This window comes from Methylobacterium radiodurans, assembly GCF_003173735.1.
GTDB classification, from domain to species: domain Bacteria; phylum Pseudomonadota; class Alphaproteobacteria; order Rhizobiales; family Beijerinckiaceae; genus Methylobacterium; species Methylobacterium radiodurans.
In genome coordinates this window covers 4,329,434-4,552,373 of record NZ_CP029551.1, presented here as the reverse complement: position 1 = coordinate 4,552,373, position 222,940 = coordinate 4,329,434, and the positions used below count along the sequence as shown (strand labels likewise).

212 protein-coding genes, 1 tRNA gene, 1 other RNA gene, 5 pseudogenes and 1 riboswitch (2 of these 220 cut by a window edge) are annotated in these 222,940 nt (G+C 70.8%); of the genes and pseudogenes, 102 read left to right on the top strand and 117 right to left on the bottom strand.

Annotated features, from left to right (window positions below; genetic code table 11):
* Positions 1-246, bottom strand: the 5' portion of a protein-coding gene (locus DK427_RS21350) for a hypothetical protein (RefSeq protein ID WP_109953126.1). It extends 6 nt beyond the left edge of the window; 246 of the gene's 252 nt are visible here — the first part of the coding sequence; its start codon is at positions 244-246; the stop codon falls past the left edge of the window.
* Between the two features lie 182 nt (positions 247-428).
* Here DK427_RS21350 and DK427_RS21345 point away from each other — a divergent pair, with 182 nt between their 5' ends.
* A complete protein-coding gene (locus tag DK427_RS21345; RefSeq protein ID WP_109953125.1) occupies positions 429-1,115 on the top strand; it encodes a spermidine synthase in 687 nt (228 codons plus the stop codon).
* Between the two features lie 39 nt (positions 1,116-1,154).
* On the opposite strand, the gene DK427_RS21340 is transcribed toward DK427_RS21345, so the two are convergent.
* Positions 1,155-1,727, bottom strand: coding sequence for a polysaccharide biosynthesis/export family protein (locus tag DK427_RS21340; RefSeq protein ID WP_109953124.1), 573 nt, complete (start codon positions 1,725-1,727; stop codon positions 1,155-1,157).
* Positions 1,728-1,915: 188 nt separating this feature from the next.
* Between DK427_RS21340 and DK427_RS21335 the strand changes: the two genes are divergently transcribed.
* The gene (locus DK427_RS21335; protein ID WP_109953123.1) at positions 1,916-4,225 is read left to right on the top strand and encodes a GumC family protein; all 2,310 of its coding nucleotides are present in this window, start codon (positions 1,916-1,918) and stop codon (positions 4,223-4,225) included.
* A gap of 16 nt (positions 4,226-4,241) precedes the next feature.
* Here the strand turns inward: DK427_RS21335 and DK427_RS21330 are convergent, their stop codons facing one another.
* Positions 4,242-5,420, bottom strand: coding sequence for a GNAT family N-acetyltransferase (locus DK427_RS21330; protein ID WP_109953122.1), 1,179 nt, complete (start codon positions 5,418-5,420; stop codon positions 4,242-4,244).
* A gap of 225 nt (positions 5,421-5,645) precedes the next feature.
* On the opposite strand from DK427_RS21330, the gene DK427_RS21325 reads away from it, so the two are divergent.
* The gene (locus DK427_RS21325; RefSeq protein ID WP_109953121.1) at positions 5,646-6,707 is read left to right on the top strand and encodes a polysaccharide deacetylase family protein; all 1,062 of its coding nucleotides are present in this window, start codon (positions 5,646-5,648) and stop codon (positions 6,705-6,707) included.
* Between the two features lie 10 nt (positions 6,708-6,717).
* On the opposite strand, the gene DK427_RS21320 is transcribed toward DK427_RS21325, so the two are convergent.
* Together DK427_RS21320 and DK427_RS21315 are read right to left on the bottom strand one after the other, a co-directional pair.
* Positions 6,718-7,041, bottom strand: a complete 324-nt coding sequence (locus DK427_RS21320) for a hypothetical protein (protein WP_109953120.1) — start codon at positions 7,039-7,041, stop codon at positions 6,718-6,720.
* A gap of 89 nt (positions 7,042-7,130) precedes the next feature.
* On the bottom strand, positions 7,131-7,337 hold the full coding sequence (locus DK427_RS21315) for a DUF2842 domain-containing protein (RefSeq protein ID WP_066923559.1): 207 nt from the start codon (positions 7,335-7,337) through the stop codon (positions 7,131-7,133).
* A 152-nt stretch (positions 7,338-7,489) separates the two neighbouring features.
* On the opposite strand from DK427_RS21315, the gene DK427_RS21310 reads away from it, so the two are divergent.
* Both DK427_RS21310 and trhA read left to right on the top strand, forming a co-directional pair.
* The gene (locus tag DK427_RS21310) at positions 7,490-8,620 is read left to right on the top strand and encodes a COX15/CtaA family protein (RefSeq protein ID WP_109953119.1); all 1,131 of its coding nucleotides are present in this window, start codon (positions 7,490-7,492) and stop codon (positions 8,618-8,620) included.
* Between the two features lie 269 nt (positions 8,621-8,889).
* Positions 8,890-9,576 (top strand): PAQR family membrane homeostasis protein TrhA, encoded by a 687-nt coding sequence (gene trhA / locus DK427_RS21305; protein WP_109953118.1) that lies wholly within the window; start codon positions 8,890-8,892, stop codon positions 9,574-9,576.
* Positions 9,577-9,716: 140 nt separating this feature from the next.
* On the opposite strand, the gene DK427_RS21300 is transcribed toward trhA, so the two are convergent.
* Both DK427_RS21300 and DK427_RS21295 read right to left on the bottom strand, forming a co-directional pair.
* Complete coding sequence (locus tag DK427_RS21300; RefSeq protein ID WP_245930666.1) at positions 9,717-10,364, bottom strand: hypothetical protein; 648 nt, start codon at positions 10,362-10,364, stop codon at positions 9,717-9,719.
* 99 nt (positions 10,365-10,463) lie between these two features.
* Positions 10,464-10,712 carry a hypothetical protein gene (locus DK427_RS21295; protein WP_109953117.1) on the bottom strand — a complete coding sequence of 83 codons (249 nt, stop codon included), beginning with the start codon at positions 10,710-10,712 and terminating at the stop codon, positions 10,464-10,466.
* Positions 10,713-10,938: 226 nt separating this feature from the next.
* Here DK427_RS21295 and DK427_RS21290 point away from each other — a divergent pair, with 226 nt between their 5' ends.
* Positions 10,939-11,163 carry a hypothetical protein gene (locus DK427_RS21290; protein ID WP_109954304.1) on the top strand — a complete coding sequence of 75 codons (225 nt, stop codon included), beginning with the start codon at positions 10,939-10,941 and terminating at the stop codon, positions 11,161-11,163.
* Between the two features lie 39 nt (positions 11,164-11,202).
* Here the strand turns inward: DK427_RS21290 and DK427_RS21285 are convergent, their stop codons facing one another.
* Entirely contained in the window at positions 11,203-12,267 is a 1,065-nt protein-coding gene (locus DK427_RS21285) for a hypothetical protein (protein ID WP_109953116.1), read from the bottom strand.
* A 37-nt stretch (positions 12,268-12,304) separates the two neighbouring features.
* Positions 12,305-15,286 (bottom strand): penicillin-binding protein 1A, encoded by a 2,982-nt coding sequence (locus tag DK427_RS21280; protein WP_109953115.1) that lies wholly within the window; start codon positions 15,284-15,286, stop codon positions 12,305-12,307.
* Between the two features lie 168 nt (positions 15,287-15,454).
* Between DK427_RS21280 and DK427_RS21275 the strand changes: the two genes are divergently transcribed.
* The 3 genes from DK427_RS21275 to gyrB all read left to right on the top strand — a co-directional run bounded on the left by DK427_RS21275 (position 15,455) and on the right by gyrB (position 20,474).
* Positions 15,455-17,122, top strand: a complete 1,668-nt coding sequence (locus DK427_RS21275) for an alpha-amylase family protein (RefSeq protein ID WP_109954303.1) — start codon at positions 15,455-15,457, stop codon at positions 17,120-17,122.
* An 80-nt stretch (positions 17,123-17,202) separates the two neighbouring features.
* Entirely contained in the window at positions 17,203-17,844 is a 642-nt protein-coding gene (locus tag DK427_RS21270) for an MBL fold metallo-hydrolase (protein ID WP_109953114.1), read from the top strand.
* 185 nt (positions 17,845-18,029) lie between these two features.
* Complete coding sequence (gene gyrB, locus DK427_RS21265) at positions 18,030-20,474, top strand: DNA topoisomerase (ATP-hydrolyzing) subunit B (protein ID WP_109953113.1); 2,445 nt, start codon at positions 18,030-18,032, stop codon at positions 20,472-20,474.
* A gap of 150 nt (positions 20,475-20,624) precedes the next feature.
* Here the strand turns inward: gyrB and DK427_RS27240 are convergent.
* The 3 genes and pseudogenes from DK427_RS27240 to DK427_RS21255 form a co-directional block, all read right to left on the bottom strand.
* Positions 20,625-20,908 (bottom strand): annotated as a pseudogene (locus DK427_RS27240) (integrase core domain-containing protein); the annotation flags it as partial.
* Positions 20,909-21,197: 289 nt separating this feature from the next.
* Complete coding sequence (locus tag DK427_RS21260) at positions 21,198-21,425, bottom strand: hypothetical protein (protein WP_109953112.1); 228 nt, start codon at positions 21,423-21,425, stop codon at positions 21,198-21,200.
* 128 nt (positions 21,426-21,553) lie between these two features.
* Entirely contained in the window at positions 21,554-21,805 is a 252-nt protein-coding gene (locus DK427_RS21255) for a hypothetical protein (RefSeq protein WP_109953111.1), read from the bottom strand.
* 189 nt (positions 21,806-21,994) lie between these two features.
* Between DK427_RS21255 and DK427_RS21250 the strand changes: the two genes are divergently transcribed.
* The 6 genes from DK427_RS21250 to DK427_RS21225 all read left to right on the top strand — a co-directional run bounded on the left by DK427_RS21250 (position 21,995) and on the right by DK427_RS21225 (position 24,956).
* Entirely contained in the window at positions 21,995-22,243 is a 249-nt protein-coding gene (locus DK427_RS21250; RefSeq protein WP_109953110.1) for a hypothetical protein, read from the top strand.
* 359 nt (positions 22,244-22,602) lie between these two features.
* Positions 22,603-23,046, top strand: coding sequence for a hypothetical protein (locus DK427_RS21245; protein WP_109953109.1), 444 nt, complete (start codon positions 22,603-22,605; stop codon positions 23,044-23,046).
* A gap of 73 nt (positions 23,047-23,119) precedes the next feature.
* Positions 23,120-23,497: a glycosyl hydrolase gene (locus tag DK427_RS21240; protein ID WP_109953108.1), complete on the top strand. Its 378-nt coding sequence runs from the start codon at positions 23,120-23,122 to the stop codon at positions 23,495-23,497.
* Between the two features lie 7 nt (positions 23,498-23,504).
* Positions 23,505-23,945 carry a hypothetical protein gene (locus DK427_RS21235; RefSeq protein ID WP_109953107.1) on the top strand — a complete coding sequence of 147 codons (441 nt, stop codon included), beginning with the start codon at positions 23,505-23,507 and terminating at the stop codon, positions 23,943-23,945.
* A gap of 102 nt (positions 23,946-24,047) precedes the next feature.
* Positions 24,048-24,296 carry a hypothetical protein gene (locus DK427_RS21230; protein WP_162559628.1) on the top strand — a complete coding sequence of 83 codons (249 nt, stop codon included), beginning with the start codon at positions 24,048-24,050 and terminating at the stop codon, positions 24,294-24,296.
* A 75-nt stretch (positions 24,297-24,371) separates the two neighbouring features.
* Positions 24,372-24,956 carry a phospholipase A2 family protein gene (locus tag DK427_RS21225; protein ID WP_109953105.1) on the top strand — a complete coding sequence of 195 codons (585 nt, stop codon included), beginning with the start codon at positions 24,372-24,374 and terminating at the stop codon, positions 24,954-24,956.
* Positions 24,957-25,023: 67 nt separating this feature from the next.
* Here the strand turns inward: DK427_RS21225 and DK427_RS21220 are convergent, their stop codons facing one another.
* Together DK427_RS21220 and arsH are read right to left on the bottom strand one after the other, a co-directional pair.
* Entirely contained in the window at positions 25,024-25,713 is a 690-nt protein-coding gene (locus DK427_RS21220) for a sigma-70 family RNA polymerase sigma factor (RefSeq protein WP_425452486.1), read from the bottom strand.
* A gap of 1,026 nt (positions 25,714-26,739) precedes the next feature.
* Positions 26,740-27,486 (bottom strand): arsenical resistance protein ArsH, encoded by a 747-nt coding sequence (gene arsH / locus DK427_RS21215; protein WP_109953104.1) that lies wholly within the window; start codon positions 27,484-27,486, stop codon positions 26,740-26,742.
* A 61-nt stretch (positions 27,487-27,547) separates the two neighbouring features.
* On the opposite strand from arsH, the gene DK427_RS21210 reads away from it, so the two are divergent.
* The 3 genes and pseudogenes from DK427_RS21210 to DK427_RS27230 all read left to right on the top strand — a co-directional run.
* Positions 27,548-27,907 carry an ArsR/SmtB family transcription factor gene (locus tag DK427_RS21210; protein WP_109953103.1) on the top strand — a complete coding sequence of 120 codons (360 nt, stop codon included), beginning with the start codon at positions 27,548-27,550 and terminating at the stop codon, positions 27,905-27,907.
* Positions 27,900-28,120: pseudogene (locus DK427_RS27235) on the top strand (arsenate-mycothiol transferase ArsC); the annotation flags it as partial. The gene DK427_RS21210 and the pseudogene DK427_RS27235, both read left to right, overlap by 8 nt.
* Positions 28,121-28,192: 72 nt before the next feature.
* A pseudogene (locus DK427_RS27230) lies at positions 28,193-28,667 on the top strand (integrase core domain-containing protein); the annotation flags it as partial.
* Positions 28,668-28,990: 323 nt separating this feature from the next.
* Here the strand turns inward: DK427_RS27230 and DK427_RS21200 are convergent.
* The 5 genes from DK427_RS21200 to DK427_RS21180 all read right to left on the bottom strand — a co-directional run bounded on the left by DK427_RS21200 (position 28,991) and on the right by DK427_RS21180 (position 33,119).
* A complete protein-coding gene (locus DK427_RS21200) occupies positions 28,991-30,682 on the bottom strand; it encodes a methyl-accepting chemotaxis protein (RefSeq protein WP_109953102.1) in 1,692 nt (563 codons plus the stop codon).
* A 194-nt stretch (positions 30,683-30,876) separates the two neighbouring features.
* Positions 30,877-31,509, bottom strand: a complete 633-nt coding sequence (locus DK427_RS21195) for a TlpA disulfide reductase family protein (RefSeq protein ID WP_162559870.1) — start codon at positions 31,507-31,509, stop codon at positions 30,877-30,879.
* Complete coding sequence (locus DK427_RS21190; protein WP_109953100.1) at positions 31,496-31,987, bottom strand: DsrE family protein; 492 nt, start codon at positions 31,985-31,987, stop codon at positions 31,496-31,498. The genes DK427_RS21195 and DK427_RS21190 overlap by 14 nt, the downstream gene beginning before the upstream one ends.
* A 62-nt stretch (positions 31,988-32,049) precedes the next feature.
* The gene (locus DK427_RS21185) at positions 32,050-32,451 is read right to left on the bottom strand and encodes a DoxX family protein (RefSeq protein ID WP_109953099.1); all 402 of its coding nucleotides are present in this window, start codon (positions 32,449-32,451) and stop codon (positions 32,050-32,052) included.
* A gap of 50 nt (positions 32,452-32,501) precedes the next feature.
* Complete coding sequence (locus tag DK427_RS21180) at positions 32,502-33,119, bottom strand: FMN-dependent NADH-azoreductase (protein ID WP_109953098.1); 618 nt, start codon at positions 33,117-33,119, stop codon at positions 32,502-32,504.
* A gap of 88 nt (positions 33,120-33,207) precedes the next feature.
* Between DK427_RS21180 and DK427_RS21175 the strand changes: the two genes are divergently transcribed.
* Positions 33,208-33,600, top strand: a complete 393-nt coding sequence (locus DK427_RS21175) for a winged helix-turn-helix transcriptional regulator (RefSeq protein WP_109953097.1) — start codon at positions 33,208-33,210, stop codon at positions 33,598-33,600.
* A 15-nt stretch (positions 33,601-33,615) separates the two neighbouring features.
* Here DK427_RS21175 and DK427_RS21170 read toward each other — a convergent pair.
* From DK427_RS21170 to DK427_RS21155, 4 genes and pseudogenes are all read right to left on the bottom strand, one after another.
* A pseudogene (locus DK427_RS21170) lies at positions 33,616-33,705 on the bottom strand (IS5-like element ISMra2 family transposase); the annotation flags it as partial.
* Between the two features lie 274 nt (positions 33,706-33,979).
* Positions 33,980-34,345, bottom strand: coding sequence for a c-type cytochrome (locus tag DK427_RS21165; RefSeq protein WP_109953096.1), 366 nt, complete (start codon positions 34,343-34,345; stop codon positions 33,980-33,982).
* Between the two features lie 349 nt (positions 34,346-34,694).
* Positions 34,695-35,174: a DUF1036 domain-containing protein gene (locus DK427_RS21160; protein WP_109953095.1), complete on the bottom strand. Its 480-nt coding sequence runs from the start codon at positions 35,172-35,174 to the stop codon at positions 34,695-34,697.
* Positions 35,140-36,447, bottom strand: a complete 1,308-nt coding sequence (locus DK427_RS21155) for a glycerate kinase type-2 family protein (RefSeq protein WP_109953094.1) — start codon at positions 36,445-36,447, stop codon at positions 35,140-35,142. Before DK427_RS21155 ends, DK427_RS21160 begins: the two co-directional genes overlap by 35 nt.
* Positions 36,448-36,643: 196 nt before the next feature.
* Between DK427_RS21155 and DK427_RS21150 the strand changes: the two genes are divergently transcribed.
* From DK427_RS21150 to DK427_RS21140, 3 genes are all read left to right on the top strand, one after another.
* Positions 36,644-37,414 carry an N-formylglutamate amidohydrolase gene (locus DK427_RS21150; protein ID WP_109953093.1) on the top strand — a complete coding sequence of 257 codons (771 nt, stop codon included), beginning with the start codon at positions 36,644-36,646 and terminating at the stop codon, positions 37,412-37,414.
* Between the two features lie 55 nt (positions 37,415-37,469).
* Positions 37,470-37,811 carry a DUF1244 domain-containing protein gene (locus DK427_RS21145; protein WP_245930665.1) on the top strand — a complete coding sequence of 114 codons (342 nt, stop codon included), beginning with the start codon at positions 37,470-37,472 and terminating at the stop codon, positions 37,809-37,811.
* A gap of 166 nt (positions 37,812-37,977) precedes the next feature.
* On the top strand, positions 37,978-38,256 hold the full coding sequence (locus DK427_RS21140) for a DUF2312 domain-containing protein (protein ID WP_109953092.1): 279 nt from the start codon (positions 37,978-37,980) through the stop codon (positions 38,254-38,256).
* Between the two features lie 360 nt (positions 38,257-38,616).
* On the opposite strand, the gene DK427_RS21135 is transcribed toward DK427_RS21140, so the two are convergent.
* From DK427_RS21135 to DK427_RS21035, 21 genes are all read right to left on the bottom strand, one after another.
* Positions 38,617-38,814: a hypothetical protein gene (locus tag DK427_RS21135; RefSeq protein ID WP_109953091.1), complete on the bottom strand. Its 198-nt coding sequence runs from the start codon at positions 38,812-38,814 to the stop codon at positions 38,617-38,619.
* Between the two features lie 31 nt (positions 38,815-38,845).
* Positions 38,846-39,592 carry a response regulator gene (locus DK427_RS21130; protein WP_109953090.1) on the bottom strand — a complete coding sequence of 249 codons (747 nt, stop codon included), beginning with the start codon at positions 39,590-39,592 and terminating at the stop codon, positions 38,846-38,848.
* Entirely contained in the window at positions 39,589-42,306 is a 2,718-nt protein-coding gene (locus tag DK427_RS21125; protein ID WP_109953089.1) for a sensor histidine kinase, read from the bottom strand. Before DK427_RS21125 ends, DK427_RS21130 begins: the two co-directional genes overlap by 4 nt.
* A 9-nt stretch (positions 42,307-42,315) precedes the next feature.
* Entirely contained in the window at positions 42,316-42,921 is a 606-nt protein-coding gene (locus DK427_RS21120; protein ID WP_109953088.1) for a K(+)-transporting ATPase subunit C, read from the bottom strand.
* Positions 42,922-42,946: 25 nt separating this feature from the next.
* On the bottom strand, positions 42,947-45,037 hold the full coding sequence (kdpB, locus tag DK427_RS21115; protein WP_109953087.1) for a potassium-transporting ATPase subunit KdpB: 2,091 nt from the start codon (positions 45,035-45,037) through the stop codon (positions 42,947-42,949).
* Positions 45,038-45,097: 60 nt separating this feature from the next.
* On the bottom strand, positions 45,098-45,298 hold the full coding sequence (locus tag DK427_RS21110; RefSeq protein WP_109953086.1) for a hypothetical protein: 201 nt from the start codon (positions 45,296-45,298) through the stop codon (positions 45,098-45,100).
* Between the two features lies 1 nt (position 45,299).
* Complete coding sequence (gene kdpA / locus DK427_RS21105; RefSeq protein WP_109953085.1) at positions 45,300-47,015, bottom strand: potassium-transporting ATPase subunit KdpA; 1,716 nt, start codon at positions 47,013-47,015, stop codon at positions 45,300-45,302.
* Between the two features lie 24 nt (positions 47,016-47,039).
* Entirely contained in the window at positions 47,040-47,129 is a 90-nt protein-coding gene (locus tag DK427_RS21100) for a K(+)-transporting ATPase subunit F (RefSeq protein ID WP_109953084.1), read from the bottom strand.
* Between the two features lie 737 nt (positions 47,130-47,866).
* Positions 47,867-48,883: an ABC transporter substrate-binding protein gene (locus DK427_RS21095; RefSeq protein ID WP_109953083.1), complete on the bottom strand. Its 1,017-nt coding sequence runs from the start codon at positions 48,881-48,883 to the stop codon at positions 47,867-47,869.
* A 105-nt stretch (positions 48,884-48,988) separates the two neighbouring features.
* Complete coding sequence (locus DK427_RS21090; RefSeq protein ID WP_109953082.1) at positions 48,989-50,611, bottom strand: thiamine pyrophosphate-binding protein; 1,623 nt, start codon at positions 50,609-50,611, stop codon at positions 48,989-48,991.
* A 12-nt stretch (positions 50,612-50,623) separates the two neighbouring features.
* Positions 50,624-52,357 (bottom strand): L-aspartate oxidase, encoded by a 1,734-nt coding sequence (locus DK427_RS21085; RefSeq protein ID WP_109953081.1) that lies wholly within the window; start codon positions 52,355-52,357, stop codon positions 50,624-50,626.
* Positions 52,354-52,965: a fumarate hydratase C-terminal domain-containing protein gene (locus DK427_RS21080; RefSeq protein ID WP_109953080.1), complete on the bottom strand. Its 612-nt coding sequence runs from the start codon at positions 52,963-52,965 to the stop codon at positions 52,354-52,356. Before DK427_RS21080 ends, DK427_RS21085 begins: the two co-directional genes overlap by 4 nt.
* Before the next feature lie 269 nt (positions 52,966-53,234).
* Entirely contained in the window at positions 53,235-54,107 is an 873-nt protein-coding gene (locus DK427_RS21075) for a fumarate hydratase (protein WP_109953079.1), read from the bottom strand.
* Between the two features lie 43 nt (positions 54,108-54,150).
* Positions 54,151-54,528, bottom strand: a complete 378-nt coding sequence (locus tag DK427_RS21070; protein ID WP_109954300.1) for a succinate dehydrogenase, cytochrome b556 subunit — start codon at positions 54,526-54,528, stop codon at positions 54,151-54,153.
* Between the two features lie 274 nt (positions 54,529-54,802).
* Positions 54,803-55,132, bottom strand: coding sequence for a succinate dehydrogenase/fumarate reductase transmembrane subunit (locus DK427_RS21060; RefSeq protein WP_109953078.1), 330 nt, complete (start codon positions 55,130-55,132; stop codon positions 54,803-54,805).
* A complete protein-coding gene (locus DK427_RS21055; RefSeq protein WP_109953077.1) occupies positions 55,129-55,884 on the bottom strand; it encodes a succinate dehydrogenase/fumarate reductase iron-sulfur subunit in 756 nt (251 codons plus the stop codon). The genes DK427_RS21060 and DK427_RS21055 overlap by 4 nt, the downstream gene beginning before the upstream one ends.
* Positions 55,881-56,909, bottom strand: coding sequence for an ABC transporter substrate-binding protein (locus DK427_RS21050; protein WP_109953076.1), 1,029 nt, complete (start codon positions 56,907-56,909; stop codon positions 55,881-55,883). The genes DK427_RS21055 and DK427_RS21050 overlap by 4 nt, the downstream gene beginning before the upstream one ends.
* Before the next feature lie 345 nt (positions 56,910-57,254).
* Positions 57,255-58,166 carry an ABC transporter permease gene (locus DK427_RS21045; protein ID WP_109953075.1) on the bottom strand — a complete coding sequence of 304 codons (912 nt, stop codon included), beginning with the start codon at positions 58,164-58,166 and terminating at the stop codon, positions 57,255-57,257.
* Positions 58,159-58,929 (bottom strand): ABC transporter ATP-binding protein, encoded by a 771-nt coding sequence (locus tag DK427_RS21040; RefSeq protein WP_109953074.1) that lies wholly within the window; start codon positions 58,927-58,929, stop codon positions 58,159-58,161. Before DK427_RS21040 ends, DK427_RS21045 begins: the two co-directional genes overlap by 8 nt.
* Before the next feature lie 219 nt (positions 58,930-59,148).
* Complete coding sequence (locus DK427_RS26515) at positions 59,149-59,481, bottom strand: hypothetical protein (protein WP_162559869.1); 333 nt, start codon at positions 59,479-59,481, stop codon at positions 59,149-59,151.
* A 157-nt stretch (positions 59,482-59,638) separates the two neighbouring features.
* Positions 59,639-62,011: a type IA DNA topoisomerase gene (locus DK427_RS21035; protein ID WP_204165210.1), complete on the bottom strand. Its 2,373-nt coding sequence runs from the start codon at positions 62,009-62,011 to the stop codon at positions 59,639-59,641.
* A 261-nt stretch (positions 62,012-62,272) separates the two neighbouring features.
* Here DK427_RS21035 and aqpZ point away from each other — a divergent pair, with 261 nt between their 5' ends.
* Complete coding sequence (gene aqpZ, locus DK427_RS21030) at positions 62,273-63,007, top strand: aquaporin Z (RefSeq protein ID WP_109953073.1); 735 nt, start codon at positions 62,273-62,275, stop codon at positions 63,005-63,007.
* A gap of 120 nt (positions 63,008-63,127) precedes the next feature.
* On the opposite strand, the gene DK427_RS21025 is transcribed toward aqpZ, so the two are convergent.
* On the bottom strand, positions 63,128-64,417 hold the full coding sequence (locus tag DK427_RS21025) for an O-acetylhomoserine aminocarboxypropyltransferase/cysteine synthase family protein (protein ID WP_109953072.1): 1,290 nt from the start codon (positions 64,415-64,417) through the stop codon (positions 63,128-63,130).
* A 510-nt stretch (positions 64,418-64,927) separates the two neighbouring features.
* Between DK427_RS21025 and DK427_RS21020 the strand changes: the two genes are divergently transcribed.
* The gene (locus DK427_RS21020) at positions 64,928-65,221 is read left to right on the top strand and encodes a DUF2218 domain-containing protein (RefSeq protein WP_109953071.1); all 294 of its coding nucleotides are present in this window, start codon (positions 64,928-64,930) and stop codon (positions 65,219-65,221) included.
* 69 nt (positions 65,222-65,290) lie between these two features.
* A complete protein-coding gene (locus tag DK427_RS21015) occupies positions 65,291-66,538 on the top strand; it encodes an aminopeptidase (protein ID WP_109953070.1) in 1,248 nt (415 codons plus the stop codon).
* A gap of 47 nt (positions 66,539-66,585) precedes the next feature.
* Here the strand turns inward: DK427_RS21015 and sseA are convergent, their stop codons facing one another.
* Together sseA and DK427_RS21005 are read right to left on the bottom strand one after the other, a co-directional pair.
* Positions 66,586-67,431, bottom strand: coding sequence for a 3-mercaptopyruvate sulfurtransferase (sseA, locus tag DK427_RS21010; protein ID WP_245930664.1), 846 nt, complete (start codon positions 67,429-67,431; stop codon positions 66,586-66,588).
* Between the two features lie 66 nt (positions 67,432-67,497).
* Complete coding sequence (locus DK427_RS21005) at positions 67,498-68,511, bottom strand: NAD-dependent epimerase/dehydratase family protein (RefSeq protein WP_109953068.1); 1,014 nt, start codon at positions 68,509-68,511, stop codon at positions 67,498-67,500.
* Between the two features lie 542 nt (positions 68,512-69,053).
* Between DK427_RS21005 and DK427_RS21000 the strand changes: the two genes are divergently transcribed.
* Positions 69,054-69,287 carry a GcrA family cell cycle regulator gene (locus DK427_RS21000; protein ID WP_066924708.1) on the top strand — a complete coding sequence of 78 codons (234 nt, stop codon included), beginning with the start codon at positions 69,054-69,056 and terminating at the stop codon, positions 69,285-69,287.
* A 24-nt stretch (positions 69,288-69,311) separates the two neighbouring features.
* Here DK427_RS21000 and DK427_RS20995 read toward each other — a convergent pair whose 3' ends face one another.
* The 4 genes from DK427_RS20995 to DK427_RS20980 form a co-directional block, all read right to left on the bottom strand.
* Positions 69,312-69,872: a hypothetical protein gene (locus tag DK427_RS20995; protein WP_109953067.1), complete on the bottom strand. Its 561-nt coding sequence runs from the start codon at positions 69,870-69,872 to the stop codon at positions 69,312-69,314.
* Positions 69,873-70,124: 252 nt separating this feature from the next.
* Positions 70,125-73,292 (bottom strand): multidrug efflux RND transporter permease subunit, encoded by a 3,168-nt coding sequence (locus DK427_RS20990; protein WP_109953066.1) that lies wholly within the window; start codon positions 73,290-73,292, stop codon positions 70,125-70,127.
* Between the two features lie 23 nt (positions 73,293-73,315).
* Complete coding sequence (locus tag DK427_RS20985) at positions 73,316-74,530, bottom strand: efflux RND transporter periplasmic adaptor subunit (protein ID WP_109954298.1); 1,215 nt, start codon at positions 74,528-74,530, stop codon at positions 73,316-73,318.
* 334 nt (positions 74,531-74,864) lie between these two features.
* Complete coding sequence (locus DK427_RS20980; RefSeq protein ID WP_109953065.1) at positions 74,865-75,245, bottom strand: hypothetical protein; 381 nt, start codon at positions 75,243-75,245, stop codon at positions 74,865-74,867.
* A 294-nt stretch (positions 75,246-75,539) separates the two neighbouring features.
* Between DK427_RS20980 and DK427_RS20975 the strand changes: the two genes are divergently transcribed.
* Positions 75,540-76,103 (top strand): L,D-transpeptidase, encoded by a 564-nt coding sequence (locus tag DK427_RS20975; RefSeq protein WP_109953064.1) that lies wholly within the window; start codon positions 75,540-75,542, stop codon positions 76,101-76,103.
* Between the two features lie 49 nt (positions 76,104-76,152).
* On the opposite strand, the gene DK427_RS20970 is transcribed toward DK427_RS20975, so the two are convergent.
* The 4 genes from DK427_RS20970 to DK427_RS20955 form a co-directional block, all read right to left on the bottom strand.
* The gene (locus tag DK427_RS20970) at positions 76,153-76,431 is read right to left on the bottom strand and encodes a DUF1488 family protein (RefSeq protein WP_109953063.1); all 279 of its coding nucleotides are present in this window, start codon (positions 76,429-76,431) and stop codon (positions 76,153-76,155) included.
* A gap of 93 nt (positions 76,432-76,524) precedes the next feature.
* Positions 76,525-76,869, bottom strand: coding sequence for a hypothetical protein (locus DK427_RS26805; RefSeq protein ID WP_204165209.1), 345 nt, complete (start codon positions 76,867-76,869; stop codon positions 76,525-76,527).
* Between the two features lie 89 nt (positions 76,870-76,958).
* Positions 76,959-79,742 carry a type I DNA topoisomerase gene (topA, locus tag DK427_RS20960; RefSeq protein WP_109953062.1) on the bottom strand — a complete coding sequence of 928 codons (2,784 nt, stop codon included), beginning with the start codon at positions 79,740-79,742 and terminating at the stop codon, positions 76,959-76,961.
* 200 nt (positions 79,743-79,942) lie between these two features.
* Positions 79,943-81,439: an undecaprenyl-phosphate glucose phosphotransferase gene (locus DK427_RS20955; RefSeq protein ID WP_109953061.1), complete on the bottom strand. Its 1,497-nt coding sequence runs from the start codon at positions 81,437-81,439 to the stop codon at positions 79,943-79,945.
* Between the two features lie 253 nt (positions 81,440-81,692).
* On the opposite strand from DK427_RS20955, the gene DK427_RS20950 reads away from it, so the two are divergent.
* A complete protein-coding gene (locus DK427_RS20950) occupies positions 81,693-82,961 on the top strand; it encodes an MFS transporter (RefSeq protein WP_109953060.1) in 1,269 nt (422 codons plus the stop codon).
* A gap of 25 nt (positions 82,962-82,986) precedes the next feature.
* On the opposite strand, the gene hmuQ is transcribed toward DK427_RS20950, so the two are convergent.
* Positions 82,987-83,328 (bottom strand): heme-degrading protein HmuQ, encoded by a 342-nt coding sequence (gene hmuQ / locus DK427_RS20945; protein ID WP_109953059.1) that lies wholly within the window; start codon positions 83,326-83,328, stop codon positions 82,987-82,989.
* Positions 83,329-83,647: 319 nt separating this feature from the next.
* Between hmuQ and DK427_RS20940 the strand changes: the two genes are divergently transcribed.
* The gene (locus tag DK427_RS20940; RefSeq protein ID WP_109953058.1) at positions 83,648-84,067 is read left to right on the top strand and encodes a helix-turn-helix domain-containing protein; all 420 of its coding nucleotides are present in this window, start codon (positions 83,648-83,650) and stop codon (positions 84,065-84,067) included.
* Between the two features lie 22 nt (positions 84,068-84,089).
* Here the strand turns inward: DK427_RS20940 and DK427_RS20935 are convergent, their stop codons facing one another.
* From DK427_RS20935 to cbiE, 4 genes are read right to left on the bottom strand one after another with little or no spacing between them, the layout of a single operon-like run.
* Positions 84,090-85,421 carry a cobyrinic acid a,c-diamide synthase CobB gene (locus tag DK427_RS20935; protein WP_109953057.1) on the bottom strand — a complete coding sequence of 444 codons (1,332 nt, stop codon included), beginning with the start codon at positions 85,419-85,421 and terminating at the stop codon, positions 84,090-84,092.
* Positions 85,418-86,200: a precorrin-4 C(11)-methyltransferase gene (gene cobM, locus DK427_RS20930; protein ID WP_109953056.1), complete on the bottom strand. Its 783-nt coding sequence runs from the start codon at positions 86,198-86,200 to the stop codon at positions 85,418-85,420. The genes DK427_RS20935 and cobM overlap by 4 nt, the downstream gene beginning before the upstream one ends.
* 8 nt (positions 86,201-86,208) lie before the next feature.
* Entirely contained in the window at positions 86,209-86,616 is a 408-nt protein-coding gene (locus tag DK427_RS20925) for a cobalamin biosynthesis protein (protein WP_245930663.1), read from the bottom strand.
* Positions 86,607-87,845, bottom strand: coding sequence for a precorrin-6y C5,15-methyltransferase (decarboxylating) subunit CbiE (gene cbiE / locus DK427_RS20920; RefSeq protein WP_109953054.1), 1,239 nt, complete (start codon positions 87,843-87,845; stop codon positions 86,607-86,609). Before cbiE ends, DK427_RS20925 begins: the two co-directional genes overlap by 10 nt.
* Between cbiE and DK427_RS20915 the strand changes: the two genes are divergently transcribed.
* Positions 87,844-88,575 carry a cobalt-precorrin-6A reductase gene (locus tag DK427_RS20915; RefSeq protein ID WP_109953053.1) on the top strand — a complete coding sequence of 244 codons (732 nt, stop codon included), beginning with the start codon at positions 87,844-87,846 and terminating at the stop codon, positions 88,573-88,575. The two genes, cbiE and DK427_RS20915, sit on opposite strands and share 2 nt — an antisense overlap.
* A gap of 197 nt (positions 88,576-88,772) precedes the next feature.
* Here DK427_RS20915 and cobJ read toward each other — a convergent pair whose 3' ends face one another.
* Genes cobJ through DK427_RS20860 form a run of 10 tightly spaced genes read right to left on the bottom strand, consistent with a single transcriptional unit; the run spans position 88,773 to position 98,695 of the window.
* On the bottom strand, positions 88,773-89,531 hold the full coding sequence (gene cobJ, locus DK427_RS20905; protein ID WP_109953051.1) for a precorrin-3B C(17)-methyltransferase: 759 nt from the start codon (positions 89,529-89,531) through the stop codon (positions 88,773-88,775).
* Positions 89,528-90,313, bottom strand: coding sequence for a precorrin-2 C(20)-methyltransferase (locus DK427_RS20900; RefSeq protein WP_281276960.1), 786 nt, complete (start codon positions 90,311-90,313; stop codon positions 89,528-89,530). The genes cobJ and DK427_RS20900 overlap by 4 nt, the downstream gene beginning before the upstream one ends.
* A complete protein-coding gene (locus DK427_RS20895; protein ID WP_109953050.1) occupies positions 90,313-90,945 on the bottom strand; it encodes a precorrin-8X methylmutase in 633 nt (210 codons plus the stop codon). The genes DK427_RS20900 and DK427_RS20895 overlap by 1 nt, the downstream gene beginning before the upstream one ends.
* Positions 90,942-92,327 carry a precorrin-3B synthase gene (gene cobG / locus DK427_RS20890; RefSeq protein WP_109953049.1) on the bottom strand — a complete coding sequence of 462 codons (1,386 nt, stop codon included), beginning with the start codon at positions 92,325-92,327 and terminating at the stop codon, positions 90,942-90,944. The genes DK427_RS20895 and cobG overlap by 4 nt, the downstream gene beginning before the upstream one ends.
* Positions 92,324-95,665, bottom strand: coding sequence for a cobaltochelatase subunit CobN (gene cobN, locus DK427_RS20885; protein ID WP_109953048.1), 3,342 nt, complete (start codon positions 95,663-95,665; stop codon positions 92,324-92,326). The genes cobG and cobN overlap by 4 nt, the downstream gene beginning before the upstream one ends.
* A 1-nt stretch (position 95,666) precedes the next feature.
* Positions 95,667-96,272 (bottom strand): Uma2 family endonuclease, encoded by a 606-nt coding sequence (locus tag DK427_RS20880; RefSeq protein ID WP_109953047.1) that lies wholly within the window; start codon positions 96,270-96,272, stop codon positions 95,667-95,669.
* Positions 96,273-96,315: 43 nt separating this feature from the next.
* The gene (cobW, locus tag DK427_RS20875) at positions 96,316-97,350 is read right to left on the bottom strand and encodes a cobalamin biosynthesis protein CobW (protein ID WP_109953046.1); all 1,035 of its coding nucleotides are present in this window, start codon (positions 97,348-97,350) and stop codon (positions 96,316-96,318) included.
* A gap of 12 nt (positions 97,351-97,362) precedes the next feature.
* The gene (locus DK427_RS20870; protein ID WP_109953045.1) at positions 97,363-97,746 is read right to left on the bottom strand and encodes a DUF1636 family protein; all 384 of its coding nucleotides are present in this window, start codon (positions 97,744-97,746) and stop codon (positions 97,363-97,365) included.
* Complete coding sequence (locus DK427_RS20865) at positions 97,739-98,497, bottom strand: CbtA family protein (RefSeq protein WP_109953044.1); 759 nt, start codon at positions 98,495-98,497, stop codon at positions 97,739-97,741. The genes DK427_RS20870 and DK427_RS20865 overlap by 8 nt, the downstream gene beginning before the upstream one ends.
* Positions 98,498-98,518: 21 nt before the next feature.
* Entirely contained in the window at positions 98,519-98,695 is a 177-nt protein-coding gene (locus DK427_RS20860; protein ID WP_109953043.1) for a CbtB domain-containing protein, read from the bottom strand.
* Positions 98,696-98,733: 38 nt separating this feature from the next.
* Positions 98,734-98,925, bottom strand: a riboswitch (cobalamin riboswitch).
* A gap of 114 nt (positions 98,926-99,039) precedes the next feature.
* Between DK427_RS20860 and cobU the strand changes: the two genes are divergently transcribed.
* The 6 genes from cobU to DK427_RS20830 all read left to right on the top strand — a co-directional run bounded on the left by cobU (position 99,040) and on the right by DK427_RS20830 (position 105,271).
* Positions 99,040-99,579 (top strand): bifunctional adenosylcobinamide kinase/adenosylcobinamide-phosphate guanylyltransferase, encoded by a 540-nt coding sequence (gene cobU / locus DK427_RS20855; protein WP_204165208.1) that lies wholly within the window; start codon positions 99,040-99,042, stop codon positions 99,577-99,579.
* Entirely contained in the window at positions 99,576-100,184 is a 609-nt protein-coding gene (gene cobO / locus DK427_RS20850; RefSeq protein WP_109953041.1) for a cob(I)yrinic acid a,c-diamide adenosyltransferase, read from the top strand. The genes cobU and cobO overlap by 4 nt, the downstream gene beginning before the upstream one ends.
* A gap of 13 nt (positions 100,185-100,197) precedes the next feature.
* Positions 100,198-101,652 (top strand): cobyric acid synthase, encoded by a 1,455-nt coding sequence (locus DK427_RS20845; RefSeq protein ID WP_204165207.1) that lies wholly within the window; start codon positions 100,198-100,200, stop codon positions 101,650-101,652.
* Positions 101,653-101,712: 60 nt separating this feature from the next.
* Positions 101,713-103,068, top strand: a complete 1,356-nt coding sequence (locus DK427_RS20840; RefSeq protein ID WP_109953040.1) for an MFS transporter — start codon at positions 101,713-101,715, stop codon at positions 103,066-103,068.
* Positions 103,069-103,265: 197 nt separating this feature from the next.
* The gene (locus tag DK427_RS27410; protein ID WP_162559868.1) at positions 103,266-105,020 is read left to right on the top strand and encodes a flagellin N-terminal helical domain-containing protein; all 1,755 of its coding nucleotides are present in this window, start codon (positions 103,266-103,268) and stop codon (positions 105,018-105,020) included.
* Between the two features lie 29 nt (positions 105,021-105,049).
* The gene (locus DK427_RS20830) at positions 105,050-105,271 is read left to right on the top strand and encodes a hypothetical protein (RefSeq protein WP_109953038.1); all 222 of its coding nucleotides are present in this window, start codon (positions 105,050-105,052) and stop codon (positions 105,269-105,271) included.
* Between the two features lie 286 nt (positions 105,272-105,557).
* Here DK427_RS20830 and cbiB read toward each other — a convergent pair whose 3' ends face one another.
* Complete coding sequence (gene cbiB / locus DK427_RS20825) at positions 105,558-106,583, bottom strand: adenosylcobinamide-phosphate synthase CbiB (protein WP_109954295.1); 1,026 nt, start codon at positions 106,581-106,583, stop codon at positions 105,558-105,560.
* On the opposite strand from cbiB, the gene cobD reads away from it, so the two are divergent.
* Positions 106,560-107,588, top strand: a complete 1,029-nt coding sequence (cobD, locus tag DK427_RS20820; protein WP_109954294.1) for a threonine-phosphate decarboxylase CobD — start codon at positions 106,560-106,562, stop codon at positions 107,586-107,588. The genes cbiB and cobD overlap by 24 nt on opposite strands.
* 121 nt (positions 107,589-107,709) lie before the next feature.
* On the opposite strand, the gene DK427_RS20815 is transcribed toward cobD, so the two are convergent.
* Positions 107,710-108,903 (bottom strand): MFS transporter, encoded by a 1,194-nt coding sequence (locus DK427_RS20815; protein WP_109953036.1) that lies wholly within the window; start codon positions 108,901-108,903, stop codon positions 107,710-107,712.
* A 380-nt stretch (positions 108,904-109,283) separates the two neighbouring features.
* Here DK427_RS20815 and DK427_RS20810 point away from each other — a divergent pair, with 380 nt between their 5' ends.
* Both DK427_RS20810 and DK427_RS20805 read left to right on the top strand, forming a co-directional pair.
* Positions 109,284-109,481 (top strand): hypothetical protein, encoded by a 198-nt coding sequence (locus DK427_RS20810; protein ID WP_109953034.1) that lies wholly within the window; start codon positions 109,284-109,286, stop codon positions 109,479-109,481.
* Between the two features lie 107 nt (positions 109,482-109,588).
* A complete protein-coding gene (locus DK427_RS20805) occupies positions 109,589-110,998 on the top strand; it encodes a malonyl-CoA decarboxylase (protein ID WP_109953032.1) in 1,410 nt (469 codons plus the stop codon).
* 166 nt (positions 110,999-111,164) lie between these two features.
* Here DK427_RS20805 and fdhF read toward each other — a convergent pair whose 3' ends face one another.
* From fdhF to DK427_RS20790, 3 genes are all read right to left on the bottom strand, one after another.
* Positions 111,165-114,149 carry a formate dehydrogenase subunit alpha gene (fdhF, locus tag DK427_RS20800; protein WP_109953030.1) on the bottom strand — a complete coding sequence of 995 codons (2,985 nt, stop codon included), beginning with the start codon at positions 114,147-114,149 and terminating at the stop codon, positions 111,165-111,167.
* A 55-nt stretch (positions 114,150-114,204) separates the two neighbouring features.
* Positions 114,205-115,920: an NAD(P)H-dependent oxidoreductase subunit E gene (locus tag DK427_RS20795; RefSeq protein ID WP_109953028.1), complete on the bottom strand. Its 1,716-nt coding sequence runs from the start codon at positions 115,918-115,920 to the stop codon at positions 114,205-114,207.
* Positions 115,921-115,987: 67 nt separating this feature from the next.
* Positions 115,988-116,305: a hypothetical protein gene (locus DK427_RS20790; RefSeq protein WP_109953025.1), complete on the bottom strand. Its 318-nt coding sequence runs from the start codon at positions 116,303-116,305 to the stop codon at positions 115,988-115,990.
* Positions 116,306-116,684: 379 nt separating this feature from the next.
* On the opposite strand from DK427_RS20790, the gene DK427_RS20785 reads away from it, so the two are divergent.
* Complete coding sequence (locus tag DK427_RS20785; RefSeq protein WP_109953023.1) at positions 116,685-117,125, top strand: VOC family protein; 441 nt, start codon at positions 116,685-116,687, stop codon at positions 117,123-117,125.
* A gap of 80 nt (positions 117,126-117,205) precedes the next feature.
* Here DK427_RS20785 and DK427_RS26800 read toward each other — a convergent pair whose 3' ends face one another.
* On the bottom strand, positions 117,206-117,367 hold the full coding sequence (locus tag DK427_RS26800) for a hypothetical protein (RefSeq protein WP_204165206.1): 162 nt from the start codon (positions 117,365-117,367) through the stop codon (positions 117,206-117,208).
* A 190-nt stretch (positions 117,368-117,557) separates the two neighbouring features.
* On the opposite strand from DK427_RS26800, the gene rnpB reads away from it, so the two are divergent.
* The 8 genes from rnpB (at position 117,558) to murD (ending at position 127,612) form a co-directional block, all read left to right on the top strand.
* Positions 117,558-117,974: RNase P RNA component class A (gene rnpB / locus DK427_RS20780), an RNA gene on the top strand.
* 525 nt (positions 117,975-118,499) lie between these two features.
* Positions 118,500-119,552 (top strand): 16S rRNA (cytosine(1402)-N(4))-methyltransferase RsmH, encoded by a 1,053-nt coding sequence (rsmH, locus tag DK427_RS20775; RefSeq protein ID WP_109954293.1) that lies wholly within the window; start codon positions 118,500-118,502, stop codon positions 119,550-119,552.
* Positions 119,549-119,959, top strand: coding sequence for a cell division protein FtsL (gene ftsL, locus DK427_RS20770; RefSeq protein WP_109953020.1), 411 nt, complete (start codon positions 119,549-119,551; stop codon positions 119,957-119,959). The genes rsmH and ftsL overlap by 4 nt, the downstream gene beginning before the upstream one ends.
* A 128-nt stretch (positions 119,960-120,087) precedes the next feature.
* Complete coding sequence (locus DK427_RS20765; protein WP_425452605.1) at positions 120,088-122,010, top strand: peptidoglycan D,D-transpeptidase FtsI family protein; 1,923 nt, start codon at positions 120,088-120,090, stop codon at positions 122,008-122,010.
* On the top strand, positions 122,007-123,458 hold the full coding sequence (locus tag DK427_RS20760; RefSeq protein ID WP_109953017.1) for a UDP-N-acetylmuramoyl-L-alanyl-D-glutamate--2,6-diaminopimelate ligase: 1,452 nt from the start codon (positions 122,007-122,009) through the stop codon (positions 123,456-123,458). The genes DK427_RS20765 and DK427_RS20760 overlap by 4 nt, the downstream gene beginning before the upstream one ends.
* Positions 123,459-123,515: 57 nt before the next feature.
* Positions 123,516-124,973 (top strand): UDP-N-acetylmuramoylalanyl-D-glutamyl-2,6-diaminopimelate--D-alanyl-D-alanine ligase, encoded by a 1,458-nt coding sequence (locus DK427_RS20755; RefSeq protein WP_109953015.1) that lies wholly within the window; start codon positions 123,516-123,518, stop codon positions 124,971-124,973.
* A gap of 87 nt (positions 124,974-125,060) precedes the next feature.
* A complete protein-coding gene (gene mraY / locus DK427_RS20750) occupies positions 125,061-126,146 on the top strand; it encodes a phospho-N-acetylmuramoyl-pentapeptide-transferase (RefSeq protein ID WP_109953012.1) in 1,086 nt (361 codons plus the stop codon).
* A gap of 89 nt (positions 126,147-126,235) precedes the next feature.
* Positions 126,236-127,612, top strand: coding sequence for a UDP-N-acetylmuramoyl-L-alanine--D-glutamate ligase (gene murD / locus DK427_RS20745; RefSeq protein WP_109953010.1), 1,377 nt, complete (start codon positions 126,236-126,238; stop codon positions 127,610-127,612).
* 105 nt (positions 127,613-127,717) lie between these two features.
* Here murD and DK427_RS20740 read toward each other — a convergent pair whose 3' ends face one another.
* Positions 127,718-129,193 (bottom strand): methyl-accepting chemotaxis protein, encoded by a 1,476-nt coding sequence (locus tag DK427_RS20740; RefSeq protein ID WP_109953007.1) that lies wholly within the window; start codon positions 129,191-129,193, stop codon positions 127,718-127,720.
* Positions 129,194-129,479: 286 nt separating this feature from the next.
* Between DK427_RS20740 and DK427_RS20735 the strand changes: the two genes are divergently transcribed.
* The 13 genes from DK427_RS20735 to DK427_RS20675 all read left to right on the top strand — a co-directional run bounded on the left by DK427_RS20735 (position 129,480) and on the right by DK427_RS20675 (position 142,844).
* Positions 129,480-130,646: an FtsW/RodA/SpoVE family cell cycle protein gene (locus DK427_RS20735; protein ID WP_109953004.1), complete on the top strand. Its 1,167-nt coding sequence runs from the start codon at positions 129,480-129,482 to the stop codon at positions 130,644-130,646.
* A complete protein-coding gene (gene murG / locus DK427_RS20730) occupies positions 130,643-131,752 on the top strand; it encodes an undecaprenyldiphospho-muramoylpentapeptide beta-N-acetylglucosaminyltransferase (RefSeq protein WP_109953002.1) in 1,110 nt (369 codons plus the stop codon). The genes DK427_RS20735 and murG overlap by 4 nt, the downstream gene beginning before the upstream one ends.
* 48 nt (positions 131,753-131,800) lie before the next feature.
* Complete coding sequence (gene murC / locus DK427_RS20725) at positions 131,801-133,207, top strand: UDP-N-acetylmuramate--L-alanine ligase (protein WP_109952999.1); 1,407 nt, start codon at positions 131,801-131,803, stop codon at positions 133,205-133,207.
* Between the two features lie 3 nt (positions 133,208-133,210).
* Entirely contained in the window at positions 133,211-133,750 is a 540-nt protein-coding gene (locus DK427_RS20720) for an endonuclease domain-containing protein (protein ID WP_109952997.1), read from the top strand.
* On the top strand, positions 133,747-134,679 hold the full coding sequence (gene murB, locus DK427_RS20715; protein WP_109952994.1) for a UDP-N-acetylmuramate dehydrogenase: 933 nt from the start codon (positions 133,747-133,749) through the stop codon (positions 134,677-134,679). Before DK427_RS20720 ends, murB begins: the two co-directional genes overlap by 4 nt.
* Positions 134,680-134,713: 34 nt before the next feature.
* On the top strand, positions 134,714-134,941 hold the full coding sequence (locus DK427_RS20710; RefSeq protein WP_109952992.1) for an AbrB/MazE/SpoVT family DNA-binding domain-containing protein: 228 nt from the start codon (positions 134,714-134,716) through the stop codon (positions 134,939-134,941).
* Positions 134,928-135,281, top strand: a complete 354-nt coding sequence (locus DK427_RS20705) for a type II toxin-antitoxin system PemK/MazF family toxin (protein WP_109952989.1) — start codon at positions 134,928-134,930, stop codon at positions 135,279-135,281. Before DK427_RS20710 ends, DK427_RS20705 begins: the two co-directional genes overlap by 14 nt.
* 35 nt (positions 135,282-135,316) lie before the next feature.
* Positions 135,317-136,240, top strand: coding sequence for a D-alanine--D-alanine ligase (locus DK427_RS20700; RefSeq protein WP_109952987.1), 924 nt, complete (start codon positions 135,317-135,319; stop codon positions 136,238-136,240).
* Positions 136,207-137,133: a cell division protein FtsQ/DivIB gene (locus DK427_RS20695; RefSeq protein ID WP_109952985.1), complete on the top strand. Its 927-nt coding sequence runs from the start codon at positions 136,207-136,209 to the stop codon at positions 137,131-137,133. The genes DK427_RS20700 and DK427_RS20695 overlap by 34 nt, the downstream gene beginning before the upstream one ends.
* Positions 137,134-137,195: 62 nt before the next feature.
* Positions 137,196-138,518, top strand: coding sequence for a cell division protein FtsA (gene ftsA, locus DK427_RS20690; protein WP_109952982.1), 1,323 nt, complete (start codon positions 137,196-137,198; stop codon positions 138,516-138,518).
* 97 nt (positions 138,519-138,615) lie between these two features.
* On the top strand, positions 138,616-140,382 hold the full coding sequence (gene ftsZ, locus DK427_RS20685) for a cell division protein FtsZ (protein ID WP_109952979.1): 1,767 nt from the start codon (positions 138,616-138,618) through the stop codon (positions 140,380-140,382).
* Positions 140,383-140,775: 393 nt separating this feature from the next.
* Positions 140,776-141,723 (top strand): UDP-3-O-acyl-N-acetylglucosamine deacetylase, encoded by a 948-nt coding sequence (gene lpxC / locus DK427_RS20680; protein WP_109952977.1) that lies wholly within the window; start codon positions 140,776-140,778, stop codon positions 141,721-141,723.
* Between the two features lie 230 nt (positions 141,724-141,953).
* Complete coding sequence (locus DK427_RS20675) at positions 141,954-142,844, top strand: outer membrane protein assembly factor BamD (RefSeq protein ID WP_109952975.1); 891 nt, start codon at positions 141,954-141,956, stop codon at positions 142,842-142,844.
* A gap of 39 nt (positions 142,845-142,883) precedes the next feature.
* On the opposite strand, the gene DK427_RS20670 is transcribed toward DK427_RS20675, so the two are convergent.
* The gene (locus DK427_RS20670; protein WP_162559867.1) at positions 142,884-144,320 is read right to left on the bottom strand and encodes a beta-1,6-N-acetylglucosaminyltransferase; all 1,437 of its coding nucleotides are present in this window, start codon (positions 144,318-144,320) and stop codon (positions 142,884-142,886) included.
* 193 nt (positions 144,321-144,513) lie between these two features.
* Here DK427_RS20670 and recN point away from each other — a divergent pair, with 193 nt between their 5' ends.
* The 3 genes from recN to DK427_RS20655 all read left to right on the top strand — a co-directional run bounded on the left by recN (position 144,514) and on the right by DK427_RS20655 (position 147,735).
* Entirely contained in the window at positions 144,514-146,187 is a 1,674-nt protein-coding gene (gene recN, locus DK427_RS20665) for a DNA repair protein RecN (protein ID WP_109952970.1), read from the top strand.
* A 21-nt stretch (positions 146,188-146,208) separates the two neighbouring features.
* Complete coding sequence (locus DK427_RS20660; protein ID WP_109952967.1) at positions 146,209-147,339, top strand: glycosyltransferase family 2 protein; 1,131 nt, start codon at positions 146,209-146,211, stop codon at positions 147,337-147,339.
* A 180-nt stretch (positions 147,340-147,519) separates the two neighbouring features.
* On the top strand, positions 147,520-147,735 hold the full coding sequence (locus DK427_RS20655) for a hypothetical protein (protein WP_204165205.1): 216 nt from the start codon (positions 147,520-147,522) through the stop codon (positions 147,733-147,735).
* 15 nt (positions 147,736-147,750) lie between these two features.
* Here the strand turns inward: DK427_RS20655 and DK427_RS20650 are convergent, their stop codons facing one another.
* Complete coding sequence (locus DK427_RS20650) at positions 147,751-147,996, bottom strand: hypothetical protein (RefSeq protein ID WP_109952965.1); 246 nt, start codon at positions 147,994-147,996, stop codon at positions 147,751-147,753.
* A 284-nt stretch (positions 147,997-148,280) separates the two neighbouring features.
* On the opposite strand from DK427_RS20650, the gene pstS reads away from it, so the two are divergent.
* The 6 genes from pstS (at position 148,281) to phoB (ending at position 153,760) form a co-directional block, all read left to right on the top strand.
* Positions 148,281-149,324, top strand: a complete 1,044-nt coding sequence (gene pstS / locus DK427_RS20645) for a phosphate ABC transporter substrate-binding protein PstS (protein WP_109952962.1) — start codon at positions 148,281-148,283, stop codon at positions 149,322-149,324.
* 202 nt (positions 149,325-149,526) lie between these two features.
* Positions 149,527-150,504 carry a phosphate ABC transporter permease subunit PstC gene (gene pstC / locus DK427_RS20640; RefSeq protein WP_109952960.1) on the top strand — a complete coding sequence of 326 codons (978 nt, stop codon included), beginning with the start codon at positions 149,527-149,529 and terminating at the stop codon, positions 150,502-150,504.
* Between the two features lie 11 nt (positions 150,505-150,515).
* The gene (pstA, locus tag DK427_RS20635) at positions 150,516-151,421 is read left to right on the top strand and encodes a phosphate ABC transporter permease PstA (protein WP_109952957.1); all 906 of its coding nucleotides are present in this window, start codon (positions 150,516-150,518) and stop codon (positions 151,419-151,421) included.
* 26 nt (positions 151,422-151,447) lie between these two features.
* The gene (gene pstB / locus DK427_RS20630) at positions 151,448-152,278 is read left to right on the top strand and encodes a phosphate ABC transporter ATP-binding protein PstB (protein ID WP_109952955.1); all 831 of its coding nucleotides are present in this window, start codon (positions 151,448-151,450) and stop codon (positions 152,276-152,278) included.
* Positions 152,279-152,324: 46 nt separating this feature from the next.
* Positions 152,325-153,041, top strand: coding sequence for a phosphate signaling complex protein PhoU (gene phoU / locus DK427_RS20625; RefSeq protein ID WP_109952952.1), 717 nt, complete (start codon positions 152,325-152,327; stop codon positions 153,039-153,041).
* Positions 153,042-153,058: 17 nt separating this feature from the next.
* Positions 153,059-153,760, top strand: coding sequence for a phosphate regulon transcriptional regulator PhoB (phoB, locus tag DK427_RS20620; protein ID WP_109952950.1), 702 nt, complete (start codon positions 153,059-153,061; stop codon positions 153,758-153,760).
* 300 nt (positions 153,761-154,060) lie between these two features.
* Here phoB and DK427_RS20615 read toward each other — a convergent pair whose 3' ends face one another.
* Genes DK427_RS20615 through DK427_RS20600 form a run of 4 tightly spaced genes read right to left on the bottom strand, consistent with a single transcriptional unit; the run spans position 154,061 to position 159,326 of the window.
* The gene (locus tag DK427_RS20615) at positions 154,061-156,214 is read right to left on the bottom strand and encodes a protein-disulfide reductase DsbD domain-containing protein (protein ID WP_109952947.1); all 2,154 of its coding nucleotides are present in this window, start codon (positions 156,212-156,214) and stop codon (positions 154,061-154,063) included.
* Positions 156,215-156,268: 54 nt separating this feature from the next.
* A complete protein-coding gene (locus tag DK427_RS20610) occupies positions 156,269-158,122 on the bottom strand; it encodes an aminopeptidase P family protein (protein ID WP_109952945.1) in 1,854 nt (617 codons plus the stop codon).
* Between the two features lie 55 nt (positions 158,123-158,177).
* Complete coding sequence (locus DK427_RS20605) at positions 158,178-158,360, bottom strand: ribosome modulation factor (protein WP_109952942.1); 183 nt, start codon at positions 158,358-158,360, stop codon at positions 158,178-158,180.
* A gap of 48 nt (positions 158,361-158,408) precedes the next feature.
* Entirely contained in the window at positions 158,409-159,326 is a 918-nt protein-coding gene (locus DK427_RS20600) for a 50S ribosomal protein L11 methyltransferase (protein WP_109952940.1), read from the bottom strand.
* A gap of 191 nt (positions 159,327-159,517) precedes the next feature.
* Between DK427_RS20600 and DK427_RS20595 the strand changes: the two genes are divergently transcribed.
* Positions 159,518-159,754, top strand: a complete 237-nt coding sequence (locus DK427_RS20595; RefSeq protein ID WP_109954290.1) for a hypothetical protein — start codon at positions 159,518-159,520, stop codon at positions 159,752-159,754.
* 6 nt (positions 159,755-159,760) lie between these two features.
* Here the strand turns inward: DK427_RS20595 and DK427_RS20590 are convergent.
* From DK427_RS20590 to DK427_RS20565, 6 genes and pseudogenes are all read right to left on the bottom strand, one after another.
* A pseudogene (locus tag DK427_RS20590) lies at positions 159,761-160,413 on the bottom strand (glutathione S-transferase).
* Entirely contained in the window at positions 160,410-161,336 is a 927-nt protein-coding gene (nudC, locus tag DK427_RS20585) for an NAD(+) diphosphatase (RefSeq protein WP_109952938.1), read from the bottom strand. Before nudC ends, DK427_RS20590 begins: the two are co-directional and overlap by 4 nt.
* A 4-nt stretch (positions 161,337-161,340) precedes the next feature.
* Positions 161,341-161,757: an HIT domain-containing protein gene (locus DK427_RS20580; RefSeq protein WP_109952936.1), complete on the bottom strand. Its 417-nt coding sequence runs from the start codon at positions 161,755-161,757 to the stop codon at positions 161,341-161,343.
* Positions 161,758-161,854: 97 nt separating this feature from the next.
* Positions 161,855-162,457 (bottom strand): hypothetical protein, encoded by a 603-nt coding sequence (locus DK427_RS20575; protein ID WP_109952934.1) that lies wholly within the window; start codon positions 162,455-162,457, stop codon positions 161,855-161,857.
* Between the two features lie 116 nt (positions 162,458-162,573).
* On the bottom strand, positions 162,574-163,437 hold the full coding sequence (locus tag DK427_RS20570) for a universal stress protein (protein ID WP_109952931.1): 864 nt from the start codon (positions 163,435-163,437) through the stop codon (positions 162,574-162,576).
* Positions 163,438-163,473: 36 nt separating this feature from the next.
* Positions 163,474-164,595 carry an acyltransferase family protein gene (locus DK427_RS20565; RefSeq protein WP_204165204.1) on the bottom strand — a complete coding sequence of 374 codons (1,122 nt, stop codon included), beginning with the start codon at positions 164,593-164,595 and terminating at the stop codon, positions 163,474-163,476.
* 175 nt (positions 164,596-164,770) lie between these two features.
* On the opposite strand from DK427_RS20565, the gene DK427_RS20560 reads away from it, so the two are divergent.
* Positions 164,771-165,472: a DUF4142 domain-containing protein gene (locus DK427_RS20560; RefSeq protein WP_109952929.1), complete on the top strand. Its 702-nt coding sequence runs from the start codon at positions 164,771-164,773 to the stop codon at positions 165,470-165,472.
* Positions 165,473-165,637: 165 nt separating this feature from the next.
* On the opposite strand, the gene DK427_RS20555 is transcribed toward DK427_RS20560, so the two are convergent.
* The 3 genes from DK427_RS20555 to DK427_RS20545 are packed head-to-tail and all read right to left on the bottom strand — an operon-like array spanning position 165,638 to position 167,663.
* A complete protein-coding gene (locus DK427_RS20555; protein WP_109952927.1) occupies positions 165,638-166,303 on the bottom strand; it encodes a carbonic anhydrase in 666 nt (221 codons plus the stop codon).
* Positions 166,304-166,361: 58 nt separating this feature from the next.
* On the bottom strand, positions 166,362-166,868 hold the full coding sequence (locus tag DK427_RS20550) for an NUDIX hydrolase (RefSeq protein WP_109952925.1): 507 nt from the start codon (positions 166,866-166,868) through the stop codon (positions 166,362-166,364).
* Between the two features lie 48 nt (positions 166,869-166,916).
* The gene (locus DK427_RS20545) at positions 166,917-167,663 is read right to left on the bottom strand and encodes a DUF429 domain-containing protein (RefSeq protein WP_109952923.1); all 747 of its coding nucleotides are present in this window, start codon (positions 167,661-167,663) and stop codon (positions 166,917-166,919) included.
* 77 nt (positions 167,664-167,740) lie between these two features.
* Between DK427_RS20545 and DK427_RS20540 the strand changes: the two genes are divergently transcribed.
* Positions 167,741-168,625 carry an HpcH/HpaI aldolase/citrate lyase family protein gene (locus DK427_RS20540; protein WP_109952921.1) on the top strand — a complete coding sequence of 295 codons (885 nt, stop codon included), beginning with the start codon at positions 167,741-167,743 and terminating at the stop codon, positions 168,623-168,625.
* Positions 168,622-169,125 carry a dUTP diphosphatase gene (dut, locus tag DK427_RS20535; protein ID WP_109952919.1) on the top strand — a complete coding sequence of 168 codons (504 nt, stop codon included), beginning with the start codon at positions 168,622-168,624 and terminating at the stop codon, positions 169,123-169,125. Before DK427_RS20540 ends, dut begins: the two co-directional genes overlap by 4 nt.
* Positions 169,126-169,380: 255 nt before the next feature.
* Here dut and DK427_RS20530 read toward each other — a convergent pair whose 3' ends face one another.
* Positions 169,381-171,240, bottom strand: coding sequence for a glycoside hydrolase family 15 protein (locus DK427_RS20530; RefSeq protein WP_109952917.1), 1,860 nt, complete (start codon positions 171,238-171,240; stop codon positions 169,381-169,383).
* A 289-nt stretch (positions 171,241-171,529) separates the two neighbouring features.
* On the opposite strand from DK427_RS20530, the gene DK427_RS26795 reads away from it, so the two are divergent.
* Positions 171,530-171,673 (top strand): hypothetical protein, encoded by a 144-nt coding sequence (locus DK427_RS26795; protein ID WP_204165203.1) that lies wholly within the window; start codon positions 171,530-171,532, stop codon positions 171,671-171,673.
* Here the strand turns inward: DK427_RS26795 and DK427_RS20525 are convergent.
* Positions 171,654-172,367 (bottom strand): gamma-glutamylcyclotransferase, encoded by a 714-nt coding sequence (locus DK427_RS20525; RefSeq protein WP_109952915.1) that lies wholly within the window; start codon positions 172,365-172,367, stop codon positions 171,654-171,656. The two genes, DK427_RS26795 and DK427_RS20525, sit on opposite strands and share 20 nt — an antisense overlap.
* 152 nt (positions 172,368-172,519) lie before the next feature.
* Positions 172,520-174,853: an NADP-dependent malic enzyme gene (locus DK427_RS20520; protein ID WP_109952913.1), complete on the bottom strand. Its 2,334-nt coding sequence runs from the start codon at positions 174,851-174,853 to the stop codon at positions 172,520-172,522.
* Positions 174,854-174,919: 66 nt separating this feature from the next.
* Between DK427_RS20520 and DK427_RS20515 the strand changes: the two genes are divergently transcribed.
* Both DK427_RS20515 and DK427_RS20510 read left to right on the top strand, forming a co-directional pair.
* The gene (locus DK427_RS20515; RefSeq protein WP_109952911.1) at positions 174,920-175,525 is read left to right on the top strand and encodes a CatB-related O-acetyltransferase; all 606 of its coding nucleotides are present in this window, start codon (positions 174,920-174,922) and stop codon (positions 175,523-175,525) included.
* A 44-nt stretch (positions 175,526-175,569) separates the two neighbouring features.
* Complete coding sequence (locus DK427_RS20510) at positions 175,570-175,827, top strand: DUF3297 family protein (RefSeq protein ID WP_109952909.1); 258 nt, start codon at positions 175,570-175,572, stop codon at positions 175,825-175,827.
* On the opposite strand, the gene DK427_RS20505 is transcribed toward DK427_RS20510, so the two are convergent.
* Genes DK427_RS20505 through aspS form a run of 3 tightly spaced genes read right to left on the bottom strand, consistent with a single transcriptional unit; the run spans position 175,791 to position 178,855 of the window.
* Positions 175,791-176,120 (bottom strand): hypothetical protein, encoded by a 330-nt coding sequence (locus DK427_RS20505; RefSeq protein WP_109952907.1) that lies wholly within the window; start codon positions 176,118-176,120, stop codon positions 175,791-175,793. The genes DK427_RS20510 and DK427_RS20505 overlap by 37 nt on opposite strands.
* Complete coding sequence (locus tag DK427_RS20500) at positions 176,117-176,992, bottom strand: glycosyltransferase family 2 protein (protein ID WP_109954288.1); 876 nt, start codon at positions 176,990-176,992, stop codon at positions 176,117-176,119. The genes DK427_RS20505 and DK427_RS20500 overlap by 4 nt, the downstream gene beginning before the upstream one ends.
* 51 nt (positions 176,993-177,043) lie before the next feature.
* Positions 177,044-178,855: an aspartate--tRNA ligase gene (gene aspS / locus DK427_RS20495; protein ID WP_109952904.1), complete on the bottom strand. Its 1,812-nt coding sequence runs from the start codon at positions 178,853-178,855 to the stop codon at positions 177,044-177,046.
* Between the two features lie 119 nt (positions 178,856-178,974).
* Here aspS and DK427_RS20490 point away from each other — a divergent pair, with 119 nt between their 5' ends.
* The 3 genes from DK427_RS20490 (at position 178,975) to DK427_RS20480 (ending at position 181,014) form a co-directional block, all read left to right on the top strand.
* Positions 178,975-179,385 carry a hypothetical protein gene (locus DK427_RS20490; RefSeq protein WP_245930661.1) on the top strand — a complete coding sequence of 137 codons (411 nt, stop codon included), beginning with the start codon at positions 178,975-178,977 and terminating at the stop codon, positions 179,383-179,385.
* Between the two features lie 77 nt (positions 179,386-179,462).
* Positions 179,463-180,617, top strand: coding sequence for a ribonuclease D (rnd, locus tag DK427_RS20485; protein WP_109952902.1), 1,155 nt, complete (start codon positions 179,463-179,465; stop codon positions 180,615-180,617).
* 106 nt (positions 180,618-180,723) lie between these two features.
* Positions 180,724-181,014, top strand: coding sequence for a hypothetical protein (locus tag DK427_RS20480; protein WP_109952899.1), 291 nt, complete (start codon positions 180,724-180,726; stop codon positions 181,012-181,014).
* Positions 181,015-181,031: 17 nt separating this feature from the next.
* Here the strand turns inward: DK427_RS20480 and DK427_RS20475 are convergent, their stop codons facing one another.
* Positions 181,032-181,448: an EVE domain-containing protein gene (locus DK427_RS20475; protein ID WP_109952897.1), complete on the bottom strand. Its 417-nt coding sequence runs from the start codon at positions 181,446-181,448 to the stop codon at positions 181,032-181,034.
* A gap of 149 nt (positions 181,449-181,597) precedes the next feature.
* Here DK427_RS20475 and DK427_RS20470 point away from each other — a divergent pair, with 149 nt between their 5' ends.
* Entirely contained in the window at positions 181,598-182,344 is a 747-nt protein-coding gene (locus DK427_RS20470; protein ID WP_109952896.1) for an RNA methyltransferase, read from the top strand.
* A 27-nt stretch (positions 182,345-182,371) separates the two neighbouring features.
* Here the strand turns inward: DK427_RS20470 and xoxJ are convergent, their stop codons facing one another.
* From xoxJ to DK427_RS20450, 4 genes are all read right to left on the bottom strand, one after another.
* On the bottom strand, positions 182,372-183,235 hold the full coding sequence (gene xoxJ / locus DK427_RS20465) for a rare earth element methanol dehydrogenase accessory protein XoxJ (protein ID WP_109952895.1): 864 nt from the start codon (positions 183,233-183,235) through the stop codon (positions 182,372-182,374).
* Positions 183,235-183,813, bottom strand: coding sequence for a c-type cytochrome, methanol metabolism-related (locus DK427_RS20460; RefSeq protein WP_204165344.1), 579 nt, complete (start codon positions 183,811-183,813; stop codon positions 183,235-183,237). Before DK427_RS20460 ends, xoxJ begins: the two co-directional genes overlap by 1 nt.
* A 172-nt stretch (positions 183,814-183,985) precedes the next feature.
* Positions 183,986-185,791 (bottom strand): lanthanide-dependent methanol dehydrogenase XoxF1, encoded by a 1,806-nt coding sequence (gene xoxF1 / locus DK427_RS20455; RefSeq protein WP_109952892.1) that lies wholly within the window; start codon positions 185,789-185,791, stop codon positions 183,986-183,988.
* A 597-nt stretch (positions 185,792-186,388) separates the two neighbouring features.
* Positions 186,389-187,894 carry a sensor histidine kinase gene (locus tag DK427_RS20450; protein WP_109952890.1) on the bottom strand — a complete coding sequence of 502 codons (1,506 nt, stop codon included), beginning with the start codon at positions 187,892-187,894 and terminating at the stop codon, positions 186,389-186,391.
* A gap of 239 nt (positions 187,895-188,133) precedes the next feature.
* Between DK427_RS20450 and DK427_RS20445 the strand changes: the two genes are divergently transcribed.
* From DK427_RS20445 to DK427_RS20425, 5 genes are all read left to right on the top strand, one after another.
* Complete coding sequence (locus DK427_RS20445; protein ID WP_109952888.1) at positions 188,134-188,589, top strand: (2Fe-2S)-binding protein; 456 nt, start codon at positions 188,134-188,136, stop codon at positions 188,587-188,589.
* A 28-nt stretch (positions 188,590-188,617) separates the two neighbouring features.
* Positions 188,618-190,834: a xanthine dehydrogenase family protein molybdopterin-binding subunit gene (locus tag DK427_RS20440; protein WP_109952886.1), complete on the top strand. Its 2,217-nt coding sequence runs from the start codon at positions 188,618-188,620 to the stop codon at positions 190,832-190,834.
* A 171-nt stretch (positions 190,835-191,005) separates the two neighbouring features.
* Complete coding sequence (locus tag DK427_RS20435) at positions 191,006-191,638, top strand: uracil-DNA glycosylase family protein (RefSeq protein WP_109952884.1); 633 nt, start codon at positions 191,006-191,008, stop codon at positions 191,636-191,638.
* A gap of 46 nt (positions 191,639-191,684) precedes the next feature.
* Positions 191,685-192,383, top strand: coding sequence for an orotidine-5'-phosphate decarboxylase (gene pyrF / locus DK427_RS20430; RefSeq protein WP_109952881.1), 699 nt, complete (start codon positions 191,685-191,687; stop codon positions 192,381-192,383).
* A 13-nt stretch (positions 192,384-192,396) separates the two neighbouring features.
* Positions 192,397-192,741, top strand: coding sequence for a DUF1330 domain-containing protein (locus tag DK427_RS20425; RefSeq protein ID WP_109952879.1), 345 nt, complete (start codon positions 192,397-192,399; stop codon positions 192,739-192,741).
* A gap of 33 nt (positions 192,742-192,774) precedes the next feature.
* Here DK427_RS20425 and DK427_RS20420 read toward each other — a convergent pair whose 3' ends face one another.
* The 3 genes from DK427_RS20420 to DK427_RS20410 all read right to left on the bottom strand — a co-directional run bounded on the left by DK427_RS20420 (position 192,775) and on the right by DK427_RS20410 (position 194,981).
* Positions 192,775-193,407 carry a TetR/AcrR family transcriptional regulator gene (locus tag DK427_RS20420; RefSeq protein WP_109952877.1) on the bottom strand — a complete coding sequence of 211 codons (633 nt, stop codon included), beginning with the start codon at positions 193,405-193,407 and terminating at the stop codon, positions 192,775-192,777.
* 172 nt (positions 193,408-193,579) lie between these two features.
* Positions 193,580-194,623 carry a MaoC family dehydratase gene (locus DK427_RS20415; protein WP_109952875.1) on the bottom strand — a complete coding sequence of 348 codons (1,044 nt, stop codon included), beginning with the start codon at positions 194,621-194,623 and terminating at the stop codon, positions 193,580-193,582.
* A 67-nt stretch (positions 194,624-194,690) separates the two neighbouring features.
* On the bottom strand, positions 194,691-194,981 hold the full coding sequence (locus DK427_RS20410; protein ID WP_109952873.1) for a YggT family protein: 291 nt from the start codon (positions 194,979-194,981) through the stop codon (positions 194,691-194,693).
* Positions 194,982-195,104: 123 nt separating this feature from the next.
* Between DK427_RS20410 and DK427_RS20405 the strand changes: the two genes are divergently transcribed.
* A tRNA-Ala gene (locus tag DK427_RS20405) sits at positions 195,105-195,180 on the top strand.
* 1,592 nt (positions 195,181-196,772) lie between these two features.
* Here DK427_RS20405 and DK427_RS20400 read toward each other — a convergent pair.
* From DK427_RS20400 to DK427_RS20375, 6 genes are read right to left on the bottom strand one after another with little or no spacing between them, the layout of a single operon-like run.
* Positions 196,773-197,222: a DUF4142 domain-containing protein gene (locus tag DK427_RS20400; RefSeq protein WP_245930660.1), complete on the bottom strand. Its 450-nt coding sequence runs from the start codon at positions 197,220-197,222 to the stop codon at positions 196,773-196,775.
* Between the two features lie 47 nt (positions 197,223-197,269).
* Positions 197,270-197,884, bottom strand: coding sequence for a NapC/NirT family cytochrome c (locus tag DK427_RS20395; RefSeq protein WP_109952869.1), 615 nt, complete (start codon positions 197,882-197,884; stop codon positions 197,270-197,272).
* A 1-nt stretch (position 197,885) separates the two neighbouring features.
* On the bottom strand, positions 197,886-198,347 hold the full coding sequence (locus DK427_RS20390) for a nitrate reductase cytochrome c-type subunit (RefSeq protein ID WP_425452484.1): 462 nt from the start codon (positions 198,345-198,347) through the stop codon (positions 197,886-197,888).
* Complete coding sequence (gene napA, locus DK427_RS20385) at positions 198,344-200,860, bottom strand: nitrate reductase catalytic subunit NapA (RefSeq protein ID WP_109952867.1); 2,517 nt, start codon at positions 200,858-200,860, stop codon at positions 198,344-198,346. Before napA ends, DK427_RS20390 begins: the two co-directional genes overlap by 4 nt.
* Before the next feature lie 40 nt (positions 200,861-200,900).
* The gene (locus tag DK427_RS20380) at positions 200,901-201,209 is read right to left on the bottom strand and encodes a chaperone NapD (protein ID WP_109952865.1); all 309 of its coding nucleotides are present in this window, start codon (positions 201,207-201,209) and stop codon (positions 200,901-200,903) included.
* Positions 201,210-201,218: 9 nt separating this feature from the next.
* Entirely contained in the window at positions 201,219-201,371 is a 153-nt protein-coding gene (locus DK427_RS20375) for a periplasmic nitrate reductase, NapE protein (RefSeq protein ID WP_425452483.1), read from the bottom strand.
* Positions 201,372-202,122: 751 nt separating this feature from the next.
* On the opposite strand from DK427_RS20375, the gene DK427_RS20370 reads away from it, so the two are divergent.
* Together DK427_RS20370 and DK427_RS20365 are read left to right on the top strand one after the other, a co-directional pair.
* Positions 202,123-202,659: a hypothetical protein gene (locus DK427_RS20370; RefSeq protein WP_109952861.1), complete on the top strand. Its 537-nt coding sequence runs from the start codon at positions 202,123-202,125 to the stop codon at positions 202,657-202,659.
* 628 nt (positions 202,660-203,287) lie between these two features.
* Complete coding sequence (locus DK427_RS20365; RefSeq protein ID WP_162559866.1) at positions 203,288-203,524, top strand: hypothetical protein; 237 nt, start codon at positions 203,288-203,290, stop codon at positions 203,522-203,524.
* A 397-nt stretch (positions 203,525-203,921) separates the two neighbouring features.
* Here the strand turns inward: DK427_RS20365 and DK427_RS20360 are convergent, their stop codons facing one another.
* Positions 203,922-204,113: a DUF6894 family protein gene (locus DK427_RS20360; protein WP_162559865.1), complete on the bottom strand. Its 192-nt coding sequence runs from the start codon at positions 204,111-204,113 to the stop codon at positions 203,922-203,924.
* 399 nt (positions 204,114-204,512) lie between these two features.
* Positions 204,513-204,977: a hypothetical protein gene (locus DK427_RS26510; protein ID WP_162559864.1), complete on the bottom strand. Its 465-nt coding sequence runs from the start codon at positions 204,975-204,977 to the stop codon at positions 204,513-204,515.
* 105 nt (positions 204,978-205,082) lie between these two features.
* Between DK427_RS26510 and DK427_RS20355 the strand changes: the two genes are divergently transcribed.
* A complete protein-coding gene (locus DK427_RS20355; RefSeq protein ID WP_162559863.1) occupies positions 205,083-205,577 on the top strand; it encodes a hypothetical protein in 495 nt (164 codons plus the stop codon).
* 208 nt (positions 205,578-205,785) lie between these two features.
* Positions 205,786-207,084 carry a 5-aminolevulinate synthase gene (hemA, locus tag DK427_RS20350; RefSeq protein ID WP_109952857.1) on the top strand — a complete coding sequence of 433 codons (1,299 nt, stop codon included), beginning with the start codon at positions 205,786-205,788 and terminating at the stop codon, positions 207,082-207,084.
* 444 nt (positions 207,085-207,528) lie between these two features.
* On the opposite strand, the gene DK427_RS20345 is transcribed toward hemA, so the two are convergent.
* Positions 207,529-207,783: a hypothetical protein gene (locus DK427_RS20345; RefSeq protein WP_109952855.1), complete on the bottom strand. Its 255-nt coding sequence runs from the start codon at positions 207,781-207,783 to the stop codon at positions 207,529-207,531.
* A gap of 878 nt (positions 207,784-208,661) precedes the next feature.
* Here DK427_RS20345 and DK427_RS20340 point away from each other — a divergent pair.
* The 11 genes from DK427_RS20340 (at position 208,662) to ccmE (ending at position 220,609) form a co-directional block, all read left to right on the top strand.
* On the top strand, positions 208,662-209,351 hold the full coding sequence (locus DK427_RS20340) for a Crp/Fnr family transcriptional regulator (RefSeq protein ID WP_109952854.1): 690 nt from the start codon (positions 208,662-208,664) through the stop codon (positions 209,349-209,351).
* 295 nt (positions 209,352-209,646) lie between these two features.
* Positions 209,647-211,326: a cytochrome-c oxidase, cbb3-type subunit I gene (gene ccoN / locus DK427_RS20335; RefSeq protein WP_109952853.1), complete on the top strand. Its 1,680-nt coding sequence runs from the start codon at positions 209,647-209,649 to the stop codon at positions 211,324-211,326.
* A 77-nt stretch (positions 211,327-211,403) separates the two neighbouring features.
* On the top strand, positions 211,404-212,150 hold the full coding sequence (ccoO, locus tag DK427_RS20330) for a cytochrome-c oxidase, cbb3-type subunit II (RefSeq protein WP_109952852.1): 747 nt from the start codon (positions 211,404-211,406) through the stop codon (positions 212,148-212,150).
* Positions 212,151-212,155: 5 nt separating this feature from the next.
* Positions 212,156-212,305, top strand: a complete 150-nt coding sequence (locus DK427_RS20325; RefSeq protein WP_109954285.1) for a cbb3-type cytochrome c oxidase subunit 3 — start codon at positions 212,156-212,158, stop codon at positions 212,303-212,305.
* Positions 212,306-212,308: 3 nt separating this feature from the next.
* Positions 212,309-213,187 (top strand): cytochrome-c oxidase, cbb3-type subunit III, encoded by an 879-nt coding sequence (gene ccoP / locus DK427_RS20320; RefSeq protein WP_109952851.1) that lies wholly within the window; start codon positions 212,309-212,311, stop codon positions 213,185-213,187.
* 210 nt (positions 213,188-213,397) lie between these two features.
* Positions 213,398-214,906: a cytochrome c oxidase accessory protein CcoG gene (gene ccoG / locus DK427_RS20315; protein ID WP_109952850.1), complete on the top strand. Its 1,509-nt coding sequence runs from the start codon at positions 213,398-213,400 to the stop codon at positions 214,904-214,906.
* A 2-nt stretch (positions 214,907-214,908) separates the two neighbouring features.
* Positions 214,909-215,424 (top strand): FixH family protein, encoded by a 516-nt coding sequence (locus DK427_RS20310; RefSeq protein ID WP_109952849.1) that lies wholly within the window; start codon positions 214,909-214,911, stop codon positions 215,422-215,424.
* Between the two features lie 12 nt (positions 215,425-215,436).
* On the top strand, positions 215,437-217,752 hold the full coding sequence (locus DK427_RS20305) for a heavy metal translocating P-type ATPase (protein ID WP_109952848.1): 2,316 nt from the start codon (positions 215,437-215,439) through the stop codon (positions 217,750-217,752).
* A 7-nt stretch (positions 217,753-217,759) separates the two neighbouring features.
* Positions 217,760-217,897: a cbb3-type cytochrome oxidase assembly protein CcoS gene (gene ccoS / locus DK427_RS20300; RefSeq protein ID WP_109952847.1), complete on the top strand. Its 138-nt coding sequence runs from the start codon at positions 217,760-217,762 to the stop codon at positions 217,895-217,897.
* 88 nt (positions 217,898-217,985) lie between these two features.
* A complete protein-coding gene (locus DK427_RS20295) occupies positions 217,986-219,239 on the top strand; it encodes an MFS transporter (protein ID WP_245930658.1) in 1,254 nt (417 codons plus the stop codon).
* 920 nt (positions 219,240-220,159) lie between these two features.
* Positions 220,160-220,609: a cytochrome c maturation protein CcmE gene (ccmE, locus tag DK427_RS20290; RefSeq protein WP_245930657.1), complete on the top strand. Its 450-nt coding sequence runs from the start codon at positions 220,160-220,162 to the stop codon at positions 220,607-220,609.
* A 149-nt stretch (positions 220,610-220,758) separates the two neighbouring features.
* On the opposite strand, the gene DK427_RS20285 is transcribed toward ccmE, so the two are convergent.
* The gene (locus DK427_RS20285; protein WP_109952845.1) at positions 220,759-222,456 is read right to left on the bottom strand and encodes a methyl-accepting chemotaxis protein; all 1,698 of its coding nucleotides are present in this window, start codon (positions 222,454-222,456) and stop codon (positions 220,759-220,761) included.
* Positions 222,457-222,596: 140 nt separating this feature from the next.
* Positions 222,597-222,940 carry the 3' portion of a GAF domain-containing protein gene (locus tag DK427_RS20280; protein ID WP_109952844.1) on the bottom strand. It continues 466 nt past the right edge of the window, so only the last 344 of its 810 coding nucleotides appear in the window; its start codon lies beyond the right edge, outside the window — the gene reads right to left on this strand; its stop codon occupies positions 222,597-222,599.

The following is a 222,940-nucleotide window of genomic DNA, read 5'->3' as shown; positions in this document are numbered from 1 at the left end:
GATGAGCTTGGGGCTCGGGATCGGCGAGCGGGACAGGCTCTGGATCTCGCGGGCCGGGCGCCCGGACTTCCGGGCGATCTCCTGGTCCTGCTCGAGGATGAGCTGCTCGGCCGGCGCGTCGCCGTCGAGGCCGCCCAGGATCTCGACCGGGACACGCCGGTTCGAGGCGCGGCTGCCGTCCGCGTAGACGACGTCGAAGAGCACGAAACCGCGCTCCTGCGGCAGGGATTTGATACGCTTGGCCATGGCCGCGCTGATAGACGCTCCCGCCCGCGCTGGGCAAGCCGCGCTTGAGCAGGGGAGACCGTGTGCCGCGCGGCCTTGACGCGCGCCCGCCGGTATCGGACGTCGGCGCCGGATCCTGCCGCCTCCCGTCCCGGCAGCGCCCGCGCCGGCAGCGCCGGCGACGGGCTCACGGAAAGCCGCCCATGACCGCCTGGGTTCACCTCGATACCGGCCCCGTCCCGGGGGGCGGCCGCAGCCTCGCGCTGATGCAGCGGGACGACGAGTTCACGATCGTCGTGGACGAGATCGAGCTGATGAACAGCACGCGCGGCACCTCGGAGGAGGCGCTGGCCGCCCTGGCCTGCGCGCAGTTGCCCCCGGTGGCCGCCCCGCGCGTGCTCATCGGCGGCCTCGGCATGGGGTTCACGCTCCGGGCGGCGCTGCGGGCGCTGGGGCCGGAGGCGCGGATCGTCGTGGCCGAGCTGGTGCCCGCGGTCGCCGCCTGGGCGCGCGGGCCCCTGGCGCCGGTCTTCGCGGGCTGCCTGGACGATCCCCGCGTCAGCCTGCAGGAGACGGACGTGAACCGCCTCATCCAGTCCGAGGCGGCGGGCTGGGACGTCATCCTGCTCGACGTCGACAACGGGCCGGAGGGACTGATGCGCCGGGCGAACAACCGGCTCTACGACGGCTGGGGCCTCAAGCGCCTGCGGTGGGCCTTGAAGCCGGGCGGCGTCCTCGGCGTCTGGTCGGGGTCGCCGGACCGCAAGTTCAAGGCGCGCCTGAAGCGCCACGGCTTCGCGGTGGTGGAGACCAGGATCCCCGCGCACGGGAACAGCGGGCCGCGGCACGTCGTCTGGACCGCGACGCGCAGCGACCCGCCCCAGCCCTGACGCCCCAGCCCTGACGCCCCAGCGGCGCCGGGGCGGCGATCAGAAGAACCGCTCCTTGATCACGATCGTGTCGCCCGGCCGGACCGGGTAGCTCATGGGCACGATGCCGTTGACGAGCCCGCCCGGGCCCGCGCGGGTGAGCACGGCGTAGTCGCGCGCGGCCCGCGGGCCGAATCCCGCCGCGATCGCGACCGCGCTCTCCACCGTCATGCCATTGACGTAGGGGTACTGGCCCGATGTCGTGACCTCGCCCAGGATGTAGAAGGGCCGGTAGGCATCGACCTCGACCGTGACGTGGGGCTCGCGGACGTAGCCGGCCGCGAGCTTCGCCTCGATCGAGCGTGCGGCCTGCGCGGTGGTCTGCCCGCCGATCCCGACCACGCCGATCAGCGGCATGGAGATGCGGCCGGCGCCGTCCACCGCGTAGATGTTCGAGAGGTTGTCCTGGCCGAACACGATCACCCGCAGCTTGTCGCCCGCCGCCAGCGTGTAGCGGGCACCGATCGAGCCGGTCCCCGTGGCGTCGAGATCCGCGGTACGGAAATCAGGCCGGAGACAGCCGCCGAGGGCGAGGCTGGAAGTCAGTGCCAGGAGCAGAGCGCGCCGGTTCATCACACCATGACCGTCGGATTGACCAGATGAGCGTTGGTGTAGGCCGTCAGGGTTAATGAAGACTGACCCGGACGACACGGGATCGGGTCCAGGACGCGGCGCGAAAGCCCGTTTAACCGGTGCTCAACCTTAACGGCGCATGGTTGGGGCCGGCGGCAGGTCCGCCCGTACCGCGTCGAAGGCCCTCCATGTCCCGCTCCAGCCCGCGCGCAACACACGAAGGCCGCTCCTCAGGGGAGGGCGTGAGCGTGGCCGAGCTGCCGGGCCTGCTGCGCCGCTCCTGGGCCTGGATCCTGCTGCCGACGCTGGCCGCCGCCGTGGCGGCGGCCGCCTTCGTGCAGGTCGTGCCGCCGCGCTATACCGCGGAGGCGAAGCTCCTCCTGGAGAGCCGCGACCCCGCCTTCGCCCGCACCCCGCAGGAGCGCGCCGACCAGACGACGCCGATCGACGAGCAGGCGGTCGCGAGCCAGGCGCAGGTGATGATGTCGCGCGACCTCGCCCGCGAGGCGGTGCGCCGGCTCAAGCTCGTCGGCAACCCGGAATTCGACGCCGAGGCGGAGGCGCCCGGCCCCCTGCGTCAGGCGCTGATGCTCATGGGGCTTGCCCGCAACCCCCTCGACCGCCCGGCCGAGGAGCGCGTGCTCGACGCCTTCCTGGAGCGCCTGCTGGTCTACCCGGCGGGCAAGTCGCGCATCCTGACGGTCGAGTTCCGCTCGCGCGACCCGGACCTCGCGGCATCCGGTGCCAACACGGTGGCCGAGATCTATCTCGGCTCGCTGGAGGCGGCCAAGGTCGACACCGCCCGCTACGCCTCGACCTGGCTCGGCGGCAACATCGACACGCTCCGCCGCCGCGTCACCGAGGCCGAGGCGAAGGTCGAGGCCTTCCGGGCCAAGAACGGGCTCGTGGCCGCCGCCGCGGCGACCGGCCAGCGCCTGACCAGCCAGCAGCTCGGCGAGCTCTCGACCCAACTCTCGCAGGCCCGCACCATCCAGGCCGACCTCGCCGGCCGGGTGAAGTCGATCAAGGAGATGATCAAGGACGGGCGCGCCTTCGAGATCCCGGACGTGGCCAACAACGAGCTGATCCGCCGCACCATCGAGAGCCGGATCACCGTCCGCGCCCAGCTCGCGCTCGAGTCGCGCACGCTGCTGCCGGCCCATCCCCGCATCAAGGAGCTGACCGCCCAGGTCGGCGAACTCGACGCGCAGATCAAGGCGGCCGCCGACCGGATCGTGCGCACCCTCGAGAACGACGCGCGCATCGCCTCATCCCGCGTCGAGAGCCTGCAGGCCGCCGTCGACGGGCAGCGCGACGTGGTGGTGAAGGGCAATTCGAGCGAGGTCGAGCTGCGCGCGCTCGAGCGCGAGGCCAAGGCGCAGCGCGAGCAGCTCGAATCCTATCTCGGCCGCTACCGCGAGGCGGCCGCCCGCGACGCCGAGAGCGCGACGCCGGCCGACGCCCGCATCGTCTCGCGGGCGGTGCGGCCCGAGCAGCCCTCCTTCCCGAAGAAGCTGCCGATCCTCGCCTTCTCGACGCTGCTCGCCTTCCTGCTGTCGAGCGGGGCGGTCGTCGGCCGGCGGCTCCTGGCCGAGCCGGGCCCCGGCGCGCCGCGCGGCGGAGACGCGCCCTGGGACGGCGACGCGCCCGAGGGCGGCGACGGCCCGGGCGGGCGCGGCCGCTCCGTCCGGCGCGCCGAGCCCTACGGCTTTCCCGAGGCGATGCCGCCGAACCGCTGGGACGGCGGGGCCGCCAACGCCGACGTGCCCGAGCGCCCAGCCCGACCGGCCGCCAGCGGCGCGCCCGACGCTGCCCCCGTGGCCGAGTTCCCGGAGGCCGAGTTCCCGGAGGCGCCGGCCGAGGACCGCACGGCCGCGCCGGGTCCGGCCGCCTTCACCCTCGGCCCGCTGGTGGACCGCCTCGGACGCGGCCCGCGCCGGGCCGCGGGCCGGACGGTGCTGGTGGTCGAGACCGAGCCGCGCCGGGACGGCGATCTTCCGGACGCGCTCGCACGCCATCTCGCGGCGGACGCCGCGACGCTCGCGGTCGATCTGAACGGACCGGAGGAGGAGGCGGACGAGCCCGGCCTGACCGACCTCGTCGCCGGCGAGGCGGCGTTCCAGGACGTGATCCAGGCGGATGGCGGCCTGCAGCGGATCGCCACCGGCTCCGTCGACACGCAGGTGCTGCTGGACGAGCCCGAGGTGCTGGCCACCACGGTGGACGCGACCGCCGAGGCCTATGCCTGGATCGTCTTCCGCCTGCGCCTCGCCCCGGACGCACTGGACCTGCTGACCCTGCTCGCCCCGCAGATGGACAGCGTGATCCTCGCCTCGAACGCCTCGGCGGACGATCCCGCGCTCGGCGAGCTGTTCGGCCTCGTCGAGGATGCGGGCGCCGGCCAGGTGCTGGTGGCCCAGGATCGACCGGCCAACCGTCCGGCCCGCCGCCCTACGCGGACCGAGGAGCCGATGGAGCTGCGCCTCTCCGCGGCGTGAGCCGCGGCGGGCGGCGTCACGCCCGCAGGCGGCGCAGGCGCCCGATCAGGCCGAGCAGGCGGGGATCGCGCTTGATCCGGCGCTTCACCCGGATGAACCCGGCCGCCGCCAGCGCGTAGGCCCGGCCCCGCAGGGTGACGGGCAGGACCGGCTGGGCGATCGCGATGATCTCGTCGCAGGTATTCTGCTTGTAGCGCGCCTCGCCGAGCCCGAGATCGAGGCTGCGCCGTCCGCGGGCGGTCTGGTCACGCACGAGGTGCTGCAGCAACAGGTCGCCGGGGCTGGAGCGGGCCACCTCCGGATCGGGATCGAAGGCCGTCAGCATGCCGCTGAACCGGGCCGCATCGACCGCCCCCGCGAAGGTCGCGAGCACGCGGCCGCTGCGGCTCGCCACCAGCGCGTGGATCTCCATCGCCGGGTCGGGGCCGGCGGCAGCCCGCTCCAAGAAGGCGCGGATGGCGGGATCGGCGTAGGGATTGGACAGGCCGAGCGCGGCGAGGCGCACCGCCTTCTGCGCGTGGAAGGCTTCGAGGCAGGCGGCGCGCTCCTCCGGCGTCTCGGCCCGAACATAGGCGAGGGGGCCCAGCGATTCGCTCAGGCGCCGCTCCTTCGCGCGCAGCTTCTTGCGGGCATCCGCGCTGAAGGCGCGGCGCAGGCTCGCCTCCGGGTCGGGGCCGAGCCGCATGCCGTAGGCGTCGCTCGGGGCCGGCGGCGCCCCCTCCGCCAGGGGATTGGCCGTGCCGTCCCAGTGGCGGGGCTGGAACCCCAGCACGAACACGTCGATCCCGGCCGCACGGCCCGCCCGCCGCAGGGCGCGCCGCAGAGCCTCGGGCGCGAGTGCCGCCGCGCCGGGACCGGCGAAGAGCGGCAGGTGGAAGTTCGCTTGGGCGCCGCCGATGACGCCCGCAGTGCGGATGCCCACGAACCGGCGCAGCCGCAGGGGCAGCAGCAAGAGCAGGTGCCCGGAGGCGTCGCGCACGGCGAGCACGCGGATGCCGGCGGGGTCGGGCAGGGTTTCGGCGAAGGCCGAGACCCAGGCGAAGCGCTGATAGGGCGTGGCGAGCGTGCCGCCCCGCGCCTCCAGGCTGCGCCACAGGTGCTCGGCGGCCGCGAGGCCGGGCAGGATCTCGGCCCGCAGCCCCGGCTCGGCCGCGGCGGCCGGGCCGTCTCTCGGTATAGGGACCGGAACCGTCATGCACTCCCCGGGAGGCCGGCCCGGCATGTCCGGAACTGCGGCTCGTGTCGGTGTCCTGTAGCGCGAAGGCCGCGCAAGAGCACGCAAGTTCACGCGGCACCGCGGCCCATCCGCGCGCGCAACGAAGTCCTCGTAATCCAGATCAAGATCCGCTTTCGTCTTCCTTTACCCGCCGACCGATAGACCTCGCCGCAGTGCCCTGCTCCGGGCTCCGGGTCCGCCCTCATGCTCTCCTCCCGCAGCCGCCACCGCCTGTTCGAGGCCGGCTTCCGGGCGGTCGCGGCGACCGGCGCCGACCGCTGGCTCGCACCCGTCGCCCGGGGGCGCGGGCTGATCCTGACCTTCCACCACGTCCGGCCGGAGCCGCCCGCCGCCTTCGCGCCGAACCGGCTGCTCGCGATCACGCCGGACTTCCTCGACCTGACGCTCGGAATGCTGCGGGCGCGCGGCTTCGCGCTCTGCACCCTCGACGAGATCCCGGAGCGCCTCGCGCAGCGGGAGGCGGGGCCGCCCTTCTGCGCCCTGACCTTCGACGACGGCTACCGCGACAACGCCGTCCACGCCGCGCCGGTGCTCGCCCGGCACGGGGCGCCCTGGACGCTGTTCGTGGCGAGCGACTTCGCCGGGGGCGAGGGCCGGCTCTGGTGGGTCGAGCTGGAGCGGGCGGTGGCGCGCCTCGACCGGGTGCGGCTGGAGGCGGGCGGGCAGCGCATCGACCTGCCGGCGCGCGATCCGGCCGAGAAGGGCCGCGCCTTCGAGGCGGTCTACCGCGCCCTGCGGGCCGGCCCGGAGGCGGAGCTGCTCGACCGGGTCGGCGACCTCTGCCGGGCGGCCGGCTTCGCCCCGGGGACGGTGGCGGAGGAGCTGTGCCTGGACTGGGACGCCCTGCGGACACTCGGCCGCGACCCGCTGGTCAGCTTCGGCGCCCACACCCGCAGCCACCCGATGCTGGCCAAGCACCCGCCCGGGACGGCGCGCAGCGAGATCTCGGAGAGCCGGGCGCGGATCGAGGCGGAACTCGGGCGCCCGGTGCGGCACCTGTCCTACCCGGTCGGCGACCGCAGCTCGGCGGGCCCGCGCGAGTTCGCGCTGGCGCGGGAGCTCGGCTTCGCGACCGCGGTCACGACCCGGCCGGGCCACCTCTTCGCGACGCATGCGGGGCATCCGCACGCCCTGCCGCGGGTCTCGGTGAACGGCTGCCACCAGTCGGCGCCGGCGCTCCGCGGTCTGCTCTCGGGCGTGCCGTTCCTGGCCTGGAACCGGGGCCGGCGCCTCGACATCGGCTGACCGGCCGGGATCAGCGCCGCCGGCCCGAAGTGAAGACCGCGCGCTGGCGCCCGTGGCGGCCGCGGTAGCGCCGGCCACGCGCCGGCTCGGCCTGAGGCTCCTCCGCCTGCGGGATTGCGGCCTGCGGGACGGCCGAGGCATCGACCGCCGCGAAACCGCCCGCCACGTTGCGGGCGGCGGGGCCGAACATCGCGAGGCACTGGTTGTAGGCGAGATCGTTCTTCAGGCGCTCGCACTCGCCGACGGAGCGCGGCGTCCCCTGGGCCAGGGCCGGACCGGCGGCGAGGACGAGGAGGCCGGCGAGGACGGGCCGGCTCGGGAACGATCGAGGCATCGGTTATCGGGGCTGGAGGGAACGGGCGCGCCGCCTGTCCCGCCTTCTCGTCCCGGAGTGCGGCGAAATCTGGGGCCTCGCGCGCCGTCTCAGGCGTCGGGCCGCTCCATCCACCGGATCAGCGGCATCAGGGGGAAGATCCAGGCGATACCGAGGATGCAGTAGACCACCGTCTGCAGCGCGGGGTGCAGCTGGGAGATGCGACTGTCGGCGAGCGCCATGGCGAGGGGGGCGTAGAGCATCACGAAGGCGATGAGCCCCACCGTCCCGATCAGGGTGCGGGTCCGACGGCGCATGGTGATCCTCCTCGAAAAACATCCGCCCGCGTATCGGCGGTCCCGTCCGGGTCAAAGCCGCGCGATGCCGCAGCGGCACCGGCGGACGTTGCCCCGGGCGCCGGCATTGCCTAACCCGGGGGCGGACGTAACCGAAAAGCAGACCCGACGCGATGCGGCTCTCCATCCACGGCCGACCCGACGACCTCAGCGGCGCGACGCGCGGCTCGAACCCGGTACGCCTCTGGCTCTACCTCGTGGCCGCCCTCGTGGTCGCGATGGTGGCGGTGGGCGGCGCGACCCGACTCACCGGCTCCGGCCTCTCGATCACCGAGTGGCGCCCGGTGACCGGTGCAGTGCCGCCGCTCTCGGCCGCCGACTGGGCCGCCGAGTTCGACAAGTACCGCGACACGCCGCAGTACCGGATCCTCAACCAGGGCATGGGGCTCGCCGACTTCAAGGTGCTCTACTTCTGGGAATGGGGCCACCGCCTGCTCGGCCGCGTCCTCGGGCTCGTCTTCTTCCTGCCACTGGTCTGGTTCTGGTGGCGCGGCCTCATCGGGCGCCGGCTCGGGATCGGGCTCGTGGCGCTCGGCCTCCTCGGCGGACTGCAGGGCACGGTCGGCTGGATCATGGTGGCGTCCGGCCTCAAGCCCGGCATGACGGCGGTGGCGCCGCTGAAGCTCGCGATCCACCTGACGCTCGCGAGCCTGATCCTTGCCGGCCTCGTCTGGCTGGCGGCGGGCGAGCGCCGGGACGCGCGCGCGCCGGCGCCGGGGCGGCTGCGCGCCGCAGCCCTCGCGCTGCCGGCCCTGGTGCTGGCGCAGATCTTCCTCGGCGGCCTCGTGGCGGGCTCGCATGCCGGCCTGCTCTACAACACCTGGCCCACCATGGACGGCGCGCTGGTGCCGCCGCACGCGGAGCTGTTCGCGGTCACGCCCTGGATCGAGAACTTCGTCGACAACACCACCCTGGTCCAGTTCAACCACCGCCTCGTCGCCTACCTGATCGTGCTGGCAGCCCTCGCCCACGCGGTCGATGCCTGGATTTCCGGGGCGGCGCGCGGGGTGCGGGGCCGCGCCGCGGGCGTCGCCGCGCTCACGGTGGCGCAGATGGGTCTCGGCATCGTCACCCTGCTGCTGGCCGTGCCGCTCTGGGCCGGCCTCGCCCATCAGGTCCTGGCGATGGGCGTGCTGATGATGGCGACGGTGCACGCCCGCCTGAGCCTGGGCGCGCCCGCCCCGGCGCGGGCGGGGGGCGAGACCGCCTTCGGCTTCGAGGGACTGGCGGGCGGCGGCATCTGAGCCCGGCCCGTCATGAAACGGTCTCGGCGATGTCCTAGGGAGGCGAGGGTCCGCGCGCGGAGCGCGTGCGCGGAACCGCCGCGGGTCACCAAGCATCGCCAAAGATCGCCGAGACTCCATGCGCTCTTTTGCTGTGCAACGTGACTGCTGCGCAGCACAACCCTTCACCATGCCCGCAGATTGGCGTGGATAGCCAGTGTTTACGCACTCTGCATAGGGAACGACTTCGCCTCGAAAATCTTACACTGCACGCGTTGCAGGAGGGACAGATGTTCCTGGCCGAGGACGGGAGACCGCTCACACTCACCTGGCACTACACGAAGCGGGAGATCCTCGCGGACGGGGTGGTGCACGGACTCGGCGTCGTGCTGGGGCTTGCCGGCGCGGTCGCCCTGGTGGCGACATCGCTCACCGCCCATCTGGGCTGGGGCGAGCGGGTGGCGGTGGTGGTCTACGCCACCGCGCTGGTGGGCATGCTCGGCGTCTCTGCGACCTACAACCTCTATCCGGTGAGCCCGCGCAAGTGGCTGCTGCGGCGCGCCGACCACGCGTTGATCTACCTGATGATCGCCGGCACCTACACGCCGCTGGTCACCCTCGTGGGCACCGGGCCGACCGCCTGGGCACTGCTCGCAGTGATCTGGCTGGTGGCCTCCATCGGCATCGCGGTGAAGCTGTTCTTCCCGGGCCGCTTCGACCGGCTCTCGATCGGTCTCTACCTCGTGCTCGGCTGGAGCGGGCTCCTCGCCTACGAGTCGGTGATCGCGGTGCTCCAGCCGACCGCCCTGTGGCTGCTCGCCATCGGAGGGGCGCTCTACACGGTCGGCGTCGTCTTCCACGTCTGGCGCAGCCTGCCATTCCAGAACGCGATCTGGCACGCCTTCGTGCTCGCCGCCACCGCCTGCCACTATGGCACCGTCTGGGCCAGCATGTCGGGCGTAGCGGCGCTGAGCTGAGGACCGGCTCCGGACATGGCGTGAGCGGAGCCCTATCCGCGCTTGCAAGAGAGAGCCCAGCTCCGACGGGCGGTGCGTGCAGGAAAACGGAGCGGACGGCATGCGCCGTCCGGCAACAGCGGAGCAGGGAGCGACGCCGCCTATCGGGCGGGCGTCCAGGCATTGATCACCCGCATCGCACCGGCCTGGGCGACGGCCTGCTCCGGCACCGCGGCGGGGCTGCGCGGGGTCCGCTTCAACCGGGCCAGCACCCGGCGGGCCTCATCGGCCGGCAGGGCGCCCACTGGCGCCACCATCGCGGCGAGCTGACGGCGCGTCTGCTTGCCGATGAGGCGCGAGCTCTGCGCAGGCTCGAAGTCGCGCATCGTGTGGCGCTTCTCGACGGAGCCGGTGTAGACCTGCGGCCCGCTCTTCAGGATGACGATGTCGCCGGGCCGCAGGGTCTCGTCGCGCATCAGGGCGGCGGCGGCACCCGCCGACATGTCGAGAGGCGTCTGCCGGTCGGTGATCTTCACCTTCAGCGGCTCGGACTTGTGCAGGGCGGTGTAGCGGGTACGGAGCTGCGGGCGCGCCGCCCGGCGGCTGCGCTGGCGGTAGCCGCCCTCCTGACCGTATCCGTAGGTCGGGTATTGCACCTGCGGTTGCACGGTCGGCTGCGGCTGCGTCGCCTGTGGGCGCCCAAACAGGGCTTCGAAGAGGCCACCGTCCTGAGCATGGGCGGCGGTGCCGGTGATCAATCCGAACGCGGTCAGCGCCAGGACGGCGCGGCGGGGGCTGGTCGCGGGCATCGGCTTCTCCGGGGCACGGTGACGCGGGCGTCGTCCGTCCGCTCAACGGGAAGTTGACCGCGACAGTTCCAGACGTTCAGCATTCCTTAAGAGCTAATGTCAGGCGGGCTCGGCCTGCTCGCCCTCGCCGATGCAGTCGAGGGCACGCTCGACCGCGCCGACCGCGTCGAGCAGGTGCTGCACCGTGCGCTCGACCTCGAGCGGCGGCCGGCCCGTGCCGGCGGCCCGGGCGCACACGTCCTCGAGCTGCTCCAGCAGGGTGAGAAGGTCACCCGCGACCGCGACGACCTCGCAACGGGCGAGTTTCGCGACGGGCTGGCGCTGGCGGAAGGGCACGACGTTGCTCATCGGGATCGCTTGTCGCCCGCGCCGGGCGGATTCGCCAGGGCAAGGCCGCCATCCTCCACACGATTGCGGCCGGGCATGGCACGGAAGCCGCGCGGGTGGTGAGTTTTTCGTGGCGCGATCGCCTCGCATCGTGCCGACCGGCACGGCGGAGCCGGCCCGCAGGCTTGACGGCAGCGCCCGGGCGGCCCACGCCGGCCCGCAGGATCGAACCCGCGAGGACGCCGCGATGCGCACCAGCCCTTCCCCGACCCGCCTGCACCTCCTGCTGGCTGCCTGCCTCTGCGCGGGCCTCGGCGCCTGCACCAGCACCGGCGACAGCGGCTTCGCGCAGCAGTTCAGCGCCGACGCGTTCAGCCGCTCCAACGACACCAACGGCACCCAGACCCGCCGCGACGTGAACCGCGCCTACACGCAGCCCACCCTGCCGACGATCGGCAACCGGGGTTACTAGCGGACAGCGGCCGGGGCTAAGGCCCCGGCGTTCCGTCCCTCAGCGCTTGGCCACGGCGTCCGCGAAGGCCGCGATGCGGTTGCGGGCGTAGGTCGGCAGGCCGGCGCTGATCGAGTTGCCGGTGTTGAAGCTCGAATTGCCCATCAGCACCTGGGCGGGCAGCAGGTTCTTCAGCACCGGCACGCGGGCGTACTCCGCCTTGCGGTCGAGCACGTCGGCCTTGATGGCGAGCGCCATGTAGGTGGTGACCACGGTCTTCTGCGGGTCGCCCGGCATCGGCTGCAGCACCGCCAGGAACTTGCCGAAGCGCAGGATCTGGTTGACCCAGAAGATCGTCTGCTCGATCCCGCCGGTCACCGGCGTGTCGACCTTGGTGAGCGCGCCCAACCCGGCCGCCTTCTCGGGCGGGAGCACCCGCAGCTCGCTCTGGAAGGAGACGAACTCGGCGATCTTCTTGGACGAGCCCTCCTCCAGCTTGTTGGCGAGCTTCACGCCGAGCGGCAGCTTGCCCTCCAGATCGTAGCGCGACTCGATGCAAGTCGTGCCCGGCTCGCACCAGGGCCGGTCGGGCCGGCGCGCGAAGGCGGCGGCCGGATCCTTGGTGGGCGTCACGTCCGCGGGGCTGAGCGCCTTGTGCTTGATCGCCGGGTCCATGGCCTGGACGAAGGGAAGGTTGGCGAAGGCCTGGAGGTCGATCGCCTCGGGGGGCCTCGTCACCACGAAGCGCCCCTCCGCCACGTAGACCTTCAGGGTCTCGTGGCGCTGCTTCGTCACGCCGTTCACGGTCTGGGCGTAGTCCGGCTCCTTGTACCCGGGGAAGGGCGCGAGCGCGGTGGCCTCGGCCGGCTTCTGCCGCTGCCAGTCGAGATAGGGGGTGAGCCCGCTCTCCGGGTTCTGCGGCTGGTCGCGCCGGTCACTGAACAGGATCGTGCCGGGCTTGAGCGTTGCCGGATCCTGCGCGGCGACGGAGGGGACCTCCCGGATCCGCTCCGGTGTCGTGCCCGGCGCGGCGGCCGGCGTCTTCACCTGGGCGAGAGCCGGTGAGGCGGCTGGAAGGGCGGCGATCAGGGCGAGAGCCAGGGTTGCCGGAAGCTGTGTCCGCACGGGGCTTTGTCCTCGGAGGATGTCGAGAAGGGGCGCGTCAGTAGCGCGGCTCGTCGCCGAACAGGTAGTCCGGGTCGCGGCGGCGGGGACGCGTGTCGTAGTCCTCGTCGCCGAAGGGCGAGCGGTTGGTCCCCGGCCAGGGCCGGTAGCCGTCGAGGTCGCCCTGCGCGCGGCGGCTGCGGGCGGGACGGCGCTCGCCGAAGGGATCGAGCAGGTCGGGCTCGGGCCGCGGCCGGCGCTCGCCCGTCATGTTGCCGTAATAGTCGCCGGCCACGTCCGCCCCGTCCTCGGCCCCGCCCGCGAGGTCGCCGTCCTCGGCGTCGGGGCGCCCGGCGTAGACGGTCTCGCGCGGTACGAGGCGGAACTGGGTCTCGGCCACCCGGCCGTCGCTGCCGCGGCGGAAGTGCTCGCCGCCGATATCGGCGATGAGCGGCCGCGCCTCCGGCGAGGGGCCGGCGAGCGGGGTCTTGGCGACGCCGTTGGCCCAGGCCGCGTTGAAGATCTGGCCGGCGATCGGCACCGCGAGGTGGCCGCCGGTCTGACCGCGCCCCAGTGTCCGGCGGGTGCCGTCGGCGTTGTCGTAGCCGACCCAGACCACCACCGAGATCTCGTTCGTCAGCCCGGCGAACCAGGCGTCGTTCTCGTTCTCCGAGGTGCCGGTCTTGCCCGCGATGTAGGCGCCGTTGCGGGCGAGCGCCGCGGCCGTGCCGTGCTGGACCACGCCCTGCAGCATGGTCTTGAGCTGGTAGAAGGCGACGCGGTCGGCCGAGCCGATCCGCACCGGCTCGCGGCTCTGGCGGGTGTAGAGGGGCCGGCCGTCGCGCTCGACCGATTCGAGCACGTAGGGCGCGGGCCGCGCACCCTCGTTGGCGACCGCCGCGTAGAAGCCCGCGAGATCGAGCATCCGCACCGGCTGCGCGCCCAGCACGAACGGGTAGTAGGGCTCGCACTCGGCGTAGATCTGCGCCTCCAGCGCGATATCGCAGACCCGCTTGAGGCTGGCGGGCGCCTTCTCGGCGATCCCGCCCTGGAGGAGGCGGGCGGTGACGAGGTTCTTCGAGAACTCGAGGCCGCGCCGGAGCGTCGTCGCACCGGAGCCGCCGCCGTCGTAATTCTTCGGCGACCAGGAATCGCCGACCCCGCCGATTGGGGGCAGCGTCACGGCGCTGTCCATCACCAGTGTGTTGGGCTGAAGCCCGGCATTCAGGGCGGCCAGATAGGTGAGGGGCTTCAGCGTCGAGCCCGGCTGGCGCACGGCCTGCGTCACGCGGTTCAGCTGGCTCAAGGGATAGGAGAAGCCGCCGGTCATCGCGAGGATGCGGCCGGTGCGGTTCTCGAGCACTAGCGCCGCGCCCTGCACGGCCGGGCGCACCCGGATCTCCGCCCGAGGCGCGCCCTTACCCTCGCGCAGCTTCACGCGGACGGCGTCGTACTGTTGCAGGCGGTTGCGGGCGATGCCTGGATCGAGGGCGGCGACCCGGCCGTCCGGCAGGCCGACCTTGACGCCGTTGCGGCCGGTCTCCAGCACCACCGCGAGCGGCCAGCGCACGTCGTAGAGGACGGGCCGGGCGCTCTCCAGGGCGCGCAGCCAGACGGGCTTGGGGCCAGCCGGCTTCGGGGCGGGCTTCGCCGCGGCCTTGCCCTTGCCCTTGCGCGCGGGGGCCGGATCGGGATCCGGACCGGTCACGGTCGGGGCGGCCTGGGCCGAGGTCTCCGGGGCAGACGCGGCGGCCTCCAGCCGGCGCACGGCATCCGCGAGGTTGAGTTCCGGACCGCTCCAGGTCTGGCGGCCGGTGGCGCGCTCGTAGTTCGCCAGCCCGTCCTGCAGGATGCCCTCGACGGCGCGCTGGAGCCCGGCATTGATGGTCGAGCGCACCGTGAAGGAGCCGGCGGTCAGCGAGTCGACGCTCGCGAAGGTGCGCGCCTCGCGGTTGAGATAGTCCACCACGTAGAAGCCGCTGTCGCGCCGGGTCGTGTCGAGGGGCTTCAGGCCGAGATCGGCCTTCACCGCCTCGGCCATCTGTCCTTCGGTGATGGCGCCCTCTTCCTTGAGGCGCGAGAGCACGTAGGCGCGCCGCTCGCGGGCTCGGTCGGGGTACTTGTCGGGACTGTAGAAGTTTGGGCCCTTCGGCATGCCGGCGAGAAGCGCGGCCTCGGCCAGGTTCAGCTGCCCGACCGATTTGCCGAAATAGGAGCGTGCCGCCATCTCGATGCCGTAGGCGCCCCGTCCCAGATAGATCCCGTTGAGGTAGAGCCCGAGGATCTGCGGCTTGGTGAGAATGCGCTCGAGGCGCGCCGCCACGATCATCTCGCGGATCTTGCGCTCGTAGGTGACGTCGTCGCCGACCGAGAGGTTCTTCACCACCTGCTGGGTGATGGTCGAGCCGCCCTGCGGGCGCCCGGGCGCCGCGAGGTTGCCGATGAAGGCCCGGATCACGCCGCGCTCGTCGATGCCGCGGTGGCCCTCGAAGCGCTTGTCCTCGGCCGCGATGAAGGCCTTCTGCACCAGGCTCGGCACGCTCTCGATCGGCACGGCCAGGCGCCGCCCGTTGGCCTCGAAGGTCTCGGCGAAGGGCTTTCCGGCGCCGTCGAGGATCTGGGTCATGCCGGGCAGCGCCTTGTCGCGCAGCGCCTCGGCGGTCGGCAGGTTCTCGGTCGCCTTGTTGTAGAACTCGATCACCGACTTGGCGTCGAAGGGGGAGTTGGCCGGGTTCTCGCCCTTGCAGAACTGGCGGTAGCTCGTGTTGAGCTCCCCGATATCGAGCCCGTGCAGGATCTTCGGGGCCGAGGCGCCCGCCACCGCGCTCGGGTCCTCCATGGCGGTGGAGATCAATTCATCGAGATTGATGTCCTCGATGTCGAAGGCCTTGCGCATGTGCGCGCAGCCGTCGCGCAGGAGCTGCACGACCTTGGGCCCGTCGGTCGCGGCATCGAACTGGGTGCGCACGGCGTCCGGCCGGGTCGTGACCTGGCTGAGGGTCAGCGCGGTCGCGAACAGCTTGATCAGGATGGTGTTCATACGGTCCGGGGTGCCGCGGCTCTCGTCTCGTGCCCGGCCGGAAGTGGCCTCGCGCCGGGCATCCGATAGGGGCGCCACAACGCGGCTGATTTAAGGAGGCGAAGGCTACGGCAACGCTTTTCCGTGAGGGCGCGTTAGGACGCCGGCCCCATGCCCGCGGAGGCGCCCGTGATCACCGACCTCTGGTACAAGAACGCCGTCATCTACTGCCTGTCGGTCGGCACCTTCATGGACGCCGACGGCGACGGGATCGGCGACTTCGCCGGGTTGGAGCGCCGGCTCGACTACCTGCAAGGGCTCGGCGTCACGGCGGTCTGGCTGATGCCGTTCCAGCCTTCCCCGAAGCGCGACGGCGGCTACGACATCAGCGACTATTACGGCGTCGATCCGGCCTACGGCTCGCTCGGCGACTTCGTGGCCTTCACGCACGCGGCCAAGCAACGGGGCCTGCGGGTTCTGATCGACCTCGTGGTCAACCACACCTCGGACCGCCATCCCTGGTTCCAGGCCGCCCGCAAGGACCCGGATTCCCCGTTCCGCGACTGGTACGTTTGGTCCAAGGAGAAGCCGGCGAACGCCGACGAGGGCATGGTCTTCCCCGGCGTGCAGAAGACCACCTGGACCTGGGACGCCGAGGCCAAGGCCTACTACTTCCACCGCTTCTTCGACTTCCAGCCCGACCTCAACACCGCGAACCCGGCCGTGATGGCCGAGATCCTGAAGATCATGGGCTTCTGGATCCAGCTCGGCGTCTCGGGCTTCCGCATGGATGCGGTGCCGTTCGTGATCGCCCAGAAGGGCGCCGATCTGAAGGGCGAGCCGCGCGAGCAGTTCGACATGCTGCGCGACTTCCGCGAGTTCCTGCAGTGGCGCAAAGGCGACGCGATCATCCTGGCCGAGGCCAACATCCTCCCTAAGCAGGATCTCGACTATTTCGGCGACGACGCCGACCGCATGCACATGATGTTCAACTTCCAGGTCAACCAGGCGACCTTCTACGCGCTGGCCGCCCACGACGCGCGGCCGCTGGCCAAGGCGATCGCCCGCACCATGCCCCGGCCGCTCTCCTGCCAGTGGGGCACCTTCCTGAGGAACCACGACGAACTCGACCTCGGCCGCCTCACGGACAAGCAGCGCGCGCTCGTCTTCGAGAAGTTCGGCCCCGAGAAAGGCATGCAGCTCTACGATCGCGGCATCCGGCGCCGGCTCGCCCCGATGCTCGACGGCGACCCGCGGCGGATCCGGCTCGCATACTCGCTGATGTTCACGCTGCCCGGCACGCCGGTGCTGCGCTACGGCGACGAGATCGGCATGGGCGACGACCTCACCCTCAAGGAGCGCGACTGCGCCCGCACGCCGATGCAGTGGACGAACGAGGCCCAGGGCGGCTTCACGGTCTCGGACCGGCCGGCGATGCCGGTGATCGACCACGGACCCTACGGCTACCGGCACATCAACGTGGCCCAGCAGCGCCACGAGCAGGACTCGCTGCTGAGTTGGATGCAGAGCGTGATCCGCATGCGAAAGGAAGCGCCCGAGATCGGCTGGGGCACGGTCACCGCCGTGGAGACCGGGCGCAACGCGGTGCTGGCCCTGCGCTACGACTGGCGCAACAACGCGGTGCTCTGCGTGCACAATCTCGATCCCGGACCGATCGAGGTCCTGGTCGAGTCCGGGGTGCCGGGGCCGGAGGGCTACATCCTGGTCGATCTCCTCACCGGCCAGCGCAGCGAGGCGGACGCGCAGGGGCGGCACTGCCTCTGCCTGGAGGGCTACGGCTACCACTGGTTCCGGGTCGGCGGCCTCGACGCGCCGCTGAAGCGGGCGCCGGCCTGACGCGCCACCCGCGGCGGGTGCCCCGGCGGCGCGATCCGGGCTAGAGATGCGCTGACACGTGAACAGCGAACGGACGCCGCATGCCAACGCCCCGCGCCGGGATCATCCCGGTCACGCCCTTCCAGCAGAACTGCACCCTGATCTGGGACGACGCCACCAAGGTCGCCGCCGTGGTCGATCCCGGCGGCGACCTCGACCGGATCGAGGCGGCGATCGCCCAGCAGGGCGTGACCGTCGAGAAGATCCTGCTGACGCACGGCCATATCGACCACGCGGGCGGGGCGGCGGAGCTGAAGGAGCGCCTCGGCGTGCCGGTCGAGGGCCCGCACCGGGCCGACCAGTTCCTGCTCGACTCGCTCCCTGAGACCGGCGCCAATTACGGCCTCGACGGCGCCCGGCCGATCACCCCCGACCGCTGGCTCGACGAGGGCGACGCGGTCACGGTCGGCGGGCTGACCTTCGACATCCTGCATGCCCCCGGCCATTCCCCCGGCAGCGTGGTCTTCGTCTCCCGCGACGCGCGCTTCGCGCTCGTCGGCGACGTGGTGTTCAAGGGCTCGGTGGGCCGCACCGATCTGCCGGGCGGCAACCACGAGCAGCTGATCGACGCGATCAAGCGGAAGGTTCTGCCGCTCGGCGACGACGTCGCCTTCATCCCGGGCCACGGCCCGACCGGCACGCTCGGCGAGGAGCGCGTCTCGAACCCGTTCCTGCAGGATTGACAGGCCTAACGGGACTTTAACGTGGACCGGCCAGAAATCGGCTCCGGGCGCGGTGTGCCGCGCCCGGAAACCGATGCAATTTCAAGGCTGAACCCCTATATCAGGCCGGTTAGACGAATCGCAGGCGAAGCCGCCCGACAGGGCCGGGCCGCGCACGGCGAAGCTCCGCCTGCCCGAGGACATTCATGGCCGACACTCCGCAGACTGACCACGACGCCTACGGCGCGGAATCGATCCGGGTACTCAAGGGGCTGGACGCCGTCCGCAAGCGTCCGGGCATGTATATCGGTGACACCGACGACGGCTCGGGCCTCCACCACATGGTCTACGAGGTCGTCGACAACGCGATCGACGAGGCGCTCGCCGGCCACGCCGATCTGGTCACCGTGACGCTCAACGCGGACGGGTCCTGCACGGTTTCCGACAATGGCCGCGGCATTCCGGTCGACATCCACCGGGAGGAGGGCGTCTCGGCGGCCGAGGTCATCATGACCCAGCTGCACGCGGGCGGTAAGTTCGACCAGAACTCCTACAAGGTCTCGGGCGGCCTTCACGGCGTCGGCGTGTCCGTCGTCAACGCGCTCTCGGTCTGGCTCAAGCTCCGGATCTGGCGCAACGACCAGGAGCACGCGATGGAGTTCGGCCACGGCGAGGCGAAGGCCCCGCTGAAGGTGGTCGGCCCCGGCAACGGTCGGCGCGGCACGGAGGTGACCTTCCTGCCCTCCACCGAGACCTTCACGATGGTCGAGTTCGACTACGCGACGCTGGAGAAGCGGCTGCGGGAGCTGGCCTTTCTGAACTCGGGCGTGCGCATCGTGCTCACCGACGCGCGCCACGCCGAGAAGCGGCGCGAGGAACTCTACTACGAGGGCGGCATCGAGGCCTTCGTGCGCTACCTCGACCGTTCGCGCAAACCCATCGAGGGCATGTCGAAGCCCGTCGTGGTGCGCTCCGAGCGCGACGGCATCCGGGTCGAGGTGGCGTTTTGGTGGAACGACTCGTTCAACGAGACCGTGCTGCCGTTCACCAACAACATCCCGCAGCGCGACGGCGGCACCCACATGGCGGGCTTTCGCGCGGCGCTCACCCGGCAGATCACCGGCTACGCCGAATCGTCGGGCGTCGCCAAGAAGGAGAAGGTCTCGCTCACCGGCGAGGATTGCCGCGAGGGCCTGACCGCCGTCATCTCGGTGCAGGTGCCGGACCCAAAATTCTCCTCGCAGACGAAGGACAAGCTCGTCTCCTCCGAGGTGCGCCCGGCCGTCGAGAACGTGCTGAACGAGGGCCTCTCGACCTGGCTGGAGGAGAACCCCTCCCAGGCCAAGGCCCTGATGGGCAAGGTGGTGCTGGCGGCCTCCGCCCGCGAGGCGGCCCGCAAGGCGCGCGAGACCGTGACCCGGAAGGGCGCGCTCGACATCGCCTCGCTGCCCGGCAAGCTCGCCGACTGCCAGGAGCGGGATCCGACCAAGTGCGAGATCCTGCTGGTGGAGGGCGATTCCGCCGGCGGCTCGGCCAAGCAGGGCCGGGATAGGGCGTTCCAAGCGGTTCTGCCGCTGCGCGGGAAAATCCTGAACGTCGAGCGGGTGCGCGCCGACCGGATGCTGTCCTCGGCCGAGATCGGCACGCTGATCACGGCGCTGGGTGCGGGCATTGGGCGGTCCTCGACCGACCGCGAGGGCTTCAACCCAGACAAGCTGCGCTACCACCGCATCATCATCATGACGGATGCGGACGTGGACGGCTCGCACATCCGCACGCTGCTGCTGACGTTCTTCTTCCGCCAGATGCCGGAGTTGATCGAGCGCGGGCACCTCTACATCGCCCAGCCGCCGCTCTACAAAGCCGAGCGCGGCCGCAAGGCGCTCTACCTTAAGGACGAGCGGGCGCTCGAGGACTACCTGATCGACCAGGGCACCGAGGGCGCAGTGCTGCGCCTTGCCTCCGGCGCCGAGTTCGCCGGGCCGCAGCTCAAGACCCTGGTGGAGGAGGCGCGCAGCTTCCGCGGCATCCTGCAGGGCCTGCACACCCGCTACGACCGCGCCGTGGTCGAGCAGGCGGTGCTGGCCGGCGCCTTCGCGGGGGATGTGGCCGAGAACCCCGGCGAGGCCGAGGTGCTGGCCGACATGACGGCCAAGCGCCTCGACGCCATCGCGGATGAGATCGAGCGCGGCTGGCAGGGCGAGGCGTACGAGGGCGGCTACCGGCTCAGCCGGACCCTGCGCGGCGTGCGGCAGGTGGCGACGCTCGATGCCGGCCTGATCACCAGCCAGGAGGCGCGCCGGCTGGCCGAGCGGGCTGACGCCTTCCGGGAGATCTACGGCGAGCCGGCGACGCTCGCCCGCAAGACCGACGAGACCGTGCTGCACGGGCCTGTCGGTCTGTTCGAGGCGGTGATGGCTTTCGGGCGCAAGGGCCTCTCGCTCCAGCGCTACAAGGGCCTGGGCGAGATGACCGCCCAGCAGCTCTGGGAGACGACGCTCGACCGCGACGTGCGCTCGCTGCTGCAGGTCAAAGTGAAGGACACGACCGACGCCGACGACCTGTTCGTGAAGCTGATGGGCGACGTGGTCGAACCGCGCCGCGAGTTCATCCAAGAAAATGCGCTCAGCGTCGCCAACCTCGACGTCTAATTCGGCACCCGTTTGATTTCTCAGCTAAGCTTGGGCCTACAGGCGGGTAGTTTGTCCTGATTCATGAAGAATCATGCCGCTATCCCCTGCACGCACTTGGGGAAGAATCGATCGCACTGCGTACACTCGATCGGAAGACACTCAAGCCGATCAATCGTTTGGTCCCGGCATGTAATGGAGCGGGTCGGGCCTGAAGCGGCCGAGATCGGGCGTCCAGGCTCTGCAGAGAGCTTCGAACGGGGTGAGGCGGCGCAGGGTCTTCAGGCGGCGGGCGAAGTTGTAGGCGCTGACGCGGTCGGCCAGGTGAGCACGACGTTGCGCGTGGCTGACGTCGTGGTCGCGTTTGACGGTCGCGTGCTTGAATCGTGCGGTTCATTCGTTCGACCTGACCGCTTCGTCCAGGGATGGCGCGGCTTGGTCAGACGATGGTCGATACCGTTGCGGGCGCAGGCAAGCTCGAAGCTGTCGGCTCGGAAGGTCTCACCGGCTGCGATCGCCTCCTTGACGATGGGGCGGCCGAGGCAAGGTTGCCGGGCGTGGTGACGTGGGTGCGGTTGCCGGGTGAGCACCGTGTGCCTCTGGTCGGGCACGGCCTCGACGAGATGGCGACGAGCAGGTCGAGCCGCCCTTGGGCCGTGCGAACTTCGGCCAGATCGATGTGGCGCTGCCCTGAAGAACCCGGCCCATAGCCCGTACCTTCACTCGGGCGTGGTGAGTGCACCATCAAACCCTGAGATCAAACAGCAGGGCCAAGTCCGTGAGGTAGAAAGCGATCCACCGACGCGCGTCAGGATCGGGACTGGCCATCATGAAGACGACGCGCATCGTCTCACCCTCGTAGCGGCGCATCACCGCCTCAGCCATCGGCACCGCTTCGCGCTCTTCCCAGTCGGTCAGCATCCGCCAACCGTCGCGCGTGCTCAACCTCACAACGTAGCGGGTGGCGGTCATCACCGATCGGCACTCTTCGACCGGCCCAGCCAAAGGCGAAGCCCGGTCGAAGGCATGGCAGCGAACGACGTGCCGAAACCGATCCGAAGTTGGTCGTATCGAAATCGTCGCTGGTCGAAATTTGGCGATCAGCCCTTCTTGCCCTGCTTGTAGCTCTGGATGGCGCCCTGGCACCCCGGTGAGAGCTTCGCCATGTTCTTCTCGAAACACGCCTGCGTCTCGGGACCATCCTCTGGAGGCATGTCCCCGCAGAAGGTCGTGAAGTCGCCCATGCACTGCTGTTGAAGTGCTGCCTTATCATCGGCCGACATCGGCGCAGCGATGACGGACGTGGCCACGGTGGACAGAAGCAAGGCGGCCGTGAGCAAACGGACCGGCATAGGGGAGCCCCTTCTCATCTTGTTGGACGGGTCAGAAAGCCTGAGGGACGGAAACCGTTGCACGCGCTGATATCGGCAGCGCTCCAGACAGGGATATCGCCCGCCCAAACGCGGTCGGCGGAACGGTTTGGCCCAGTTCTCCGTCTCTGGTCCGTAGCCGGCTTCAGCCCGGCCAGAGGGAGGTGCTCGATGTCCAGCAAACCAATGGTGACCCTGCTCGGTGCGCTGACTCTGGCGGTCGGGGTCCTCGGCGCAGCCTCGCCGGCGATGGCCGATCCACCCTGGGCCCGCGGCGAACGCGGCTTCCGGCACGGCGGTCCTCCGCCCTGGGCCCCTGCTCATGGCTATCGTCGGCATCGTGAGTTCGGGGGCTACGGTCGCAGGGACGTGCGCGTTTACGAGGGGCGCCGCTACGGAGGCTACGGCTACCGCTACTAGGCTCGACATCCTGCTCGAAGACGGGCGGCCCGGCCCGCACCGGCTTGCTCCACAAGGGGCACGCCCGGGCGGGCAACGGCATTTCAGGCCTTGCCTCCCTGGGGTGGGATTCGTACCGGCAGCTGGGGTGCCCGAGCCGGCAGCGCGCCCAGGATGTTAGCTCGGGGATCAAGGTAAGATGATGTGTCCGCAACCGGAGGCGCACACGCCTCGCGGCTGTATCTTTATTGGCCTTCTTTGCTTCGTAAATGTATTCGGGCGGCACCGTATTCTGCCTATTTATCCCGCAGACTGCCGGAACGGTTTGCAAACGACGCTCGTTTCTGGCCCCGTACGAACCACAATTTGAGGTCTTCAACATGCTGAAGCACGTTCGCGTCGCAGCTCTTGCGACCACCTTCATCGTCGGCGGCGCGGCCATGGCGCTCGCGCAGTCCTCTTCGACTGTCGGCACGGGCGGGTCCTCCGCGGGCGGCGGCACCAGCTCCTCCACCGTCGGCACGGGCGGATCCTCGTCGGGCTCGGGCACCGGCTCGGGTTCGTCCTCGACGCTGGGCACCGGCGGCTCGTCGGCCGGCGGCGGGACCAGCTCGTCCACCGTGGGCACGGGAGGCTCGTCCGCCGGTTCCGGCTCGGGCTCGTCCTCGTCGATGGGCACCGGAGGCTCCTCGGCCGGCAAGGGCACGAGCTCCTCGTCGATGGGCACGGGCGGCTCGTCGTCCGGGATGTCCGGCAGCGCCCCCGGGCGTGACCGGAGCGGCCCCGGCAATTCCGAGAATGCACCGGGCCACAACAAGCGCTGAGCCCCCGGCGGGTGAAAGCATCGGGCGCGGTCCGGGCGGGTCGCGCCCTCCTTGTTCCTGAGGAGAGCGGACCATGCCTCGCCTGATCATGCCGCTTCTCGGCGGCGCCATCCTCATCGTCGGGTCGGTTGCGGGCCACGCACAGACCAGCACGGTCACGACCGGCTCGAACGGCGTCTCCGGTAGCACGACCGTCACGACCGGCCCGAACGGCAAGCCGTGCAAGGTCGTGCATTCCGACGACGCGAAGAGCACCGGCACGCTGTCGAGTTCCGTTACGGCGGGACCGAACGGCGTCAGCAGCTCGACCACGGGCGGTCCTTCGGTGACGACGAGGGCCGGCAGCGGATCGACCAGCAGCTCCGCGTCCAGCTCCAGTTCCGGCGGCACCACCATGACCACCACCGGGGACGGCGATTGCGTCGTCACCGTACCCAAGGACAGGAAGTGAGGCTGACATGACGATACGCTTCATCGCCCCTCTCGCCGCCTTCGGGCTCCTTGTCGTCCCGGCAGCCGCGCTGGCCCAGGCCGGGGGAAGCGCTACCGGGGGTACCGCGGGCTCGGCCGCGGCCGGGGGCACCTCGGCCTCGACCGCGGGCAGCGGCGGCACGTCGACTGGTGAGCACGGATCTACGGGCTCGTCGCTAGCCACCGGGGGCAGCGCGGCGGGCGGCAAGACTATGGACCGCTCGCACGTCAACGAGACCGGCAACGGCGGGCTGAACGGTCAGTCGAAGGCGATGGCCCACGACGGCGGCACCTTCTCGAAGTCGCAGACAAAGACGAAGGTCCGGGACGGCGAGAGCGTCGAGTCCCGCACGAAGGCGATGTCGCACGAACCTGGCTCGAAGCCGGTGAAATCGACCACCACGACCGGCTCTACGACGGGTCAGTGACGACTTCTCAGACTTCGTGACGCCCGTGTCCCGGCGGTCCGATCCGCCGAGGCACGTGTTGGAACGGGACGGCGCCAGCCCTTCGGGGCTGCCGTGGTCACGGTGGCTAACACCATCGGCGACGTGAGCATCCCACATGCCACCCGTTTCGTGGCGCACGACACCCTGCACCTGACATCGTCGAGCGATGCGCGCGCCAGCAGGGCCGATGCCATCTTCAACACCGTTCTGGCCGTCCTCGCCGTGCTGGCGGCCCTGCTTGTCCGGGCTTTCCCGAAGCTCAGCCTTTCGCCGCATCGCCTCCTACGAAGGATCATGCGGCGCCGCCCCACGGCCGCCGCTTCCCCGTAACAGCGGCAGGACGCATCCCGGAACGGTAAAGCCGAGCCTCGAGTTTTAGGCGGACGCCGATCCGGGAGGGCATCCTTGAAACCACCTCTTCTCGCAGTGCTGGGGCTGCTGCTCGTGGCCTACCCCTACGCTTGCGTCGCGCAGGCCGTCCAGGAAGTCCCGCCCGCTTCCGTCGAGGTGGACGAGCCTCGACCCGGGCCGCCGCCTCCATTGCCGGATGTCTCGGATCCGAACGGCCGGGCCGGCGAGGCCCTGAACGAGCCAGGTGAGCGCTCAGGCATCCCGAAGGCCCTGCGCGCCTCAGGCTCCAGGGCGGGCGGGCCGGCCAACGACCTCAATCCGAGCGGCCAGATCGAGGCGTCGGCGCCGCCGAAGGGCAACCTCGGTCGGGTCGTCGCAGGGACGGAGCTATTCCACGGGAACTACTGCGGGAAGGGGCAGCGGGGCGAGGGCCTGACGCCGACCGACGACCTCGACGCCGCCTGCATGCGTCACGACGCCTGCTACGACACGGCCGGGTATAGCTCGTGCGCCTGCGACACGGCCCTGAAGCGGGAAGCGTCCGTCGTCTCGGATAGCCCGAGCGTTTCGCTCGAAGTCAGGCGTCGAGCGCTCAGCGTCATCGAGGCGGCGACCGCGATGGAGTGCCGCGCGCCTTGACCGCGGCCGGCTGACAAGCGCAGCGAACCAGCCGGCCCGGTCCGCGGTCGGGGATGGAAGCGGTGTTTCAGAGCCCCGCAAAACCGAGCGAGGAGGCGTCCTGCGCGAGGCTCGCGACGAGGAAGCTGCGTGCTCGACTGATCCGGCTCTTCACCGTGCCGACCTGACATCCGAGTTGGGCAGCCGCCTCCTCGTAGGTGAAGCCCTCCGCGCCGACGAGCAGAAGGGCTTGGCGCTGCGGGAGCGGCAGCGTCCCGATCAGGTTCATCACTGAGCCGAGCGCCACGACATGCTCCTGATCGGGCGCCGCCGTGAGCCCCGCCGCATGCGTGCTCTCGGCGTCCTCGACCTCGCGCCGCGCCTTGCGCATCTCGCTGTAGAACTGGTTGCGCAGGATGGTGAAGGTCCAGGCGGTGAAGTTGGTGCCGGGGATGAACCGCTCCCGGTTCGCCCAAGCTCGGACCAACGTTTCCTGCACGAGGTCGTCGGCGCGCGCCGCGCTCGCGCAGAGGGACATGGCGAAGGTCCGCAGCGCCGGCAACGCACGGATCAGCTCGTCGCGGAAGCCGGTGGCGAGCCGCTCGCCGGCCGCGGCCAGGGCAGCGTCGATCCGGTCGAGAAGAATGGTCAGCCGATCGGGAAGGGGCGTCTGCCCCGAGAGCATGAAGTAGTCCTGCAGGGCGCCGGAGAGGTGGCAGGGGATGTCGGTGACCCCGCATCCCGGACGGCTTCGGTGGTCGTCCGGCTTGGCGGGCACGCGGTATCGTTCTTGGTCGAGGGCCAGCTCGGGGAAAACGGCAAAGATAACCTAATGGCCTCCTGTTTCGATGGCGATCGAAAAGGGGTCGCACGAGGAAGGTAGACGCAGCCGCGGTCGTGCTCATAGCATTGGCGCAGGAAACCCGCCTTGAAGCGTTCCGCACGCTGCTGAGGCAGTTGCCCGGCGGCATGGCCGCAGGCCGGCGGCTGCGCGCCCTCGACGCTGACCCTCCACATGCAAAACCTTGCCGGCGCTGGCCCCGTCCGCTCGTACCGACAGGCGCAGTCGGTCGTTTGCACTGCGGTACCCGAGACGGTGGCAGGAATGACTGCCTTCCTGACGCGCGAGTGTTGCCGGGAACGGCCTGAGCGATGCGGGCTTGCGACCGGCGAGCGGGAAATCGAGGTTGACGGCCGCTGCACAGCATTGACGAAGAACGATAGATTGTTTTCCCGCTCGATAGCAAATTTCTCTCAATCTTACCTGCTAGGATAGCTCAAATCGAAATCGATTTTGGGAAGTCGTAGGCGCGCGCAGTCGCGGCGCTCAACTCGACAAGGATAACGGTCGCATGGCCCGAGAAGGCGGCGAGCTTGGAGTGAGATAAGCCCACTCTCCGGCGGGCGTCCCGGTACGCCGTCGGATTAATCACGAACCCGGACCACTCCTATCCAGGGATAGCATGAGGTCAGCGTTTTAGCGTTCAAGCTATTACGGCGATTGGAGACACGCCCTTGGTCGATAAATTGCAATCTCCTGTTGCCATCACCGTAAGAGGGCTCGTCGGCATGAGGCTGATAGAGGGGGGCGATACCATCGACGTACTCTTCACCGCAGCCGATGGCCGATGATTGCCGTGCTCATCCCGCGAGCTGTTTTCTCCAGACTGCAAGCGGGAGCTTCAGAAGCTCCGGTACCCGTTGATGGTCCTGAGCGCCGCTCCTGACCAACAGCAGCTCAGCTGCCACAAACCGACATTCGTCTTCGGTCAATCGAGCGTCCGCCTGCGGGGCGAGAGCGGATCTATCGCTTCACGAACCCGATGTCGGCAGCGACTGCCTTGAGCCGGTCGGGTTGGCGCTCCTTCCGCTCGGAGTAGCGGTCGACGAGGTGGTCGGCCCGCCCCCGGGTCAGCAGGGTGAACTTCACCAGTTCCTCGCAGACGTCCACGACCCGGTCGTACAGTGGGCCCGGCTTCATGCGGCCGGCGTCGTCGAACTCCTTGTAAGCCATCGGCACCGAGGACTGGTTCGGGATGGTGATCATCCGCATCCAGCGCCCCAGCAGCCGCAGGCTGTTCACGGCATTGAAGCTCTGCGATCCGCCCGAGACCTGCATCACCGCGAGCGTGCGCCCCTGCGTCGGCCGCACCGAACCCTCGCTCAGCGGCAGCCAGTCGACCTGGCTCTTCATGACGCCGGTCAAGTTGCCGTGCCGCTCCGGGCTGACCCAAACCTGCCCCTCCGACCAGATCGAGAGTTGCCGAAGCTCCTGCACCTTCGGGTGGTCGGCCGTCGCGTCGTCGGGCAGCGGCAGGCCGTGGGCGTGGAAGATTCTGACCTCGCCGCCCATCGCCTCCAGGAGCCGGGCCGCCTCGTAGGCCAGGAACCGGCTGAACGAGCGCTCTCGCAGCGAACCGTAGAGGATCAGGAAGCGCGGCGCGTGGGAGAGCGCCGCCGTCACCTGTAGCTGCTCGACGATCGGCACCTCGAAGTGCGCCTCGGAGAGGTTCGGGATCCCATCGGCGAACGGCTGCTGGGGCTTGTCCAAGACGTCCTCTTCCTCTACGCTTCAACAAAATTTGATATGTTGTAATGATAGTGGACAATTGATGGACGAACGGCAAGCCCTCGCGGCGTTCGCGGCCCTCGGCCAGGAGCACCGGCTCCGGATCGTGCGCGCCCTCGTCACCGCCGGTCCGGACGGCCTTGCCGCGGGGGCGCTGGCGATCGAGGTCGGGGTCGCGAGCACCAATCTGTCCTTCCACCTGAAAGAACTCTCGCACGCCGGCCTGATCGCCTCCCGCCGCGAGGGCAAGTCGATCATCTACAGCGCCGCCTACGCCGGCCTATCCGATCTGATCGCCTTTTTGATGCGCGACTGCTGCCAAGGCCGGCCCGAGGTCTGCGCCCCGGCCGTCGCCGCCCTGTCCGCTTGCGTTTGCCCTGCCGGGGAAGCTCCCCATGCCTGAGCGGGTCTACAACGTCCTGTTCCTGTGCGCCGGGAACTCGGCCCGCTCGATCCTGGGCGAGTCCATGCTCAACGAGGATGGGGCGAGTCGCTTCTCGCCTTCTTGGCCGGCAGCCAGCCGAAGGGCGAGCCCCATCCGAGGACGCTTCAGACCCTGCGCCAGAGCGACTACCCGACCGAGGGGCTGCGCGCGAAATCTTGGGACGAATTCGCTGTTTGATCTCAGGGTTTGATGGTGCACTCACCACGCCCGAGTGAAGGGACGGGCTATGGGCCGGGTTCTTCAGGGCAGCGCCACATCGATCTGGCCGAGGTTCGCACGGCCCAAGGGCGGCTCGACCTGCTCGTCGCCATCTCGTCGAGGCCGTGCCCGACCAGAGGCACACGGTGCTCACCCGGCAACCTTGCCTCGGCCGCCCCATCGTCAAGGAGGCCATCGCAGCCGGTGAGACCTTCCGAGCCGACAGCTTCGAGCTTGCCTGCGCCCGCAATGGTATCGACCATCGTCTGACCAAGCCGCGCCATCCCTGGACGAAGCGGTCAGGTCGAACGAATGAACCGCACGATTCAAGCACGCGACCGTCAAACGCGACCACGACGTCAGCCACGCGCAACGTCGTGCTCACCTGGCCGACCGCGTCAGCGCCTACAACTTCGCCCGCCGCCTGAAGACCCTGCGCCGCCTCACCCCGTTCGAAGCTCTCTGCAGAGCATCGTCCGTCGAGCAACGTTTCTCCAGGTCGAACCCATCCCACGAAATGCTGGAACTAAAGATCATGCTCTTGGAGAAACGGCATCGTGCGATAGGAATGCCCCTTTGGAGTTTGACCGGACTGGGTCGCTTAGAGCCGTTCCCGATCGCGTTGCAATCGGGAACGGCTCTAAGTCGTTGCTTTGACGCGCTCTCTTGCGCCGAACCGGCATCCACTTCGGCGGAGAGCGCTCTAGATCGCGACCACGATCTAAGCGACCGGCTCGTTGCTCTCCATGATTTGAGCCTCAGCGCTCGCGACCCTGCGATATGTCCCCGAAAAGGCCCGCCGCGGCTATGAGCCGAGCGGGCCGAAATGCGCAGGCTGTGTGATCAAGCCGCCTTCACGCCAGCCAAGAAGGTGGAGACCTCGCGGGTGAGGCCTTCCGAGTGCCGGGCAAGCTCCTGCGCCGCGCTCAGCACCTGCGAGGCTGCCGCGCTCGTCTGGCCGGCGCCCGCCTGCACCGATCCGATGTTGCGGGTCACCAACTCCGTGCCTTGCGCCGCCTGCTGCACGTTGCGCGTGATCTCCTGGGTTGCCGCCCCCTGCTCCTCCATGGCCGCCGCGATGCTCGCCGCGTAGGTGGACATCTCGCCGATCACCCGGCTGATCTGCTGGATGTCGGCGACCGCCTCCTGCGTCGCCGCCTGGATCTCCGCGATGCGCTCACCGATCTCGCCCGTCGCCCGGGAGGTCTGACCCGCCAACTCCTTCACCTCCGTGGCGACAACCGCAAAGCCGCGCCCCGCCTCTCCGGCACGCGCCGCCTCGATGGTGGCGTTCAGCGCGAGCAGATTGGTCTGACCCGCGATCTGCGAGATCAGCGACACCGCTGTGGTGATGCGCTCGGCCGTGCCAGCAAGTCTCTGCACCGTCGCGTCGGTCTGCCGCGCCGTATCCACGGCGCGGCCGGCGATCTGCGCCGACTGGCTGACCTGCTGCACGATCTCCGTCACCGACGCCGACATCTCCTCGCTGGCGGCGGCCACGGTCTGCACGTTGGCCGAGGTTTGCTGAGCCGCACCGGCTACGGTCACGCTCTGCTGACTCGTCTCGTGGGCAGTCGCGGTCATGGAGCGAGCAGTCGCTTCCATCTCAGTGGCGGCGCCGGCCAGCCCTTGCGTCAGCACCGAAACGCTCCGCTCGAAGCTTTTGGTGAGGTCATCGAGCAAGTTGGCACGCCGCATCTTGGCTTGGTTCTCGGCCTCTTGCGCCGCAGCCATCGCGCGCGCCTGGATGGCATTGTTCTTAAATACCTGAAGCGAGCGGGCCAGCGAGCCGACCTCATCCCTCCGTTCGGTGCCGCTGACCGCCACCTCAAGATCACCGGCAGCCAAGCGGCTCATCGCGCCTTCCATGGCGTTCAGAGGACGCGTCACGCCGAAAACCACAATGCCCGCGAGCAGGATGACGGCGATCAGGAGACCGCAGATGGCGGTGATCACCAGGGTCTGCGTGGCAGAGGCAGCGATTTCTGACGCCTTTTGCTTGGCAATGCTGAGATCCCGCAAGTTCGTCTCAACCCGCTTTCCCACAACTTCGACCAACTTCCTGCGGGCGTCGCGGCTTGCGTTGTTCGAGATCTTGGCAGCAGCTTCGTTCTCGTTCTTCAGCCCTAAGGCTATCACCCTGTCGATTGCGGCGAAGTAGTCGCCCATCAAGCGTTTGATGCCCTCGTTTGTAGACCTGCGCTCAGGCGTGTCGGCCAGTGCGATCAGCCGCTCGATGGCGGCGTACGCCTTCTGGCGCTCCTCCTTGTACTCGTTCGCTTGCACCTTCATGCGCGCATCATCCGTCTCGATGATGATATTCTTTTCCTTGATCGCAGCCTCATCGACAGCGTTCGACATCTGAAGGGCAAGAACTGCGCGCGCAGCGCTGACGTCCACGATCTGCTGTGTGTTATGATCGAGTGTTTGCAGGTTAGAACGCGCCAGGAAGACCATTCCCGCCGCAACAGAAACAATCAGCAGCGTCGGAATTGCAATTTTTGATACCAGATTGAGGTTGCTGAACAACTTCATGACGGCCCACCATGGGACTCAAACATAGATCCGAGCGCTGCCCCCAAGCGCGACGGTGCCACCATCTCGTCATACGAACGTAAACCAGGACTTCACTTTGCGTTGCTCTCGCAAGTTAACTGTTAGTTTTTCTGCCGCGCAGCCTCGTCTGGGATTAGGACCCGGCGCACCGGCCGAACCGGTCAAGGAGGAGCCTAACCCGACCGGCTCGGCATCGCGTGGAACGGCGCCGGTGGAGCCTGAGCGGCCAGGACGTCGAGGAACGCCAAGCTGTCCGGTTTCAGCCAGTCGAAGCCGCCGGCGATGTAGCCCCGCACGCGCGCGGCTCGGTCGACGGCGAAGGTCAGCGGCATCGACCAGCTTTGGAACGGCGAGGCCGTTCCGTCGGGCTGGCCCGCCCGCAGGGTCGCTGCCGCAGGGTCGTGGAGCACCCGTAGCCCGCCGGCCCCGTGCCGCTGCAGGTAGGTGGAGATCACGACCGTCGATACGGTGTCGATGCTGACGGCGACGACGCCAACGCCGCGGGCCGCAATCGCGGCCTGCTCCCGCGCGAGCCGCGGCAGCTCGACCGGGCAGGACGGACACCAAGTCGCCCACACGTACAGGCGCATCGCCTCGCGCTTCGCAGCCGCGAGGGTGGCCGTGCGGCCGGCGAGATCGCGAAGCCGGAGAGGCTGCATCGACGGCTGCGGCTCGAAGTGCACGAACTGCTTCCGCTGGCCCCTGAGGAGCGGCAGCGCGGCGGTCGGCGATGAGAGGGTGATCGTAGACAGGGCGCCCGCGGCGAAGGCCCGACGTGTCAACCGCCCCGCGTCAGGGTTTGACATAGGCATAGCCCTCCTCCTGGAGTTCCACCACCCGCACGAGGCCAACGGTCACGACACCGATCCCTTCGAGGAGGGGGACGGTCCACGCCTCATTGGTTTCCATGATCGTCCGGGTGAGGCCGCAAGCGGTCAGAACCAGGTCCGGGTAGGTGCTGCGCATGTACTGCAGCATCGGACCGACCGGCGTCGTATCGGACCGCATCATGTGAACGCCGCCGCCATTGGCGACGATCTCGATGCGCGCCGTCTCGCCGCGGCTCCGGTAATGCTTGAGGGCGTTGTCGGCGGTTCCGAGGGCCCGCTGCATCGTGGGCTGATCGTTGCTGCTGACGTGGTAGACGATGCGGTGGTGACGTGCCGGTGCTGCGGCGGCGCGGGTCGGCGAGGCCGTCGGTGCGGCAGCCCACATCCCGGCCGAGAGGCAGGCCATGATCCCCAGGATGGCCCGTCCACCAGGCCATCGATGTCGGTCGAACATGATCTCGCTTCTCCGGTCCGGCGCATGTCGGCGTAGCCGGCGGCTGCTACGCCGACCGCCGGTCAGCGGCCGCGGTTCGCGACCGCGGCGATCTGGTTACGACGCAGCAGAGCCAGCAGGGCGCAGAGGAGCAGCAGGAACACGGCGGGCGCCGCTGGCGTCGGCAGGACCGTCAGGTGGGCCAGCACCGCACCGACCATCGTGCAACCGAGCAACAACGCGGCGAGGCCGGCATAGGTGGGGATCAGCAGCGCGATTGCGCCCGCAACCTCGATGAGCCCCGTGACGATGCGGAACCACTGCCCGACGCCGACGAGGTCGAAGACCTGAACCATCATCGGGATGCCCGCGAGCTTGGCGCCGCCGGCGGCCAGGAACACGAGCGCGAGCACGATCTGCAGGGACCAGGCGAGGATGGTCATGCCGCGCGACGGGGCGGCGGGGGTGGCGAGGGTCTGAGACATGGGAGAAGACCGTTCCGGAGTGGAGCTGGAGGAGGATGGGTTGGCGGGGTTCAGGCGGCGAGCTGCTGCACGGCGGCGCGGGCCGAGGTCAGGGCCTGCGCCTTGTTGTGCTCGCCCGCGGCGAGGCCCTCGGCCACGACGAACTCCGGCGCGGTGATACCGACGAAAGCCAGCGCCGAGCGCAGGTAGCTCTCGGCATGCTCGGCCGAGACGGCGCCCGTCTCAGGTCCGTAGAAGCCGCCGCGCGCCACCGCCACGATGACCCGCTTACCGCCGGTGAGGCCTTCCGCCCCATTCGCACCGTACCGGAAGGTCTTGCCGGGTACGAGGATGCGGTCGATCCAGCTCTTGAGCTGGGACGGGATCGTGAAGTTGTACATCGGTGCGCCGATCACGACGATGTCGGCGGCGAGAAACTCCTCCAGCACCCGGTCGCTCTCCGCGCGGGCGGCCTGCCCCGCGGAGTCGAGAGGACCGGCCATGGCGGAGGCCGGATGGGCGCTGGGCAGGGTGGCCGGCGTGAGGTGCGGCAGGTCGCCGGCCGACAGGTCGCGGTAGGTGACCTCGGACCCCGCTCCCGTGGTCAGGCGTCCGACGATCAGCGCCGTGAGTTCCCGCGAGACGGAATTCGCCCCGAGAATGCTCGTGTCGATGTGCAGGAGTTTCATCGTGGTACCGGGTTCCTATTCGTTACCCGGTTATGATATTCGACCTAAAAGGCCCCGCAAGACGGCACAAGAAGGATACCAAGGTTACATGAGTGATACCAAGCCCGTCGATGCCCATTCACCGGAGTGCATGAAAGTATCTCAAGTGCTTTCTCGCCTCGGCGACAAGTGGAGCGTGCTTGTCATCATGATGTTGCGCGAGCGCTCGCAGCGTTTCAGCGAACTCAAGCGCGGGATCGAGGACATCTCGCAGCGGATGCTGACCTTGACGCTGCGCAACTTGGAGCGCGACGGCCTCGTCAGCCGGACGGTCACGCCATCGATCCCGCCGCGCGTGGATTACGAGTTGACCCCGCTCGGCCTATCGCTGGCCGAACCCGTCCAGGCGCTCGGCATGTGGGTGTTCCGGAACATCGGTGAATTGAGCGCGGCTCAGGCACGCTACGATGCCCGAGAGCGAGACCACACCTCTGCGGCCTAGGACGTCTCTGCAGACTCACGTGAGCCAAAGCATGGTCATGCCGAGAGTGACCGTGGCGAAGTCGTTGGTCGCCCGCTTCTCGTAGCGGGTGGCGATGCGGCGCCACTACCGTGCGTCGGCGAATCCAAAGCGTCGCATCCAGCCCACATGGGCACTCTCCCCGCCCAAGCGAACCCATTGCAGTGATGCCCTGGGTGCGCTTCCCGATCGCGGGGCAATCAGGGAGGGCACTCAGTCATTGTTTTGACGCGCTCCCTTCCGCCGAACCGGCACCCAATTCGGCGGAGAGCGCTCCAGTACGTGCTCCCGAATCAGGACAAACTGAGCCGAGAAATCAAAACCCGGTCACGCGGCCGGGTGCCGTTACGCGGCGCCCGGCTCAGCTCTTCGTCTTCAAATACGCGATCACGTCGTTGATCTTCTTGTCGTCCGGGTAGCCTTGGAAGATCATCTTGGTCCCGGGCACCTTAGCCTTCGGATTCTTCAGCCACTCGTGCAGGTTGGCCTCGTCCCAGGTCAGGCCCGAGTTCTTCAGGGCGGCCGAGTAGGTGTAGCCCTCATAGGTGCCCGCCTTGCGGCCGACGACGCCCTTCAGGTCCGGTCCGACGCCGTTCTTCTCGAAGTTGTGGCAGGCCTTGCAGGGCGCGAACGCCTTCTCGCCGGCCGCCGCGTCGCCGGCCTCCTGGGCGTGGGCCGATAGCGGCAGAATCAGCAGCAGGGCGGCGCCGAGCATGTGAGAGCGCATAGGGTTCCTCCGATATTCTGACAGACAGACCGAAGATACGGCGCAGTCTTTCGCCGGAAAGTCTTTCCCCTGTTCGTGCTCACGCCTTCGTGTTCGCACGATGGACCGTGATGCACGCGCAAACCGCAAGAGAAAGCCTGCCGATCGCTAAGACCAACAGGCTCCAAGTTTGCGTCACGTGACCTGCATCACGTTGGTTCTTATCTAGGAACCGCGCGAGGACGGACCACCACACAGTTGCGTGAGCGCCGCAGGCTCAGTTCGTGCCGTCACGGGCCCGGAGATGGCACGGCTCGGATGGCGGCACTCCGATTCCGGGCCCGGCAGGTCGTCTGCGGGCCGGCCCTCTTCAGGGTTGCGCCGCCGGCTGGTTCGGATCCGTGAGCTGGATAGTCCAGCTCTTCTGCTCGCCGGTATCGACCTCGAAGAAGCCGTTGCGGTCGTAGCCGCGGGCGAGGCAGTCCTCGACGCCCCGGATGGTGAATTCCGAGTCGCGGGTGCACATCAGCGAGCGCCCGCTCCACTCGCCGCCGCGCGTGTAGTCGACCGCGAACACGTAGTAGAAGCGCGCGGCCAGAGAGCCGCGCAGCAGGGTCTCGCAGCCCTTGGGCGCCAGATCCCACCAGCCCTCGGTCACCCAGCCCTGCGGGTCGCGGTAGCCCAGCGCGATTCCGACCTTGCTGGGCGTGAGGTTGCATAGGCGCAGATCCGCCCGCGCGGGGGCGGCGGCGAGCAACGCCACCGCACCTCCGAGCAGGAGGCCCGCCGAACAGCGACGCAGAGGCCCCAAAAGACTAGTCGACCAGGATGATGCGGCAGTCGTTGACATTGGTGCGGGTGGGGCCGGGCCGGACGAGGTCGCCGATGGTCTCGAAGAAGCGGGTCGAGTCGTTGTCGGCGAGCATCGCGGCCGGATCGAGGCCGGCCGCGCGGGCACGCGCCAGCGTCGTCTCGTCCACGAGGCCGCCGGCCGGGTCGGTGGCCTCGCCGCGCCCGCCGTCCGTGCCGTCCGTGTCGGCCGCGATGCCGCGGATGCCGGGCGCGCCGTCGAGCGCGATGGCGAGCGCCAGCGCGTATTCCTGGTTCGGTCCGCCGTGACCCTCGCCCCGGATGGTGACGGTCAGCTCGCCGCCCGAGATCAGCGCCACTTTCCGTCCCTCGGACTTGGCCTTGCGGGCGAGATCGGCGTGCTCGGCCGCGACCTCGCGCGCCTCGCCCTCGAGGTCGGACCCCAGCATCACCGGCTCGTAGCCCGCCTCGCGCGCAGCGGCGGAGGCGGCCTCCAGCGCATCGATCGGCCGGGCGATGATGCGGTACTCGGCCCGCGCGAAGGCTGGGTCGCCCGCCTTAGGGGTCTCGTTGTTCGGATCGTTGAGGAGCCGCACCGCCGCCTCGGGCAGGGGGATGTTGCGGCGCTCGCAGATCGCGCGGGCCTGTTCGAGGGTGGACGGGTCCGGCACGGTCGGGCCCGAGGCGATCACCGCTGGGTCGTCGAAGGGAACGTCGGAGATCGCGAGCGTCAGGATCGAGCGGGCATTGCGGGCGGCGAGCGCGAGGCGCCCGCCCTTGATGCGCGAGAGGTGCTTGCGCACGGTGTTGATCTCGCCGATCGGCGCGCCGGAGCGCAGCAGCGCTCGGGTGATGGCCTGCTTCTCGGTCAGCGTCAGGTCGCCGGCCGGCGCGATCCAGTTGGCGGAGCCCCCGCCGGAGAGGAGCACCAGCACCTCGTCCTCCGGCCCGGCCTCGCTGGCGATACGCAGGGCCTCCTTCGTGGCCGCGATGCCGGCCTCGTCCGGCACCGGGTGGCCGGCCTCGACCATGCGGATGCCTGGGGCCTCCTGCCCGTAGCCGTGGCGCGCGACCGCGAGACCGAGGATGCGCTCCTCCGGCACCCCGTGCTCCTCGCGGTAGAACCGGCTCGCCACAGCCGCCATGCTGCCGCCGGCCTTGCCCGCGCCCAGGATGATCAGCCGCCCCGGCGCCGGCTGCGGCAGGTGCTCCCGCAGACACTTCTCCGGATGGGCCGCCGCGATGCCGGCCGCGAGGAAACGGTCGAGCAGGGTGCGGGCCTGTTGCACGGCCGGATCGGTGGGGGCGGTCATCGCGGGGCTCCTCGCCTGTTCGTCTCTGCCGTGCGGTCTCTTCGTCCCGGGCCTCGATCCCGCGCCTGTCCGCGCGACGGGGCGGGCCCCGTTTCTTGCCGGGGGCGCACGATCCTTGATACGTGCTTGCCCGAGCCCGCGCCGGACGGCAAGGCTCAAGCTTCCCGCATGCCCGCCCGAGGACCCGACCGGCCCCGTGAACACATCCGCCCGTCCCGACAGCGCGCAGCCTCACCCGGTCGAGATCGTCGCCGGGGATCCGGCCCGCGGCCTGATCCTCGCCTGCGACCACGCCTCGAACCACGTGCCGCCCGACATCGCGCTCGGCGTGGCGGAGGCGGAGTTCGGCCGGCACATCGCCTACGACATCGGCGCGGCGGGGGTGACGCGGCGCCTTGCGGCCCTGCTCGGTGCGCCGGCGATCCTCACGAACTTCTCCCGCCTCATCATCGATCCGAACCGGGGCCGCACGGACCCGACCCTGGTGATGCGCCTCTCGGACGGGGCCGTGGTGCCGGGCAACGCCCGCATCGACGCGGCCGGCAAGGCGGCCCGGCTCGCCCGCTTCTACGACCCGTTCGACGTGGCGATCGACGCCGCAGTGGCATCCGCCGAGGCCACGGGCACGGCGCCGATGATCGTGACGATCCACAGTTTCACGCCCTACTGGCGCGGCGTCGCCCGGCCCTGGCAGGTCGGCATCCTGTACGACCGCGACGAGCGCCTGAGCCGTCCGCTGATCGAGGCCCTGAGGGCCGATCCGGCCGGTCTCACGGTCGGCGACAACGAGCCCTACGGCGGCGGACTACCCGGCGACACGATCGACCGCCACGCCACCGCCCGCGGCCTGCGGAACGCGCTGGTCGAGATCCGGCAGGATCTCATCGCCGGCGAGGCGGGCCAGACGGAATGGGCCGAGCGCTTCGCCCGCTGTCTCGGGCCGCTTCTGCCGCCCTGCGCGACTTGACGCCGGGGCGGCTCCTGCCGACCTGAGGCAGGATACCTCTCAGGGGAAGGCCGGCATGAGCGAGATCGATCCGAAAGTGGGCGCCAAGATGGATGCCAAGATGGACGCCAAGACCCAGACCGAACTGGAGGCCGCTGTCTTCCGCCGCCTCGTCAGCCACCTGCGCGGGCGCACCGACGTGCAGAACATCGACCTGATGAACCTCGCGGGCTTCTGCCGGAACTGCCTGTCGAACTGGTTGAAGGACGCGGCCGACGAGCGCGGCGTGCCGCTCTCAAAGGACGAGAGCCGCGAGCACGTCTACGGCATGCCCTACGCCGAGTGGAAAGCGCGCCACCAGACCGAGGCGAGCCCCGAGCAGCGGGCGGCCTTCGCGAAGGCCCCGCCTCAGCATTGAGCACGGCCTCGGGCGGCACCGCCCCGACGGGCCGGCACCGGCTCGCAGAGCCGGCCTCAAGCTTCCGGTAACGTCGCTCGTCTACCACTTGGGCCAGTGCGAGGGTGGGGCGGCCCCGGGCGATCCGTGATCGCGGGCGCGCGCCCGCGCGGTGACGAGGATTTTCATGAACGCACACTCAATGCCCAAGACGGGAGATGTCTCCTCATCGGAAGGCGTCGCAGCTGACGAGCTCAAGCAGTTCATCGAACGCATCGAGCGTTTGGAGGAAGAAAAGGCTGGCATCGCCGCAGATGTGAAAGAGGTCTTCCAGGAATTGCGCGGACGGGGCTTTGACGCAAAGGCGGTTAGGGCGATCCTCAGAATCAGAAAGAAAGACCACGCCGAGCGGCAAGAAGAAGAGGCAATACTTGAGCTTTACATGCAAGCGCTCGGAATGGTCTAAAAAACGCATGGTTTTCTGAGGGCCTGCAATGTCAGGCGGCCTCGCCTCGCTGCTGCGAACGATCTGTCATTCATCGAATGGACAGAGTGTTGGATGGCGAGAGACAGATCAGCTTCCGAGACTGTGTCGTCCGGCAGCTTGCGGCAGACATAGGCGATCGTACCTATGGCTGCCGCAAAAACCCTCATTGGCGGAACGTCAAATTTTCCGATCGGTCGGCACGATTATCGTCCCACCGGTTCGGCCCGATCGTGCGTCCTCAGTCGCCGGCACTTGGCAAGCAAGCCGAGAAGAGGAGTCTTCCCGGATTCGGCGACGCGCCGGAAGGCCGCAGGGGCGCCGGGCAGCCTCGAACCGCCCCTACGGGAGCGCCGCACCGTCGCCGACGCTGGTCGCGCCGAGATCGTCACGTCGCAGGAGGGCGCCGAGGCCGTCGTCGGCGTCGAGACCGAGCGTCAGACTCGACAGGTTGGCCAGCTCCTTCAGAAGGACCTTCTTGATCGGGATGCGCGGGCCGTGGGCCAGGTCGGGCGATGCGAGGAATTCGTCGACGGTCATCGCGCCGGGCGACGACGTTCGGGGATCGATATCAAGGGCTCGTCTCCGTCACGGCCGGCTTGGCGTCGGTTGCCGCACGCAGCTTGAGGTTCGGTTCGTCGTCGGGAGCGCGGAGGCGATAGCCGACGCCGGTCTCGGTGAGAAGGATGCGCGGGCGCTCGGGGTCGGCCTCCAGCTTCTGGCGAAGCTGGCGCACGTAGACGCGCAGGTATTGCGGCTCCGAGGAGACCGAGACCGCGTGCATCAGCTGGGCGTGGGTGAGCACCTTGCCGGCGTGCAGCACCAGAACGCGCAGGAAGTCGTACTCGCGCGGGGTCAGCTTCACCTCGGCGTCGCCGACCTTCACGATGCGGCGGACGAGGTCGACCGATAGGCCGTCGACCCGGAAGACCGGGCGCTCGCCCTGGGCGGCGAGCTGGTGGCGCAGGGCCGCGCGCAGGCGGGCGAGGAGCTCGGCCATGCCGAACGGTTTGGTGACGTAGTCGTCGGCGCCGAGGTCGAGCGCCTCGACCTTGCCGGCCTCGTCATCGCGGCTCGACAGCACGACGATGGGCAGCCCGGGATGGCTCGCCCGGATCGCGCGGAGCAGATCGTGGCCGGGCATGTCGGGCAGGCCGAGGTCGAGGATGACGAGGTCCGGGCTCTCGCGGCCGAGCACCTCCAGGGCGGTGGCGGCGTTCGGGGCCTCCAGGATGGCATAGCCCTGGGTGGCCAGCCCCATGCGCAGCAACTTGCGGATCGGCGGCTCGTCGTCGACGACGAGGATGGTCGGGCTCATGCGGCGATCTCCCTCGGTGCGGTCCGGGCCGGCACCGGCAGGGTCACCGTGAAGGCGGCGCCCGGGCGGTCGCGGCGGTTGCCGGCGCCGACGGTGCCGCCCATCGCCTCGACGAAGCCGCGCGAGATGGCGAGGCCGAGCCCGGTCCCGGCCCGGACCCGGTCGCTCTTGTGCACCCGGTAGAACTTGTCGAACACCCGCTCGACATCCGCCTCCGGGATGCCGTTGCCCTCGTCCAGCACCGCGATGCAAACGGACCGGCCCTCCCGCCGGGCACGCACGGTGACGGTGGAGCCCTCGGGCGCGTACTTGGCGGCGTTGTCGAGCAGGTTGACCAGCACCTGCTCGAACAGGACGGGATCGAGGCGGAGCGTCGGCAGGTCGGGCGCGACATCCACAGCGACCCGGTGGCCGGCCAGGACCGCCTGGGTCCGCCGCAGGGCGGTATCGACGGTCTCGGCCACGTCCTGCAGCGCGAGGTTCGGCGCCACCGCGCCGGCCTCCAGGCGCGTCATGTCGAGCAGGTTCACGATGAAGCGGTTCAGCCGCTCCGATTCCTCGATGATAGTCGCCAGGAGTTCGGCCTTGGCCTCGGGTGTGAGCGCCGCGTCGAGGTCGCGCAGGGTGCTGGCGGCGCCGAGCGCGGAGGCCAGGGGCGTCCTCAGGTCGTGGCTGATCGAGGTCAGCAATGCCCGGGCGAGCCGGTCCGTCTCGGCGGCGCGCTCGGCCCGGTCGAGATCCTCCACGAGCCGCACCCGCTCGATGGCGAGCGCGCCCATATCGGCGAGCGCGTCGAGGAGGCGGCGCCCTTCCGGCGTCAGGATCGGGCCGCTGCCGTCCGCGTCGAGGCCGATCACCCCGATGGTGCCGCGCCCGGTGCGCATCGGCAGGAACAGGCGCCGGGCGCCGGGCAGGGTGTCGGCGCCGCGGCCGGCCGGGCGTTCGTTGTCGAAGGCCCATTGCGCGGCGGCGAGGTCGGCCTCGTCCAGCATGTCCTCGGGCGGGTAGCCGGCGCGCACGGTGACGGCCTTGCCGTCGGGCAGGAGCAGGACGACCCGGACCTTCAGCATGGCGGCGACCTGGGCGGAGGTGGCCCAGAGCACGTCGTCGAGGGTGCCGCAGCCGGCGAGCTTGCGTGAGAAGCCGAACAGGCGCTCCGTGGACCTTGCGCGGGCCTGGCTGACCACCCCCGTCAGGCGGGCGCGGGCGGCGAGGTTCGAGACCAGCACGGCGACCAGGGTGAACAGCAGAAAGGCCGCGACATTGGTCGGATCGGCGATGGTGAAGGTGTAGACCGGCGGCAGGAAGAAGAAATTGTAGGCGAGCGAGGCCAGCACCACCGCGGCGAGCGAGGGGCCGAGGCCGAGGCGGACCGCCACCGCCACGACGGCGGTCAGAAGCACGAGGTCGGCGTTCTCGACGCCCGCATAGGGTTCGAGGAGCAGGGCGAGGCCGAGCCCGGCGCCCGTCATGAGCGCGGCCAGCCCGTAGGCGCGCGCGTCGAAGGCCGGTCCGGGAGCGACGGTCGCCACGGCGCGCCGCGGCTGTCCGTCCGCCGGGGCCGCCTCGCCGGGCACCACGTGGACGCCGATGGTGCCGCTGCGGCGGACGAGGTCGTGCACCACCGAGCCGTTGACGAGTTCGAACCACCAGGACCGCGTCGCCTTGCCGACGACGATGTGGTTCACGTTGGCCGAGCGCGCGTAGGCTAGGATGTCGTCGGCGATGCGCCGGCCTCCCGGCAGGGTCACGGCGTCGCCGCCGAGCCGGTCGGCGAGCCGCAGGGCCTCCGCGATCCGGTCGCGCTGGGCCTCGGTGAGGGAGGCCGTGCGCGGACCCTCGACCACCAGCGCGGTCCAGGGGGCGTGCAGGCGGTCGGCGAGCCGCTTGGCGTAGCGCACGAGCCCGGCTGAGCGCGGATCCTCGCTCACGCAGACGAGCACCCGTTCCCCGGCGGCCCAGGGCCCGGCTATGGCGTTCGCCCGCATGTGGCTGAGGAGCTCGTCGTCCACCCGGTCGGCGGTGCGGCGCAGGGCCAGTTCGCGCAAAGCCGTGAGGTTGCCGCGGGAGAAGTAGTGCTTCAGAGCCCGCTCGGCGTTGGCCGGCACGTAGACTTTGCCGGCCTTCAGGCGCTCGATCAGGTCGTCCGGGTTGAGATCGACCACCTCGATGTCGTCGGCCCGATCGAGGACTCCATCCGGCACGGTCTCGCGCACCCGGATGCGGGTGATGGCGGCGACGACGTCGTTCAGGCTCTCGACGTGCTGGATGTTGAGGGTGGTGAGGACGTTGATGCCGGCATCGAGCAGTTCCTCCACGTCCTGGTAGCGCTTCGGATGGCGCGAGCCCGGTGCGTTGGTGTGGGCGAGCTCGTCCACCAGGGCGAGCCCGGGCCGGCGGGCAAGCAGCGCGTCGAGGTCCATCTCCTCCAGCACGGTGCCGTGATAGGGCACCCGGCGACGCGGAATGACCTCCAAGCCTTCGAGCAGCGCCTCGGTCTCGGCCCGGCCGTGGGTCTCGACCACGCCGACCACCATGTCGGCACCGGCCTTCAGCCGGGCGCGCCCGATGGTGAGCATCTCGTAGGTCTTGCCGACGCCGGCCGCGGCCCCGAGGAAGACCTTGAGCCGGCCGCGCGTCCGCTCCTCCCGGCGCGCCGCCTGGAGCAGAGCGTCGGGCGAGGGACGGTCAGGGTCGCGGCCGGTCTCGGGCATGCTCGCTCCTCAGTGCTTGGCGAGGTCGTCCAGGGCAAGGTTGAGCGCCAGCACGTTGACGCGGGGCTCGCCCAGCAGGCCCACGGTGCGCCCCTCGACATTCGCCGTCACGAGGTCGCGCAGCCTGTCCTCGGGCAGGTTGCGGGCCTTGGCAACGCGCGGGACCTGGAACAGGGCGGCGTCGGGCGAGATGTCGGGATCGAGGCCCGAGCCGCTCGCGGTGACGAGATCGACCGGCACCGGCGCGTTCGGGTTCTCCGCCTTCAGCGCATCGAGACCGCCTTTGACCCGCTCGGCCAGCGCCGCGCTCGTCGGCCCGAGGTTGGAGCCCATGGAGTTCGCCGCGTTGTAGGGCGCCGGCACCGTCCTCGTGGCGTCGGCCGGGTCGGCGGCGGTCGTCGCCGAGGGCCGGCCGTGGAAATAGCCGGCGCCGGTGAAGCTCTGGCCGATGAGGCTGGAGCCGACGACCCTGCCGTCGCGCAGGATCAGGCTGCCGGCAGCCTTGGCGGGGAAGACGGCGCCCGCGATGCCGGTCACGGCCAGCGGGTAGGCGAGACCCGTGGCCGCCGTCAGCGCGACGAGCAGGACGAGGGCGGGACGAAGCTGGTTCAGCATGGATCGAGTCTCCGAGGCCCGGGTCTCAGGCGAGGTGGAGGGCGGTGACGGCCATGTCGATGGCCTTGATGGCTACGAACGGCACCAGGACGCCGCCGAGGCCGTAGACGAGCAGGTTGCGGCGCAGCAGCGAGGCCGCCCCGACCGCCTGGTAGGTCACGCCCTTGAGGGCCAGCGGGATCAGCGCGACGATGATCAGTGCGTTGAAGATGATGGCCGACAGGATCGCGCTCTGCGGCGAGGACAGCCCCATCACGTTGAGCGCCTGCAGTTGCGGGTAGAGCGCGATGAACATCGCCGGGATGATGGCGAAGTACTTCGCCACGTCGTTGGCGATGGAGAATGTGGTCAGCGCCCCGCGCGTCATCAGCAGCTGCTTGCCGATGCCGACAATCTCGATGAGCTTGGTCGGGTCGCTGTCGAGGTCGACCATGTTGCCGGCCTCGCGGGCAGCGACCGTGCCGGTGTTCATGGCGACGCCCACATCGGCCTGAGCGAGCGCGGGCGCATCGTTGGTGCCGTCGCCGCACATGGCCACCAGCTTGCCCTGAGCCTGCTCCTTGCGGATGAGCGCCAGCTTGTCCTCCGGGGTTGCCTGGGCCAGGAAATCATCCACCCCGGCCTCGGCGGCGATGGCGGCCGCCGTCATCGGGTTGTCGCCGGTGATCATGACCGTGCGGATGCCCATCCGGCGCAGTTCCGCGAAGCGCTCGGCGATGCCGCCCTTCACGATGTCCTTCAGGGTGACCACGCCGAGCAGGCGCCCATTCTTCGCCACAGCGAGCGGCGTGCCGCCGGCCGTGGCAATCTCCTCGGCGATGGCGCGGATCTCGCCCACCACCTCGGTCTCGGCGGCCGGGTGGTAGGCGAGCGCCGCGCTGGAGCCGCGGCTGGCCATCGGCTGCCCGGAGACCGCGGCAATGACCGCGTCGACCGCGCCCTTGCGGATGGACGAGCCGTCGAGATCGACGCCCGACATGCGCGACTGCGCGGTGAAGGGCACGAAGGAGGCGTTCAGCCCCGCCATGTCGCGCGCGCGGATGCCGTAGGTCTCCTTGGCGAGCACCACGATGGAGCGCCCTTCCGGCGTCTCGTCGGCGAGCGAGGCGAGCTGGGCCGCATCGGCGAGTTCCTGCTCGGTGACGCCGCGGACCGGCTGGAACGCGATCGCCTGCCGGTTGCCGAGCGTGATCGTGCCGGTCTTGTCGAGGAGCAGCGTGTCGACGTCGCCGGCCGCCTCCACGGCGCGGCCCGACATGGCCAGCACGTTGAAGCGGACCAGACGGTCCATGCCGGCGATGCCGATGGCCGAGAGCAGCGCGCCGATGGTGGTGGGGATCAGCGTCACGAAGAGGGCGACCAGCACGATGACCGGGATGGAGCCGCCGGCGTAGCGCGCAAAGCTCGGGATGGTCGCCACCGCGAAGACGAACACGATGGTGAGGCCCGCGAGCAGGATGTTCAGCGCGATCTCGTTGGGGGTCTTCCGGCGCGACGCGCCCTCCACGAGGGCGATCATGCGGTCGACGAAGGTCGCGCCGGCGGCCGCCGTGATGCGGACCTTGATCGCGTCGGAGAGTACCTGGGTGCCGCCGGTCACGGCCGAGCGGTCGCCGCCCGACTCGCGGATGACGGGCGCGGATTCGCCCGTGATCGCCGCCTCGTTGACCGAGGCCACGCCCGCGATAACCTCGCCGTCGGAGGGGATCAGGTCGCCGGCTTCTACCAGGACGATGTCGCCGACCTTGAGGCTCGTGCCCGGCACCGTATCGTAGGCGTAGCCCTGGCCGCCGAGGCGCTTGGCCGTCATCTCGGTGCGGGTGCGGCGCAGGGAATCGGCCTGGGCCTTGCCGCGGCCCTCCGCCAGCGCCTCCGCGAAGTTGGCGAACAGCAGCGTGAACCAGAGCCAGAGGATGATCTGGCCGGAGAAGAGCAGGTCGGTGCCGCCGGTCACGAGGTCGCGGAGGAACAGCACGGTCGTCAGGGCGGCCACGACCTCGACCACGAACATGACCGGGTTGCGGATCATGGCGCGGGGGTCGAGCTTCCGCACGGAGCCCACGAGCGCGGGCACGATCAGGGCTGCGCTGAGGCGCGATGAGGTCTTGCGGGACATGGGGGTTCGCTGTCCGGAGAGGGGCTGGGACGGTCCGGCGCGGCGCCGGACCTCGGCCGTTCAGGGGGCGGTCGCGCCGACGGTCAGGGCGAGGGCCGCCAGCAGGGCGAGGCCGCCCAGCAGCGCCACACCGAGGAGCGCCAGCACGAGGTCGGAGGTGCGCAGGGGCTTTGCCGCGGGACTGTCCGCGCGGTGGGATTGGGGCCGGTGCGGCATCAGGTGATGGCGCGGCAGGCGCCGGCTGGGCAGGGCGCGCGGCATCTCAGCCTCCCGCCGGAAACGTCTGGCCCACCGCGCCTGCAAGGTGCTCGACCACGGGGCCGAGCGCCAGCGAGGGGAAGAAGGTCAGGCCGCCGACGATCAGGATCACGCCGACGAGCAGCCCCACGAACAGGCCGCCATCGGTCGGGAAGGTGCCGGCCGAGGCCGGAACCGTCTTTTTGGCCGCGAGCGAGCCCGCGATGGCGAGGGCCGGCACGATGACGAAGAAGCGGCCGACCAGCATGCCGAGCGCCAGCAGGCTGTTGTAGAACAGCGTGTTGCCGGTGAGCCCGCCAAAGGCCGAGCCGTTATTGGCCGCCGCCGAGGTGAAGGCGTAGAGGATCTCCGAGAAGCCGTGTGGGCCGGCATTCGCGGGCCCCGCGAGACCCGCGGGCAGCACCGTGGCGAGGGCGGTGAGGCCCAGCATCATCAGCGGCAGGGAGAGGACGGCGAGCATGGCCATCTTCACCTCGCGCGCCTCGATCTTCTTTCCGAGATATTCGGGGGTGCGCCCGACCATCAAGCCGGCCACGAAGATCGCCACCACGACGAAGACCAGCATGCCGTAGAGGCCCGCGCCGACGCCGCCGACGATGATCTCGCCGAGCTGCATGTTGAGGAGCGGCACGAGGCCGCCGAGCGCCGTGAAGGAATCGTGCATGGCGTTGACCGCGCCGCAGGAGGCGGCCGTCGTCACCACCGCGAAGAGCGCCGAGGCGGCAATCCCGAAGCGGACCTCCTTGCCCTCCATGTTGCCGCCGGCGAGCCCGAGGCCGTTCAGCACGGAGCTGCCTGCCGCCTCGCTGGCGTAGGTGACCGCGACGCCGGCCAGGAACAGCACGCCCATGGCACTGAGGATCGCCCAGCCCTGGCGCTCGTCCCCCACCATGCGGCCGAAGACGTTGGTGAGCGCGGCGCCGAGCGCGAAGATCGAGACGATCTGCACGAGGTTCGAGAGTGCGGTGGGGTTCTCGAAGGGGTGGGCGGCGTTGGCGTTGAAGAAGCCGCCGCCGTTGGTGCCCAGCATCTTGATGGCGACCTGGCTCGCCACGGGCCCGACCGCGATGGTCTGCCGGGCGCCCTCCAGCGTCGTGGCCTCGACGTAGGCCGAGAGCGTCTGCGGCATGCCCTGAGAGACCAGGAACAGCGCGTAGACGAGGCAGAGCGGCAGCAGCACGTAGAGGGTGCAGCGGGTCATATCGACCCAGAACGAGCCGACCGTCCTGGCCGAGGCGCGGGCGAACCCGCGGATCAGCGCCACGGCCAGCGCGATGCCGGTGGCCGCCGAGAGGAAGTTCTGGTGCGTCAGCCCCAGCATCTGGCTGAGGTACGAGAGCGTGCTCTCGCCGCCGTAGTTCTGCCAGTTGGTGTTGGTGACGAAGCTCGCCGCGGTGTTGAAGGCGAGGTCGGGTGCCACCCCCGCCTGGTCCATCGGATTGAGCGGCAGCACGTCCTGCAGGCGCAGCACCGCGTAGAGCAGCAGGAAGCCGAGCAGATGGAAGGCGAGCATGGCGAGGCCGTAGTCGAGCCAAGTCTGCTCGTGGCGCGCGTCGATACCGGCCGCGCGGTAGAGCCCGCGCTCGATGGGGCCGAGCACGGGGGAGAGGAGGGTGCGCTCGCCGGTGAAGACGCGGGTCATGTAGGCCCCGAGCGGCTTCACGAGCGCCAGGACGACCGCGCAGAACAGCGCGATCTGGATCCAGCCGTTGAGTGTCATGGAGGTCGGTCCGTGCTCGGCCGCTCAGAACCGCTCGGGGCGGACAAGGGCGACGGTGAGGTAGACGAGGAGCCCGGCCGTCACGAGGGCGCCGAGGGCGAGATCGAGGGGCATGGCGCGTGCCTCAGAGGCGTTCGCAGAGGGCAACGTAGCCGGCGGCGAGGCCGAAGAAGGCGAGGCCCGCGGCGATGAAGGAGATGTCGAGCATGGTGCGTCCGTATCCGTTCGGCCGGCGGGCGCGGACGCGCCGCGACCGACCTGGGCCGAGCCCGAATGTGGACGGGAACTGCGTTAGGGTTCGAGAGGGAGAGGAAGGCGATCTTATAAGGATCGCATTAGGATCCGCCCGATCGCGGACTGGCCGCGTTCCGCGTCCTTGGCCTCCGGGCCTCCCGCAGCGCATGGCATGCCACTGAGGCACCGCGAAGCATCCCTCGGGGACAGGCCGCGCGCCAGCGGGTCCGGTCCAGCCGGATCACGCCCGTGGCCCTCACGCTACTCTGGCGTCCACGCGACCACCGCCGGTGCCCTGCTTGCCATGCCGGCGCCGCTTAGGCGCGCCGCTTCGGCTGAGCGTCGGCACGCCAGACGACCCGACCTTGCCTTCGCATTCGCCAAAGCCGGCGTGTCCTTCGCGGGGTTTGTGCCGGCGATGTTGCTCGATCCGGTGAGCCGGGCGTGGCGCTGAGCCTGTTCCTCGGCGGCGAGCTCGGCGGCAGTCCGCTTCGCCCCATCGTCCTTGCACTGCTCGCCGCGATCGCGTGGACCACCACCCCAGGACTCGCGTTGCCGGGAGTGCTGGGTGCGACGGGATCCCCAGGCATCCGGCCCCACCCGCGACCCGAGCCGCCTCAGCTCCCCTCTCGCCCGTGCACGCTCGGGAAGAACAGGTCCTTCCAGCTCTCCGGCCGTCGGCGGATGGTGCCCGTGCGGTGCATGAAGTCGGCAACCTTAGCGATTGCCCGGGGCGTCGCGGTGAAGCGCACCTGCGGGTCGTTCAGGATCTCGGTGATCAACCCGACATCGCTCGCGTCGCGAGCGAGGCGCACGTAGGCGCGCGCCGCCTCCGCCTTGTCGGCCTCGATCGCCGCCAGCGCCGCGTCGAGCGCCGCCGCGAAGGCCGCGCAGACCTGTGGGTTGGCCGCCGCGAAGGCCGAGGAAGCCCAGACCACGTTGAAGGTCGATGGCTCGCCCAGAACGTCGAAGCTGTTGAGCACCGTGCGGATGCCGGGCCGGCGCAGCTCCAGTTCCTGGATCGGCGCGGCAGTGAAATGGGCGGTGATCTCGTTGCCGGCGAGGAGCGCCGCCATCCCGTCCGGGTGCGAGAGCGTGACGGTGAGACGGTCGAGCGCGTTGCGCCGGTCGGGGCCGAGCTCCTTCTCGGCCGCCATCTGCAGGAACATCGCCTGGACCGAGACCTTCACGGCGGGCAGCGCGATCTTGTCCCGGTCGGTGAAGTCACTGAGCGCGCGCACCCGGGGATTGTTGGTATTCATCAGGAGCGGCATGCTGTTCATCGCCGCCACGCCCTTCACCGCCATCGCGGTGCCCTCGGTCTTCGACCAGAGCAGCACCAGAGGCGGCACCCCACCGGCCGCGAACTGGATCTGCCCGGAGAGCAGCGCGTCGTTCATCGCGGCCCCGCCGGCCAGCGTCAGGTAGCGCGCCTCCAGCCCGGCCAGGCCGCGGGCGGCAGCCGCCTTCTGGAGCAGGCCCTGCTCCTCCATCAGCATCAGGGGCAGGTGGCCGAGGCTCGGCTGGCGGGCGATCGCCACCGCGCCGACCTCCGCGCGGGCCGGCGCGAGCCCTGCCCCAACCCCCGCCCCGAGCATCCCCGCGGCACCCGCCAGAACGTCGCGTCTGCGCATCGTCACCCTCCTGAAGCGTTCTCCGCCGAAGCGGACGCCGGTTCGGCGCAAGAGAGCGCGGCGAAACACGGACTTGCACGCGCCAGGGCGCGGCGCCGTCCGTCCTCAGCCCGGACGCCGGATGGCGGGGGCCGGCACGCTCTCGATCATCACGTTGAGGCAAGCGGGCAGGCCGCTGGCATGTGCCGCCTCCAGCGCCGCCGGCAGCTCGGCGGCCTCGGTCACCAGCGCGCCAAAGCCGCCGAGCGCCTGCACCACCGCGTCGTAGCGCGTCGGCAGCAGGTCGCAGTGGCGCGTCCGCTCCGGGCCGTAGCTGCGCAGCTGGATCTGGTGCTCGGCGTTCCAGCGGGCGTCGTTGCCGACCACCGCCACGAAGGGGATGCCGTAGCGCACGGCCGTGTCGAACTCGGCCATGTGGAAGCCGAATGTGCCGTCGCCCATCACCGCCACCACAGGCGCCTCGGGCCGGGTGAGCTTCGTGGCGATCGCGAAGGGAATCGAGGCGCCGATCGTGCCCGACACGCCGTTGATCAGGCGCCGGCCGGACCGCACCAGGGCTTGAGGCCACTGGCCGATCTCGCCACCGTCGCAGATCAGCGTGGCGTCGGGATAGCCGGCGAGGAAGCCGTCGACCGCCCGGCACAGCTCCACCGGGTGCAGGCGCCCGCTCCCGCGCAGATCCGCCCAGGCGGGTGGCCGGTAGGTGATGGCCGCGCGCGCCTCCCGGTGCCAGTCCGCGTGGCGGGGGAGGGCGGTGCCCCGCGCGCCGAGCGCCGCGAGGAGCGACCGCGGATCGGCGGCGCCCGAGACAGCCAGGCGCTCGGCCGGCGCGCGCGCGAGGAGTGCCGGATCGGGATCGACCAGGGCGAACCGGCAGTCCGGCGCCACGGCCGGCGCCCCCCCGAAGCGCAGGGTGAAGTCGAGGGGTTTTCCGAGCAGCACGAGGAGGTCGGCCCGCGCCAGGACCTCCGCGAAGGCGCCGAGCGCCGGGTCGTTGACGCCGCGCGGGCTCTCCATGCCGAGGACGGGCAGGCCGAGCCGTTCCTCCAGACCGGCCATCGCCTCCCGGCCGGCCGCGTCGCAGAGCGCCGGGCCGCAGAGGAGGAGCGGCCGATCGGCCGCGGCGATCGCCGCGAGGAGGTCCTCGACGAGATCCGGCGCGGGCCCGCTCGCGCGGGGCGCGGCCGCCGCGGGGCCCGGGATCCGCACCGTGGCGGCGGGGATCGCCCGCTCCAGGAGATCGACCGGCAGGCTGACATGGACCGGGCCCGGCCGGCCCTCGCGGGCGATCCGGAAGGCGCGGGCGAGGTCGGCGCCGAGCCCGGCGATCGAAGTCGCGGTCCACGAGGCCTTGGTCGTCGGGCGGGCGATCTCGGCCTGCGCGAGTTCCTGGAAGGCGCCGCGCCCGATCTCCGCGACGCCCGCATGGCCCGAGAGCAGCAGCACGGGCGATTCCGCGGCGAGCGCCGTGAAGAGGGCCGCCGCGCCGTTGGTGTGGCCCTGTCCGCCGGTGACCAGCGCCACGCCGACCTCGCCGGTGAGCCGGCCCCAGGCATCCGCCATGTGGACGCAGGCCGCCTCGTGGCGCGCGTGGACCACCGCGATGCCGGTCTCCAGCAGCGCGTCGAAGACCGGCATGATGTGGTTGCCCGACAGCGTGAAGATCCGTGTGACGCCGAGCGCCTCCAGGGTCCAGGCGACGATGTCGGCGCCGCGCAAGGTCTCCATGGGTCCTCTCCCTCAGGCCGCCGCGTCGAGAAGCGAGCCACCCGGCCGCACATGGGTGAAGGCGACCGGCTCCATCCCGATCGCGAAGGTGTCTTCCTGCCGCCGCACCACCGTGTAGGCGGAGGTGGCGAGATCCGAGGTCTCGGGATGGTCCTCGCGGAAATGCGCGCCGCGGCTGTCGGTGCGGGCGAGGGCGGCCCGCGCGATCGCCTGCGAGACCAGCACGAGGTTTTCCAGGTTCAGCCGGTCCATCCAGGTCAGCGCGTAGCGGCGGTCGCCGTCCGGTGCGCCCGCGCGGGCGACCGCCTGGCTGAGGCCGTCGAGCGCGCCGAGCGCGCGGGTGAGACCGCCTTCGTCCCGAAGGATGCCGACATCGCTCCACATCGTCTCGTAGAGGGCCTCGCGGATCGCCGGGAGTTCGTCCGCCGGCCGGCCGAGCGGCCCGTAGGCGCGAGCGAGCCCGGCCTCGACCGCGGCCAGATCCGGATCGGCGAGCGAGCCCCCGCGCGAGACCGCGCGTGCCATAGACTGGCCGGCGAGCCCGCCGAACACGGTGGAGTTCGCCACCCCGTTCCCGCCGAGGCGGTTCGCCCCATGGACGCCGCCGGTATCCTCGCCCGCCGCGTAGAGGCGCGGCAGCGCCGTGGTGCAATCCACCGCGAACTGAATCCCGCCCATCATGTAGTGGGCGGTCGGGATCACCTCGACGCGACCGCCCGCGAGGTCGAAGCCGCAATCGGCGCAGCGCTCGACCATGCCCTTGAAGCGGCGGCGCACGTCGTCGGGGCCGAGATGGCTCATCTGGATGTGCACGCCCCCGCTCTGTGTGGCGTAGCCGTCGCGGATGCGCCGGATGATCGAGCGGCTGACGATGTCGCGCGTCGCCCGCTCGCCCCGCGGATCGTAGGCCTCCATGAAGCGCGCGCCGGTCGAATCGAGGAGCCAGCCGCCGGCCCCGCGCAGGCCCTCCTCCAGCACCGTGCCGGTCATGCGGGTGCCCGCGCCCGCGAGCAGACCCGTGGGATGGAACTGCACCATCTCCATGTCGCGCAAGGGCAGGCCTGCCCGCAGCGCCATGGCGAGCCCGTCGCAGGACTTGTCGCCCGACGGCGTGTGGTACTTGTACATGGTCGGCCCGCCGCCGGTGGCGAGCAGCACGGCCTTGGCCCGCACCAGCTTCGGCTCGCCGGTGCGCATGTCGAGCATCAGGATGCCGCTGAGCCCCGAGCCGTCGCGGGCCGGGATCAGCTCCAGCGCCCGGTGGTCCTCCAGGCGGTTGACGTCGCGGCGCCAGACCTGCTCGGAGAGCCGGTTGATGATCTCGATGCCGGTGAGGTCCCCCTTGTGCACCGTGCGGTCGAAGGTCTGGCCGGCGAACGCCTTCTGGTGGACGCTGCCGTCCGGGTTGCGATCGAAGAAGCAGCCGAGCTCCGTCTCCAGCTCGCGGATGCGCACCTGCGCCTCGGTGACGAGCGTCCAGGCGAGCGCCTGATCGTTCAGCCACTTGCCGCCCTCGACCGTGTCCATGAAGTGGCGCTCGGTCGAGTCGCCCGGCGCCAGGGCCACGTTGTAGCCGCCCTGGACCATGCGGGTGCAGCCGCACTTGCCGAGTAGCCCCTTCACCGCGACCGTGACGTCGAGTTCGGGCACGGTCTTCTTGGCGTGGAGCGCCGCGAACAGGCCGGCCCCGCCGGAGCCGAGGATCAGGATGTCGGTCTCGACCTGCTGGACCTGGGCCGGGTTCATCGCGCGTCCTCCAGGCTGGCCAGCACGGCGTCGCGGCGGCTCGCCACGTCCCGCTGGACCTCGGCGAAGAGCGAGCCGCCGTGCGAATCCATGCCGACGAGGAGCGGGCCGAAATCGCGGATCGCGAAGCGCCACAGGCTCTCGGGATGGAGGTCGTCCATGTCGACGTCCTCGATCCGCTCGATCCAGGTCGTCTCCAGCGCCGCAGCCCCCCCGACGATGGCGAGGTAGGCGCCGCCCCGCTCACTGAACGCCTTCAGCGTCGCCGGCCCCATGCCGCCCTTGCCGACGATCAGGCGCACCCCCTCGCGCGCCATCAGGGCGTCGGTGAAGCGCTCCATGCGCATGGAGGTGGTGGTGCCGATGCAGAAGGGCGCGTAGCCGACCGGCGCCTCGGGGGAGGGGGCGACGCGGTGGACGTTGGGCGCGGTGTGGATCACCGCGTGGCCTGCGAGGTCGAGCCGGGTGCGACGGCCCCGGTCGAACATGTGGATCAGCGTGGCGTCGCGGATGCCGAACAGCCAGCGCCGCAGGGTCACGGTGTCGCCGATCCGCAAGCGCCGGATCTCGGCCTCGCCGGCCGGCATGTCGAGGACGTGGTGGGCCACGGGGGTCTCCTCAGGTGCAATGCGATGCGGGGCCGAATCCCGGCGGCCGGATTCTCTGACGCTCCGGGCGGCCGCGCCGCCCTCCCTCCCCCCTCTGCGGGGGAGGGTGGCCCCTGCGTCAGCAGGGGTCGGGAGAGGGGACCCCAGCGAACGGAGGGGGCGCAGCCTTCATGCCGGGCTCAGTCCCCTTCTGCAGCGTCGCCCCCCTCTCCCGACCCCCTTCGGGGGCCACCCTCCCCCGCAAAGGGGGGAGGGAGAGCCGCGGTGTTTCAGTCGAATGCAATGCCCCCCGGCGTGATCGTCGCGCGGGCGCGGCGGGCCGAGTGGCACTGGATGTTCACCGCGACCGGGTTCTGGGTGATGTGCGTGGCGGCGAGTTCCACATGGACCGCGAAGCTGGTGGAGCGCCCGCCCAGCCCCTGCGGGCCGATGCCGAGCTCGTTCACCGCCCGCGACAGCTCCTCTTCGATCCGCGCGCCTTCCGGGTCGGCGCAGACCGAGCGCAGGGGGCGGGTCGCCGCGACCTTGGCGAGGTGCATGCAGAGGTCGGAGGTGCCCCCGAGCCCGACGCCCACGATGGTCGGCGGACAGACCCGGCCGCCCAGCTCGATCACCCGGTCGATCACGAAGCGCTTGGCCGCGCCGATCCCGTCGGAGGGCAGGAGCATCTGCAGGAAGGAGCCGTTCTCAGAGCCCGAGCCCTTCGGGATCATCTCGACCGCGACGGTCTCCGGAGTCTCGTTGAAGTCGACGTGGATGATCGGCACGCGGATGCCGCAGGAGGTCTGCTCGTTCTTCCGGGTGATCGGATGGACCACCGAGGAGCGCAGGGAGAACTCCTTCGTCGCGCGCTCGCAGCCGCGCCGGATCGCGGCCTTCAGCTCGGCCCCGTCGAAGACGACGTCGCGGCCGATGCGGATGTTGTAGATCGGGATTCCGGTGTCTTGGCAGAGGATGTTCTTCGTGCGCTCGGCGACCGCGACGTTCTCCACCATCGTGTCGAGTATGGCGCGGCCGGTCGCGCTGGTCTCGGCCTTCTGCAGGTCCGAGAATCCCGCCTTGATGTCGGGCGGCAGGATCTTCAGGGCCCGGACGTAGAGGTCGCGGCAGACCTCCTCGAATTCGCGGATGTCGAGATCCATGGCGGGTGCTCCGGGGTGTCCGGGGAGGGAGATCGGCGGGGCGTCAGGCCCCGCTGAGGAGAAAGAGGAGGCCGACCGCGAAGGCGGTCGCGAGGCAGCCGGAGACGACCACGGCGGTGCGCTCGCGGTAGCTCAGCCACTCGATCGCCAGCACGCGCAGGCCCAGCGCCATGTGGACGGCCAGCGCGCAGACGAGACCCCACTCGGCCACGCGCACGAAGCCGTTATGGGTGAGCCCGAGGAAGCTCTCGAGCCGGTCGGCGCCCTGCAGCGCGGTGCCGAGCGCGATGAAGTGCATCGGCAGGAACAGCGCCAGCGCGATGCCAGAGAGCCGGTGGATCAGCGCGGCGGCGAAGCCGGGGCGGCGATGGGGGGCGTGCGTGATGCCGGGAGCGATGGCGGATCGTGCGGTGGTTCTCATGCAAGACCTCCCCGACTCGAGCCGGAACCGCTCCCCTCTCCCCCCTCTCCCCGCGCGCGGGAAGAGGCCTGCCCGCACCTTGTCGGGCAGGCAGGAAGCGCAGGCGAAGCCGGAGCGACGGTGAGGGGGCGGTGTCGCAGGAGTCTTCCCCGGTGAAGCCCCCTCACCCCCGGCTGCCGCCTCGCTCCGGCGGCGACGAGGTCGCCGGAGTCCTCTCCCCGCGAGCGGGGAGAGGGGATCCGAACCGGCAATCGGTGCGTGTCGGCGAGCGCGCTCATGCCCAGTACACCGCGAGCGCCGCCCGCAGGCCAAGCCCGGCGAGCAGCGCCGAGAGAGCCAGCATGGCGAGGTCGAGGGAGCGGCCGCGCCAGCCGGTCCACTCACGCAGCACGCTGCGCAGGCCGATCGGTGCGTGGATCGCGGCCGCCAGCACGAAGACCACGTAGAACACGAGGAAGCCGAGATTGCCCTGCGTGCGTCCCAGGATCTCGCCCGCGGTCAGGCCGCCGCGCACGGCGTAGAGGATCGTGCCGAGATGGACCGCGACGGTCAGCGCCAGGATCGCGGCGGTGCCGCGCTGGGCGAGGTAGAGGAGCGGGCTCATCCCCGCCTCCAGAAGCGGCGGAGCGCCGCCTTGCCGGTCTCGCGCTTCAGCCCGGCAATGGCGAAGGTGGGGCTGAGCGCCTTCGGGCAGTGCTCGGTGCAGCTCATGTGGCTGTGGCAGGAATGGCAGCCGGCATCGCCCGCCACCGCGTCGAGCCGCGCCGTCTGGCCCCGGTCGCGCACGTCGTTGACGAGCGTCCATGCGCGGTTGAGGGCCGCCGGGCCCAGATAGTCGGGGTTCCAGGTGACGAGATCGCAGGCCGCGTAGCAGACGCCGCAATTGATGCACTCGATTCCGGCATCCGCCTCGCGGCGCTCAGCGGAATCGGGCAGCACCGCCGCGAAGTCGTCGGGCGGATTCTCGCCCGGCTCGAAATAGCCGTGGGCGCGGCGCCACTTCTCGAAGAAGGGCTCCATATCGACGGCAAGGTCCTTGACCACCGGCAGGTTGCGCAGGGGCTCCAGCAGCAGCTCGCCCTCCGGTGCGACGGCGGCGACCCGGGTGCGGCAGGTCCAGCGCGGGCGTCCGTTCACCGTCATGCCGCAGGAGCCGCACATGCCGACCCGGCAGGCGAAGCGGTAGGCGAGCGTCGGATCCTGCTCGCGCTGGATCTCGGTGACGACGTCGAGCACCGTCTGGTTGGCGCGGCGCGGCACCGCGTAATCCTGCACGCCGTCCCCGCGGCGCACGCGCACCCGCAGCGCCTCGGTCGCGCCCGCGGCCACGGCGGCGTGATCGACGGGCGCCGTCACCGCGCGGCCTCCTTCGGAGCACTGGGCTTCGCGCCCTCGGGAGCGGGAAAGAACAGCTCGCTCTCGGCGCCCGCCTTGGCGGAGACCAGACCGGCACGGTTCATGTAGGCGAGGTAGGCGAGCATGCGCTTGGGCGCCGTCGTCCACTCGTTCTGCGGTCCGCGGATGATGGCGACGGCCTCCTCCCGCGACAGCTTCGAGCCCTCCGCCTTGATCCAGAGATCGGCGGCCTTGCCCGGATCGTCGCGGATCAGCTTCAGGCTGTCCTCCAGCGCGGCCAGGAAGGCCTCGGTCACCTTGGGGTTCGCCGTGACGAAGCGGCTCGAGGCCCAGACGAGGTTGAAGGTGTGGGGCCCGCCCATCACGTCGTAGCTGTCGAGCACCTTGCGGGCGCGCGGATCCTTCAGCTCCAGCTCTTGGAAGGGTGGCGAGCCGAAATGCGCGGTGATCTCGGAGCGCCCGCCCATCATCGCGGTCTGCGCGTCGGGATGGCCCATCGAGACGGTGAGCGGGTCGAGCCTGCCCTGCTGGCCGGCGCCGAAGGCCTGCTCGGCGGCCATCTGCAGGGTGATCGCCTGGATCGAGGTCTTGGCGGTGGGCAGCGCGATCTTGTCCTTCGGTCCGAAGTCCTTGATCGACTTCACGTCCGGATTGACCGTGACCAGCCAGAGCGGCATCGCGTTCAGCGCCGCCACGCCCTTGACCTTGATGTTGCCCTGCGTGCGGCCCCAGATCGTCAGGAACGGCCCGACGCCGCCGGCCGCCAGATCGAGGTTTCCGGACAGCAGCGCCTCGTTCATCCCCGAGCCGCCGGTGAAGCGCAGCCACTCGGCCTTCAGGTCGAGGCCGCGGGCCTTGGCCTGCTTCTCCAGCAGACCCTCCTCCTCCATCAGCGTCAGCGGCAGGTAGGAGATGCCGAACTGCTTGGCGAGCCGGACGGTCGAGACCTCGGCCCGGGCGGCGCCGAGCGCCCCGAACAGGACCGCGACCGTGCCGACGAGCCGGACGATGCTCCGTGCCGTCATGGGGTTTCCTCACCTGTTCTGTGCGCCGATCTGTGCGACCCGTCGGCGTCGATCCGAGAATACGCCCGGGTCCGGACGTGTCAACATTCATGTGTCTTATATATGTTTGCCGCGGACAGGCCCTGGCCGGATGGTGTCCGCGACTGCGGGATCGCCGCGGGCGGAGCGGCGGTCCGCGCTGAGATGGCTCGGGTATGACGCCGGCAAGGCCGTGGTCGCGGGCTGGATGTGCCGACCCGTCCGGCCCGGAGCGCGTCGGGCGGACGCCCGGTTTCAGCCTTGCGCCGGATGCGATCGTTCGGGGCTCGGGACCGGGCGCCGGGCAGACCGGCGCCCGGCGCGACCTCAGGCCTGCATGCCCCAGCGCTGGATGGTGTGGCGCTCGATCGTCTGGAAGATCAGGTTCTCGACCACGAGACCGATCAGGATCACGGTGAGGAGGCCCGCGAACACGTTCGGGATATCGAGCATGTTCTTGTTCTCGAAGATGAACCACCCGAGGCCGCCCGATCCCGAGGACACGCCGAAGACGAGCTCCGCCGCGATCAGCGTGCGCCACGCGAAGGCCCAGCCGACCTTCAGGCCGGTCAGGATCGACGGGAAGGCCGCCGGGATCAGGATCTTGCGGATCAGCCCCGCGCCGCCGAGCCCGTAATTGCGCCCCACCATCTTCAGGGTCCGGCTGACCGAGAGGAAGCCCGAATGGGTATTCAACGCGATCGCCCAGGTGACCGAGTGTACCAGCACGAAGACGAGGCTGCCGTTGCCGAGCCCGAACCAGATCAGCGCCAGCGGCAGGAGCGCGATGGCCGGGAGCGGGTTGAGCATCGAGGTCATGGTCTCGAGGAAGTCGGTGCCGATCCGCGAGGCGATGGCGATGCCGGTCAGCACGGTCGCCAGCACGATGCCGATGCCGTAGCCGACGAGCAGGATCTTCACCGAGCCCCAAGCCCTGAGCGGCAGCGTGCCGTCCGCGACGCCGCGGAAGAAGGCCCCGAGCGTCGCCGTGAAGGTCGGGAACAGCAGGTCGTTGTCGAGGTAGCGCCCGTAGGCCTCCCAGATCAGGGCGAGCACCGCCAGGATCAGGAGCTTGCGCAGCCAGCCCTGGTTGTAGAGCAGCTCCAGCGTCGAGAGCGGCTTCTCGACCACCGTGCCGCCCGGGGGGCCGGCACGGTCGCGCACGATCTCGGGGCGGGCGGATGCGGATCGGGCGGCAGGCACGGAGGGGGCATCCACCAGGGCGTTCGCGCTAGACATTCTCCGCCTCCTTGATCTCCTCGGCGAACAGCATCTGCTGGATGCGGCCCTCCAGGCGCGCCTGTTCGGCGGGCGTTCCGGCGCTGTTCAGCTCGGCCTTCACCTCGCCGGGATGGGGCGAGAGCAGCAGGATGCGCGAGCCGATCTTGATCGCCTCGGGGATCGAGTGGGTGACGAACAGGACGGTGAAGCGGGTCTCCTCCCACAGCATCAGCAGTTCGTCCTGCATCTTGCGACGGGTGAGCGCATCCAGAGCCGCGAAGGGCTCGTCCATCAGCAGGATGTCGGGCTCCATCGCCATGCCGCGTGCGATGGCGACGCGCTGCTTCATGCCACCCGACAGCATGTGCGGGTAGCTGTCGGCGAACTTCGTGAGGTTGACCTTGTCGATATAGGCCATCGCCCGCTCCTCGGCGGCCCGGCCCATGAGGCGGCCCGAGGCTTCGAGGGCGAAGACAACGTTCTGCTTCACCGTCTTCCAGGGCAGGAGCTGGTCGAACTCCTGGAAGACCATCATCCGGTCGGGACCGGGCCCGGTGACGGTGCGCCCTTTCAGGCGGATCTCGCCCTCGGTCGGGGGCATGTAGCCGCCCACCGCCTTCAGCAGGGTGGACTTGCCGCAGCCCGACGGTCCGAGCAGGACGAACCGGTCGCCCGGCAGCACGTCGAAGCTGACCCGGTAGGTGGCCGTAATCAAGTGATGCGGCGTCTTGTACTGCAGCGTGACGCCGTCGACTTCCAACAACGCTTCACTCAAGCCCATACGCTCCTCCCTGTGCCGCGGCTCGGGCCGCGATCTTTTGCGAGCTATGTCTTGTTCTGGCTTGCTCCCGATCCCTTCCCGCGCTGCGCCGGCCTTACGGCGCGTCCGCAGGCTATGCAGCACGACCGATGCAGGATGGCGTCTCTGCATCGGGCGCGCCGCACTTTGCCGCCAGCAAGCCCGCGCCTTCCATAGCAAGCCAGCAAGCGCCGGGCAAGATCATATATTATTTATAAGACCTGTCGCTGGCTGCGCTTCAGCCTGGGCTTCCTGCAGCAGGCCCACGCTCTCACAGTGTCTTTGCGGTGTCCTTGCGGTCTGGTGGCACCCGTTCCCTTGGTCGCGCTCGGCACCGTGGCTGATCGCTGCGGGCCAACCGCCGGACCGGCCCGGAAGCCCGGGTGGGCATGACGCGAAGGCGTCGATGAGGCAGATCTTGAGAGGGCCTGCGCGTTGCCGCCGCAGCAGCGACTTGTCCTCGTGGCCGAAGTCGACGGGCAGGTCGGCGCGATCGTAGCGGCTCCCGGCATCGCCCTCGACGAAGCGCGGCACGGCGCCTTTCGCTTCCCGCCGGCGATAGCCGCCCGGACGTTCTAGCCGCGAAGCGAATGCTCAATACCGTATCTGTACAGGCGGATCGGACGATCTCAGGGCGCTGCCCTGAGAACCCGCTCAAGGGCTTCAAAGACCCTTGAGGATTCCCCCGTGTTCAGGCCTGCCGGCGGGCCGCGGCCGGCTTCCTGCGCGGCGCGGGCGAGCGGCCGCGGGACGGCACGGCGCCCTTCCGGGCCGGGCGCGCCGTGTCGGCCCGCGCCGCGTGCGTGTCGAGGAAGCTGCGGCAAGCGTCGAAGTGCGCCTCCACCTCGAGCGGGCAGGCGATTCCCTTGGCCTCGGCGAGGTTGCGGGCGTAGCGCAGCATCGCGGCGCTCGGCGGGCGAACGCCGTCCGGCCCGCGCCCCTCCGGCTCTCCCTCGGATCGTGTCCTCGGCCCGGCCTGCGCGTCGAGGAAGCCGCGGCACACCCGCAGGCTGCTCTTGCAGCCGCGCGGCAGCGCCACGCCCTTGCGCTCCGCCAGCGAGACCGCGAACGCCACCATGGCGGGCGTCGGCGCCCGGTCGTAGCGACCGGACGGGCCGCCCGGCGGGATCAGGCTCGGGTCGAGGTCGATCGTCGGAGCGCCCGCGATCGCCGCGATCAGCGCATCGAGCCGCGCCCGGGTGCGGCGGCGAAAATCCTCGGCCCGGCGCTCCGCCTCGGCACGGGTCGCGGCCCGGCCGATCTCGGCAAGCTCCGCCTCGAACACCGCCCGCCCGACCGGGTCGCCGTAGGCCGGGAACACCGCCCGGACCGCACCGATGAAGGCGAGCCCGACTTCCGTGACCGAGACCGCCGGGTCCTTGCCGGTGCCCAACGTCACGTAGCGGCTCTTCAGGAGCTTCGGCAGGATCGTGTCCCGAGTCGCGGCCGTGCCGAGACCCTTCGGCTCGTTCGGGTTGACGGGGTTCTCCAGGGCGCGCTTCACCGCCGGGTCCTCGACCTGATCGACGAGGCGGCCCATCACCACGGGCAGCTCGCCGCGGGTGATGCGGCGGGGCGGCTCGGTCACGGCGGTGGCGATCTCGGCGCCCGTGGCCGACGCCCCTTCGCCGTCGCGCACCGGCGGTAGGCGGGCCGCGCTCGCCTCCTCCTCGCGCCGGGCCTTGCCGGGCACCAAGTCGGCCTCGGTCTCGGCCTCGGCCCCGTAGACCGCGCGCCAGCCCGGCACCCGCACCACGGTCCCGGAGACTGCGAAGCGCTTCGGCCCCAGAGGCGTGGCGACCTCGGCCGCGATGCCGGTGCGCGCGTCGATCCCATCGGCCATGTGGGCGGCGAGATAGGCCTTGGCGACGAGTTCCCAGAGCCGGGCCTGATCGGCCGTGAGCCGTCCGCGCTCGGGCACCTTGCGCAGCGGCACGATGGCGTGGTGCTCGCCCGGATCCTTGACGTAGGGGCCGCTCTTGCCCCGCCGGATCACCGGCTTCGCCTCCGGCGGAAAGAGCGGGCGGAGTTCCGTGAGAACCCCCGTGACCGCCGCGATGATCGCGGGCGCGTCGCCGGCCTGCCCCTCGGGCAGCAGCTCGGACTCGGTGCGCGGGTAGCTGAGATAGCCCTGGTCGTAGAGGTCTTGCGCAAGCTTGGCCGTCGCTTGCGGGTCCCAGCCGAAGCGCTTGGCGCAGCGCCGGGCGAGCGTGTCCTTCGAGAACAGGCGCGGGGGCGCCCGGCGCACGTCCCGCTGCTCGACCGCGAGCGGCCCGGACCATCCGGCGGCGGCCGCCCGGATCGTCTCGGCAATCTCCGGATCGAGGATGCGGTCCTTCGGCGCGTGCCAGAGGGTGAGCGCGTGCCCGTCCGCGGTGTCGAGCTGCAGCGCGACCTTGAAGAAGTCCTGCGGCACGAAGGCCCGGATGCGCTCCTCGAGATCCGCCAGGATCGCGAGCGTCGGCGTCTGAACGCCGCCGAAGCGCCAGGGCTCGCGGAAGGCCGCCGGGCGCAGGCGCAGCGAGATGGCCCGCGTGCCGTTGAGGCCGAGATGGTAATCCTCGTACTGGCGGCAGAGCGCCTCCAGATAGGCGGCGTAGTCGCGCTCGCCGGAATCGGGCTCGGCGGCCAGCCCCGCGAAGGCGCGCCGGATCGAGACGTCGTCGAGCGCGCCGAGCTTCAAGCGATCGACCCGCCCGCGCCAGCCGAGATGCTCCAGCACCTCCCAGGCGATCATTGAGCCCTCGCGGCCGGGATCGGTCGCGATGATCACCCGTTCGACGCCCCCGAGCGCCGCCCGGATGGCGGCGAGCTTGCCCGCGTGCGACTGGCCGGAGCGGTTCCGCCCGCAAGCGACGGGGATCGTGTCGAGCACGATCGGCAGCGCGTCGAAGCGCCAAGGCTTCCAGTCCGGCCGCACGTCGCCGGGCTCCTCCGCAGCGAGGAGATGGCCCTCCGCGGCGACGCAGACGGTGTTCGGCGAGCGGAAGAAGCGCTTCAGCTCGCGCATCGCCGAGGGCTTCTCGAAGAAGAACAGCGTGCGGCCGGTGCTCGGGGCGGGCATGGCTCGGACCGGTGGGGCGCGGGCGGGATTTTGTTCGCGTTGTGTTCCAGTATGCGCCCGAACCGGCGCCGATGGCAAGGGCGAACCTGGCCGGATTGCCACCCGCCGCGGACGACCGAGCCGCGGGTGGGCAATTCCGGATTAGCGCGCGGTTCCGGCCTTTCCTCGCTCGCACCCGCTCGACATTCTCGGGCCGCGCGCCGGGGCACCGGCGCCGGGGGGATCCCGGACGGCCGACCCATCCTGAACCCAGGAGCCCCCATGGACATCCGCAAGTGCACGGCCGAGGCCATCGGCACCTTCTGGCTCACCTTCGCGGGCTGCGGCAGCGCGGTCATCGCCGCCGCCTTCCCGGAGGTCGGGATCGGCCTCCTCGGAGTCGCGCTCGCCTTCGGCCTCAGCGTGGTCACCATGGCCTACGCGATCGGGCACATCTCGGGCTGCCACCTCAACCCGGCGGTCACCTGCGGCCTCGCGGCGGGCGGGCGCTTCCCGGCCCGCGACATCCTGCCCTACGTGGTCGCGCAGCTCGTGGGCGCCGTCGTGGCGGCCGGTCTGCTCTACGCCATCGCGAGCGGCGCGCCCGGCTTCGACCTCGCCAAGGGCTTCGCGGCCAACGGCTACGGCGCGCACTCGCCGGGCGGGTACGACCTCACCGCCTGCCTCACGGCCGAGATCGTGCTGACTGCGCTCTTCCTGTTCATCATCATGGGCGCGACGCACGGCCGGGCGCCGGTCGGCTTCGCGCCGCTGGCGATCGGCCTCATGCTGACGCTCGTGCACCTCGTGGGCATCCCGATCACCAACCTGTCGGTCAACCCGGCGCGCAGCACCGGACCGGCCCTGATCGTCGGCGGCTGGGCGCTCGCCCAGCTCTGGCTGTTCTGGGCCGCGCCGCTCCTCGGCGGCGTGCTCGGCGGCATCCTCTACCGCTGGCTCAGCGAAGAGCCCGCCGCCCAGGTGACCGGGCTCACCCCGCCCAAGCCGGCGGCGTGATACCGTTTCCGGGCAGGCCCCCAGTGATCGCGGTCCCCTCTCTCCGCACGCGGGGAGAGGGAGGGTGCCGCGCCAGCCGTTCCGAGCCGCTGGACACCGCATGAGGCGGGCGGCCGACCCTTAGTCGAGCTTGGCCAGCGCCTGCTCGATGTCGGCGATCAGGTCCTCCACGCTCTCCAGGCCGATGGAGAGCCGCACCGTCTCCGGCCCGACGCAGGCGGCCGCACGCTCCTCGGGGCGGAGCTGCCGGTGCGTGGTCGAGGCTGGGTGGATCGCCAGCGACTTGATCTCGCCGATGTTCACGAGGTGCGAGATCAGGTCGAGGCCCATGATGAACTTGATCGCCGCCGGCTCCCCGCCCTTCAGCGCGAAGGTGAAGATCGAGCCCGGCCCCTGCGGCACGTAGCGCTTGACCAGCGCCTCGCCGGGCTGGCCGGGCAAGCCCGGATAGCTCACCCAGTCGACCTTCGGGTGGTCCTTGAGATAGGCGGCGACCGCCCGCGCGTTGGCGCAGTGCCGCTCCATGCGCAGCGGCAGGGTCTCGATGCCGGTGAGCGTCAGGAAGGCGTTCATCGGCGAGAGGCCGGGTCCGAGATCGCGCAGGCCGAACAGCCGGCAGGCGACCGCGAAGGGCATGTCGGGGAAGCGCTCTCGCACCACCAGCCCCTCGTAGTCCGGCCAGGGCTCGTTGATCAGGTTGTAGCGGTCGGGCCGGTTCCAGTCGAAGCGGCCGGCATCGCAGATTATGCCGCCGATGGTCTGGCCGGAGCCGCCGAGGAACTTCGAGGTCGAGTGGACGACGATGTCGGCGCCGTGCTCGATCGGCCGGATCAAGGCGGGCGAGGCCAACGTGTTGTCGATGACGAGGGGCAGGCCGTGGCGCCGCGCGACCGCGGCGATGCCCTCGATATCCATCACGGTCGCGCAGGGGTTCACGATCGACTCGCACACGATGGCCCGCGTGCGCGGGGTGATCGCCGCCTCGAAATCCTCCGGCGCCAGCCCCTTGGCGAATTGCGGCTGCAGGTCGTAGCGGCCGTCGAGGCGGCGCATCAGGCCGAGCGAGCCGCCGAACAGGCGCGGGGAGGCGACGTAGGATTCGCCCGAGCGCATCAGCGTCATCAGCACGAGCATCACTGCCGACTGGCCGGACGCGACCGCGACCGCGGCCTTGGCCCCCTCCAGCGCGGCGATGCGCCGCTCCAGCGCCGCGACCGTGGGATTCGAGCCGCGCGAGTAGGAGAAGCCGGTGCGCCGCATCGCGAAGATGTCGGCGGCCTGCTCGGTCGAGTCGAAGACGAAGCCGTTGGTGAAGTAGATCGGCTGGACCCGCGCGCCGGTCGCCGGATCCGGGGCGGCGCCCGCGTGGATCGCCTGCGTGGCGAAGCGAAGGGTCTGATCGTCCGGCATGTCCAACAACCCGCGTTCCGGTGCCGCCGCGGTGACGGCAGCCCGAGGGGGTCTCACTTTAGAGGAAGCGGTGCAAGGGGGGTTGCGTCGTCCCGGGCTCCCACTGCGGGTAAGAGAAGTCCGTTCCAGGATCTCGGCGCGAGCGAGGTGATCTTGAAAGATTGCGGGGCGAGGCGCGCACCGCGCCTTTTTCTGGATCGTGCCTCCGAGTCCGTGGTGCGCCGCAGCACACGGCCACGAAATGCGCCGCACCGCGCCATAAAGTCGCTCGATCCGCCGACCCTTATGGCGGCCATCGCAGACCGTCGCGGATCTCTGGGGATGCGGGCCCTCCGTTCAGGAGAGCTTCAGCGTTATCGGGGCTTTAACGGCTCTCGCGGAGTTTGTTCCTCAAAGGCCCGGCAGCCTCAGGGCAATCGGGCCCGCCGCTTGCTTCTCCGGTCCGACGCCTTCGCGCTTGCGAAGACGACGCCGGCTCCCGCGAGAACCTACGTTCAGGAGACCAGATCCATGCCCACCTCCCAGGCCCGCGTTCAGACCGCCGAGGCGAGCCGCTACCTGCAGCAGCTCTGCCGGCACTGGAGCCACAAGTTCCCCGTCGAGAGCACGCCCCAGCGCGGTACCGTGCCGTTCGGCGAGGACCGGGTCTGCACCTTCGAGGCCGAGCCCGACGCGCTGGTGATGCGCATCGCCACGCCCGACCCGGTCGGCCTGACCCGGCTGGAGCACGTGGTCGCCGACCACCTCGCGCGCTTCGCCTTCCGGGAGAGCCTCGGCGACATCACCTGGTCGCGCGCCGCTTGATTTTTCGCGGTCTCCGCACCGATCTTGGATCCGGCCCTGCCTGAGGGCCGGTGGCGAGGGACGGGGACGATGACGGGACATGCCGGGCCGCAGACGGATCCGCGGCTCGACCGGCTGGCCACGGTGGCCGTGCGGGTCGGGCTCAACCTGCAGCCCGGGCAGGAACTCGTGCTGACCGCGCCGCTGGAGGCGCTGCCGCTCGCCCGCGCGATCACCCGCGAGGCCTACGCGGCCGGCGCCTCGCTGGTCACCACGCTGCTCGGCGACGACGTGGCCACGCTCGCCCGCTTCGCCCACGCGCCGGACGCGGCCTTCGACACGGCCGCGGGCTGGCTCTACGCCGGGATGGCCGAGGCCTACCGCAACGGCGCCGCCCGCTTGGCGATCAGCGGCGACGACCCGGCGCTCCTCTCCGGCCAGGATCCCGAGAAGGTGGCGCGCGCCAACCGCGCCCGCTCCAAGGCCTACGTGCCGGCCCTCGAACTGATCGCGAACTTCGCCACCAACTGGACCATCGTCTCGGCCGCGACCCCGGCCTGGGCCCGCACCGTCTTCCCGGATCTGCCGGAGGACGAGGCGGTGGCCAAGCTCTGGGACGCGGTCTTCGCGGCCTCGCGCGTGGACGGGCCGGACCCGCTCGGCGCCTGGGCGCGGCACAACGCCGACCTCCACGCCCGCAAGGACCGGCTCAACGCCGAGCACTTCGCTGCCCTGCGCTTCCGCGGCCCCGGCACCGACCTCACGGTGGGCTTGGCCGACGACCACGAGTGGTGCGGCGGCGCGGCGACCTCGCGCAGCGGCATCACCTGCAACGCCAACATCCCGACCGAGGAGGTCTTCACCACGCCGCACAAGCTGCGCGTGGACGGGCACGTCACCAGCACCAAGCCGCTCTCCTACCAGGGCACGCTGATCGACGGGATCGCTGTGCGCTTCGCGGAGGGCCGGATCGTGGAATCCAGCGCCCGCACCGGGGGCGACGTGCTCGCCCGGGTGCTCGACACCGACGAGGGCGCGCGCCGGCTCGGCGAGGTCGCGCTGGTGCCGGCCTCCTCGGCGATCTCGGCCTCGGGGCTCCTGTTCTACAACACGCTCTACGACGAGAACGCGGCCAGCCACATCGCGCTGGGCCAAGCCTACAGCAAGTGCTTCCGCAATGGCGGCGCCGATTTCAGCGAGGACGACCTCGCGGCCCGCGGCGCCAACCGCAGCCTGATCCACATCGACTGGATGATCGGCTCGGCCGCGATCGACGTGGACGGCATCCGCCAGGACGGGCAGGCCGTGCCGGTGATGCGCCGGGGCGAGTGGGCCTGAGCGCCGACCCAACCCGCCCCCTCAGCGGGGGCGGGAGAACGTCGGGTTCACGCCGCCCCGGTCGCCACCGGCCGGCTCTGGTCCGCGCCCCATTCCGACCACGACCCGTCGTAGAGGCTGCGGGCCGGGTGCCCTAGCGTCTCCAGCGCCAGCGTGATGATCGCGGCGGTCACGCCCGAGCCGCAGGTGGTCAGCACCGGGCGCGCGGGATCGACGCCGGCCGCCGCGAAGACCGCACGCAGCTCGTTCGGGCTCTTCATCCGCCCGTCGGTGAGGAGGCTGGCGTAGTGGAGGTTGCGCGCGCCCGGCATATGCCCGGGGCGCACGCCGGGACGGGGCTCGGCCTCCTCGCCGCGGAAGCGCGGGGCCGAGCGGGCATCGACCACCTGGGTCGAGCCGCCCGCGAGCGCGCGGGCGACGTCGCCCGCATCCGCCACCGCGCCGTGGTCGAGCCGAGCGCTGAAATGGCGCCGCTCGCGCGGAGTCGGGGCGCCATCCTCGGTGGGGTAGCCGGCCGCGATCCAGGCGGGCAGGCCGCCGTCGAGCACCAGCGCGTCGCGGACGCCGAAGGTGCGCAGCATCCACCAGACCCGGGGGGCCGAGAACAGGCCCATCCCGTCGTAGACCACGATCTGCTGCCCGTCGCCGACGCCGAGCGCGCGCATCCGAGAGGCGAAGACCTCGGGCCGCGGCAGCATGTGCGGCAGGCCGGCGGTCTCGTCGCTCATCCGGTCGATGTCGAAGCGCACGGCCCGCGGGATGTGCGCGGCCAGATACTCGGCCTCCGGATCGCGGCCGGCGGCCGGCAGGTACCAGGAGCCGTCGAGCACCACGAGGTCGGGCGCGTCGAGGCGCTGATGCAGCCAGTCGGCGGAGACGAGGGGTGAGGCCATGAGGTCGGGTGTCCTGTGATCCGGGCGCCACTGAACCATATCCGGCCCGCCGGCGCGACGGGCGCTTCAGCGGGTGCCGTAATAGTCCCGGTACCATGTGACGAAGGCCGGGATGCCGACCTCGATCGGCGTTTCCGGCACCGCGCCGACGAGGTGGCGCAGCAGGTCGGTCGAGGCCTGGGTACGCGGCACGTCGCCGGGCGGCAGCGGCTTGAGGATGCGCTCGGCCGGGCGTCCGAGCGCGCGCTCCAGCGCGTCGATCATGGCGTCGACGCGCACCGGCCGCCCGCCGCCGATATTGACCAGCCGGTAGGGCGCGCTCGGGCTCAGCGTGTCCTCGGGCCCCACCGGGTCGCCCCGGCCGGGCAGCGGCGGGGCAACGTCCACGAGGCGGCGCACCGCCTCCACGAGGTCGTCGATATAGGTGAAGTCCCGTTCCGCCGCCCCGCCCGCGAAGACCTCGATCGGCTCGCCCGCCAGGATCTTCCGCGTGAACAGGAACAGGGCCATGTCGGGCCGGCCCCAGGGTCCGTAGACGGTGAAGAAGCGGAAGGCCGTCGTCGGGATGCCGAAGAGGTGGCTGTAGGAATGCGCCATCGCCTCCATGGCGAGCTTGGTCGCCGCGTAGAAGGTGAGCGGGCTCACTGCCCGGTCGGTCTCGCGGAAGGGCAGGGCCGTGTTGCCGCCATAGGCCGAACTCGTCGAGGCGAGGAGCAGGTGCCGCACCGGGTTGGCACGCACCGCCTCCAGGAGGTTGAAGCTGCCGATGAGGTTGGAATCGGCGTAGGCCTGCGGGTTCTCGAGGCTGTAGCGCACGCCCGCCTGGGCGGCGAGGTGGACCACGATCTCGGGAGCCGCCTGTCGCAGCAGGTCGCCGAGCAGGCCGGGCGTTTCCAGCCGGCCCTCCACGGGGGTGAAGCCGGGGAGCGCCGCCAGATCCGCGTGCCGGGCGCGCTTGAGCCCGACATCGTAGTAGTCCGAGAAGGCGTCGAGACCGGTGACGGCGTGGCCCTCGGCGAGCAGGCGCCGGCAGAGATGGTAGCCGATGAACCCGGCCGAACCGGTCACGAGGACGCGCATCGCCAGTCTCCCACGGCCCGGGATGCCGCGCGGGGCCGTCCGCCGGACGCCTACACCGGCGGTGGACACCGCTCAAGCGGCCCGTACGGGCCGCCGATTCGGCGCCCGGACCGCCGTGGCGCCCCGGCATGCTTCGCAAAAAGCACGGCGTAGGGTTGCGCCACCGACATAGCGGGGGGGCGCCCGGCAGCGGTGCCCGTCCACACGCCGGGGCGGGCGAATTCTCCCCCGAACCTTGGTGATCCGGTCCAGGCCGGCGCGAGAACTCTATCCGACCCAGCGAGAACTTTCCGGCCTTCGGGGTGAGCGCCGCTTCAGGGAGCCGTTGATGGCGGCCAAGCTTGTGCGCGGGCGCACCGACGCGGCGACGGTCTTGTTTTCCCGCCCCGGAATGCCAGCTATAACAGTACGATGACGCCTGCGCGCCGGTCCGCCCGGGTGCGGTGCCGGTCCCGGCACCGATCGTGCAGGCCCACGGCTTTTCCCTTGCTGGGCCGGCGCCCCGCCACAGCAGGATCCCCGAACCTTCTCATAGTCGTCCGATGAATCAACTCGTCCGCATGTCCCAGATCGGCGAAGCCGAAACCATCAAGGAGCCCTCGGCCGACTTGCGCGTGCCCTTCGCGCAGTCGGGGGCCTTCGTGTGCAAGTTCATCATCGGCGAGCCGACCGAGCGCGCCGTCTGTTGCGGCGCGCCGGTGCAGGATGGCAAGAGCTGGTGCGCCTATCACCGCCGCATCGTCTTCGAGCCGACCCGGCCCGGCCGCATCCGCTGAGGCCCTGCCGAAACGGGTTGCGCCTCAATCGGAATCCGCCTCGTCGCCGCTCGGACGGATCCTGAGGATCCGACCGTCCGGATAGGCGACGTGGCGCCCGCGCACGGTGAGGTATCCGGCCTCCTCGGCGCTCCAGAGGCGCTCCAGCCGCGGGTCGCGCGGATCGTAGACCCGCTGCACCACGTAGACCGGCTCCGCCCCCTGCCAGTCCCTGTACGACGGCCGGGCGATCCGGACGGACCGCACAACGGCGCTCCGCACGGCCGGTTCGGGCCGGCGCGCCGGCCGGGCCGCCACCACCCGGCGCGGCGAGGCGGCACGGGCCGCCCGAACGGGCTTCTTTCTCGGTGCCTCGGCCCGTGCGGGCGCCGCGACGGCGGGCTTCGCCGCGCGCAGCTTCACCGGCTCGGCCGGTTTGACGGCAGGTTCGGCGACCGGATCGGAAGCCGGCTTGGCGGCCGGCGCGGCCGACCTAGCGGGGGGATCCGTCCAGGTTCCGGCAGGAGGCTGCGCGCGCGCACCGGATTGTGCGAGGACGAACGAGGCCAGGGCGAGGCCCAGGCCAAGCTGGGATCGGATCGGCATCGGCGCGTCCCTCCGTATGGCGGCCCGAGCCGGGGGCTCCGCTCGCCACATGCGGAAGACTACCGAAAGCAAGACCGGCCGTCCACGTACGCCACGAGCCGGATCAACATGCGATCCCGCTCGCGCGACAAGTGGGCCTAAGTCGAGACACGGACTGAACTGATTTCAGCGGCTCGACCTCTCCGCAGGCGCCGCGCGGCCGGTCGCGCCCCCCCGCTCACGGTGTGAGGAGGAAGCGCGACCGGCCGGACGTCACTCCGCCGGAATCCCGTGCTGTGGCGGGCGCACCGTGCCGGGCTCGGCCTCGCTCCGCATCCCGGCCTCGACGTCCCGGCGGCGGAAGAGCCGCATCACCACCACGAAGAAGACCGGCACGAAGAACACCGCCAGCACGGTCGCCGAGATCATGCCGCCCATCACGCCCGTGCCGATCGCCTGCTGGCTCTTCGAGGCCGCGCCCGTGGCGATCGCCAGCGGCACCACGCCGAAGATAAAGGCGAGCGAGGTCATCACGATGGGCCGGAAGCGCAGCGTCGAGGCCTGGATCGTCGCCTCGACGATGTTGGTTCCCGGCTTCCAGAGGTCACGGGCGAACTCCACGATCAGGATCGCGTTCTTGGCCGAGAGGCCGATGATCGTGATGAGCCCGATCTTGAAGTAGACGTCGTTCGGCATGCCGCGCAGGTAAACCGCCGCCACCGAGCCGATCACGCCGAGCGGGATGACGAGCAGCACCGAGAACGGGATCGCCCAACTCTCGTAGAGCGCGGCCAGGCACAGGAACACGATCAGCACCGACAGCGCGAGCAGGAGCGAGGCCTGCGAGCCCGCCTGCTTCTCCTGCAGCGACTGGCCGGTCCAGGTGTAGCCGAAGCCCTTGGGCAGCTGTTGCATCAGCCGCTCCATCTCGGCGATCGCCTCGCCCGAGGTGTAGCCCTTAGCCGGCTCGCCGGTGAAGCGCACCGACTGGTAGCCGTTGAAGCCGACGATCTGGCTCGGGCCCATGCTCCACTTCAGGTCGGCGAAGGAGGACATCGGCACCATGGTGCCCTGGCTGTTCTTCACCGCGTAGTTGAGGATGTCCGAGGCCTGCATGCGCTGCAGCTGCTCCGCCTGCACGTAGACGCGCTGCATCTTGCCCCGGTTCGGGAAGTCGTTGGTGTAGACCGAGCCGAGGTTCACCTGGATCGTGGCGTTGATATCCTCGAACTTCACGCCGAGCGCCGCGGCCTTCTCGCGGTCGATGATCAGCTCGGCCTGGGGCGTCGCCGGCAGGCCCTCGATCTTCACCTTCTGCAGGATCGGGCTGGCTTGCGCGATCTTGAGGAGCTGCGCCTCGGCCGCGGCCAGCGCCGAGTAGCCCCGCTGCGCCCGGTCCTGCAGGCGGAACGAGAAGCCCGCCGCGTTGCCGAGGTTGTCCACCGGCGGCGGCTCCTGCGCGTCGATGATGGCGTCGCGATAGCCCGCGAGCGCCGCGTTGGTACCCGCGACCAGCGCGGCGGCCGAGTTCTTCGCGTCGCGCTCGGACCAGGGCTTCAGGGTGACGAAGGCCTGGCTCAGGTTCGGACCCTGGCCCGAGAACGAGAAGCCGTTCAGCGTCGTCACGGTGGCAACGCCGGGTTGGGCCAGCAGGTAGTCCTCGACCTTGCGCACGGCCGCCTGCGTCCGGTTGTAGGAGGCGCCCGGCGGGGTCTGGATGTCGACCGTGAAGAAGCCCTGGTCCTCGACCGGCAGGAAGCCCTCGGGCAGGCGCATGAAGGCGTAGCCGACGCCCGCCACCAGCGCGAGGTAGACCAGCATCACCCGGCCCGACTTCTTGATGAACCAGCGGGTGCCGCGGCCGTAGCGCGCGGTCTCGCGGTCCACCACCCGGTTGAACCAGCCGAAGAAGCCGCCTTTGGCGGGGCCGTGGCCCTTCTCGATCGGCTTCAGCAGCGTGGCGCAGAGCGCCGGGGTGAGCGTCAGCGCCAGCAGGGCCGAGAAGGCGATGGAGGTGACCATCGCGATCGAGAACTGCCGGTAGATGATGCCGACCGAGCCGGGGAAGAAGGCCATCGGGATGAACACTGCGACCAGCACCAGCGTGATGCCGATGATGGCGCCGGTGATCTGGTCCATGGCCTTGCGCGTGGCCTCCTTCGGGTGGAGGCCCTCCTCGTTCATGATGCGCTCGACGTTCTCCACGACGACGATCGCGTCGTCGACCAGGATGCCGATCGCCAGCACCATGCCGAACATGGTGAGCACGTTCACCGAGAAGCCCGCCAGCAGCATCACCGTGACGGTGCCCATGAGGGCGATCGGCACGACGATGGTGGGGATGAGCGTGTAGCGGATGTTCTGCAGGAACAGGAACATCACGATGAAGACCAGCACCACGGCCTCGACGAGGGTCATCATGACCTTCTTGATCGAGGCCTCGACGGCGGGCGTAATGTCGTAGGGGATGTCCCATTTCAGGCCCGGCGGGAAGAACTGGGCCAGCTCCTCCATCTTGGCGCGGATGCCCCGGGCGGTCTCCAGCGCGTTGCCGTCGGGCGCCAGCGTCACCGAGATGCCGGCAGCCTCCCCGCCGTTGAGCCGCGTCGAGAACTGGTAGGCGTCGCCGCCGAGCTCGATCCGCGCGACGTCGCGCAGGCGCACGTTCGAGCCGTCGGGGTTGGCCCTGAGCACGATGGCGCCGAAATCGTCGACCGTGCTGAGCTGGCCCTTCACGATGATCGGGGCGAAGACCGCGTGGTTGACCGGGCTCGGCTGCGCGCCGACCGCGCCGGAGGCGATCTGGATGTTCTGGTTGCGGATCGCGTCGGTGACGTCCTCCGGCGTCAGCGAGAGGCCGCGCAGCTTGTCCGGATCAACCCAGACGCGAAGCGAGCGCTCGGTCGAGTAGAGGGTGGCGCGCCCGACCCCGGGGATGCGGCGGATCTCGTTGATCACGTTGCGCATCAGGAAGTCGCCCAGCCCGATCTCGTCCATCTTCCCGTCTGTCGAGACGAGCGTGATGATGTTGAGGGTCGCGGCCGAGGCCTCCTCCACCAGGATGCCGTTCTGGCGCACCTCCGCGGGCAGGCGGGCCTCGACGCGCTTGAGCCGGTTCTGCACCTCGACGGAGGCGAGCGCCGGGTCGGTGCCCGGCTCGAAGGTCGCCGTGATGTTGATCGAGCCGAACGAGTCGGTTGTCGACTCGAAGCTCATGATGTTGGCGGCCCCGTTCAGCTCGTCCTCGATGAGACGGGTGGTGCCCGTGTAGAGGCTCTCGACCGAGGCGCCCGGGAAGGCGGTCGACAGGGCGATCGAGGGCGGCGCGATCACCGGGTACTGCGCGATCGGCAGCATCGGGATCGAGAGGGCGCCCCCCAGGATGATGAAGAGGGCCACCACCCAGGCGAAGACCGGGCGGTCGATGAAGAAGCGTGCCATGGCTCAGACTCCCCGCGGCGCGCTCAGCGGACCTGGCTCGCGGCCTGGCGCTTGCCCTCGCTCTCGGCCTCGTCCGGGTCGTGCGGCTTGCCGGCCTCGCTCTCGTGCGCGGCGGTGTGGTCCACGGGCTTCACCTCGATGCCGGCCGAGATCTTCTGGAAGCCGTCGACCACGATACGCTCGCCGGCCTTGAGACCGTCGCGAATTAGCCAGTTCTGGCCGACCACCGGGCCGACCTCGACCGGCTGAAGCGCGACCTTGTTGCCCTCCTTCACCACCCAGACCTCGGGCTTGCCGTCGGCGGTGCGCTGGATCGCCTGCTGGGGCACCGCGATCGCGTCGGAATCGATGCCCTGCTTGATCCGGGCGCGGACATACATGCCGGGGAAAAGCTCGTCGTTCGGGTTCGGGATCAGCACGCGCAGCGTCACCTGACCGGTGCTCGGGTCGGCAGTGACATCCGAGAAGAGCAGCCGGCCGGCGAGCGGGTAGAGCTCGCCGTCGTCCATGATCAGGTGGACGTTGGCGGTGTCGTTCTCGAGCTTCGACAGCTCGCCGCTCGCCAGATCACGCCGCAGCTTGTTCAGCTCGCCCACCGACTGGGTGATGTCGACGTAGATCGGGTCGAGCTGCTGGATCGTGGCGAGCACGCCCGTCGAGCCCTGCTCGATCAGGGTGCCCTCGGTGAGCAGCGCCCGGCCGATGCGGCCGGAGATCGGCGCGCGCACGTCGGTCCAGCTCAGGTTGAGCTTGGCCCGGTCGCGCGCCGCCTTGGCGCCGGCCACCTCGGCCTCGGCCTGGCGCTTGCCCGCGAAGGCGGTATCGTACTGGGCCTGGCTCGCGGTGTTGCGGGCGAGCAAGGTCTCCAGGCGCTCGGCCTGCTGGTTGGCGAGCACCAGAGCGGCCTCCTTGTTGGCCAGCGTCGCCTCGGCGCTCATCAGGTCGACCTCGTAGGGGGCCGGATCGATCTTGTAGAGGACGTCGCCCTCCTTGACCGTCGAGCCCTGCTCGAACAGCCGCTTCACCACGAGGCCGGAGACGCGCGAGCGCACCTCGGCGATCCGCATCGGCGCGACGCGACCGGGCAGATCGCGCACGTAAGGGATCGGCTGGGGCGCCACCGTGACCACGCCGACCTCGGGCGGGGCCTGCGGCACCGGGGCGGCGGCCTGGCGCTGGTTGCAGGCGGAGACGGAGACGAGCACCGCGCCCAGGAGCACCGCGGCGGGCCAGGTCAGGCGGCCGCGCGCCGGGCGATGGGCGGGGAGGGGGGTGGCGGTCACGATCACTTCGCTCCTGAGACGGGCGTCAGGGGAGGAGGGCCGCTCACTCGGCCGTCCGGAGTTTTGGGCGCGGCGCTCGGACGCCGGCACGCCACAGCCGAGAGAGACGGGGCGTTGCAGGGCGCGGCGCGGGCGCGGGGCCGTCCCTGTCGGGACACGCGCGACGGATCTGTCCGAGCGCTATGGACCCGGATCTTGGCATTCGCGCGACGCATCGGGCGTGCCGCTTAACATCCAGATTCCTTCCGGTCCGTTTCTGGGAAACGGATCCCGGAGCGGCTCTTGGGCGTCAGGCGCGCCTGGGCGGACGCTCGGGCAGGCGCGCGGAGGCCGAAGGCGGGACTGGATCGGTGCGCGGCGCGAGGAGAGGCGCAGGATGCGCATCCGCCCGCGTCGAGGCCCGGGGCGCGAGCGTGCGGGACTCGCCCGCCGGCTCGTCGGCGTCGATCGTCACCTGCACGGCGAAGCGCTGAGCCGGGCAGGCGGGATCGCGCAGCTTGGCGGTCGCGCAACGGTGTGCGGGCCGGATCTCGGCATCCGCCGTGGCGGGCAAGCCGGCGAGGAGAAGGAGCGACAGCACGGCGAGCAGGGACAGCAGCGCGGCGGAGAGCGCGGGTCTCGTGGCGCGTCGGCGACGCCGGGTCGTCTCTGTCTCGCAACCGTGGGGCACGACCGGACAGTAGGGGACGGACTCAGTCCGGCGCAATCGCCTGCGACATTCTGGCATGATTCCAGGCGCGGGCAGGGGGAACCGAAGCGCCCCGGATTCAGAGCCGCGATTCATCCGCCGAATCAAACGCTTCCGGCCGCAGTGCGGCGGCGACCCACAGGCGCGTCATGGCGTCAAGCCGGTGTTGCGCAGATCCCACAAGCGTGGCCGAGCGGCCCCGTCCCCGTCCGATGGGCCAGAAGCTGCCGCAAAGCGCTGGGCTTCTCCGCGCATTCGTTCGCACAGGAGATCTCCATGACGACGCGCATCGCCGTGCTGGCCCTCGGGGCCGGGCTGGCGCTGTTTGCGGGACCGGCGGAAGCCGGCCCCTTCGACAGCGGCCCGCTGGCCGACTTCATGAACATCTTCCGGACGCAGGCGATCCCGCGCGAGACCGTGGCGTATGCGGGCAAGGAGAAGCCCGGCACCATCGTGGTCTCGACGCGCCAGCGCCGGCTCTACTACGTCCTGGGCGAGGGCGCGGCGATCCGCTACGGCGTCGGCGTCGGCCGGCAGGGCTTCTCGTGGTCAGGGGTGAAGACCGTCACGATGAAGAAGGAGTGGCCGGCCTGGCGCCCGCCCGCCCAGATGCTGGCGCGCCGCCCCGACCTGCCGCGCTACATGGCCGGCGGCCAGGACAACCCGCTGGGTGCGCGCGCCCTCTATCTCGGCTCCTCGCTCTACCGCATCCACGGCTCGAACGAGCCCGAGACCATGGGCGCGGCGGTCTCGTCGGGCTGCATCCGCATGACCAACAAGGACGTGGTCGATCTCTACGACCGGGTCCGGGTCGGCACGAAGGTGATCGTGCGCGACTGAGCGGAACGAACCCCGGCCGCCCCAGTACGGGCGGCTGGGGGAGGCCGACTCAGGAACCGGGCGCGAAATCGCCCGCCGTCAGCTCCATCAGGTCGTTCGGGAAGGTGCCGCGGTCGTAGGCCCGGCTCGCGGCGGCCTCGATCACCGACCGGTGCTGCAGGAACACGTCGAGGGGATCGGCCCCGTCGTCGCCGAATTGCTGCCGCAGCACGTCGGCACCGATCTCGCAGCCGATCACGCGCTGCCCGTTCGTCATCGGAAAGCGGATCGCGCCCTCGGTCGCCGCGTCGTGGTGGGGCGCACCATGCGTGTATCGTTCGAGCGGCATCGGGCCTCTCCCTCATGATTCGTCCGCCTCGTTCGCGGGCGGCCCGACAGGAGGTAGCGGGCCGCGCGGCCGCGGCGAGGGCCCGAACGGGGCTCAGTCGAGCCGCGGGGTCAGGCGGCCGGCCGTGACCGGGCGCACCGGATCGCGCCAGGGCCGGGCCTCGCCGGCGGGGGCCTGCCCCACGCTGAAGCGCAGCGGCCGGTGATCCCGCAGCGCGTGGCGGTGGCGCCGGTGGTGGTGCCAGCGGCGATGGTGATGCCTGTGCCAGCGGTGGCGATGGTGGCGTCGCCAGTGCCGCCGGTAGCGGACCTCGACCAGGGCGCTGCCGGAGGCGTCCACGAGGCCGGCGGCCGTCGGCAGCGTCACGGCGGAGGCCGGCGGCGCGGCGGCGACGAGCCCGCCCGCGAAGGCCAGGGCGAGACAGAACCTCTTGATCACGCGGCACCCCTCTCCGATCCGGTCAGGGGCGAAACGTCGCCGGAGCCGAAACGGTTCGCTGCCGCGATCCGGAGGCGAGCGCCGGCGATCTACGCCGCGGGCTTGGCGGACGCCTTGCTCGACGATTTGGCGGCGGTCTTCGCGGTGGACTTGGCACCGGCCTTGGGCTTCGCCTTGGCCTTCGCCGTGGACCCGTCTGCCTCATCGCCGTCGGCCGCTTTCGCCGCCGCTCGCCGCGCAGGCTTGGCCGCACTCTTTGTCGCCGTCTTGGCCGCCGCGGTCTTGGACGCAGCCGTCTTGCGCCCGCCGCGGGCCGAAGCCTTGCCGCCGCCCGCCTCGCGCCGCGCGTTCACGAGGGCAATACCCTCTTCGAGCGTCAGTGCCTCGGCGTTCGCGGTCTTCGGCAGGGTGGCGTTCACCTCGCCGTCCGTGACGTAGGGGCCGTACTTGCCGGCCTTGACCACGAGCTCGCGCCCGCTCGCCGCGTCCTTGCCGAGCGGCCGGCCGGGATCGGCGGCCGGGCGCCCGCGCCCGCCGCCCTGTTCCTTGGCGACGATGAGGTCGATGGCGCGGTTGCCTCCGATCTCAAGGACGTCGTCATCCTTTCCAAGGTTCGCGTAGGTCTTGCCGTGCTGCACGTAGGGACCGAACCGGCCGAGATTGGCCAGGATCGGCTCGCCGGTCTCGGGGTGGCGCGCCACCTCGCGCGGCAGCGCCAGGAGTCTCAGCGCCTTCTCCAGGTCGACCGCGGAGGGCGCGAGGCCCTTGGGCAGCGAGGAGCGCTTCGGCTTCTCGGCGCCCTTCTCGGTCGAGGCCTCGCCGAGCTGCACGAAGGGCCCGAAGCGGCCGTCGCGCAAGGTCACCGGCAGGCCCGTGGTGGGGTCCTCGCCGAGCACCCGCACGCCGGGCTGCCCGCCCTCGGCGGAGGAGCCCTCACCCTCGCCGTCGATGCCCGACGCCGAGAGCTGCCGGGTGTACTTGCACTCCGGGTAGTTCGAGCAGCCGACGAAGGCGCCGAACTTGCCGAGCTTCAGCGAGAGCTGGCCCGAGCCGCAGGTCGGGCAGGCGCGCGGGTTCGAGCCGTCCGCCTTCTCGGGGAAGATGTGGGCGCCGAGCAGCCCGTTCAGCGCCTCCAGCACGTCGGTGACGCGCAGCTCCTTCGTGTTGCCGATCGCGGCGGAGAAATCGCGCCAGAAGTCGCGCAGCACCGCCCGCCAGTCGATCTCGGCGTTCGAGACGCGGTCGAGCTGTCCCTCGAGGTCGGCGGTGAAATCGTACTCGACGTAGCGCTTGAAGAAGCTCTCCAGGAAGCCGGTCACCAGCCGGCCCTTGTCCTCAGGCACGAGGCGCTTCTTCTCGATGCGCACGTATTCGCGGTCGCGCAGCGTCTGGAGCACCGCGGCGTAGGTCGAGGGCCGGCCGATGCCGAGCTCCTCCATGCGCTTGACGAGGCTCGCCTCCGAGTAGCGCGGCGGCGGCTCGGTGAAGTGCTGGGTCGCGGTGATGCGCTCGCGCCTGAGCGCGTCGTTCGCCCGCATCATGGGCAGGCGCTTCGACTCCTCGTCCTCCTCGTCGTCCTTGCCCTCCTGATAGAGGGTGAGGAAGCCGTCGAACTTCACCACCTGGCCGGTGGCGCGCAGATCGAGCTTGCGCGGGCCGACGCTCGCCTCGACATCGACCGTGGTGCGCTCCAGCTCCGCCGATTCCATCTGGCTCGCCACGGTGCGGGTCCAGATCAGCTCGTAGAGCTTGGCCTGCTCGGGCTCGAGGTGCCGGGCGATCTGCTTCGGGAGCAGGCCCATGTCGGTCGGGCGGACGGCCTCGTGGGCCTCCTGCGCGTTCTTTGCCTTCACCGTGTACTTGCGCGGGGCGTCGGGCACGTAGGCGTCGCCGAACTCGCGGCCGATCACGGTGCGCGCGTCACGGATGGCCTCGGGCGCCATGTCGACGCCGTCGGTCCGCATGTAGGTGATGATGCCGACGGTCTCGCCGCCGATATCGACGCCCTCGTAGAGGCGCTGGGCGACCCGCATGGTCTGGGCCGGGGCCATGCCGAGCTTGCGCGAGGCCTCCTGCTGGAGGGTCGAGGTGGTGAAGGGCGGCTGCGGATGGCGCTTGGCAGGCTTGGCCTCGACGGAGGCGACCCGGAAGGTCGCGAGTTCGAGGTCGCGCCGGAAGGCCTCCGCCTCCGCGCCGGTGCCGACGTCGAGGCGCTGGATGCGCTTACCGTCGGCGCCCACGAGCCGGGCGTCGAAAACGCCGCCGGTCTCGGTCGCGAGCGTCGCCACCAGCGACCAGTACTCGCGGGGCTTGAAGGTCTCGATCTCGACCTCGCGCTCGGTGACGAGGCGCAGCGCCACCGACTGCACGCGGCCCGCCGAGCGCGCGCCGGGCAGCTTGCGCCAGAGCACCGGCGAGAGGTTGAAGCCCACGAGGTAGTCGAGGGCACGGCGCGCCAGATAGGCGTCGACCAGCGCCTGGTCGATCGCGCGGGGTTTCCGCATCGCCTGCTCGACGGAATCCTTGGTGATCGCGTTGAAGGTGACGCGCTCGACCGGTACATCCTTGAGCGCCTTGCGGGCGTTGAGCGCCTCCAGCACATGCCAGGAGATCGCCTCGCCCTCGCGATCCGGGTCGGTCGCCAGGATCAGCTTCTCGGCGCCCTTGACCGCCTTGGCGATCTCGGAGACCCGCTTCGAGCCGCGGTCCTCCAGCTCCCAGACCATCTGGAAGTCGGCCTCCGGGTCGACCGAGCCGTCCTTGGCCGGCAGGTCGCGGATATGGCCGAAGGAGGCCAGCACCTCGTAGTCGCGGCCGAGATACTTGTTGATCGTCTTGGCTTTGGCCGGCGACTCGACGACGACGACTTTCATGGACGGATCAGCCTCTCGACGGAGCCACCGCGACGGGTCGGACAGATTGTGCGGATGGCCGGCCCCTGGGCGGAGGGGGCCTCGCGGCGGGAGAAGTGGTTCACGGGGGCCGCGTTGTCAAATCGCGGGCCTGTGCGGCAATCCGAACCTCAGGTGCGCGCCCGGGCCGTCGCCGGGCCCGCCGCTCGCCCCCGGCCCCCTCAGAACGCGTTGTCGTAGGCCTGCCGCGAGACCACCGTGCGGAGGATGATCTGCAGGTCGAACCAGAGCGACCAGTTGTCGATGTAGTGCAGGTCGTGCGCGACGCGGGCCTCCATGTCGGCGTCGGTCAGGGTCTCGCCGCGCAGGCCGTTGACCTGGGCCCAGCCGGTGATGCCCGGCCGCACGTTGTGGCGGCGGGCGTAGAGGGCGATGCGGCGCTCGAAGCTGCGATCGTGCGCCAGCGCGTGCGGGCGCGGCCCGACCAGCGACATCTCGCCCTTCACGACGTTGAGGAGCTGGGGCAGCTCGTCGAGGTTGGAGCGGCGCAGGAAGGCGCCGACCCGGGTGACGCGGGCGTCGTTGCGGGTAGCCTGCCGGAAGGGCGCGTCGGCCTCGGCCCGCATGCTGCGGAACTTGAAGACCCAGAACGGCTGCTGGTTGAAGCCGTAGCGCTTCTGCCGGAAGAGGACCGGCCCGGGGCTGTCGAGCTTGATCAGCACGGCGACCGCGGCGAGGAGCGGGGCGAGCAGCGCCAGCGCGATGAGGCTCACCGCGAGGTCGAAGGCGCGCTTCAGCGCCACCTCGGCGAGGTTCAGCGGCCGGCGTCCGATATTGATGCCCGAGAGCCGGCCGACGCGCGCGACCTGCATGTCGGGAAAGCGGTCGAGCACGGTGCCGGGGCGCAGGTGCAGGGCCGCGGGCACGCGCAGGAAGGCGTCGATGCAGCGCTCCACCTCGCCGGGCTCCGACCAGGGCACCAGGATGAACACGTCGTCGGGCCGCAGGAAGCGCACCACCGAGACGGCGAGTTCGAGATCCTCGTCCATCTGGGCCTGCCGCGCGGCAAGGTCGGCGTCGGGCCGGCGCAGGTAGCTCGTGCCGATCACCCGGAGGCCGAGGGCGTCCGCCCGGTTCCCCGCGTAGAAGCGCGCAACATCCTCCTCGTAGCCGACGAGGTGGACGCGGGCGACCGAGTGCGAGCCGGGCCGGGCGAGGCGGCGCACCAGCCAGACCGTGAGGGCGCGGCCGGCCATCAGCGCCGGCAATCCGAGCAGGACGGTCCCGGCCGCGACCGCGCGCGAGAAGTCGGTCGTGGTCTTCGTGACGAAGCTCACCACCAGCACGGCGCCCCAGGCGGCGAGCCAGAGCGAGGCGGTTCGCTGGAGATGGGGCCTGCGGTCGAGCAGGGTCTCGATCGTGTAGCTGCCCCGCAGGACGTTGACCGAGAGCACCACCAGGGCGAGCAGTCCGGCCAGGCGCCAGGCCCGGAGCTGGGAGGAGGCCGGAACGCCCGCCTCCGTTGCGTAGGCGTAGACGTATTCGAGCAGGAGCGTGGTGCCGACGATCACCGCGAGGTCGATGCAAGCCGCCGTGAGTGGCACGCCCAGGCGCGCCAGCGCGCGCCGCCGCCGCGGCATCAGGGCCGCCCAGACGTTCCGGCGCGTCCCCGGGCTCGGCAGGGCGCGATAGATCTGGGGGGGCCGATCCTGGAACATCTGTGGGGCCCTTGATCCGTTCTGGTCGGAGAAATGTCCCGAATAGGGACAAATTCACGCGTCCGCGGCGTCGCACCCGGAGAGGACTGCAAGCCAGAGGCCCCGCCCTCCGGTGCCGGCGCGGCACGCAGGCCATTTCGTCACCGGCAGCACTGCCGGCCGGGCCGCGCCTGCGCTAGGGATCCGGCCGCGAACCGTGCGAAGGTCCGGCGAGGGCGGCGCGGATCTAGGACGCGCCGAGGCGGATGCGGCGATGAGCGGACGGGGTATCGAGGTGCCGAGCGCGCTGTCCGCGCAGGAGAGGCCGGCGGCGCCGGCGGCCTCAGGGCCGGCCAGCGCGGGACCGGCAGAGTCAGGACCGGCGCTGGCGATCCTCGCTGGCCTCAGCCTGTCGCATCTCCTGAACGACCTCGTGCAGTCGCTGCTGCCGGCGATCTACCCCCTGCTCAAGGCCCGCTTCGCCCTCGATTTCGGCCAGATCGGCCTGATCACCTTCGTGTTCCAGGTGACCGCCTCGATCCTGCAGCCGATGGTCGGGTTCTACACGGACCGCACGCCTTTGCCCTTCTCCCTCGCGGGCGGCATGGTGATGTCCCTGGTCGGGCTGGTCGCGCTCGCCACGGCGCCCGCCTACCCGGCGCTGCTCCTCGCGGCCGGGCTGATCGGCATCGGCTCGGCGGTGTTCCACCCGGAGGCCTCGCGGGTCGCCCGCATGGCGGCGGGCGGGCGCTACGGCCTCGCGCAGTCGATGTTCCAAGTGGGCGGCAATGCCGGCACGGCCCTCGGGCCCCTGCTGGCGGCCGCACTCGTGGTGCCGCACGGGCAGACGAGCGTGGCGTGGTTCACGCTCGCCGCGCTCGCCGGCATCGCGGTGCTGTCGGCGGTCGGCCGCTGGTACCGCGGGCGCCTGCGGGCGGCGGCGGCCCGGCCCCGGGTGACGGTTGCCGCGGGCAACGGCCTGACGCGGCCGCGGGTTGTCGCGAGCGTCGCGGTCCTGCTCGCGCTGATTTTCTCCAAATACTTCTACATGGCGAGCTTCTCGTCCTACTACACGTTCTATCTGATCCACCGGTTCGGCGTCTCGGTGGTGCAGTCGCAGCTCTACCTGTTCGTGTTTCTCGGCTCGGTCGCGGCCGGCACGATCCTCGGCGGGCCGATCGGCGACCGGATCGGGCGCAAGCCGGTGATCTGGGGCTCGATCCTGGGAGTGCTGCCCTTCGCGCTCGCGCTCCCGCATGTCGGGCTCGGCTGGACGGTGGCGCTCACCGTGCCGATCGGCCTGATCCTGGCCTCGGCGATGCCCGCGATCCTGGTCTACGCGCAGGAATTGCTGCCCGGACGGATCGGGCTCGTCGGCGGCCTGTTCTTCGGCTTCGCCTTCGGCATGGCGGGCCTCGGCGCGGCCTTGCTCGGTGAGGTTGCCGACCGCACCAGCATCGCGTTCGTCTACGGGCTCTGCGCCTACCTGCCGCTGATCGGCCTGCTCGCGATCTTCCTGCCGCGGCTGCGCCCGGCCGCCTAACGCGGCCGGACGACACCCGCGCGGTTCAGGCCGCGGCCTCGCCCGACTCGGCGGGCCGCGCGACCGTCTGGATCGTCTCGAAGCCCTCGAACTGGGGGTGGCCCAGGTAGAGCGGCTTCGAGGACGGGGCGCGGCTATGCGCCTTGCGGAACTGCTCGGAGCGGGTCCAGGCCTCGAAATCGGCCCGCGAGCGCCAGATCGTGTGCGAGGCGTAGAGCACGTGGTCCTCGGCTTCCGGCCCGCGCAGCAGGTGGAACTCCACGAAGCCCGTCATCTCGCCGAGGTGGCTGTCGCGCCCCAGCCACACCTGCTCGAACTCGGCCGTCGAATCTTTGACCACTTTGAAGCGGTTCATCGCGATAAACATCCGCATCTCCGTTCTGGTGCGCGTTCGGGCGAGGGTTCAGGTCCGGGAGATCGCAAGTCAACCGCGGACTCAGCATTTCATACGTGGGAGATCTTCCTAGGGTTGCGCCGCGGACATAGACATTGTGCGCAACCTGAGCATATGAACGGATGTGCTGTCGGGCAGTCGGCTGGAAACTCTCACGACGCGTGCCAACCGGGTGACGTCTCGTCGCGGCCCGGCCGGTGCGGTAGAGAATCCGGTGCTCGGGACGGTGATGAGGCATCGGGTGGCGCCGGACGGGCGCTGGCTCCGACGGTTAGAGGGTGGTTCAGGTCCGATGATGCCGAAGCAAACGACCGACGTGGATCGCCTCGTCGGCATTCGCATCACCGCGCTGCGGAAAGCGCGCGGGCTCAGCCAGACCGCTCTCGGCAACGCGGTCGGCGTGACCTTCCAGCAAGTGCAGAAATACGAGAAGGGCCAGAACCGTGTGGGCGCCGGGCGCCTGCGCGAGATCGCCCGCCTGCTCGAAGTGCCGGTCTCGGCCTTCTTCGAGGACGATAGCCAGACCGAGGGGCCGCAGGAGGACGTGTTCGGCTTCCTCAGCGCGCACGGGGCGATCGAGCTGCTGCGCGCCTACGCGGCGATCGAGGACGATCAGGTCCGCCGCGACGTGCTCTCGATCGTGCGCGCCGCCGCCCGTCTCTCGCAGGCCCGGGACGGCGCGGCAGCGGACGGCGAGGCCGCCGCGTCGTAGCCGCCCCGCCGCGGCCCTCGCTTCAGGCGGGCTCGGCGGCGATCAGGTGGAAGAAGCTGCCGGTGACCCGACCCCTCCGGTGTCCGGCAAAGCCCAAATCCGTGCCCTCCGCGTCGGCGACGCGCGCCAGCGCGACGGCCTCCTCCGGCGCCCCGGTCAGCTCGCCCGCGTAGTGGAACTCGTGCCCGACGAGGCGGGTGCCGGCCGGCCCCAGGATCCCGTCGGCCACGAGATGCGCGACCCGGTAGCCGAGATGCAGGCGACGCCGGGCATAGCTCGTCGCCACCGGCAGAAGTCCCGCCATGCGGTGGGCCACGCCCTCGGCATCCTCCAGGCTCTCGCCCAGCACCATGTAGCCGCCGCACTCGCCGTGCACCGGTCTGTCCGCCGCGAAGCGCCGGAGCCCGGTGAGAAAGCGGTCCGCCGCGACGAGACGGCCGGCATGGAGTTCGGGGTAGCCGCCCGGTAACCAGCAGACGTCGCAATCGGCCGGCGGGGCCTCGTCGGCGAGGGGTGAGAACGGCACGATCTCGGCTCCGGCCGCCCGCCAGCCCGTCTCCTGATGCGGGTAGAGGAAGCTGAAGGCCGCGTCGCTCGCCACCGCGATCCGCTGGCCCGGCGGCGGGGGCAGGGCGCCCGAGAGGGGGGGGGCCGCGCCGCCCGCGCGGCTGAGGATCGCGTCGAGATCGAGCCCGGCCTCGGCGAGATCCGCGAGGCGGTCGAGGCGGGCCTCGAGGTCGGCGGTCTCGCCGGCCTGGACAAGGCCGAGATGGCGCTCGGGCAGGACGAGGCTCGCGTCGCGGGCGAGCGCGCCGAGAACCGGGATCCCGACCCGTTCCAGACCGGCCTCGACGAGGCGGCGGTGGCGCGGGCTCGCGACCTTGTTGAGCACCACGCCGGCGATGCGGACATTCGGGTCGTAGCGCGCGCAGCCCAGCGCCACGGCCGCGGCCGACTGCGCCGCGCCCGACACGTCGAGCACGAGCAGGACCGGCCAGCCGTAGCGCGCCGCGATGTCGGCATTGGCGCCGGTGCGGGTGGGCGCCGCCCGCACCCCGTCGAACAGGCCCATCGAGCCCTCCGCCACCACGAGGTCGGCGTCCGTGGCGGCGCGGCCCGCCACCGCGTCGAGCAGGGCGGGCCCCATGGCGAAGCTGTCGAGGTTGAAGCTCGGATGCCCAGTGGCGGCCCGGTGGAAGGCCGGGTCGATGTAGTCCGGGCCGCACTTGGCGCCGCGGACCCGGAGCCCGCGTCGCGCCAGCGCCCGCATCAGCGCCAGCGCCACGGTGGTCTTGCCGGAACTGGAGCGCGGGGCGGCGACGAGGAGGCCGGGCACGCCGGTCTGAACGCTCATCGGGCCCCCTCCGCCGCGACCGCGCCGCCCGGCCGGAAACGGCGATCGTAGTCGGCGGCGTAGAGGGCGCTCTCGCGGAATTCCCGCGGTTCGATGGCGGGGCCGACGAGGATCAGCGCCTGCCGCTCCAGCCCGGCCTCGGCCGCCTGGCCCGCGATGGTGGCGAGCGTGCCGGTGAGCACCCGCTCGTCCGGCCAGGAGGCGCGGTAGACGATCGCGGCCGGGCAAGCGGCGCCGTAGAAGGGGGTCACCTCGGCGACGAGCTTCTCGACCACGTGGATCGAGAGGTGAAGGGCCAGCGTCGCGCCGGTCGCCGCGAAGGCGGCGAGCCGCTCGCGCTCGGGCATCGCGCTGGCCCGGCCCGAGGAGCGGGTCAGCACCACCGACTGGGCGAGGCCCGGCACGGTGAGCTCGCGACGCAGCGCCGCGGCGGCCGCCGAGAAGGCCGGCACGCCCGGCGTCACCGTGTAGGGGATACCGAGCCGGTCGAGCCGGCGCATCTGCTCGGCCAGCGCGCTCCAGATCGCGAGGTCGCCCGAGTGCAGCCGGGCGACGTCCTGCCCGCGGGCCTGCGCGGCCTCGATCTCGGCCACGATGGCGTCGAGGTCGAGAGGCGCCGTGTCGACGATGCGGGCGCCGGGCGGACACCAGCCCAGGATCTCCGGCGCGACCAGCGAGCCCGCGTAGAGGCAGACCGGGCAGGCGGCGATGCGGTCGCGCCCGCGCACGGTGATCAGGTCGGCCGCGCCCGGCCCGGCGCCGATGAAGTGGACGGTCATGGCGTCTCCTACAGCCGCCGGGCGGATCCCGCCACGGCCAGCGCACAGGTCGCGCCGGGACCGGCGATGCGGGGAAGGGCGAGCACCGCCTCCGGTCCCGCCGCCGCCAGGGCCGCGGCCTCGGCGAGCGAGCCGACGCCGCGCAGCGCCGCGACGCGGGCCGAGCGGGTGACGACGCGCGCGTCCGCCGCCGCCAGCGCGTCGGCATCGATCCCGCGCGGCGCGAGACCGAAACCGGCGGCGGCCTCGCGCAGCGCCGGCATCCCGGCGCGGTCGGCGGCCGTGGCGATCGCGGCGAGCGCGCCCGGATCGAACCCGGCCGCGGCCAGCGCCCGGCGAATCAGCCCGGCGATCTCCTCCGCACCCGCGCCCGCCCGGAACCCGACGCCCGCGATCACGGGCGAACTCACTGGCATGTCCAGATCCACTGGGTCACCGGCATGGCCGAGCGCCAGCCGTGCATTCCGCCGACCGGATCCGCCCGGGAGACCGCGAGGCGGCGCAGCGCCCCGCCGCGCTCGCGAAAGGCCGCGAGCAGGGCCGCCTCGCCCTCCAGCGTCACCGCGTTGGCGACGCAGCGCCCGCCCGGCCGCAGAGCCGCGCAGGCGGCGGCGATCACACCCGGATCTGAGACGCCGCCACCGACGAAGACCGCGTCCGGCAGGGCGAGGCCGGCAAGCGCCTCCGGGGCCGTGCCCTCGACCACGGCGAGGCCGGGCACGCCGAGGCTCTCGGCGTTGCGCCGGATGCGGGCGGCGCGCTCCGCCCGCGCCTCGACCGCGACCGCCCGCATGGCGGGATGGCGCAGCATCCACTCGATCGCGACCGAGCCGGCGCCGCCGCCGACGTCCCAGAGCAACGCGCCCCGCCGGGGCGCGAGGGCCGCGAGGGTGACGGCGCGGATCTCGGCCTTGGTGAGCTGGCCGTCATTCTCGAACAGGGCGTCGGGCAGGCCGGGGCCGAGCGTGAGTACCCGCGCGCCGGGATCCGCCTCGACCGAAACCGCCAGCGTGTTGAGCGGATCGATCTCCGCGAGGTCGAACCCCGCGGCCGGCGCGGCACGCACCCGCTCGCGCCGGCCGCCCATCGCCTCCAGCACGGTGAGCCGCGAGCGCCCGAAGCCGCGCTCCGCCAGCAGCGCGGCGACGCGGGCCGGGGTGGTGCCGTCCCAGGACAGCACGAGCAGGCGGGCGCCGGGCTGGAGGTGGGGCAGGATCAGCGGCAGCGCCCGTCCGTGCAGCGTCAGGCAGGCGCAGTCCGGCAGGGACCAGCCGAGCCGCGCGCAGGCGAGGCTGAAGGCCGAGGGCAGCGGGTAGGCGCGGAACTCCTCCGGCGGCACCAGCCGGGCGATCTCTGCGCCGATGCCGTAGTGGAACGGATCCCCCGTCGCCAGGATGCAGGTCGGGCGTCCCCGCCGGGCCAGGATCTCCGGATAAGCGGCGTCGATCGGGCTCGGCCAGATGCGGGTCTCGGCCGTGAGCGGCGCGGCCAGCGCGAGGTGGCGGCGCCCGCCCCACACCAGCTCGGCCGCGTCGAGGGCGGCCGCCGCGGCGGGGCTCAGGCCGGCGCGTCCGTCCTCGCCGATGCCGACGATGGCGAGCCAGGGGCTCGACGGCGCCTCAGGCGCGGGCGAGAAGGCGGCCATGCGCATCCTCATCCTGGGCGGGACGACCGAGGCGAGCGCGCTCGCCCGGTCGCTCGCCGACCGCAGGGATCTCGCCTGCACGCTCTCGCTGGCCGGCCGCACCGCCGACCCGAAGCCCCTGCCGCTGCCGACGCGAATCGGCGGCTTCGGCGGCGCGGAGGGCTTGGCGGCCTACCTGCGCGACGAGCGGGTGGAGCGGCTGATCGACGCCACGCACCCCTTCGCCGCCCGGATCAGCCGCAACGCCGCGTGGGCCGCCGGATCGACCGGCGTGACGCTGCTCGCGGTGCGGCGACCGGCCTGGATCCGCGAGCCCGGCGACGACTGGCGCGAGGTCGCGAGCGTGGCGGAGGCCGCCGACGCGATCGGCACGACGCCCCGCACGGTGTTCGTGACGGTGGGCCGCAACGAGGCCGCGGCCTTCGCCCGCGCGCCGCAGCACGCCTACTTGGTCCGAACGATCGAGCCGCTCGACGGGGCCTTGCCCGTGCCGCGCCTCACCGAGATCCAAACGCGCGGGCCCTTCGATGCGGTCGCGGAGGCGGATTTCATGCGGGGGCAGGGCGTGGAGGTTCTGGTCAGCAAGAATGCCGGAGGCCCGGCCACCTACGGCAAGATCGAGGCGGCCCGCGCGCTCGGGCTGCCGGTCGTGATGGTGCGCCGCCCCGAGAAGCCGGCGGTGGCCTGCGTGGAGGATGTGGAAGGTGCTCTGCGCTGGCTGGCGGAGTAAGCGCGCTCTCCCTCCCCCCTCTGCGGGGGAGGGTACCCTGCGAAGCAGGGAGGGAGAGGGGACCCCAGCTTCCGGCAGGGGCGAAACCTGCATGAAGGGAGCAGCCTCTTCCGGAAGCCGGGCTCCCCTCTCCCGACCCGGCTTGACGGCCGGCCAACCCTCCCCCGCAGAGGGGGGAGGGAGATCGCGCGCGATCGTCATCGCGCCGCGACGCTGCGCGGCGTGTAGACGAAGGGCAGCCCCTCCGTCCGCGGGATCAGCCGCGTCGCCGAGGCGCCGATGATGACCATCGTCGCCATGTCGGCGGGCGCCTCGTGGGCCTCGGCCAAGGACATTACCCGCAGCGCCTCGTCCGGCCGGGTCACCGCGCGGGCGAAGACCACGGGCGTGTCCGCGGCGCGGATCTCCGCAGCGATCCCGAGCGCCGCGCCGAGCTGCCAGGGCCGCGCCCGCGAGATCGGGTTGTAGAGGGCCACCACGAGGTCGGCGCGCAGCACGGCCTCGAGACGCGCGGTGATGACGTCCCAGGGCTTCAGGTTGTCGGAGAGCGAGAGCGCGCAGAAATCGCCCCCGAGGGGAGCCCCGAGGCGGGCCGCCGCCGCCAGCATCGCGGTGATGCCGGGCTCGACCGTGATCGGCAGATCGCGCCACGCGGGCTCGCCCTGCTCCACCGCCTCGAACACGGCCGCCGCCATCGCGAAGACGCCCGGATCGCCGCCCGAGACCACGGCGACGCGCCGCCCCGAGGCGGCGAGTTCGAGGGCGTGGCGGGCCCGGTCCACCTCGACCCGGTTGTCGCTGGCGTGCCGCACCAGCCCCGGCCGCTCGGGCACGCGGGCCACATAGGGAATGTAGCCGATCAGGTCCTCGGCCCCGTCGAGGGCGCGGCGGGCGGATTCGGTCAGGAGCGACGGGTCGCCCGGACCGAGGCCGACGACGGCGAGGCTGCCGCTCACGGGCGCCGGCCCTCGCCGGGCACCAGGACCATCGAGAAGTAGGGCGCCTCGTCGTCGGCCTTCTCGGCGAGCGGCACCACGCGCTCGCCCGCCATGGTGCCGCGCTCGACATAGACGGCGCGGGCGAGCAGCCCCGCGGCGGCGAGCGCGGCGCGCACCTTTGGCAGGTGGCGGCCGAGCTTCATCACCACGGCGGCGTCCGTGCCGCGCAGACGCTCGGCCAGCGCCTCGGCCGACAGCGTGGCGGGCAGCACGGTGAGCACGTCGTCGCCCCAAGTGATCGGCGTGCCGGCCCGCGTCCAGCAGCCCGACATGCCGGTGACGCCCGGCACCACCTCGACCGGGAAGCGGTCCTTCAGGCGACGCCAGAGATGCATGAACGAGCCGTAGAAGAAGGGATCGCCCTCCGACAGGATCGCCACGTCGCGCCCCGCGCCGAGATGGTCGGCGAGCCGTCCGGCCGCATCGTCGTAGAAGCCGGCGAGCGCCGCCACGTAGTCCGGGTGCTCCGGGTGCAGCTCGGTGGTGTAGGGGTAGGCGAGCGCCATCTCGCGGGCGGGGTCGCGCACCACCGCGTCCGCGATGGTGCGGGCGTTGCCGCGCCGGCCGCGCTTGCAGAAATGGACGAGCACCGGCGCCCGCTCCAGCACCCGCAGGGCGCGCAGGGTCAGGTATTCGGGGTCGCCCGGACCCATGCCGACGCCGAAGAGCGTACCGGTGGTGATCCCGGCCGGCGCCTCCGCGCGGTCCAGGATCACGGGATCGATGCCGCCGGACTCCATCACTCGACCTCGCAGGCGAGCGCGTTCACGGCCGCCGCCGTCATGGCGCTGCCGCCGCGGCGGCCGTGGACCACGCAGAAGGGCACGCGGCCGTCGCGGGCGAGCGCCTCCTTGGACTCCGCCGCGCCGACGAAGCCGACCGGGATGCCGATCACCGCGGCCGGCGCGCCGACGCCCTCGTCCAGTAGTTCGAGCAGGCGGAACAGGGCGGTCGGCGCGTTGCCGACGGCCACCACGCTGCCCGGCAGGTGCTCGCGCCACAGCTCCATGGCGGCGGCCGAGCGGGTGTTGCCCATCTCGGCGGCCAAGCCCGGCACGCGCGGGTCGCCGAGCGTGCAGATCACCCGATTGTCCGCGGGCAGGCGCGCGCGGGTCACGCCGTCGGCCACCATGCGCACGTCGCAGAGGATCGGCGCACCGGCCTTCAGCGCCGCCTCGCCGGCGGCCGCGAAACCCTCCGACATCTCCACGTCGCGGGGCAGGTCGGTCATGCCGCATGCGTGGATCATCCGCACGACCACCCGCTCGGCCGTGCCGGACCAGCGGGCGAGGTCCGACTCGGCGCGGATCATCGCGAAGGATCGGGCGTAGATCGCGCTCCCATCGCGCAGGTAGTCGAGGCGCGCGCTCATGGTCTGGTCCTGAACAGGTCTTCGAGGTTGGCCGTTTGCGCCCCTCTTACGCGGTCCAGAGCCGCCTCGATAGTCAGCCATTCGGCGGGCGCGTCGCCGGGCGCGCCGCCCACCACGACGCCGTAGCGGCCCGCCTCGCCCACCAGGGTGAGGTCGCGGGGGCGCGGCTCGGCGCAGCCCTTGGGGCAGCCCGAGACGTGGGCGGAGAGCCCCCGCGCCGCGAAGGGCCGGAACGCCTCGGCCAGGCGGGCGGCGTCGGCGTGGGTGTCGGTCGAGCCGGAGGCGCAGGCCGGGGCGCCGGGGCAGGCCGCGACCGCGCGGCGCGGGTCGTGCGCGTCGGTGATGAAGTCGGCGGCCAGCCGGGCCAGCGCCTCGTCCGCGCGCGCTGGATCGACGGCGAGGACGAAGCCGCGACTCGGGGTAAGCCGGATGTCGGCGGCGCCGGCCTCGTCCGCGACGGCGACGAGGCGCAGGAGCGCGTCGGCGGTGCTGCGGCCGAAAGGGGCGTCGGCCGCGATGACGGCAGTCCTCCCTCCCCCCTTTGCGGGGGAGGGTACCCCGCGAAGCGGAGGGGGAGAGGGGTGCGACGGTGCAGGGAAAGGCTCGGCCCCGCATGAAGGCCGCGCCCCAACCTGCCGCTGGGATCCCCTCACTGCGTGATTTCGTCCCAACCGACCCTCGCTGACGCGAGGGCCACTCTCCTCCGCAGAGAAGGGCGGGAGAGCCGCGCGCTGGTCGTCCGACAGATCCCGCATCCGTCGGGCGCCCGTGCGGGCGAAGGCCGCGAGCAGGGCGGCGACGGTCTCCGGCACCGCCGCCTCCGGCCAGACGCCGAGGGAGAGCGGCGCCGCGCCCGTGGCGAGGGCGATCTCCGCGAGGCCCGGCGCCACCGCCCGCACGTGGAAGTCGGCCTCCGCCTCCGGCAATCCGCAGAGCCCGCCGGGCTCCACGGCAACCAGAGTCTTGGCCGGCAGCGGCGCGACCGCGCGACCCAGGACCTCGATGCGGGCGGCGAGCGCGAGGCCGTCGACCAGCGCGTCGGGATCGAGGCCGCAGAGGGGACTCGTCAGCGTCAGCCGCTGCGGCCCGCCGTCGTGGCGCACGTCGCCGAGGCCCGCTTCGGTGAGCGCGGCGGCGAGCGGCCCGCGGGTCGCCTCCCGCACGCCGCGGATCTGGAGGTTGGCCCGCGCGGTGATGTCGACATGGCCGTTGCCGTAGCGGGACGCCGCCTCGGCGACCGCGCGCAGCTGCGCGGGCGAGAGGATGCCGAGCGGCGGGTGGATGCGGGCGAGCAGCCCGTCGCCGGTCGGCATCGGCCGGTCGAGGCCGGGGCACCAGCCGCGCCGGCCCGGGGCCGCGGGGAGGGCACGACGGGCGCTCACTCCGCCGCCTCCGGCAGCAGCGCATCGGCCGGCATGGCGTTGCGGCGGGTGACCCAGAGGCCGCGGGCGCGCGCCTCGTCGAAGCGGTCGAGGATCGCCCGCAGGGCGTCGGGATTGGCCGCGCGCAGGGCCTCGAAGACCGCGGGATCCGCGATCCAGGCGCCGTAGAGCCGGTCGAGATCGGCGTGGGACACCGCCTCGGTCGCGGCGGCCAGCACGAAGACGGCGTCGAGCCCCTGCGCCAGCTCCTGCGCCCCGCGGTAGCCGTGGCGGAGCTGGCCCGCGATCCAGGCCGGGTCGGCGAGGCGGCCGCGGACCAGCCGGGCGACGTCCTCGCGGGCCGTGCGCGCCCGCGGCCGCTCGGGATCCGAGACGTCGAGGCTGTAGAGGGCGGGCGCGGCGCCCGTGAGGGCGGCGGCGGCCGAGAGACCGCCCATCGCGTCGGCGGCGGCGTCGCCGTCGAGGAGATCGCGCTCGGCCACGTCGAAGGCGTGGAGATAGGCGTCGGCCGCCGCCACCCGCGCGGCGAAGGCCTCCGAGGGCGCGGCCGCGTCGCCGTAGGCGTGGCCGCTCGCCGCGAGATAGGCCCGGCCGAGATCGGCCCGGCTCGCCCAGGCGCCGTCGAGGGCCGTCTCGGCCGCGCCCGCGCCGTAGCGGCCTGGGCCTGCGCCGAAGACCCGGGCCGGATCCTCGCCCCGGCGGCGGGCGGCGGCGAGCGGGTTGTCCTCGTCGGGCTCCTCGCGGGCCGCCACCGCGCGGGCGGCCCGGTCGAGGAGCGCGAGCGTGTCCGGGAAGGTATCGCGAAAAGCGCCCGAGACCCGCACCGTCACGTCGATGCGGGGACGCCCGAGGAGTGCCGGCGGCAGCACCTCGAATCCGGCGACCCGGGTCGAGGCGTGGTCCCAGAGCGGGCGCGCGCCCATCAGGTGGAGGGCGTGCGCCACGTCCTCGCCGCCGGTGCGCAGGGTCGGCGAGGCCCAGAGGTCCATCACGACGCGCTCGGGGTAGGCGCCCTCGTCCTGGAGATAGCGGGTCACCACGGCCTCCGCGGCCCGGGCCCCCAGCGTCGCGGCGGCGCGGGTCGGGATGGCGCGCGGGTCGAGGGTGGTGAGATTGCGTCCCGTGGGCAGCACGTCGGCGCGCCCGCGGGACGGCGAGCCCGAGGGACCGGGGGCGATGAAGCGCCCGTCGAGGGCGGCGAGCAGCGCCGCCCGCTCGGCCTCGGCACTGGCCCGGCGCGCGGGTGCCGCGTCGGCGGGCGCGCGGCCGAAGACGTGGAGCCCGTCGCGGAAGGCGGTCTCGCCGAGGTCGCAGAGATGCGCGTCGAGCGCCGCCAGCGCCTCCGGCATCGGTGCGCCGGGCGCGATCCCGGCGCCGGTGAGGAGGCCGAGCGCGTCCGCCTCGTCGAGGATGGCGCGCGCGATCAGGTCGGCCCGGCGCGGGTCGAGGACGCTCGCCGAGGCGTACTCCTCCACCTGCTCGCGCAGCCGCATCGTCTGCGGATCCCGCCCCCCGCGCTGGATCTCCGGCGTGAGGTGGCCGAGCGCGATCCCACCGAGCCGGCGCTTCAGCGGCGCGGCCTCGCCCGGATCGTCCACGATGAAGGGGTAGACCACCGGCAGCGCGCCGACCGCCAGCGCCGGCCAGCAGGTGGGCGCGAGGGCGACCGCCTTGCCGGGCAGCCACTCGGCGGTGCCGTGCGTGCCGAGATGGACCAGCGCGTCGAAGCTCCGTTGCAGGCCGAGATGGAAGGCGAGGTAGGCATGCGTCGGCGGCTCGTCGGGGTCGTGGTATCCGGCCTTGCGGTCGAGGGCATGGCCGCGATCGGGCTGGAGGAAGATGGCGAGGGCGCCGCTCCCTCCCCGCTCTGCGGGGGAAGGGAGAGCCGCGGTGACAGTCCGGAACCGGAACGCCCCGTCCCGGCAGGCGGGATCCTCTTCCGGCGCCCCCCAGCGCGCCGTCAGCTCGGCCCGGGCTGCCTCCGGCAACCCGGCGAGCCAGGCCCGGTACTCCGGAAGACCCACCGTAAAGGCAGGCTCGCCCGTCGTCAGCGCTCGCATAAGGCCCGGCCCGTCCGGCACCGCGCCCACCGCGTAGCCGGCCTCTGCCAGATCCGCCGCGATCGCCCGCGCGCTCTCCGGCGTGTCGAGCCCGACCGCGAAGCCGGCCCGGCCGCCGCGGGCCGGGTAGTCCGAGAGCACCAGCGCGATCCGCCGGTCCGCACGCCGCGCCCGCGCGAGGCGCAGCCACGCGGCGGCCCGGTCGGCGAGCGCCGCGATGCCGGGGGCGTAGGGCACGGCGCGCCGCTCGACATGCCCCTCGACCTCCGGTGCCTCCTCCTTGTGGGAGATCGGGAAGCCGCCGAGCCGGCCGTCGAACTCGGGCAGCGCCACCTGCATGGCGAGGTCGGCGGCGTTCATGCCCCGCGCCGAGGCCGCCCAGGCCTCGCGGGCGGAGCCGAGCGTGTAGGCCTGGAGCACCGGGCAATCGGCCGCGTCGAGCACGAAGCCCGCATCCTCGCGGGCCGCGAACGCGGTGGCGGCGATGATGAGGTCGGGCTTTCGCGCGCGAAGCGCCGCCCGCACCGCCTCGACCGCCTCCGGGTCCTTCAGGCTGGAGACCGCGACGACCAGCGTGCCGACGCCGCGCGCGGCGAGCGCGGCCGTCAGCGCGGCGGCGGGCGCGAGGTCGCCGCCGAGCGCCGCCGAGCGGTAGACGAGGACGAGCGCGTGCGGGGCCCCGTCCGCCAGCGGCGCGGCCCCGGCGGCGAGCGCCCGCTCCAGGGGAACCGGCCCGCAGCCGGGGCAGCACGGGAAGCCGCGGGGCAGGGGGCTGGGCGGCGCATAGGCGAAATCCCGGCCGATCTCGGCCGCGAGCCGCCGCAGCATCTGCCGCAGGTTGTCGCGCCCGCCCGCGCGGAAATAGGCGTCGAGGTGCGGCGCCAGCTCGGGCGCGGTGGCGTGGGCGTCGAGGCGGAGGTCGGGCCGGTCGTCGCCCGGCAGCAGGACGAGCTTGACCCCGTGCGCCCGCGCCGCGGCGGCGCAGCGCTCGATGCCGTAGCGCCAGTAGTCGAGCCCGCCGAGGCAGCGGATCACCACGATCCGCGCGCGGGCGACCACCGCGTCGACGTAGAGATCGACCGACATCGGGTGGCGCAGCCGCGCGAGCTTGGCGAGGCGCAGGGCGGGCAGGCCGGGCTCGGCGGCGGCGGCCTCCGCGATCCCGGCGAGGTCCGTGTCGGTGAAGGAGAGGAACACGATCTCGCCGGGCGTCTGCCCGAGGTCCAGAGCCGCCTCGCCCTCGTCGAGAGAGACCGTGTCGATGCGGACGAGGTGCATCTCAGGCCGTCGAACCCGTGTCGTCCGCCACCGGACGCGGGCGCAACGGGAAGCTCACGCCGTCGTAGATCTCGGCGAGCGGCAGCGCGATCCCGAGCGCGGGCAGCGCGACGTTCCCGTCGAGGTCGACGAGACGCGTCTCCTCCCGGGCCCGGTTCGCGCCGTGCGACCAGAGCCGGATCTCGGCCGCGTTCGGCTCGACCCGCAGGATGTGCTCAAGGCCCGCGACGGCCTTGTACTCGGCAAGCTTGGCGAAGGCGTCGAAGTCGCGGGTCGAGGGGGACAGCACCTGCGCGACCAGCCGGGGCTCGGCCGCCCGCCGGGCGTCCGGGTCGCGGGCGCCGCAATCGACGCCGACATCCGGGCGGCGGATCTGCCCGGGCAGCGTCTCGACGCTGCCATCTCCGGTGAAGGGCCGGCAGCCGCTGCCCCGCAGCCGCGTCTTGAGCGCGGCCACGAGGTTGACCACGATGTCGTCGTGGACGTTGCGCGCGCCGGCCATCATGCCGACGGCCACGCCGTCCACGAGTTCGTAGCGCTCGGGCTGGCGCTCCTGCCAGGCGAAGAACGCCGCGACGCTCATCGGTTCGGGTCGACGATCGAGCATGGTGCAACCTCGGCGCAACTCTACGCCGCAGCCGGCCGAACGCCTACCCGGCGAGCGCGGCGGCCACGGCCTCGCGGTCGAAGCCCTTCAGACCGATCACCACGAGCGTCCCGTCGCGGGGCTCGCCCGCGCGCCAGGGCCGGTCGAAATGGTGGCCGACGCGGCGGCCGACGCCCTGCACCACGAGGCGCATCGGCTTGCCCTCGACCGCGGCGAAACCCTTGATGCGCAGGACGCCCGCGGTCTCGGCCGCCCGCTCCACCCGCGCGGCGAGGTCGCCCGGCGTCGCGGTCGGGCGGATGGGGAGCGCCACGGTCTCGAAATCGTCGTGGTCGTGGTCCTCGCCCTCGCCGTGGTGCGAGGGGCGGGCGTCGAGGTCGTCCTCGGCCGCGGCCCCGAGCCCCAGGAGCACGCGCGGGTCGATCGCGCCGCGCTCGGTCTCCACCACCTTCACCGCGCGCGGCAGGTGTCCCTCGACCTCGGCGCGCACGCGGGCGCGGGTCTCGGCGTCGATCAGGTCGGACTTGTTGAGCACCACGAGGTCGGCGCAGAGGAGCTGGTCCTCGAACACCTCCTCCAGCGGGTTGTCGTGGTCGACCGCCGTGTCGGCGGCGCGCTGGGCGGCCGAGGCCTCAGGGTCGTCCGCGAAGGCGCCGGAGGCGACCGCCGGGCCGTCCACCACCGCGACCACGCCGTCCACGGTCACCCGCGAGCGGATCGCCGGCCACTGGAAGGCCTGGACCAGGGGCTTGGGCAGGGCGAGGCCGGACGTCTCGATCAGGATGTGCTCCGGCGGCTCCGGCCGGTCGAGCAGCGCGGTCATGGCGGGCACGAAGTCGTCGGCGACCGTGCAGCAGATGCAGCCGTTCGGCAGCTCGACGATCGCGTCCTCGGTGCAGCCCTCGACGCCGCAGGCGGCCAGGAACGACTTGTCGAAGCCGACATCGCCGAACTCGTTGACGAGGATGGCGAGGCGGCGGCCGCCCGCGTTCTCGACCACGTGGCGCACCAGCGTGGTCTTGCCGGCCCCGAGGAAGCCGGTGACGATGGTGCAGGGCACCTTCTGGACGATGGTCATCGGGCCGGACCTCTACTCCGCGGCGCGCGCGGGAAACGGGGGGATGCGGGCGATGACGCCCTTGCGGAAGGCTTCCGGGCGCTCGCGCCAGGGCACGATGCCGTCCGGGGTCGCGCCGTAGCGGGCGAGGCCGTCGAGGATGGTACGGGCGGACGAGGCCGCGTCGAGATCGCCGTAGACGTAGGTCCAGCGGTCTGAACTCGCGACCGCGACCGTACAGGGCCGCTTGCAGACCGACAGGCACTCGACCGGCTCGATCCGGAGCGCGGCGTCCGGACGCAGGTCCAGCTCGGCGCGCAGGGCGTCGAGCAGGCGTGCGCCGCCGCGGGGACCGTCCGGCGCGTCGTCGGCCGCGCGGCAGGTGGTGCAGACGTAGAGGACGGTGTCGTCAGGCACGGGCGGGCCGCTCCCGTCCGAAGGCCTGCCAGGCCCAGCCGAAGGAGAGGCCGATCACCGCCCAGAACACGAAGCCGACCGCGAGCGAGCGGGCCGCGAACTGCGCGGCGAGTCCGGCCGGCAAATCGGACTTCGCGGCGGCCACCTCCGGCGCCCCGGCGATATGGGGCGCCACGATCAGCACGAGGCCGCCGAGGATCGTCACGGCGACGCGCCGGATCGCGATGAGATAGAGCCCCATCCCGGTCGCGAGCGCGGTCATCAGCCACCACGCCTGCCGGGTGGCGAGCGGCGCGGCCTCGCTGCCCGGCAATTCCGGCGGCAGGCCGAGCGCGGGCGCAAGGCCCACGCTGACGAAGCCAGCCACCGCGAAGGCGAGCGCCCGCTCCGGCGTCGGGTCACGCCCGAGCGCCAGCATCACGGCGCCGAGCAGCAGCGCGTAGCCGACGCCGCCGACCAGCGTGGCGAGGCCCGTGAAGAGGATGCGCGGCAGGCCCGCGCCGGGCTGCCAGGCCGGGGCGCCGTGGTCGTGCGACTCGCCCCCATGGGCCAAGTGCAGTTGGGCGAGGTGCAGAAGCGCGCCCTCGAACCGCGCGGGCGCGAGCGGCAGCGCGGCGCTGTGCGCCGTGCCGCTCTCGTAGCGCTCGGCCTCGATGATCAGCGGGGAGGTGAGGGCGACCTGGAGACCGGTCGCGACCACGGCCGCGAGGAAGCCGGCGGCGAGCGCCGCCGACAGGAGCCGGAGGATCATGAAGCGGGTGGCTTCAGCCGGTCAGTGGCAGGGGAAGTTCTGCGTGTGCCGGAAGTCGTGCGCCGCGTTGTGCAGCGCCTGGGCCGGCGCGAAGCCCGCCATGAAGACGAGGCCGAGGCCGAAGAGGGCGGCGAGCAGAACCGCGCCGAGGCGCTCGTTCGTGCGGGTGGCGCCGAGGGTCTGAACCTGCGTGGTCATCGGGTGACGATCTCCGGCCGCCCCACCGGCGGCGTTCGAGGAAACACGGGCGGACGGCAGGTCTCCTGGCTCGCGGATCCTCGCGCCTGCCGCCTTCCCGGGACATCCCGGTGGCTGGTGGCAGGAACTCGCCGCTCACAGTTGCGGGGGCAGCCGCGGAATTCGGGTCGCCCCGTCACCGCATTCCCTTTTCACCCCCGCGAGGGGGCACCGTCCATTCTCGCTCATAGCCTGTCGGGACCGAGGGCACAACGCGTTCCCGGCCGGACTTTCGGCCAGTATCCCGGCCAGGACCCGCAGCGCCGGGCTTTGACGGCCCGGGCGCTGCGGGGCAAAGGGTTCGGATGCTTCAAACCACCTCCCGGATGACCCTGGTGCTCGGCGGCGCGCGCTCGGGCAAGAGCGCCTATGCGGAGGCGCTGATCGAGGCGCGGCCGGCGCCCTGGCTCTATCTCGCCACCGCCCAGGCGTGGGACGACGAGATGCGCGAGCGGATCGCCCTGCACCGGGCGCGGCGCCCGGACGGCTGGATCACCCGCGACGCGCCGATGGATCTGCCCGAGGCGGTGGCGGAGGCGACGGGGCCGGTGCTGGTCGATTGCCTGACGCTCTGGCTCACCAACCTGATCCTCGCCGAGGCCGACGTGACGGCGGCGGGCGCGGCCCTGCTGGCGGCCTGCGCGGCGGCGGCGGGACCCGTGGTGCTCGTCGGCAACGAGGTCGGCCTCGGCATCGTGCCGGACAACGCGCTCGCCCGCCGTTTCCGCGACGAGGCCGGCCGCCTGCACCAGCGCCTCGCCGCCCAGGCCGACCGCGTCGTCTTCATGGTGGCGGGCCTGCCCATGACCGTGAAAACCGACGCGAAACCCGGAGGTCAGCCGTGAGCGACGACGCAGAGGCCGAGCGCCACCGCGAGAAGATGGCCAAGCGCAAGGCCGTGCAGGACGCCGAGGTGGCGGGGAAGACCGTCGAGAAGGGCCTGCTCATCGTCCATACCGGCCCCGGCAAGGGCAAGACGACCGCAGCGCTCGGGCTGATGCTGCGCGCCCTCGGGCGCGGCTGGCGGGTGGCCTGCGTGCAGTTCATCAAGGGCGGCTGGGACACGGGCGAGCGCCACGCGTTCCAGGCCTTCGGCGAACGGGTCGCCTGGCACACGCTGGGCGAGGGCTTCACCTGGGAGACGCAGGACAAGGCCCGAGACATCGCAGCCTGCCGCCACGCCTGGGTGCGGGCCGAGGCGCTGATGGCCGATCCGACGGTCCGCCTGCTCGTCCTCGACGAGCTCAATATCGCGCTCCGCTACGACTATCTCGACCTTGCGGCAGTGGTGGGAACCCTCCAGGCTCGGCGGCCGGACCTGCACGTCGTGGTCACCGGCCGCAACGCCAAGCCGATGCTGATCGAGGCCGCCGACCTCGTCACCGAGATGGGCAGCGTGAAGCACCATTTCGCGTCGGGCGTGAAGGCGCAGGAGGGGATCGAGTTCTGATGGTCGTGCGCGCATGACCCGCGCCCTGATGATCCAGGGCACCGGCTCCGACGTCGGCAAGTCGCTGATCGTGGCCGGGCTCGCGCGCGCCTTCTCCCGGCGGGGCCTCCGGGTGCGGCCGTTCAAGCCGCAGAACATGTCGAACAACGCCGCCGTGACAGTGGACGGGGGCGAGATCGGCCGCGCCCAGGCGCTCCAGGCGCGGGCGGCCGGGATCAGCCCCACCGTCCACATGAACCCAGTGCTGCTGAAGCCCCAGAGCGAGGTCGGCTCGCAGGTGGTGGTGCAGGGCCGCATGATCGCGACCGTCAGGGCGCGCGACTACCAGGCCTGGAAGCCGCGCCTGATGCGGGCGGTGCTCGACAGCTTCGCGCGGCTGCGCTCGGAGGCCGACCTCGTGCTGGTCGAGGGGGCGGGCTCGGCCTCCGAGGTGAACCTGCGGGCCGGCGACATCGCAAATATGGGCTTTGCCCGCGCCACCGATACGCCGGTGATCCTCGTCGGCGACATCGACCGGGGCGGGGTGATCGCGAGCCTCGTCGGCACGAAGGCGGTGATCGATCCGGCCGACGCCGCGATGATCCGGGGCTTCCTCGTCAACCGCTTCCGCGGCGACCCGGCGCTGTTCGCCGACGGCATGCGCCTCATCGCAGAGCGGACGGGCTGGGACGCTCTGGGGCTCGTCCCGCACCTGCCCGCCGCCGCGCGCCTGCCCGCCGAGGACGTGCTGGGGCTCGCGGGCTCGGCGCCCGGCGCCGCGGGGGTGAAGATCGCCGTGCCGGTGCTGCCGCGCATCGCCAATTTCGACGATCTCGACCCGCTCAGGGCCGAGCCCGGCGTCGCGGTGGTGCTGGTGCGTTCGGGCGAGCCGATCCCGGGCGACGCGGCACTCGTGCTGCTGCCCGGCTCCAAGACCACGATCGACGACCTCGACGCCCTGCGCGAAGAGGGCTGGGACATCGACCTCCGGGCGCATCTGCGCCGGGGCGGCCGGGTGCTCGGGCTCTGCGGCGGCTATCAGATGCTCGGGCGCACGCTCTCCGACCCGCACGGCATCGAGGGCGCGCCGCGCACCGTGCCGGGCCTCGGCCTCCTCGACGTCGAGACCGTGATGACGCCCGAGAAGCGGCTGGAGGCGGTCACCGGCACCAGCCTCGCGGACGGCCTGCCGTTCACCGGCTACGAGATGCATATCGGCGCGACGTCCGGGCCCGACGCCGTCCGCCCGCTGCTGCGGCTCGCCGACGGGCGCCTCGACGGGGCGGTCTCGGCCGACGGGCTCGTCTGCGGCACCTACCTGCACGGGCTCTTCGCCGACGACCGGCAGCGCGCCGCCTGGCTCGCCCGGCTCGGGGCGCAGGCCGGCGGCATCGCCTACGAGGCCGGCGTCGAGGTGGCGCTCGACCGGCTCGCCGAACACCTCGAGACCCATGTCGATCTCGGGCGCCTGCTGGCGCTGGCGCGCTAGGATTGACCGCCCTAGGCTAAACCTGAAGTCCGGACCGGAAGCCGGACGCGGGAGGACGCCATGAGGCCCGACATCACCCCCGAGCCGCCTCAGGTCGATGCACGCCTCGCGCACGACACGGTCCGCACGGTGACGCTGCGGCTGATGCCGCTTCTCGGGCTGATGTACCTCATCGCCTATATCGACCGGCAGAACATCTCCTACGCCAAGCTCCAGATGGTCGGCGATCTGGGGCTCAGCGAGAGCGTCTACGGTCTCGGCGCCTCGCTGTTCTTCCTCGGCTACTTCCTGTTCGAGGTGCCGGCCAACGTGATCCTGGAGCGGGTCGGCGCACGGCGCTGGTTCGCCCGCATCATGTTCACCTGGGGGCTGATCACGGTCCTGCTCGGCTTCACCCAGAACACGACGATGTTCTACGTGCTGCGCTTCCTGCTGGGCGTGGCGGAGGCGGGCTTCTTCCCGGGCGTGCTGTTCGCGCTCACCCTATGGTTCCCGCAATCCCACCGCGCCCGGATGATCGGCTGGTTCATGATCGCCAGCGCCTTCGCCAACGCGGTCGGCGCGGCGATCGGCGGCGCACTGCTCGACCTCGACGGGCTCCTGGGCCTCAAAGGCTGGCAGTGGGTCTTCGTGGCGACCGGCCTGCCGGCCCTGGTCCTCACATTCGTGGTGCTGAAGATCCTGCCGGACGGGCCGGAGCGGGCGCCCTGGCTGCCGCCCGAGGGCAAGGCCTGGCTCTCGCGCCAGCTCGCCCACGAGCGCGCGAGCGGGGGACAGGTCGAGCACCATAACCCCTTCGCGGCGCTGCTCGACCGGCGGGTCTGGATGCTGGCCTCGGTCTACGTGGCCTTCCCTCTGGCCGCCTACGGCCTGAGCTACTGGCTGCCAACCGTGGTGAAGGGCTTCGGTGCCTCGAACACCACGAACGGCTTCATCAACATCGTGCCTTGGATCGTCACGGCCCTCGCGCTCTGGTGGGTGCCCCGGCGCGCAGCGCGCACCGGCGATCAGCTCTGGCACGTGGTGGTGCCGGGGCTCGTGGCGGCCGCCGCCCTGGTGCTGAGCGTCGTGCTGCCGGGTGCGGCGCTGAAATTCGCCTGCCTGTGCGTGGCGGCGGCGGGCGTGTTCTCGGCCCAGCCCGTGTTCTGGTCCCTGCCGCCGACCTTCCTCAAGGGCGCGAGCGCGGCGGCCGGCATCGCGGCGATCAACTCGGTGGGCAATCTCGGCGGCTTCGTCGCGCAGAACGCGGTCCCGTTCATCCGCGACCGCAGCGGCAGCGACCTCGCGCCGATGTATTTTCTCGCGGCCTGCCTCGGGCTCGGGGCCTGCCTGATGTTCGTGGTGCTCTCGGCGCTCCGCCGCGACGCTGCCCGGCGGGGAAGGGCGATCGAGCCGGCGGCGCCACGCACGGCGTAGCGGGTCAAAACGCGATCCGCTTGGCCGCGCGAGGGGCTGCTGAGGCGGTGAGCGGACTCCAGCGCTACGGCTGCGGCTCGCATTGTCTCGACCGGCCTAGAACCTTAACCAGGCTATGTGTGGTTAACTCTAAGTTAAGTGGTTAAAATCTATCCCTCGGGGGTGTCCGAAGGGTATGTGTGCCGATCGCGTGCTTCATGACCAGCATCCTGACCAATAGCTCGGCGGTGATAGCGCTACAGACCTTGCGCTCGATCAACAGTCAGATTGACACTACCAATAACCGATTCTCGACTGGCCAACGTATAAGTTCGGCCGCTGATGGCGCCGCCTACTGGGCCATCGCCTCGACGTTGCGGTCTGATCGCGGTATCAATAGCGCTATCAAATCAAGCCTCGCTCTTGGTGCGGCTGGTATCGACGTGACAACGGTTGGCCTCACAACAACCTTGGCCGATCTCGGGGAAATCCGTGAGCGCCTTGTGAGCGCCATGTCCGAGAATACTGATCGGCCAAAGCTTCAGGGCGAGATCGAAATTTTACAACAGAAGCTACGGACGAATGCTGACACCGCATCCGCGAATGGTCAGAATTGGCTATCAGTCGATTCTGGCGCCAGCAATCCAAATTGGACCCGCTATGCCAATTTCGTTTTAGGCGCCCCGCGCAGCGACAACGGGACCTTGTCAACGAAGATAGAAAAGCTGGACATTGCTTCATTGGCCCTTTTTGACGCCAACACTGTCGTCCCACACACGCCACTTGTCACCGGCAGCGAAACAATTGATCAAATATACAGGCTCGCACAAAGTATAAATTCATCAGGCCTCAGCTCGCAGATTACAGCCTCCTACGCTGGCACGAACAAGCAAGGTGATGGAACATTGCGCTTGTACGTCCGCGATATGAGCAAAACTATCATCGGTAGTTATACAAACGGCGTCGCCGCACCTGTGGCGGGGGTGCCAGCAGATCATCCTATTGATCAGTTTGGCGATCCGCAGGCGAGTTACGTCGACATCGCCGTGTCCGACCTGTCGGCAGGAGACGTTGTCTCCTTCCAGGTTTCTGGCGCACCAGCATCAAGCTTTACTGTGACCAACGAAGGCGACGGCATCGATTTTAGCGGCGGATCCGAAATACATCTGGAAATCAGACCGTTTCGGGACAAGTACCCAGCTGTAGTTTATGATGTTCTAATAAATGGATCGACTTTGGCTGCTCGTGGCTTCACGAACCTATCCGATGTTTCGCGCTGGGACATAGTATCTGAGATTTCTGAGCAAATTAAAACACAATATCAGAGCAAATCCGTCGGTATCGAAAACATAGCTGAGATAAATGTATCCGCATACGCATTCCCGTATGTGGGATTGACATTCAGCCTCGATGCCTCTGGGCCTCACTCAGCCATTGATATTACAATCGCTCCCCCTACGGCCGGCCATAGTGCCATAGATATTGGGTATGGCACCGTGTCGGGCGCTACTACGAGAGACGAGGGTTTCCAAGAGCCAGATAGATCCCCGAAAGGCATCCTCGACACTACACAATTAGTCGCCAGCAGCTTCAGAAAAAATCTTGCAGGCGAAAACATCGTTGTTGGCTATAATTATGTCTCTTTAGCTGGGCCGGGAACTGCCCTTGCGGTAACACCTCATACCACTCAAGATCAAATACATGGATTCATTCAATTCGTTGACAAGATTATAAATAATGTCACAGATTCCATCACGAGGATGGCGAGCTTCAAAGCGATGATCACCGGGCAATCTGAGCTGCTCACGATGCTTTCAGATATTCAGCAGAGCGCGATCGGAAATCTCGTTGACGCAGACATCGAAGAAGAATCTACCAAGTTGAAGGCGCTGCAGACCCAGCAGCAGCTCGGTATCCAAGCGTTGAGTATCATCAATGCCGTGCCTCAGAACGTCTTGAGCCTGTTCCGCTGATTAGCTAAGGTGATGAGTCTGAGGTGTGCATGTCCGCCCTGACCTTCACCGGCGACGCCTTGCTCGGCCGCTTCGCCAACCAACTCGCGGTGCTCGGGGCCAACGCTCCGATCGCCCTATCCCGTGCCCTCAACCACACCGTCGCCAAGGCCCACACTCAGGTCATCCGCAATCTGACCAAGCAGACCAGTCTGAAACGCTCGGCGCTCGTGAATGCGGTGAAGGTGAACCGGGCAATGGCCGCGGCCTAGCAGTTCGAGTACGGCAGGCGCCTCACTTACACGCTGAGCACCAGGCGGAGCTGATCCGGGCTGTGTGCAAACTCGTCACGCCCGTTTAGGTCCCCTCCGCTTGTCACGCGGTGCCTGCCCATTGAGTTGCCGCTGAGCGGACATTCACAGGGTCTGCAATGGGTCGCAAGCAACCCCTCGCGGGGCCAAGCGGATCGAGTTTTGACCTGGCGCGCCGCTGCAGCGGATCCCCTCCCCCCGCGTGCGGGGAGAGGGAGGCGCCTTCCCTGGGCTCGACGGGATCGGATCAGAGCAGGAAGCCGAGCCCCGCGGCCGCGGCGGCGAGGCCCCAGAGCAGCAGGCAGGCGGTGCGGTAGAGCGCGAGCGCCCGCTCGATATCCGCCGGGCCGGCCGCGGCCCGGCCGTCGCCCATCCAGGCATCCGCCACCACGGTGCCGCCGTAGACGCGCGGCCCCGCCAGCGCCAGCCCGAGCGCGCCCGCCATCGCCGCCTCGGGCCAGCCGGCATTGGGCGAGCGGTGTCGTCGGGCGTCCCGCAGCACCGCCGCGAGAGCGCGCCCGGGCGAGGGCCGGCTCTCACCCGCGTCGAAACCGGCGCGGACGCCGTGGATCCCCGCCGCGGCGACGATCAGCCCGGCGGTGAGCCGCGAGGCCGGCAGGTTCACGAGGTCGTCGAGGCGCGCGGCCGCCCAGCCGAAGGCCTCGTGGCGCGGCGTACGGTGGCCGATCATGCTGTCGGCCGTGTTGACCGCCTTGTAGAGGGCGCCGCCCGGCAGCCCGCTGAGGCCGATCCAGACGGCCGGCGCCACGATCCCGTCAGAAAAGTTCTCGGCGAGGCTCTCGATCGCGGCCCGGCAGATCGCGGCCTCGTCGAGCGTCTCGGGGTCGCGCCCGACGATCATCGACACGGCGCGCCGCCCGCCGGCCAGACCCTCCGCCCGCAGGGCGCGCGGGACGGCCGCGACATGGTCGTGCAGGCTGCGCTGCGCCGGCAGGCTCGCGCAGAGGACGGCGAGCAGGACGAGGCCGGCATAAGGGCCGGCGAGCGCGAGCAGCGCCGTCAGAGCCAGGGCCGCCGCGCCGACCGTGCCGAGCAGAACGATGAGCGCCAGCACGCCCATGGACCGGCGCCGGGCGAAGCCGCCCCGGTTCAGCCCCCGGTCGAGCGCCGCGATGAGCCGGCCGATCCAGGTGACAGGGTGGCCGAGCGCCCTGTAGAGCGCGTCCGGGTAGCCGGCGGCGGCCTCGATCGCCAGCGCCAGGGCCAGGATGCCGAACGTGGCGGGCGGATGAGCGAGTTCGGTCCAGGACATCGGGGTTCCGGCGGAGTCGAGACCGCGCCGGCGGCGCATGGCGGCGATCTGGGCGCGGCGCGCACCCTGTTCCCGGAGGCGCCCGAGCCCTGGATCGACCTCTCGACGGGGATCAACCCGGTTCCCTATCCGTGCCCGGCGCTCGATGCCAGCCTGTGGCAGCGCCTGCCCGCCGCGGCCGACGCGGCGGCGCTGCGCGCGGCGGCCGCCGAAGCCTACGGCGCGCCCGATCCGGACCACGTCGTGCCCGCGCCCGGCACTCAGATCCTGATCGAGACCCTGCCGCGCCTGCGCCCGCCCGCCCGCGTCGCCGTAGTCGGGCCGACCTACGCCGAGCACGCGGGTGCCTGGGCCCGGGGCGGCCACGCCGTCGCCGTCGTGCCGGACCTCGCCGCGGCGGACGAGGCCGAGGTCGTCGTCGCGGTCAACCCGAACAACCCGGACGGGCGCGTGCTGCCGGGCGCCGCCCTCCTGGCGCTGGCGCGGGATCTCGGCCGGCGCGGCGGCCTGCTCGTGGTGGACGAGGCCTTCTGCGACCTCGAACCGGGCCCGAGCCTCGCGGGCGCGCTCGTCCCTAGCCTCGTGGTGCTGCGCTCCTTCGGCAAGACCTACGGGCTCGCGGGGCTGCGCCTCGGCTTCGCGCTGGCGGTCCCGGAGACGGCGCGCGGGATCGCCGCGGCGCTCGGGCCCTGGGCGGTCTCGGGGCCGGCGCTGGCGATCGGCCGGGCGGCGCTCGCCGACCGGGCGTGGCGCGCGGAGGCCGCCGCGGCGCGCGCCGCCGACGCCGCCCGGCTCGACCGGATGCTGGCGCGGGCGGGCGGCGCGGTCGTCGGCGGCACCTGCCTGTTCCGGCTCGCGCGCTTCGCGGACGCGCCGGGCCTGTTCGGGCGCCTCGGCGCGGCCGGGATCTACGTGCGGCGCTTCGCCGACCGGCCGGACCTGCTCCGCCTCGGCCTGCCGGCCGACAAGGGCGAGTGGTGCCGGCTCTCGCGGGTGCTGCGCTAGAGCACGATGCGGAAAAGTGGAATCCGGCTATCCGAAATCATCGTGCGACCACAAAGAGATAGAGCGCTCTCCGCCGAAGTGGATGCCGGTTCGGCGCAAGAGAGCGCGTCAAAACAAGGGCTCAGAGCCCTCGGGCCAGCCGCCCGTGCGGGTCGGTGAGGGCGACGAGGAGCGAGAGGCCCGACAGCCCGAGGCCGACCGCGCAGACCGCGGGCCAGCCGCCGAGGAGGAAGGCCTTCGAGCCCGCGAAGGCGCCCGCCGCCCCGAACACGAACATCACGGTGAACAGCACCGTGTTGAGCCGGCCGCGGGCGCCTGGCGCCAGCGCGTAGACCCGGGTCTGGTTGGCGATGAGCGCGCCGTTGAGGCCGATATCGATGAGGAGCACGCCCAAAGCCACCGCGGCGAGCGACCATTGCCCGGCCGCCCACAGCACCCCGAAGGCCGCCATCACCAGCACGGCGCCGCCCACCACGACGGGCCGTGCCCCGCGCCGGTCGGTGAAGCGGCCAGAGAGCGGCGCCACCAGCGCGCCCGCCACGCCGATCACCCCGAACAGGCCCGCGCCCGCCGCCGTGAGGTTGAAGGGCTCCGCCTCGACGAGGAGCGCCAGCGTCACCCAGAAGGCGTTGAAGCTCGCGAACAGCAGCGCCTGGGACAGGCTCGCCCGGCGCAGCACCGGCTGCGTGCGGGCGAGATGCAAGATCGAGAGCATCAGGGCGCGGTAGCGCAGGCGCCGCGCCTGCGGCGTGTGCGGCAGGGTGGCCCGCGCGATCCCCGCCATCGCGAGCGCCACGCCGGCCGCCGCCAGGAACACCGCCCGCCAGCCGAGATGCGCGCCCACGAAGCCGCTCGCGGTGCGGGCGAGCAGGATGCCGGTGAGGAGCCCCGTCATCACCTGGCCCACCACGCGGCCCCGCGAGGCGTCCGGCGCCAGCTCGGCCGCGAAGGGCACAGCCTGCTGCGCCGCGGACGAGAGGATGCCGATCGCGAGGCTCGCGAGCGCCAGCGCGGGCAGGTTTGGGCTGAGGCCCGCCGCCACCAGGGCCAGCGCCAGCGCGAGGAGCTGGCCCACGATCAGCGTGCGGCGCGGCAGCCCGTCGCCGAGCGGCACCAGCCCGACGATGCCGAGGCCGTAGCCGACAAGGCAGCCCGCCGGCACCCAGAGGGCCGCCGCGTCGCCGAACTCGGCCGTCAGCAGGGCGAGCAGCGGCTGGTTGTAGTAGATGTTGGCGACCGCGCCGCCCGCGATCAGCGTGAGGCCGAGCCGCGCCCGCGCGGTCAGGGAACCGGCCGAATCCTGGCCTCCGTTCATGCCTGCACGCCCGCGCGGGCCAGGGGCGAACGGATGGCGGGCATGGGACCTCGCGGGGCTCTGAGGGCAGAATTTTTGAGGTAGGACGGAGGTGCCGGTTAGGCCCGAGTGGGCGTGCTGACAACCGGCCCGCCCGCGGGGCAGGGGCGCGAAGGAATGGCGCAGTCCCTTCATCCGGGGGATCGGACCACCATATCGGGGTTCTGGAGAGGCTCCGGACCGGCGAAAAAGCGCTGAATCGCGCCCGCACGCACGGGATCGGCCGCCCGTCACACTTGGCGGCGGACGAATCATCGTTTTGTATGACGGTGATCCTAGCCATCTCCCCGGCCGATTCGGCCGGATGACGATGCAACCGCAACACGATCAGGGAGTTCCGCGTGTCGAACTACCGTATCGATTTCGCCAGGGAGATTCTGGGCGTCCCCTTCACCGTCGGCTCGGTCGGCATCCAGCGCGCGCGCGATCCGGAGCGGGCCTTGCGGGCCGCGGAGCTGCGCTTCGCCCGCCAGCACGGCATCGGCGACTGGCGCGAGCGCGCCGACCGCGCGGTGATCGCCGAGGGCGGCCGGACCTGACGCGGCGCGCGGGGTCGTCGCGGGAGCGGCCCCTGGCCGCCGACGCGCTCTCGCCATAGAAACAGGCGCACCGGGGTATCGGCGGTGTGTCGGGGAGCGGGCGAGGCATGGCGACGAGCTCCTTCTTCGGAGACCTGATCCAGACGATCAGCGACCGCGGCCGCGACCTCATCGGGATCAGTCGCGGCGACCTCGCGGCCCGCGCCAGCGCGGCCGAACTGGTCAAGCTCTGCGACGACCTGATCTCCCGCCGCGGCGAGGCCTCCGGCGTGGCCCTGGCCCGCCTGATCCTCGACCGCTACGCCAGCTTCACCGCTCCCGAACGCCACGACTTCCTGCGCCGCATCGCCGTCGATTTCGACGCCGACCACGCGGCGGTCGACGCGGCGATCGAGGCCTACCGGCTGGAGCCGTCGCGCGCGCGCCTGGGGGCGCTGCACGCGGCGGTGGAGCCGCGCAGCCAGGAGCTGATCCGCCGCCTCAACCTCGCCCGCGACGGCACGCTGGCTCTCGTGCGGATGCGCGAGGACCTGTTCGACCTGCGCAAGGCGCTGGGCGACGATCCGGCCTGCCCGCCGGAGGTGACCGACGCCGTCGCCAGCCTCGATTCCGATTTCGAGCACCTCTTCGCCTCGTGGTTCAACCGCGGCTTCCTGGTGCTGCGCCACATCGACTGGACGACGCCCGCCCATATCCTGGAGAAGATCATCCGCTACGAGGCGGTGCACGAGATCCAGGGCTGGGAGGACCTGCGCCGGCGCATCGAGCCCGCCGACCGGCGCTGCTTCGCCTTCTTCCACCCGGCGCTGGTGGACGAGCCGCTGATCTTCGTGGAGGTGGCGCTCACCGACGCGATCGCGCCGGCCATCGCACCGATCCTGAGCGAGGAGCGCCGGACGCTCTCCCCGCGCGCGTTCACCACGGCGATCTTCTACTCGATCTCGAACTGCCAGCGGGGGCTCGCCGGCGTCACCTTCGGCAACTTCCTGATCAAGCAGGTTGTGGAGGATCTCGCCCGCGAGATCCCGGGGCTGAAGACCTTCGTCACGCTCTCGCCCGTGCCGGGCTTCGCGGCCTGGCTCGACCGCGAGCGCCGGGCGGACGCGCCGCAGGGCATCACCCGCGACGACGTCGAGACCCTGCGGCTCCTCGACGAGCCCGATTGGTGCGCCGACAAGGCGAAGTCCGACGCGGTGCGCAAGGCCCTGATCCCGGCGGCGGCCGCCTACTTCCTGCGCGCCAAGAACCCGCGCGGCCGGCCCATCGACCCGGTCGCCCGCTTCCATCTCGGCAACGGCGCGCGGCTGGAGCGCATCAACTTCCTGGGCGACGTCTCGCGCAAGGGGCTGAGGCAGTCCCACGGGCTGATGGTCAACTACCTCTACGACCTCTCCGCCATCGAGAAGAACCACGAGACCTTCGCCAATCTCGGCACGGTGGCGGCATCGACTTCGGTGACGCGCGAGCTGCGACAGAACCTGCCGGCCGCCCGCGCCGTGGCGCTCGCGGAGGCGTGAGGCCGGCAAAACCAGCCTTCCGGCACTCAGCCCTGGGATCGGCGCCCGACACCGTTGCCGGTTGACCGGATCGGCTCTGCCCGCGCGCCGGTATCAAGCTGTCGAGCGTCGGGGCCCGGCGGCACGTCGAGGCGTGCCGCCGGCCGCGTGGCGGACCGGCCGGAGGTCACTCGGCGGCGACGGATATCGGCGGGACCGGTGTCACCCGCGCCGCGCAGAACTTGAACTCCGGAATCTTGCCCATCGGGTCGAGCGCCGGGTTCGTCAGCAGGTTGGCCGCGGCCTCCGCGTAGCAGAAGGGCATGAAGATCATGCCCGCCGGCACGTCGCGGTCCGAGCGCACCTTCAGCTCGACGGCGCCACGGCGCGTCTCCAGCCGCATCGTGTCGCCCGGCTCCAGCCCGAGGCGGTAGAGTTCCTTGGGCGCCATGAAGGCCACGGCCTCGGGTTCGAGCGCGTCGAGCACGCCCGCCCGCCGGGTCATCGAGCCGGTGTGCCAGTGCTCCAGCACGCGCCCCGTCGAGAGCACCATCGGGAACTCGGCGTCCGGCACCTCGTCCGGCGGCACGATGGCGGCCGGCACGATCTTGGCCCGGCCGCTCTCGGTCGGAAAGCCGGCGTAGAAGATGATCTCGTTGCCGGGCTGGTCGGGCGCGTCGACCGGGTAGGTCACCGCGCCCTCGCGCTCCAGCCGCTCCCAGGTGATGTTGGCGAGCGAGGGCATCACCTGCGCCATCTCGGTGAAGATGTCGGCCGGTCCCCCGTAGCTCCAGGGCAGGCCCATGCGCCGGGCCAGCTCCTGGATGATCCACCAGTCCTGGCGCGCGTCGCCGGGCGGGGCGACGACGGGCTGGGCGATCTGCACGCGCCGGTCGGTGTTGGTGAAGCTGCCCGCCTTCTCGGCGAAGGCGGAGGCCGGCAGCACCACGTCGGCGTGGAAGGCCGTCTCGGTGAGGAACAGGTCCTGCACCACGAGGTGATCGAGCATCGCGAGCGCGTGCCGGGCGTGGTTGAGGTCTGGATCGGACATCGCCGGGTTCTCGCCCTCGACGAACATGCCGCGGATCTCGCCCGCATGGATCGCCCGCATGATCTCGACGACGGTGAGCCCCCGCTGCGGGTCGAGGGACTGGCCCCAGAACTCCTCGAAGAGCTCGCGCACCGCCGCCTTCTCGACGGACTGGTAGTCCGGGTAGACCATCGGGATCAGGCCGGCGTCGGAGGCGCCCTGCACGTTGTTCTGGCCACGCAGCGGGTGCAGGCCCGTGCCCGGGCGTCCGATCTGCCCGGTGATCAGCGCGAGCGCGATCAGGCAGCGGGAATTGTCCGTGCCGTGAACGTGCTGGCTGACGCCCATGCCCCAGAAGATGATCGAGGACTTGGCCCGTGCGTAGAGCCGTGCGACCTCCCGCAGGGTCTCGGCGTCGATACCGCAGACCGGCGCCATCTTCTCCGGCGTGAAGTCGACGATCTTCTCCTTCAGCGCCTCGAAGTTCTCCGTGTATCCGGCGATGTACTGCTCGTCGTAGAGACCTTCCTCCACGATGACGTTGAGCATCGCGTTGAGCATCGCCACGTCGGTGCCGTTCCGGAAGGCGAGGTGCCGGTAGGCGTGGCGCGAGAGCGTCTGGCGCCGCGGATCCATGATGATCAGCTTGGCGCCGCGCTGCTTGACCGCGTTCTTGAGGAAGGTCGCGGCGACCGGGTGGTTCACGGTCGGGTTGGCGCCGATGACGATGATCACTTCGGCGTCGAGCGCCGCCGAGAAGGGCGCGGAGACCGCGCCCGAGTTCAGCCCCTCCATCAGGGCCGCCACCGACGAGGCGTGGCAGAGGCGCGTGCAGTGGTCGACGTTGTTCGAGCCGAAGCCCAGCCGCACCAGCTTCTGGAAGAGGTAGGCCTCCTCGTTCGAGCCCTTGGCCGAGCCGAAGCCGGCGAGCGCCTTGGCCCCGTGCGTGTCGCGGATCCGGACGAGGCCTGCGGCGGCGCGGTCGAGCGCCTCCTCCCAGGTCGCCTCACGGAAATGCGTCCAGGGATTGGCCGGATCGACCTGATCGTTGGCGTCCTTGCCCACGTTGTCGAGGCGGATCAGGGGCTTCGTCAGCCGGTGGGGGTGGTGGACGTAGTCGAAGCCGAAGCGGCCCTTGACGCAGAGGCGGTTGTGGTTGGCCGGCCCGTTCAGGCCCTCGGCGTAGACGATCTTCTCGTTCTTGACCTTGTAGGAGATCTGGCAGCCGACGCCGCAATAGGGGCAGAGCGACTTGACCTCGCGGTCGGGATAGACCGTCCGGGTGTTGTGCGCGTCGTCGAGATAGGCCGAGGGCATCAGCGCGCCCGTGGGGCAGGCCTGCACGCACTCGCCGCAGGCGACGCAGGTCGAGCCGCCCATCGGGTCGTCGAAGTCGAACACGACCTTGGCGCCCGCCGCTCGGTAGGCCATGCCGATCACGTCGTTGACCTGGACCTCTCGGCAGGCGCGGACGCAGAGATTGCACTGGATGCAGGCGTCGAGATTGACGCTCATGGCCGGGTGGCTGAAGTCGCCGGTCCAGCGCTCGGCCGCCGGGAAGCGGCTCTGGCTGATCTCGACATGGTCGGCCTGGATCCAGAAATGCGAGGCCGGGTCGTGCGAGGTCGCGCGCTCCGGCTGGTCGGCGACCAGCAGCTCCAGCACCATGGCGCGGGCCTTCACGGCCCGCTCGGTGGCGGACTTCACCTTCATGCCGACCGCCGGCGTACGCTTGCACGAGGCGGCGAGCACGCGCTCGCCCTCGATCTCGACCATGCAGGCCCGGCAATTGCCGTCCGGCCGGTAGCCGGGCTCGGGCTTGTGGCAGAGATGCGGGATGTGCGTGCCGAGCCGCTGGGCGACCGCCCAGATCGTCTCGCCGGGCTGCGCCTCGACCTGTTGCCCGTCGAACTCGAACTGGATCGTCGGGGGCGCGGTCGGTCGGTCGGTGAGGCCGAAGGTCCCGGTGGGCTCGGGCGCCGCCTGGCCGCCGGCCTTCACGCCCTGCGAGTACGACCCGCCCGCGGCCGGGCCCGCGCCGGGCGCCGGGCCGCCGGCATCCTGGGGTCCGGCAGCCCGGATCTCGGACTGCTCGGTCTTGTCGCCGGTCTTGTCGCCGTGCGTGTGGGGTGCGTTGCTCATGCGTCCGCTCCGGGCTGGGGCGTCGGTTTCGGGTTCGCGCTCGGGCTCGCGGCGGTCATTCGGCCGCCACGGCGCGCGGGCCCGGGAAGAGGTCGGGGAAGTACTTGATCACGGAGCTGACCGGGTTCGAGGCGGCCTGGCCCAGGCCGCAGATCGAGGCGTCGCGCATGCACTGCGCCAGCTCGCCCAGGAGTTCCGTGTCCCAGGCGCCGTTCTCCATCAGCATGCGGGCCTTCTGCGTGCCGGAGCGGCAGGGCGTGCACTGCCCGCAGCTCTCGTCCTCGAAGAAGCGCATCAGGTTGAGGGCTGCGCCGCGCACGTCGTCCTGGTCCGACAGGACCACGACCGCGGCGGAGCCGATGAAGCAGCCGTATTTCTCCAGCGTGCCGAAATCGAGCGGGATGTCGTTCATCGCGGCCGGCAGGATGCCGCCCGAGGCGCCGCCCGGCAGGTAGGCCGCGAAGGTGTGGCCCTCCGCCATGCCGCCGCAATACTCGTCGATCAGTTCCTGGATGGTGAGGCCGGCTGGCGCCAGCTTCACGCCCGGTTCCTTCACCCGCCCCGACACGGAGTAGGAGCGCAGGCCGACGCGGCCGTTGCGGCCGTGGCTCTTCCACCAGCCTGCCCCGCGCTCCAGGAGGTCGCGCACCCAGAACAGGGTCTCGACGTTGTTGATGAGCGTCGGGCGGTTGAACAGGCCGACCTGGAACGGGAAGGGCGGCTTGTGCCGCGGCAGCCCGCGCTTGCCCTCGAGCGACTCGATCAGCGAGGATTCCTCGCCGCAGATATAGGCGCCGGCCCCGCGCCGCAGGTGGATGCGCGGGCCGCCCGGGGGCAGCTTGGCGATCTCGCGGGCCAGGATCTCGCGGGCGATCGGGTACTCGTCGCGCAGGTAGATGTAGACGTCCGGCGCCTCGACCACGTGGGCGCCGATCAGCATGCCCTCCAGGAAGCGGTGCGGGTCGGTGTTGAGGTAGAGCTGGTCCTTGAAGGTGCCGGGCTCGCCCTCGTCGCCGTTCACCGCCATCAGGCGCGGGCCCGGCTCGCCGCGCACGGAGCGCCACTTGCGGCCCGTTGGAAAGCCCGCCCCGCCGAGGCCGCGCAGGCCGCCGTCGTCCAGCACCGCCAGCACGTCGTCGACCGTGAGCGTTCCAGCGCGGATCCGCTCCAGCGTGGCGTAGCCGCCGCCGGCCCGGTAGGCCGCGTAGTCAGTGTAGTCCGGGATGTGGGCGTGGGTGTCCTTGGCCTCGACCGCCGCCTTCACGGAGGCCACGTCGGCGCGGTGCAGGAAGTTGTGCCCGACCTCGACCGCCGGGGCATGGTCGCAGAGGCCGACGCAGGGCGCGCGCACCACGCGCACGTCGCCTGCCAGCTCCGCCTGCAGGGTCTCCAAGAGCTTCTCGGCCCCGAACATCGCGCAGGTGATGCTGTCGCAGACGCGCACCGTGAGGCGGGGGATGTCGGCCTCACCGTCCTTCACCACGTCGAAATGCGCGTAGAAGGTCGCGGTCTCGAACACCTCCGCGAAGGCCAGGCGCATCTCGTCGGCCAGGGCGGCGAGATGCGCCGCGCTGATCTGGCCGTAGGTGTCCTGGATCAGGTGCAGGTGCTCGATCAGCAGGTCGCGCTGCCGCGAGCGGTCGCCGAGTAGCGCCTCGATCTCTACCTTCGCGCGCGGCTCGACCTGCCGTCCCTTCGGCACCGGTCTCGCGCGCTCCCGGCCCCGACCGGGATGCGCGAACTGCCTGACTGTCCCGGGAGCCTCACTCATGGTGTGATCTGGTTTCCAGCTATTCGTTGAAGACGGTTGAAATCGGTTGATGCGCTCGGCGGCTCGGCTACTGGCCGCCGAAGGCGCGCAGCGGCTGCCCGGCCTCGGAGCGGTGCTCCATGACGACGGAACCCGCCGCCGCGTCGAGGGACGCGATGCGGGGGCCGGCAACCGCCCGCAATTCGACCTCGAAGCCGTCGAGAGCCGCGTTAAGCCGGTCCGCGACATCGGTCGGCGCACCCTGATCGTCTGCGGACGCGAGCGCCTCGAGCAGGGTGGCCTGAACCCGCCGGACCAGATCCTGCGTCAGCGGCGGCTTGGCATCGGCTGCGTAAGCCTGCGTGACGGCCTGTGCCCAGTGGGCGGCATCGTGAACGGCCTCCATGGTCAAGCCTGCACGTTCGCAGAGTCGGTCGAGCCGTCCATGGGCGTATCCATCTCGTCGGGCGGGAGGGCGATCTCTGGCATACCACATGGCAGCCCGGTTGGAATGATTTTTATATCGCTTCCGGCGGCGTTGCAAAATGTTGCCTCAGCGCCTGCGGCGAACTGCGCCGCGAGCCCTCGTTCCGCGCTGCTTTCACACCTGCGACCAGGCCGGCGCCCGATCAGGGCGTTTCTCGTGATCTACTCGCCCGGCTATGAGGCCCTAGCTACGGCGGTGATCGGGAGCCTCCGCGGGCACTCGCAGCGCAGGGCAAGCCTTGCCGCATTCCGATCAGGGCAACGGAAAAGCCCCGCCGCACCAGAGGGATAGCTGCCTGATGGAGTATCTGCACACGATGGTCCGGGTCGCCGACCTCGACCGGGCCCTCAAATTCTACGTCGACATCTTCGGCCTGAAGGAGGTGCGGCGCGTCGAGAACGAGCGGGGCCGCTTCACCCTGGTCTTCCTGGCCGCCCCCGGCGACGTCGCGCGCGCCGAGGCCTCGAAGTCACCGCTGGTCGAGCTGACCTACAATTGGGATCCCGAGGAATACACGGGCGGGCGCAATTTCGGGCACCTCGCCTATCAGGTCGACGACATCTACGCCTTCTGCAGCCAGCTGAAGGAGGCCGGCGTCACCATCAACCGCCCGCCGCGCGACGGCCACATGGCCTTCGTGAAGTCGCCGGACGGCATCTCCATCGAGATCCTGCAGAAGGGCGGCGCGAAGCCGCCGCAGGAGCCCTGGGCCTCGATGGAGAATACCGGGAGCTGGTGAGGCGGCCCGGGAGCGCACCGTCGACTGCCCCGAGCCCGCGCCTGCGCCGGCACGGGCAGAACCAGCGGGGTGCTGCGCCCTCAGAGCGTCGCGGACGGCGTGATGCCGAGTTCGGCGAGCTTGGCGCGCACCGCCTCCACGGGGCGCTTGAGCTTCAGGCTGATCACCGCGGGCGGGATCCCCTCGCGGGCGAGCGCGCGCAGGGTCTGCACGGTGTCGAGGGTCCAGGTCGTCTCCGTCATGGCTCTCTCCTCTGGCGAGGAGCGCCCGCGGGCCGGATCGCGTCGCGCGGGCGCCGTCCTCCGGCGCGAGGGTGCGCCCGCCCCGGGCCGGCCGCAAGCGCCTGCCTCAAATCCCGGCCTGCCCAATCACCGGGCAAGCCCGGTACCCATCCTTGACGCGCGGGCCTTCGCGGCGCATCCCGGCCGCGGATCAGGCGGCCGGGCGGCCGCTCCGGGCCTCAGGCCCGGGGAGGAAAGTCCGGGCTCCATGGAGAGACGGTGCCGGATAACCTCCGGCGGGGGCGACCCCAGGGACAGTGCCACAGAGAGCAGACCGCTCCGACGGGCCTTCGGGCCCGCCGCGGAGTCAGGGTGAAAGGGTGCGGTAAGAGCGCACCGCGGACGCGGCAACGCGGACGGCACGGCAAACCCCACCGGGAGCAAAACCGAATAGGGGCGGCGCGCGGGTGCCCGCAAGGCAGCCGCAGGCCCTCTCTCCAGGCCAGTCGCCCGGGTTGGTTGCTCGAGGCGGCCGGCAACGGCCGTCCCAGAGGAATGGCTGCCACGTTCCGGATGCCGCGAGGCGTCCGGAGCCCTACAGAACCCGGCTTACAGGCCGCCTGATCCGCCCGCTTCCACGGCCGGCATCCCGCATCCGGGGGATGTCCGGCACCGGAAACCGGGCGAGACTGGCGCGACTCCACGAACATCCCGCACGGGTGCGAAATATTCGTGCGCAACCGAGAGCGCGCCTGAGCAATAGCGCGCGGGCCCGCGGGTCTGCGCCCGCGTGCCGGCGGTGATACTTCCCCAAATCCGGCCGCCGGATAACGTTCGGTTAACCTTGCTGCGATCTGATCGGTGCGCACCGTCCGGCAGTCTAGGGTGCGTTGACGATCATCCGAGGCCCATGTTAACCGGAACCATACCGTCAACGGCGTCGATCGGCCCGACGGGCACGCCCTGCCGAGGCGCAGGGAGCGCCCGCGGGCGGGGCTTTGCGCCCCGCCGGGTCGTCGGCGTCCTCTCTTTCCGGTCGGCGGGAGCGCGGTCGGACGCAGGTGCCCATGAGCCGATCCAGCGCAGACGCCGTCCCGTGCGGGCGGGCCGAACGGATTCCCGCTACCCGGCCGATCCCCGCCGCGAGGGCGCGATGAAGCGGCCGGCCGGCCAGGTCCCCGCCGCACCCCACATCCCGGTCCTGCTCGACGAGGTGATCGCGGCGCTCGCCCTTCCGGGCGCGGCGCTCGCCGTGGACGGCACCTTCGGGGCGGGCGGCTACACCCGCGCCATGCTGGCGGCCGAGCCGGAGCTACGCGTCGTCGCGATCGACCGCGACCCCAGCGCCATCGCGGCCGGCGCCGGCCTCGTCGCCGAGGCGTGCGGGCGCCTGCGCCTCGTGCCCGGCCGCTTCGGCGACCTCGACGCCCTGCTTGCCGACACGGGCGAGGGCGAGACCAGCGGGGGACTGGCCGACCGGGTCGTGCTCGACATCGGCGTCTCCTCGATGCAGCTCGACCAGCCGGAGCGCGGCTTCTCCTTCCGGCACGACGGGCCGCTCGACATGCGCATGGGCGCGGACGGACCAAGCGCGGCCGACATCGTCAACGAGGCCGAGGAAGCGGTGCTCGCCGACATCGTCTACCATTACGGCGAGGAGCGGCGGGCGCGCGCGGTCGCCCGCACGATCATCGAGGCGCGCCGCCGCGGCCGGATCGAGACGACGGCGCAGCTCGCCGACCTCGTGGCCGGCGTCGTCCGGGCCGAGCCCGGCAGCGGCATTCACCCGGCCACCCGCACCTTTCAGGGCCTGCGCATCGCGGTCAACGACGAGCTGGGCGAGCTGGTCCGCGCGCTCCACGCCGCCGAGCGGGCCTTGCGGCCGGGCGGCCGGCTCGCCGTGGTAACCTTCCATTCCCTCGAAGACCGCATCGTCAAGCAGTTCTTCGCCGCCCGCAGCGGCCGCTCCTCGCAGGGCTCGCGCCACCTGCCGGGCGCCCTGCCGGGCGACGTGCCGGTGCGCAGCTTCCAGCCCGTCACCAAGGGGCCGATCCTGCCCGGCGAGGCCGAGACCGCGCGCAACCCGCGCGCCCGCTCGGCCAAGCTCCGCGCCGCCGAGCGGACCGCCGCGCCCGCGCCCGCGCCGCTCGACGCGATCCGCACCCTCGCCAGCCTGCCCGAACCGCGCGGAGGCGCACGCCGGTGATCCGTCTCCTCAACCTGCTGGCGGTCTGCGGCCTCGTGGCCTCGGCGATCTACGCCTACTCGATCAAGTACGACACGCTCTACCAGGGCGGTCAGGTCTCGAAGCTGAAGACCGCTCTGCACAAGGAGCGGCAGGCCATCGCGGTGCTGCGCGCCGAGTGGCAGCTCCTGACCCGGCCGGACCGGCTCCAGGCGGCCGTGGCCAAGCACCTCGCCCTCGAGCCGATCGGGGTGAGCCATCTCGGCCGCTTCAGCGACCTGCCGGCCCGGCCCGAGCGCGGCGACGAGATCGGCCGGCTGCTCGCCGCCACCGCGACGCCGAAGGACGGCGCGCCGGAGCCGCGCACCACCGGCTCGCTCACCCGCACCGTCACCACGACCCGCACGCCGACCACGGCTTCGAGGTAGCGCCCGTGTCCGAAGACGCCCACCACACCCACGACGCGCGAGGCCGGGCCGAGGCGTCGGGGGCCGGATCCGCCGCGCCCGGCGACGCCCTCGGCCACCCCGGCGCGGAGCCCTTCACGATCGCGCACCTGGACCCGCACGAGCCGGTTCCGGACCTGGCGGCTGCCGAACATCCCGAGGCCGGCCACGGGGCGGAAGCCGGAGGCCCGGAGGTTCAAGCCCCGGAGGCTGTGGTCGCGCCGGAGGAGGCCTCCCGGCTGGCGGCGGCGGTCGCGGCGCTGCGGCCGCGGCGGCGCCCGCTCGCCGATCTCGTCGGGTCGATGTTCCGCCTCGCCATCGAGCGCTCGCACACCCGCGTCGCGATCGTCGGCCTCGCCTTCCTCGGCGTATTCGGGGCAATCAGCGGCAAGCTGATCTACCGCGCCGCCTTCCCGGGCAAGGGCCTCAACGAGCACGCGGTGGCGGCCGCCGCCACGACCACGATCAGGCCCGACATCGTCGACCGCAACGGCGAGGTCCTGGCCACCGACATCCGCACCGTCTCGGTCTTCGCCGAGCCCGGCAACATCTACGACGTGGACGAGGCGGTCGAGCTTCTGACCGCGGTGCTGCCGACGCTCGACGCCGGCGACCTGCGCAAGAAGATCGAGGACAAGAAGGAGTGGCTCAAGCGCCGCGGTAAGACCGATCCCGGTTTCATCTGGGTGAAGCGCGAGCTGACCCCGAAGCAGCAGGCCGAGGTCCACCGCCTGGGCATCCCGGGCATCGGCTTCCTGCCCGACCACAAGCGCGTCTACCCGAACGGGGTCGCTGCCGCCCACATCATCGGTGCGACGAACCTCGACAATATCGGCATCGCCGGCATCGAGAAGTACATCGACACGCAGGGCAACAAGGCCCTCAACGAGTTCGGCTTCGTGGCCAAGCAGACCGACCTGAAGCCGGTCCAGCTCTCGCTCGACCTGCGCGCCCAGTTCGCGGTGCGCGACGAGCTCGCCTGGGGCATCGAGCACTTCAAGGCCAAGGCCGGCGCCTCGATGATCCTCGACGTGACCACCGGCGAGGTGATCGCGCTGGTCTCGATGCCGGATTTCGACCCGAACGACCCGAAGGACGCGCTCTCGCCCGACCGGATCAACCGGATGAATGTAGGCGTCTACGAGATGGGCTCGACCTTCAAGGCGATGACGCTCGCCATGGCGCTGGAATCGGGCAAGTTCAACGTCAACTCGACCTTCGACACCCGCGGCGGCGTGCTGAACTGGGGCCGGCAGAAGATCCACGAGTACCACGGCACCAACCGGGTCATCACCATGCCGGAGGTGTTCACGCACTCCTCCAACATCGGCTCGGCCAAGATGGCGCTCGGCGTCGGCGTGCCCGGCCACAAGGCCTTCCTGAAGAAGATGGGCCTGCTCGACCGGCTGCGCACCGAGCTGCCGGAATCGGCCGCCCCCATCATCCCGCCGCGCTGGACCGAGATCAACACGATCACCATCGCGTTCGGCCACGGCCTCGCGGTGGCCCCGCTCCAGGCGTCGGCCGCGGTCGCGGCGATCGCCAACGGCGGCTTCCTGATGACGCCGACTTTCCTGAAGACCACCCCCGACGCGGCGATGGAGAAGGCGACGCGGGTGCTGCGCTCCGACACCAGCGAGGCGATGCGCTTCATCATGCGCCTCAACGCGGTCGAGGGCTCGGCCAAGAAGGCCTCGATCCCGCTCTACTACGTCGGCGGCAAGACCGGCACGGCCGAGAAGGTGATCAACGGGCGCTACGTGAAGAACCGGCTGTTCACCACCTTCATGGCGGCCGCGCCGATGAACAACCCGAAATACCTCTTCGTCACCCTGATGGACGAGCCGCAGGGCCTGCCGGAATCGGGCGGCTACGCCACCGCCGCCTGGAACTCCGGCGTGGTGACGGGGCGCGTGATCGAGCGCGTCGCGCCGATCCTCGGCCTGCCGCCCCAGTTCGAACCGCCGGTGAAGCCCTTCCCGCTGATGGTGAAGCTCGGCGCCTACCACGCCGACAAGGTCGACGGGCGATGACGACGCTCGGCACCCTGTTCCCGGAGGCCGGCGCGGACGTCGCCGGCCTGCCCGCGTCCGCGGTCACCGCCGACAGCCGCCGGGCCGCGCCCGGCATGGTCTTCGTCGCGGTGTCGGGCACGAAGGCGGACGGGCGAGCCTTCGCGGCCGCGGCCGCCGGTGCCGGCGCGGTCGCCGTCGCGGGGGAGGGCGCGAAGCCCGCCGATCTGCCCGCGGGCACACCCTGGATCGCGGTCCCCGACGCCCGCCGTGCGCTGGCGCTCGCCGCGGCCGCGCTCCACCCGCGCCAGCCCGAGACCGTCGTCGCGGTCACCGGCACGGCCGGCAAGAGCTCGGTCGCCGACTTCGTGCGGCAGATCCTGGCCCGGCTCGGCCGCGACGCGGCGAGCCTCGGCACGGTCGGCATCGTCACGAACCGCGGCGCGCGGTACGGCTCGCTGACCACGCCCGACCCGGTCACCCTTCACGAGACCCTGGCACGGCTGGCGGAGGAGGGCGTCACGGATCTGGCCATGGAGGCCTCGTCGCACGGCATCGAGCAGCGCCGCCTCGACGGCGTGCGGCTGGCCGCCGCGGGCTTCACCAATCTCGGCCGCGACCATCTCGATTACCATGCCGACATCGAGGCCTATCTCGCAGCCAAGCTCCGCCTGTTCGACACGCTGCTGCCCGCGGGCCGGCCCGCGATCATCAACGCCGACGGGCCCTTCGCCGAGCGGGTGATCGCGGCGGCGGAAGCGGCGGGCCGACCGGTCCGCACCACGGGCCGGGGCGGGGATGCGATCCGCCTCACGGCCGCCCGCACCGAGGGCTTCGCGCAAGGCCTCGACCTCGACGGAGATCACGGGCGCCACACGGTGCGCCTGCCGCTCGTCGGCGCCTTCCAGGTGGAGAACGCGCTGGTCGCCGCCGGCCTCGTCCTGGCGACGCCCGCGGGTGCCGCCGACCCGGCCGGCGTCTTCGCCGCGCTCGACCACCTCACCGGCGTGCCCGGCCGGATGGAGCGGATCGGCGAGGCGAACGGGGGGCTCTGCCTCGTCGACTACGCCCACAAGCCGGAGGCGCTGGAGAGCGTTCTGACCGCGCTGCGCCCCTTCGCCAGCGGTCGCCTCGCACTCGTCTTCGGCTGCGGCGGCGACCGCGACCGGGGCAAGCGCCCGCTGATGGGCGCCATCGCGGCGCGGCTCGCCGACCGGGTCGTCGTGACCGACGACAACCCCCGCAGCGAGGACCCGGCCGCGATCCGCGCCGCGATCCTGGCGGCAGCACCCGGCGCCCAGGAGATCGGGGACCGCGCGGAGGCGATCCGCACGGCGGTGCGCGAACTCGGCCCCGGCGACGTGCTGGTGGTGGCCGGCAAGGGCCATGAAACCGGCCAGATCGTGGGCGATCGCACCCTCCCGTTCTCGGACCACGACGTGCTCCGCGCCGCGATCGCGGACCGGTAGGGGCTCTGCCTCTCCCTCATCGGGGGAGGGAGAATCCGCAGCGAAATCGGACAGACGATGACGGACCTCTGGACCCCGCAAGCCCTGGAGGCCGCCACCGGCGGCCGGCTCATCGGCGCGGCCCGCCCGATCGGCGGCGCCTCGATCGACACCCGCACGCTCCAGCCCGGCGACCTGTTCTTCGCGATCCGCGGCGAGGCCCGCGACGGGCACGATTTCGTCGCCGGGGCGCTGGAGAAGGGGGCAGGCGCCGCGGTCGTGGCGGAGGCGCGGGCCGCCGACTTAGCCGGCCGCGGCCCGGTCCTGGCCGTACCGGGGCAGGGCCCCGATCCGGTCCTCGACGCCATGCGGGCGATCGGCCGGGCGGCCCGCGCTCGCACCGCCGCGCAGGTCGTCGCCGTCACCGGCTCGGTCGGCAAGACCGGCACCAAGGAGGCGCTCCGCCACGTGCTGGCGGGGCAGGGGCCGACCCACGCCTCCGTCGCCTCCTACAACAACCACTGGGGCGTGCCCCTGACCCTCGCACGGATGCCCGCCGAGACGCGCTACGGCGTCTTCGAGATCGGCATGAACCACGCCCACGAGATCCTACCGCTGACCGCTCAGGTCCAGCCCGACGTGGCGCTGATCACCACGGTCGAGCCCGTCCATATCGAGCACTTTCCCTCGGTCGCGGCCATCGCCGACGCCAAGGGCGAGATCTTCTCAGGGCTCAAGCCCGGCGGCGTCGCGGTGATCAACCGCGACAACCCGAATTTTGCCCGCCTCCTCGCCCACGCCCAGGCCTCGCCCGCCGGCCGGGTGATCAGCTTCGGCGAGCACGAATCCGCCAACGTGCGGGCGCTGCGCATCGTGCTGCGCCCCGACCTCTCGGTGGTCGATGCCGTGGTGATGGGCCAGCCCGTCACCTACCGGCTCGGCACCGCCGGCCGGCACACGGCCATGAACTCGCTCGGCGTCCTGGCGGTGATCCACGCGCTCGGGGCCGACCTCGCGGAGGCGGCCCTCTCCCTCGCGCGGCTGAGCCCCCCTGCGGGACGCGGCGCGCGCACCGCCCTGCACCTGCCCGGCGGCGAGGCCTGGCTGGTGGACGAGAGCTACAACGCCAACCCCGCCTCGGCCCGCGCCGCGCTCGCGACGCTCGCCGGGATCGAGACCGGCCCGCGCGGGCGCCGCATCGCGGTGCTCGGAGACATGCTGGAACTCGGCCCCACCAGCGAGGCGCAGCACCGCGGCCTCGCCGAGGCGGTCGAGGCCCACGGCATCGACCTCGTCTTCACCGCGGGCACCCGGATGGGCCACCTCTTCGAGGCGCTGCCGGTGAGCCGCCGCGGCATCGCGGCCTCCGCCTCCGACGACCTCGTCGAGCCGCTGGCCAAGCTTCTGCGGCCGGGCGACGCCCTGATGGTCAAGGGCTCGAACAGCATGCGCATGGGTCGGATTGTCGAGGCGCTGAAAGCCCGCTACGCGGACGCCGCGGCGCAGCGCGATTCGTCCCGCACCGCCACACCCTGAGGGGCCCGCTTCCCTCACCTGACCCCATCCCGGGCCGGCCAAGGGGCCGCCCCCTCCCTTCCGGAAAGAGCGGGCTCGGCTGAACCGATGCTGTACCTCCTGTCGGACCTGAGCGGCACGCTCTCGGCCCTCAACGTCTTCCGCTACATCACCTTCCGGACGGGGGGCGCGCTGTTCACGGCGGGCCTGTTCGTGTTCTGGTTCGGGCCCTGGATCATCTCGCTGCTGCGCCTGCGCCAGGGCAAGGGCCAGCCGATCCGCGAGGACGGGCCGCAGACCCACCTGCTGACCAAGCGCGGCACGCCCACCATGGGCGGCCTGATGATCCTGGCCGGCGCCGTCGTCGCCATCCTGCTCTGGGCGAACCCGCGCAGCCACTACGTCTGGGTGACGCTGATGGTGACGCTGGGCTTCGGCGCCATCGGCTTCTACGACGACTACCTCAAGGTCACGAAGCAGTCGCACAAGGGCTTCTCGGGCAAGTCCCGCCTGCTCCTGGAGGCGCTGATCGCGGGCACAGCCTGCGCGGCGATCTCCTACTTCTCGCCGGCCGCGCTCCAGAACCAGCTCGCCTTCCCGGTCTTCAAGGACGCGCTCCTGAACCTCGGCTGGTTCTACGTCCTGTTCGGCGCCTTCGTGATCGTCGGCGCGGGCAACGCCGTGAACATGACCGACGGCCTCGACGGGCTCGCCATCGTTCCTGTCATGATCGCCTGCGGCACGTTCGGGGTGATCGCCTACCTCGTCGGCAACTCCTTCACGGCGAACTACCTGCAGGTGAACTACGTGCGCGACACGGGCGAGCTCGCCGTGGTCTGCGGCGCGGTGATCGGAGCGGGGCTCGGCTTCCTCTGGTTCAACGCGCCGCCCGCGCAGATCTTCATGGGCGATACCGGCTCGCTGGCGCTCGGCGGCCTCCTCGGCGTCATCGCGGTCGCGACCAAGCACGAGATCGTGCTGGCGATCGTCGGCGGCCTGTTCGTGCTGGAGATGATGTCGGTGATCATCCAGGTCGCCTCGTTCAAGCTCACCGGCAAGCGCGTGTTCCGGATGGCGCCGATCCACCACCATTTCGAGCAGAAGGGCTGGAAGGAGGCGCAGGTCGTCATCCGCTTCTGGATCATCGCCGTGATCCTGGCGCTCGCCGGCCTCGCCACGCTGAAGCTGCGCTGAAGCTCCGCCGCGCTCTTCCCTAGGCCCGCAGGGCGGGGCTAGGAGAGGCGGTCGCGCTCCGGCGCGGCCGATCTCGAGGTTTCGCGCGTATGACCCCCATCACCACCTTCGCGGAGCGCAGCGTCGCCCTGTTCGGCCTCGGCGGCTCCGGGCTCGCCACGGCGCTGGCCCTGAAGGCCGGCGGCGCGCGCGTGCTGGCCTTCGACGACAACCCGGAGAGCGTCGCCCGCGCGCGGGGCGAGGGCATCGAGACGGCGGACCTGCACGGGATCGACTGGTCGGAGGTCGCGGCCCTCGTCCTGGCGCCCGGCGTGCCGCTGACCCATCCCGCACCGCACTGGAGCGTCGGGCTGGCGCAGGGCGCGGGCGTCGAGATCATCGGCGACATCGAGCTGTTCTGCCGCGAGCGGGCGAAGATCGCGCCCGAGGCGCCCTTCGTCGCCATCACGGGCACCAACGGCAAGTCGACCACGACGGCTCTGATCGCCCACATCCTGGCGCAAGCCGGCCGCGACGTGCAGATGGGCGGCAATATTGGCACGGCGATCCTCTCGCTGGAGCCGCCCGACGCGGGCCGCGTCCACGTGATCGAGCTGTCCTCCTTCCAGATCGACCTGACGCCCTCGCTCGCCCCGAGCGTCGGGGTGCTCCTCAACATCACTCCCGACCATCTCGACCGGCACGGCACGCTGGAGCAGTACGCCGCCATCAAGGAGCGGCTGATCCGAGGCGCCGACCTCGCGATCGTCGGCATCGACGACCGGCCGAGCCGCGAGATCGCCGAGCGCCGGGGCGACCGCCTGATCCGGGTGCACGTTCCGGTCCATCCCTCGCGGGAGGCCGCGCTGCCGGCCGACGCGCTGATCGCCCGGGAGGCCGCGATCCATGAGGCCGACGGCACGCGGCTCGCCGACGTCTCCGGCATCGGCTCCTTGCGCGGTGCCCACAACTGGCAGAACGCCGCGGTGGCGGTGGCGGTCGCCCGCGCGCTCGGCGTTCCCCTTGAGGCCATCCAGGCCGGGCTCGCCTCGTTCCCGGGCCTGCCGCACCGGATGGAGGAGGTCGCCCGGCGCGGGCGCGTGCTCTTCGTCAACGATTCGAAGGCGACCAACGCGGATTCCACCGAGAAGGCGCTCACCGCCTTCCGGGACATCCACTGGATCCTCGGCGGCAAGGCCAAGGAGGGCGGCATCTTCCCGCTGGTGCCGTATTTCGAGCGGATCGCGCACGCCTACCTGATCGGCGCGGCCTCGGATGCCTTCGCGGCGACGCTGGAGGGCGCGGTGCCCTACACCCGCTGCGAGACCCTGGAGGCGGCGGTGCCCGCCGCCGCGGCGGGCGCGGAGGCTTGCGGAGCGCCCGAGCCCGTGGTGCTGCTGTCGCCTGCCTGCGCCTCCTACGACCAGTTCCGCTCCTTCGAGCAGCGGGGCGACCGCTTCCGGGAACTGGTGCGGGCGCTGCCGTAACAGGCACAGCTTTCCCTCCCCCGCAGAGGGAGGAGGGAGACCCGGCGGTTCGCGCGCGGGATGCGAGCGTGCGACAGCCTCCGCGCAGAGGAGAGCGTCCGCCCCCTACCGCGCCAGCACCTTCGCGGCATCCCGCGTGGTGTTCACCGCCGCCGAGACCTGATCCACCGCCGCGGCGATGGAGCCGATGCTGCCCGTGATCGAGGTGACGGCGCCGGCCGCGCTCTGCATGTTCTCGGCGAGGTCGCGGGTCACCGCGCTCTGCTCCTCGATGGCGGCGGCCGTCGCCACCACGGTCTCGCGCATCACCGAGACCGAGCCGCGGATCGAGGTGAGCGCACCCACCACCTCGTGCGAGACCGCCTGCACGTTGTTGATCTCGGCGTTGATCTGCTCCGTCGCCCGGGCGGCCTGATCGGCCAGCGCCTTCACCTCGCTGGCCACCACCGCGAAGCCCCGGCCGGCCTCGCCGGCGCGCGCCGCCTCGATCGTGGCGTTGAGCGCCAGCAGGTTGATCTGCCCGGCGATCGTCTGGATCAGCCCCACGATGCTGGTCATCGCGGCGGCCGTCTCGGCCAGCCGCTTGGTGTAGCCATCCGCCTCCTGGACGCAGGCGTAGGCGTTGTCGGTCGCGCCCTGCGAGCGGACGATGCTCTGCGACATCTCGCTCACCGAGGCCGCCAGCTCCTCGGCGGCCGCGGCCACCGTCTGCACGTTGCCCGATGTCGTGTGGGCGGCCCGCGTCGCGGTGGCGGCGGCCGTGCTCGAATGGGAGACCGCGCTCTCGATCTCGCCGAAGTTCTTGTCGATCAGCGTGCGCAGGCTCCCCAGCAGGCGGACCTGCTCGGTGATGTCGGTGGCGAACTTCACGACCTTGTAGGGTCGACCCGCGGCGTCGAGGATCGGGTTGTAGGTGGCCTGGATCCAGATCTCGCGGCCGTTCTTGCCGATGCGCCGGAACTGCGCGGTCTGGAAGGCGCCGCCGCGCAGGCTCGCCCAGAAGGCGGCGTAGTCCGGGCTCGTCCGCTCGCGCGGATCGACGAACATGCTGTGGTGGCGTCCGACCACCTCGTCGCGGCCGTAGCCGACCGCGGCCAGGAAGTTGTCGTTGGCGTCGAGGATCTTGCCGTCGAGGTCGAAGGCGATGACCGCCTGGGCCTTGCCGATCGCCGCGATCTGACCGGCCCGGTCGGCGTCCGCGGTCTTCTGCTGCGTGATATCGGTGGCGAACTTGACCACGCCGTAGGGCTTGCCGTCGCAGCCGATCAGCGGGTTGTAGGACGCCTCGATCCAGACCAACCGGCCATCCTTCGTGATCCGGCGGAACTGTGCCGCCTCGTAGGTGCCGGCGCGCAGCCGCTGCCAGAAGGCCCTATACTCGGGCGCGGCACGGAATTCGGGCTCCACGAAGATCTCGTGGTGTTGCCCGACGACCTCCGAGAGGGCGTAGCCCATCAGCGTCAGGAAGTTCTCGTTCGCCGAGACGATGCGTCCGTCGAGGTCGAACTCGATCACGGCCTGCGACCGGTCGAGGGCGGCGAGCTTGGCGCGGGCCTGCAGGGTCTTCCGGGCAGCGAACATGTGCGTGTCTTCTCGCGACGTCTGCAACGGCACCGGCGTCGGGGCCGCGGAACCTCCAGGTTCGGATTCCGGCCCTTCGGACGCCTAACCCAAGGTTGAGTGAAGCCGTTAACATATGATGATCCGCCGCCCGGCCGGCGCCGCACTTAACCGTTACCCGCGGAATGGCGGCAGACCACGCCCGCGGGGCAGCGGCCGGGCGCGGCCTAAGGATGCGTTTACCATTCGGGCACAGGATCGCCCGCGGTCCATCGCTCGGCCCGCGCCCAGGAGTCCTCAGCCCGCCATGATGTCCCGCGCGGAACGCACGCCCCTCACGGACTGGTGGTGGACGGTCGATCGCGGCCTGCTCGCGGCGCTCGGCGCCCTGATGGTGGCCGGGCTGGTCTTCCTGATGGGCGGTGGCCCGCCGGTCGCCGAGCGGATCGGCCTGCCGACCTTCTACTTCCTCAACCGCCAGGCGATGTACCTCGCCCCGACGGTCCTGCTGATCGTAGCGGTCTCGTTCCTGAGCTTGCGCGGCGTGCGCCGCCTCGCCCTGATCACCTGGGGCCTCGGCGTGGTGCTCTGCCTGCTGGCGAGCAAGTTCGGGCCCGAGATCAAGGGCGCGCACCGCTGGATCCAGTTCGGCTCCTTCGGCCTGCAGCCCTCCGAGTTCGTGAAGCCCTCCTTCGTGGTGGTGGTGGCCTGGGCCTTCTCGGAGGGCGCGCAGCGGCGCGACATGCCGGGCGGCACGCTCGGCATGCTGCTCCTGCCGGTCACCATCGTGCCGCTGCTGCTGCAGCCCGATTTCGGGCAGACCATGCTGATCACGCTGGTCTGGTCGACGCTGTTCTTCGTGGCCGGCCTGCACCTGATCTGGGTGGCGGCCATCGGCGTGCTGGGCATGTTCGGGGTGTTCGCCGCCTACACCTTCTTCCACCACGTGCGCGAGCGCATCGAGCGCTTCCTCGACAAGGATTCGGGCGACAGCTTCCAGGTCTACTGGTCGCAGCAATCCTTCTGGTCGGGCGGCTGGTTCGGCACCGGCCCGGGCGAGGGGGTGGCCAAGCGCCACCTGCCCGATGCACATACCGACTTCATCTTCTCGGTCACCGGAGAGGAGTTCGGCGTGCTGGTCTGCCTCGGCCTCGTGGCGCTCTTCGCCTACATCGTGCTGCGTGGCCTGAAGCTGGCGCGGCGCACCGACGACACCTTCACGCGGCTCGCGGTCACCGGCCTGACGACGCTGTTCGGCCTGCAGGCGTGCATCAACATGGCGGTGAACACCCAGCTGATGCCCGCCAAGGGCATGACCCTGCCCTTCGTCTCCTACGGCGGCTCCTCGCTGATCTCGCTGGCGCTCGGCATGGGCTTCCTGATCGCGCTGACCCGCAAGCGCCCGCGCTCGACCCTGCTCAGCCAGAAGCCCCCCGGCACCGCGCCCGCCACCGTCGCCGGGGTGATGCGGTGACGGTCTTCACCCCCACGATCCTGCTCTGCGCGGGCGGTACCGGCGGTCATCTCTTCCCCGCCGAGAGCCTCGCCCACGCGCTGCGCGCCCGCGGCATCCGGGTGGCGCTCGCCACCGATGCCCGCGTCGAGGGACTGAAGGGCGAGTTCCCGGCCTCCGAGATCGTCACCATCCCGTCCGCGACGCCGTCCGGCCGCAACCTCGTCAAGCGGGCCGGCGCCGTGCTGACGCTGGGGCGCGGCTTCGGCATCGCCGCGCGGGAGGTGAAGCGGCTGAATCCGGCCGCCGTCGTCGGCTTCGGCGGCTACCCCACCGTGCCGCCGATGCTGGCAGCCCAGATCCTGCGGGTGCCGACCGTCCTGCACGAGCAGAACGCCGTGATGGGCCGCGCCAACGCCTTCCTGGCGCGGGGCGCTCGCACCATCGCGACGGGATTCAGGGAGGTGCGCGGCGTGCCCGACAAGGCGACGGCACCGCGCATCCACACCGGCAACCCACTGCGCCCCGCGGTGATCGAGGCCGCGAAGGTGCCCTATCCGGCGCTCGGCCCCGACGACCTCTTCCACCTCCTCGTCTTCGGCGGCAGCCAGGGTGCCCGGGTGATGGGCGAGGTGGTGCCGAAGGCGCTCGCCCAACTGCCGGCGGATCTCCGCGCCCGACTATACCTCGTGCAGCAGGTGCGGCCCGAGGACCTGACCGCGGTCCAGAACGACTATCTCGCGATGGGGCTCGGCGGCCTCGAGGCCGCGCCGTTCTTCAAGGACCTGCCCGGCCGCATGGCGGCGAGCCATCTCGTGGTCTCGCGCTCGGGCGCCTCGACGGTCTCGGAACTCGCGGCCATCGGCCGCCCGTCGATCCTCGTGCCGCTGCCCGGGGCGCTGGACCAGGACCAGGCGGCCAACGCCGCGACGCTCGCCGGCATCGGCGCGGCGCTCGCCCTGCCGCAGACCGCCTTCACGCCTGACCGGCTCACCGCCGAGCTCGTCGACCGCTTCGAGAATCCCGAAAAATTGACCCGGGCGGCCGAGGCGGCCAAAAGCGCGGGCATTCACGACGCCGCCGAGCGGCTCGCCACGGTGGTCGTCGAGACGGCGGCCCGCACCTGATTCTTTTGGGACTCCGCCGCGCGGGTCCCCGGACACACGGTTCGACCCATGAAGCTGCCCGACAAGCTCGGCCCCATCCACTTCATCGGCATCGGCGGCATCGGCATGTCCGGCATCGCCGAGGTGATGCACAATCTCGGCTACACGGTGCAGGGCTCGGACGCGAACGACAACGCGAACGTCCGCCGCCTCGCCGAGAAGGGCATGCGCACCTTCGTGGGCCACGACGCGCGGAACGTCGAGGAGGCCGCCCTCGTGGTGGTCTCGACGGCGATCCGCCGCGACAACCCCGAGCTGAAGGCCGCCCGCGAGCGCCGCCTGCCGGTGGTGCGCCGCGCCGAGATGCTGGCCGAGCTGATGCGCTTCAAGTCCTGCGTGGCGATCGCCGGCACGCACGGCAAGACCACGACAACCTCGCTCGTCGCCACCCTGCTCGATGCCGGCAACCTCGACCCGACGGTCATCAACGGCGGCATCATCAACGCCTACGGCACCAACGCCCGGATGGGCGAGGGCGAGTGGATGGTGGTGGAGGCGGATGAATCCGACGGCACCTTCCTGAAGCTGCCGGCGGATGTGGCGATCGTCACCAACATCGACCCCGAGCACCTCGACCATTTCGGCTCGTTCGAGGCCGTGAAGGACGCCTTCCGGCGCTTCATCGACAACATCCCGTTCTACGGTTTCGCGGTGATGTGCATCGACCATCCCGTGGTGCAGGACCTCGTCGGCCATATCGAGGACCGGCGCATCATCACCTACGGCGAGAACCCGCAGGCGGATGTCCGCCTGATCGACGTGGACCTGCGCGGCGGCCAGAGTCGCTTCCGGGTGATGATCCGCGACCGCCGCCCGGGCTACCGGATGGAGATGGAGGATCTCGTCCTGCCGATGCCCGGCAAGCACAACGCCTTGAACGCCACCGCGGCTCTGGCCGTGGCGCACGAGCTCGGCGTGAAGCCCGAGGCGATCCGGCAGGCGCTCGCCGGCTTCGGCGGCGTCAAGCGGCGCTTCACCCGCACCGGCGAGTGGAACGGCGCGGCGATCTTCGACGATTACGGGCACCATCCGGTGGAGATCAAGGCGGTGCTGAAGGCCGCCCGCGCCTCGACCGAGGCGGGCGTCATCGCCATCGTGCAGCCGCACCGCTACTCGCGGCTCCAGTCGCTGTTCGACGATTTCTGCACCTGCTTCAACGACGCCGACACGGTGATCGTCGCCCCCGTCTACGCGGCGGGCGAGCAGCCGATCGAGGGCATCGACCGCGACGGGCTGGTCGCCGGCCTGCGCTCCCGCGGCCACCGGGACGCCCGGGCGCTGGAGCGGCCGGAGGATCTGCCCCGCATCGTCGCCGAGCTCGCAAAGCCCGGCGACTACGTTGTGTGCTTAGGCGCCGGCAACATCACCCAGTGGGCCTACGCGCTGCCGGGCGATCTCGCCGCGCTGAAAGGGTAGGGGATGCGCGCGGGTCGGCCGGAACCGACCGCGTTTCGGCGCGGCCTCCGCGTGGCCCGGACCGAGGCCGAGCGGCGCCTTTGGTATCGCCTCAGGGATCGGCGCCTCGGCGGCTTCGAGGTCGTGCGGCAGGAAACGATCGGAAGCTACGTCGCCGGTCTCTGCTGCCGTGAGGCACGCTTGATCATCGAGGTTGACGGCAGCCCGCATGCCGAGAGCACGCATGATCAAGCTCGGGACGAACGGCTGACAGCGCGCGGCTATCGCATTCTGCGCTTCTGGAACGCCGAGGTCCTGAACAACACGCTCGGTGTCCTCGACACCATCCTGGCCGCGCTACCCCCATCTCCCCGCGTGCGGGGAGAGGGATGCGACGACCTTGTCGTCGGCGCGGCGAGCCCGAAGGGCGAAGGTGAGGGGGCGGCTTCGGAGGAGACTCGACCGGAGCCGCCCCCTCACCCTCGGCTGCCGCCTCGATGCGACGACGACAGGGTCGTCGCATCCCTCTCCCCGTGGGCGGGGAGAGGGGAGATCCCCGCATGACCACACAGCTCCACGATTCCATCCGCGCTGCCGCACCGGACCTGCGCGGGCGCCTGCTGGCGAACCAGCCGCTGGCCGACCTCACGTGGTTCCGCGTCGGCGGCCCGGCCGAGGTGCTGTTCACGCCCGCGGACGAGGAGGATCTCGCCCGCCTGCTCGCCGCCCTCGACCCGGCGGTACCCGTCACCGTGATCGGTCTCGGCTCGAACCTGATCGTGCGCGACGGCGGTGTGCCGGGCGTGGTGGTGCGCCTCGGCGGCCGGGCCTTCGGCGGGATCGACATCGACGGCGACACGCTGCGCGTCGGCACCGCGGTGCCCGACATGCGGCTCGCCAAGGCGGCGGCCGAGGCCGGACTCGATGGGCTCGCCTTCTTCCGGGGCATCCCGGGCTCGGTCGGCGGCGCGTTGCGCATGAACGCGGGCGCGCATGGCGGCGAGACCACCGACGTGTTGGTCGAGGCTCGCGGCATCGACCGCCGGGGCAACCTCCGCAGCTTCACCCACGCCGAGATGGGCTTCACCTACCGCCACAGCGCCGCGCCCGAGGACGTGATCTTCACGAGCGCCCTGTTCCGCGGGCGTCTCGGCGACCGGGCCGCGATCGAGGCCGAGATGGAGCGGGTCACCGCCGCGCGCGAGGCCGCCCAGCCGATCCGCGAGCGCACCGGCGGCTCGACCTTCAAGAACCCGCCCGGGGCCAAGGCCTGGCAGCTCGTGGATCAGGCCGGCTGCCGCGGGCTCGCGGTCGGCGGCGCGCAGGTCTCGGAGATGCACTGCAATTTCCTGATCAACCGCGACAACGCCACGGCGGCCGACATCGAAGGCTTGGGGGAAGAGGTCCGCCGCCGGGTGCGCGAGACCTCCGGCGTCGAGCTGCACTGGGAGATCAAGCGGATCGGCATCGACGCCCCGAGCGGTAAGGCGTAAGACGTAAGGAGCGCTCAACCGCGAGGGTTTTTCGATGAGCGGGACGGCGAAGGCCTACTCGAAGGTATCGGTGAAGAGCCAGACCGTGATCCCCGCGGAGGTGCGCGAGCGCCTGGACCTCCGCCCGGGCGATCGGCTCCGCTATCTGCTCACGCCGCGCGGCGTCCTTATCGAGAAGGCGCCGCCCGAGGGCGAGGATCCGCTGGTCGCCTTCACCGAGTGGGCCGGCCCGATCGACGAAGAAGACTATGCCGACCTCTGAGCCCACGCTCGGCGCCGGGGCCGTCGTGATCATCCCGTTTCCCTACGCGGATCGGTTGGCGGAGAAGCGGCGACCCGCTGTGGTGATCTCGAACGCATCCGTCGCGGCGGCGGGCTTCGTCTGGATCGCCATGATCACGAGCGCGCGCAACGCGCCGATGGCGGACGACCTGCCGATCGCCGACCTGGCCCGCGCCGGGCTTGCCAAGCCCTCGGTGGTGCGCCCGCTCAAGATCGCCTGCATCGACGGCGCGCGGGTTCTCCGACGCGCCGGCGACCTCGATTCCGCCGCCGCCGAGCGGCTGTTCGACCGCGTCCGATCGCTGATCGGCCGCTCCTGAGACCCTATCCGAGAACCCGAGCCCGAGGTGCCCCCATGCCCAAGCACGTCGCCGTCCTCATGGGAGGCACCTCCAGCGAGCGCGTCATCTCGCTCAAGACCGGCACCGCCTGCGCGGACGCGCTGGAGGGCGAGGGCTACCGGGTGACCCGCGTCGACGTCGGGGCCGACGTCGCGGCGGTGCTGGCCGACCTCCGGCCCGACGCCGCCTTCAACGCGCTGCACGGCCCGGCTGGCGAGGACGGCACGATCCAGGGCCTCCTGGAGATCCTGAAGATCCCCTACACGCATTCCGGCGTGCTCGCCTCGGCGCTCGCCATGCACAAGGAGCGTGCCAAAGTGGTCATGCGGGCGGCCGGGGTTTCCGTGCCGGAGGGCCGCGTCGTTAACCGTCACGTGGCCGCGAAGTCACACCCTTTGCCGCCTCCCTACGTCGTGAAGCCGGTCTCGGAGGGCTCCTCGGTCGGTGTCATCATAGTGCGCGACGGGCGCTCGCACCCGCCCCAGATCCTGGCCTCGGAGGAGTGGACCTACGGCGAGGAAGTCCTTGCGGAGACTTACGTTGCGGGCCGCGAGCTGACCTGCGCGGTGATGGGCGACCGGGCGCTCGGCGTCATCGAGATCAAGCCCGCATCGGGCGAGTGGTACGACTTCGACGCCAAGTACGCCGAGGGTGGCTCGATCCACGTCCTGCCCGCGGAGCTTAAACCAAATGTTTACCAGCGTGTCCAAGAGTTGGCGTTAACGGCGCATCAAGCACTGGGCTGCCGGGGCGTCAGCCGTGCGGACCTTCGCTACGACGATACACCGGGAGGCACCGGTGCCCTCGTCGTGCTCGAGGTCAACACGCAACCCGGCATGACCCAGACGAGCCTTGTGCCGGAGTTGGCGGCCCATGCGGGCTACGGATTCGGTGAGCTCGTCCGATGGATGGTGGAGGACGCTTCTCTGGGCCGCTGAGCCCCGCCGGCCCCGCCCAAGGGCCGGTCTCGCGGCTGGCCGCCCGTCTCCTGCGCCGCTCACCCTTCCGCAGCCTCCGCCCGAAGACACCGATCGAGCACCGGCTGCCCCGCTTCGTCGGCGCGGTCGGCCTCTCCGCCGCCTGCGCGGGCCTCGCGCTCGCCGGCTTCGTGGCGAGCGGGCGCTACGACGCCTTCGTGGTCGAGCAGGGCCGCCCCCTCGACATCGCCGCGCGGCTCGCCGGCTTCGGCGTCGAGCGCGTCACCATCTCGGGCATCTCGCGGATGTACGAGCGCGAGGTCCTGGCGGCCGCCGGGATCGACTGGCGCAGCTCCTTGCCCTTCCTGGACGTTGCGGAGGTGCGCGAGAAGCTCCTGCGTGTGCCGCTCATCGCCCAGGCCTCGGTCCGCAAGATCTACCCGAACGAGGTCGTGATCAACCAGGTCGAGCGCGAGCCCGCCGCCCTCTGGCAGAAGAACGGCGAGGTCAGCGTCATCGCCGCCGACGGCACCGTGATCGACACGATGCGGGACGACCGCTACGCCAGCCTGCCGCTCGTCGTGGGCGAGGGCGCCAACGACAAGCTCAGCGAGTATCTCGGCCTGATCGCGGCGGCCGGCTCCCTCGGCGAGCGCGTTCGGGCCGGCACCTACGTCTCGGGCCGGCGCTGGACCCTGAAGCTCGACGGCGTCGACGTCCGCCTGCCCGAGGCCGACCCGGCCGCGGCGCTCGCCCGCCTCGTCGCCCTGCAGCGCAGCGAGCGGCTCCTCGACAAGGACATCATCGCGGTCGATCTCCGGATGCCGGACCGCGTCGTGGTCCGCCTGACCGAGGAGGCCGCCGCCGCCCGCGCCGAGGCGCAGAAGAAGACGAAGAAGGGAACGGCCTCGTGAGCGCGCCCTCCCTCTCCCGCCTCTGCCCCGCCCCCGTTCTCACCGTCGCCCGGTAGCGTTCGATGCACAGCCAGCACGGCCTCACGCCCCGACTGAAGCCGCTCTCCGCGCGCCGCGCCGCGACGCTCTCGGTGCTGGATATCGGCACCAGCAAGGTCGTCTGCCTCATCGCGGAGCTGCAGCCCGCCGAGGCGATGTCGACGCTCAAGGGCCGCACCCATCTCGCCCGCATCATCGGCATCGGCCACCAGCGCTCGCTCGGGCTGAAGGGCGGCGCCATCGTGGATCTCGAGGCCGCCGAGGGCGCGATCCGCCAGGCCGTGCACGCGGCCGAGCGGATGGCCAAGGTCGAGGTCCAGTCGGTCATCGTGAACATGTCGGGCGGGCGCCTCGCCTCGCAGCACTTCCAGGCCCGGGTGAACGTCCGCACCGGCACGGTGACGGGCTCCGACGTCGAGCGCGTGCTGGAGACCGCGAGCGCCCACGGCGTCAGCCCGGGCCGGGCCGTGCTCCACGCCCTGCCGACCGGCTACGCGCTGGACGGCCAGGGCGCGGTGATCGACCCCTCCGGCATGATCGGCGAGGCGCTCGGCGTCGACCTCCACGTCGTCACCGCGGAGGCCGCCGCCGCCCGCAACGTGATGCTGGCGGTCGAGCACTGCCATCTCGGCGTCGAGGCGGTGATCGCCACGCCCTACGCGGCCGGCCTCTCGGCGCTCGTGGACGACGAGGCCGAGATGGGCGTCTGCGTCATCGACATGGGCGGCGGCACCACGAGCTTCGGCGTCTTCCAGGGCGGCCACCTCGTCCACACGGACGCGGTCGCGGTCGGCGGCCACCACGTCACCATGGACATCGCCCGCGGTCTCTCGACCCGGGTCGCGGCGGCCGAGCGGCTGAAGACGCTCTACGGCTCGGCCATCGCGACGCCGTCGGACGAGCGCGACATGATCGCGGTCCACGGCGTCGGCGAGGACGAGGGCGACGTGCCCGCCCACGTGCCGCGCTCGCAGCTCGTGCGGATCATCAAGCCGCGCGTCGAGGAGGTGGTGGAGCTGGTGCGCGACCGTCTGCGCGGGGCGGGCTTCGCCGCCCAGGCCGGACGGCGGGTCGTGCTCACGGGCGGGGCCAGCCAGCTCGTCGGCATGCCCGAGGTGGCGCGCCGGGTGATGCAGGGCCAGGTCCGGATCGGCCGCCCGCTCGGCATCCGCGGCCTGCCCGAGGCCGCCAAGGGCCCGGCCTTCTCGGCCGCGGTCGGCCTGCTGGTCTACCCGCAGGTCGCCCATGCCGAGCACTTCGAGCCGCGCGGGCACAGCGCCTTCGCGCGGACAGGCACCGACGGCTATTTCGGCCGCCTGTTCGGCTGGATCGCCAGCGGCTTCTGAGCTTTCGGCGCTCCGCCCCGGCGGGCCGCCAGAGAACGAGAAAACATCAGGCGTCTAGGCGCCCCGGCAATTCCAGGTTCACGAGAGGCTCGACACCATGGCCATTTCCCTCCAGGCCCCCGACATCCGCGAACTCAAGCCCCGCATCACCGTGTTCGGCGTCGGCGGCGCGGGCGGCAACGCCGTCAACAACATGATCGAGTCCGGGCTTCTCGGCTGCGAGTTCGTGGTCGCCAACACGGATGCCCAGGCGCTCACCTCCTCGAAGGCCGAGCGCGTGATCCAGATGGGCCTCGGCGTGACGCAGGGCCTCGGCGCCGGCTCGCACCCGGAGGTCGGCTCGGCCGCCGCCGACGAGGTGATCGACGAGATCCGCGACCAGCTGTCCGGCGCACACATGTGCTTCATCACCGCCGGCATGGGCGGCGGCACCGGCACGGGCGCCGCGCCCGTCATCGCCCGCGCGGCGCGCGACATGGGCATCCTGACGGTCGGCGTGGTGACGAAGCCCTTCCAGTTCGAGGGCATGCGCCGGATGCGCACGGCCGAGGCCGGCATCCAGGAGCTTCAGGCCTCCGTCGACACGCTCATCGTGATCCCGAACCAGAACCTGTTCCGGGTCGCCAACGAGAAGACCACCTTCGCCGACGCCTTCGCGATGGCCGACCAAGTGCTCTACTCGGGCGTGGCCTGCATCACCGACCTGATGGTGAAGGAGGGCCTGATCAACCTCGACTTCGCGGACGTGCGGGCGATCATGCGCGGCATGGGCAAGGCCATGATGGGCACCGGCGAGGCGAGCGGAGAGAAGCGCGCCAACCGCGCCGCCGAGGCCGCGATCGCCAACCCGCTCCTCGACGACGTCTCGATGAAGGGCGCCCGCGGCCTGCTGATCTCGATCACCGGCGGCTCGGACCTCACCCTCTACGAGCTCGACGAGGCCGCCACCCGCATCCGCGAGGAGGTCGATCAGGACGCCAACATCATCCTGGGCGCCACCTTCGACGAGAGCCTCGACGGCATCATCCGGGTCTCGGTCGTCGCCACCGGCATCGAGCCGGCGCTGATCTCGGCGAACTCGCCCAACAACCCGGCCATCGCCGAGACCGAGCAGCGCATCGCCGAGGTCGCCGAGCGCCTGCGCTCCGAGGCCCGCTCGCGCGCCGCCGCGGTCCACAGCGCCGCCACCCAGGCGCCGCCCGCGATCCGCACCGAGGCTCCGGCCCCGATCGCCCAGGCTCCGGTGGCGCACGCCCCCGTCGCGATGCCGGTCGCCCCCGCGCCGCAGCCCGAGCCCGCGCCGGTCATGCGCGACGACGTCGTGCTGACCCAGGCAGCGCCGCGGGCCGCCGCGGCCTTCGTACCGCAGCCGGCCGCCGCGCCGCAGCAGCCCGAGCTGCCGCAGCACCATGCCGGCCCGTTCGTGCCGCCGCGGCCCGCCGCGCCGGCCACGGCCCCGCTCGCTCGCGCACCCCGCATGCCGCAGATCCACGAGCTGCCGCAGATCGCCCAGAACCAGATCATGGCGAGCCGCACCGAGCAGCCCGCGGCGGAGCCCGCCGACGCCAAGCGCACCTCGCTGCTGCGCCGCCTCGCCACGGTCGGCTTCGGCGGCCGCCGCGAGGAGGAGCCCGCTCCGGCCCCGCGCGCCGCGGCGCCCCAGGCTCCGGTGCCGGCGCCGCGTGTCCAGGCCCCGCACGGACATCAGGCCCCGCAGGGCCATCACATGCCGCAGCCCCAGGCCCCGGCCTACCGCGCCCCGCAGGGCAACCTCGATGCCCAGGGGCGGACCACGCCGCCGGCCCGGATGATGGACGACGACCATCTGGAGATCCCGGCCTTCCTGCGTCGGCAGGCGAACTGATCGGCGGCCCCACGAGGGGCCTCCCATCCGCCAAACGGAACGCGCGCCCGCGGCCCGAAAGGGTCCGCGGGCGCGCGCATGCCGGCCGGTGATGCACCCGCGTCACATTGCGGCGCGCGTTTTTAACCGATGTTAACCATCGATTAACTGATTGATGGGCCAGCTACTTTTCCAAATTGCGGCAGAAGCGTGACTGTAACAGACGGTAAGAATCCGTGATTTGGCCGGCCAATCCGGCGTGGCTATAGAAAAATCCGGAACGACGAACGGGGCCGCACCGGCGCGAGCCGACAGCGACCTCAGGGGCACCAAGCAGCGGACGGATCGAACGATGACGGGCTCCTCGCGATAGGCGGGGGGATCCGGCGGCGGGTCACGGCCGAGGGCTCAGGAATGCGAACGAACCAACAGACAACCCTCAAGGGCCCGGTGACGCTCAACGGCGTCGGTGTCCATTCCGGCAACCCTGCCGAGATCACCCTCCGGCCGGCGCCGGCCAACCACGGTATCGCCTTCCTCCGTACCGGGATGCCCTCGGGCAACGACCGGCTGATCAAAGCCCACCACGCCTGCGTCTCCGCCACCGAGCTCTGCACCGTCATCGGCGACGTCGACTCGGGCGCGGTCGCCACCATCGAGCACCTGATGTCCGCCCTGTTCGGCTTAGGGGTCGATAATGCCCTGGTCGAGATCGACGGGCCCGAGATGCCGATCCTCGACGGCAGCGCGCTCCCCTTCGTCACCGCGATCGATCAGGTCGGCCTCACGGGCTGCGGCGCCCCGCGCCGCTGGATCAAGGTTCTGCGCCCCGTGCGCATCGAGAACGGCAAGGCCTTCGCGGAGCTGCGCCCGATCGACCGGGGTTTCCGCCTCGACGTCGAGATCGATTTCGAGAACCCCGTCATCGGCCGCAGCCGCAAGGCGATGGATCTCAGCCCCGCCGCCTACCGCCGCGAGATCGCGGGCGCCCGAACCTTCGGCATGATGAAGGACGTGCAGCGCTATTGGAAGGCCGGCTTCGCGCTCGGCGCCTCCCTGGAGAACACCGTGGCGGTCGGCGACACCGACGTGGTGAACCCCGAGGGCCTGCGCTTCCCCGACGAGTTCGTCCGCCACAAGATCCTCGACGCGGTCGGCGACCTCGCGCTGGCCGGCCTTCCCCTCCAGGGTGCGTACCGCTCCTATTGCGGCGGCCACCGCATGAATGTCGGCGTCCTCCACGCCCTCTTCGCCGACCGCGCCAACTACGCCATCATCGAGGCCGTCGGCACCCGCCGCGAGACCGCTCTGGCCGAGTTCGGCGTCGGACTGGGCTTCGCTGCCTTCGCGGGCGAGCTCTGATCTCACCCCAATCCGTTGCCGGCAGGCCACAGACGCGCGCCGATCGCGCGAGACCCGGTCCTGCCGCTTTCGCGCCCGAATCGAAGGTCACGGTGAATCATCCGTGACGGACTCCGACCTCCGGCTTGCCCGCCAAGCCCGGATGGACGAGACCCGCTCGGCACAGATCGTGTGAAGGCTGGATGGTCCGCGTCGAAGACGGACCCGCCTGTTCGGGGAAAGTATCGCAGATGCGCCTCACCACTCGGAACCGCGGCCGGGCGATGCCCGTGCTCGTGACCGCGCCCGTGATCGTCCTGGCCCTCGGTCTCGGCGGCTGCGACTTCGACCCGACCGGCCTCTTCGCCGAGAAGTACAAGCCCGAAGTCATCCAGGACACCCCGGCGGACAAGCTCTACAGCGAAGGCTTGGCCAAGCTCGAGGACAGCGACTACGAGGGCGCGGTCAAGAAGTTCGACGCGCTCGACAAGCAGTATTCCTACTCCGACTGGTCCCGGAAGGCGCTGCTGATGACGGCCTTCTCGAACTACCAGGGCGCGAAGTACGACGACGCGATCAACGCCTCGCGGCGCTATCTGCAGCGCCACCCGGCCAGCAAGGACGCGGCCTACGCCCAGTACCTGATGGCGATGTCGCACTACAAGCAGATCCCGGACGTGACCCGCGACCAGGACCGCTCCGAGAAGGCGCTGGCCGCGCTCCAGGAACTGGTGCAGCGCTATCCCACCTCGGAGTACAGCGCCGACGCCAAGGCCAAGATCCAGATCACCCGCGATCAGCTCGCCGGCAAGGAGATGGATGTCGGCCGCTACTACCTGGAGAAGCGCAACTTCCCGGCGGCGATCAACCGCTTCCGCGACGTGGTAGCCAAGTACCAGACCACCCGCCACGCCGAGGAGGCCCTGATGCGCCTGACGGAGGCCTACATGGCGCTCGGCATCACGGCAGAGGCCCAGAACTCGGCGGCCGTGCTCGGCCACAACTTCCCGGACAGCCCCTGGTACAAGGACGCCCACGCGCTGCTGGCGAACGGCGGGCTGCAGCCGCGCGAGGAGAAGTCCTCGTTCCTCAGCAAGATCTACAGCTCGGTGATCGGCCGCAAGACCGCATCGGCAGAGTGAGCCTCCCTCTCCTAGAGGACGCTGTGACGGCCGGCCGGATCAGGCCGGCCGTTTGCGCTTGAGGAGCCGGCGCAGGCTCCAGGCGAGGCTGCGCCCGCGCGCCGCCGCCTCCTGCCGCGCCGCGGCGAGACCCCGGACGGGCTCGCGTGCGCGCACCGCTCCCAGGCCCTCGGCCACCCGGATATAGGCCTCGATCACGCGCACGAGGCCGATGACCCCGCCATCCCCGGGCCGGGTCCAGAAGCCGCGCGCCGGGTCCTCCTCCACCAAGATCTCCCGGCGAAAGTCGAATTCGGGGACGCGGATCCGCAAAAGCGGGGCCGGGCGGCCGTGGCGGAGGCGCGGCACGAAGTCGATCGCCGGGCTCTCGGCCTCCAGCAGCAGCACCCGGAAGTGCCGGAGATCCTGCGAGAGGATGCGTACGTCGATGCCGTCCGGGATCCGTGCCGTGCGGAAGCGTAGGCTGAAAGACGGGTTGCGCAGGCCGAAGCGCAGGTTCGGCAGGTCGGCCTGCACGCCGCGCCCGCGCCGCACCACCCGGCTTGCCACGCGCCGCGCCAGCGCGGTCCCCTCGGGGTCCGGCGCCTCCGCGGACGGTTCCGGCGGGGCGCCGATCACCGCGGTCAGGTCGGCCTCGCTCAAGGAGGCCCAGCCTTCGAGCGCGGCCGCGACCTCCGGCGGCAGGCACGCAGGGCGCTTGCGGATGAAGAGCCGGTCGCCCGCCCGCGCCGCGCGGAAATCCTCGGCCCGGAAGGTCATGTCGGGATTGCCGGATATGTGCGGCCAGGCCACGAAGGTGGTCTCGCGCGTCTCGATCCGGCCGCCTTCTCCGCCATCGGCGGAGAGCAGCGTCTGGAGCATGTTCTCGTCCGGGTGGACCGCCGCCCTGAGCCGCGCCGCCTCCGGTGCCGTGCGGGCAGCGTCGCGGAGATAGGCGCAGGCCTGACGCGAGAGGATGTACCAGTTGCTGCCGTGCCGGAGGCGGGCGAGAAACTCCGGATCAGGCGCCGCCGGCACGATCCCGAAACTGCCGATCCCAGGAAGCTCGCGGTACTCCATGCTGAAGCGATGGGCGATGTCGGCCTGGGAGACGGGGTTCATCGCGCCGAAGGGCGTCGCGTCGACGTAGGAGACGCCCGGCTCCAGAGCCGCCGCGAGGCCGGCCTCGTCCCGCAGGCGGCAATGCTGCTCGCTCAGGACCACGAGGTGCGACCAGTCGGAGCCGGAGGCCAGCGCCCGATCCATCGCCTCCAGGGTCGTGGCGACCTGCGAGTAGCCGGCCCAGGCATAGTGCCGGCTCGGCAGCACCACGACGTTCGGAAAGGCCTCTCCCAACCGCCGCACCGTCTCGTGCAGGGCAGCGGGCGCCTTCGCGTCCACGTGGTAGAGGAGCAGGTGCTCCGGCCGGTGGAGCGTGCGGAACTGGTCGCGGACGCAGGCGACCGAGGCGTGGCAGGTGATGAAGTAGGCCGTCATGCTCCCCGTCGGCCTCGCGGATCCGGTACCGGGGCGGTTACGGCCCGGCCGCCAGCCTTCTAGCGGCGGCGGCACCGTCCGGTCCATCCGCGGACCCGAGCCACGCGGGGCGGCGTCGATTTTTCCGCGTGAAGTCCGGCGCGCTTCCGTCTAGATCACGCGCGATACCAGATTGGAGAGACCGGACAGACGCATGCTCGCGCAGCTTGCGATCCGCGACATCGTTCTGATCGACAAGCTCGAGCTGAACTTTCGCGACGGACTGAGCGTCCTCACCGGGGAGACGGGTGCGGGCAAGTCGATCCTGCTCGACGCCTTCGCGCTGGCGCTGGGCGGGCGCGGCGACGGGCGCCTCGTGCGTCACGGGGAGAGCCAGGGCGCGGTCACCGCGGTGTTCGACATCGGGCTCGACCACCCGGCCCGTCGGGTCGCGGCCGAGGCCGAGATCGACACCGAGGGCGACCTGATCCTGCGCCGCACCCAGATGGCGGACGGGCGCACCCGCGCCTTCGTCAACGACCAGCCGGTGGGCGTGCAGGTGCTGCGGGCAATCGGCGCGGCGCTCGTGGAGATCCACGGCCAGCACGACGACCGGGCGCTCTCGGACGCGGCCACGCACCGCGCCATCCTGGACGCCTTCGGCGGCCTCCAGGGCCCGCTCGCGGCGGTCGCCGAGGCGGCCCGGCGCGTGCGCGGCGCGCGGAGCGCCCTCGAGAGCCACCGCGCCCGCGTCGAGGCGGCCCGCAAGGAGGTCGATTTCCTGCGCCACGCCGTCGAGGAACTGGCCGAACTCGACCCGAAGCCCGGCGAGGAGGCCCACCTCGCCGAGCGCCGCACGGTGATGCAGCAGAGCGAGAAGGTCGCCCGCGACCTGAACGAGGCTCTGGAGGCGGTCGGCGGCTCGCATTCCGGCGTGCCGCACCTCTCCGCCGCCATCCGCAAGCTGGAGCGCCGCGCCGCGCAGCTGCCGGCGCTGGTCGACCCTTGCATCGCGGCAATCGACGCCGCGCTGACCGCGCTCGACGAGGCGCGCGCGGTGCTCGACGCGGCGGTCTCCGAGACAGAGTTCGACCCGCGCGAATTGGAGCGGGTGGAGGAGCGCCTGTTCGCGCTGCGCGCGGCGTCGCGCAAGTACAACGTGCCCGCCGACGACCTCGCCGCGCTGCGCGAGCGCCACGTCGCGGACGTCGCGGCGATCGACGCGGGCGAGGAGGCGCTATCCGGGCTGGAACAGGCGCTGGCCGAGGCCGACGCGCTCTACGTGAAGGCCGCCGAGAAGCTCTCCGCCGGCCGGCGGCGGGCCGCCAAGCAGCTTGACGCGGCCGTGAAGGCCGAGCTGCCGCCGCTGAAGCTGGAGCGCGCCCGCTTCATCACCGAGATCACCTCGGACCCGGAGGCGCGCGACCCTGCCGGCAGCGAGCGGGTCGAGTTCTGGGCGCAGACCAATCCGGGCACGCGCCCCGGCCCGATGATGAAGGTGGCCTCGGGCGGCGAACTCTCCCGCTTCATGCTGGCCCTCAAGGTGGTGCTCGCCGACAAGGGCTCCGCCCCGACCCTGATCTTCGACGAGATCGATACCGGCGTCGGCGGCGCGGTGGCGGACGCCATCGGGGCGCGCCTCGCCCGGCTCTCTGCCACCGTGCAGGTGGTCTGCGTCACCCACGCGCCGCAGGTCGCCGCGCGGGCGCAGACCCACTTCCTGATCGCCAAGGCGCCGGTGAAGGGCAGCGACCGGGTCGCCACCCGCGTGACCACGCTGCCCGCCGAGGCCCGCCGGGAGGAGATCGCCCGGATGCTCGCGGGCGCCAGCGTCACCGACGAGGCGCGCGCCGCCGCGGTCAGCCTGCTCCAGGCGGCGGGCGGGTAGGGCCCCGGACCGGCCACGGGCATGCCGCGCCTCAGGGACACCTACTTCTACCTGCTGGAGAACCCCGGACAGCGCACCTTCGAGGCCTGCTGGCAGCTCTTCGACCACCGGACGCCCACCTTCGTGCGCCCCGTCTACGAGGCCGCGCGGCGTTTCCGCTTCGCGACCGAGGCCCACGCCTACAAGGACTGGCTGAGCCACGGGCGGGCGCTCGGCCTGCCCTACGCGCCGGGCCGGGACACGCTCCTGAAGATCATCCTGAAGGTCAAGGACGAGCCGGAGCTTCTAGCGCGCTGGATCGCCTACCACGCGGGCATCGTCGGGCACCACAACCTCATCATCATGGATTGCGGCTCGACCGATCCGGAGCACCTGCACGTCCTCGAGGCGTACAGGGACCGGATCCTGATCGTCGGCTACGAGCGATACTACGACACGCTCCACGACACGGTGGAGAACGCGGCCTTCTACCACCTGATCGAGAAGAACTGCCGCTACGTCGCCGTGCTCGATGCGGACGAGTTCCTGTTCGCCCGCCGCGCCGGCACGATTGGTCCGGACAACGTCCTGCCGCTGCTGCGTGAGGGCGACGAGGGCGTCCATGCCGGAACGTGGTTCCCGAACGTCGCGGCGCCGGAGGAGGGGCAGGACGGGCCGGACTGGACGCGGCCGATCCGGTTCGAGATGTCGGCGGAGTCCATCCATCACGGCACCGTCGCGGGCAAGGCGATCGTCCGCTCGGACCTAGCCCGAGCGGTGGGGCATGTCGGGCACAACCTCCATGTGCCGGAGGTGGCCGCCCAGATGCGACCGGGTTCCTTCGGCCGGCTCGGCGTGCTGCACGTCTCGCGCCTCGGCCGGCGAGCGACCCGGGCGAGGGTGCTGAAGCATCTGCACGCCCGCGGTCTGGTGTCCCGGACGATCACCGAGGAGGATGCGGTCGCGCACCACCTCGCGCAGCGCCTCGCGGAGGGCGGCTACGATGCCGGTGCCCGGCACTACGCCGAGCTGTATCTCGGCGCGGGCAGTCCGGCGGCCGAGCCGGAGGAGGCCTTCGGCACGGCCCTGATCGGCGGGGCGCGCTCGGAGCCGAACCCCGATCTCGACCGTGCGATCGCGCGCTTCGACTTCACGCCGTTCCTGCCGCGCTGATCGGCAAGACTGCAACACCCGGGACGAATGTCGAGCCGGCCGCAACCGGGGCCGTCGGGGCGCGTCATGCTTAACGTGAGGTCAAGGTTTACCGATCATTAAGCGTGTTTACCGATCCTCCAAGAACGGCCGCCAGCCCGGCGGCGATACCGGGCGTTGTGTCTCTCGGGAGGGGTCAGGATGAGCCGAGCCGCGATCGAAACGAAACACGACGGGTCCGTCGCACCCTTCTGCGAGGCCGTCGACGCCGCGCAGAGCGTCGACACCCAGCATCTCGGCCTCACGCTCCGCTCGCTCTACGAGGGCAGCGTCGACAAGCAGCCGATCCCCGACACGCAGATCGACCTGATCCTGCGCCTGCGCAGCAAGGAGCGGGCGCTGCGCCGCGCCAGCTGAAGGCCCAACCCGGCGCTACCAGCGCCGGGCGCCAGGACCGCGCTTGTACTCGGCGGCGCGGATCATCGTCATCACGCGGTCGAGATTTGCCAGGAGCGCAGCCTCCTCGTCCCGGGCGCGCTCAGCCTCCTCCGTGTCGCCGCTGAAGCGCTGTCGGGCCTGGGCGAGGGACAGCGCGCGCTCCAGACGCTCCCGCTCCGCGTGCAGGGCCAGGAAGGCATCGTCCGCGTCGGCGGTCTGGTCGGGCAGAACGGTGCCCACGTCGTTGCACTCCCATCCTCGGGCGGCCCACATGGCGCCGCAGACCCAGGGAGAACGCGCGACCGTGCCGAAGCGTGCCAACTGTGGGTCGCGGGCCAGCGCCGGGCGTCCCGAGCGGTCGCTGTCATCCGCCTGTCACGTGCGTGTCATACCGCCGCATCGGCCGGGCCATAAGCGCTGTGGCGGCCGGAACTTCCGGCCGATCGCGGGAATGGCACGGGATCCGGAGACGCCCCGAGCCACATGTACCCGGCGGCCATGATCTGGCGGCAACGGAGATTCACGTGAAGCCTTTCACCTACGCGCTCGCCCTGGGGCTGGCCACGGCCCAGCTCATCCTGCCGGCCCGCGCCGCCGACATCACCGGCGCCGGTGCCACCTTCCCGTTCCCGGTCTACTCGAAGTGGGCCGAAGCCTACCGCAAGGAGACCGGCAACGGTCTGAACTACCAGTCGATCGGCTCCGGCGGCGGCATCAAGCAGATCCAGGCCAAGACGGTCGATTTCGGCGCCACCGACGCGCCGCTGAAGGGCGCAGCCCTCGAGAAGGACGGCCTCGTCCAGTTCCCGACCGTGATGGGTGGCGTCGTCACCGTAGTGAACATCGCGGGGCTGGAGCCGGGCAAGCTCAAGCTCACGGGTGAACTCGTCGCCGACATCTACGCCGGCAAGATCACCAAGTGGTCGGATCCGAAGATCGCCGCGCTCAACGAGGGCCTGAAGCTCCCCGACGCGACCATCACCCCGGTCTACCGCTCCGACGCCTCGGGCACGACCAACATCTTCACCACCTACCTCTCCCAGGTCTCCGAGCCCTGGAAGAAGGAGTACGGCGCGGCGACCACGATCTCCTGGCCGGCCGGCCAGGGCGGCAAGGGCAACGAGGGCGTCACCGCCACCGTCAAGCAGGTTCCGAACGCCATCGGCTACGTCGAGTCGGCCTACGCCAAGCAGAACAAGCTCAGCCACACGCTGATCCAGAACAAGGCCGGCAAGTACCCGCAGCCGGACGACAAGGCGTTCCAGGCCGCCGCCGCCAGCGCCGACTGGAAGGCCCAGCCCGGCTTCGGCATCTCGCTGACCAACCAGGCCGGCGACGAGGCGTGGCCGATCACCGCCGCGACCTTCATCCTCGTGCACAAGGACGCGGCCGACGCGGCCAAGTCCGCCGAGGTGCTGAAGTTCTTCAACTGGGCCTACAAGAACGGGGACAAGATGGCCTCCGAGCTCGACTACGTGCCGCTGCCGGACAACGTGGTCGCCCAGATCCACGAGGAGTGGAAGCAGGTGAAGGGCAAGGACGGCAAGCCGGTCCTCGGCAGCATGTAAGCCGGACATCCGGTCCGCCGACATCGAGAGGGGCCGGGGCGGCACCGCCGTCCCGGCCCGAGCTCCGGCCGCCGCCCGGTCCGATACCGGGCGGCTCCGGCACCGCCCCCGGGATCGGGGAGCGATGCGCGCAACCGATGGTCCGCCCTCGCGCCGGTCGCCTCCGCGCGCTAAACGCCCAACCCGGTGAAGAGAACCGCGGATGACCACCTTGACCGATCAGATCGCGCTGGCCGACACACGCGGCGTCGCGCGCCGCCAGGGCCCGAGCCGGGGTGGTGACGCCGTCTTCCGCGGCGCCGCCTACGCCTCCGCCCTGCTGGTGCTGCTGGTGCTGGCCGGTATCCTGGGCTCGATCCTCTACGGCGGCTGGCCCGCCTTCCGGGAATTCGGCTTCGGCTTCCTCACCTCCAGCGCCTGGAACATCGGCACCGAGCAGTACGGCGCCCTGGTCGCGGTGATCGGCACGCTCGCCTCGGCGCTGCTGGCCCTCGTCATCGGCGTGCCGATCTCGCTCGGCATCGCGATCTACCTGACGCAGCTCTGTCCCGGCTGGGCGAGGAAGCCCGTCGGCATGACGATCGAGCTGCTCGCGGCGGTGCCCAGCATCATCTACGGCATGTGGGGCCTGTTCATCTTCGCGCCACTCTTCGCCCGCTTCGTGCAGGTGCCGGTCTCGAACCTCGTCGAGGGCATGCCGCTCGTCGGCACGCTGTTCTACGCCCGCGTCCCCTCCGGCGTCGGCATCCTCACCGCGGGCATCATCCTGGCGATCATGATCGTGCCCTTCGTGGCCTCGATCGCCCGCGACATGCTCGACCAGATCCCGACCATCCTGCGCGAGAGCGCCTACGGCATCGGCTGCACCACCTGGGAGGTCGTGCGCCACGTGCTGGTCCCGCAGGCCTCGGTCTCGATCATCGGCGCGATCATGCTGGGGCTGGGCCGCGCACTCGGCGAGACGATGGCGGTGACCTTCGTGATCGGCAACGCCAACCGGCTCTCCGCCTCGATCTTCGATCCGGGCTCGACCATCGCGTCGCGCATCGCCAACGAGTTCAACGAGGCGGACGGCATGCAGCTCAACGCCCTGATGGCGCTCGGCTGCATCCTCTTCGTCATCACCTTCATCGTCCTCATCGTCGCCCGCCTGCTGACGCGGCGCGCCAAGGTCGCCTGAGGAGGCAAGCTGTGGACGCCGCCAACACCCTCGCCGCGCCGCCCGCCGGCACGGTCCCGCCGAAGCGCGCCAGCCGCGTGCGCGCCTCGCGCCGCACCGCCGACCGCAGCTTGCGCATCGCCTGCACCCTCGCGACCCTGCTCGGCGCGATCGTGCTCGGCTCGATCCTGCTCATGCTGATCGTCGAGGGCCTGAAGGGCCTCTCGCCGACGCTGCTGACCCAGCCGACACCGGGCCCCGGCAGCGAGGGCGGCGGCATCGCCAACGCGATCCTCGGCAGCCTCGTGATGACCTTCATCGGCATCCTGATCGCGACGCCGATCGGCGTGATGGCCGGGACCTACCTCGCCGAGTACGGCCGCGGCTCGAAGCTCGCGGACGTGATCCGCTTCCTCAACGACATCCTGCTCTCGGCGCCCTCGATCCTGATCGGCCTGTTCGTCTACACCCTGATGGTGCGGCCGATGGGGACCTATTCGGGCTGGGCCGGCGCGGTGGCGCTCGCCATCATCGCCACGCCCGTCATCGTGCGCACCACCGAGGACATGATGCGCCTCGTGCCGGGCACGCTCCGCGAGGCGGGCGCGGCGCTCGGCGCGCCCGCCTCGATCGTCATCCGCAGTGTGACCTGGCGGGCGGCGTCCGCCGGCATCGTCACCGGCATCATCCTGGCGCTCGCCCGCATCGCCGGCGAGACCGCGCCGCTCCTCTTCACCGCGCTCAACAACAACAGCTGGTTCAACGCCAACCTGATGGGCGGCGTCGCGAACCTGCCGGTGATGATCTACCAGTTCGCGCTCTCGCCCTATCCCAACTGGCAGCAGCTCGCCTGGGCCGGCGCGCTCCTCATCACCGTGACCATCCTGGCCCTGTCGGTGATCGCCCGCGTGGTGATCAAGCCGCAGCGCGCCCGCTGAGACGCCGAGTTCGAAGGACCGATCCCATGAGCAACGCCGCAGCGATCGCCGCCGAAGAGTCCGTGACCCAGCCCGCCGCCCGCGCCAAGGCCGATGCGGGGGCACCCGTCCGGATCGCCGTGAAGGACCTGAACTTCTACTACGGCCAGTTCCACGGCCTGAAGAACATCAACCTGAACTTCCACGACCGGCAGGTGACCGCGCTGATCGGCCCCTCGGGCTGCGGCAAGTCCACGCTGCTGCGCACCTTCAACCGGATCTACAGCCTCTATCCGGAGCAGCGCGCGGAAGGGCAGATCCTGCTCGACGGCGAGAACATCCTCGACCCGAGGATCGACCTGAACGAGCTGCGCTCGCGCGTCGGCATGGTGTTCCAAAAGCCGACGCCCTTCCCGATGTCGATCTACGACAACGTCGCCTTCGGCATGCGCCTCTACGAGAAGCTGCCGAAGTCCGAACTCGATGCCCGGGTCGAGTCGGCGCTCCGCAAGGCCGCGCTCTGGGACGAGGTGAAGGACAAGCTCAAGCAGTCCGGCATGGGCCTGTCCGGCGGCCAGCAGCAGCGCCTCTGCATCGCCCGCACGGTGGCCCAGCGCCCGGAAGTCATCCTGTTCGACGAGCCGACCTCGGCCCTCGACCCGATCTCGACGGGCCGCATCGAGGAGCTGATCGAGCAGCTGCGCGACGAGTTCACCATCGCCATCGTCACGCACAACATGCAGCAGGCGGCCCGCATCTCGCAGTTCACCGCCTTCATGTACCTCGGCGAGCTCGTCGAGTTCGGCCAGACCAACCGCATCTTCATGAACCCGGAGAAGCGGCAGACGCAGGACTACATCACCGGCCGCTTCGGCTGAGCCTCGGCCTGCCTCACGCCCGATCTCCCGTCCCGAGGACACCGCCATGCCCGGTCACATCGTCAGCTCCTACGACGCCGATCTGGAGAACCTGCGCCGCTCGATCTCCGAGATGGGCGGCATCGCCGAGAAGATGGTGACCGAGGCGACCGACGCGCTCGTGCGCCGCGACGCGACGCTCGCGCAGGCCGTGATCGCGGCCGACAAGCGGCTCGACACGCTCCAGCACGAGATCGAGGAGCGCTCGGTCCTCCTCATCGCCAAGCGCCAGCCGCTGGCCATCGACCTGCGCGAGACGATCTCGGCGATCCGCGTCTCGGGCGACCTGGAGCGGATCGGGGATCTGGCCAAGAACGTCGCCAAGCGCGTGGTGGCGATCAGCGACCAGGCGGTCGGCCAGAAGATCATCCTGGGCGTGCAGCACATGAGCGACCTCGCGGAAGGCCAGCTCAAGGACGTGCTCGACGCCTACGGCAGCCGCGACGTGAAGGCCGCGCAGGACGTCTGGGAGCGCGACGGCGAGATCGACGCGCTCTACAACTCGCTGTTCCGCGAGCTCCTGACCTACATGATGGAAGATCCGCGCAACATCTCGTTCTGCACGCACCTGCTGTTCTGCGCCAAGAACGTCGAGCGCATCGGCGACCACACCACCAACATCGCCGAGACGATCCAGTACCTCGCCACCGGCGAGACGCCGACCGGCGACCGGCCGAAGAACGACGCCTCGAACTACGCCACCGTCACGCCCGGACAGGGCTGAGTATCCAGAGTCCCCGCATGCGCACGCGTATCCTGATCGTCGAGGACGAGGAGGCGCTGACCACGCTCCTGCGCTACAACCTCGAGGCCGAGGGTTTCGAGGTCGATGCGGCGGCGCGCGGCGACGAGGCCGAGCTGAAGCTCGCCGAGCAGCAGCCCGACCTGATCCTGCTCGACTGGATGCTGCCCGGCCTCTCGGGGATCGAGCTGTGCCGCCGGGTCCGGGCGCGGCGCGAGACCGAGCGCCTGCCGATCATCATGCTGACCGCCCGGGGCGAGGAGGGCGACCGCATCCGCGGCCTCGGCACGGGCGCGGACGACTACATCGTCAAGCCGTTCTCGGTGCCGGAGCTGCTCGCCCGGGTGCGCGCGCTCCTGCGCCGGGCCAAGCCCGCCCACGTCGCCGACCTCCTGGCGGCGGGCGACATCGAGCTCGACCGGGTGAGCCACCGCATCCGCCGCAGCGGGCACGAGATCCATCTCGGACCCACCGAGTTCAAGCTGCTCGAGTTCCTGATGCAGAGCCCCGGTCGGGTCTTCTCGCGGGAGCAGCTCCTCGACGGGGTCTGGGGCCACGACGTCTACATCGACGAGCGCACGGTCGACGTGCATGTCGGCCGCCTGCGCAAGGCCCTCAACCGCCCGCGCCAGCCCGACCCGATCCGCACCGTGCGGGGTTCGGGTTACGCCTTCGACGAGACGTTTTCCGCTGAGGCGTGAGGGCGTTCCGGTAGATCCTCTTCATCCACCCGCGGCTCTCCCTCTCCCCGCGCGCGGGGAGACGCCTGTCTGCACCCTGTCGTGCAGACAGGAAGCGGAGGCGAAGCCGCAGCGGCGGTGAGGGGGCTTAAACGGAAGAGGCTGTGCCTGAGCCGCCCCCTCACCATCGGGTCGATCCCTCCGGGATCGATGCGCCGCCTCGCTTCGACGACGACAGGGTCGCCGAAGCCCTCTCCCCGCACGGCGGGGAGAGGGATGCGCGGGATCCAGACGGATGACCGACCGGTGTATGAACGCCCCTCAGCCCCTCCCTGATACGCCCTCCGCCGCGCTTCGCTCGGGTCCGACCCGTTCCAGCCAGCCGAGCACGCCGCCCTCGGTCAGGATCTGCGGCAGCACGTGCGGCTCGGCCCGGCCGGTGTAGAGCAGGTAGAGCGGCACGCCGCTGCGGCCGTGCCGCTCCAGCAGGCGGGTGATCTCGGGGTTCTGGTTGGTCCAGTCGCCCTTGAGGTAGGCCACACCCCGCGCACGCATCGCGGCGCGGACCGCCCCGGTCGAGAGCGCGATGCGCTCGTTGACCTGGCAGGTGATGCACCACGCCGCCGTCATGTTCACGAAGACCGGCCGTCCTTCGGCGAGCAGCGCGTCGAGGCGGCCCTGCGAGAAGGGCTCGACGCCCTCCGCCCGCATCTCGGCGGCCGCGGTGGCGCGGTCCTGCCCGAGCGTCAGGCCGATCGCCGCGGCGCCGATCACCGCCAGCACGGCGAGGCCGCGGGCGGCGCGGGCCGGGAGCGCCGCACTGTCGCGCCCGCGCTCCCAGGCCCAGGCCGCGAAGCCCACGAGGACGAGGCCGAACAGGGCCGCGAGCAGGCCCTGCGGCCCGACCTGCTGGGCCAGCACCCAGACGAGCCAGGCCACGGTGGCGTAGACCGGGAAGGCGAGCGCCTGCTTCAGCACGTCCATCCAGGCGCCCGGCCGCGGCATCAGGCGGAGCGCGGCCGGCCAAAGGGTGAGTAGGAGGAAGGGCAGGGCGAGGCCGAGCCCGAGGCTCGCGAAGACGAGGAGCGCGGCAGGCGCCGACTGGGTCAGCGCGAAGCCGACCGCCGTGCCCATGAAGGGCGCGGTGCAGGGCGTCGCCACCACGGTCGCCAGCACGCCGGTGAAGAACGAGCCCTCGAGCCCCGCGCGCCGGGTCAGGCGATCGCCGATCCCGGCGACGCGGCCGCCGAGATGCACCGCCCCCGACAGGCTGAGGCCCATCGCCAGGAGCAGGTAGGCCAGCGCCGCCACGAAGACCGGCGATTGGAGTTGGAAGCCCCAGCCGAGCCCGGCGCCCCCGCCCTTCAGGACGATCAGCAGGCCGGCGAGCAGGAGGAAGCTCGCCAGGACTCCCGCCGTGTAGGCGAGCCCGTGCAGACGCACGCGCTCGGGCCGCTCGCCCGCGTGCTTCACCAGCCCCAGCACCTTGATCGAGAGGACCGGGAAGACGCAGGGCATCAGGTTGAGGACGAGGCCGCCGAGGAAGGCCAGCAGCGCGGCGGCCAGCAGCGTCGGCGCCTCGTCGCCGGAGACGGTCGGCGTCGCCGGTGCGGCACCCGCGGGGATCTGGCTCGGCGCGGGCGGGGGCGCCTCCTCGCCGATCGCCAACGCGCGGCGCACCGGGCCGCTGCCCGTATCCTGCTCGATCGTCAGCACGCCCGGCAGCGTCGCGGGGGCGGGCTCGGCCGGGTTGGCGCGGGTGAGGGTGATATGGATGCCGCTCGCATCGACCGCGAGCGCCTGCTCGGCGGCGTTGTCGAGCGCGGTCTCCGAGTAGGGGAAGAAGGCCGCCTTGCCGACGGTCTCGGGGCGCAGGCCCGCCGCGTCGAGGTTCAGCACGAGGCTATCGCCCTCGCGCGACAGCCGCGCCGGCCAGGGGGAGGGGACCGGCAGGGCCTCGCGGGCGCGGGCGAAGAGGTCGCGGGCTCCAGGATCGGGCACGGCCTCGCGCGCCACCGACAGCGTCAGGGCGAGGTCGGCGGCGCCCGGCACGCACTCGGTCTCGCAGACGAGGTAGCTGAGCTTGGCGGCGAGCCGCACCGGGCTCGCCGGGTCGAGGCTCGGCGGCGGAGTCACGGGGACGAGCAGCACCGCCTCGCCCTCGTAGCCGTAGTTCATCAGCGTCGCGACCGGGATGCGCTCCGGCGCCGGCCAGCGGATCGGCCCGGCCGAGAAGCCCGCGGGCAGGGTCCAGATCACCTCCGGCGGCAGGCCGGAATCGCCGGGATTGCGCCAGTAGACGTGCCAGCCGGGCTTCATCGCCATGCGGACGGCGAGCCAGAAGGTCTCGCCCGCCCGCACGCCCGCGGGCTCGGCCACGAGGCTCGCTCGGACGAGGTCCTTGGGCGCCTTCAGCCCCTGGGCGAGGGTGGACGACGAGACCAGGAGGACGAGGAGGGCGAGGAGCCGGATCATGCGCTGGTCTCTAGCATGAGCGGCGCGCCCGCGGGCGTCCCCGCGTCGTCGCGGTCAGGCGGCGGGCGCCTCGGAGGTCCCCTCAGAGGGAGCCAGCGGCGCCGTCGCCCGGTCGAGCCAGGCGCGGGCCTCCGCGTCGAGGTACGGGGACAGGGTCTCGCGGACGCGCGCGTGGTAGGCGTCGATCCAGGCGACCTCGGCGGCGTCGAGGAGATCCGCGTCGATCAGGCGCCGGTCGTAGGGGGCCAGCGTCAGCGTCTCGAAGCCGAGCATCGGCCGCTCGCCGCCCGCGATCTCGCGCGGCTCCACGAGGACGAGGTTCTCGATCCGGATGCCATAGGCGCCGGCCCGGTAATAGCCCGGCTCGTTCGAGAGGATCATGCCGGCCTCCAGCGCCACGGTGCCGGTCTTGGCGATGCGCTGCGGACCCTCGTGCACCGAGAGGAAGCTGCCGACGCCGTGACCGGTGCCGTGGTCGAAATCGAGCCCGGCCTGCCAGAGCGGGAGGCGGGCGAATGCATCGATCTGCGCGCCGGTCGTGCCCTTCGGGAAAACCGCGCGGCTGATCGCGACGTGGCCCTTGAGCACGCGGGTGAAGCGATCGCGCATCTCAGGCGTCGGTTCGCCCACCGCCACCGTGCGGGTGATGTCGGTGGTGCCGTCCGGGTACTGCGCGCCCGAATCGATCAGGAACAGCTCGCCCGGATTCACGGCCCGGTCGGTCGCCCGCGTCACGCGGTAGTGAACGATCGCGCCGTTCGGGCCGGAGCCCGAGATGGTCGGGAAGGAGACGTCGCGCAGATCCCCTCCGGCCGCGCGAAACGCCTCCAGCGCCTCGACGGCGGCGATCTCGGTGAGGCCGCCCGCCGCCGCCCGCGCGTCGAGCCAGGCGAGGAAGCGCACCACGCTCGCCCCATCGCGGCGGTGGGCGGCGCGGGCGCCCGCGATCTCGGTCGGGTTCTTCACCGCCTTCATGGCGGTGACCGGATCGCGCCCGACATCGGCCGTGCCGCCCGCGGCCTCGATGCGGCTGCGCAATGCCGCGGCGGCCGTTGCCGCGTCGAGGCGCACCCGAACCGAGCCGAGGCCCGCCAGCGCGTCCTCGAAGGCCGCGCGCGGCTCGATCTCGGCGAGCGGCGTCAGGGCCTCGCGCAGGGCGGGATCGATCCGCGGTGAGGTCAGGAACAGGCGAGCCGCGCCCTCCCGCGGCACGATCGCGTAGCCGAGCGCGAGCGGCGTGTGGCCGACATCCGCACCGCGCAGGTTGAAGGTCCAGGCGAGGTTGTGAGGGTCCGAGATCACGAGGACGTCGCAGCGCGCGCCCTCCAGCTCGGTCCGGATGCGGGCGAGCTTGGTCGCCGTCTGCTCGCCCGCCTGGGCGATCGGGTGCGGCACCACGGGACCGGCCGGCGGCTTCGGCCGGCCGGCCCAGGCGAGGTCGACCGGGTTCTGGGCCAAGGCCTTCAGGCTGGCGCCGGCCCGCTCGGCGGCGCGCTCCAGGCGGGCGACGCCGTCCGGCGTGTGCAGCCAGGGATCGTAGCCCAGCACGGCGCCGGATGTCAGATTCCGGCCGATCCAGGCCTCGACGCTGTGCTCGGCGAGCGGCACCACGGTGACGGTGGCGGGATCGACCTGCTCGGGCGCCTGCAGGGTGTAGCGGCCGTCGACCACGAGGCCGACCTGGTCGGCGAGCACGACGGCCGTTCCGGCCGAGCCGGTGAAGCCGGTGAGCCAGGCGAGCCGCTCGGCATTGGCCGGCACGTACTCGGACTGGTGCTCGTCGGCGCGGGGCACCACGAACCCGTCCACGCCCGCCTCGCGCAGGGCGGCGCGGAGCGCGGCGACCCGTTCGGGGCCCTTTCGGTGGCTCGGATCGTCGAAGGTCTGGAAACGGCGGCGCTCGCTCATGCGCCCAGTATGGCCGCCGGGGCCAGGGCCGCAACAGCCCGGGCACGCGCTGCCGTCAGGCCCGGTCTGTGGGCAGGTCGGGCGCGCGCTCGATCGGGGCGCCGTCGTAGCCTTCCAGCCAGGCGCGGCGCTCGGGGGATCCCGCCGAGTAGGGGCAGGCATCCTTCGGGCGGCCGTGGGCGCGAGCCCGGGCGCCTTCCTGGGCGGGATCGGACGGGGAGGGATGCCGCTCGCTCATGCGGACAGAATGCGGGCGGACGGGCCGGGTTTCAGGCCCCTGCCGAAATCAGCGCGGGCGCGGCGCCGCACCGCCGCGGCGGAGCACCAGGGCGACCCAGCCCTCGATCACGCCCTTGCGAACGAGGTGGAAGCCGCGGTGGCGGTAGGTCGAGAGCACGCCCGCCACATCGCGCTCGATCAGCCCGGAGAGGATCAGCGCGCCGTCGTCGGCGACCACAGCGGTCAGGCTCGGGGCGAGCCGCTTCAGCGGCCGCGCCAGTATGTTGGCGAAGACGATGTCGAAGCGGCGCGGCCGGTTGGCGAGGGCGTGCTGCACGCCGCCGCCGTGGTAGAGCCGCAGATAGGGCCCGAGCCCGTTGAGCCGGGCATTGGCGCGGGCGGTGATCACCGCCTCGCGGTCGAGATCGCCCGCCACGACCGTGCCGTGCAGCGCCTTGGCGGCGGCGAAGGCCAGGATGCCGGTGCCGGTGCCGACATCGAGGACATGGGCCGGGCGGCCCTTCTTCAGCTCGCCGACCAGCGCGCGCAGGCAGCCGAGCGTGGTGCCGTGATGGCCGGTGCCGAAGGCCAAGGCCGCCTCGATCTCGATGGCGAGGTCGTTCGGCCGCACCGACTCGCGGTCGTGCGCGCCGTGGACGAGGAAGCGGCCGGCCCGCACCGGCTTCAGCCCTTCGAGCGAGGCGCGCACCCAGTCCTGCTGGTCGATGCTGCGGAACTCGGCCGCGTCCGCCCCGTCGCCGACGACCGGGCGGATCAGTTCGCGAATGTAATCCTCGTCGGGCTCGTCGGCGAAGTAGGCCTCCAGCCGCCAGGTCACGCCGTCCTCGGCCTCGAAGGCGGCCACCGCCGTCTCGGTCGGGTCGAACATCTCGCCGAGCAGGTCCGTCATCATCCGCGCCGAGCGCTCGTCGGTCATCAGGCGCAGGACGTGCGTCGGACGGTGGGGCGGCAGGCCTTCGATCATGGGCCGCCTCTACCACCCGGTGCAGCCGCTCGCCACTCCTCGCGACGGGTCGCCGATTCGTGCGGCTTCATGCCTGATGCGACGGCACAACGGTCACATGATGATCGTATGTGCCGTGGAACCGGGCAGGGGCTGCGGCGTTGCTCGTGGCTTTCTCCGAGTCGCTCCGACCTTCGAGGGTGGGTTTAAGCGTGACCAAGACCAGACGATCCGTCCAGCACGGGCCGGTTGTCCTCAATGACAATGCGAACCTGTCGAAGGCCCGGCGTTCCCAGGCCGCACGTGCCCCATCGGGCTTCATGGAGGCCCTGGACGGGCCCCTGCCCGGCACGCTTCTGGTGCAGCTGAGCCGCCTGCACCGCTCGGAGCACGCGCGGCTGGCTGCCGCGGACACGAGCCCGGCCGCCGAGGGCCCTGGCGAGGGCTGAGCCCCGTCACGCGTAGGCGTAGGGCCCGCCGCGGCGCAGCGCGCGCTGGTAGGCGGGCCTCGCGTGGATGCGCGCGAGCCAGTCCCGCACCCGCGGGCCGGCTCCCGTGCCGCGGGACGCGAAGGCCTCCAGGGGAAAGCTCATCTGGATATCGGCCGCGCTGAAATCGTCCCCGCAGAACCAGGGCGCCCGCGTCAACTCGGCTTCCCAGTAGGCGGCGTGACGCTTCAGGTCCGGGTCGATGAAGCCGGCCTGCACCCTGGCGGCGACCGCGCGCACGATCGGGCGGATCAGCGCCGGGCTCCCGGGGCGAGGCGCCCAAAGATCAGCTTGAGCAGGAGCGGCGGCATGGCCGACCCCTCCGCGTAGTGCAGCCAGTAGGTGTAGCGCCGCCGTTCGTCCTCGCCCTGCGGCACCAGCGCGCCGCCGCGGCGGCCGGTGAGATAGTCGACGATCGCCCCGGTCTCGGCGATCACCGCGCCGTCCTCCACGACGACCGGCGACTTGCCGAGCGGGTGGACGGCCAGGAGTTCCGGCGGCGCCCGCATCGTGCGCGGATCGCGGGCGTAGCGCTCCACCGCGTAGTCGAGGCCGAGTTCCTCCAGGAGCCAGAGCACGCGCTGCGAGCGGCTGTTCTCCAGGTGGTGGACGGTGATCATCGGGCCTCGTCGAGGAAGGCGCGCATCAGCGTGTGGGCGATCGCCATCGGCGGGGGCGCGAACAGGTTCTCGGGGTGGCGCCGCTCCAGCATCAGCCGCACGCTCTCCCGGTCGAACCAGCGCGCGTCGGCAAGCTCGGCCGGGTCGGTGACGATCGCCTCGTCGAGCCCTTCCGCGAGGCAGCCGATCATCAGCGAGGAGGGGAAGGGCCAGGGCTGCGAGGCCAGGTAGGTCACGTCGCCGACGCGCACCCGGGTCTCCTCGTAGACCTCGCGGGCGACCGCGGCCTCGATGGTCTCGCCGGGCTCGAGGAAGCCGGCGAGGCAGGAATACATCCCTTCCTTGAAGTGCGCGCCCCGCCCGAGCAGGCAGGTGTCGCCGCGCCGGACCAGCATGATCACGACCGGATCGGTCCGGGGGAAGTGGTGCGCGCCGCAAGCCGGGCAGGCGCGCCGGAAGCCGCCGGCCTCGACCGCGGTCGGCGCGCCGCAATTGGCGCAGAAGCCGTGGCGGGCGTGCCAGTCGAGCATCGACTTGGCGGTGGCCAGGAGGCCGAGTTCCTCGGGCTCGACCGCGCCCTCGGTGGCGATGCTGCGCAGATCCTGCGCCGCGAGGCCCTGCGCCTCCAGGGCCGGCACGGCGTCCGGATCGAGGCGCCCGGCGAAGACCGGGCGCCCGTCGAGGGTGCCGAGAAAGATGCGCGCCGTGGGCTCGGTCCCGTCCAGCGCGGCCGGGTCGAGGACGGCGGTGGACAAGACCGAGCCTGCTGCCCGCAGAACGAGCCGGTCGCCGGCCAGCACGACGACGCGCGCGTCGGGCGAGAAGGCCGGCACCGCGCTCTCCGGCTGCTCGGAGGAGTGACGCAGGAGGCGGCTGCGGGCGAAGCCGAGGGTGGCCAAGGGATCGATGAGGGGATCCGTCATCGGCTCAGGCGGCCGCGAACAGGGCGCCGGCGCGCTCCAGGAGCTGTGCCCGCGCGTGGGGCGGGTAGGGCCGGCGCTCGCCGTTGCCCCAGACCGGGCCGGGCCAGGCGGGGTCCGAGCGGAAGCGGCCGACCACGTGGACATGCATCTGCGCCACCACGTTGCCGAGCGCCGCGACGTTGACCTTGTCGGGCTTGGCCAGCGCCTGCATCACGCCGACCGCGATACGGACCTCCTGCCAGAGCGTGGCGGCATCCTCCGGCGCGAGGTCGGTCAGCTCGCTGACGTCGGGCCGGCGCGGCACCAGGATCAGCCAGGGAAACCGCGCGTCGTCCATCAGCAGGACTCGGGCAAGGGGTAGGTCGCCCACCGGCACGGTGTCGGCGGCGAGGCGCGGGTCGAGGTCGAAGGCGTCGGTCATGGGTGGATTGTAGGGCGCCGGACGGGCGACTGCGATGGCGCGGCGCGCATCGCGGAGAAGCCCCGCCCGGTGCCCCGGGTTCACCGGGCGGGCGGCGCTAGAGGGCCGGCCGCGCGCTCTGGCGCCCGACCACGATCATGTCCGCGTTGAGGAGGCCGTTCCCGTCGGTGCGGGCGAAGACGACCACGTGGGCGCCGGGCACCAGCAGCGACTTCTCGCCGGGCGCGATCTGCGTGGTCGGGGTTCCGGCAGCCAGGTCGAACCGCGCCTCGCCCTCGGGATTCTTCAGCTGGACCTGGACCGGATTGCGGCCGTCGCGCGAGACGATCCAGCCCGCCGTGAGGATCGCGCCGGGCTTCGTGTCCCAGGGCTGGCGGCCGGCCTCGAAGCCGCGCTCGGACGGCGAGTAGATCACGACCCCGGACGGATCCTCGCCCGGCGCCGAGAGGACGCTGATGTAGCTCTCGGGCTTGATGTCGCGCACGACGCTGCGGTTGGCGATCAGCGTGCGCGTCCTCGGGTTCATGTAGGCCGTGAGCGTCGCGCCCTCGTAGGAGCGCAGCACCAGCGTGTCGTTGGTGCGCATCTCGACGGTGCCGCGCAGGCGCGTGAGGGGATTGTCCGCAGCGGCCGGTCCGGCGACGAAGGTGGAGAGGGCGGCGAGGAGGCCGGCGGCAAGGCCGGCGAGACGGTGTCGCATCGAGTCGGACTCTCCCAGTGACGCTGCCGCAACGTGGCTGCGCCGTCCCGGTTCCGCCAGATCTCTCCGGTGCGTCGATGCCCATCGATGTGCGTCGATGCATGGCCAATACGCCGTCAATGCGCCATCAGCACCGGCAGGTCGGCATGGGCCAGGAGATGGCTGGTCGGGCCGCCGAAGATCATCTGGCGCAGGCGGCTCTGGGTGTAGGCGCCCTTGATCAGCAGGTCGCAGTCGAAATCCTTGGCCTCGGCCAGGAAGGTCTCGCCCGGCGTGCGGCGCCCTGCGGGCAGGGCCCGGTGATCGGCCGCGATCCCCTCGCAGGCGAGCGCCCGGGCGAGGTCCTCCGCGCTCGGCCCCGGCACGGTGCCGCCCTCGACGCTGAGCACGCGGACGCGCTCGGCCGCGTGCAGGAACGGCATCGCGAAGGCCACCGCCCGGGCGGTCTCGGTCGAGCCGTTCCAGGCGATCAGGATCGCCCGGCCGAGCGCTGCGGGCGCCGTCGGCGGCGCCAGCAGGATGGGGCGCCCGCCCTCGAACAGGGCGGTCTCGAAGGTCGCCATGCTGGGCGAAGCGTCCTGGGATCCGGGGCGCCCCACGATCGTCATCGAGAACAGGCGCGCGTACTGGCCCAGGAAGCCGTCGCCCGCCGGCACGTCCTGGCGCCAGCGGTAGCGCGGCCCGGCGCCCGCCACGTTCTCCGGGGTGCAGAGCCCGTCGCGGGCGTGGCGGGGGATGCCGGCCCGGTCCATGAAGGCGATGAAGCGGGCCCCCGCCTCCTCGGCCTCGGCCCGGTCGGCCTCCTCGTCGCGCAGCCAGGTCATGCCGCCGACCATGTCGACCGGCACGTACTCGGCGAGCGCCGGGCGCAGCGACACACCCTCGATCAGGCTGCCGAAGCGCTGTGCCACGAGGCGCGTGGTCTCGAAGACGGAGGGCAGCGCGTCGTGCAGCGCGACGGGTACGAGCAGGGTCTTCATGGCCGGGTCCTCAAGCCTGCGGCGATCGGGCGGAGGCTAGTGCGGTTCCGGCCCGCGGAAAACAGAGGCCTCGCGCCCGCGCACAAAGTTTGAGGGACGGCAGCCCCCCGCCCCGCCCGGGTCGAGGCGGCCGCGCAGCGCGCGCGTGGCCGGGCGCTCGACCAGCCGGTAGGTCAGGAGGGCCGCGGCGACGCTTGCCGCAACCATCAGGGCGCCGACGCCCCAGGCGCCGAGGGGCACTGCCAGCCCCGTGCGGACCAGCGCCTCGCGGAGCGCGCGCAGGCAGAAGGGATGGACGAGGTAGAGCGCGTAGGAGGCGTCGCCGAGCCGGGAGAAGGGCCGGATCCAGGCGGCCGGACGCGGCGACGGCCCCGCGAGGGCGAGGGCGGCGACGAGGCAGGCGGCCGGGAGGCCGGCGCGAAGCGGGCGCGCGAACCCCGCGACCTCGTCGCCGCCCAGGAGGACGAGGCCGACGATCCCGGCCGCCGCCAGGGCGAGGCGCGCGGGCGGGGCGAACCGGAGACCCGCCTCCCGCGCGAGGCCGATGGCGGCGCCGAACAGGAACTCGATCACGATCGGGTCCGACCAGAACCGGAGCGGCGCGGCCTCGGGCGCGGCCAGCCGCCCGACCAGCACGAGGCCGGCCAGGACGGCGGCGGTCCAGACGACCGTGGCGCGCCGCCCACGCCCGAGAAAGAGCGCGAAGACGGCGTAGAACAGCATCTCGTAGTTCAGCGTCCAGCCGAGGCCGTAGAGGGGCTGCAGGCTGCCGTCCGGTCGGGCCGCCGGCCAGAACAGGAACGAGGCGGCGAGATAAGCCGGATCGCTTGCCGCGGCCCCGGCATCGCCGAGGCTGCGCGGCAGGGCGAGCGCGACTGCGAGGTAGGCGAGGGTGACCAGCCAGTAGAGCGGCACCACCCGGGCGACGCGGTGCGCCAGGAAGCGGCGGCGCCCGCCGGGCACGTCGTAGGCCGGCCCGGTCGCGTGCACGATGATGAAGCCCGAGATGGCGAAGAACACGTCCACCCCCGCCCACCCGGGCAGGTTCGCCAGCACGTCCGCGGCGAGGCCGAGCCCGGCCAGCTCGTGCCGCAGATGGTGCAGGACGACCATCAGGGCGGCCGCCGCGCGCAGGATCTGTATCCCGTCGAGCCTCATCTTAATCCCCGCGCGATGGACCGCAACAAGATGAAAATCCTCCGGGGAGGCCAGGAACAAACCCGCACAACCTCCGTTCTAGGGCAGAAGCGAGGCCGTCATTCCGGGCGGCTCCAGGTCGCGCCGCCTCAAGCTGGCCGGCCATCGCGCAGTTTGTCTTTATTCGAGGTTCGCAATGTTCAAGACCTATGCTGTCGCCTCCGCGCTCGTCGTCGCGGTCTCCGTCCCCGCCATGGCGCAGGGCATGATGGACTACCGCGTCCAGGCCATGCAGGCGAACGCCTTCGAGATCCAGGCCGGCCAGATGGCGCTGGCCAAGTCCCGCAACCCGCAGATCCGCGCCTACGCCAAGGAGGCGATCCGCGACCATCGCGCCGCCAACAACGCGCTCATGGGCGGCGGCATGAACAACGGTCCGATGGCCGGTCCGGCCGGCCTGATCGGCGCGCCGCTGGCGGTCGCGGGCGGCGCGGTCGGCGCGGCCACGGGCGCGGCGGCCGGCGTGGTCGGCGGCACGCTCCAGGGCGGCCCGGTCGGTGGCCTCGAGGGCCTCGGCAGCGGCGCGGCCCGTGGCGCGGCGGTCGGCAGCCGCATGGGCGCCATGGACGTCGAGACCACGGCCGGCACCGTGGTGCAGCCGAGCCCCGAGCAGCAGGCGATGCTGGCCGAGCTCTCCGCCACCCCGGCAGGCCCGCGCTTCGACCGCCTCTACGTCAGCCAGCAGCTGCAGTCGCATCAGATGGCCATCGGCATGACGCAGGCCTACGCCTCCTCGGGCCCGAACCCGGCGCTGCGCGCCTACGCCCAGCAGGCCCTTCCGGTCTACCAGCACCACTACCAGGAGGCCCAGCGTCTCCCGGGCGCCCGCTCGATGTGAGGCGCGAGACCCCCGGCCTCAGGGCCGGGGATCCTTCCGACAGGCGAGAAGAGCGGCGGGCGCATAGCGCCAGCCGCTCTTCTCATTTTGTGAAGCCGGATCCGGCCGTGTGCGGGAGAAGGAGTGCCCTTCCCCCTCACGGGGAAAGGGCTCAGGCCTGTCGCGTCAGTTGCAGCTCATCATCGCGGAGGGGCGGATCGCCTGCCCGGCCCCGTCGACCGCCGGGGCGAAATCGCCGGTCTCGGGATCGCGGACCAGGAGCTGGCCCGTCGCCACGCCGAAATGGGCGCCGTGGAGCTGGACCTTGCCCGCATCGACCCGCTCCTTGATGAACGGGAAGGTCAGCAGGTTCTCCAGGCTCTGGCTCACCATCGCGTGCTCCAGGCGGGTGAGGTAGTCGGGCGCCGAGGAATCGCCAGCCTTCGCCTCGGCGGGCGCCACCAGCGAGACCCACTTGCCGATGAAGTTGCCGGGTGAGAGCGGCTCGGCCTTGTTGGCGAAGGCCTTGATGCCGCCGCAGGTGGCGTGGCCCAGCACCACGATGTGCTTCACCTCCAGCGCCTGGATCGCGAACTCGATCGCCGCCGAGGTGCCGTGATACTGGCCGCCGGTCTCGTGCGGGGGCACGATGTTGGCGACGTTGCGCACGACGAAGAGTTCGCCCGGGCCTGCGTCGAAGATCGCTTCCGGCGCGACGCGGCTGTCGCAGCAGCTGATCACGAGCACCTCGGGGGCCTGGCTGGTGGCCAGCTGCTTGAAGCGGCGGCTCTCCTGAGGGAAGCGGTCCGACAGGAAGGATCGGTAACCCGCGGTCAGGGCTTCGGGGAACATGGAATCTCCTGCAAACGAATGGATCGGCCGATTGGCGATTGCCGCGGGACCTGCCGGTTCAGACGTCCCGCCATGACAGAACGGCGGGCTCTACAGGAATCATCCCTGTAGCCACCGCGCGCGCCAAGTCTGCAAGTCCGGCGGGCTCGATGTGTTCCGCGGTCGAAGACAGTTCCTCCATGCTCCACCAGCGCGTGCCGAGAAGCGGATTGTCCTCCGTCTCGGCGAGGCGGCTGGTATCGACCTCCGCGTCGGGCAGGCGGACCAGGAAATAGCGCTCGCGCGCGTCGCGCGCCTGCTTGAACAGCCGGAACGGCCCGTCGCAGACGCCGATCTGCGGCCCGATCTCGGTCTCGCGGCCGATCTCCTCCGTCAGCTCGCGCCGGCAGGCCTCGACATGGCTCTCGCCGGCCTCCAGCCCGCCGCCCGGCATGAACCAGAACACCTTCGGCGTGCCGTCCGGGTTGCGGGCATGCACGGATTGGTAGGCGATGAGGAGCAGCCGGTCGTCGGGGTCGAAGACCAGGGCGCGGGCGATGTGGCGGATCGGCAGGGTGTCGCTCATGCGGCCTCCTCTATCAGGATCCAGCCGGGCGCTCACCTGGCGCTCAGATCACCTGGCGCTCAGATCACCTGGCGCCCAGATCACGACCGGCAGGCCGTGGGCATCGTGCTCGAACGGGTCCGGCAGCGGGCGGGCCAGGCCCGTCAGGATGTCGCGGGCGACGACGAGGCCCGCCATCGCGTCGAGATGGTCGTCCGGGCCGACGCCGTTGGGCGGCGGCGCCAGGACCATCCCCCGGGGAAGCCCCGCCGCGAGGAGCAGCGCGCGGCGCGCGGCGAGGCCCGCCTGCCGCTGCGCGCCCTTCTTGGCGGCGAGCGGGGCGCCGCCGTTGAGGCACAGGAAGGCGATCTCGGGATGGACCTCGTGCAGGCGCTCCCGCAGCTCGGGGCGGGCGCGCAGCAACGCGTCCACCGCACGGATGTAGCGGGCGATGTTCCAGCACTGGATCGAGGGCGCGCGGGGCGGGTCGCTGTCACGGCGGGAGAGCGCCTTGGCGGTCTCGTAGTCGGGCGCGTAGACGGCGGCCCGCGGCGGCACCGGGAAGACGCTGGCGCGGCCGCGGGGCCCGAGCAGCGCGCGGGCGGCGCGGTCGGCGGAGCGCCCGCCGCCGACGCTGCGCTCGGGCAGGCCGATGGGCACGTCGATGCCGGCGCAGACCGGCGCCTCCGGGCCGTCCAGCACCTCCGCGACGGTCGCGAACAGGCCGGCGCGATGGCGCGAGGGGTCGTCGAGGTCGAGAAGCACGCCGGCCCAGGCGCCCCGGCAGCCGTCGAGCCCGGCGATCCAACGCGCCACTCTCCCGCCTCCTGCCTTGTCTCGGTTCCGCCGTAAGGGTATCGGCCGGACGATTCCAGAGCGCTCGGGGACCCGCCATGACCGAGATCCGCCCGCGCCGCAGCGTCCTCTCCATGCCGGGCTCGAACGCCCGCGCCCTGGAGAAGGCCGGCGGCCTGCCCTGCGACGTCGTGCTGATCGACCTGGAGGACGCGGTCGCCCCGGAGGCCAAGGGCGAGGCCCGCACCCGGGTCGCCGCCGCGGTCTCCGAGCGGCGCTTCGGCCACCGCGAGGTGGTGGTGCGGATCAACCCGCTCGACGGCGACCACGGCGAGGACGACCTCGCGGCGCTTGCGCCAGCCGCCCCGGACGGCATCCTGGTCCCGAAGGTGACGGGGCCCGAGGCGCTGGTCGCGGTCGGCTCGCGCCTGCGCCGCCTGAAGGCGCCGCCCGGGATCCGGATCTGGGCGATGATCGAGAGCCCTGGCGCGATCCTCAACCTCGCCGACATCGCGAGCGCGGCCCGCGACGTGGACGTGCGGCTCGCCGGCCTCGTCGTCGGCCCGAACGACCTCGCCAAGGCGGCGCGGCTGCGCCTCGCGCCGGGCCGCGCCGCGCTGATGCCCTGGCTGATGAGCGTGATCGCGGCCGCCCGCGCCTACGAGATCGACGCGATCGACGGCATCTACAACGCCTTCACGGACGCGGAGGGCTTCGCGGCCGAGTGCGCGCAGGGCCGCGATTGCGGCTTCGACGGCAAGATGCTGGTCCATCCGAGCCAGATCGCGGCGGCCAACGCCGCCTTCGGTCCGACGCCCGAGGAGGTCGCGGAGGCCGAGGCGCTGATCGCCGCCTTCGCGGAGCCCGAGAACCGGGGTCGCGGGGCGATTCCCTTCCGGGGCCGCATGGCCGAGCGCCTGCACGCTGACGAGGCGCGCCGCGTGCTGACCCTCGCCGAGGCGATCGCCCGGCAGGGGGCATGAGCCAGGGACCCGACCTGCCGGATCTGCCGCCCGACCTGCCGGAGGTCGGCATCCGCCTGCTCGACCCGCGGCTCGCCGGCTGGGGCTTTCCGCACTGGGGCTCGGCGGCGGCGGCCGGGCTCGACCTCTTCGCCTGCCTGGACGCCTCCCTCCTGCTGGAACCGCAGGCCGCACCCGCCCTGATCCCGGCGGGGTTCAGCGTGCTGATCCGCGATCCCCACTGGTGCGGGCTGGTCCTGCCCCGCTCCGGCCGCGGCCACCGGGACGGGCTGGTGCTGGGCAACGGCACCGGGGTGATCGACGCGGATTACGAGGGTCCGCTGTTGATCTCGGCCTGGAACCGGAATCCGTCCGGCGCGCCGATCCGCATCGAGCCGGGCGAGCGCATCGCCCAGATGGTGTTCACCCGGGTCGCCCGGCCGCGCCTCGCGGTCGAGGCGGGAGCGGGCGGTACCGGCTCGGGCCGCGGCAGCGGCGGCTTCGGGTCGAGCGGGCGCTAGAGCGCCGGGTTTCCGGTCGACCAGCTGGGCTCCCCCCTCTCCCCGCGTGCGGGGAGAGGCCTGGCTGCACCTTGTCGTGCAGACAGGAAGCGAGAGGCGTAGCCGGAGCGGCGGTGAGGGGGCTTCGACGGAGGAGGCTCCTTCGTTCAAGCCCCCTCACCGTCGGCTGCCGCCTCGCCGCGACGACGGGGTCGTCGCGGCCCTCTCCCCGCATGGCGGGGAGAGGGGATCCGCGGCGGGCGGCGTGAGAACCCGTCACTCCGCTGCCCGCCGCGGCGGCTCCTCGTCCGGCAGACCGAAGCGGTCGATGCAGGCTTGGAGGCGGAGTGCCGCGTTGATCAGCGCCATGTGCGAGAAGCCTTGCGGCGTGTTGCCCCGCTGCTCGCCGCTCTCCGCGTCGATCTCCTCCGCGAACAGGCCGACATCGTTCCCGCGCGCGATCAGCCGCTCGAACGCGGCCTTGGCCTCGCGGGTGCGGCCGGCGAGCGCGAGGCAGCCGACGCGCCAGAAGGCGCACGGGGTGAAGGTCGCCTCGTCCCCCTCCAGACCGTCGTCCATGCGGTAGCGGTAGATCAGGTCGCCCGCGCCGAGTTCGTCCTCGATCGCGGCGAGCGTCGAGAGCGTGCGCGGGTCCTGCGGGTCGATCGCGCCGAACAGCACCACGCGCAGCACCGCGGCGTCGAGATGGTCCGACTCGTAGGCGCCGACGAAGGCCCGCTTCTCCGGCTTCCAGCAGCGGTCGAGATACTCGGCCTTGAGCGCGTCGGCCTCGCGCTCCCAGGCCGCGATCGTCTCCGGCGCCACGCCCTGGATGTTGCGGCCGATGCGGGCGGCGTCCGTCAGCGCCACCCAGATCATCGCCTTGGTGTGCAGTTGCTGGCGGGGCGCGGTGCGCAGCTCCCAGATGCCGTGGTCGGCGACATCCCGCGCGGCGAGCGCCCGGCGGGTGAGGTTGTCGAGAACCTCCGGCAGCCGGTCGTTGACCTTCTCGGGCGGATCGTAGCGCACCGCTTCGAGGAACACGCAGAGCGCGCGGACCAGTTCGCCATAGATGTCGTGCTGGTCCTGATGCTCGGCGGCGTTGCCGATCAGCACCGGGCCGACGCCGCGCCAGCCGGAGAGATGGGTCAGCGCCGCCTCCGGCGGCATCGGCCCGTTGATGCCGTAGAGGAGGCGGGTGTCGCGGCCGAAGCTGCCGTCGGCCTCGCGCAGGAAGCGCAGGAATTCCGAGGCCTCGCGCACGTAGCCCAGCATCACGAAGGCCGTGACCGTGAAGGTCGCGTCGCGCATCCAGGTGAAGCGGTAGTCGTAGTTGCGGTTGCCCGGCACAGCCTCGGGCAGGCCGGCGGTGGCGGCCGCGATGATCGCGCCGGTCGGCGAGTAGGTCAGCAGCTTCAGGCAGAGTGCCGAGCGCAGCACGGCCTCGCGGTAGGGCCCCTGGTAGGTGCAGCGCGCGCTCCAGCGCTCCCAGTAGCGGATCGTCGCCTCGGCCCGCATCCTGGCGCCGGCGAAATCGTCGACGCCCGCGCTCGCGCCGTCCTCGCCGTGGGTGAGGACGAGATAGGTGCTCTCGTCCTCGGCGAGGGCGAAGCGGCTCACCGCCGCGTCGCCCTCGACCCGCGGGTCGTGCCCCGCGCTCACCCGCACCCGCTGCTCGCCCGCCTCGAACAGCACCCAGTGCGGCTCCTGCACGGGCTCGCAGGGGCAGCGGGCATAGTCGAAAGTCGGCCGCACCCGGAAGGCGCCGGAGACCCGGCCGGAGACGCAGGTGAGGAGGCGCAGGAGCCGGCTCTCGCCCTCGCCGTCCGGGCCCTCGTCGGGCTCGGCGGCGGGCGGGTTCACTGGCATCAGGTCGAGGAGCACCGCCCGGCCGGTCGTGGTCTCGAAGGTGGTCTCCAGCACGTTCGTGTCGGGCAGGTAGCGCCGCGTGCTGCGCTCCAGCCCCTCGAAGGCGACCGAGCAGGAGCCGCCCCGCCGGTCGTCCAGGATCTTCAGGAAGAGGGCGGGCGAATCGTGGCGGGGCCAGCACAGCCAGTCGATCGAGCCGTCGCGGGCGACGAGCGCGTTCGAATGTGTGTCGCCGATGATGGCGTAGTCGCTGATGGGCTTCGACACGGCGCTCGCTTAGGCGGGGGAGGGGGAGAGCGCGCCCGGAGCTAGCGGACGAAGCGGGCCGATCGACCCAGGCCGGCGATATGCCACACGCGGCCTTTACCCTTCGTTGACTCTGTCCGCGGACCGACCGGGCGGCGCGCCTCCCTGTGTGCGCCAGCGCAGGTCCGCCGTCCGCTGGGGCGCCTAAACAGCCGTGCTTGAGACGTCGCCGCAGCGCCCACGAGCGGGCCCGGCGATGGCGCGGGCGATGCCGGGAGCCGGCCGCCCGGGATGCGGGATGTTCGGGACCATGCGGACCAAGGTTGTGCTGGCGCTGACGCTGTTCGTCCTCCTGACGACCGGCAAGACGCCGGGTTTCCGCGAGTTGCGGAACCCCGATGCCGAGCACCACGGCGGCCGCGCGTCGGTCGCGCTCAAGCGGGACCAGCTGTGAGGGCGATCTGCGCGCGCAGCCGCTCGGCCACGAGCTTCTGCAGCGACCAGAGGTGCCGGTCCCGGATGCCGAGCGCCGCGCAGGCCTCGACCGTGCGGTACAGGTACTCGGCGCTGGGGCCGAGATTCCCGCAGGCCGCCGCGATCCGGTCGGCGATCTCCGCGTCGGTGAGGCGCCCGCTGTAGCGGTCGCTCGCCCGGTTCACCAGGAAGGTGAGGGCCGGGACCGTGCCGGTCTCGGTCACGACCGGCAGCCAGCGGGCGACGTAGCCCATGCCGCGCATCTCCCGCCGCCAGACCGGCATCAGGACCTGGTGCGGGTCCGTGCCGGTGAGCCGGAAGGCGACGCCGCGGCAGAGGCCGCCCCGGTCCAGCGCCAGCACGAAGCCCGGCCTGTCGGGCGTGCCGCGGAAGCGCCGCTGGAGCAGGCAGAAGCGGCGGTGGAAGCCCCGCACGGTGCCGAGCCGGCTTTCCGCGAAGGCGAATTCCGGCCGCCACATCAGCGAGCCGTAGGCGAAGACCCAGAGATCGTCCCCGCCCGCGCGGTCGGCGATGATCGCGTCGAGCCCGGGCCGAAGCTCCTCGTCGGTGAGGAGCTTCAGGGCGGTCTCGTCGTCCGGGACCGGCACCGCATGGGCGCGGGCGATCAGATCGAGGCTGAGGTCGAGGTCGTCGGTCGGCGGGGCAGGGGGCATGCCCGGAGCGGAGCACCAAGCGGGCCGCCTGGCAAGCTTCCCGGCCCCGCCGCACAGCTTCCGCGGGGCCCCTTCGTCACGGATCTTCCGGTTGCCGCGCGGGAGCCGGAGCCCGCGCCCCGCGGGACGCGGCCGGCTCGCCGGAAGCGCCCCTACTCCGCCTGGAGTCCGGCGCCGGTCTCGGCGGCGTCCCGGCCCGCATCGACCTCACCGCCCTGCGCCTCGACCACCGCGGCCACCGTCACGTTGACGATGCCGCGCGCCGTCACCGAGGGCGTGAGGATGTGGGCGGGCTTGGCCGGGCCGATCAGCAGGGGGCCGACCGGCAGGGCGTCGGCCAGCACCTTGGCGAACTGGAAGGCGATGTTGGCCGCGTCCAGGTTCGGGAAGATCAGCACGTTGGCCGAGCCCTTCAGCCGCGAGCCCGGCAGGACCCGGTCGCGGATCAGCTCGGAGAGGGCCGAATCGGCCTGCATCTCGCCGTCCACCTGCAGGCTCGGCGCCCGCTCCTGCAGCGTCTCCAGCGCGGCGCGCATCTTCCGGGCCGAGGTCGTGTCGGACTGGCCGAAATCGGAGTGGCTGAGCAGCGCGATCTTCGGGGTCTGCCCGAACCGGCTGACATGGTTGGCGCAGGCCAGCGCGACCTCGACGATCTCGTCCTCGGTCGGATCGGGCCGGACATGGGTGTCGGCCAGGAAGAAGGCGCCCTTCTTGGTGACGATGAGGCTCATCGCGGCGCACTGGGTCAGGCCGGGCTTCAGCCCGATCACGTCGCGGATGATGCGCAGGCGCGTCTCGAACCGACCCTCGAGGCCGCAGATCAGCGCGTCGGCCTCGCCGCGGCGGACCGCGATCGCGCCGATCACCGTGGTGTTGGTGCGCACCAGCGTGCGGGCGGCCTCCGGCGTGATGCCGCGTCGGCCCGCGACCTCCAGATAGGTCTGCACGTAGGCGCGGTAGCGCGGATCGTCCTCGGGATCGATCAGCTCGAAGTCGCGGCCCTCCTGGATCGACAGGCCGAAGCGCTTGAGCCGGGTCTCGACCACCCGCGGGCGCCCGACCAGGATGGGCTTGGCCACTCCGTCCTCGACGAGCGCCTGGACGGCGCGCAGCACCCGCTCGTCCTCGCCCTCGGCGTAGATGACGCGCTTGGGCGCCTCCTTGGCCTTCGAGAAGAGCGGCTTCATGATGAAGCCCGAGCGGTGCACGAAGCGGTCCAGCGACTCGGCGTAGGCGTCGATGTCGGCGACCGGCCGGCCGGCGACGCCCGAATCCATCGCGGCCTTAGCGACGGCCGGCGCGATGCGCAGGATCAGGCGCGGGTCGAACGGGCTCGGGATCAGCGAGCGGGGGCCGAAGGGGCGGGCCTCGCCACCGTAGGCGCGGGCCACCACGTCCGAGGGCGTCTCGCGGGCGAGCGCGGCGATCGCCTTCACGGCGGCGATCTTCATCTCCTCGTTGATCTTGTGGGCGCCGACATCGAGTGCGCCGCGGAAGATGTAGGGGAAGCAGAGGACGTTGTTGACCTGGTTCGGGAAATCCGAGCGCCCGGTGCAGATCATCGCGTCCGGCCGCGCCTTCTCGGCGAGATCCGGCATGATCTCCGGATAGGGGTTGGCGAGCGCCATGATCAGCGGCTTCTCGGCCATCTTCTCGAGATACTCGGGCTTCAGGACCCCGCCCGCCGAGAGACCGATGAAGATGTCGGCGCCCGGGATGACGTCCGCGAGCGTCCGCGCCTCGGTCTCCTTGGCGTAGACGTCCTTCCAGCGGTCCATCAGCTCGGTGCGGCCGGCATAAACCACGCCCTTGATGTCGGTGACCGTGATGTTCTCGACCTTGGCGCCGAGCGAGACCAAGAGGTTGAGGCAGGCGAGCGCCGCCGCGCCGGCGCCCGAGGTGACGATCTTGGCCTCAGTGAGGTTCTTGCCGGCGAGTTCGAGCGCGTTGAGGACGGCGGCCGCCACGATGATCGCGGTGCCGTGCTGGTCGTCGTGGAAGACCGGGATGTTCATCCGGGCCCGGCAGCGCTCCTCGACCTCGAAGCACTCGGGCGCCTTGATGTCCTCCAGGTTGATACCACCGAAGGTTGGCTCCAGCGCGCAGACCACGTCGACGAGCTTGTCGACGTCGAGCTGGTCGACCTCGATGTCGAACACGTCGATGCCGGCGAACTTCTTGAACAGGACCGCCTTGCCCTCCATCACGGGCTTGGAGGCGAGCGGGCCGATATTGCCGAGGCCGAGCACGGCGGTGCCGTTCGACAGCACGGCGACGAGGTTCTGGCGGATCGTGAGGGTCGCGGCCTCCTGCGGATCCTCGTGGATCGCCATGCAGGCGGCGGCCACGCCCGGCGAGTAGGCGAGCGCGAGGTCGCGCTGGTTGCCGAGCGGTTTGGTGGCCTGGATCTCCAGCTTTCCGGGCTTGGGCAGGCGATGGTAGACGAGCGCCCCGGACTTCAGGTCCTCGGACATATTGTCGGCCATGGCCCTCTCTCCCGCTCGCTCTCAGCCCATGCGCGCACCTCTCGGCGGCGCCCGTTGAAGGCCCTGTTGCACCGGCTGCGCAGTGGGCGCAACCCGAACAACGAGACACGAATCCACCTCGCGAAACTGGTTCGGCGCTACGGTTTCTCCATCGGCGCCTATTCCTACGGGCGGCCCAAGGTACGCTTCCCGGAATCGGGCCGGCGCCTGACGATCGGCCGCTATTGTTCCATCGCCGACAAGGTCGAGATCCTGCTCGGCGGCGGCCACCGCCTCGAGTGGGCGACGACCTACCCGTTCGCCGCGATGGAGGGCCTCTTCCCCGACGCGCGGGCGCCGGATGACTACCACGTCGCCCGCGGCGACGTGACGATCGGGCACGATGTCTGGCTCGGCTCCGGCTGCCTGATCCTGCCGGGCGTCACGATCGGCCACGGCGCGGTGGTGGCCGCGCGCGCGGTGGTGACCCGCGACGTGCCGCCCTACGCGGTGGCGGCCGGCAACCCGGCCCGCGTCGTGCGCACCCGCTTCGACGCGGATACGATCGGCGCGCTCCTCGACGCGGCGTGGTGGGACCTGCCGCACGCGACGGTGAGCGGCCTCGTGCCGCTTCTGTGCAGCGCCCGCACCGAAGACCTGCTGGCGGCGCTCGCCGTTGCGCGGGCGCCCTGAATCGCCTACCCGCGGGGATCGCATCCCAGCAGACGTACAGACCCATGTCCGACACGCCTCCCGACCGCCTCGCCGCCAACCCGAACAGCCCGTACTACGACGAGAAGCTGCTGGAGCGCGGCGTCGGCGTGCGCTTCAAGGGCGTCGAGAAGACCAATGTCGAGGAGTACTGCGTCAGCGAGGGCTGGGTGCGTCTCTCGGCCGGCAAGACGCTCGACCGGGCCGGCAACCCGATGACGGTGAAGCTGAAGGGCCCGGTCGAGCCTTACTTTCGCGATGCCGAGGCCGCCTCCGAGGCCTGAGCCGCGACGCGCCTGAGCCCGCCCGCGTAGTCGCGCAAAGCCGCCTCGACCAGGGTGGCGACCTGGGCCTCCGTCCGGGGCGCCCGGACCACGAGGCTCGCCAGCACCTCCGGATGCCCGCGCCGCTGCTTCGGCGTGCGGGCGTGGTTCGAGAGGCGCAGCCGCCAGGGGCTGTCGCCTTCCGCAAGGTAGAGGCTGTCACCGCGCTCGTTGCGGGCGACCTCCCGGAAGCCGTGCGCGGCCAGCAGCCGCGCGGCACGGGCGAGGGCGGCCGGCGGGGGCAGGGCGCTCATCGAGACTCCGTCAATCCCTCGCGCGCCAGGGCGCTCCGTCCCCGCAGCGCCGCCAGGGCACCCGCCGCCGCGCCGCCGTAGCGCTCCCAGCCGGCCCGGCGCAGGACGAGGAGCGCGAGGATCGCCTTCAGGCCGTTCGTCAGCAGCGTGCCCGGGCTCGGATCCGGCAAACCGTATTTCCGGGCGACGTAGGCCCGCGACCACGCGATGTGCCAGCGCGCGCGGAAGACCCGGCCAGGCTCCGGCGCCGAGGAGCGCCCGCGCCCGTGCAGCGCCTCCGCGGCGTGGACGTGCACGAGGGCGCGCCCCGCATCGGCCACACGGCGGCAGAGGTCGTCGTCCTCGTAGAACAGAAAGATCGCCTCGTCGAAGCCGCCGAGTTCGAGAAAGAGGGCGCGCTCCACCATCAGGCAGGCGCCCGACAGGAAGGGCGCGCAGGCGTCGCCCTCGGGCGGGTCGCGGCGGCCCTGCGGGTTCCGGAGGTAGAGCGCCAGAAAGGATTGCGCCTGGAAGAAGAAGCGCCCGTCGGGCTCGACGATGCGCGGGGCGTAGAGTCCGGCATCCGGGTAGGACGCGGCCGCCGCGCGCAAGCCCGCCACGGCACCGGGCCGGAGGATCAGGTCGGGGTTGACGACGAGGACGTAGGAAGCCTCCGCTGCGCGGATGCCGATGTTGTTCGCCCGGCCGTAGCCCTCGTTGCGGGGATTGCGGATGACCCGGGCGCCGAGGCGCTCGGCGAGATCGGCCGAGCCGTCGCGGCTGGCATTGTCCACCACGAGCGCCGGAACGCCCTCGGCGCGCAGCGCCGCGAGGCAGTCGGGCAGGGCGTGGGCGCTGTCGTGGGCGACGACGATCGCGACGAGGTCTTGCACGTGAACCACCGCGGCACCCTCCCCGCAGAGGGGGAGGGTTGGGCATTGCGCCTACTTCTTCTCCGGCAGGTTCAGCCGGATGTGCAGCTCGCGGAGCTGCTTCGGCGTCGCCTCGGAGGGCGCGCTCATCATCAGGTCCTCGGCGCGCTGGTTCATCGGGAACAGCACCACCTCGCGGATGTTCGGCTCGTTGCAGAGCAGCATCACGATGCGGTCGACGCCGGGCGCGATGCCGCCGTGGGGCGGGGCGCCGAGGCGCAGCGCGTTCAGCATGCCGCCGAACTTCGCCTCCAGCACGTCCCGGCCGTAGCCCGCGAGCCCGAAGGCCTTCTCCATGATCTCGGGCTTGTGGTTCCGGATCGCGCCCGAGGACAGCTCGATGCCGTTGCAGACGATGTCGTACTGGAAGGCCTTGATGCCGAGGATCGTCTCCGCGTCCGCCTCGCCGAGCTTCAGGAAGGCCTCGTGGTCGAAGTTCGGCATCGAGAACGGGTTGTGCGAGAAGTCGATCTTCTTCTCGTCCTCGTTCCACTCGAACATCGGGAAGTCGGTGATCCAGCAGAAGGCGTACTGGTCCTTGTCGCAGAGGCCGAGATCGTCGCCGATGCGGATGCGGGCCTTGCCGGCGAGCGCAGCCGCCTTCGCCTCGGGGCCGGCCGCGAAGAACACCGCGTCGCCGGCCTTGGCGCCGGCCTTCTCGGCGATGCGCGCCTGGATCTCGGCCGGGATGAACTTGGCGATCGGGCCGCGGCCCGTGAGCGTGCCGCCCTCGTCCTCGAACACGATGTAGCCGAGGCCGGGCGCGCCTTCCGAGCGGGCCCAGTCGTTCAGCTTGTCGAAGAAGGAGCGCGGCTGGGAAGCGGCGCCCGTGGCGGGAATCGCCCGGACCACGCCGCCCGACTTGATCACGCCCTTGAACGCCTTGAACTCGACCGCCTCCTCGGCGAACTCGTCGGTGACGTCGGCGATGATCAGGGGGTTCCGGAGGTCCGGCTTGTCGACGCCGTATTTCAGCATCGCGTCCGCGTAGGTGATGCGCGGGAAGTCCTTCGTGACCCGCTTGCCTTCCGCGAACTCCTCGAACACGCCGCGCAGCACTGGCTCGACCGACTGGAACACGTCCTCCTGCGTGACGAAGCTCATCTCGATATCGAGCTGGTAGAACTCGCCGGGCGAGCGGTCGGCGCGCGCGTCCTCGTCGCGGAAGCAGGGCGCGATCTGGAAGTAGCGGTCGAAGCCCGCGATCATCGTGAGCTGCTTGAACTGCTGCGGGGCCTGCGGCAGCGCGTAGAACTTGCCCGGGTGCAGGCGGGACGGCACGAGGAAGTCGCGCGCGCCCTCCGGCGAGGAGGCGGTCAGGATCGGCGTCTGGAACTCGAAGAAGCCGCCGTCGCGCATGCGGCGGCGCAGGGCGTCGATGATCGCGCCGCGCTTCATGATGTTGGCGTGCAGCTTCTCGCGGCGCAGATCGAGGAAGCGGTAGCGCAGCCGCGTCTCCTCCGGATACTCGACGTCGCCGAAGACCGGCATCGGCAGCTCGGCCGCCGCGCCCAGCACCTCGAGGTCGTCGATGTAGACCTCGACCGCGCCGGTCGGCAGATCGGCGTTCTCGGTGCCGGCGGGCCGCGTGCGCACGCGGCCGTCGATGCGGATCACCCACTCGGAGCGCACGGCCTCGGCGGCCCGAAAGGCCTTGGAATCGGAATCCACCACGCACTGCGTCAGCCCGTAATGGTCGCGCAGGTCGATGAAGAGCACACCGCCGTGGTCGCGAACGCGGTGGCACCAGCCAGAGAGGCGGACGGTGTCGCCGACGTCGGACGGGCGGAGCGCCCCGCAGGTGTGGGTACGGTAACGGTGCATGGCAGGCTCTCGGGAACGAGGCCGGCACCATTCACGGGAGGCTCACCAAGTCAAGCGCGGGCCGCGATTCCGGGCCCCGGAGACTACCGGAATCAGGGGTCGATCCCCATATGATGTCCATGAACGCGCATGTGTTTTCCGATTTTTCAGCGGTCCGGCCCGAGCCCGCCGCGCCGGCTTCCCCGGCCTGGCATCTCCTGCCGCTCGAAGGGCGGTTCGAGCTGGTCTACGAGGACGGGCAGGGGGTCTGGAGCCGCCGCACCGTTGCGGCGCGCGAGCTGAAGCTCGGGCCCGGCCGCACCCTACTCGGCGGCATCGACCCGGGCCGCGGCGGCTACCGCGGCTTCCGGGTCGACCGCATCCGCCGCCTCACCGACACCGCGACCGGCGAGCGGCTGGAGGGCGGCATCCTCGACTGGCTGATGGCCCGGGCCGAGACGCAGCGCCGCGAGCAGGCCCGCGATCACCGCCGGCGGACGCGCGCCCAGACCCGCGCCCGCCGCGAGGCGGCGCTCGAACGCCTCGCTTAACCCTCGGGACGATGCGCGCTGGGGAGGGCCGGGGCGCGCCGCTCCCCAAGCCCGAAAACCTCCGGTATAGCCGGAAGATGGACCTGATCAGCACCACACAGGCGCTCGAAGACGCCTGCGCCCGGCTCGCCGCACAGCCCTTCGTGACCGTCGACACGGAGTTCATGCGCGAGACGACCTACTACCCGAAGCTCTGCCTGATCCAGATGGCGGCGCCGGACGGGACGGGCGTGCTGGTCGATCCGCTCGCCAAGGGGATCGACCTCAAGCCCTTCCTGGACCTGATGGCCGACGAGGGCGTGGTCAAGGTGTTCCACTCCGCCCGCCAGGATCTCGAGATCATCTGGCTGATGGGCGAGATCCTGCCCCACCCGTTCTTCGACACGCAGGTCGCCGCCATGGTCTGCGGCTACGGCGACTCGGTCTCCTACGAGCAGCTCGTCAACGACGTCGCCAAGGCCAAGGTCGACAAGTCGTCCCGCTTCACCGACTGGTCGCGCCGCCCGCTCTCGGACGCGCAGCTCGCCTACGCGCTCTCGGACGTGACTCACCTCGTCAAGGTCTACGAGAAGCTGGCGGGCGAGCTGCTGCGCACCGACCGCGGCGCCTGGCTCGACGAGGAGATGGGCGTGCTGATCTCGCCGGACACCTACCGGGCCGACCCGGCGCACGCCTGGCGCCGGCTCTCGGGCCGGATGCGCAAGCCCCGCGAGATCGCCGTGCTGATGGAGGTCGCAGCCTGGCGCGAGCGCGAGGCGCAGGCCCGGAACGTGCCGCGCGGTCGCATCCTCAAGGACGAGGCGGTGATCGACATCGCCACCGCGGGTCCCCGAAGCGTCGAGGCGCTCGGGCGCCTGCGCACCATCCCTGCCGGCTTCGAGCGCTCGCGCACCGGCACCGAGATCCTGGCGGCGGTCGAGCAGGGATTCGCCCGCGACCTCTCCGAGATCCGGCTGCCCGAGCGGGCGCGCAGCCGCGGCGGCGGCAACGGCGCCCTCGTCGAGTTGCTGAAGGTGCTCCTGAAGGCGGTGAGCGAGAACGAGGGCGTCGCGCCCAAGATCATCGCGACGGTGGACGACCTCGAAGCCGTGGCGGACGACGACGAGGCGGAGATCCCGCTGCTCCAGGGCTGGCGCCGCGCCCTGTTCGGCGAGAAGGCGCTGGCGCTCAAGCACGGCCGCCTCGCGCTCTCCGCCGAGGGCGGCCGCATCGTCGTGCGCGCCCTGGATTAGGGACAGGCCCCCCACTCTGTCGCGGACGACGGCGTGACAGCGGGCGGGGACGGGATTAAACGGCAATCGGGTTGCCGCTTCCTCCCGCCCTCCCGCGTCGCGTCCGATGGCCGAACCGAACGAAGTCCTTAAGACGCTGACGGGGCTGGGCCATGTCTCGGCGGAGGGCTGCATTCCGGTGCGGGTGCGCTACCGGGTCCTGCTGGAGCGCCGGGGGGACGAACTCGTCGCCCACGGGACGCTGAGAGGCCGGCATGCCGGCCTGCGCCCGATCTGGCTGGAGCCCGACGCGCAGCTGCGCCTGCGCAGCGGCCGGCGCCTCGCCATCGCGGTGACCGACCTCGTCGGCGACGAGGCGGAGTTCGAGAGCACCGGCCCGGTCGGCGAGCTAGCCTAGGCCGGACGGCCTCGGCCTCAATCCAGTCCGCCCATCCGGCGGATCAGCGCCCATTCGGCCTCGGTCACCGGCTGCACCGACAGGCGCGAGTTGTTGACCAGAACCATCTCCTTCAGGGCGCTCTCGGCCTTGATGGCGTCGAGCGTCACCGGGCGCGGCAGCGCCTCGACCGCGCGCACGTCGACCATGCCGAAGCGGCCGGTCTCGTCGGTGTGGTCGGGGTAGTAGGGCCGGATCACCTCCACGATGCCGACCACCGCCTTGCCCTCGTTCGAGTGATAGAAGAAACCCTGCTCGCCGACCTGCATCGCCATGAGCTGCTTCTTGGCGAGGTGGTTGCGCACCCCGTTCCAGAAGGTGCCGGCCGCGCCCGCCGCGACCTGCTGGTCCCAGGACCAGGTCGAGGGCTCGGATTTGAACAGCCAGCGCGCCATCGTGTGCGTTTCCCGTGCCGGCCTCCTCGGGCGGGCGGGGGATCCCATAGGCCGGGATGTCCGCGCGCACCATCCGCGGCGCAACTTTCCCCTTAGTGCCGAGCGGTTTGGTTGGTAGGGAGGCTGCCGTTCCCCACAGCCGGTCCGCCATGAAGAGCCTCGAGATCCCGCCGGGCGTCGCCCCCGCCATCATCCTGGTCGAGCCGCAGCTCGCCGAGAATATCGGCATGACGGCCCGCGCCATGGCGAATTTCGGCCTTTCGGAATTGCGCCTCGTCAACCCGAAGAACGGCTGGCCCAAGAAGGGCGTGCGGGAGGCGGCCTCGGGCGCGACGCACGTCCTCGACGCCGCGACCGTCCATGCCAGCGTGCCGGAGGCCATCGCCGACCTCAACCACGTGCTCGCAACCACGGCGCGCGAGCGCGGGCAGATGAAGCGGGTCTACGGGCCCGAGGAGGCGATGGAGGCGGTCTGCGCCCGCGCAGGCCAGCGCGTCGGCGTGCTGTTCGGGCGCGAGCGCGTCGGGCTCACCAACGACGAGGTCTCCTACGCCGACGCGATCGTGACGTTTCCGGTCTCGCCGGATTTCCCCTCGCTCAACCTCGCACAGGGGGTGCTGCTGACAGCCTATGCGTGGCGCCGCGCCAGCGGCCGGGCACGGCTGCCCTTCACGGGCGAGATGCTCTCGCCCCCCGCGACCCGGGAAGCCCTGCTCTCCCTGTTCGGCAGCCTGGAGGCGGCGCTCGGCGGGGCGGGCTTCTACCCGCCCGAGAAGCGCGACATCATCGCCCGCAACATGCGCGACATGCTCCACCGCATGGCGATGACGGAGCAGGACGTGCGGACGGTGCGGGGCGCGCTGAAGGCCCTGACGCGGGGGCGCTCCGGAGAATAGGACGCCCCGGCGGGCCGGGGCGTACGTTCAAGGCTTGCCCGGCTCCAGCAGCCGGTTGTCGTTCTCGTCGAGGAGCGGCACGTCGAACTCCCGCAGCACCCGCTCGATGTCGTCGCGGCGCTTGCGCAGGATCGTGTTGAGCTGGCGCTTCCAGTCGTCCTCGCCGAGCCGCACGCCCATGCCGATGCGGTAGGTCATGGCCGGACGGTCGGGCTCCTTGAGGAGCGGCACGACGTCGAGCGGCTTGCCGGTGCGGGCCGCCGCCTGCTTGGCGAGCCAGCCCGCGGCCGGGCCCCAGAGCACCGCGGCGTCGATCGTTCCCTCGGCGAGATCCGAGACCACCTCCGCCGAGACCGTCTGGTGCGGGCGGGCCGGGTCGAGCTGGTAGGGCGCGTAGGCCTTCATCCCGGAGATCAGGCCGAGATCGCCCATCCGGTTGACCGGGGGCGTGCCGGCGATCACGCCGATGCGCTTGCCCTTGAGGCGCGCGTCGTCGAGGCCGGTCACGTCCGTGAACTCGCCGCGGCGCGTCACCAGCGTGTAGGCCGAGCGGTAGTAGGGATTGGTGTTTTGGACGAGCTCGCTGCCGAGCGCCGAGCCGATGATCACGTCGCACAGGCCGGTGCCCAGCGTGTTGCGCACGAAGCCCGGCCCCTGCGTCAGCCAGTAGTACCGGACCTTGATCTTCAGCTCGTCCGCAACGATCGCGGCGATCCTGTTCTCGAACCCGTCCTCCTTGCGCTGGGAGAACGGCATGTTGCCCGGGTCGCCGCAGACGCGCAGCGTGTCGGTCGTGACGAGATCGGGCAGGTGCTGCGCGGAGGTCCCGCGCGCTCCGGCGATGAGCAGGAGCGCGCAGGCGGCAGCTTTGGCGGTGGCGCGGGGCGTCATCAGCCGCCCAGGCACTCCTTCTCGGCCTTCTTGGCGGCCTCGGGCTTGTCTTCCTTGTCGCTCGGACGCACCCGGCCCATGGCCCCGGCGGCGCGCGCCTTCAGGTAGACGTAGAGGTCGTCGGCGTAGCACATGACGTTCTTGTTGTCGCCGAAGGCCGGCATGACGCTCTCGCCGCCGCCCGCGGTTTGGTTCTGGCGGCCGCCGGCGATGATGCCGATGAACTCCTCGTAGGAGAGACGCTTCAGCGAATCCTTGAGGGCGGGGGCGTAAGTCGAGCCCATGCCGTCCGGACCGTGGCAGACATGGCACTCGGCGTGGTAGCGACGGTACCCCGAATAGGCGTACCAATCGAACTTCTTGCCCTCGTTGGTGACGTGGAAGGTCGGGTGACCCTCGGCGTCGAAATACTTGCCGTCCTCGACCTTCACGGCAGCATCGCGCTTCAGGAGCTTCTCGTCCTGTTCGGCGGTCTTGTCGTTCGGGTTCAGCGAGTTGGCGAGGGCGGGATCGGCAGGCTTGGCATCCTCAGCATGTACGGCAACCACGTTGACGGTTGCTAGGGCGAGGGCAGCCATGAGCGGCCGCGTGACGAACGTGCTGAGGTGGTTCAACGGATGTTTCTCCCTGGACCTTTGACCGTGCCATTCCACCGATCGGGGCCGGCCTTCTTGAGGAACAGTCTAATCATAAGAGTACCGGCGCGGAAGCCCGCGCCGGTACCCATTCACCCCTGAGACCCGCGACCGATTAGTTCGGCAGCGCGAACACGGTCAGCTGACCGCCGAGGTTGGTGTAGTTCGACAGGGCCGCGTAGCCGCCGACCGCGCCGAGACCGGCATTCGGGTCGGTCAGGCCGGCCGCGAGGCCGATGCCGGCCCAGCCGCCGACGCCCGACAGGACGCCCACGTACTGCTTGCCCTTGTGCTGGTAGGTCATCACGTTGCCGATGATGCCCGACGGGGTCTTGAACTTGTACAGCTCCTTACCCGTCTTCGAGTCGACCGCCTTCAGGTAGCCCTCGAGCGTGCCGTAGAAGACCACGTCGCCGGCGGTGGCAAGAGCGCCCGACCACACCGAGAACTGCTCGGCGTTCGACCACTTGATCTTACCGTTCACGCCGTCCCAGGCGATGAAGTTACCCATGCCGCCGTGCGAGCCGGGGGCGGGGTACATCGACAGGGTCGCACCGACATAGGGCTGGCCCGGGGTGTAGCTCACCCGGAACGGCTCGTAGTCCATGCAGACGTGGTTGGTCGGCACGTAGAACAGGTTGGTCTTGGGCGAGTAGGCCGCCGGCTGCTGGTCCTTGGTACCGAGAGCCGCAGGGCAGATGCCCTTCGAGTTCACGTCCTCGCCGTTCTGCTCGGTCGAGTACTTCGACACGACCAGCGGACGGCCGTAGGTCTTCGAACCCTTGTCCATGTCGACCTTGGTGGCCCAGTTCACCACCGGATCGAACTTCTCGGCGACGAGAAGCTCGCCGGTCGCGCGATCGAGGGTGTAGCCGAAGCCGTTGCGGTCGAAGTGGGTGAGCAGCGGACGATCCTTGCCGTCAACCTTCTGATCCGTGAGGATCATCTCGTTGATGCCGTCGAAGTCCCACTCGTCGTGCGGGGTCATCTGATAGACCCACTTGGTCATGCCGGTGTCCGGGTTACGCGCCCAGATCGTCATGGACCACTTGTTGTCGCCCGGACGCTGCTTCGGGTTCCAGGTCGAGGGGTTGCCCGAGCCGTAGTACATCAGGTCGAGCTTGGGGTCGTACGAGAACCAGCCCCAGGTGCAGCCGCCGCCGGTCTTCCACTGATCGCCTTCCCAGGTCTTCAGCGAGGAGTCCTTGCCGATCGGCTTGCCGAGCGCGGTGGTCTTCTCCGGGTCGACGATCAGCTGATCATCCGGACCCATCGAGTAGCCGCGCCACACCTTCTTGCCCGACTTCAGGTCGTAGGCGGTGACGTGGCACTGCACGCCGAACTCGCCGCCCGAGATGCCGACGATGACCTTGTCCTTGACCGGCAGAACGGTCGCGGTGTTGGTCTCGCCCTTCTTTGGGTCGCCGTTCACGACCGACCAGTTGACCTTGCCGGTCTTGGCGTCGAGCGACACGACGGTGGTGTCGGCCTGGTGCAGGATGATGGTGCCGTCGGCGTAGGCCAGACCACGGTTGACCGTGTCGCAGCACATCACCGGGATCACGGACGGATCCTGCTTCGGCTCGTACTTCCAGACGATCTTGGCCTCGTTGTCGAGGTCGAGCGCGTAGACGATGTTCGGGAACGGCGTGTGGACGTACATCATGTTGCCGACGACGAGGGGCGAGCCCTCGTGGCCGCGCAGCACGCCGGTCGAGAAGGTCCAGGCGACCTGGAGGTTCTTCACGTTGCCCGCGTTGATCTGGTCGAGCTTCGAGTAGCGCGTGTTGGCGTAGTCGACCGTCTGGAGCACCTGCTCCGCCGGGTTCGCGATACCCTTCATGACGCTGTCATTGGCCATGGCCGGGCCGGCGAACGCCGCCACGCCTGCGCCGAGGGCGAGAAGATGAACCGCTCTCATGGATTCCTCCGACAAGTCTTTGAGGCCTTAAGGCACGGGTGTTCAGCCCGCGACTGCGAGACCTGACCTGCTGTTTGCGACAGGGATACTGTTGCGCTTCGGTAGCGGGTCGCTCTCACGGTGCCGAACGAGCACCGAACCAGAGCCGACCATCCCTTCGGCCGGCTCCTCGAAACCGAAGCTTGAACGGACTCTAAGAGAAATTTGAGCGCCGTCAATCCGTCCTGCCGCTTCTGCCCGCGACAGGGCAGCGCAGATCCACAATGCTGGATCGGAGCCGGCAAATGCTGCCGCGCACCCCATCTTTTGTGCATTGCAGCAAAAGGTCTTATCGGCATCGCCCAGGCCGCCCTGTTCTGCCTTTCACCATGCGTTTTACGCCGATCCACTCGGCAAGAGGCCCCAGGGTATGCGTCGGAGGCCGGGACGAGGCGTTTTGCAGCGCCGAACATTGCCGCGAGCCGCGCATTGCGGCCGGCCCGTTCCGGGACACGGACGTTTCATCCTTGAAGGGATGTCAGCGCGCGCGGCGATGCCGAATCATCCCGACTCCCGCACTCCCCAGAGGACGATCTGCGAGCAGGATAGGAGGTTCTCTCAAGCCGCGCGGGCGGCCGGCACCGTGACCGCCGGGAGCGTGTCCATCACGCGCGCGGCCGGCAGGGTGACGATGACCTCGGTGCCCTCGCGGGGCTTCGACTTCAAGGTGAAGTTGCCTCCGTGCAGGTCGACCAGCCCCTTCACGATGGGCAGGCCGAGCCCCGAGCCCTGCTCGGCAGTCTTGATCGCCATCGAGCCGCGGCCGAAGGACGACATCACCGTGTCGATCTCGTCCTCGGGGATCCCCGGGCCGCTGTCCTTGACCGCGACGTACTGTCCGCCCGAACTCGTCCAGCCGACTTTGATGGTGATCTCGCCGCCGGGCGGGGTGAACTTCACGGCGTTCGACAGGAGGTTGAGAACGATCTGACGCAGCGCCCGCTCGTCGGCCCAGATCCGCGGCAGCGAGGCGTCGATGTACTCGGCGAAGGCCTGGCTCTTCGCCTTGGCCTTCAGGCCCATCATGTGGCGGCACTCTTCGACCACGTGGGCGAGCTGTACCGCCTCCTCGTTCATCTCGTAGCGCCCCGCCTCGATGCGCGAGAGGTCGAGGATCTCGTTGATGAGGTTGAGGAGGTGCATCCCGCTGTCGTGGATATCGGTGGCGTATTCCCGGTAGCTCGGCGCCGCGTGCGGTCCGAAGACCTCGTTCTTCATCACCTCCGAGAACCCGAGGATCGCGTTGAGCGGCGTGCGCAGCTCGTGGCTCATCGTGGCGAGGAAGCGGGATTTGGCGAGGTTGGCCTCCTCGGCCCGGCGCCGCGCCTCGTCGGAATTGGCCTTGGCCTGCTCCAGCTCCCCGAAGACAGCGTCCTTCTCGGCCCGCGACTGGAGCGCGCCTACCGTCGAGGTGTAGAGGCGCCGCGCGAGGCCGAGGAAGAAGATCTGCGAGCCGCAAGCCATCGCCACGAGCAGCAGGGCGTCGGTCTCGCGCGAGAAGGCCAGGAGGGCCAGCGCGCCGATGATCAGCGGCGCCAGGGCCGCCACCGCCGCGGCCGGAACGGTCGCGGCCAGCATCGTGGCGACCGCCGAGGCGATGACGAGCCCGAACAGACCGAAGGTCCAGCCGGCGGTCGCCCCGAGCCCGACCATCGCCGCCCAGGCCAGGCTCTGCAGCGCCTCGCCGACGACGAAGCGGCGGCGCCAGCGCGGCAGCGCGATCGCCCTCGGGTCGGCTCGCAGGAAGCGCAGGCTCAGCCCGGTGTTGAGCGTGACGAGCACGATGACGCCGAACGCCCAGAGGACCGGAATCAGCGGCCCGGTCCAGTAGCTCGCGGCGACCGCCAGCACGATGGCGAAGAGGCCGAGCGGGATGCCCGCGCCCGCGCGGTACTGGGCGTAGTGGCGCAGGAGCTCGTAGTCGAAGGCGCGCTCCAACCCTGTCTGCGAGGTCAGGCGCTCGCGCGCCGAGCGCATCTCCCGGGCGATGCCGCGCCGCCGCGCCACCTCCTCCGTCGAGGGACCGCGCCCGCGCTGCACCATCTCGACGGTCAGGTCGGACATCGAACTCTTGAACGCTGCGCTGGAATCGGGGCCGCGGCCTCACACCGGCCGCCTGCACCAGAATGGGTCGGATATGTTAAGAACGGCCTGCCGCGGCGCCTCGGATTGTCCGCAACCCACGCGCGAACGCCTCACGCGGGGCCTGTGTTGAGGGTTGCGTGCTCCGGCGCACATGCAGGCTCCGCGCGGCGGATTAACGCTCGCGCGATCCAGGATCCACGATCCAGGGGAGGGTTCGGATGTTCAAGCTCACCGTCAACGGCGCGACGCACGAGGTCGAGGCCGATCCCGACATGCCGCTCCTCTGGGTCCTGCGCGACCGCCTGGACAAGACGGGCACCAAGTACGGCTGCGGCATCGCGCAGTGCGGCGCCTGCACGATCCATCTCGACGGCCAGCCGGCCCGCGCCTGCCAGACCCGGATCGGCGATGTCGGGGAAGCGCAGATCACCACGATCGAGGGCGTCTCGGGCCGCGTCGCAGAGGCGGTGCAGGGGGCGTGGCGCAAGCTCGATGTCGTGCAGTGCGGCTACTGCCAGTCCGGCCAGATCATGTCGGCGATCGGCCTCCTCACCGGCAACTCGAAGCCCTCGGACGCCGACATCGACGGAGCGATGGACGGCAATATCTGCCGCTGCGGCACCTACCAGCGCATTCGGGCGGCGATCCACGAAGCCGCCCGCACCCTCGCCTAATCCCGCACGTCCTGACCGGAGCACCGCCATGCTGAAGATCCGTCAGCCGACGACCCAAACTGCGCCGCGCGCGAGTCGCCGCGGCTTCCTCACCGGCGCGGCCGCCGCCGCGGGCGCCATCGTGATCGGGTTCCGCCTCGATCTCGGCAAGGCGCGCGCCGCCGGCGCCGACCTCGCCGCGGTGAAGGCGCAGCCCAACGCCTTCGTGCGGATCGGGGCCGACGACACCGTGACGGTGATCATCAAGCACCTGGACATGGGCCAGGGCAATACGACCGGCCTCGCCACGATCCTGGCCGACGAGCTCGACGCCGACTGGGCAACCGTCCGCACCGAGTTCGCGCCGGCCGACGCCGCGCTCTACAACAACCTGCTGATGGGCCCGATCCAGGGCACCGGCGGCTCGACCGCGGTGGCCAATTCCTGGATGCAGCTGCGCAAGGCGGGTGCGGCCGCCCGCGAGATGCTGGTGGCGGCGGCCGCCTTCGCCTGGAAGGTGCCGGTGGCCGAGATCACGGTCGAGAACGGCGTGGTGCGCCACGCGGGCTCGAACCGGCAGGCCCGCTTTGGGGAACTGGCGGCGTCCGCCGCCTCCCTGCCGGTGCCGCAGGAGCCGCGGCTCAAGGACCCGAGCCAGTGGCGGCTGATCGGCCAGCGCGTGCCGCGCCTCGACTCGAAGATGAAGACCGACGGCAGCGCGGTCTACGCCCTCGACACCCGCCGTCCCGGCCAGGTCACCGCGGTCGTCGCCCACCCGCCGCGCTTCGGCGCCACCGTGAAGGGCTTCGACGACGCGGCATCCCGCAAGGTCGCGGGCGTCCTCGACGTGGTGGCGATCCCGACCGGTGTCGCGGTCATCGCCCGCGACACCTGGGCGGCGATGAAGGGCCGCGAGGCCCTGAAGGTCACCTGGGACGAGAGCGCGGCCGAGTCCCGCTCCTCCGACGCGATCCTGGCCGAGTACCGCGAGACCGCCAAGCGCCCCGGCATCGTCGCCTCCGAGCGCGGCGACCCGGCCGCCGGCATCAAGAACGCGGCCCAGGTCCTGGAGGCGGAGTTCAGCTTCCCCTACCTCGCCCACGCCGCGATGGAGCCCTTGAACGCCACGATCGAGCGGGCGACGGACGGCACCTACGACATCTTCGCCGGCCTACAGTTCCAGACGATCGAGCAGGCGACGGCAGCAGCGATCCTCGGCGTCACCCCCGACAAGGTCCGGCTGCACACGCAATGGGCCGGCGGCTCCTTCGGCCGGCGCGCCACGCCGTCCGCCGACTACATCGCGGAGGCCGCCACCATCCTGAAGGCCTGGGGCGCGAAGGCGCCCGTGCACCTCGTCTGGACCCGCGAGGACGACATGACGGGCGGCTACTACCGCCCGACCGTCTACCATAAGATCCGGGCCGGCCTCGACGCCAAGGGTGCGGTCACGGGCTGGCAGCACGTCATGGTCGGCAAGTCGATCATGATCGGCTCGCCCTTCGAGGCGATGCTGGTAAAGAACGGCGTCGACGGCACCACGGTCGAGGGCGCCTCCGACACGCCCTACGCCCTGCCGGCCTACCGCTTCGAGGTGCACAACGCCCGCGAGGGCGTGCCGGTGCTGTGGTGGCGCTCGGTTGGCCACACCCACACGGCGCATGCCATGGAGGTGATGATCGACGAGCTGGCCCACGCCGCCAAGGTCGATCCGGTGGCCTATCGCCTGTCACTGCTGGCGAACGCGCCGCGCCTCGCGGGCGTGCTCAAGCTCGCGGCCGAGAAGGCGAACTGGGGTTCGGACGCGCAGACGGGGAACGAGAAGGGCAAGGGCCTGGGCGTCGCCGTCCACGAATCCTTCGGCTCCTACGTGGCGATGGTGGCTGACGTCACGGCCGGCACCGGCAGCATCAAGGTCAACCGCATCGTGGCGGCGGTCGATGTCGGGATCGCGGTCAACCCGGACATCGTGCGGGCGCAGGTCGAGGGCGCGGTCGGCTTCGCGCTCTCCTCGGTGCTGCGCAACCGCGTCACCCTGAAGGACGGCGTGGTGCAGGAGACCAACTTCGACGCTTATGAGCCGACCCGGATGAGCGAGATGCCGGTGGTCGAGGTGCACATCGTGCCGAGCCAGGCCGCGCCGACGGGCATCGGCGAGCCGGGCGTGCCGGTTCTGGCGCCGGCCATCTCCAACGCGGTCTTCGCGGCGACCGGCCAGCGCCTGCGCGCGCTGCCGCTCGACCTCGCCAGCCTGAAGGGCGTGTGATTCGCCGCACATCGCGGGCAGGCAAGCGGGGTCTAAGCCGGTTCTCGAAAGCACCCCAAGGCTTTCTAGACCCCCAGCACTTCTTCACGGCGCGGCTCACCCCGCGCCGTTTTTTCGTCCCGGCCGCGGCGCCCTGGCCGCACGGGGCCGCGGCCCCCATCTGCGAGGCGGATGACCGCCCCCGACACCTTCGAGACGACCGCGGCGCGCCTGCGCGCCTGCCGGATCTGCCGCGACGCGCCCCGCTACGGCCCGCCCCTGCCGCAGGAGCCCCGGCCGATCGTGCAGGGATCGGGGACCGCCCGGCTCTGCATCGCCAGCCAGGCGCCCGGGACGCGGGCGAACCGCACCGGCAAGCCCTTCACCGACCCGTCCGGCGTGCGGCTGAGGACCTGGCTCGGCCTCGACGAGGCCGCCTTCTACGACGCCGCCCGCGTCGCCATCGTGCCGATGGGCTCGTGCTTTCCCGGCCTCGACGCCAAGGGCGGCGACCGGCCGCCGCGGCGGGAATGCGCGGAGCAGTGGCGGGCCGCGCTCTTCGCCGGGCTTCCCGACCTCGAACTGATCCTGGTCATCGGTCAGTACGCGCAAGGTTGGCATCTCGGCAGGATGCCGGGCGGCCTCACCGCCACGGTGCGCGACTGGCGCGCGATCCTCGGCCGGCCGGGCCGGCCGCGGGTGCTGCCGCTGCCGCATCCCTCCTGGCGCAACAACGGCTGGCTCCGGCGCGAGCCCTGGTTCGAGGCCGAGCTTCTTCCCATCCTGCGCGCCGAGGTGGCGCGGGTGATGGGGCCGCGCGATTGACAAACCGGTGAGCCGGCCCGATCCCTCGCGCCCGACCGGAGACCGCATGAGCCAGATCACCGACCCGCGCGACCGCCTGATCGTCGCCCTCGACCTCGCCGACGTGGAGGCCGCCCGCGCCCTGGTGGACCGGATCGGGGACGCTGCCACCTTCTACAAGATCGGCTACCGGCTCGGGTACAACGGCGGCCTCGGCTTCGCGCGCGCGCTGACGGAGCGGGGCCTGAAGGTCTTCCTCGACCTGAAGCTCCACGACATCGGCAACACGGTGGAGGAGGGCGTGCGGGCGGTGGCCGATCTCGGCGTCAGCTTCCTCACGGTGCACGCCTACCCGCAGACCATGCGGGCGGCGGTGCGCGGCCGCAGCGGAGACCTGAAGATCCTCGCCGTCACCGTGCTCACCTCCTACGACGAGGCCGATGCGGCGGAGGCCGGCTACGCCCTGCCGGTCGCCGAGATGGTGGCCAAGCGCGCGGAGCAGGCCCGGGAGATCGGCATCGACGGCATCGTCTGCAGCGCCGCCGAGGCGGTGGCGGTGCGCGGCGTCGTGGGGCCCGACCGCCTGATCGTGACCCCGGGCATCCGCCCGGTGGGGTCCGACCTCGGCGACCAGAAGCGGGTGCTGACGCCGGGCGAGGCGCGCCGGGCCGGCATCGACCACGTGGTGGTGGGCCGCCCGATCGCGGGCGCCGCCGACCCGCGGGCGGTGGCGCAGGCGATCGTCCGCGAGATGGAAACGGCGTGAGGGAGAGGGTGTGATGGCGCGGGGCTACTGGATCGTGCGGGTCGACGTGAGCGACCCGGAGGCCTACGGGCGCTACGCGGCCGCGAACGGAGCGGCCTTCGCCAAGTTCGGGGGCCGCTTCCTCGTGCGGGGCGGCGGCTTCGAGGCGGTGGCCGGCACCGCGCGGGCCCGCAACGTGGTGCTGGAATTCCCGAGCTACGAGGCGGCGCTCGCCTGCTGGAACTCCGACCTCTACCAGCAGGCCCGCGCGCTCCAGGGCGGCACGCAGGCCGAGATCATCGTGATCGAGGGTTACGACGGCCCGCAGCCGGGCACCTCGGACGCGCCCCCGACCGCGCAGACGCCGGCCTCGGAATAGAGGCGCGGTTCCGGGGCGTTCGCGGCCCGGTCCTCAGCGGGCCGGCCGCAGGCCGCGGAGCACGAAGGCGATCACCTGATCGAGCGTCGGCTCCGGCACCTGCGGCAGCTGGCCCACCAGCAGCGGGTGCGTGTGGCGGGTGATCGCCGCCTGGACGCAGCGCGCCGCGACCGCCGGATCCTCCGCCTCGAACTCGCCGGTCCGCACGCCGTCCCGCACGATGCGCTCGAACACGGCGCCGATGCGGTCGATGTGGTGGCGGCAGACCCCCCAGCTCTCCCCCATCGCGGCCTCGATCATCTCGTGGATGCGCGGGTACCCGTCCCACCGCGCGACGGTGTCGCGGTGGAGCGCCTCGATCGCCTGCCGCAGCCGCGCCTCGGCGGGCAGGCCCGCCACGTCGGCAATCCGCGCGATCAGCGCCTCGATCTCCCCGGTGACGCGCTCGACCACGGCCTCGTTGATCGCCTTCTTCGAGTCGAAGAAGCGGTAGACGTTGGCCGGGCTCATCTTGAGCGTCTTGGCGATGTCGGCCACCGTGGTCTTCTGGTAGCCGATCTCCCGGAACGAGCGCTCTGCCACCGCCAGGATGCGGCAGCGCGTGGTCGGCGCGCTCTCCTCGCGGTCGCCGTCCTGCGCGGTGTCCGGATGGGCCAGGATGGTCATTCTCGCTGCGTGTGCCGTGACGGGATCGGGCTGCTGAGCCGGCTCGTTCATCCTGCTTAGGCAGCCCGGCCCGGCCCGTCAAAGACGCCGGCACCGGCGCGAGGGTTCCGGTGGGGGTCGCTCCGCGCTCCGGTATCGATCGGGACCGCGGCCTCGGCGGCTGCTTCGGCCGCTACTTCGGCATGAAGGCCCAGTAGTCGAGATCGAGGATGACGGCGGGGTCGTAACCGTCGCCCTGCCGGTCCGGATAGGCGCCGCAGGGCTGGTTCTTCGTCGCCACCGTGCGCAGGCGCAGCAGGCCGACATCGCCGCGGCCGACATCCGCGGTGTCGAGCACCTCGCTCCAGGCATAGACGGTGTCGCCGGAGAAGAGCGGCGCCACGTGCCGGCCCGCGTTGATGCCGGCGAGCGCGAAGGCGTTGGCGAGCCCGTTGAAGCTGAGCGCGCGGGCGAGCGAGATCACGTGGCCGCCGTAGATCAGCCGCTTCCCGAACCGGGTATCCTTCGCGGCATGGTTGTCGAAATGCACCTTGGCGGTGTTCTGGAACAGGCGCGTGGCGATCTGGTGCTCGGCCTCCTCGACGGTCATGCCGTCGACGTGGTCGATGCGCTCGCCCGTCCGGTAGTCGCCGAAGCGGTGCGGGCTGCCCGCGAGATCGAGGTCGTAGGCGCTCACGTCGAGCTTCGGCAGGGAAGCGGCGAGGTCGTGCGGATCGACCACCTTGGCGAGGCTCGGCACGTGCTCCTCGGCGATCGCGGCTTGCGGATCGCGCTTCCGCACGAGGACCCAGCGGCAGTAGCTCAGCACGGTCTGGCCCGCCGCGTCCGAGCCGACCGAGCGCACGTAGACCACGCCCGTCTGCCGGTTGGAGCTCTCCTTGAGGCCGATCACCTCGGAGACGGTGGAGAGCGTCTCGCCCGGATAGACCGGCCGGCGGAACCCGCCCTCGGCGTAGCCGAGATTGGCCACGGCGTTCAGCGAGATGTCCGGCACGGTCTTGCCGAAGACCACGTGGAAGGTGAGCAGATCGTCGAGCGGGCTGCGCGGATAGCCGACGGCCTGCGCGAAGGCGTCCGAGGATTGCACGGCGAAGCGCGGCCCGTAGAGCGCGGTGTAGAGCGCGACGTCGCCCGTCGTCACGGTGCGGGGCGTGGCGTGCCGGATGGTCTCGCCGAGACGGTAATCCTCGAAGAAGCGGCCGGGATTGGTCTTCACGGGGCGTTCCCTCCCTGGGGTCGTTCGTTCTTCGTTGGGCGGCCGCGGCCGCCGGGCCGGACGGGGCTCAGACCAGGAAGCGCGCGAGATCGACGGTGATCAGGCGCTGCACGAAGAGCAGCAGCAGGATCAGGATGACCGGCGAGATGTCGACGCCGCCGAGGTTCGGCAGCAGGTTGCGGATCGGGCGCAGCGCCGGCTCCGTGAGGCGGTAGAGCACCTCGCCGATCTGGGCGACGATGGGATTGCGCACGTTCACCACGTTGAAGGCCACGAGCCAGCTCAGCACGGCGCTCGCGATGAGCACGTAGATGAACAGGTTGATGACCGTGTTGATGAGCCAGAGCAGGGCATACATGCGCGGCGTCGTGTCCTCGGATCCAGGCGACGCCGGTGGCCCGCAGGGGCGGTGCGTCGCAAGGTTGAAAATCGGGAATTGACAGGCTGAGCCGCCCAAGCCTACAAGGCCGGCGTCCCGGACGGGGCTGTAGCTCAGATGGGAGAGCGCCGCAATCGCACTGCGGAGGTCAGGGGTTCGAATCCCCTCAGCTCCACCACCAACTTCTTCGACGAAATTGGTGGTTGGAATCAATGGCTTGAAAAGCAGGCCCATTCCGATAAGTCCCAATAAATCCCAGGTCAGACCTTAGCTGCGCATCGCCGGTCGAGGGATTTGTCCACAGCATCTCCACACCTTGTGCACACCCGGACCCGATCCACGGGCTTCACGTCACAAGCACGGTCAAGGGCCTCTCTAACGTCCTCGAGCGCCCTTCGCCCTCACGGTTGCCGGCGGCCGCCGGAGGACCGCTCGAAGAGCGGGGTGCTTAGATGCAGCCGTTGGACAGCCCCCCGTGGATCGATGGATCGTCCCTGACGACCGTATCACCGAGTTGAAAGGCCGGAGCGAAGGCGTCGGCCTCGTAGGTGCGGAAGGCTTCCCGTTCATTGCCAAGCCGATAGGCCATTGCGCGGCGATGCCGGGAGTGCGCGAGACTGCCGTCCCAGTCGCGGTCCTCGGCGCCTCCCCGGGCACGCACGTCCGACCGCGCTCGCCGCGTGGACCATGCCCGTAACACCGGGTCATGGCGGTGTAGGCTGCCGTCACGTCGATGCACGCGAGACCATCCAAATCGAGGTCGAGCTCGCCCTCAGACCAAGCCTCGCGCGCCGCCCTATCATCCGGCCGGCCCGTCCGGTCGCGCGGTCCGTGCGCATCTCGCGAGATGCCATGGCGCTTGGAGAAGCGCAGGCGGCAGCTCTGGACCACGCACATGCCGCGCTCTGCCGGGGCCACACGGAGTTGGGGCAGATAGGTTCCGCGCCGGGCACCACAGAGGTCAGGATCAGGTCGATCAGCGTCGCGCATCGGTGCATGCGCCAATTTCCACCGTGGGCTCGGGCGCGACAGGCTCTTCACGGACGAACCGGCCGCTAGATTGGCCGGCGCTCAGTCCCTTGGGGCTGGAAAGCATCAGGCATGGCAAGGCGTCAGCGGCCGCATCCGAGCCTTTGAACGGTATGCACGTAAGTACGCCACCTGCTGCATAAATTGCATCATTTTGCTTGTTTCCCAACCAGTGTCAGTCTAGAGCATGATGCGCCTCGGCTAACGAAAAAAGGCCGCACCCGAAGGTACGGCCCAAAGTCTTGGGAGGAAACGCCCGTAGAGGGCTGGCGGGACGCGACGCCATCGCGGCCCGTCCCCAATCGGATGACACCCTCAACCAGGGCATTCAAGTGGGTTTGCTGCGCAACAACACGCGAACGGTTCAACTATGAACCATCATGTGCGCCGCAGCACATGCACAGCTACCTCATGTTGCGGCCTTCCCGTGCGGCGCGGTAGCCCCACCTCATGGATCTGCGACTAGCTGCGCGGTCGCTACAGGCGTCACCACCAGGATTCGGAGAGACCTAAGTTGGCGCCCTAAGGCCTTTCCTCGCTGCCTTCGGTTGGCTACGGCCGGGGCAAGCAGGATCTCGTCATGTTATTCTGCTAAGTACCGGGCTTCCGATCTTGGGCGGTGTCCTGATATCGGCTTGGACCCACCCCAGGGATGGGCCGGCGTGTTCGTGGTGCAGGGCGATGCACATCTGACAGTCGCGGATCCGCCAACCGCGCGAAGCCGCGCCAGGTGGCTGCCCCTCAGGGAGCGACTGCCGCGAGTTCGGCCCGAGCCGCCTTGCTGAGATCGCGCAACCGCTCCAAGGTTGCGGCGGCATATTCCCGGACCGGTTGCGCCTCCGACCGTGTCGCATCCTCGTAGGCGGCGATCTCCCGGCCGAGTGCCTGCGTCTCGACCTCCGCGTAGCGACGTGACAAAGCCAGGTAATCGAGCGGCTCGATGTTCTCGACGATGCTTCGCAGTTCCAGGTCGAGCGTGTCCCGCACCTCGACTCCCGCCGTTGCCGCCAAGCGGGCGAGTTCGGGCAACTGGGCGGTCCGGAAGTCACGGACGCGCTCGGCAAGCACCTTGATACCGGGTCTCGGGTCCTTGGCGGCGGCGATGCTCGAGATTCGAGCCTGGAACAGGGCGGAGGCGTAGGCAGCCTCGACGAACCGTCCCGCGGCATCGTCCGCGTGCAGCTTGGCCACGCTCACGGCCCAGAAAGCCGCCGCCGCGAGACACATCCATCGTCCGGTCATTGCCATCCCGGAACCCCCTGCATGTTGGGAAGCTTGTGGGCGATGCCCTTATGACAATCGATGCACGTCTTCTCGCCCGTGAACAGGTCCTTTTCGTGTGCCGCCGCCGCCCGCGGGTTTTGCTTCGACACGTCCATCGACTCGGCGCTGTGGCAATTACGGCATTCCAGGGAGTCGTTGGCCTTCATCCGCGCCCATTCGTGCTCCGCCAAGTGACGGCGTAGGTCCAGGAACTTGTCGCGCGTATCGATGGAGCCGAAGATATGGCCCCAGACCTCCTTGGAAGCCTGCATCTTACGGGCGATCTTGTCGGTCCATTTGTGGGGCACGTGGCAGTCGGGGCAGGTCGCCCGCACGCCCGAGCGGTTGGCGTAGTGGATCGTGCCCTTGAGCTCCTCGAATACGTTCGACTTCATCTCGTGGCACGACGTGCAGAACCCCTCGGTGTTGGTGTGCTCCAAGACCGTGTTGAAGCCTCCCCAAAATAGGACGCCCGCGACGAAGCCTCCCAGGGTCAGGAAGGCTAGCGAGAGGGTTGTGGCGGGCCGCGTGGCCGTACGCACCCAGGGGTTCAGCCAGAACCAGGACCACGCCCTAGCAATCGCCGTCATCTCAGCGCCCCCGGGGCTCGCGCTCGACGAGCGCGTCCATGTCGACGAAGGTGTTGGGGACGAGCGGCTTCGCCCCGGTCTGCGGCACGTGGCACGCGAGGCACGAGTAGCGACGAGGTGAGACCCCGCCGAGCGTGTTCCCTTCGCGGTCCTGGTAGTGCGTGACGCTGATCATCGGCGCTTGGGACTGCTCAGTAAATTTGCGGGCATGGCAGGCCAGGCACTTGTTCGCGTTCAGGTCGAGCGCGTAGCCCTCGATGGCATGCGGAATCAGGGGCGGCTGGTCCGGGTAGTTGCGCTTGCGGCGGACGTCGTCGGTGACCTGCCGCTGCATCGGCGGCGCCGGCGATTCCTTGGTGAACGGCTCCGGACCGGTCAGGCGAGGAGCTTCCTGCGCGAAGAGGGCCCCCGCGACGAGGCATGTCGCACCGGCGCAGGCGGAGAGCATGAAACGACGCATCATTCCGCACCACGCTCCGTCATGGCGACGCCGATCACCTTGACGGCGCACTTCTTGAAGTCGGTCTGCTTCGAGATCGGGTCCGTCGCGTCGAGGGTCGCCTTATTGATGAGCTGGCTGGCGTCGAAGAACGGAACAAAGACACGCCCCGGCGGCATCTTGTTGCGTCCCCGCGTCTCGACCCGGGAGCGGATCTCGCCGCGCCGCGACACGATCCGCACCTCCTGACCGCGGCGCAGGCCGCGCTTCTGAGCGTCGTCGGGATGCATGAACATCACGGCGCCGGTGAAGGCCCGGTAGAGTTCGGGCACGCGCATCGTCATCGATCCCGAGTGCCAGTGCTCCAGGACGCGGCCCGTCACCAGCCAGAGGTCGTACTCCTGGTCCGGCGCCTCGGCCGGCGGCTCGTAGGGAGCCGCCATGACGACCGCCCTACGATCGGGGTTGCCGTAGAACTGCCAGCCGGCCCCCTTCTCGACGTAGGGATCATGTCCCTCCCGGTAGCGCCAGCGCGTCTCCTTGCCATCGACGACGGGCCAGCGCAGGCCGCGGACCTCATGGTAACGCTCGAAGGGCGCCAGGTCGTGGCCGTGTCCACGCCCGAACGCGGCGTATTCCTCGAACAGGCCCTTCTGGACATAGAAGCCGAACCGCTTCGACTCGAAGTTCTCATGCTCCCGGGCCGTCTCGTCCAGGCCGAAGCGGTCGACGCTGCCGTTACGCCAGAGCACGTCGAAGAGGGATTTGCCCTTGTACTCCGGATGGGCGGCCAGGATCTCCGGCGCCCATGCCTCGTCGGTGGTGAACCGCTTGGAGAACTCCATGAGCTGCCACAGGTCCGAGCGAGCGTCGCCGGGGGCGTTGACGAGCTGACGCCACATGTGGGTTCGGCGCTCGGCGTTGCCGTAGGCGCCTTCCTTCTCGACCCACATGGCCGTGGGCAGCACGACGTCGGCGGCCATCGCGGTCACGGTGGGGTAGGGATCCGAGCAGACGACGAAGTTGGCCGGGTTGCGATAGCCCGGATAGGTCTCCGCGTTCGTGTTGGGAGCCGTCTGCAGGTTGTTGTTGCACATGATCCAGTAAGCGTTGAGCTTACCGTCCTTGAGCATCCGGTCCTGCTGCACGGCATGGTATCCGATCTCGCCGTTCAATAGGCCAGGGGGTAGCTTCCAGATCGCCTCGGCATGCTTGCGATGCTCGGGGTTGTTGACCTGCATGTCCGCGGGCAGGCGGTGGGAGAAGGTGCCGACCTCGCGAGCCGTGCCGCAAGCGGAGGGCTGGCCGGTCAGCGAGAAGGGGCTATTGCCGGGTTCCGAGATCTTTCCGGTCAGGAGGTGGATGTTGTAGACGAGGTGGTTCGCCCAGACGCCACGGACGTGCTGGTTGAAACCCATCGTCCAGAGCGACATCACCTTGATCTTGGGGTCGGCGTACATCTTCGCGAGCGTCAGGAGTCGCTCCTGCGATACTCCGGTCAGCTCGCTGGTCTTTTCGAGGGTGTACTCCCCTACCATCCGCGCATAGGCATCGAAGTTCGACGGCTGCGAGACGGCGGCCTCGTTGGCATGGGTGGCTCGCTGCTCCAACACGTGCTCGGGCCGGAGGCCGTAGCCGATATCCGTGTTGGCCACCCGGAAGTTCACATGACGTTCGACAAAGTCGCGGTTCACGGCGCCGTTCTGGATGATGTAGTTCGCCACGAAGTTCAGGATGGCGAGGTCGGTCCCCGGTTGAAAGATCAGGGACTGATCCGACAGCTCGGTCGTGCGATGCTCGTAAGTGGAGAGGGTCGCGATGCGGACGTGCGGCGCACTCAGGCGGCGGTCGATGACCCTCGTCCATAGGATCGGATGCATCTCCGCCATGTTCGACCCCCAAAGCACGAAGGCGTCGGCATGCTCGAAGTCGTCGTAGCATCCCATCGGCTCGTCCATGCCGAATGTGCGGATGAAGCCGACGGCGGCCGAGGCCATGCAATGGCGGGCGTTCGGATCGAGGTTGTTCGAGCGGAAGCCGGCCCGCATGAGCTTGGTCGCCGCATAGCCCTCGAAGATGGTCCACTGGCCCGAGCCGAACATGCCGACGGCCTTCGGCCCCTTCTCGCGAAGGACGCGCTTCCACTGCCGCGCCATTTCGTCGAAGGCCTGATCCCATGAGACCGGCTGCAGCTCGGCGTTCTTGTCGAACTTGCCGTCGCGGACCCTCATCAGCGGCTGCGTCAGCCGGTCCGCGCCATACATGATCTTCGAGAGGAAATACCCTTTCACGCAGTTCAGGCCACGATTGACCTCGGCCTGCATGTCGCCGTGGGTCGCTACGACGCGCCCCTCCTTCACCCCGACCATGACGCCGCATCCCGTGCCGCAGAACCGGCACGGCGCCTTCGACCATTTGAGGGCGATGTCCTCCCCGGCCGCGAGGTTCTGCGCCCCGGCCGGCAGGTCAATGCCCGCGACGGCCGCCGCCGCGGTGGCGGCCTGGGCCTTCAGCAAGGTTCGACGAGACACGTCCATGATCGACTCCTGGATAGATGGGCGTGGCCGTCCGGCGTGCCTAGCCGAAACGGTGGTAGACGAGCGCGGTGGAGAGGACGCCGGGCAGCTCCCCGATCTCGCCCAGCCGCTGCACGACGTCGTCCTCGGTCCGGGTCTCCAACGTCGCGACGATCTTCCCGGCGGGATTGTCCCCGTGCACGTCGAGGCCCGGCATCGCGTTGAGCGAGGTCAGCACGGCGGCTAGGCGCTCGGGCCGGGCGTGGACCACCAGCCCGCTGACATGGTGCTCTCCGCCTGCCGCTCGGCCCGCGGCCGAACGGCCGCCCAGCAGGTCCCGCCGGGACCAGGACGCTTGTTCACGCGCCATCGCTCTCTCCTAGACAGGCCCCGGAGGGCCGGTGAACGCGTAGTACATCCAGACAAGGAAGCCCCAGCCCGAGACCACTCCGATGGCGATGAAGGGCCAGATCAGCACGGCGAGGACCAGGAAGGTCAGCAGCTCCCGTACCCGGCCACCTCGGGTCGGCACTCCCCCTTGAACCTGCGGCTCTTGCACTGACAGCCCCTCAGCTAGGCTCGGCCACGGTCGTGACGGGTGAAGACGAACGTTGCGGTTCCATGTTCGAGGAAAACCGGATCACGGCCGCACCTTGGCGCTCGATCGGAAGATGGAGGACGGCGCGGACCTCCCCGCTGCGTTCTCCCAATGGCTGGCCCTCGGAGGGAACGGGCGTCAACTGGCGCATATCGCCGGCACCCCACGTGGAACGAAGGGCTCGGCCTTCGCTTCGGCGCAACTCGAAGAACGAGGTGATGAGTGAGGCCGCCGAGACCCCAGGTGCCGGGTTCCAGGTCCCTTCGCGGGGTCCAGGCCCCGCAGACCGGCATTCCCCCATTGGACCTTCAATCCAGCCTCCGACGCGACGGCACCTGTTCGAGCATCGTAGCGACAATGCGGAACCGGCTCTTTGCGCGAGCGCAAACAAGTGGTCCGGCCACATGATTTCAATGCATCGCTCGGCATCGAAGAAGCGATGTATCGCCGACATCGAAGTCACGCCCGCCCAGACGTCCTGCGCGGGCCCGAGAGGCGCGCCGCACATCATCCTCGTCGACAAGACGCCGCCCGCGAAAACGGCGGGGCGTGGGAGCAAGCGGTCCAAGTTCTGCGGGCCGCGCGAGGTCGCGACGGATGACGGGCCTACTTCGAGAGCCTGATTTCGGCTGACCGTCCGTGCCCAGGCCTTCATGACGAGCAGTGGTAGAGGACGGAAGCCGCGATGCTCGACTTTCTGGAGCGGTTCGACGCGCAGGCGACGGAGCTCGGCCGAACGGACGTCGACCTTTGCTCGGTCCACCCCCAGCACGGCAGGATCCGCGAAAACTATTGCGTCACACTCGTACGAGCCCCGGTGACGGTGAGCAGCCTTTTTGCCGAGCGTATCGTTTTCGCAAACACAACCGCCTACCGCACGCAGATCGCGCCCCGTACCCGCGTCAGCACGGCGTTCCAAGCTGGGCGTCCAAAGGGGGAACGCTATCCTTACGCCATGGCCGAATCATCCCCGACGATCAGCGATCTCCTGCGATCACAAACCATCACCCATGCGGAGGTCGATGCGGCCGTTGATGCGCTACTCGATGGCCGATTGAGAGCACCCTTTCGATTTTCCGAAGGCTGGAACCTGGATCTTGCCGAGGCCGTCTACGGCCAAGTGAATGTCAAGCGCGCGCTGGAAAGCCCTACGGCGACCGTTGGCGTTCAGCGGGCGATGGTCCGTACAGCGATCTTGCTGGCCCGGCCGGAGAAGACGTGAGGACAGCAGCCGACGATGCGCAACCCGCTTCCCGCCGGTATGCTGAAAGCCCTTGCCCGGATAAAGGCTGCGATCGAAAGCGCCTACGAGACTTGGCTTGGCCCGACCTTCCTTAAGATCCCAACGTGCTGAGCAGGGCTCAGACATCGAAGCCGGGACGGCGGCCCACCACCCGGTGACCGGCCGGGGCGATTCCCGCCACAGCTTCGCCTTGGTGAACTGAGCGGGCCGTGGCTACGAAGTCGGCGAGGTCCGGCGCTGAGCTTCCTTAGCCAGTCGCAGCGCCTTCAGTCGTGCCGTTTTCTCATCCTGAGCGCGCCGCCGATCCTGATGCCCCTTGCATGCCGCTTCCGCCTCAAACCGGCGTCCCACCGCACGGTCAGGGATTGTCTCGACACGGCCAACGATGTGGCTGGGCTTGCCCGGCATGGGGCGGGTTCCTGCTCCTCACCTCAGCTAGGTTGGGCGATCAAACGGGCGCTCCCGACTCAGTCCTTCAAGCGGTTGGGCGTGGAGCGGGGGTTATGAGCCGTGGCCTCCTTGGATCAACCTCACGTAGACGTAAGAGCGCGATTGCCCAGTTGAGGCTAAGGACTCAATCAGCACGGGAAGACGTATGCGAGCCGATATGCTGGAGTTGATGCGGCTTCCGGTGAATGGGGCCAAAGCTGACGAGCTGCTGGCCCGTGAGTTCGCATCGGAGGCAGCGGAATGCCAGGCGGCCGGGGATCCCGGGTCGGCCGAGATCCCGCGCTACCTTTCGCGACGTCATCGGATCAAGTCGTTGGAGCTGGAAGCGCGGCTGACGGCTACGAGGCTCGACTACACGACCTTGTTCGACAATGGGCTGGACGCCACGCGCTAGGCCCCTTGTTCCTTCCGCCCACCGGGATCGAAGGCCCAAGAAAACTTGCCGCGGCGAACCGGGCGGGCCGCGTGCTACATGTCTGTTTGCCGGGAGGCGATACGTCTAAGCATAGGCAACGTCTGCCTGAAGGTAGACAGGCCTCTTTCGATGCCGCCTGGGTCGGTGATGCGAATATCCCAGCATCCCTCGCCAACCCATCTATCCGCCAGCACCATCGCGCTGCCGGCGTTCACCCGTGTGGCCTCGCGCGACCCCGCTGCCGATGCGGCCGAGATCGTAAAGCGCACAATCCTGCCGGCCATCGTGGACGCTCACGAATGAGGAGTCGACGATTGATGCGCTTCTGAGGCGCACTTTGCAACATGGATTGCTGTCACGGGGTCGGGTACCGCAGTCACGCGGCTATCGGGATCTTCCACTCCCCCGCAAATGTTACGGCCGCCTCATAGATCACCTGATCAGCCTCGTCGCGCACGATCGCCCTGAGCACGTGGCGCTCCCCGCCTGGCAGCACCTCCGTCGTCATGGAGCCGAGCGCCCGGTCGGCCGCAGCCCGCGCCTTGCGGGGGCAGTCAAAGCCACTCACCGGGTTGCCGGGCACAAAGATCCTGCCATCGTCGGTGTCGGTAAGGTAGCAAGGCGTGTGACACACGTGGACCGCGGGTTTCTCCTCTGAAGAATCTGACGCGGCAAGCTTGATTCAGGCTAACCAGCCCGCGTGGGCGCAAGAAGTGCCCCGCGAGGCTGATGCCTGCGGACCGAGTGCTCTGGCGGCCTGCAGCCTGGCGTCGAGAAAGGTGACACAGGCCCGGACGTGTCCGCCCGGTTGTCCGCCTGAGGCCCTTCAATGTGCTGGAGCGGCCCCCCGGAGACGGGGGCCCGACCGGCGTCGAAGGCGGCGCGAGGCGACGGGACGCCGTCATATGGCGAAAAGCTCCATGGTCGCGGAGGCGAGCCGCGGCAGGGCCCAGCCATCGCGATCGCGCTAGGGCAGGGCGCCGATGAGACGCTTGGCGTCGGTGAGAATGTTCTCGCAGCCGCGCTGGTTGCCCTCGGCCTCCTCCGCCATCGCCTCGCGGATCAGCAGACGAGCGGCCGCGACGTTCTCGCGGGTAGGCTTCAACTGCGGATCGCCGGGCTGTTCGGCCAGTGCGCGAGGAAGAGCCTTGACGGAACCGGTGGCCAGGGTGTGGCCGGGCTCCAACCCGGCCACGCGCACGGCACCTACGCTGTCGAGGCGGCGCTGCAGGGCACTCACCTGCTGTCCGCAAGGAGTCGCAAGTGCGGCCAAGCCGGAACAGGCGAGCAGGGCGGCCGCGAGTAGGGCAGGTGAGGTGCGCATATCTTCGTTTTCCTTGGCAGTCGGGCAGGTAGTGACCGTGCCGGACGACTTGTTATGTGCCGCATCGAAGTACTCGGCATTGCGCTGGATCAATGACGGAGCGCGCAACCCGGGTCCGATACGTCGTGGCCTACTCGCCCGAGTAATAAGCCGCCTAGCCTGGGCACGGCCGCCGGGCGGGGATTCCAGGACGGGGGCGAAATGATGGGATCGTTGGACCCGACAAAGGAAGTCGTCAGGTTCGAGGAGGCGTTCTGCGGCGGCTCGCGCGCCATCCTTGGCCTCGCGGGGCTTCCCCCGCTCCTCGCTTCCTGGGAACTCCTCGTCCGACATGGCATCGCAATCTCCGGTGGCGCGGCCGTTCTCGCATGGCTCGTGTCGGCGGGAGCGTTGGCGGTGGGTCTACCCCTCCTTGGCGTCGCGTTGATGGGTTTCGAGAGGACGGTCACGGTCGACCCTCGGGAAGGTACCCTTTCAAAGCACGCACGGGGCCCGTTCCGGCTGGCATGGACCCGCACCCAAGCGCTGACGCTGGTGTCGGAGATCGGCGTGGAACCCGAGGCGTGGAATGACGGCCTGCCCACCTGGTGCGTCGTGGCGCGATTCAAGGACCGGGCGCAGCCCTGGCGCATTACGCGACGCGCCGACCGCGACGACGCATTACTCGTGGCCAGGGATACCGCGTCGCGCTTGCCCGTAGCGTACTAAGCCGAGCGACAGATGGACGAGCTTCGGCTCGCCTGTTCGGCCGCCCTGCCAACTTGGCCCGTACCGGCCTTGCGTACGGTTGATCAACATCAAGGCACGATTCCCGGGCCTTCGGCATAGGAAGGGGCGCCACAGCCCATCTCAACCGTCCGTGGCCGCCCCCTTCCGTCGCGGACGAGCTCCCGCGAGCCCTCAAGGACACTTGCGCATGCACCTTCGGCTGGCTTCGGACGCCCACCACTCGGCTCCGATCACGCAGGGCAAGTCCGGTCACGATTATGGGGGCTTCTTCAGGGAAGCGGTGTCCCGCCTGCACGGCGAGCGCCGCTACCGCGTCTTCGCCGACATCGAGCGCGTGGCCGGCCGCTTCCCGCAGGCGAACTGGCGCCGCCCGGACGGCTCGACCCGCGAGATCACCGTGTGGTGCTCGAACGACTATCTGGGCATGGGTCAGCACCCCGAGGTGGTGGGCGCCATGACCGAGACGGCCCGGCGCTGCGGCGTCGGCGCGGGCGGCACCCGCAACATCGCGGGCAACACCTCGCCGCTGGTCGACTTGGAGCGCGAGCTCGCCGATCTGCATGGCAAGGAGGCGGGCCTCGTCTTCACCTCGGGCTACGTCTCGAATCAGGCCGGCATCTCGACGATCGCGAAGCTGATCCCGAACTGCCTGATCCTGTCGGACGCCTTCAACCACAACTCGATGATCGAGGGCGTGCGCCACTCGGGCTGCGAGAAGCGCATCTTCCGCCACAACGACCTCGCGCACCTCGAAGAGCTGCTCGTCGAAGCCGGCGACCGGCCCAAGCTCATCGTGTTCGAGTCCGTCTACTCGATGGACGGCGACGTGGCGCCGATCGGCAAGATCTGCGACCTCGCCGACCGCTACGGCGCCATGACCTACCTCGACGAGGTCCACGCGGTCGGCCTCTACGGCGAGCGTGGGGCTGGCATCGCCGAGCGCGACGGGGTGATGCACCGGATCGACGTGATCGAGGGCACGCTGGCCAAGGGCTTCGGCTGCGTCGGCGGCTACATCACGGGCTCGGCCGCCGTGCTCGACGCGGTGCGCTCGTTCGCGGCCGGCTTCATCTTCACGACGGCGCTGCCCCCGGCCGTGGCGGCGGCGGCGCGCGCCTCGGTGCGCTACCTCAAGCGCTCGAAGGTCGAGCGCGAGGCGCATCAGCGTCAGGCAACCCAGACCAAGGCGGCGCTGGAGGCGGCGGGCCTGCCGGTGCTGCACACCGAGACCCACATCGTGCCGGTGATGGTGGGCGACGCCGAGCTGTGCAAAGCGGCCGCCGACCACCTGCTGGAGTGTCACGGCATCTACATCCAGCCGATCAACTACCCGACCGTGCCGCGCGGCACCGAGCGCCTGCGCATCACGCCCTCGCCGTTCCACGACGCGGCGCAGATCGAGCGGCTCACCGCGGCGCTCGCCAAGACCTGGGACGCCCTCGGCATCCCTCGCACCGGATCCGCGTTCGGCGTCGCAGCCGAGTAGCACGCCCTTCGTTGCCCCCGGGCGCCACGACGGAAGCGCCGGAACACTGGATCCAGGAAGCCGACGAAATCGCTCCCCACCGGCGGCCGTACGAGTTGCGGATGTACCCGGAATGTTATCTCAGAAGCCTCGCGTCGCCCGCCTGCAAATGCCGGCCGGGGGGCGAACCTAACGGACGGCAACAAAGGCCCCGAGGACGAAGACGGTCCTCGGCATGCCCGAGATCGGCTCGGCGCACGGGAGGCTTACCGAGGACCCGGCGGCGAGCGCTGACGCCCCTTACGGTCGATGTAGAAGCAATGGCGAGACGAGCACGGCGGCGAGGGCATCGCCTACGGAGCGTTCGACCGTATCCGAAATGCCCTCGTGATGGGGGAGCGTGCCGGCCCTCGATGGCGGGCCGCGTCGGGAGGCAAGGCCCGGCGACGCGGCACGTAGCGTGGCTCAGGCTTGCGCCGAACGGCCGAAACTAAGCAACACACTTGTCAGGATGACGATGGCCATCACCACCGGCCCCAGGATCTTGATGCTGGCGATGACCAATTGGAATATCAGGCCGCCGGCATTGGATATCAGCACCGCGATGATGAGAGCTGACGCGGCGATCAACACAGCGGCCCCGAGTGTCATGGCCGAGATGAAGAGGGCTGCGAAAGCCCGGATCGGACTCCACACCAGGGATGACGGACGCTCGCTCATGGGTTCGATCTCCTGTTCCAGCACCGACAACTTCCCATGGGCGGAGCCCGGTCGGCTTTGAGTTGGATCAAGGATTCATTCCCCGCCGGCCGAGGACGATGAACGGCCCGCGAGAACTGGTGTCGCGTCCGCTCCAGCCCAGGGACGTCTGCCCGATGGGGGGCCCGGGCTGCATTGCCAGTCCGGGAAGAGGCGGTGGCGGGTCGAGACCTGCGACGCAACCGGTCCACCCTTTGATGAGGACCCGCAAGTAGGCAGCGACCTGGTTCAAGGGCAATTTGAGGCGCCCGCCGTCCCGCAGGATCATCGGTTGATGGATAGGTGTCTTGCCGGCGAGGCGCGGGAAGCGTGGATCCTGCGTTCCTTATCTTCGGTCGCCGTTTCAGGAGCCCGGGCGGTACCCGCCGTGCCATGGTACCCGGGGCTGCTCAGGGCATTCCCGGCATGCCGATCCCAGGAGCAAGGCCGCCGGAACCACCGCGCCCACGAAACCCCGCGTCAAGCGCAAGGCTGCCCTCCACCTTCAATGCTCCGCCCGCGGCCGTGCCTGCCATGCTCGCGCACCGCCACGGCCCATCGCGGGGTGTACCCTCGCTTGACCTCGCCGACTGCACGCCTCCTACTTTGCGCGAGCGCAAACAGGGTAGCCGGCCGGACAGGTAGGGACGACGACGTGCAAGCATGGGCTCGTGCGCCGCGTCGCCCCTCGTTGAGCGAAATCAAGGCACCCGAAGCGTTCGCTGCCTACCCACATGCACTCGGCCAGCGCGACCTGGCTACCAGATTGTCCGCCGCCGTTTGGCATTCCTGCCTCTGGATTGTCTTCCGCAGGTTGTGGGGGCCATGGCCCCGGGAGGGGATTGATGGGGAAACCGGCGATGGACCAAGTGCCGCGACGGGCAAGCTTGGCGCATGGTGCCCTATTCACGAATTTGGATGAGGGAACCGCCGAGATCCTGCTGGACGCGGCCACGCTCCGTCAGTTCGCGGCGGGAGCCACCCTGTTCCATCAGGGCGACGCGCCGAGCCAACTCTTCCAGGTCAGTTCCGGCTCGGTGAGGCTGACACGCGTGAATCCGGAAGGAGAGCAGACGACGTTGCGGTTCATGGGAGCCGGCGACCTAGTCGGCTGCGTCGCGGTGTTCCGCCGATTCCCCTTCCCGGCGACAGCGACGGCGACCGAACCTACGGCCGCCCTGTGCTGGAGTGCGGTACAGATCCTGGACCTCATGCGCCGCCATCCGGCGATCTCGGCCAACGCGCTCGATACCGTGGGGGACCGGGCTCGCGAGATGGTCGATCGGCTCGCGGAGATGACGGACAAGGGCACCGAGGCGCGGGTGGCAAGTGTCCTGCTGCGGTTGGTCGGGCAGGTCGGACGCAACGGCCCGAAAGGCGTCGAGATCGCGTCGCCGGCGACCCGGAAGGACGTGTCGGAGATGACGGGCGTCAGCTACTTCACGGTCAGCCGAATCCTCGGCGGCTGGCAGAGGCAGGGCCTCGTGCGACTCGGCCGGGCCCGGATCGTCGTCCTGGATCCCGGGAGGTTGGCCCAGATCGCCGCTTGAGGCGCCGCAAGCCGAACAGGCGGCGGCCACGGCACGATCCCGGGCGGGCGAGGGCGGGGAATGACGCTCCCGGAGGCACCCCGAAGGCCGCCAACCTGGTTCGCATGCATCCTCAGCGCCTCCGCTGCGGCGCCGAGGACTTTCGGGTCCTCCCTAGGCGCGACCGGACAGGCGGCCCGCCCGCACGCTGCCCATCCCGTCGCCCGCTGCACCGTTTGACTCAAATCAACGCCTGGCCCCGCCCGGCGCCCTAATCGCAGCCCGACCCGTCCTGCGAGAGGCAATCGAGCGAGCCATGGCCGCGACACCATCATCGAAGTACATGACGGAGGGGGAGGTGGGCTTAGGCCTCTCCTTGCTCGTCGGCGCGCTCCTCTGTGGCGTCGCATCCTCGCGGGCGGTCGACGCCCCGTTCGGCGCCCATATGGCCGTCTTCGCGCTCGCCGCGATCGCAGGCATCGTCGCCATCCTCAAGCGCTACGAGGGCCGCCCCGACGAGGCTCCGCCGCAGATGATCGGGGGCAAGCCGAACTACAACCTCGGACCCGTGAAGTTCACGGCCATCGCCGCGATGGTCTGGGGCATCGCCGGCTTCCTCGTCGGCTGCATCATCGCCTTCCAGCTCTGGGCGCCCGCGCTCAACCTCGGCCTGGAGTACGCAAGCTTCGGCCGCCTGCGCCCGCTCCATACCTCGGCGGTGATCTTCGCCTTCGGCGGCAACGTCCTGATTGGAACCTCGCTCTACGTCGTCCAGCGCACCTGCCGCGCCCGGCTCGCGGGCGAGCTCGCGCCCTGGTTCGTGGTGCTCGGCTACAACCTGTTCATCGTCATCGCCGGCACCGGCTACCTCATGGGCGTGACCCAATCCAAGGAGTACGCCGAGCCCGAGTGGTACGCCGACCTCTGGCTCACCATCGTCTGGGTCGCGTACCTGCTGGTGTTCCTCGCAACCCTCTGGAAGCGCAAGGAACCGCACATCTTCGTGGCGAACTGGTTCTACCTCGCCTTCATCGTGACCATCGCCATGCTGCACGTCGTCAACAACCTGGCGATGCCGGTCACGGTGTTCGGCTCGAAGTCCTATCCCATCTTCGCGGGCGTGCAGGACGCGCTGATCCAGTGGTGGTACGGCCACAACGCGGTCGGCTTTTTCCTCACCGCCGGCTTCCTGGCGATCATGTACTACTTCGTTCCGAAGCGCGCTGAGCGGCCGATCTACTCCTACCGCCTGTCGATCATCCACTTCTGGGCGCTGATCTTCATGTATATCTGGGCGGGCCCGCACCACCTGCACTACACGGCACTGCCGGACTGGGCGCAGACGCTTGGCATGACCTTCTCGATCATGCTGTGGATGCCCTCCTGGGGCGGGATGATCAACGGCCTGATGACCCTCTCGGGGGCCTGGGACAAGCTCCGCACCGACCCGGTCCTGCGCTTCATGGTCGTGTCGCTGGCCTTCTACGGCATGGCGACCTTCGAGGGGCCGATGATGTCGATCAAGGCCGTGAACTCCCTCTCGCACTACACGGACTGGACCATCGGCCACGTGCATTCGGGGGCACTCGGATGGGTCGCCTACATCTCCTTCGGCGCGTTGTACTGCCTCGTGCCCTGGCTATGGAACCGGCGTGAGGTCTACTCGCTCAAGCTCGTCGAGTGGCACTTCTGGGTCTCGACGCTCGGCATCGTACTGTACATCACCTCGATGTGGGTCGCCGGGATCATGCAGGGCCTGATGTGGCGTGCCTATAATGCCCTGGGTTTCCTCGAGTACTCCTTCGTCGAAACCGTCGAGGCGATGCAGCCCTACTATCTCGTCCGGGCGCTCGGCGGGGTGCTGTTCCTGATCGGCGGGCTGATCATGGCCTACAACCTCGCCATGACCATCGCGGGCAAGACCGCCTCCGAGAGCGAGGCCCCGCCGGCAGGAGAGGCGCTCCCTGCGACCGTCGGCCTCGCCCCGGCCGAGTGAGCCGATGCCGGGGCCGCTTGCCGCGGCGGCCCCGCAACCCTCACGCATCACGCCCACAGCAACACGGAAGAAGTCCGATGGGAACCGCCCAACCCGGCCTCTGGAAGAGGCATGAGATCTTCGAGAAGAACTCCATCGTCCTGCTCATCGGCGCGCTCCTCGTCGTGGCGATCGGCGGCCTCGTGGAGATCGCGCCGCTGTTCTACCTGAAGAGCACCGTCGAGAAGGTGGAGGGCGTACGCCCCTATACGCCGCTCGAACTCGCCGGCCGCAACATCTACATCCGCGAGGGCTGCTACCTCTGCCACAGCCAGATGGTCCGTCCGATGCGGGACGAGGTCGAGCGCTACGGCCACTTCTCGCTGGCGGCCGAGAGCATGTACGACCACCCGTTCCAGTGGGGATCGAAGCGCACCGGGCCGGATCTCGCCCGCGTCGGCGGCAAGTACTCGGACCAGTGGCACCGCGAGCACCTGATCGATCCGCGCGCGGTGGTGCCGACCTCGATCATGCCGGCCTACGCCTTCCTCGAGCGGCAGCTCGACGCCGACGCCATCGCCGAGGACCTCAAGGCCAACCGGGCGATCGGCGTCCCATACACCGACGAGATGGTCGCGGCGGCGCGGGGCGACCTAAGGGCCCAGCTCGATCCGGACGGCCCGGGCGCCGCCGACCTGCAGCGCCGCTACCCCGGCGCGAACGTGCGCGACTTCGGCGGCGACAAGACCAAGGCGGCCGAGATCGACGCCCTGATCGCCTACCTGCAAGTCCTCGGCACCATGGTCGACTTCAAGATCTACGAAGACAAGAAGAACCTCAGGTGAGCACCATGACCTATGAACATGCAGCCGCCTTCGCGCAGACCAGCGGCCTGGTCTACTTCGTAGTCATCTTCGCCGCCGTCTGCCTCTACGCCTTCTGGCCGCGCAACCGCGTTCGGTTCGACGCGGCCGCCCACCTTCCACTGATCGAGGACTGAGCCGTGGCCGATTCCGCGCATCCCGGCAAGTCGACCGCCGGCCCGGAGACCACCGGGCACGAGTGGGACGGCATCGCCGAGTACAACAACCCCCTGCCGCGCTGGTGGCTTTACGGCCTCTACGCCACCATCGTCTGGGCGTTCGGCTACTGGATCGCCTATCCGGCCTGGCCGCTCGTGAGCGGCTATACCGGCGGCGTCCTCGGCTACTCGCAGCGCGAGACCGTGTTGAGCGAGGTCGAGGCGGTGCGCCGGGAACGCGGCGCCCGCGGCCAGACCCACCTCGCCAGCGCCTCGGTCGCGGAGATCCGCGCCGACCCGGCGCTGCTGCGCCTCGCTCTCGCCACCGGGAAGGCGGCGTTCGGAGACAACTGCGCGGGCTGCCATGGGAGTTCTGCGACCGGCCGGACAGGCTACCCGAACCTGCAGGACGACGACTGGCTCTGGGGCGGCACGGCCGAGGAGATCGAGCGCACCATCCGGTACGGGGCGCGCTCCGGCCACGGCGAGGCGCATGTCGGCGACATGCCCGCCTTCGGACGTGACGGCGTCCTGGCGCGCGCCGAGGTCGAGGCCGTGACGAGCTACGTGCTCGCGCTCTCGGGTAGGCCGGGTATCGCAGGCGCCAGTCCGGAGAAGGGCGCGGAGGTGTTTGCCGGCAATTGCGCGGGCTGCCACGGCGAGAGGGCCAAGGGCAATCCCGAGATGGGCGCACCCGATCTGACGGATCCGATCTGGTTGTACGGCTCCTCGCCCGAGCAGGTCGCCGCCACGGTGACGAACGGGCGCAAGGGGGTGATGCCGGCCTGGGAAGGTCGGCTCGATCAAGCGACCATCAAGTCGCTCGCGATATACGTCCACGGCCTCGGAGGCGGCAAGTAGATCGGCCTCGGGCCCGTACCTCGATCGACGCCCGCCGGAGCGCCCCCGCGCCTCGGCGGGCGGTCGCGTCTTCGTGGACGGCTACGGCAGGTCCGCACCGGCCGGCCTCGGCCGCATCCGGTCTCGTTTGAGCGAGATCAACGCAGCCGGCGATGGCCGCCGCTAACGACACCGACGCCGACCCCGTCGCCGCACGGAAAAACAGCATCGATGTCGCTCGCCGAACCCAACGACACGCTGGCCGCCGCGCCCATACCGGCAGCCCCTGGCCGCAAGAAGTTCGGCGCGACGGTGACCCGCGCGGCGATCCCGGCCGTGAACGGCTCGCTCTACGCCGCACGGACGAAGATCCAGCCCCAGGCGGTCCGCGGCACCTTTCGCACGGTCAAGTGGGCCCTGCTCGCGCTCACGCTGGGCATCTACTACCTCGTCCCCTTTATTCGCTGGAACCGCGGCCTCGGCGAGCCGTCGCAGGCCGTGCTGCTCGACCTCGACCGAGGGCGCTTCTACTTCTTCTCCATCGAACTCTGGCCCCAGGACGTGACCTACGTCATGGGCCTGCTGATCCTGGCCGCCTTCGCCCTGTTCCTGATGAACGCGGTCGCGGGCCGGGTCTGGTGCGGATACCTGTGCCCGCAGACCGTGTGGACGGACCTATTTATGGCCGTCGAGCGCGTGATCGAGGGCGACCGGCGCGCGCGGCTCAAGCTCGACGCGGCGCCCTGGTCGGTCGAGAAGGTCGTGCTGCGGAGCCTCAAGCACACGATCTGGCTCATGATCGCGTGGTGGACCGGGGGGGCCTGGGTCCTCTACTTCGCGGACGCGCCGACGCTGGTCATCGAACTCGCCACCTTCCAGGCCTCGCCGGCCGCCTACCTCGCCATCCTGACCCTGACGGCGACCACCTACACGCTCGCCGGCCACATGCGCGAGCAGGTCTGCACCTACATGTGCCCGTGGCCGCGCATCCAGGGCGCGCTTACCGACGAGCACTCGCTCAACATCCTCTATCGTAGCGACCGTGGCGAGCCCCGGACCCCCGTGAAGAGGGCCACGGCCCTCCGCGCCGCGGGACGGCCTGCGGGCGACTGCGTGGACTGCTTCGCCTGCGTCGCCGCCTGCCCGGCCGGCATCGACATCCGCGACGGGCTGCAGATGGACTGCATCCAGTGCGGCCTGTGCGCCGATGCATGCGACACGGTGATGGGCAAGCTCGGGCGGCCGGGCGGCCTGATCGGCTACGACACGGAGGCCAACTGCCGGAGCCGCGCACGTGGCAAGCCGCCCGTCAGCCGCGTCCTGCGACCGCGGACGGTGCTATACGGCGTGCTGGTGGCAGGCGTCGGCGGCGGCATGCTCTACGGGCTCGCGACCCGCAGCTTCACGGGTCTGAGCGTGATCCACGACCGCAACCCGCTCTTCGTGACGCTCTCCGACGGCTCGGTGCGCAACGGCTACACGGTCCGGCTCATCAACAAGCGGCCGGAGGAGCGGCGCTTCTCGCTCTCGGTCGATGGCCTGGCCGACGCGCGGGTCGAGGTCGTGGGGGGAACGCCGGGCGACATGCCCGTTCCCTCCGACTCGACGCAGGAATTCCGCGTCCTCGTGTTCGCCCCGGCGGGCACGCGACCGGAAGCGAGCGTCCCGCTCTCCTTCCGCATCGCCGATCCCACGACGGGCGAGACCGCCCGGGCCCAGGACACCTTCAAGGCTCCCTGACCATGACCGCAAGCGCCTCGCACCCACGACCGCCCTCGAAAACCGGCCTGACCGGCCGGAAGGTGTTCGCGATCTTCGCCGCATTCTTCGGCACCATCGCCAGCGCCGACGCCTTCCTGGTCACCTCCGCGTTCCGGACCTGGTCCGGTTTGGAGGAGCCCTCGCCCTATAGGGCGAGCCAGCGCTACAACGCGGAGCTGGAGCGGGCGAGGGCGCAGAGCGCGCGGGGCTGGGTCCTCGACGGCAGCATCGCGCGGGAAGGGCGGACGGGCGCGGCGGTGAACGTCTCGCTCCGGGGGGCCGACGCAACCCCGCTGGCCGGCCGGATCGTACGGGTCCGCCTGGAGCGGCCCACCGATAAGCGCGCCGACCTCGCGGTGGCCGTCGCCGAGACGGCGCCCGGCCTCCACGCGGGGCACGTCCCGGTCGTGCCGGCAGGTCAGTGGGAGCTGGTCGTGGATGTGCTCGACGACGATGGCGTCGCGTTCCGGCGCAAGCACCGGGTCATCCTGGATTAAAGGAAGCGCCCGATGTGCTGCACCGACATGGCGCTCGCCTACGTGGAGGCCCATGCCTCTTGGAGCGAGGCCAATACGCGGCCCTCCCTCGGCCGGGACTACGCCGCCTTCCTCTCGCGTGCGCCCGACGGTTCGGCGCGCGCCGCCTTCGCCGTCGAGGGCGTCCGCTGCGCGGCCTGCATGAACGCCATCGAGCGCGGGCTTGCCGGCGTGCCGGGCGTGGCATCCGCGCGGCTGAACTTCTCGGACCGCCGCTTGGCCGTGACATGGCAGCCGCAGGCGGACGCCGACATCGCCGCCGTCCTGGCGGCACTCGACGGGCTCGGTTTCAAGGCTCAGCCCTTCGCGCCCGGCAGGCTCGCGGATGCGGAAGCCGCCGAGACGAAGCGCCTCGTCCGGGCGCTGGCGGTGGCGGGCTTCGCGTCGATGAACGTGATGCTGCTCGCCATCTCGGTCTGGGCCGGCATCGACTCGGACATGACGCCCGAGAACCGAGACCTCTTCCACTGGATCCAGGCCGTCATCGCCCTGCCGGCCGCAGCCTATGCCGGGCGGCCCTTCTACGAGGGGGCCTTCCGTGGGCTGAAGGCCGGCCGGGTCACGATGGACTTCCCCATCACGCTCGGCGTGGTCCTCACCCTGGTGATGTCGGTGGTCGAGTCACTCTCCGGCGCCACGCACGCCTATTTCGACGGCGCCGTGATGCTGTTGTTCTTCCTACTGATCGGGCGCGTCCTCGACCAGGTCATGCGTCGGCGGACGCGGGCCTGCGCGGAGAATCTCGCGGCGCTCCGCAGCGAGGGCGCGACGCTGGTCGACGCGGACGGGTCCCTGCGCGACGTACCGGTCGCGGAACTCGGTTCGGGCGCACGCATCCTCGTCCGGCCGGGCGAGCGCGTGCCGGCCGACGGCGTCGTCGAGCACGGCACCTCCGACCTCGACCAGAGCCTGGTGACCGGCGAGACCGCCGCCGTCACGGTGCGCGGCGGCGACCGGGTCTTTGCCGGCGCCCTCAACGGCAACGGTGCCCTGACGGTCCGGGTGACCGCGGCAGCTGGCGCCAGCCTGCTCGACGAGGTGGAGGACCTCATGCGGCGCGCCCTGGAAGCACGGTCACGGGCGCTCGTCCTCGCCGACAAGGCGACGCGCCTCTACGTCCCGCTGGTCCATGCGGCCGCTGCCGTGACCCTGGTCGGCTGGCTCGCGGCGGGCTCCGGATGGCATGCGGCGCTGCTCGATGCCGTGGCCGTCCTGATCGTGACCTGCCCCTGCGCGCTCGGCCTCGCGATCCCCGCCGTGCAGGCGGCGGCGGCGGGCGCCCTCTTCCGCGAGGGCGTGCTCCTGAACGACGGCACGGCCCTGGAGCGCTTCGCCGAGATCGACACCGTCGTGTTCGACAAGACCGGCACGCTGACCCTGCCCGAGCCGACCTTGTCCGGAGACGTTTTCGCGCCTGGGGTGCTGGAGGCGGCGGCACGCTTGGCGCTGTCGAGCCGGCACCCGATGGCGACAGCCCTCGCATCCGGTACGTGCTCGGCAGGACCGTTCCCGGGGGCCCAGGAAGCCGCGGGTCTCGGCGTGCGCGCCCTGGCCGACGGCGTGGAGCTCCGTCTTGGCTCACCCCGCTTCTGCGGGGCCGAGGCAGAGGCATCCGCGGTGCTGGCGGCCCACCCGGATGCCTCGGTGATCTGTTTCCGAGCGGGTACCGAAGCACCCGTCGCCTTCCCGGTGCGGCAGGCGCTCCGCCCCGACGCCGCCGACGTGGTCGCGACGTTGCTACGGTCCGGCCGGCGCGTCCTGATCCTCTCCGGCGACCGGTCCGCCGCGGTCGAGGCCGTCGCCGGACAGCTCGGGGTGACCGACTGGGCGGCCGGCCTGACCCCGCCGGAGAAGATCGCCCGGATCGAGGCGCTGCAGCGGTCCGGCCGGCGCGTCCTGATGGTGGGCGACGGCCTCAACGATGCCCCTGCGCTCGCGGCGGCCCACGCCTCGCTTTCGCCGGTGACCGCTTCACACGTGAGCCAAGCCGCAGCCGATGCCCTGTTCCTGGGACGCAGCCTCGCGCCCGTGCTCGCGGTCCTGGCAGCCGGTCGACGGGCGCGCCGCCTGATGCTCCAGAACCTCTGGTTCTCGGCCGCCTACAACGTGGTCGCGGTCCCCCTCGCGGCCGCGGGCCTGTTGACCCCCTTGATCGCGGCGCTCGCGATGTCCGGCTCCTCCGTCGTCGTGACGCTGAACGCCCTGAGGGCTCGCCTCGGTACGGGCCGGTCGCGGCCGCATCCCGCGGACGGGCCTGGTATCGCCGACGCCGCCGCCGTAGCCGTCTGAGGTCGAGATGAACGTCCTGCTCCTCGTCATTCCGATCGCCCTGACACTCGGCACGCTCGGCCTGTTCGCGTTCCTGTGGGCCCTCAGGAGCGGCCAGTACGACGACATAGAGGGCGCCGAGTACCGGGTCCTCCACGATGAGTGAGCACGCGATCCCGCATCCGCTCGGGATGGGGGCCCGCGGGTCCGGCCTCCATCGCGCTTGGTACGTCGCCGGAGCGACCTTCCTCGCCGTGCTGGCCACGGCCGCGGCCGTCGGCGCGCCGAGCGTGCTGCTTGCGCCGCTCGGCCGGGAATTCGGCTGGGACGCCGCGACCGTCTCGTCGGCGCTGGCTATCCGGTTGGCCGTCTTCGGGCTGGCGAGTCCGGTCTCCGGCTTGCTGGTGGATGCCTGGGGCGTGCGCCGCACCGCCTGTTGCGGCCTTGCGCTCACCGCGACCGGACTCGCCGCGTCGCTTGCCATGACGCAGGCGTGGCACCTCGTCCTGTGCTGGGGCGTGCTGGCCGGCGCGGGGAGCGGGCTGGTCTCGCTGGCGCTCGGCACGGCCGTCGCGGCGCGCTGGTTCGTAACGCGGCGCGGGCTCGTCATCGGGCTGTTCGGGGCCGCGGCGACCGCGGGGCAGATGCTGACGCTCCCGGCGCTCGCCGCCGTCGCGGAGGCGCAGGGATGGCGCGGGTGCATCCTCGCGTCGTGCGGCCTGCTCGCGCTCGCGACGGCCGCCATGTCGTGCCTCGTGCCCGAGGGGCCCGGGGATGTGGGATCGCTCCCTTACGGAGCGCGAGGAATCCACCCCGCATCCTCGCCACCGACGGCAGGGAACGATCGCGGCACCGTCGCCGGGATCGCGCGGTCGGGCTTGTTCTGGGCCCTGCTCGGCAGCTTCGCGGTCTGCGGCGCAAGCACAAGCGGCCTGGTGCAAACCCACCTCGTGCCGTTGTGCGCCGACGTCGGCGTAGGGCCTCTCCAGGCGGCGAGCCTCCTCGCGGGCATGGGCGCCCTGACCTTCGTCGGCTCCGCGGCCTCGGGCTGGCTGTCGGACCGCTTCGACGCGGGCTTGCTGCTGTTCTGGTTCTACGGGTTGCGGGGCTTGTCGCTCCTCTGCCTTCCGTTCTCGGACCTCTCGTTCGTCGGACTCTCCGTGTTTGCGGCGGTGTACGGGTTGGACTGGATCGCGACCGTCCCGCCAACGGCGAGTCTCGTCGTCGCGCGGTTCGGGCGTGAACGGGCGGCCCGCGTCCTCGGCTGGGTGTTCGCAGGCCATCAGCTCGGCGCGGCCGCGGCGGCGTACGGGGCAGGCCTGACCCGGAGCGGCATGGGGAGCTACCTCCCGGCCTTCCTGGCCGCGGGAGCGTTCTGCCTGTTCGCTGCCGCGGCCATCCTGCCCCTGTCGTCCGCGCGGCGGCCGTCCGTTCAGGAGCCTGCGGCGGCCGCCCTCGCGGCAGGGGAGCGTTCGGGACGGCACCGCCGCTCGACCACGAGGGTCTGATCCACGGGGAGGTGCGCTCCCTTGCCAGCCCGACAAGGCGGCACGCCCATGCGGCCGGCGGGAGGTCCAAGTCCGGTTGACGGCAGTGCGTGCGAGCGGCTCTTCGAGCCGTTCTCTTATCTCGAAGGATGTCGCCAAGGGCTCGGGACTCGTCCTCGGCCAGGTGTTCGACTTCGCCAAGGCGTTTGGCAGCGACATCGCGACGCCAGCGCTCCCGGGCCCGGCACGACCTTCGCCCTATACCTACCCGAGGTCGGGCGCGGACGGCGCGAGGGCACGGGTCGCGGCTTCGCGGGCGGTCGGAGACCGGCGGCGCGGGACGATGGGTGCTCGCGGGGGAGGACGACGTCGAGGGGGGCGCTTCGCCTGACGGATTCGGTAGGAATTCGGCCACGAGACCGCCTGGGCGGCCGAAGCGAGCCAGGTGCTGGCCCATCCCGGCCCGAACGGATCCTGCGTCGACGCGTTCTCGGACGTGACGATGCAGGGCAGGATGACGGCAGCCTCGGCCCCGGGATCCGCGCCCTGCCGGGCCGGGCCGGCGTTCCTGACCAGCGGCTACAGCCACGAGCTCGCCGATGAGGGCAGCCGCGGCTTGGAGCTCCCGCACAAGCCGTATCCTGCCGAGCAGCTCACGCGAATCCCGCCCCGCGGGACGCACCGAAGTCCCGGATCCCGATGCCGACCGCCGGACGTTCGGTTGATCCAGGTCAAGGCTGGGCGTGGCGAGCGAAGAGTAAGGCGAGTGCAGGATACGGGTCCGTCCGGCCCCGCGCCGCTTCGACGGCATGAGCGTTCGTACGTCCCGGAAACGACGGGGCGGGGCGCTCACGAAATCGCCGTCGTTCCGCCACGGCACGATCCGGTCCGCTGGCGGCCGAGGCGCCGCACCGTCAGAACGTGAGGCACCGACCCCCGCCGTGACCCGACGTAAACGCCGACGATTGCTCCTGATTGGTTCGTGCGGAGCCGTGCTGGCCCTGGCGGTCGGCCTCATCCTGACGGCGATGAGCGGCTCGATCGTGTTCTTCCGTACGCCGAGCGAGATCGGCCTGCAGGGAGTTGCCGCCGGCAGCCGACTTCGCCTCGGCGGCCTCGTGCAGGAGGGGTCGATCCGGCGCGGCCCCGACCAGACTGTCGATTTCGCCGTGACCGATACGAAAGCTTCGGTCCCGGTGCGCTACAAGGGCTTGTTGCCCGACCTGTTCCGCGAGGGTCAGGGCGTGGTCGCGGAGGGCGTGTTGCAGCCCGGCGGCATGTTCAGGGCCGATACCGTGCTCGCGAAGCACGACGAGACCTACATGCCCCGTGAGGTCGCCGGCGCCCTCAAGGCGCAAGGACACTGGCAAGGCGGGCCCCAGGCGAATTGAGTCGGGAGGCGGGCCCGGCCCGCGACCTGCGCATTCCGAGGAGGCAGGGAATCGGGGTCGGCGGCTTCGGCGCGATGGCACACCGCGGGAGAAGATGCGAGCCCACCGTCGAGCCGACCGCACCTTACCGGATGCCTCCTCGATACGGTTCAGGCCGTCAGGGCCTGCAAGCCCTGGTTGATCGCCGCGACGCTCCGGGATGCCGTCTGCATGCCGGACGAGATCTCGCGCGTGACCGCGCTCTGCTCCTCGACCACCGCGGCGATGCCGGTCACGTTCCCCCGTACCGAGGCCAGCGACCGCGTGATCGCCGATAGCGAGGACGCCACGTCGCCGGAGATGCCCTGCATGGCCTCGATGTCATGGGCGATCTGCCCCGTCGCCCGGGTCACCTGAGCGGAGAGGTTCTTCACCTCGCCGGCCACCACCGCGAAGCCGCGGCCGGCCTCGCCGGCGCGCGCCGCCTCGATGGTGGCATTCAGCGCCAGCAGGTTGATCTGCTCGCCCACGCCCCGGATCAGGTCCACCACCCCCGTCATCGAGGTGGTCGCCGCGTTCAGTTGCGCGGTCGAGCGATCGGCGGCTTGCGCCTGTTCGTGAATGGTCTCCACCTCCGCTTGCGAATGCGTCAAGCCTTGCGAGATCTCGCCGATGGAAGCGCTCAATCCCTCCGCCGATTCGGCCGCCATCCGCACGCTGGCGAGCGTCTGACCGGAAGCGTGGGTAGCGGCCACCTGAGCGGTCATCTTGGCGGTGATGTCGGTGGCATACTTCACCACCTTGAACGGCTGGCCGTTCATGTCGAGGATCGGGTTGTAGCTGGCCTGGATCCAAAACTCCCGACCGCCCTTGCCGACGCGCTTGAACACGTCCGACCGATACTGCCCGGCTCGTAGGCTCTCCCAGAGTCGACGGTACTCGGTCCCGTTCGCATAGCCGGGCTCAACGAACATCCGGTGGTGCTTGCCCCGGATCTCCTCCAGGCCGTAGCCCACCACGGTGAGGAAGTTCTCATTCGCGTCGAGCACCGTGCCGTCGAGTTCGAAATGGATCACGCCCTGCGAGCGGTTGATGGCGGCGAGCTGACCCAAGATGTCGGCCATCCGCAATTTCTCGGGCGTCACCTCGCTGGCGAATTTCACGACCTTGAGCGGCTTGCCGCCAGCGTCGAGGACGGGATTGTAGATGGCCTGCAGCCAAATCTCCCGCCCGTTCCTGCCAAAGCGCTTGAACTCGCCGTGCTGGAACTCGCCGCGCGCGAGAGCGGCCCAGAAGTCGTGATAAGCGTGGCTCGCCCGTTCGCTGGGGCTGACCAACATGCCGTGGTGCCGCCCCTGCACCTCGGCCAGGGTGTAGCCGACCGTGCTGAGGAAGTTCGGGTTCGCGGACAGGATCGTGCCGTCAAGGCCGAACTCGACTGCACCGCGCGAGCGGCCGACGGCCTCGATCTGTCCTTGAAAGTCCAGGGTGCGCAGCTTCTGCTCGGTGATGTCGGTGGCGATCTTCACCACCTTGTAGGGCCTGCCCTTCCGGTCGAGCACGGGATTGTAGCTCGCCTGCAGCCAAATCTGGCGACCGCCTTTCGCGCGGCGATTGAACTCGGCGCGCTGGAACTCGCCCCGTGCGAGCCCGGCCCAGAAGTCGCGATAAGCACTGCCGCCCTGCTCCGTCAGATCAACGAAGAGGCGGTGATGGTGCCCCTGCACCTCGGCAAGCGTATAGCCGACCGTGCGCAAGAAGTTGTCGTTGGCGTTCAGGATGGTGCCGTCGAGTGCGAACTCAATGACAGCCTGCGAGCGATGAAGCGCCTCGATCATCGACGAAGTTTCACGACCACCGAAGATCATGCCGCATTCAACCCTGAAGTTGATTACCTTCGAAGCCTTGGCAGATCCTGCGACGCGCGGATCCCACCACAAGGAGCAGGCTGGTGGCCCAAATGGCCCATCAGATCTTAAAAAATTCCTACCCTGGACGAAAAGACAAGTCATAACCTAGGTTGCCTGCCGGAGTAGGCGACGCCGGCGGTCGAAGCGCTCCGGCCCGTGAAGACTACACCTCGACTTTCAAATGTATCGACGATTTTGTCGGCCGTTGATGTACGCATGCTCAGGCTGCCACCACCAGCCTCAAGCCGTTTGATCGCGTTGACCGACACCTGCGAAGCTTCCGACAATTGGTTGATCGTCCAATTCAAAAGCCCACGGGCGGCACGGATCTGGGCACCTGCGAGAACCTGCCGGTGTCCGAAGCTCATCGCGGGAGCGCATGGCGCACTGCCTGGCGCCGAACCGAGGCCTGATCTTCCCTCCAGGAGGCTCCGCAGCCAGA

What these genes read in the sequence shown, in the direction of transcription:
- DK427_RS21345 (WP_109953125.1), top strand. Translation starts at nt 429, where the DNA reads ATGACCGCCTGGGTTCACCTCGATACCGGCCCCGTCCCGGGGGGCGGC.
- DK427_RS21340 (WP_109953124.1), bottom strand. Translation starts at nt 1,727, where the DNA reads ATGAACCGGCGCGCTCTGCTCCTGGCACTGACTTCCAGCCTCGCCCTC.
- DK427_RS21335 (WP_109953123.1), top strand. Translation starts at nt 1,916, where the DNA reads ATGTCCCGCTCCAGCCCGCGCGCAACACACGAAGGCCGCTCCTCAGGG.
- DK427_RS21330 (WP_109953122.1), bottom strand. Translation starts at nt 5,420, where the DNA reads ATGACGGTTCCGGTCCCTATACCGAGAGACGGCCCGGCCGCCGCGGCC.
- DK427_RS21325 (WP_109953121.1), top strand. Translation starts at nt 5,646, where the DNA reads ATGCTCTCCTCCCGCAGCCGCCACCGCCTGTTCGAGGCCGGCTTCCGG.
- DK427_RS21320 (WP_109953120.1), bottom strand. Translation starts at nt 7,041, where the DNA reads ATGCCTCGATCGTTCCCGAGCCGGCCCGTCCTCGCCGGCCTCCTCGTC.
- DK427_RS21315 (WP_066923559.1), bottom strand. Translation starts at nt 7,337, where the DNA reads ATGCGCCGTCGGACCCGCACCCTGATCGGGACGGTGGGGCTCATCGCC.
- DK427_RS21310 (WP_109953119.1), top strand. Translation starts at nt 7,490, where the DNA reads ATGCGGCTCTCCATCCACGGCCGACCCGACGACCTCAGCGGCGCGACG.
- trhA (WP_109953118.1), top strand. Translation starts at nt 8,890, where the DNA reads ATGTTCCTGGCCGAGGACGGGAGACCGCTCACACTCACCTGGCACTAC.
- DK427_RS21300 (WP_245930666.1), bottom strand. Translation starts at nt 10,364, where the DNA reads ATGCCCGCGACCAGCCCCCGCCGCGCCGTCCTGGCGCTGACCGCGTTC.
- DK427_RS21295 (WP_109953117.1), bottom strand. Translation starts at nt 10,712, where the DNA reads ATGAGCAACGTCGTGCCCTTCCGCCAGCGCCAGCCCGTCGCGAAACTC.
- DK427_RS21290 (WP_109954304.1), top strand. Translation starts at nt 10,939, where the DNA reads ATGCGCACCAGCCCTTCCCCGACCCGCCTGCACCTCCTGCTGGCTGCC.
- DK427_RS21280 (WP_109953115.1), bottom strand. Translation starts at nt 15,286, where the DNA reads ATGAACACCATCCTGATCAAGCTGTTCGCGACCGCGCTGACCCTCAGC.
- DK427_RS21270 (WP_109953114.1), top strand. Translation starts at nt 17,203, where the DNA reads ATGCCAACGCCCCGCGCCGGGATCATCCCGGTCACGCCCTTCCAGCAG.
- gyrB (WP_109953113.1), top strand. Translation starts at nt 18,030, where the DNA reads ATGGCCGACACTCCGCAGACTGACCACGACGCCTACGGCGCGGAATCG.
- DK427_RS21260 (WP_109953112.1), bottom strand. Translation starts at nt 21,425, where the DNA reads ATGACCGCCACCCGCTACGTTGTGAGGTTGAGCACGCGCGACGGTTGG.
- DK427_RS21255 (WP_109953111.1), bottom strand. Translation starts at nt 21,805, where the DNA reads ATGCCGGTCCGTTTGCTCACGGCCGCCTTGCTTCTGTCCACCGTGGCC.
- DK427_RS21250 (WP_109953110.1), top strand. Translation starts at nt 21,995, where the DNA reads ATGTCCAGCAAACCAATGGTGACCCTGCTCGGTGCGCTGACTCTGGCG.
- DK427_RS21245 (WP_109953109.1), top strand. Translation starts at nt 22,603, where the DNA reads ATGCTGAAGCACGTTCGCGTCGCAGCTCTTGCGACCACCTTCATCGTC.
- DK427_RS21240 (WP_109953108.1), top strand. Translation starts at nt 23,120, where the DNA reads ATGCCTCGCCTGATCATGCCGCTTCTCGGCGGCGCCATCCTCATCGTC.
- DK427_RS21235 (WP_109953107.1), top strand. Translation starts at nt 23,505, where the DNA reads ATGACGATACGCTTCATCGCCCCTCTCGCCGCCTTCGGGCTCCTTGTC.
- DK427_RS21210 (WP_109953103.1), top strand. Translation starts at nt 27,548, where the DNA reads ATGGACGAACGGCAAGCCCTCGCGGCGTTCGCGGCCCTCGGCCAGGAG.
- DK427_RS21200 (WP_109953102.1), bottom strand. Translation starts at nt 30,682, where the DNA reads ATGAAGTTGTTCAGCAACCTCAATCTGGTATCAAAAATTGCAATTCCG.
- DK427_RS21195 (WP_162559870.1), bottom strand. Translation starts at nt 31,509, where the DNA reads ATGTCAAACCCTGACGCGGGGCGGTTGACACGTCGGGCCTTCGCCGCG.
- DK427_RS21190 (WP_109953100.1), bottom strand. Translation starts at nt 31,987, where the DNA reads ATGTTCGACCGACATCGATGGCCTGGTGGACGGGCCATCCTGGGGATC.
- DK427_RS21185 (WP_109953099.1), bottom strand. Translation starts at nt 32,451, where the DNA reads ATGTCTCAGACCCTCGCCACCCCCGCCGCCCCGTCGCGCGGCATGACC.
- DK427_RS21180 (WP_109953098.1), bottom strand. Translation starts at nt 33,119, where the DNA reads ATGAAACTCCTGCACATCGACACGAGCATTCTCGGGGCGAATTCCGTC.
- DK427_RS21175 (WP_109953097.1), top strand. Translation starts at nt 33,208, where the DNA reads ATGAGTGATACCAAGCCCGTCGATGCCCATTCACCGGAGTGCATGAAA.
- DK427_RS21165 (WP_109953096.1), bottom strand. Translation starts at nt 34,345, where the DNA reads ATGCGCTCTCACATGCTCGGCGCCGCCCTGCTGCTGATTCTGCCGCTA.
- DK427_RS21160 (WP_109953095.1), bottom strand. Translation starts at nt 35,174, where the DNA reads ATGTCAACGACTGCCGCATCATCCTGGTCGACTAGTCTTTTGGGGCCT.
- DK427_RS21155 (WP_109953094.1), bottom strand. Translation starts at nt 36,447, where the DNA reads ATGACCGCCCCCACCGATCCGGCCGTGCAACAGGCCCGCACCCTGCTC.
- DK427_RS21145 (WP_245930665.1), top strand. Translation starts at nt 37,470, where the DNA reads ATGAGCGAGATCGATCCGAAAGTGGGCGCCAAGATGGATGCCAAGATG.
- DK427_RS21140 (WP_109953092.1), top strand. Translation starts at nt 37,978, where the DNA reads ATGAACGCACACTCAATGCCCAAGACGGGAGATGTCTCCTCATCGGAA.
- DK427_RS21135 (WP_109953091.1), bottom strand. Translation starts at nt 38,814, where the DNA reads ATGACCGTCGACGAATTCCTCGCATCGCCCGACCTGGCCCACGGCCCG.
- DK427_RS21130 (WP_109953090.1), bottom strand. Translation starts at nt 39,592, where the DNA reads ATGAGCCCGACCATCCTCGTCGTCGACGACGAGCCGCCGATCCGCAAG.
- DK427_RS21125 (WP_109953089.1), bottom strand. Translation starts at nt 42,306, where the DNA reads ATGCCCGAGACCGGCCGCGACCCTGACCGTCCCTCGCCCGACGCTCTG.
- DK427_RS21120 (WP_109953088.1), bottom strand. Translation starts at nt 42,921, where the DNA reads ATGCTGAACCAGCTTCGTCCCGCCCTCGTCCTGCTCGTCGCGCTGACG.
- kdpB (WP_109953087.1), bottom strand. Translation starts at nt 45,037, where the DNA reads ATGTCCCGCAAGACCTCATCGCGCCTCAGCGCAGCCCTGATCGTGCCC.
- DK427_RS21110 (WP_109953086.1), bottom strand. Translation starts at nt 45,298, where the DNA reads ATGCCGCGCGCCCTGCCCAGCCGGCGCCTGCCGCGCCATCACCTGATG.
- kdpA (WP_109953085.1), bottom strand. Translation starts at nt 47,015, where the DNA reads ATGACACTCAACGGCTGGATCCAGATCGCGCTGTTCTGCGCGGTCGTC.
- DK427_RS21100 (WP_109953084.1), bottom strand. Translation starts at nt 47,129, where the DNA reads ATGCCCCTCGATCTCGCCCTCGGCGCCCTCGTGACGGCCGGGCTCCTC.
- DK427_RS21095 (WP_109953083.1), bottom strand. Translation starts at nt 48,883, where the DNA reads ATGCGCAGACGCGACGTTCTGGCGGGTGCCGCGGGGATGCTCGGGGCG.
- DK427_RS21090 (WP_109953082.1), bottom strand. Translation starts at nt 50,611, where the DNA reads ATGGAGACCTTGCGCGGCGCCGACATCGTCGCCTGGACCCTGGAGGCG.
- DK427_RS21085 (WP_109953081.1), bottom strand. Translation starts at nt 52,357, where the DNA reads ATGAACCCGGCCCAGGTCCAGCAGGTCGAGACCGACATCCTGATCCTC.
- DK427_RS21075 (WP_109953079.1), bottom strand. Translation starts at nt 54,107, where the DNA reads ATGGATCTCGACATCCGCGAATTCGAGGAGGTCTGCCGCGACCTCTAC.
- DK427_RS21070 (WP_109954300.1), bottom strand. Translation starts at nt 54,528, where the DNA reads ATGAGAACCACCGCACGATCCGCCATCGCTCCCGGCATCACGCACGCC.
- DK427_RS21060 (WP_109953078.1), bottom strand. Translation starts at nt 55,132, where the DNA reads ATGAGCCCGCTCCTCTACCTCGCCCAGCGCGGCACCGCCGCGATCCTG.
- DK427_RS21050 (WP_109953076.1), bottom strand. Translation starts at nt 56,909, where the DNA reads ATGACGGCACGGAGCATCGTCCGGCTCGTCGGCACGGTCGCGGTCCTG.
- DK427_RS21045 (WP_109953075.1), bottom strand. Translation starts at nt 58,166, where the DNA reads ATGTCTAGCGCGAACGCCCTGGTGGATGCCCCCTCCGTGCCTGCCGCC.
- DK427_RS21040 (WP_109953074.1), bottom strand. Translation starts at nt 58,929, where the DNA reads ATGGGCTTGAGTGAAGCGTTGTTGGAAGTCGACGGCGTCACGCTGCAG.
- DK427_RS21035 (WP_204165210.1), bottom strand. Translation starts at nt 62,011, where the DNA reads ATGCCCGCCCCGAGCACCGGCCGCACGCTGTTCTTCTTCGAGAAGCCC.
- aqpZ (WP_109953073.1), top strand. Translation starts at nt 62,273, where the DNA reads ATGGACATCCGCAAGTGCACGGCCGAGGCCATCGGCACCTTCTGGCTC.
- DK427_RS21025 (WP_109953072.1), bottom strand. Translation starts at nt 64,417, where the DNA reads ATGCCGGACGATCAGACCCTTCGCTTCGCCACGCAGGCGATCCACGCG.
- DK427_RS21020 (WP_109953071.1), top strand. Translation starts at nt 64,928, where the DNA reads ATGCCCACCTCCCAGGCCCGCGTTCAGACCGCCGAGGCGAGCCGCTAC.
- DK427_RS21015 (WP_109953070.1), top strand. Translation starts at nt 65,291, where the DNA reads ATGACGGGACATGCCGGGCCGCAGACGGATCCGCGGCTCGACCGGCTG.
- sseA (WP_245930664.1), bottom strand. Translation starts at nt 67,431, where the DNA reads ATGGCCTCACCCCTCGTCTCCGCCGACTGGCTGCATCAGCGCCTCGAC.
- DK427_RS21005 (WP_109953068.1), bottom strand. Translation starts at nt 68,511, where the DNA reads ATGCGCGTCCTCGTGACCGGTTCGGCCGGGTTCATCGGCTACCATCTC.
- DK427_RS21000 (WP_066924708.1), top strand. Translation starts at nt 69,054, where the DNA reads ATGAATCAACTCGTCCGCATGTCCCAGATCGGCGAAGCCGAAACCATC.
- DK427_RS20995 (WP_109953067.1), bottom strand. Translation starts at nt 69,872, where the DNA reads ATGCCGATCCGATCCCAGCTTGGCCTGGGCCTCGCCCTGGCCTCGTTC.
- DK427_RS20990 (WP_109953066.1), bottom strand. Translation starts at nt 73,292, where the DNA reads ATGGCACGCTTCTTCATCGACCGCCCGGTCTTCGCCTGGGTGGTGGCC.
- DK427_RS20975 (WP_109953064.1), top strand. Translation starts at nt 75,540, where the DNA reads ATGACGACGCGCATCGCCGTGCTGGCCCTCGGGGCCGGGCTGGCGCTG.
- DK427_RS20970 (WP_109953063.1), bottom strand. Translation starts at nt 76,431, where the DNA reads ATGCCGCTCGAACGATACACGCATGGTGCGCCCCACCACGACGCGGCG.
- topA (WP_109953062.1), bottom strand. Translation starts at nt 79,742, where the DNA reads ATGAAAGTCGTCGTCGTCGAGTCGCCGGCCAAAGCCAAGACGATCAAC.
- DK427_RS20955 (WP_109953061.1), bottom strand. Translation starts at nt 81,439, where the DNA reads ATGTTCCAGGATCGGCCCCCCCAGATCTATCGCGCCCTGCCGAGCCCG.
- DK427_RS20950 (WP_109953060.1), top strand. Translation starts at nt 81,693, where the DNA reads ATGAGCGGACGGGGTATCGAGGTGCCGAGCGCGCTGTCCGCGCAGGAG.
- hmuQ (WP_109953059.1), bottom strand. Translation starts at nt 83,328, where the DNA reads ATGTTTATCGCGATGAACCGCTTCAAAGTGGTCAAAGATTCGACGGCC.
- DK427_RS20940 (WP_109953058.1), top strand. Translation starts at nt 83,648, where the DNA reads ATGATGCCGAAGCAAACGACCGACGTGGATCGCCTCGTCGGCATTCGC.
- DK427_RS20935 (WP_109953057.1), bottom strand. Translation starts at nt 85,421, where the DNA reads ATGAGCGTTCAGACCGGCGTGCCCGGCCTCCTCGTCGCCGCCCCGCGC.
- cobM (WP_109953056.1), bottom strand. Translation starts at nt 86,200, where the DNA reads ATGACCGTCCACTTCATCGGCGCCGGGCCGGGCGCGGCCGACCTGATC.
- DK427_RS20925 (WP_245930663.1), bottom strand. Translation starts at nt 86,616, where the DNA reads ATGCCAGTGAGTTCGCCCGTGATCGCGGGCGTCGGGTTCCGGGCGGGC.
- DK427_RS20915 (WP_109953053.1), top strand. Translation starts at nt 87,844, where the DNA reads ATGCGCATCCTCATCCTGGGCGGGACGACCGAGGCGAGCGCGCTCGCC.
- cbiE (WP_109953054.1), bottom strand. Translation starts at nt 87,845, where the DNA reads ATGGCCGCCTTCTCGCCCGCGCCTGAGGCGCCGTCGAGCCCCTGGCTC.
- DK427_RS20900 (WP_281276960.1), bottom strand. Translation starts at nt 90,313, where the DNA reads ATGGAGTCCGGCGGCATCGATCCCGTGATCCTGGACCGCGCGGAGGCG.
- DK427_RS20895 (WP_109953050.1), bottom strand. Translation starts at nt 90,945, where the DNA reads ATGAGCGCGCGCCTCGACTACCTGCGCGATGGGAGCGCGATCTACGCC.
- cobN (WP_109953048.1), bottom strand. Translation starts at nt 95,665, where the DNA reads ATGCACCTCGTCCGCATCGACACGGTCTCTCTCGACGAGGGCGAGGCG.
- DK427_RS20880 (WP_109953047.1), bottom strand. Translation starts at nt 96,272, where the DNA reads ATGCTCGATCGTCGACCCGAACCGATGAGCGTCGCGGCGTTCTTCGCC.
- cobW (WP_109953046.1), bottom strand. Translation starts at nt 97,350, where the DNA reads ATGACCATCGTCCAGAAGGTGCCCTGCACCATCGTCACCGGCTTCCTC.
- DK427_RS20865 (WP_109953044.1), bottom strand. Translation starts at nt 98,497, where the DNA reads ATGATCCTCCGGCTCCTGTCGGCGGCGCTCGCCGCCGGCTTCCTCGCG.
- DK427_RS20860 (WP_109953043.1), bottom strand. Translation starts at nt 98,695, where the DNA reads ATGACCACGCAGGTTCAGACCCTCGGCGCCACCCGCACGAACGAGCGC.
- cobU (WP_204165208.1), top strand. Translation starts at nt 99,040, where the DNA reads ATGCTTCAAACCACCTCCCGGATGACCCTGGTGCTCGGCGGCGCGCGC.
- DK427_RS20845 (WP_204165207.1), top strand. Translation starts at nt 100,198, where the DNA reads ATGACCCGCGCCCTGATGATCCAGGGCACCGGCTCCGACGTCGGCAAG.
- DK427_RS20840 (WP_109953040.1), top strand. Translation starts at nt 101,713, where the DNA reads ATGAGGCCCGACATCACCCCCGAGCCGCCTCAGGTCGATGCACGCCTC.
- DK427_RS27410 (WP_162559868.1), top strand. Translation starts at nt 103,266, where the DNA reads ATGACCAGCATCCTGACCAATAGCTCGGCGGTGATAGCGCTACAGACC.
- DK427_RS20830 (WP_109953038.1), top strand. Translation starts at nt 105,050, where the DNA reads ATGTCCGCCCTGACCTTCACCGGCGACGCCTTGCTCGGCCGCTTCGCC.
- cobD (WP_109954294.1), top strand. Translation starts at nt 106,560, where the DNA reads ATGAGCGAGTTCGGTCCAGGACATCGGGGTTCCGGCGGAGTCGAGACC.
- cbiB (WP_109954295.1), bottom strand. Translation starts at nt 106,583, where the DNA reads ATGTCCTGGACCGAACTCGCTCATCCGCCCGCCACGTTCGGCATCCTG.
- DK427_RS20815 (WP_109953036.1), bottom strand. Translation starts at nt 108,903, where the DNA reads ATGAACGGAGGCCAGGATTCGGCCGGTTCCCTGACCGCGCGGGCGCGG.
- DK427_RS20805 (WP_109953032.1), top strand. Translation starts at nt 109,589, where the DNA reads ATGGCGACGAGCTCCTTCTTCGGAGACCTGATCCAGACGATCAGCGAC.
- fdhF (WP_109953030.1), bottom strand. Translation starts at nt 114,149, where the DNA reads ATGAGCAACGCACCCCACACGCACGGCGACAAGACCGGCGACAAGACC.
- DK427_RS20795 (WP_109953028.1), bottom strand. Translation starts at nt 115,920, where the DNA reads ATGAGTGAGGCTCCCGGGACAGTCAGGCAGTTCGCGCATCCCGGTCGG.
- DK427_RS20790 (WP_109953025.1), bottom strand. Translation starts at nt 116,305, where the DNA reads ATGGAGGCCGTTCACGATGCCGCCCACTGGGCACAGGCCGTCACGCAG.
- DK427_RS20785 (WP_109953023.1), top strand. Translation starts at nt 116,685, where the DNA reads ATGGAGTATCTGCACACGATGGTCCGGGTCGCCGACCTCGACCGGGCC.
- DK427_RS26800 (WP_204165206.1), bottom strand. Translation starts at nt 117,367, where the DNA reads ATGACGGAGACGACCTGGACCCTCGACACCGTGCAGACCCTGCGCGCG.
- rsmH (WP_109954293.1), top strand. Translation starts at nt 118,500, where the DNA reads ATGAAGCGGCCGGCCGGCCAGGTCCCCGCCGCACCCCACATCCCGGTC.
- DK427_RS20760 (WP_109953017.1), top strand. Translation starts at nt 122,007, where the DNA reads ATGACGACGCTCGGCACCCTGTTCCCGGAGGCCGGCGCGGACGTCGCC.
- DK427_RS20755 (WP_109953015.1), top strand. Translation starts at nt 123,516, where the DNA reads ATGACGGACCTCTGGACCCCGCAAGCCCTGGAGGCCGCCACCGGCGGC.
- mraY (WP_109953012.1), top strand. Translation starts at nt 125,061, where the DNA reads ATGCTGTACCTCCTGTCGGACCTGAGCGGCACGCTCTCGGCCCTCAAC.
- murD (WP_109953010.1), top strand. Translation starts at nt 126,236, where the DNA reads ATGACCCCCATCACCACCTTCGCGGAGCGCAGCGTCGCCCTGTTCGGC.
- DK427_RS20740 (WP_109953007.1), bottom strand. Translation starts at nt 129,193, where the DNA reads ATGTTCGCTGCCCGGAAGACCCTGCAGGCCCGCGCCAAGCTCGCCGCC.
- DK427_RS20735 (WP_109953004.1), top strand. Translation starts at nt 129,480, where the DNA reads ATGATGTCCCGCGCGGAACGCACGCCCCTCACGGACTGGTGGTGGACG.
- murC (WP_109952999.1), top strand. Translation starts at nt 131,801, where the DNA reads ATGAAGCTGCCCGACAAGCTCGGCCCCATCCACTTCATCGGCATCGGC.
- DK427_RS20720 (WP_109952997.1), top strand. Translation starts at nt 133,211, where the DNA reads ATGCGCGCGGGTCGGCCGGAACCGACCGCGTTTCGGCGCGGCCTCCGC.
- murB (WP_109952994.1), top strand. Translation starts at nt 133,747, where the DNA reads ATGACCACACAGCTCCACGATTCCATCCGCGCTGCCGCACCGGACCTG.
- DK427_RS20710 (WP_109952992.1), top strand. Translation starts at nt 134,714, where the DNA reads ATGAGCGGGACGGCGAAGGCCTACTCGAAGGTATCGGTGAAGAGCCAG.
- DK427_RS20705 (WP_109952989.1), top strand. Translation starts at nt 134,928, where the DNA reads ATGCCGACCTCTGAGCCCACGCTCGGCGCCGGGGCCGTCGTGATCATC.
- DK427_RS20700 (WP_109952987.1), top strand. Translation starts at nt 135,317, where the DNA reads ATGCCCAAGCACGTCGCCGTCCTCATGGGAGGCACCTCCAGCGAGCGC.
- DK427_RS20695 (WP_109952985.1), top strand. Translation starts at nt 136,207, where the DNA reads ATGGATGGTGGAGGACGCTTCTCTGGGCCGCTGAGCCCCGCCGGCCCC.
- ftsA (WP_109952982.1), top strand. Translation starts at nt 137,196, where the DNA reads ATGCACAGCCAGCACGGCCTCACGCCCCGACTGAAGCCGCTCTCCGCG.
- ftsZ (WP_109952979.1), top strand. Translation starts at nt 138,616, where the DNA reads ATGGCCATTTCCCTCCAGGCCCCCGACATCCGCGAACTCAAGCCCCGC.
- lpxC (WP_109952977.1), top strand. Translation starts at nt 140,776, where the DNA reads ATGCGAACGAACCAACAGACAACCCTCAAGGGCCCGGTGACGCTCAAC.
- DK427_RS20675 (WP_109952975.1), top strand. Translation starts at nt 141,954, where the DNA reads ATGCGCCTCACCACTCGGAACCGCGGCCGGGCGATGCCCGTGCTCGTG.
- DK427_RS20670 (WP_162559867.1), bottom strand. Translation starts at nt 144,320, where the DNA reads ATGACGGCCTACTTCATCACCTGCCACGCCTCGGTCGCCTGCGTCCGC.
- recN (WP_109952970.1), top strand. Translation starts at nt 144,514, where the DNA reads ATGCTCGCGCAGCTTGCGATCCGCGACATCGTTCTGATCGACAAGCTC.
- DK427_RS20660 (WP_109952967.1), top strand. Translation starts at nt 146,209, where the DNA reads ATGCCGCGCCTCAGGGACACCTACTTCTACCTGCTGGAGAACCCCGGA.
- DK427_RS20655 (WP_204165205.1), top strand. Translation starts at nt 147,520, where the DNA reads ATGAGCCGAGCCGCGATCGAAACGAAACACGACGGGTCCGTCGCACCC.
- pstC (WP_109952960.1), top strand. Translation starts at nt 149,527, where the DNA reads ATGACCACCTTGACCGATCAGATCGCGCTGGCCGACACACGCGGCGTC.
- pstB (WP_109952955.1), top strand. Translation starts at nt 151,448, where the DNA reads ATGAGCAACGCCGCAGCGATCGCCGCCGAAGAGTCCGTGACCCAGCCC.
- phoU (WP_109952952.1), top strand. Translation starts at nt 152,325, where the DNA reads ATGCCCGGTCACATCGTCAGCTCCTACGACGCCGATCTGGAGAACCTG.
- phoB (WP_109952950.1), top strand. Translation starts at nt 153,059, where the DNA reads ATGCGCACGCGTATCCTGATCGTCGAGGACGAGGAGGCGCTGACCACG.
- DK427_RS20615 (WP_109952947.1), bottom strand. Translation starts at nt 156,214, where the DNA reads ATGATCCGGCTCCTCGCCCTCCTCGTCCTCCTGGTCTCGTCGTCCACC.
- DK427_RS20610 (WP_109952945.1), bottom strand. Translation starts at nt 158,122, where the DNA reads ATGAGCGAGCGCCGCCGTTTCCAGACCTTCGACGATCCGAGCCACCGA.
- DK427_RS20605 (WP_109952942.1), bottom strand. Translation starts at nt 158,360, where the DNA reads ATGAGCGAGCGGCATCCCTCCCCGTCCGATCCCGCCCAGGAAGGCGCC.
- DK427_RS20600 (WP_109952940.1), bottom strand. Translation starts at nt 159,326, where the DNA reads ATGATCGAAGGCCTGCCGCCCCACCGTCCGACGCACGTCCTGCGCCTG.
- nudC (WP_109952938.1), bottom strand. Translation starts at nt 161,336, where the DNA reads ATGACGGATCCCCTCATCGATCCCTTGGCCACCCTCGGCTTCGCCCGC.
- DK427_RS20580 (WP_109952936.1), bottom strand. Translation starts at nt 161,757, where the DNA reads ATGACCGACGCCTTCGACCTCGACCCGCGCCTCGCCGCCGACACCGTG.
- DK427_RS20575 (WP_109952934.1), bottom strand. Translation starts at nt 162,457, where the DNA reads ATGCGACACCGTCTCGCCGGCCTTGCCGCCGGCCTCCTCGCCGCCCTC.
- DK427_RS20570 (WP_109952931.1), bottom strand. Translation starts at nt 163,437, where the DNA reads ATGAAGACCCTGCTCGTACCCGTCGCGCTGCACGACGCGCTGCCCTCC.
- DK427_RS20565 (WP_204165204.1), bottom strand. Translation starts at nt 164,595, where the DNA reads ATGAGGCTCGACGGGATACAGATCCTGCGCGCGGCGGCCGCCCTGATG.
- DK427_RS20560 (WP_109952929.1), top strand. Translation starts at nt 164,771, where the DNA reads ATGTTCAAGACCTATGCTGTCGCCTCCGCGCTCGTCGTCGCGGTCTCC.
- DK427_RS20555 (WP_109952927.1), bottom strand. Translation starts at nt 166,303, where the DNA reads ATGTTCCCCGAAGCCCTGACCGCGGGTTACCGATCCTTCCTGTCGGAC.
- DK427_RS20550 (WP_109952925.1), bottom strand. Translation starts at nt 166,868, where the DNA reads ATGAGCGACACCCTGCCGATCCGCCACATCGCCCGCGCCCTGGTCTTC.
- DK427_RS20540 (WP_109952921.1), top strand. Translation starts at nt 167,741, where the DNA reads ATGACCGAGATCCGCCCGCGCCGCAGCGTCCTCTCCATGCCGGGCTCG.
- dut (WP_109952919.1), top strand. Translation starts at nt 168,622, where the DNA reads ATGAGCCAGGGACCCGACCTGCCGGATCTGCCGCCCGACCTGCCGGAG.
- DK427_RS26795 (WP_204165203.1), top strand. Translation starts at nt 171,530, where the DNA reads ATGCGGACCAAGGTTGTGCTGGCGCTGACGCTGTTCGTCCTCCTGACG.
- DK427_RS20525 (WP_109952915.1), bottom strand. Translation starts at nt 172,367, where the DNA reads ATGCCCCCTGCCCCGCCGACCGACGACCTCGACCTCAGCCTCGATCTG.
- DK427_RS20520 (WP_109952913.1), bottom strand. Translation starts at nt 174,853, where the DNA reads ATGGCCGACAATATGTCCGAGGACCTGAAGTCCGGGGCGCTCGTCTAC.
- DK427_RS20510 (WP_109952909.1), top strand. Translation starts at nt 175,570, where the DNA reads ATGTCCGACACGCCTCCCGACCGCCTCGCCGCCAACCCGAACAGCCCG.
- DK427_RS20505 (WP_109952907.1), bottom strand. Translation starts at nt 176,120, where the DNA reads ATGAGCGCCCTGCCCCCGCCGGCCGCCCTCGCCCGTGCCGCGCGGCTG.
- aspS (WP_109952904.1), bottom strand. Translation starts at nt 178,855, where the DNA reads ATGCACCGTTACCGTACCCACACCTGCGGGGCGCTCCGCCCGTCCGAC.
- DK427_RS20490 (WP_245930661.1), top strand. Translation starts at nt 178,975, where the DNA reads ATGAACGCGCATGTGTTTTCCGATTTTTCAGCGGTCCGGCCCGAGCCC.
- rnd (WP_109952902.1), top strand. Translation starts at nt 179,463, where the DNA reads ATGGACCTGATCAGCACCACACAGGCGCTCGAAGACGCCTGCGCCCGG.
- DK427_RS20480 (WP_109952899.1), top strand. Translation starts at nt 180,724, where the DNA reads ATGGCCGAACCGAACGAAGTCCTTAAGACGCTGACGGGGCTGGGCCAT.
- DK427_RS20475 (WP_109952897.1), bottom strand. Translation starts at nt 181,448, where the DNA reads ATGGCGCGCTGGCTGTTCAAATCCGAGCCCTCGACCTGGTCCTGGGAC.
- DK427_RS20470 (WP_109952896.1), top strand. Translation starts at nt 181,598, where the DNA reads ATGAAGAGCCTCGAGATCCCGCCGGGCGTCGCCCCCGCCATCATCCTG.
- xoxJ (WP_109952895.1), bottom strand. Translation starts at nt 183,235, where the DNA reads ATGACGCCCCGCGCCACCGCCAAAGCTGCCGCCTGCGCGCTCCTGCTC.
- DK427_RS20460 (WP_204165344.1), bottom strand. Translation starts at nt 183,813, where the DNA reads ATGGCTGCCCTCGCCCTAGCAACCGTCAACGTGGTTGCCGTACATGCT.
- xoxF1 (WP_109952892.1), bottom strand. Translation starts at nt 185,791, where the DNA reads ATGAGAGCGGTTCATCTTCTCGCCCTCGGCGCAGGCGTGGCGGCGTTC.
- DK427_RS20450 (WP_109952890.1), bottom strand. Translation starts at nt 187,894, where the DNA reads ATGTCCGACCTGACCGTCGAGATGGTGCAGCGCGGGCGCGGTCCCTCG.
- DK427_RS20445 (WP_109952888.1), top strand. Translation starts at nt 188,134, where the DNA reads ATGTTCAAGCTCACCGTCAACGGCGCGACGCACGAGGTCGAGGCCGAT.
- DK427_RS20440 (WP_109952886.1), top strand. Translation starts at nt 188,618, where the DNA reads ATGCTGAAGATCCGTCAGCCGACGACCCAAACTGCGCCGCGCGCGAGT.
- DK427_RS20435 (WP_109952884.1), top strand. Translation starts at nt 191,006, where the DNA reads ATGACCGCCCCCGACACCTTCGAGACGACCGCGGCGCGCCTGCGCGCC.
- pyrF (WP_109952881.1), top strand. Translation starts at nt 191,685, where the DNA reads ATGAGCCAGATCACCGACCCGCGCGACCGCCTGATCGTCGCCCTCGAC.
- DK427_RS20425 (WP_109952879.1), top strand. Translation starts at nt 192,397, where the DNA reads ATGGCGCGGGGCTACTGGATCGTGCGGGTCGACGTGAGCGACCCGGAG.
- DK427_RS20420 (WP_109952877.1), bottom strand. Translation starts at nt 193,407, where the DNA reads ATGACCATCCTGGCCCATCCGGACACCGCGCAGGACGGCGACCGCGAG.
- DK427_RS20410 (WP_109952873.1), bottom strand. Translation starts at nt 194,981, where the DNA reads ATGTATGCCCTGCTCTGGCTCATCAACACGGTCATCAACCTGTTCATC.
- DK427_RS20395 (WP_109952869.1), bottom strand. Translation starts at nt 197,884, where the DNA reads ATGACGGCGATTGCTAGGGCGTGGTCCTGGTTCTGGCTGAACCCCTGG.
- DK427_RS20390 (WP_425452484.1), bottom strand. Translation starts at nt 198,347, where the DNA reads ATGATGCGTCGTTTCATGCTCTCCGCCTGCGCCGGTGCGACATGCCTC.
- napA (WP_109952867.1), bottom strand. Translation starts at nt 200,860, where the DNA reads ATGGACGTGTCTCGTCGAACCTTGCTGAAGGCCCAGGCCGCCACCGCG.
- DK427_RS20380 (WP_109952865.1), bottom strand. Translation starts at nt 201,209, where the DNA reads ATGGCGCGTGAACAAGCGTCCTGGTCCCGGCGGGACCTGCTGGGCGGC.
- DK427_RS20370 (WP_109952861.1), top strand. Translation starts at nt 202,123, where the DNA reads ATGCTCGACTTTCTGGAGCGGTTCGACGCGCAGGCGACGGAGCTCGGC.
- DK427_RS20365 (WP_162559866.1), top strand. Translation starts at nt 203,288, where the DNA reads ATGCTGGAGTTGATGCGGCTTCCGGTGAATGGGGCCAAAGCTGACGAG.
- hemA (WP_109952857.1), top strand. Translation starts at nt 205,786, where the DNA reads ATGCACCTTCGGCTGGCTTCGGACGCCCACCACTCGGCTCCGATCACG.
- DK427_RS20345 (WP_109952855.1), bottom strand. Translation starts at nt 207,783, where the DNA reads ATGAGCGAGCGTCCGTCATCCCTGGTGTGGAGTCCGATCCGGGCTTTC.
- DK427_RS20340 (WP_109952854.1), top strand. Translation starts at nt 208,662, where the DNA reads ATGGACCAAGTGCCGCGACGGGCAAGCTTGGCGCATGGTGCCCTATTC.
- ccoN (WP_109952853.1), top strand. Translation starts at nt 209,647, where the DNA reads ATGGCCGCGACACCATCATCGAAGTACATGACGGAGGGGGAGGTGGGC.
- ccoO (WP_109952852.1), top strand. Translation starts at nt 211,404, where the DNA reads ATGGGAACCGCCCAACCCGGCCTCTGGAAGAGGCATGAGATCTTCGAG.
- DK427_RS20325 (WP_109954285.1), top strand. Translation starts at nt 212,156, where the DNA reads ATGACCTATGAACATGCAGCCGCCTTCGCGCAGACCAGCGGCCTGGTC.
- ccoG (WP_109952850.1), top strand. Translation starts at nt 213,398, where the DNA reads ATGTCGCTCGCCGAACCCAACGACACGCTGGCCGCCGCGCCCATACCG.
- DK427_RS20310 (WP_109952849.1), top strand. Translation starts at nt 214,909, where the DNA reads ATGACCGCAAGCGCCTCGCACCCACGACCGCCCTCGAAAACCGGCCTG.
- DK427_RS20305 (WP_109952848.1), top strand. Translation starts at nt 215,437, where the DNA reads ATGTGCTGCACCGACATGGCGCTCGCCTACGTGGAGGCCCATGCCTCT.
- ccoS (WP_109952847.1), top strand. Translation starts at nt 217,760, where the DNA reads ATGAACGTCCTGCTCCTCGTCATTCCGATCGCCCTGACACTCGGCACG.
- DK427_RS20285 (WP_109952845.1), bottom strand. Translation starts at nt 222,456, where the DNA reads ATGATCTTCGGTGGTCGTGAAACTTCGTCGATGATCGAGGCGCTTCAT.